Origin of the sequence: Mycolicibacterium aurum (assembly GCF_900637195.1) — a bacterium.
Lineage (GTDB): Bacteria > Actinomycetota > Actinomycetes > Mycobacteriales > Mycobacteriaceae > Mycobacterium > Mycobacterium aurum.
Genome location: NZ_LR134356.1, coordinates 1,716,973 through 1,946,978, shown reverse-complemented (window position 1 = coordinate 1,946,978; position 230,006 = coordinate 1,716,973). Strand labels below are relative to the sequence as shown.

Genomic DNA, 230,006 nt, shown 5'->3' with positions numbered 1-230,006 from the left:
TCATCGAGGGGTCCTTCGGTCGTGGTCGTCGGTCGTGGTCGAGCCGCCCGGACCCGTGGGGGTCCGGTGTCCGGGCGGCTCGATGTTCGTGGGCTCAGTACTTGCGCTCAGGAAGGACGGCGGCGGCCTGGGCCTGATCGAAGGTCTCGTCCGGGGTGACGACACGGGCGGGTACCTCGTCGCCGGCCACCACCTTCTTGGCCAGATCCATCAACTCCGGCCCGAGAAGTGGATTGCATTCCACGATGAAGTTGATCTTGCCGTCGGCAAGCGCCTGCATACCGTCGCGCGTCGCGTCGATGGCAACGATCTTGATGTCCTGACCGGGCTTCAGGCCGGCAGCCTCGATGGCCTCCATCGCCCCGAGGGCCATATCGTCGTTCTGCGCGAACACCAGATCGATCTTCGGGTTGGCCTTCAGGAAGGCCTCCATCACCTGCTTGCCGCCGGAGCGGGTGAAATCACCGGTCTGCGAGGCGATCACAGTGAGGTTCGGGTTTGTGGAGATCGCCTCGGCGAACCCGGAACTGCGCTCCAGGGCCGGATCGGATCCGGTGGTCCCCTCCAGCTGGACGATGTTGACCGGGCCGGGAGCCGCTGCGTACTGCTTGACCACCCAGTCGCCCGCCCACTGCCCCTCGCGGACGAAGTCGGCGCCGAGGAATGTCTTGTAGACGTCCTTCTCCTGGGTGTCGACCGCGCGGTCGGTGAGGATGACGGGGATGCCGGCGTTCTTGGCCTCGAGCAGGACGGCGTCCCACCCGGTGCGCACCACCGGGCTGAACGCGATCACGTCGACGCGCTGCTGGATGAAGGACCGGATCGCCGAGATCTGGTTCTCCTGCTTGCCGTTGGCGTCGGAGAATTTCAGGTCGACGTCGGCGGCCTTGGCCGCGTCCTGGATCGAGGCGGTGTTCGCGGTCCGCCACCCGCTCTCGGCGCCCACCTGGGAGAACCCCATGGTGATCTGACCGCCCTCACCGCCGCCGCCGGGCGCCGCACCCGGCGCCGGTCCGCTGCCGCAGGCCGCGAGTACGCCGGCCGTGGCGATGCCGAGCATCGCTGAGAATAGTTTTTTCACGACAACTCCTCAAAAGTCTCTGTTCGCCGAGGTCAAGCCCTCGCCGGCCGGTATTCGGCAGGCCGCGTATGGCGCGGGAGTCGGTGTGACCGGCGTTACACGAGACGGATGTTAACGCTAACATTCACGAGGTGTCAACGATTTGTTAGCGCTCACATTCACATTCGGCAGACCTTGACAAAGGCGTGAGCGGCGTCACAAGATCGTCAATGTTAGCGCTCACATCACCTGCGGCCTGTTCGGTGCGCCGCGATGCGTAGCAGAACCCAATCGGAGGATTTCATGCGCAAGAGCTTTGTTCGAGTCGTGAGTGTGCTGGCCGCGATGGCCGCCCTCACGAGCGCCGGCTGCGGCCGCGAAACCGCGACCGAGGCACCCGGCGCCGGCGGTGACCGCACCGGCACCGTGGGTATCGCGATGCCCACCAAGTCGTCGGAGCGCTGGGTTGCCGACGGCGACAACATGGCCGAGCAGTTCCAGGCGCTCGGATACGAGACCGATCTGCAGTACGGCGACGACGTGGTGCAGAACCAGGTGTCGCAGATCGAGAACATGATCACCAAGGGCGTCAAGGTGTTGGTGGTCGCCCCCATCGACGGATCGTCGCTCACCGACATCCTGCAGCGGGCCGCGGATGCGAACATCCCGGTGGTCAGTTACGACCGGCTGATCCGCGGAACCGAGAACGTCGACTACTACGCGACTTTCGACAACTTCAAGGTCGGGGTCCTGCAGGCGACCTACATCGTGGACAAGCTCGGCCTCGAACAGGCACCGGGGCCGTTCAACATCGAACTCTTCGCCGGATCACCCGATGACAACAACGCAACGTTCTTCTTCGACGGGGCGATGAGCGTACTGCAGCCCTACATCGACAGCGGCAAGCTGATCGTCAAGAGCGGTCAGACCTCGTTCGACCAGGTGGCCACACTGCGTTGGGACGGCGGACTGGCCCAGTCCCGGATGGACAATCTGCTCAGCAGGTCCTACACCAGCGGCCGCGTCGACGCCGTGCTGTCCCCCTACGACGGGATGTCGCTGGGCATCATCTCGGCGCTGAAGTCCGCCGGATACGGCATCCCCACCAACCCGCTGCCGATCGTCACCGGCCAGGACGCCGAACTGGCGTCGGTCAAGTCGATCATCGCGGGCGAGCAGACCCAGACCGTCTTCAAGGACACCCGCGAACTGGCGAAAGCTGCTGTACAGATGGCTGATTCGCTGCTGACCGGCGGGACGCCCGAGGTCAACGACGACTCCACCTACAACAACGGCGTGAAGGTCGTGCCGGCGTTTCTGCTCGAGCCCGTCAGCGTGGACAAGAGCAATTACCAGCAGGTCCTGATCGATTCCGGTTACTACACGTCAGCGCAACTGGCGTGATGGGTGAGCAGGCCACAGCACTGCTGGAGATGCGGGGCATCACCAAGCGATTCGGCAACGTCACGGCGCTTTCCGACGTCAACCTCACGGTGCGCCAGGGTGAGATCCACGCCATCTGTGGCGAGAACGGCGCGGGCAAGTCGACATTGATGAAGGTGCTGAGCGGCATCTATCCGCACGGCAGCTACGACGGCGAGATCGTGTTCGACGGTCGCCCCGGCGATTTCAAGGACATCCGGTCCAGTGAGCGCCGCGGCATCGGGATCATCCACCAGGAGCTCGCACTGGTACCCGTGCTGTCCATCGCCGAGAACATGTTCCTGGGCAATGAGCACGCGAAGGCAGGCGTCATCAGCTGGCACGAGACGATGACCCACGCGCAGCGGCTGCTCGACCGGGTGGGCCTCAACGAAAGCCCCAGGACACGAATCGCCGACATCGGGGTCGGGAAGCAGCAACTCGTCGAGATCGCCAAGGCGCTGTCGAAAAAGGTCAAGCTGCTGATCCTGGACGAGCCGACGGCGGCGCTCAACGACGAGGACAGCCGGCACCTGCTCGATCTGATCGTCGAGCTCAGGGAGCAGGGGCTGACCTGCATCATCATCTCGCACAAGCTCAATGAGGTGATGCGGGTCGCCGACACCATCACGATCCTGCGTGACGGCCGGACCATCGAGACGCAGAAGGTCGAGCACGAGCTCACCGAAGAGCACATCATCCGCGGCATGGTGGGTCGCGACATCGTGGACCGCTTTCCGGAGCGGGCCGAGCACCCCATCGGCGAGGTCACCTTCGCGATCGAGGACTGGACCGTTTTCCATCCCCTCGATCAGCACCGCAAGGTCGTCGACGGCGTCTCCATCAATGTCCGGCGGGGCGAGGTTGTCGGCCTTGCCGGCCTCATGGGCGCGGGCCGTACCGAACTCGCGATGAGCGTCTTCGGCCGGAGCTACGGAAAGAAGGCCGGCGGCGCGGTCTTCAAGGACGGCAAAGAGATTCGGACCCGCACCGTGGCCGAAGCCATCTCCCATCGCATCGCCTACGCCACCGAGGACCGCAAGCACTACGGCTTGAACCTGATGGACGACATCGCCCGCAGCGTCACCTTGGCGTCACTGCCCAAGGTGAGCCGGTTGTCGATCATCAACGAGCACGAGGAGACGGTCGTCGCCGAACGCTTCCGCAAGGACATGCAGATCAAGGCGAGTTCGGTGAAGGCCACCACCGGGAATCTCTCCGGCGGCAACCAGCAGAAGGTCGTGCTGAGCAAGTGGATCTTCGCCGACCCGGACGTGCTCATCCTCGACGAACCGACGCGCGGGATCGACGTCGGCGCCAAGTACGAGATCTACACCATCATCAACGCCCTTGCTGCACAGGGCAAAGCGGTGATCGTCATCTCCTCTGAGCTTCCTGAGCTGATCGGCCTGTGCGACCGCATCTACACCCTCAACGAGGGCCGCCTCACCGGCGAGGTCGCCCGCAAGGACGCGGCACAGGAGACGTTGATGCGCTACATGATGAAGGGACGAACCTAGATGTCCACCCCCACGGTGAACACCGCGGCCACCACACCGACGCCACCCCCGTCCGATTCGCCGGCCGCGCGGCTGCGGACGGCAGTGCAGGGCAACTTCCGGCAGTACGGCATGGTCGTCGCGCTGGCACTGATCGTGATCCTGTTCCAGATCTGGACGGACGGCATCCTGCTCAAACCGCTCAACGTCACCAACATCGTCCAGCAGAACGGCTACATCCTCGTCCTGGCCATCGGCATGGTCATCGTGATCATCTCGGGGCACATCGACCTGTCCGTGGGGTCGATCGCGGGGTTCATCGGCGCCATGTCCGCAGTGCTGATGATCCGGCAGGAGTTGCCGTGGCCGGTCGCCGTCGTACTCTGCCTGCTCTTGGGCGCCTTGATCGGTGCGTGGCAAGGCTTCTGGATCGCCTACGTCGGGATCCCGTCGTTCATCGTGACGCTGGCCGGGATGCTGGTGTTCCGGGGCGCGACCCAGTACCTGCTGGAAGGTCAGTCGATCGCACCGTTCCCACGCAGCTTCGGGCAGGTCAGCAGCGGCTTCCTCCCTGAGATCGGGGGTAGCAGCCTGTACCACTGGCCGACCGTCATCCTCGGTGCGGTGGTCATGGTCTTCGCCGTCTGGCAACAGCTGCGTCAACGACGGACGCAGACCCGGTACGGATTCGACGTGCTGCCGACGGGCTGGTTCGTCGCCAAGTGCGCCGCGATCGTCGCTGCGCTCGCGGCCTTCACGCTGCTCCTGGCCAGCTATCGCGGCGTGCCTGTGGTCGGAATCATCCTGGCGTTGGCGTTCGTCGTGTACGCCTTCGTGATGCGCTCGACGGTGTTCGGCCGTCAGGTGTACGCCGTCGGGGGCAATGTGGCCGCGGCACGGCTGTCCGGGGTCAAGACCAAGCGGGTGACCTTCCTGGTCTTCGTGAACATGGGGCTGCTGTCGGCGCTGGCCGGGTTGCTGTTCGCCGCACGGCTGAATTCCGCGACGCCGCAGGCGGGAATCGGGATGGAGCTGGAGGCGATCGCCGCCGCCTTCATCGGCGGCGCCTCGGCCAACGGCGGTGTCGGCACGGTGTTCGGCGCCATCATCGGCGGATTCGTCCTCGGCGTCCTCAACAACGGTATGAGCCTGGTCGGTATCGGAAGCGACGTGCAGCAGGTCATCAAGGGCCTGGTGCTCCTGGCTGCCGTCGGGTTCGACGTCTACAACAAGAAGAAAGGCGGTTCATGAGATGAGCACCGGAGGCATCGCGGATCGCTTCGAATACGACATCGTCAACTTCATGCGCAGCTGGGCACCCTACGGCGGACCACCCGACGACGAAGCGCTCCCCGAGTTCGGCCTCAGTCGGGATCAGCTCGTGCGTCGATATCAGCAGATACTCGCCGCCGAGGCGGCCCGCCGCGAGTGGGAACTGCGGCGGCCGTGGATGCGGCAGCGGCACCCGGCAGGAGAGAGGACGCCGGGTGCACCGCGTCCGACACCTGCGCCGTGACGTCCGCGCCGACGCCATGGACGCTGGCCGACGGTCGCGATCTGCTGTTCTTCTCCCTGCCCGGCCACTCCAGCCACCCCGTCCCGGATCGAAGGCCGCTGCCCGATCAGTCTGTCGCGCAATCAGAATTGCGCTTCGACCGGACCACCGGCCAGTGGGTGATCATCGCCGCGTCACGTCAGGACCGCACCTACAAGCCGCCGCCGGATCAATGCCCGCTGTGTCCGGGCCCGTCCGGAACCACCAGCGAGATACCGGCGGCGGACTATGACGTCGCTGTGTTCGAGAATCGGTTCGCCAGCCTGTCCGGCGCAGGCGACGCCGCCTTCCGGCTGCCGCCGACGGGCGGTGATGCGTTCCTGTCGGCGCCCAGTCATGGTCGCTGCGAGGTCATCTGCTTCTCCAGCGACCACACGGGTTCCTTCGCCCAACTCGATTTCGCCCAGGCGCGGCTGGTGGTCGAGGCTTGGGTGCACCGCACGGCCGCGTTGACCGCGATGCCGGGCATCGCGCAGGTGTTCTGCTTCGAGAACCGCGGCGAAGAGATCGGTGTGACGCTGACGCATCCGCACGGCCAGATCTACGGCTACCCCTATCTGACGCCACGCACCGAGCGGATGCTGCGCGAGGCGCACGCACACCGCGAGCGTCGTGGCACCAACCTGTTCACCGACATCGTCGAACAGGAGGTGGCAGCGGGCAGCCGGATCGTCGCCCGCGATGACATGTTCACCGCCTTCGTCCCGTTCGCCGCACGCTGGCCGGTCGAGGTGCACATCTACCCGAACAGGTTCGTCCGCAGTCTTGCCGAGCTCGATCCCGTCGAGCGGGACGGGTTCACGAGGATGTATCTGACGATTCTGCAGCGGCTGGACCGGCTCTACTCCCTGCCGCTGCCCTACATGGCGGCGGTCCACCAGTACACCGACGACGAGACACAGCGCGAGGGCTGCTTTCACGTCGAGGTGATCTCGACCCGGCGCAGCGCCACCAAGCTCAAATACCTCGCGTCGTCCGAATCCGCCATGGAGGCGTTCATCAACGACGTCGCGCCGGAGAGCGCCGCGGCTGCGCTGCGCCGACTATGACGACTCCGACACGCGCAGTTCGGTTTTCGGCGCCGGGGCGGATCAATCTCATCGGCGAGCACACCGACTACAACGGCGGCTTCGCCCTGCCCATCGCGCTTCCCGAGCGTACGGTGATCTCGTATCACCCCGCAGAGCGCGACACGCTCGTGGTGCACAGCGACCGCACGCCTGCTTCTGTCGACATCCCGCTAGACACCACCCCCGGCGGGGTCACCGGGTGGGCGGCGTATGTGGCCGGCGTGGTCTGGGCGCTGCGGAGCACCGGCCACCGCGTGACGGGCGGCACGATGTCGATCACGAGTGACGTCTGGATGGGCTCGGGACTCGCGTCGTCGGCCGCGCTGGAGTGTGCGGCACTCGGTGCGATCCTCGCCGCCACCGGTCAGTCCATCGGCCGCACCGACCAGGCCCGGATCGCCCAGCGGGCCGAGAACGACTACGTCGGAGCCCCCACCGGGCTGCTGGATCAGCTGGCCATCCTGTTCGCCGAGCCGCGCCGGGCCCAGCTGATCGACTTCCGCGACCTCACCGTCGCCTCGGTGGATTTCGATCCCGACTCGCACGGGATCGCCCTGCTGGTCATCAACTCTCACGCCACCCACCAGCATGCTGGCGGCGAGTACGCCGACCGGCGGACCTCCTGCGAGCGCGCGGCCGCGGAACTGGGCGTCGGATCACTGCGCGACATTCAGCATCGCGGCCTGTCGGCGTTGATGCCCATCGCCGACGACACCGATGCCCGGCGGGCCCGCCACATCGTCACCGAGAACGAGCGCGTCCTGGATACCGTTGATGCGCTGCGTGTTTCCGACTTCGGAGCGGTCGCCAGGTTGTGGACGGCGTCGCACTGCTCCATGCGGGACGACTTCCAGATCACCACCGAGCACATCGATCTGATCGCCGCCACCGCGGTTGCGGCCGGGGCCCTGGGGGCGCGGATGACCGGTGGCGGTTTCGGCGGGTGCGTGATCGCCCTGGCGGACACCGCGAAGGTGGACGCAGTCAGTGATGCCGTCCGAGAAGCACTGCGCGACGGTGGATATCGAGAGCCGACCATCGTGCACACCCGGGCCGGTGGAGGTGCCGGCGTCCAGTGATGCTCAGCCGGGCCTGCGTTCGCGGCGAGCGATGGTCTTGGTCTCCAGGTACTGCGCGAAGCCCTCGATGCCGCACTGACGGCCGACGCCGCTGCTCTTGTAGCCGCCGAACGGCGCATCTGCGCCATAGAACATGCCGCCGTTGACGCCGAACGACCCTGCGCGGATCCTCCGCGCGATGCTCATCCCACGGTCTGCCGAGCGCGACATGACCGCACCCGCAAGACCGAAACTGCTGTCGTTGGCGATCCGGACGGCGTCATCGTCATCGTCGAACGGGATGAGCACCACAACCGGTCCGAACACTTCCTGCTGCGCGATCGGTGCGCTGTTGTCGACACCGGTGACCACGGTCGGTGCGACGAAGTACCCGCCGGCCAGGTGCTCCGGTAGCCCGTCGGCCGGTCCCCCACCCACGGTGATCTCAGCGCCGTCGCGGCGCGCGCCGTCGATGGCGGCCAACACGCGTTGCTGCTGCGCGGCGCTGATGACCGGTCCGACCAGGGTCGCCGGATCGGCCGGATCGCCCACCGGCACATACTGATACGCCATGGTGATGTCGGCGACTGCCTGCTCGTACAGCGAGCGGTGGATCAGCATTCGGCTGGTGGCCGCACACGCCTGCCCGGCGTGCACGCAGACTCCCACGGCTGTCGGCACGATCGCCGCGGGGTTGGCGTCGTCGAGGACGATGGCCGCCGACTTGCCGCCGAGTTCCAGGAACATGCGCTTCATCGAGTCCGCGCCCTGACGCATCAGCAGCTTTCCGACGGCGGTCGAGCCGGTGAACGACATCAGATCCACCCGGGGATCGGTGCCGAGCAGTCCGGCGACGTCGTTCGACGGCGTGGTGACCACGTTGACCACCCCCGCCGGGATGTCCGTTTTCTCGGCGATCAGACGGCCCAGTCGGGTGGCGTTCCACGGGGTGTGCGGATCGGGCTTGAGGACGACGGTGTTGCCTGCGGCCAGCGCCGGACCGAGCTTGTTGAGGATGACCTCGATCGGGAAGTTCGACGGCGTGACGGCGGCGACCACGCCGACAGCCTCCTTGACCACGGTGCGGACGTTGCGGTCCCCGAACAGGCCGCCACCGTCGAGCACCCGCTCCCATTCGAAGGTGTCGATGAGACGCGTGGGGTATCGCAGCGAATCGGCCAGCGGCCAATCCAGTTGCGCAGTCTCGGTCGTCATCACCGGGCAGCCCACCTCCGCGACCAGTTCGTCGCGCAGATCGACTCTGTCGGCGTCGATCGCCGTCTGCAACTGCTCCAGGCAGCGCTTGCGCAGGTCGCGGTTCGTCGACCAGTCGCCTCCGTCGAATGCCCGTCGGGCCGCCGAGATCGCGCGCTCCATGTCCCGTTCGTCGGCCGCTGCCGTGGCACCGAGCACCGTGCCGGTGGCCGGGCTGAGGTTGTCGAACCGGGCACCGGAGCCCGCGTCGACGAGCTCGCCGTCGATGAGCATGCGACGTTCGGCCCGCTGTGCCGCGCGGGCGCCAAGTTCGACACTCGTCTCGGTGCGTCCGGTCGGTGCGTCACTCACCTGGCACCTCCGGCTCATATTGTCTGCTTAACGGTAAACATTACAGTACCGACGCTCCGCTAGACTCGCCCCACGAGCCGTTCGACACCGCCGTCAGAAGGGGATCGACGTGATCAAGGTGATGGAGGGCGTGCGCGTCCTTGAGGTTGCGCAGTTCACGTTCGTGCCGGCTGCCGGGGCGATCCTGGCGGACTGCGGCGCCGACGTCATCAAGATCGAGCATCCGGTGCGCGGCGACACCCAGCGCGGCTTCATCAACATGGGCGGGTTTGCACTGGATCCCAACCGCCATCCCCTGATCGAGCACCCCAATCGCGGCAAGCGCAGCGTCGGCATCGACGTGTCGACGCCCGACGGCCAGGAGGTGCTCTATGAGATCGCCAGGAGCGCTGATGTGTTCCTGACCAACTACATGCCCGCGCAGCGGCAGAAGAACAAGTTCGACGTCGAGCACATCCGGGCTGTCAATCCGAACATCATCTACGCGCGGGGCAGCGCCTACGGGGACAAAGGCGTCGAACGGGACACCGGCGGGTTCGACGGCACCGCGTTCTGGACCCGCAGCGGAGTCGGTCACGCGCTGACCCCGGAGGAGCTGGGTGGTGCACTACCGCAGGGAATTCCGGCGTTCGGCGATTCGATCGGCGGCATGAACATCGCGGGCGGGATCTCCGCTGCGCTCTTTCATCGGGAGCGTACGGGCGAGGCGGTCGAAATCGATGTGTCGCTGCTGAGCACCGCCTGGTGGGCCGCGGGCGCCAGCGTGACCCAGGGCATGGAGACCGGCGAGACGATGCGGTCGCTGATGCCGGGCGCCACGGCGTCGGTCAACCCGTTCATGGCCAACTACCTCACCTCCGATGGCGGCACCATCAATCTGTGCATCGTCAGCCCGACCGGTTACATCCGGGACGCGTTCGAGCATCTCGGCCTCGCGGAACTGGCCGACGACCCGCGCTTCTGCGACGTCATGCCGCTGATCCAGAATGCCGAAGCCGGTGTGCAACTCATCGCCGAGGCCATCGGCAGCAAGCCGTTCGAGTACTGGCGTCAGCACCTCAAGACGATGAAGGGGCAGTGGGCGCCGTTCCAGAGTCTTGTCGACCTCGCCTCCGACGAGCAGGCCATCGCGAACGACATGATCGTCGAGGTGGAGGCGAGTGACGGCGGGGCGCCCTTCAAGGTGGTGCGTGGCCCGGTGCAGTTCAACCACGAGCCGCTGGAGACCACCCGCGCGCCGCAGGCCTCCGAGCACACCGAACTCGTGCTGATGGAGCTCGGCCTCGACTGGGACCGCATCGAGGCGCTCAAGGACAGCGGCGCCATCGCCTGAACCGCTTTCGGCGCCAGGTCACGCTCTCTCGACGCGGACCGGGACCCCGGTCAGCCAGGCCATGCCGGACAACGACTCCACGTCGGCGGGCTCGCTGGAGGTGAGTCGGTTCACGTTGGCGCCGCCCGCTTCATTGGCCAGCTTCCAGCCGCCCGTGCCCTTGTGCCCCCATCCGTGGGGCACCGCGATGACGCCGGGCATGATGTCCTTGGTGAGCGTGACGGGCACCGTGATGCTGCCGTAGGGCGAGCTCACCCGAACCGCGCTGCCGTCCCGGATGTCCAGTTCGGCGGCGTCGTTCTCGTTCATCAGCCCGTGGTGGCCGCGGTCGCCTCGCATCAACAGCGGCGCATTGTGCATCCACGAGTTCTCCGACCGCGCCTCCCGCATCCCGATCATCCGCAGCGGGAAAGCCTGCCCCGGCCCCGACAGCGTCGACACCATCGCGATCTCGGCCGCGATGTCGTCGTGCTGCAGCTGGATCCGACCACGCAGGTACGAGATCGCCTCCTTGAGCACCCCGGTCTTCAGGTGCGGTGTGATCACCGCGCCGTGCGCATGGTCGCGCGACAGCCGCTCGAAGGTGAACCCGCAGTGGCGCAGGCCGAAACCGTCACCGCCGGCGGCCAATCGGATGATGCCGTCGGCAAGCATCCGCGGCGTGAATGGCCTTCCAATGCGCCGCAGCGCCTTGCCCGACCGTGTGATCGCCGCAAATACCCGGGATTGGTGCGACATACGGCCGATCAGTTCGCCGACGATCTGCCACTCCTGCCGCGCCTGCCCGACCGGGGCGATGACCGCCTCGGTGGCCTGACGAAACGGCGTGGCCTGGAACGGCTGGAACGTGAGCGGGAAGTCGTCCCGCTCGTACATCGTCGTGACGGGCAAGACGTAGTCGCAGTGCGAGGTGGTCTCGGTCAGATAGAAGTCCAGCGCCACCGACAGATCCAGTGAATCAAGGGCCGCCTCGAGCTCGTCGCCGTTGGGCACCGACAGCACCGGATTGCCTGCGCTGATGAACATCGCCGTGATCTGCCGCGGCCCCGGTGTCTGCATTTCCTTGGCCATCAGCGCGGCCGGCTCCGACCCGATGATCGCCCGGAAGCCACCGATGCGGGACCGCTTGCGGCGGTAGGTACGCCGCAGGAGCGCGCCCATGCCGATGTTGACCATGCGTTGGCCCGGCACCCCGAGCCCGCTGATCACCGAACCGCCCGGCGTGTCCAGATTGCCCGCAACGAGGTTGACCACGTCGAGCAGATAGGACGTCAGCGTGCCGTACCTGCCCACGCAGGTGCCGAGACGTCCGTAGACGGCCGCGCGCGGGGTGGCCGCCAGGTCGCGCGCGAGGCCGCGCGCCAATTCGGGATCGACACCCGTGCGGGGTGCCGTTGCCTCCGGGGTGAACGGGGCGACCTGGGCGCGCAGCCAGTCCAGCCCGTCCACCAGGGAATCGATCGCGTGGGTGTGCGCCAGGCCTTCGGCGAACATCACCTGCACCAGCGACAGCAGCAGCAGCGCATCGGTGTCCGGAACGATGCCCATCCATTCGAACTGCGCCGCCGTCTCGGTCTTGCGCGGGTCGATCACGACCACCCGGCCGCCGCGCTTGACGATGTCGTGCATGCGGTCCTTGATCCGCGGCGCGGTGAGGAAACTGCCATGGGAGACCACAGGATTGGCGCCCACGACGACCAGCAGATCGGTGCGGGTCAGATCCGGGATGGGCACCGAGATGGGCGTCCCGTACAGGAGCTGGCTGGCCATCAGCCGGCAGTTGGTGTCCTGCGAGGATGCCGTGAAGAAATGGCTGCCCCGGCCGATGCCCTTGATGAACGCCATGATCGACAGCACGTGCGCGTAGCTGAATGCCCCCGGGTTGCCCATGTACCACCCGATCGCGCCGGGCCCGCGCTCACGCATCACCGCGGTGAGCCTGGTCGCGATGTCGTCGAGCGCTTCCTCCCAGCTGACCGACTCGAATCCGTCGGCGGTGCGCCGCATCGGCACGGTGACGCGGTCGGGATCGTTGACCACCTCGGTGAACGCAATGCCCTTCTGGCACGCGAAGCCCGCGGACAGCGGGTGGTCCCTATCGGGACGCAGCGCGGTGAGGGTGCCGTCCTCGACGGTGGCGATCATGCCGCACAGCGGCTCACAGATCCGGCAGAACGTCACCTTGTGTTCGATCGTTCCCGGGTTGTCGGCCATGTGTGGCTACCTTTCTCCACGGCACTCTGTCGATAGTCTGCGGTGGATGCGCTGGATTGTCGACGGAATGAACGTGATCGGCTGCCGCCCGGACGGCTGGTGGCGTGACCGGCACCTCGCGATGGTGACCCTCGTCGAGCAACTCGAGGTGTGGGCCGTCGCCGAAGGAACGCACGTGACGGTGGTCTTCGAGCGCCCACCGTCCCCGCCGATCGAATCGACGGTGGTCACAGTGGCATCCGCACCGTTCCCGGCGCCGAACTCCGCCGACGACGAGATCCTCAGATTGGTGGGTGCCGACCCGCATCCGGAACAGATCGTGGTGGCCACATCCGACGGCGGCCTGACCGAACGCGTGCGATCCGCGAAGGCGACGACCTTTCCCGCCGAACGCTTCCGCGCCCTGATCGATCCGCCCTCCGCATGATGCCGACGACGGCCCGCCGCGCGACTCCCTGAAAGTCATCCGGTTGTGCTTTCGATAAGAGTCACCATATCCTGCTGGTAGCCACCGCCACGCGCCCAGACAGGACGGGACTTGACCGACGCCTACTACGAACTCGTCGATCCCGGTGATCCACGCGGGGAGAAGTTCGCGGCGTCCGATTACGTTGTCAGCACCTGGGGCTCGTCGATGCAGAACGCCGCCCCCGTGTCGGCGCTGCTGGTCCGCGCGATCGAGCGATGCGCTGCGCGCGACGAGACGCGCATCAGCCGCGTCATCGTGGACCTGCTGGGCCCGGTGCCGGTCGCGGGCGAACTCTGGGTGCGCGCCACCGTGGCGCGCCCGGGACGACAGATCGAGCTGATCGACGCCGAGATGACCGCGGGAGGCCCCGACGGGACACCCCGGGCTGTGGCGAAGGCGTCGGCCTGGCGGTTCCTGCGGGCCGAGACCGACGCCCTGCCCGACACTCCGACCGAACCGATGCGCCCCGTCACCGACGGAGTGCGTCGCCTCGCCGACGACGGCACCGACCGCACATACATCCAGAGCCTGGACTGGCGCTGGCTCAACGACATCCTCAACAGCGTGCGAGCCGAGTGCTGGGCCACGCCGTTGGTGGATCTGGTCGCCGGTGAGTCCATGACGCCCGCGCAACGCCTGTTCACAGTCGCCGACATTGCCAACGGGATGGGAAGCCGGCTCAACCCCGACGAATTCACCTTCCTCAACACCGACCTCGCCGTGCACATCCACCGGATGCCCGAAGGCCGTTGGATCGGTGTGCGTTCTGAGAATCATTACGGGGCAGACGGGGTGGGGGTGTCCCGGGGCACGCTGTTCGACGAGCTGGGACCGGTGGCCGCGATTGCGCAGGCGCAGCTCGTGCGCCGCAGGGTATCGCTGTGACCCGCAGGACCGAAAGGACGCCACCATGCACGACGTAGCAATCATCGGGGTGGGGCTGCACCCGTTCGGCCGATTCGAGGGGAAGACGGCGATGGCGATGGGCGTCGACGCCATCACCGCGGCTGTCGCCGACGCGGGCGTGTCGTGGAACGACATCCAGTTCGGCGTGGGTGGCAGCTGGACCGTCGCGAACCCCGATGCCATCGTCGGTATGGTCGGGCTGTCCGGCATACCGTTCACCAACGTCTTCAATGCGTGCGCCACCGCCGCCAGCGCCACGAAGGCCTGCGCCGATGGAATCCGGTTGGGCGACTACGACATCGGCATCGCCGTCGGACTCGACAAGCATCCGCGCGGTGCCTTCACCGAAGACCCCGGCCTGGTCGGCATGCCCAGCTGGTATGCCGAGAACGGCCAGTACCTGACCACGCAGTTCTTCGGCATGAAGGCCAACCGGTACCTGCACAACCACAACATCAGTCACCGGACGCTGGCCAAGGTCGTCAACAAGAACCTGCGCAACGGGGCGCGCAACCCCAACGCGTTCCGGCGCACGCCCATGGACGAGGACGCGATCCTCGGCTCCCCCATGCTCAATTACCCGCTGACGCAGTACATGTTCTGCTCGCCCGACGAGGGCGCCGCCGCGGTCGTGATGTGCCGGGCCGAACTCGCGCACCGCTACACCAGCAAGCCCGTCTACGTGCGTGCCGTCGAGGTACGTACCCGCACGTACGGCGCCTACGAGGTCAACACCACGTTCGCGCCGGTGGACGAGGATGTTGCACCCACCGTCTACGCGTCACGGGCCGCATTCGAGAAAGCCGGTATCGCGCCGTCGGACGTCGACGTGATCCAGTTGCAGGACACCGACGCCGGTGCCGAGATCATCCACATGGCCGAGGCCGGATTCTGCGCCGACGGCGACCAGGAGAAGCTGATCGCCGACGGCGCCACCGAGATCGGCGGGGCGATGCCGGTCAACACCGACGGCGGTCTGCTCGCCAACGGCGAGCCGATCGGGGCATCGGGGCTGCGCCAGATCCACGAGATCGTCCGGCAACTGCGCGGGCAGGCCGGCGACCGGCAGATCCCCGGTGCACCCAAGGTTGGTTTCGCGCAACTCTATGGCGCGCCCGGCACCGCGGGCGCCACCATCCTGACCACCTAGCGGGCCGGCGCCAACCACAACCAGATCACAGTGCTGTCCTGGCCCGCGGCGCCAAACTCTGTGTCTGGTATCCAAGCAGCGGTTCGTAGACGAACAAGTACCTGCCGCCGAAGTCGAAGATGGCAGTCAGAGCCGCGTCCAGAAGCGGGTTCCAGACCGGACGGGCGGGTTCGCCGAGCGGCAGCACCGTCGCATGGGCGGCACCAGCTCGGGTGTCGATCGAGATGCTCTCATGAGGAGCGCCGTAGAAGCCGGTCTGACTGCCTGTGAATAGGTCGTTGACCCACCCCGCGGTGATGAGACCCGCGGCGAAGACGTTCTCGCGCTGGGAGAAACCGTTCACGAGATACTGCAAGAACTGGATCACGGGATTTCCGCCCTGGATATAGTCACCGTGTCGTCCGCTCTCCAGGCCCAACCCGTTGAATCGATCTGGACGTGCAAGCTGCAGCTTGTCAGCCATGTCTCCGCCTCGGCTCCAGAAGTAACGATCAGAGGAGATGAGGTAGATCGGCCGGTCATTGTCGCTCGTCAGCTTCCCCAAAGCACCGCTGACCATTCGCGATCCGGAAGGTTCCACTCCATCGAGCATGACGATGCCAACCAGGTCGTCAATGGCGCCGGTTTCGGTCATGAATCCGGCGGCGCTGGTGACCAGCGTCCCGCCGGCGGAATGGCCCACGAGGACGAACCTATCCGGCAGAGTGATCGTGTAGCCTGCTGCGGCACTGGCACTTTGGGTCAGAGCCGACCGCTCGCCGGCGAATAGATCGGCCACCGCGCGGTGCATAGTCGATCCGCCAACCCAGGCGGCGTCGGGGGCGAAGAAATTTGATGACAACGAAGGCGCGACGACGATACTGTGGGTCCGCTCTGCCAGCTCTGCTGCGGTGTAGCTGTACATCGGTCCGCTCGCCAGAAAACCGTGTTGCAAATACACCAGTCGCGTGGACTCGTCGAGCTCTCCCGGAAAATACCAGTCCGCTTGGACCTTCCGGCCGTTGCCGATCGGCAATGTCAGCGACGAGGTCCGGACGGAGACGGTGCTATTAGGCGGTAGCACCGGCGGACCGTCGGCAATATGAATAAGCCCCACAAGCACGTTGAGGATCAGAGACCCGATGACGTTAAGCAGAGTCGGCGGGCGCACCGGTGTCTGCACCACTGTCCCCGCGACCTGCACCAGCGCCGTATCGTTCTCCACTGGAGCAGCGGTGTCACTCTGGTCGCTCGAATCTCGCGTTTCGTTGGTGGAGACGCGCGGCACGTGCACGTTCGCGTCGACTGCAACGGGCTCGCGAGAATCAACGATGCCGGGATCCGCCATAAGATTGCGTTGTTTGCCTGCGGCATTCGACTGGGTGTGGTGAGCCACTGGCGCGGGGCGCTCCGGCAGCGCCTTGTCTCCTGCTGCAGGGATGCCCCGACTGGAATCGTCGGTCTGTCGTCCCACCCCCTCATTTGGGCGCAGGTCTAGGACTTCCTGATCGCCCGTCGTAACAACTGTGTCCACCGGGTCGGATGAAGGACCGACCACTTCTGTGGCATCGACCTCGGAAGCAACGTGACCCTCACCCCCCTCTTCCGCGCGGTCGACGTCCGTACCGTTGTCCTGCGGCGTTGCGGTAGGAGCGTCGGAAGCATCTACGCGATCTGGCGCCTCCTCGCCGTCCTCAGCCGTCCCACGAACGCGCTTCAGCCCAGTCGACGTCCGGTCCGGCGCTTTGGCTGGATCCGCCGCGCTATCCGCGTCGGAAACCGACTCTCCCTGTGCAGCAGCTACATTCGGCGCTGCGGCAAGCCCCCCTATCGATAGTGAGCCGACGACCAGTCCAGCTCCCAGCAACGCAGCAATCTGTCGAGCCACACTCTTCTCCCACCCCTGAACGCATCGATGCATTAAATGTACATAGCTTATTGTTTGTATATTTATAGTGGCTGGCGGGCTCACAGACAAGGCCCGTTGCCGCGCTGTGCAGGGATAGTGTGGATTCCGTGCAATCCGTTTTCGACCGGGGTGAGAACGCGTGCCGGGCTCAGACGGCTCTGTAGACCTTCCGCCAGGCCGTCGCGCGCGTGGGCGGCCGGTCGGCGGCGGCAACACGTCAGAGGAGACGAAAACCGCGTTGATGGACGCCGCCGAACGATCGATTTTACTGCGGGGCTACAGATCTTCCACAATGCAGATCATTGCGCGGGAGGCGGGGTATTCGCGCGCGGCAATGTACCAACAGTTCCCGAATCGCAATGCGTTGCTCGAGGCGTTGGTCCATCGGAAGACTTTGCAACACCAAGCCCAGATCGGCGCACGATTGCCTCGGGACGGCGACCTCGCCGACCTACTCGTCGAGAGCCTCGTCATCGTGGCGAGCGAGCTGATCAGCGATCCGCTACTGCAGACTTTGTCCGAACAGACCGACGACGGCACCGTGGCCTATCTCGTTGCCGGCGATCTGGGTTTACCGGAACAGATCGAGCGGTTGGTCATCGCGATGCGTGCCGGCCACTCGGGACACCAGATCCGCGAGGGGCTACTTGCCCGAGACATCGGACACTTCATCATCACGACGGCACTCACGTTGCTGCTCGGGATCATTCCGGGCACTCAGGACCCAGAGATCGCCCGCCGATACCTCCGAAACTTCTTCATCCCAGCGATATTCGAGAGTGCCCCGGTCCCGGTTGCGGTATTCCCGGCCGAAACGCCCTGATCACGATGCTCTCCTGGCCCCCACGGGCGAGTAGTTCGGCCTGCCGAGGCCGAGGACGTACTGGGCGATCATGTTGCGGAACACTTCCAGGGTGCCGCCATAGATGCCCACCAGCGGCGCGAATCGGTACACGTACTCGGCGGCGCCGTCGTCGGCCGACCCGTCGGTGCCCACCGGCAGCGCCGATGCCGAGCCGAGGATGTCCATCAGATCCGGTGAGATGTCGCGCATGGTCTGCGCGAGCGCCACCCGACCGAAGATACTGGGCGCCGACAGCGACGCCTCCAGGCGGGCCACGCTGCGCCCCAACCGGTAGGTGACCGCCGCATCGTCGATCAGCATGCGGCCGTTGGGATCTGGAACCGTCGATCTCTGAGCGGCCTTGTCGACCGCGGACGCCATGAACATCGCCTGATGCATCATGATCGACACATCCGCCAAACCGTCGTCGGCCGCGGCGACATCGCCGTGTTCGGCGTTGAGCGGCTCGCGGACCACGGTCCAGCCGCCGTTCACCTCACCCAGCCGGTAGCGGTCGCTGACCCGGACGTCGCTGTAGTAGACGATGTTGGTGCGGTCGCCGTCGACGGTGCGGATCCCCTGGATTGCCACCCCGGGCGAGTCGAGCGGAACCAGGAACATGGTGAGGCTCTTGTGTTTCGGAGCGGCCGGATCGGTGTTGGTGATGAGGAAGACGTACTGGCAGTTGTGCGCCCCCGTGGTGAACATCTTCGCACCGTTGACCACCCACTCGTCGCCGTCACGCACGGCACGGGTCTTGCAGGTGGCAACGTCCGACCCGCCCTCGGGCTCGGTGTAGCCGAGACACAACCGGACGTGCCCGCTGTAGACCCCGGGCAGCACTTCGTCTTTGAGCTCCGGTGACCCGAACTTCTGTACCGACTTGGCGATCATCGCCGTGGTTCCTGAGGTCACCCACGGCACGTGGGCGCGACGCTTCTCCAGTTCCCAGATCCGCCGCTGAACGCGCGTGAACGCGCGGGCGGAGTCGGCCTTCCACTCTCGTTCCAGGTAGCCGGCGGCCCCGAGTGCGAGGTGGACGCCCTGGTCGAAGTTGTCGCCGGTCTCCCGGTCGCGCCGGATCACGTCCTCGGTGACGAGTTCACCCAGGAAGGTGCGCGCCTCGTCCTGGAACTTCTGGTCCTCATCGGACAGTGGCACTCGCGAGAAGTCCATGGTCAGCTCCGCCCTTCACGCTCGGCGACGATTGCGGCGATGTACTTGGCGGCGCTCGCCGGATCGCCGCCGGCGATCGCCCATCCCCGCGCCCGCACGAGATACGCGGTCGCCGCGGCCTCGGCGGAGACCCCCAGACCGCCCTGCACGTGCACCGCCATCGTGGCGGCTTTGGCGGCCTCCTCGGCCATGAACACGAAGACCGAGGGCGCCAGCTCTCTGCGCTCGTCGGGTTCGTTGTCGAGGAACCAGGCGGCGCGGCGGGCGAGGTTGCGACCGCCCTGGACGGTGATGGCGATGTTGGCCAGCGGGTGCGAGATGGCCTGCAACGTCGAGATCGGCACGCCCAGCGTGTAGCGGGTTTTCGCGAACTCGGCGGCGATCGTCATCGTCTCCTCGACGAGCCCGACGAGTGCGGCCCCGGTCAGGAGCCGCCATTCATCTAGTGCCCGTTGGTATTCCGCCAATGCCTCAGCCCCGCCAGCGAGCACGGTCCTGTCGTCCGCGGCCCCGGGATCGACCCAGGCCATCGGCAGCTTGCCGATGTTGTCCACGCGGGCAGGCCGGGACGCGAACGTCAGCTGCACAAGTTGGTCACCATCGCGCACGATGACGTGATCGGCGATCGACCCGGCGGAAATCAGCCGCACCCCGGAGACGCTGCCCTGCTGCGGGTCGAGGGCGACCAGCGTGGTGCCGCCGACGACGTCGGGTTCGACCGCCCCCAGGCGTCCGAGCAGGCGAGCCGCGCACACGTGGTCGATCCACGGCACCGGAGCCAGCGAGCGACCGATCTCCTCGGCAACCAGCGTCAGGTCGACGAGCGTCGCGCCGTCCCCACCGGCCACCTCCGGCAGCGCCATCGTGGTCGCACCCATGGCGCACAGGCGTTCCCACAAATTCTTGTCGAACCCCGTTCCCTCGGCGGCGCGCACGGTGTCGATCGTGCAGCGGGTGCCGAAGAAATCCTTGTACGCCGCCTGCAGGGCCTGGTGGTCCTCGGACAGGCTGTAGTCCAGCCTGCGCAGCTCGTAGCGGTCCATGGTCAGGATCCTCCCTGTCCGAAGAAGAACTCGTTCGCGTTGTTGTACAGGTAGTTGTCCAGCACATCCGGCGGCAGATCCAGCGCCAGCGCCTCCGGAACGACCCTGCTCTGCCTCAGCACCGGCCAGTCGGAAGCGAAGATCACCTTGTCCTTGCCCCGGGTCCGCAGGTAGTGCAGCAGGCTCTCCGGCAGCCGCTTCGGTGACCACGCCGAGGTCATGATGCGCAGATTCGCGTATTTGATCAGCAGCCGGATCGCCACATCCCACCACGGATCGGCGCCATGGATCATGCACAGTTTCAGTTCGGGGAAGCGGACGCACACCCGGTCGAGGTGGATCGGGTTCTGCACCTCGCCGGGGATCGGCGGGCCGGGCAGCCCGGTGTTGATGCACAGCGGCAGTTCCAGTTCCGCGCACTTGGCGTACAGCGGGTAGTACACGGCGTCACTGGGCGGGTACATCCCGTCGCCCCAGAAGCTGGGCCCGACGACGGCGTATGCGATGGGCAGATCTGCCACAGCCGTGCTCAGTTCCTTCAGCGCCGGGACCGGACGCAACAGGTTGACGCCGCCGATCGCCAGCGCGAACTTGTCCGGCCGTTGCTCGGCGAACGTGCGGGCGGTGACCGACGGCTTGACCAGGTTGTCCATCAGGATCGCCTTCTCGACACCGTGCTCGGCCATCTCGTCGAGCAGTGCAGGCAGCTCCACCTGGTCGTATAGCGACTGCGGACCCTTGAAGTAATCGTCGCGCACCTTCAGCATGAACTCGGGCTGCCTCGCGGTCTCGCCGAAGTGCACGTTGACCAGGCAGTCGATCACTCGGTTGACTCGCTGCGTCACGGCTGGCCTGCCAGTGCACCGTGCTGTGTCACAAGACTTTTCGCCCACCGGTAGTCGGCCTTGCCGTTGCCCAGCCTGCGCACCTTGTCCACGACGATGAACTCCTTCGGCACCTTGAATCGTGCCAGCTGGGCGGTGCACGCCCGCGCCAGCGCCCGGGCATCGACGTCCGCATCCGGCTGCGGTTGGACCAGCGCGACGATCTCCTGGCCCCAGCGCTCGCTGTCGCGGCCCACCACGAGTGCGTCGGCGACGCCGCTCTCGGCACGCAGCACGGCCTCGACCTCTTCCACGAAGACCTTCTCGCCGCCGGTGTTGACCACCAGCGAGTCGCGTCCGAACAGCCGAAGTGTGCCGTCGGATTCCAGCGACGCCCGGTCCCCTGAGACCACCACCCTGATACCGCCGACCACCGGGAACGTCTTCTGGGTCGCGACCGGATCATCGAAGTACCCCAACGGGATCCGGCCCTTGCGGACCACCCATCCGACGTCGGGCTCGCCTGGTGCGACGAACCTGCTCAGATCGGCCGAGACCAGGTTGCCACCCTCGCGCAGGTCGAACGTCTCGCGGTGTGACCCGCGCTGGTTGTGCCCGAACCCCAGGTTCCCGGTCTCCGAGGACCCGTAGCCGTTGATGATCGTCAGCTGTGGCAGCTTCTCCAGCAATGCGCCCACGTGTTTGGGATTCGTTGCAGCACCGCCGGTTCCGATGGCGTACAGCGACGACAGGTCGTAGTTCGCGCGGTGCAGTTCGGCGATCAGCGGTGCGGCGTAGGCGTCACCCACCATGGTCATCAGGCCGACCTTCTCGCGTTCGGCGGTCCGCCACACCGACTGCGGATCGAACTTCGCCCGGTCGTCGTAGAGCACCACCGCGAGGCCGGCAAGGGCACCGGAGAACACCGTCCACAGCCCTGCGGCGTGCATCAGCGGGGAGACGGCGAACCACGGCGCGCCGGTGTTGCCGACCACCTTGTCGTGGATCTCGGTGGCGGACTCGTGGTCGGCGCCCACCATCGACGACACGTAGGTATCGCTCTGGCGCCACAGCACCCCCTTGGGCCGCCCGGTGGTGCCTCCGGTGCAGTACATGATCACGTCGTTCGGCGATCCCTCGATCCGCTGCTCCGGATCCCCCTCTGCCACAGCGTGGTCCAGCGCCACCGACCCGGGCAGGCTCGCAGTGTCGCTGCCGTCGTCGACCTCGATGAGCAACTCGCAGCCTGCCGTCTGCAGCACGGCGGCGAACTTGGCGCCGAGCGACGCGTGGTAGACGACCGCGCGCGGCTTGACGTAGTCGAGCAGTTCGGCCACTTCGCGCGGCGTGTAGTGGTGATTGACGTTCACCGGGACGGTGCGGGCCTTGAGGCAGCCGACGACGAGCTCCGGGTAGCGGTCGTTGTACATGATCAGCGCGACCCGATCCTGGCCGCACTCCCAGTTCTGCAGTTCGTCGCGTTCCCGGTGTGCACCGAACCCTCGGCCCGCGAGGAAGTTCGCGAACCGGCGGGTGCGCTGCGCCATCTGCCCATAGGTGGTCCGCCGGTCCCCGCACATGATCATGGTGCGGTCTCCGATGACGTCGGCAATGGCGTCGACGACACCGCCTATCGTCCACTCGCCCATCTCAGGCCGACGTCAGCACGTGGGCGCCGATCAGTTCGAGTGCGTTGTCGCGCATGACCTTCCGGGTGTCCTCATAGCTGAACTGGGGGAACTGCGGGATGTCGGCGGTGAACGTCATCGGGTCGGCGAGGCCTTCGCCGTGGGGCCAGTCCGATCCGAACAGGATCTTGTCGACCCCGATCGTGTCGGCGAGCACCTGCACGTCGTCTTCGTAGTACGGCGCGATCCATACGTTGTTCTTGAGCTGCTCGACCGGATCTTCCTTGTAGTGGTACGGCGCGGTGTTGGCCGACTTCTTCAGCCGCTTGATCAGCCGGTAGACGAAGTACGAGCCGTTCTCGATGCTCGCCACTTTGAGCGTGGGATGCCGGGTGAACACCTGGTGGACGATCATGGACGCCATCGCGTCGTGGATCGCTCGGTCGTCGAGCAGGACCTGATCGAGGGGGTCCTTCTTGCCGAACCCCTCGAACGTCGCCTTGCCGCCCCACAGCGCGGCGATCGCGAGGTAACCGCTGTCGGAGAGGTGGAAGACCACCGGAACGCCGGCCTCGGCCAGCCGTGCCCACACCGGGTCGTGCAGTGGGTCACCGAGCGAGCGCGGCTTGACCACACCGGGTACGGGCGCGGGCCGCACGCACACGATCTTGGCGCCCCGGCTCAGCACGAATTCCACTTCCTCTTTCGCCTTGTCCGGGTCGGCCAGCGAGATGATGGGCGCCGACAGGAACCGGTGGTCGGGCCGGTCGAACCCCCAGTCTTCGTCGAGCCAGAGGTTGAAGGCGTGCACGGTCGCCATGGTCGCGTCGACGTCGTGCTTGAGGGCTTCCTCCACCCCGCACGCGAACGTCGGCAGCATGAACACGGTTTCGAGGTTCTGCTTGTCCAGAATCTTCACCCGCGCATCGCGGTTCTGGTACTCGGGATGGTCGGGCAGGCGATCGACTTTCATCAGCGACGCGGGATCCACGCCCTCGGGGATCTCGCCGCGGAACAACAGATCCAGGCACCCCGGCTCGATGATCGGATCGAACGTCGGGTTCGGGATGAAGTGGTTGACCACTCCCCCCATGACGGCGAAGGTGCGCTTGCCTTCGGTGAGCATCTGAACGCCGCGGCGCTTGAACTCCTTGGGCAGGTGCCGCGTGCACGAGTCGATCGGCTCGTAGTAGTGGTTGTCGACGTCGATCGCCCGGTAATCCAGGGGCTGCACGTTCTGATGCTGATCGGTCATGACGTCTCCTCCTGGAGCGGTGGGAAGGTGGGCGGTCGCTTCTCGAAGAAGGCGGTGATGCCTTCGATGAAGTCGGGCCGCTGCATCGACTCGTGCATCAGTTTCTCCGCTGCGGCGCTGGTGTCGTGGACGTTTCGCACAGCGTCGTCATAGAGCTGCCGCTTGATCACCGACAGCGAGCTGGGCGCGCAGTTGCGCGCCATGTCCTCGGCGTAGGCCAGTGCCCGCGGCAGAAGTTCGTCGGGCGCGACGACGTCGGTGACGAGGCCGAGTTCCTTCGCTTCTTCTGCGTAGAAGGTGCGCCCACTCAGCAGCAGGTCCATCGCGGCGCTCCACCCGACGATGCGGGGCAGGATCCACGAGATGCCGTACTCGGCGATCAGGCCGCGGCGGGCGAACGCGGTGGTGAATTTGGCTCCTGCCGCGGCGAACCGGATGTCACACATCAGCGCCTGGGTCAGCCCGATCCCGGCGCAGGCGCCGTTGATCGCGGCGATGACCGGCGTGTGCAATCGGGTGATGAAGTACGGGTGCCGTTCGCCGACAAGCTGTGTCACATCGGTGTCACCGCCGGACGCCACCCCTGCCCCGCTGATCGTGTCCAGGTCACCCATATCGGCGCCGGCGCAGAACGCGCGGCCGGCGCCGGTGAGCACGATGACACGGACGTCGGGGTCGGCCTCGGCGCGGTCGATGCATCGGTAGAAGGCACCGGCCAGACCCCCGCCCCAGGCGTTCATCCGCTCCGGCCGGTTGAGCGTCAGGACAGCGACCCCGCTGTCCCGCTTGTCGAAGAGGACAGCTTCGGCCTTCACCGGCTCCACGACGCGATCGACAGCGCTCACCGGGTGGACCTCCTCGGTTCGACAGATGCTCATACTGTACACCTATCAGTAGGGCGTTCCACACCCGTTGCGCCAGGCCGGACTTTTCCAGCCGAAACACCTGAATCAGCTTTTGGGACAACACCTTCGACCATCTTCAGCCCCGGCGGCCCCGGGCCTCCCGGTCGGGCTAGGTGAAGTCGCTGCCGCCGTCGACGTTGATGTTCGCGCCGGTCATGTACGAATTGCGCCGCGACGCCAGAAACGCGACGACGGGACCGATCTCGGTGGGCAGACCGGCCCGTGGCAGGTGTGCCGGGTGGCCGAAGTGCTCGTCGATGGCGGCCATCAGCGCGTAGGGGTCACCGCCGTCCACGCCGACCGAGGCGGCCCAGCCGACCAGCGCTTCGGTGGCGATGCTGCCGGGCGAGACGACGTTGACCAGGATCTCGTCCCGGGCCAGCACCAGTGACAGATTCTTGGAGATGCTGGTCACCATCGCCTTGGCCGCGGTGTACGCCGGCAGTATCTCGCTCTGGCGCTGCGTCGAGTGGGCCGAGAAGTTGACGATGCGCGCCCATTCCGCGGCGCGCAACATCGGCAGTGCGGCGCGCACGCAGCGCACCATGCCCATTGCGCCCTCGTCGATCGCCTGCCGCCAGTCGGCATCGGTGAGATCGTCGAATGTGCCGCGCACCGTGGGACCGACCGCATTGACGAGGATGTTCAGCCGTCCGTGCCAGCGCTCGCCCACCTCGGCGAAAGCCCGCTGAACCTGAGCCTCGTCCGCGGTGTCGGCGACGATGCCGACAGCGTCCGGACTTCCCCGGTCCTGCAACTGCGTTGCGGCGCCGTCGAGTACCTCCGGTGTGCGGCCGATCAGTGCGATGCGGGCCCCGTCATCGGCGAGGCAGTGTGCGGCCGCAAATCCCATGCCTCGTCCACCGCCGACGACGACGGCGCAGGCGTCCCTCAGGCCGAGATCCATCCCCGGTCAGGTCCGGTCAGGTTCCCGTCCAGTTCGGCGTGCGCTTCTCGGCGAAGGCCGTCGCGCCCTCCATGGCGTCCTTGGACGAGAAGACCGGCATGACGAGTTCGCCCTGCTTCTTCCACATCTCGTCCTCGCTCCACCCGGCGGACTTCACGATGACCTCCTTGGTCACCGCCACGGCGAGGGGGCCGTTGGCGGTGATGCGCTCGGCGAGTGCCAGCGCGCCGGCCAGAGCTTCCCCGGGCTCGGTGAGCACATTGACGAAACCCCACTGCGAGGCCTCCTCGGCGGTGAAGCTGTCGCCGGTCAGAGCCAGTTCGAGCGCCTTCTGGTACGGGATCCGCTTCTGCAATCGGAGCAGACCACCACCGGCGGCGACGAGCCCGCGCTTGACCTCGGGAATGCCGAACTTCGCATTGCGGGCGGCGACCACCAGATCGGTCGCGAGCACGATCTCAGTGCCGCCGGCCAGGGCGTAGCCCTCCACCGCGGCGATCACGGGCTTGCGGGGCGGCCGCTCGGTGAAGCCGATTCCGCGGCCCTCGATCGCGGGAACCTCACCCGCCATGAACGCCTTCAGATCCATCCCCGCGCAGAAGTTGCCACCCGCACCGGTGACGATAGACACCGACAGCTCCGACGAGTTGTCGAGCTCGTCCATCGCATCGGCAAGCCCCTGCGCCACCGCAAGATTGAACGCGTTGCGCGCTTCCGGCCGATTGATGGTGATGACCAGAACCCGTCCCTGACGTTCTACGAGAACCTCGTCTGACACTGCGCCGCCTTTCACCTGTGCACGCTTCACGCCGGTAGAGATGTGGCCGGTCTAACGGTCGAGAAGCTTACTATAGGACTTACAGTAAATGGAGGAACGACCAGTGGCGGCGGCCGGGACCGTGCAGAACGGTAGGGTCACGTCAACCGCCACACAGCGACTCGGATGCAAAGGCGCAGGCCAGGGTACTCGCTACCGGTGACTTCTTGACGACCACCCCGCTCCGGCGGAGCTGCCACGGCAGCATCGAGACGATGGAGGTGCTTTGAGTGGCAAAGCAGGCAACCGCGGAGAAGCGGCAGCGGCGTGAGCGCGGATCGATCAACCCCGACGACATCATCAAGGGAGCGTTCGAACTCGCCGAGCAGGTCGGCATCGACAACCTGAGCATGCCGCTACTCGGAAAGCACCTGGGCGTCGGCGTCACCAGCATCTACTGGTACTTCCGCAAGAAGGACGATCTGCTCAACGCGATGACCGATCGAGCGCTGCGCCAGTACGCGTTCGCCACGCCGTATGTCGAGGCCAAGGACTGGCGCGAGACGCTGGCCAATCACGCCCGAACCATGCGAGAAGCGTTCATGGGCAACCCGATCCTGTGCGATCTGATCCTCATCCGGTCAGCCTTGAGCCCACGCGCGGCGAAGGTGGGTGTGCAGGAGGTGGAGAAGGCAATCGGCAGCCTTGTCGAGGCGGGCCTGTCGCCGGAGGATGCGTTCGACACCTACTCCGCAATGTCGGTGCATGTCCGCGGCTCGGTGGTGCTGCGCCGACTACGCGAGAAGAACCTGGCCAACGACGACGGGCCCGGCGACATCGAGGACACCATGGCGATCGACCCCGAGACCGCGCCGCTGCTGGCCACGGTCATCCAGAAGGGGCATCACCTCAGCGCCGCCGACGATCGCAACTTCGAGTTCGGCCTGGAGTGCATCCTGGACCACGCGGGCAGCCTGCTTGAACAGGCCAAGAAGCCGGCGCGCAAGGCCCCCGCGAAGACGGCCCGCAAACGCTGATTCCCGCCGAGAGTTCTACACCTCGACGATGACGGCGCCGCCCTGGCCGCCGCCGGCGCACATCGCTGCCACGCCGATGCCACCGCCGCGGCGCGCCAGCTCGTAGACCAGAGTGGTGACCATGCGAGCGCCCGACGCCGCGATCGGGTGTCCGAGACTGCATCCGCTGCCGGAGTAGTTCACGAGTTCCTCGTCGAGCCCGAACTCCCTGCACGCGGCGATGGGCACCGACGCGAACGCCTCGTTGATCTCCCACAGCGTGATGTCGGATGCCTTGAGGCCGCCGCGGTCGAGCACCTTGCTGATCGCCTTCAACGCACCGAGACCGCAGTCGCGCGGCGCGACCCCGGCGGACGCCCACGCCTTGACGGTGCCCATCACGTTGAGGCCGTTCGCCGTGGCGTAGTCGCGCTCGACGAGCGCCACCCCGGCTGCGGCGTCGTTAGTACCACTGCTGTTGCCCGCGGTGATCGAGAAGCCCTCGATCTCGGGGTGCAGGACCTTCAGTCCGGCCAGTTTCTCGATGGTGGTGTCGCGACGGGGGAACTCATCGACGCTGAAGTCGATCACCGATCCGTCCGGGAGCTCGACCTTCAACGGGACGATCTCGTCGACGAACTTGCCCGCGTCGATGGCGGCGACGGCGCGCTGGTGTGAGCGCGCGGCCCAGGCATCCATCTCCTCGCGGGTGATGCCGACCGACTGCGCGGTGTTCCACCCGACCGTGATCGACATGTCCTTCGCCGGCGCGTCGGGGGTCTCGACGTGCGTGGGCGGCATCCACCGCTCTTCGAACTTGAGCTCGGGGCCGGGAATCCGCCAGTTGGTCAGCGGCGTCATCGACAGTGACTGGACGCCGCCGGCGATCAGCACGCGCTCCATACCGGAACCGATCTGCGCCGACGCGTTGCCGATCGCCGTGAGGCTGCCCGCGCAGTGCCGGTTGACCGACTGGCCGGGCACGTGCTCCAGACCCGTCGCGGTGGCCGCGTAGCGCGCGAGATCGCCTCCACCGTAATGAGATTCGGCGAAGATGATGTCGTCGATGTCGGAGGGGTCGATGCCGGAACGCCGCACCACCTCGGGCAGCACCGTGGTGATCAGGGTCTCGGGCGGGGTGTTGACCAGAGTTCCTTTGAACGAGCGGCCGATGGCCGTCCGGGCGGCTCCGACGATGACGGGTGTTGGCATGCTCTTGACCTCGGTTTCGGCAGCGACAGCGTGCAGACGAACGTTACAAAACTAGCAGATAGTGTAGTGCCGACAGTAGGTGGGCCAGGTCACTCAGGGCTCACGCGTCGGCTCAGGAACGAAGAAGTGCTCGTCACGCAGCCGGAATGCCTCCTTGGTGCCGTGCTGCGCGCGGGTCTTGACGAAGTTGAACTCGCCGTCGGCGAACTGCAGATTCGTGCCATAAGCGTGGAAGAGATAGCTCGCCACCTCCTCCCCCTGATACGCCTGACTCTGCTCCACGAGCCGGAAGGCCTCCTTGGCGATCACGACACCGTCGGCAGGCATCTTGGCCGCCTTCTCCGCCCAGTACCGTGCGCGGGCTGTGACCGAACCGGGGTCACAGGTCTCGGTGAACACCCCGAGGTGCTCCAGCTCGCCAGCCGCGATGACGTCGCCGGTCAGCAGCATCCGCCGGGCCAGCACCGGTCCGAGTCGGTGGAAGAACATGTGCAGGCTGCCGAGCGCAGGCCCGAGGAAGCGGGTAGCGGGCATCCCGATCTTGGTGTCGCGGGCGATCACCGAGATGTCGGTCATCAGCGCCATCTCGAACCCGCCGCCGAGCGCATACCCGCCGATCTCGCCGACGGTGACCTTCGGGAACCCCATCAGATTGTGATAGAAGCTGAAGGACTTGCGATCCACCGTCAGCCGGCGCCGCTGACTGGGCCGGCTCTTCGCGGGCGCTGTCTCGGCACCCCTCCGCTCGGCGGGCCCATACCAGCCGTATGCGTTGTCCATGTCTGCGCCGGTGCTGAACACGCCCTCGGCTCCACGCAGCAGCACGACCGTGATGTCGTCGTCTTCGGCCGCTTCGTCGAGGCGGCGCGCCAACAGGTTTCGCATCGCCGCGTCGTAGGAGTTACGCCGCGTGGGGTTGTTCAGCGTGATAGTGGCGATCCGCGTGTCCCTGTCGGCATCGAACAGCACCCGATCGTCCTCGGTCGTGGTCATGGTGGACAACCTTTCAGTTCGAGCTCCCGCGCGGCGCACATGCCCGCGCAGATGGTTTGGAGATGACGTGGATCGCTTCGCGCATGGCGGGCGGACTGACACCGAACTCGGCGAACACCGACTCCTGCGGCTGACGAATGCGTGGCGATGGCACTGTTCCGTCGACGCCCTTTCCTTGCTAACTTGTACGGAATAGTAATTGAAGTGCCAACTGTATGGTTATCTGTATACCTCTCGGACAGCCTCGGGAAGGACGTGCCCGGTGCCTGACGATGCGGACGCAGGCCTGGTGCGACAGATCAGAGACGGCGCCGTCCTGCGCATCATCCTCGATCGGCCTACTCAGCGTAATTCGTTGAGCCACAGCATGGTCGACGATCTGATCGAGATCCTCACCGCTGCCGCGTCCGATGATGAGCTCCGCGCGATCCACATCGCGGGAGCCGGCGAACACTTCTGCGCGGGCGCCGACTGGATCGCCACCAACAGCAGCAGCGGCCGCCCCCGCACCGGGCACCTCACCCGGCGCATTCCGCACACGGCCAATCGCGTGATCGACCTGATTGCCACCATCGCGCTGCCTGTGGTCTGCACCGTGACGGGCTGGGCGGTGGGTCTCGGATGCAATATCGCGCTGGCTTCGGATTTCACCGTTGCCGCCACCGACGCCACGCTGTGGGAACCCTTCATCGACCGCGGCTTCAGCCCAGACTCGGGATCGACGTGGCTGCTCCCCCGGCTCGCCGGTGTCGCCAGGGCCAGGCGCATGCTGCTGCTCGGCGAGAAGGTCAGCGGCGCCGACGCCGCCGACTGGGGGCTGATCCACCAGGCGGTCGCACGTGACGACGTCGCCGCAGCCGCCGACGAACTCTTGGGGCGACTGGCATCGGGACCGACAGTGGCGATCGGCCTGGCCAAGCGGGCGATCAACTTCGGCCAGCACGCCACACTGGACCAGTCCATGGCCCACGAGCTGGCAAGCCTTGAATTAGCCTGCCGAACAACCGATTTCAAAGAGGGACTGGCTGCGTTCCGTGCCCGGCGCGCACCCGACTTCGACGGCAGATAGGCGAAAGAAGGCACGTGAACGCTCCCAGCAACTACGACACCATCACCTACGAGGCCGACGGGCACACAGCCACCATCACACTGAACCGGCCCGAGGCGCTCAATGCGCTGTCACCACACATGGTCACGGAGCTGCGCGCGGCGTACGACGAGGCCGAGGGTGACGACGACATCTGGCTGATGATCGTCACCGGCACGGGCCGCGCGTTCTGCAGCGGCGCCGACGTCAAGCAGATCCCCGAGGACGGCAAGGTCATCTACGAACGTCCGTACCTGTCCACCTACGACCAGTGGGAAGCACCGCAGGAGGGCACCCCGCCGTTTCGCCGGATGGCCAAGCCTGTGCTCGCCGCGGTCAACGGCATCTGCTGCGGGGCCGGTCTGGACTGGGTGACCACCGGTGACATCGTCATCGCGTCGGACAGGGCGACGTTCTTCGATCCGCATGTCAGCATCGGGCTGGTCGCCGCACGGGAGATGGTGCGGTTGGCGCGTGCGCTGCCGCGGTCGGTCGCGCTTCGGATGGCGCTGATGGGCAAGCACGAGCGGATGAGCGCCGAGCGCGCCTACGAACTCGGGATGATCACCGAGGTGGTCGAACACGACCGGCTACTCGAGCGGGCCCACCAGATCGCCGACATCGTCAACTCCAATGCCCCACTCGCCGTCCGGGGTACGCGCCTGGCCATCCACAAAACCCTCGACCTGCCGCTGCTGGAGGGCGAGATCCTGGCCGAGACGTTCCGCGAACGCGTTCTCCGCACCGACGATGCGCACGAGGGTCCGCTGGCCTTCGTGGAGAAGCGCACGCCGAACTGGCAGTGTCGTTAGGGGCACCGTGAACTCACCCACGACCTTCGAGACCATCCTGCTCGACCTGGATCACGATGTCCGCGTCGCCACCGTGACGCTCAACCGGCCGGAAGCACTGAACTCCTTCAACCGCATGATGTGTGAGGAGATGAAAGCGGTCTGGCGGATCATCAAGGCCGACGAGCTGATCAACGCGGTGGTGCTGCGTGCCGCGGGTGAGCGGGCCTTCAGCGCGGGGCTGGACGTCAGATCCAGCTACGGCCAGCCGGAAATCGTCTGGAACCACGAAGATCCGGGTGAATTGCTGAGCCCGAAGTGGCAGAAGATGTGGAAGCCGGTGGTGTGCGCCGTGCAGGGCATGTGCACCGCGGGCGCCCTGTACTTCGTCAACGAGGCCGACGTGGTGATCTGCGCCCAAGGCGCGACGTTCTTCGACTCCCACGTCAGCGCGGGTCTGGTGTCGGCCCTGGAGCCGGTCGGCCTGATGCGCCGCGTGGGACTCGGCGACACACTCCGGATGGCGTTGATGGGCAACGACGAGCGCGTCGGCGCGCAGACCGCGTTGCGGATCGGACTGGTCACCGAGGTGGTCGACGAGCAGGACCTCTGGCCGCGGGCACACGAGATTGCGACGACGATCGCCGCGAAGCCACCGACAGCGACCCAGGGCACGGTCAAGGCCATCTGGGAATCGCTCGACAAGCCGTACCGGGCCGCGATGGACCAGGGTCTGATCTACACCAGGCTGGGCAACCCGATCGCCAAAGCCGAACTCGCGGAACGTAACAGCCCGAAGCAGAGTCCTCGGATCCGCTAGTGGCCCATCCCCTCTCCCAACGCATCGACGACGTCCTGGCCCTGGACCCGGCGGCGCGGGCGATCCAGTTCGAGGGCCGCTGGTACACCTGGGGCCAGGTCGGCGCGGCGGCACGGCGCATCGGCGCGCTGGTGGGTACCGGCAGAGCAGGAATCATGCTGCGCAACAGTCCCGCCCACGTCGCGGCACTGCTCGGCGTGTTGTCCGGCGGCGGCACGGTCGTCGTGATCAACCCGTCACGTGGCGACGAGCGCACCCGAGCCGATATCGAGGAGCTGCATCTGCCCATCCTCGTCGGCCTCGCCGAGGATCTCGCCACCCTGGCCCCGGACACGGCGGCGACGACAGTGGCGATCGATGACCTCGACGACGCACCGACCGTCACCTCCGGCCCGGCCCACGAGGACGCCGGACGCGGCGGCGTCGCCGTCTGGATGCTGACCAGCGGCACCACCGGTCCGCCGAAGCGGGTCGATCTGACCTACGACATGCTGGCCCGCAGCGTCATCGGCCGCGAACCGGAGAACGCCGTCGCCCCGACGGAGCTGAGGCACGGCGTCGCGATCGTCAACTCACCGCTTGTGCACGTCGGCGGGGTGTTCCGGGTCCTGCTGTGCGTCGCCGAGGCCCGCTCGTTCGTCCTGCTCGCGAAGTTCGACCTGACCCAGTGGGCCGACGCGGTGCGCGAGCACCGGCCCCGGGCGGTGTCGCTCGTGCCTGCCGCGCTGCGGATGGTGCTCCACTCCGGGCTGACCCGCGAGGACCTCGCCGGCGTGCGCGCCGTGACGTCGGGAACCGCACCACTGTCCGCCGACGACGCGGACGCGTTCACCGAGAAGTTCGGCATCCCCGTGCTGACCTCCTACGCGGCCACCGAATTCGGTGGTGGTGTCGCCGGTTGGACACTGAAGGACCATCGGAAATACTGGCGGGACAAGCGCGGCAGCGTCGGACGTGCCAATCCCGGCGCCCGCCTGCGCGTCGTCGACCCGAACGGAGTGCCGCTGCCGCCCGGGCAGCAGGGGCTGCTTGAGGTCATCCCGGCACAGATGGGTGACATCGAGAACTGGATCCGGACCACCGACCTGGCTCGTATCGACGACGACGGCTTCGTCTGGATCCTCGGGCGCGCCGATCAGGCGATCATCCGTGGCGGATTCAAGGTGATGCCCGACGACATCAAGACCGCGCTGGAGAGTCACCCCGCGGTGGCGGGTGCCGCGGTGCTCGGCACGCCGGACCCGCGCCTGGGCGACACCCCCGTCGCCCTTGTCGAGTTACGCGCCGATGCCTGCGCCGAACCGGCCGAGCTGATCGACTACCTGCGACAGCGCTTAGCACGCTACGAGATTCCCACCGAGCTGCTGATCACTGATTCGATCCCGCGCACACCGTCGGGTAAACCCGACCTGACCGCGGTCCGGCTCTTGTTCGCCGGGCCATGAGCTCGGCCCAGGCTGGCGGGCGCAGTCCCCCGATCACACCACCCCGCGGGCCCGCAGGTCCGCGACCTGGGCGCCCGTGTAACCGATCTCGCCGAGGATCTCGTCGGTGTGCTCACCGAGCAGTGGGGCGCGATGCCGGATCTCGCCGGGGGTCGCCGACAACCGGAAGGGTGTCTCGATGATGGGTACGCCGCGCGGTGTCTCCGGAAACGGGACGCGCCGCAGGTAGCCCATCGCCTGGACATGGGGATCGTCGAGAACCTCCTGGGTCGAATGCATGGGTGCGGCAGGGAGTTTCGCCGCGTCGAGTAGCTCCACCACTTCCGCCCTGGTCTTGTCGGCGCACCACTGGGCCATGATCTCGTTGAGCACGTCGCCGTTGCGCCACCGCAGGTCGTCGTCGGCGAAGCGCGGGTCGTCGAACAGTTCGGGCCTGCCGACCAACAGGCACCACCGCTTGAACATCGACGGACCCGCGACCTGCAGCAGCACCCAGCCGTCGTCGGAGGTCCGGTACAGATCGCAGGGGGCTACCGAGGTTCCCTGGTTCCCCATCCTCGGCTTGTCGGTCCCGAGAAGGTCCCGTTCGATGAGGAAGGCGTTCGACAGCATCATCGCGGTGGGCAGCAGCGCTCCCTCCACGTGCTGACCTTCGCCGGTGCGATCACGATGGTAGAGGGCCATCATCACGCCGATCGTCAACGTCAGCGCGGTGCCGAAGTCGGCGTAGGGCACCACCGTCCGGATCGGCAGCTCGGGCAGGCCCTGCCGGTACACGGCTCCGGACATCACCTGGCCCGCCCCGTCGAAACCGATGCGCCCGCTGTACGGGCCGCCTTCGCCGTAGGCGGTGGCACTGGCCAGGATGATGTCCGCTTTGACCGCGCGCAGCGTCGGGTAGTCCAGTCCGTTGGCTTGCATCCCGGCCGCCGGCATGTTGGCCACCACGACGTCGGCTCCGGCGACCAGCGTCCGGGTGATCTCCTTGCCGTCATCGGTGGTGGTGTCCAGGGTGAGCGAGCGCTTGTTGCGGTTGCACTGCAGGTAGGTGCCGCCTTCCCCGCTGGGGGTGACCGACTGCACCCAGCGGTCTTCGCCACCTTCCCGCTTCTCGACGCGGATGACATCGGCGCCCATGTCCGCCAACAGCGCCGAGCACCACGGAGCTGCGATGAACCGGCCGTAGTCGAGTACCCGTACGCCGTCGAGGACGCCCATGACCCGCCTTTGCAGAGAATAGGACTGTAAGCCTTACAGTATCATTCACGCGCCGTGGGTCAGGCGATGATGCCGCGCCGGGCGAGGTGATCGATCAGCGGTTGCGCGGCCGCGCACAGGTGTTCCGACATCGCGGTGCGGGCGGCTTCACCGTCGCGGCTCTGCAGCGCGGCCAGCAGCAGACGATGGTCGCGCATGGATTGGGCGGGCCAGCCTTCGACGGTGGGATACACCGATTCGAGCGCGAACTTCGTGATCTGGCCCATCAGCTGTGCCAGCTTCGGCGACCCCGCCGCCAGGTTGACTCCGCGATGGAACTCGTGGTTCAGGCGCACCGCGGCTTCGGGGTCGTCGTCCCGGTAGGCCACTTCCAGTTGGTCCTGGACTCGTCCCAGTTCCCGGAGTTGCTCGTCGGTGATGTGCTCGGCGGCACGGCTGGCCAGGACGCCGCCGATGTGGGCCTGGACGTCGGACACGTCGGCGATGTCGCGTCGCGTGATCGGCAGCACGGCGAAGCCGCGACGGGGCAGCTGGGTCAGCAGTCCCTCGGCGCGCAGCCCGAAAAGTGCCTCGCGAACCGGGGTTACGCTGATGCCGAGTTCGGCCGCAAGCTGCTCCAGACGGATGTACTGTCCGGCCGGATAGGTCCCCTCGAAGATGCGCCGACGGACGAACCGTGCCACGTCTTCGGCGAGCTGTGGCCGCGCAGCGAAGTCGGGAATGCTCACCGGATCACACCCGGTAATCCGCCAGTAGGCGCTTGCTGATGATGTTCTTCTGGATCTCGCTGGTGCCCTCACCGATGAGCAGGAACGGGGCGTCGCGCATCAGCCGCTCGATCTCGTATTCCTTGGAGTATCCGTATCCGCCGTGGATCCGGAAGCTCTGCTGGGTCACCTCGGCACACACCTCGCTGGCGAAGTACTTTGCCATGCCCGCGGCGACGTCGTTGCGCTCACCGGAGTCTTTCATCCGTGCCGCGTTGACCATCATCAGATGGGCTGCCTCGACTTTGGTTGCCATCTCCGCCAATTGGAAGGCGATGGCCTGATGCTCGGCGATCGGTTTGCCGAACGTGCTGCGCTGCTGGGCGTAGCGGACGGCGAGCTCGAAGGCCCGGATACCGACTCCGCACGCCCTGGCCGACACGTTGACGCGCCCCACCTCGACGCCGTCCATCATCTGGAAGAAACCCTGGCCCGGCGCCTCGCCCAGAATGTCGGTGGCGTTGGCCCGATATCCGTCGAAGATCATCTCGGTGGTGTCGATGCCCTTGTATCCGAGTTTGTCGAGCTTGCCGGGAATCGTCAGCCCCGGTGCGACTTCGCCGAAGCCCGTGGGCTTTTCCACCAGAAAGGCGGTCAGGTTCCGGTGCGGTTTGTCGGCCCCCTCGTCGGTCCGGACCAGGGTGGCCACCAGCGTCGAACTGCCGCCGTTGGTCAGCCACATCTTCTGACCCGAGATGGTGTAGGTGCCGTCGCCGTTGTTGGTGGCCCTGGTCCGGATCGCGGCGACGTCGGAGCCGAGCTCGGGCTCCGACATCGAGAAGGCGCCCCTGGTCTCGCCGGTCGCCATCCGCGGCAGGAACCGGGTCTTCTGGTCGTCGGTGCCGTGCTGGCGGATCATGTACGCGACGATGAAGTGGGTGTTGATGACGCCGGACACGCTCATCCAGCCGCGGGCGAGTTCCTCCACGCACAGCGCGTAGGTGAGCAGCGACTCCCCCAGCCCGCCGTACTCCTCGGGGATCATCAACCCGAACAGGCCCATCTCTTTCATCGCGTCGACGATCGCCTGCGGATAGGCGTCGGCGTGCTCGAGCTCCTGAGCGGCGGGGATCACCTCTTTGTCAACGAAACGCCTTACCGTCGAGACGATCTCAGTCTGAAACTCGGTGAGGCCCAACGTCTGCGCCAACTTACTCATGCGCGATCCCGCTTCGCTTCTCGCTGTATCTCATTGCGCGATCCCGCTTCGCTTCTCGCTGTAACTCATTGCGCGATCCCGCTTCGCTTCTCGCTGTATCTCATTGCGCGATCCCGCTTCGCTTCGCGCTGTATGTCATGCGCTCACCCTTTCGAACACCGCGGCCAGCCCCTGGCCGCCGCCGATGCACATGGTCTCCAGCCCGTAGCGGGCGTTGCGGCGGTCCAGTTCCCGCGCCAGCGTCGCCAACATCCGTCCGCCGGTGGCACCGACCGGGTGTCCCAGCGAGATACCCGAGCCGTGCACGTTGGTGCGCTCGAGATCGGTTGCGGTGAACCTCCACTCACGCATACAGGCCAGGGCCTGGGCCGCGAACGCCTCATTCAGCTCGATCAGGTCGATGTCGGCGAGGCTGAGTCCGGCCTTGGCCAGGGCGGACTCCGTGGCGGGGACGGGACCGATGCCCATGACGTGCGGAGCGACGCCGGCAACGGCCCAAGACACGACCCGCACGAGTGGACGCAGGCCCAGTTCGGCCGCCTTGTCCGGGGTGGTCACCAGGCACATCGCGGCGGCGTCGTTCTGGCCACTGGAGTTGCCTGCGGTGACGGTGGCCTCTGGATCCGACTTGCCGAGAACGGGTTTCAGCTTCGCCAAGGTCTCCACCGACGTGTCCGCACGGGGATGCTCGTCGGTGTCGATCACGTCCTCGCCCGACCGGCTGGTCACCGTCACGGGAATGATCGTCTCCGCGAGCAAGCCCTCCGACTGCGCTGCCACCGCGCGGCGGTGGGAGCGCACCGCCAGCTCGTCCTGCTCCTCGCGGGAGATCCCGTATTCCCGGCGCAGATTCTCCGCGGTCTCCAGCATGCCGCCCGGCACCGGATAATTCTTGCCACCGGCGGTGGTGCGGCCGCGGGCCAGGGCGTCGTGCACCGCGATGCCACCTCTGGCCCCGCCCCAGCGCATGTCGGTGGAATGGAACACCACGTTGCTCATCGATTCGGCACCGCCGGCGACGACGAGATCGTTGTTGCCGCTCGCCACCTGCATGGCCGCCTGGATCACGGCCTGCAGGCCGGAACCGCACCGACGGTCGATCTGCATACCCGGCACCGTCACCGGCAGCCCCGCGTCGAGCGCGATCACCCGCCCGATGGCAGGCGCCTCCATACTGGGATAGCAGTGCCCGACCACGACGTCGTCGACAGCGTCAGGCGCGACGCCGGTTCTGGCCAACAGCCCCTGCAGCGCAACCACTCCGAGCTCGACCGCGGTCAGCGACGTGAACATGCCGTGATAGCGGCCGATCGGTGTCCGGACCGGCTCGCAGATGACCGCGTCACGCATCACAGATGCCGTCCCCCGGTGACTTCGAGGACGGTGCCCGTCATGTACGAGGACATATCCGAGGCCAGGAACAGGGCAACGTTGGCGACCTCGTCGGGTTCACCGGCGCGCCCCATCGGGACCTCGGCGACCTTGGAATCCCAAATACGTTGCGGCATAGCCTCGGTCATTGCGGACCGGATGAGCCCGGGCTGGATCGCGTTGACCCTGACTCCCAGATACGCGAGCTCTTTGGACGCGGCCTTGGTCATTCCGACGATGCCGGCCTTGGCGGCCGAGTAGTTGGTCTGACCGACCATGCCGACCTTTCCCGAGATCGACGACATGTTCACGATCGCGCCGCGCTTGTTCTCGCGCATGACCGCGGCGGCCGCCCGCAGGCCGTTCCAGGTGCCCTTCAGATGCACGGCGATCACCTGATCGAAATCGTCTTCGCTCATCTTGCGCATCGTCGCGTCGCGCGTGATGCCCGCGTTGTTGACCATGATGTCGAGGCCGCCGAAGCCGTCCACCGCGGCGGCGATGAGCGCATCGACGTCCCCGGAGTCGGTCACGTCGCACCGCACCGCGCGCGCCACCGCGTCGCCGCCGAGCTTGTCGGCGGCAGCCCGGGTCGCGTCGAGGTTCATGTCGCCGAGCACCACTCGCGCGCCTTCGTCGACGAAGCGCTGTGCGATCGCGAGGCCCAGGCCCTGCGCTCCCCCGGTGATCACGGCGATCTGTCCAGTCAGCAATGACATCTGCTCACCCATCCTCGTATCAGTACGGCCACACCGGACGCTATCGTATTTCATATACGAGATTGACATTCAGCACCCTCACTCAGGAGCACCACCGATGACCACATCCGACGTCAGCGACGAGGACTTCCGGGAGATCCTGGCGCAGACCCGTCAGTTCGTCCGCACCGCGGTGGTGCCACGCGAGCAGGAGATCCTCACCGAGGACCGGGTCCCCGACGACCTCCGCGACCAGGTAAAAGACATGGGGCTGTTCGGCTATGCGATCCCGCAGGAATTCGGCGGACTCGGACTGAACCTGGTGCAGGATGTCGAACTCGCGATGGAACTCGGTTACACGTCGCTGGCACTGCGGTCCATGTTCGGCACCAACAACGGCATCGCCGGTCAGGTCCTCGTCGGGTACGGCACCGATGACCAGAAGTCGACGTGGCTGGAGGGGATCGCGTCGGGTGACGTGGTGGCGTCGTTCGCCCTCACCGAACCGGGAGCCGGCTCCAATCCGTCCGGCCTTCGCACGAAAGCCGTCCGCGACGGCTCCGCCGACAACGCTGACTGGATCATCAACGGGCAGAAGCAGTACATCACCAACGCGCCCACCGCCGATCTGTTCGTGACGTTCGCCAGGACCAGGCCCGCCGACGACAAAGGTGCAGGCATCGCCGTGTTCCTGGTGGCCGCCGATACGCCCGGCGTCAAGGTCGGCCCGAAGGACAAGAAGATGGGCCAGGAAGGTGCGTGGACCGCCGACGTCACGTTCACCGACGTGCGCGTTCCGGCCGGTGCGCTCGTCGGGGGCAGCGTCGACATCGGTTACCGCGCGGCCATGACGTCACTGGCGCGCGGGCGCGTGCACATCGCCGCGCTGGCCGTCGGGACCGCGCAACGCGCACTCGATGAGTCTGTGGCCTATGCCGCCACCGCGACGCAGGGCGGCACACCCATCGGCGAGTTTCAGCTCGTGCAGGCGATGATCGCCGATCAGCAGACCGGCGTTCTCGCCGGCCGGGCGTTGGTTCGCGAGACCGCGCACAAGTGGATCAGCGACGAGGACCGCAGGATCGCCCCGTCGGCAGCCAAACTGTTCTGCACCGAAATGGCAGGCAAGGTCGCCGATCTCGCGGTACAGATCCACGGCGGCAGCGGGTACATGCGTGAGGTTGCGGTGGAGCGAATCTACCGGGACGTACGCCTGCTGCGACTGTACGAGGGCACCAGTGAGATTCAGCGGTTGATCATCGGAGGGGGACTCGTGAAGGCCCAGCGGAAGGCAATGCGATGACGGGTCGCCTGGACGGCCGGGTCGCGTTCATCACCGGAGCGGCGCGCGGGCAGGGCCGCGCCCATGCGGTGAGGATGGCCAATGAGGGCGCCGACATCATCGCCGTCGACATTGCAGGGCCGCTGCCGCCGTGCGTGCGCTACGACCCGGCGACTCCCGACGACCTTGCCGAGACCGTGAAGCTCGTCGAGGAGACCGGTCGCCGCATCGTGGCGTCGACGGTCGACACCCGCGACAGCGAAGGGCTTTGCGCCGCAGTCGAATCCGGCGTGACCAAGTTCGGCCGACTGGACATCATCGTCGCCAACGCCGGTGTCGCCGCGCCCCAGGTCTGGGATCAGATTCGGCCCGAGGACTTCCGCGACGTGATGGACATCAACGTGACAGGCACGTGGAACACGGTGATGGCCGGCGCGCAGAAGATCATCGACGGGGCCCGCGGCGGCTCGATCATCCTGATCAGTTCCGCTGCAGGAGTCAAGTTGCAGCCCTTTATGATTCACTACACGGCCAGCAAGCATGCGGTGACCGGCATGGCGCGCGCATTCGCCGCCGAGCTGGGCAAGCACTCGATCCGCGTCAACAGCGTCCACCCGGGCCCGGTGCTCACCCCCATGGGCAGCGGCGACATGGTGGCGGCGGTCGCCGCCACGATGGAGACCAACCCACAGCTGCAGCACATGATGACGCCGTTTCTGCCCACCTGGGCGCTGGAACCGGAGGACATCGCCGACACTGTGTGCTGGCTGGCCAGCGACGAGGCGAAATATATTACCGCGAGTGCGATTTCGGTCGATCAGGGCTCAACTCAGTACTGAGCCGAGCAACGTCCTTTCGAGGAACGCAACCTGATCGCTCGCTGTCTTGTCGAACCAGTCGTTACCCGGCCAGACGTCGAAGTGGTCGCACGGATAGTGGTGCACCTGGGCTCTGCCGTGCGCCGCCGTCGCCGCAACGGCGTCGGCGGGCACGTACCGGTCGAAGTCGGCGATCTGCACCAGCAGCGGGCAGCGCAGCTTCTTGGCCGCCGCGGTGGTGCGTATTCCGACCACTTCGAGTCCGATGGAACAGTCGATCTCGTTGCGCCATGTCGGTCCGGCCATCGCGGAATAGCTCTCATAAGCGCCCTCCAGCGCGAGGGCACCCGCCTCGCCGACCGGCGACACCAGCGGCATCGTGATGGGGGCGGCCCCGCGGCCGACCGCGATCCGGCTCTTCACGCCGGTCAGGGTCCAGCGCAACGACGTGACGATGTTGCGTGACGCCATCGCCGCGCGGCTCACCGCCATCCCGCTGGTCAGCGGCGTCAGCGCGACCACGGCACGGACGTCGTCCCGTTCGGCGGCCACCCGCAGCACGTGGCCGCCCGAGAACGACGCGCCCCACAGCGCGATCCGCTCGGCATCGACCCCGTCCAACGTCCTGGCCGCCTCGACCGCCGCGTGGTAGTCCTCGATCTGCCGCCGCACCGACAGCGACTGGCGCGGCTGCCCGCCCGACGCGCCGAAGCCGCGGTAGTCGAACGCGAACACGTCCAGCCCGGCGGCGGTGAAGCGTTGCGCGAACGGTTCCAGCCCGGAGTCCTTGGTCCCGCCGAAGCCGTGCGCCATCACGACCACCGGCCGCTGATCCCCATCGGCCTCGAAATGCCATGCGCTGCAGGGGTCGTCACCGCTGACGAAGCCGGCCTCGATACGCGTCATCGGCTGATCCCGGCCGCACGGCGCGTCCTCTGGATGCCTGCGGGAATCTCACGCTTGCGCAGATCATGGTCATAGATGAAGTAATCCACCTGCTGGGTGTGGCGCGGGCGGTCGGTGCAGTGTCCGGCGTGCAGCTGCTGATCGGCGTCGATGGTCTTCTCCATCTCGTCGACCGGGGGAAGCGCGTAGCGCCCGACCGCATACGCCGCCACGAGCCGGGCCTGGCACTCGACGAACGGGAACAGTGTCGGGACCGCCTGGGCGAAGCCGACGAAGGCGAGGTCATCGATGCCCGGCTTGAAGATCCGCTTGTAGAGCCGGATCGCGTTGTCGGGTGCGCTGATGAAGTCGGGATCGAAGAACGGGAAGGTGATGTTGTAGCCCGTGGCGTAGATGATGACGTCGAACTCGCCGCTGGTTCCGTCGACGAAGTGCACGGTGTGCCCGTCCAGACGGGCGATGTTGGGTTTGGCCGTGACATCGCCCGAGCCGAGCCGCAACGGCAACTCCACCGACTGTGTCGGGTGTGCCTCGAACAACTTGTGGTCCGCGGGCGGCAGGCCGTAGCTGGTCGGATCGGTTCCCAGCATCGGCGCGACCAGCTGTAGCGCCTTGCGCTGCCAGCGCAGGGGGAGGTAGGGCGACGTCTGGAACAACGTGTCGCCGGGTCGGCCCGCGATGTACTTCGGGACGATCCAGGCCGAGGATCGCGTCGAGAGAGTCACCTCGTTCCGCAATGCCTTCGACGACAGCTCGACCGTGATGTCGGCGGCACTGTTGCCGATCCCGACCACGAGGATGCGCCGGCCGCTCAGGTCCAGCGGCGTCGACGGATCGATGTAGGAGTGTGAGTGCATCGACTGGCCGGTGAACGAGCCGAGAAACTCCGGCTGGCGCGGATCCCAGTGATGGCCGTTGGCGACCACCAGTAGATCGGCGTGCCGCTCGGCGCCGGCCTGGTCGCGGATGCACCAGCCACCGTCGGCGTTCCTGGCGGCGTGCACCACCCCGTTGCCGAACTCGATGTGGTCGCGCAACCCGAAGACGTCGGCGTACTCGTCGAGGTAAGACTTGACCTGCGAATGATGCGGAAACGTCGGATAGTGCTCGGGCATCGGAAAGTCCTTGAAGGACAGTCGATGTTTGGACGTGTCGATATGCAGTGACCGGTAGGCGCTGCTACGTCCGTTGGGATTGCCGAATGCCCAGTTACCGCCGACGCGATCCGACGTTTCGAAGGTGGTGTAGCGGACGCCGTAGTCCTTGAGCATCTTGCCCGTTGTCAGGCCGCTGATACCGGCACCGATCACCGCAACCTGCGGATCTGTCCTGACCACTGTCACTCCTCGCGCCAGCACCGCATTTTTGACTTACGTCAAAAGTTTCTGACGCTTGTTCTACCACGGTGGTCGCGGCGCGGGGAGTGGGTCAGCCGAGAAAACGCACGATCGACTCGGCCACCGCCGCGGGCTTGTCGGAGCCTTCGATCTCCACCGTCGTGGCCAATGTCGCCTGCACCGCGTTGTCGAGCTGAGTCACCGAGGCGATCTCCGCCCGCGCCCGCAGCTTCGCGCCGACCCGGACCGGCGTGATGAAACGGACCTTGTTGTAGCCGTAGTTGATTGCCATTGCCACGTTGTCGACCGAGTAGAGCTGGTGCGTGAAATGCGGAAGCAGCGAAAGCGTGAGCAGACCGTGCGCGATCGTCCCGCCGAACGGTCCCTTGGCAGCTCGCTCGGGATCGACGTGGATCCATTGGTGATCGTCGGTCGCATCAGCAAAGAGATTCACCCGGTCCTGGGTGATCTCCAACCACTCGGTCGGGCCCAGTTGCGTGCCTTCGGCCGCGACGAATTCGGCGAGATCCTCGAACTTCTTCACTAGCTCTCCTTTCACCCCGGCCGTCCGCCAGGACGGCCGCGCGATGCGCCAAGCGTGCAATGCCGACCTCACAGTGCCACACGCCTACTCGGGCCGGCAGGGGCCCGGTGCGCGTCGGTGTGCCCCGCGCCGGGTGCCGGCGTTGCACCGAAGAGCACAGCAAAGACGTGCCGTCACTCTGGAGCGCGTCGACGGACCACGGTTCGGGGGTCGGCATGGCCACCAGCACCGTCCGCGACGCAGAACGGCAGCGCGGCAATTGTCGACAAAAAGCGCGCATCACGCCGGTGTCGACGGTCAACTGCATCGAATTGTCGCCGTGCCGACCGGTTGAAGCGCCCACATTTGACGCGAATTCACGAGCCCCGGGGTAACGCTTTCGACGTTGATTCCGAACTCGTAATTCGGAAAGAGAAAATGACACTCGGCTAGCTAGAAATACGGTCACCGGCGGCGAATACTTGACTAGTCATATTGATGCCGACATTCGATCCCGAAGTCGGCAGCGAGTGCCAGCGATTTCTACCCCCCACGTAAGGAAAAAAGCCGTGCCAATTTCGTCATTGAAATCCTCCCGCAAACACGATTTTCAGCTCGCCCGCAGCCACCGTTGGTGGGATGCGGATGCGCAATGCACGATGGTGATGTCCCAGCCTGACCTCGAGCCGGACCTGTGGCTGGAATACCTGGACGGCGCCGAGCGCAGTTACCGCAAGTACGGGGTCCAGGACGCTCTTGACGTCGCCGAGATCAGCGACGGGCACGACACCGCGATGTTCTGGGCGGCGCTGAATCCCTCGGGGCAGGTCATCGGAGGTGTCCGCGCCAAAGGTCCGCTGACGGGGGCCGACGATTCCCACGCGGTTGTCGAATGGGACGGCCAGCCCGGCCTGGCCGCGGTGCGCAAGATGATCGACGACCGCGTGCCGTTCGGAATCCTGGAGATGAAGTCCGCCTTCGTCACCGGAAACTCAGACTCCACGAAGGGAGTGACACGCGCCCTTGCCCGCAGCGGCTTCCACGCCATGGCCGCGATGGACCTCCAGTTCTGCATGGCCACCTCCGCCCCGCACGTCCTCGACAAGTGGCGTTCCTCCGGGGGTGTGGTCGCTTCGATCCCGGCGACCCCGTATCCGGATCCGCGCTACCGCACCAAGATGATGTGGTGGGACCGGCGAACATTCATCCGGCACGCCGAACCCGGCCAGGTGTCGCGCATCTTCAACGAGATCCTGGCGATGGAACGGCTGCGGGCCGCCTCGGCGGTCCATCAGCCGCTGCGCGATAATGCGCTGTGACATTTGAGCACTTTGATGCGCGAGCAGACAGCGTTACCGAGCTGGCGGACGCCGAGAGTGCCTGTAGCGCGGTAATTCTCGACCCTGCCGAGCCGAAAGGCCGACAGGCGCTGGACGCGCTGCGCGACGATCCGAGGATCGAGTTCCTCGATCGCACCGTCGAGCAGCTGGCCACACTGGCCGGCCTGCAACCGGCTCCGACGACCGACGTGACCGACGAACCACCGCGGTGGGCGTACTACCCGTGGCGGCGGAGCGTCGTCGGCATCCTCGGACCACGTGCGTATCGCCGCGTCCGAACCGACCGAAACCGCAACCTGATCACCACTGAAGAACAGGAGAAGCTCGGCAGGTTGCGGATCGGTGTGGTCGGACTCAGCGTCGGCCACGCTGTGGCACACACACTGGTGATGCAGGGCCTGTGCGGCGAGTTGCGACTCGCGGACTTCGACGATCTGGAGCTGTCCAATCTCAACCGGGTTCCGGCAACCGTTTTCGACCTCGGCCACAACAAGGCGCTCACCACCGCCCGGCGCATCGCCGAGATCGATCCCTATGTCAGTGTCCGCGTGCTGCATTCGGGGGTGACCCGGGACACGGTTGACGAGTTCCTCGACGGGCTCGACGTCGTCGTCGAAGAATGCGATTCACTCGACGTCAAGGCGCTGATCCGCGAACGCGCCCGGGCCCGACGGCTGCCGGTGGTGATGGCCTCCAGCGACCGCGGCCTGATCGATGTCGAGCGGTTCGATCTGGACCCGGAGCGGCCCATCTTCCACGGCTTGCTCGGTGAGCTGGATGCAGCCGGCCTCGCCGGCCTGGACAGCCGGGAGAAGATCCCGCACGTCCTGCGGATCATCGACGGCGGCAACCTCTCGGCGCGCGGCGCGGCATCCCTGGTCGAGGTCGGGCAGACGCTGTCGACGTGGCCCCAGCTGGCCGGCGACGTCCTTGTCGGGGCAGCCACCGTTGCCGAAGCGGTACGCAGAATAGGCCTGGGCGAACCACTTTCGTCGGGCAGAACCCGCCTGGACACTGCGGCGGCCCTCAGCGGACTCACAGACCCGGCGGAGCGGCCGCCCGCGCCCGGCTGGGATCCTCCCGCCGATGCACCCGCTCCCCCCGGCGACGCTGTGCACGCCGTCGCTCTGGCGGCCAGCCGTGCCCCGTCCGGCGGCAATATGCAGCCGTGGCACATCGGGTGGACAGCGACCGCCGTCACCGTCCGGCTCGCGCCCGAGTACCGGTCGACGATCGATGTCGGACTGCGGGGCAGCGCGGTAGCGGTGGGTGCCGCCGCATTCAACGCACAGGTCGCCGCCGCTGCGCATCACGTACTGGGGCGGACGGAATTCTCCGAAACCGAACCTGGGTCTCCGCTGAGTGCCGTCATCGAACTCGGCGACGGCACCGACGAATCCCTGGCTTCGCTGTTCCCGATCCTCGGCGACCGCGAGACCAACCGCCGGATGGGAACACCGTCGCGCCTGCCGGCCCGGACAGTCGAGGATCTGCTCCGTGCGGCCCAGCACGAGGGCGCCGGCCTGCAGCTGCTGGCCGACGACGTCGTCCTCGACCAGGCGGGCGTCCTGCTGGCCGAGACCGACCGGATCCGCTACCTGACGCCGCACCTGCACGCAGACATGGCGTCCGAGATGCGCTGGCCCGGCGACAGTGTGCCCGAGTCGGGCATCGACGTGCGCAGTCTCGAGCTGGCACCCGCAGAGCTCGTCACGCTCGACATCCTGCGCCGGCCCGATGTCATGTCCGAGTTGGCCGCGTGGGGCACCGGGGCGTCACTGGGTGCGGACACGCGGACGCGCATCGCACGCAGCTCGGCGTTGGCAGTGGTCATGACCGACGATCTCTCGCTGACCGGCTATGCCCGCGGCGGTGCCGCAGCCGAGGCGGTGTGGCTCGTCGCCCAACGTCACGGCCTTTCCGTACAACCGATCTCACCGGTCTTCCTCTACGCCCACACCGAGGATGAACTTGGCGAGCTCTCACCGCGATTCACCGGTCGATTGGCCGAATTGCAGAGTGCGTTTCGTCACTTGACGCCACATCGGTCAGGCGAGGCGCCGGTCCTGATCCTCCGACTGACCACCGCGGCACCCGCATCTGTCCGGAGCAGGCGACGGCCTCTCGACAATTCTGGCCCACCCGTATTCTGACTGCACCATGCCTGACAGCGACACACCACGCAGTCTCGACCTGGTCGTCACCACGGTGGCCACCCAGTTGATGGCGGCGAACGCGGCCACCTCCGTCGAAGTGAGCCAGCGCGTCCTTGCCGACCTTGTGGCCTATCTGGGCGTCGACGTCAGCTTTCTGCGCTACAACGACCACACGATCCGCGCATCGCGGTTGATCGCGGAATGGCCCGTCCGACCCGGAGTTCCCGATCCGGATCCCCTCGCCCTGGTGTACTTCGCCGACGCCGACCCGGTGTTCGCACAGTCCGAACACGGCAAGAAGCCCATGGTGTTTCGACCGGAGCCGGCGACCGACGACTACCAGAAGCGCATCGAGGAGACCCGGGACGTGCCTGCCACGTCGATGGCCGCCGCCCCGCTGGTCTCCGGCGAGCTCACCACCGGGGTGCTCGGGTTCATCAAGTTCGGCGACAGGGCATGGAGCGTCGAGGAACTCAACGCCCTGGAGGCGATCGCGTCGCTGTTCGCGCAGGTCCAGGCACGGGTGCAGGCCGAGGAGCAGTTGCGCTATCTGGCAGAACACGACGATCTGACGGGTCTGCACAACCGGCGGGCGTTGCTCGCCCATCTCGACGAGCGGCTGGCCGCGGGGGCGCCCGGACCGGTGTCGGCGCTGTTCTTCGACCTCGACAGGCTCAAGGCCATCAACGACTACCTGGGCCACACCGCGGGTGACTGGTTCATCCGGGTGCTGGCGGAACGGTTGAGAAGAGGCGCGGAGCACCCCAATCTGATCGCGCGGCTCGGCGGTGACGAGTTCGTCGTCGTCCCCGCGGCACCGATGGACGAGGAGGCCGCCGAGGAACTCGCCTACCGCTTGCAGTCGACGCTGCGCGAGCGCGTGTCGATCGACGGCGAGATGCTGACGCGTACCGTCAGTATCGGTGTGGCACAGGGTGTTCCAGGCCGTGACACCACATCCGACCTGCTCCGGCGGGCCGACCAGGCGGTGCTGACCGCCAAGAGCTCCGGCGGCAACAAGGTCGCCGTGTTCACCGAAGACATGTCGATGAAGAACGACTTCAACAACGACATCGAGCTTCATCTGCAGAGCGTCATCGAAAACGGTGCGCTGCTGCTGAACTATCTGCCGGAAGTCGACATGCGAACCGGGGACATCCTGGCCGCCGAGGCCCTCGTCCGGTGGCAGCACCCCACCCGGGGCCTACTGTCCCCCGAGTCGTTCATTGGGGTCGCCGAGTCGATCAACATGGCCGGGGAGCTGGGGCGCTGGGTGTTGCGGACGGCCTGCGCCGACTTCGCCGGCTGGCGGTCGCGCGGTGTCGGCAGGGACACGATCATGCGGATCAACGTGTCACCGGTGCAGCTGGTCACCGATGGTTTCGTGGACACGGTCGCGGGCATCGTCGACGAGTTCGACCTGGATCACGGTTCGGTCTGCCTGGAGATCACCGAGAGCGTCGTCGTCCAGGACATCGAGACCACCCGCGTCACACTCAACGGGTTGAAGCAGGCCGGCGTCCGGATCGCGATCGACGACTTCGGCACCGGTTACAGTGCGCTGTCGCACCTGAAGTCGCTGCCGGTCGACACCCTGAAGATCGACAAGGGATTCGTCCGCGAACTCGGTTCCGATCCGGGCGATCTCGCCATCGTGCGGGCGATCATCGCCCTGGCCGAAGCGTTCGGTCTCGAGCTGGTCGCCGAGGGGGTCGAAACCGACGCCGCGGCGTTGACGCTCCTCCGGCATGGCTGCCACCGCGCTCAGGGCTTTCTGCTGTCCCGCCCCATCGCCGGCGCGGCGATGGAATCGCTACTGGCCAAGGGCCGGATCCCGGTCAGCTTCTCGAAATCGTGACGGCACCGTCGGCCTGCTGGGGCACCGCGCCGGCGATCGCGGCGATCTCCTCGTTCGAGGTCAGCAGTTCGACACGCCCGAATCGGCTGCCGTCCTTGCCGATCAGGGCTATCCGCAGGTCGGCATCATCGGGAAGGCGCCGATAGAAGTCGTCACCGCCGGGAGGTGCCTGTCGGCAGACCAGCACTCCGTGGCGCGCACGAATCGCCAGCGGGCCATCCTCGGTCGAGAACACCGCGCCCACCACGGTGCCCTCCTCGAAGACCAGGCGGTCGAATCGGCGCACCCGGTGGGGCGGCAGTCCGCGGTCGAGCACCTCGGCGGTGAGCAATTCGACGACCGAACCGGCGGGGTCGTCGGAATCCGGGGTGATCGAGCCGATCTCGGAGACCATGACCAGCTCCCCCGGCCCGCACTCGGTCATCTCCGACGTCCAGTCGGTAACCCTGGTGTACAGATATCCCGACGGCGAGGCGATGCATTCGGCGGTCCACTCCCGCAGCCGCGAACCCTCGAAGGGCGGCCGTGGTCGGCGTCGGGCCGGCACCGCCTCCCCCGCCAGGCGTACAGGTAGATCGGCACCGCACTGCGCGAGCGCCGCGAGGTCGAGGTCCGCGGTCAGCTGGTTCCGGTATTCGGCGGTTGCCGCGTCGTCGCCGAAGTCGAACCATGTCCGACCGGCACCGCCCGTGCCCCCGGGGCGCGGCTCGTCGTGGGCGTCGGCCAGGAAGACCTCGGCGTCCCCGTCGATCGCCGAAATCGCGGTCGCCAATCCGGCCATACCGGAATCGGTACATACGACGTCGACTTCATCGTCCCATTCGGGTTCACAGGACACGGTTATTTGCCTCAAATTTGCCATGGCCGGAGTTTCTCGGCCTGCTAAAGGCTATGGCATGCCGGATATATAGACCAAACTGAAACTCAGCGCCCAGCCATCGCCGTCATATGCGGGCATCGGGGGCTTTGCCATAACAGGGCGAGGCAACAAACAGGCACCGGCTCCTTAACCTCGTCAGGCAGCTGTTTGCCGGTGCGGGACAGGTGGGACGTCGCCGACCGGCGGACCGGCGCACCCCGGACGTCCGCCCACATAACTAACTAGGTTTACTCTGTGTCTAGCCTCGGCGAGAAGGAGACATCCATGGACTTGGGCTGGTCGGCCACCGACCTCGCGTTCCGCGACGAAGTGCGGGCATTCCTCGACGACAAGCTGACGCCGGAGCTCCGCCGGGCCGGTCAACTGATGACCAGCGTGTACGCCGATCATGACGCGAGTATGGAGTGGCAGCGGATCCTGCACGAACGGGGCTGGGCCGCCCCGGCATGGCCGGTCGCCCACGGCGGCTGCGACTGGAGCCTCACCCAGCACTACATCTTCAGCCGAGAATCCACTCTGGCCGGCGCACCCTCGCTGTCGCCGATGGGAATCAGGATGGTCGCGCACGCCATCATCAAATTCGGCACCGACGAGCAAAAGAGCTACTTCTTGCCGCGCATCCTGACCGGCGAGGTGTTCTTCTGCCAGGGCTACTCCGAACCGGAAGCGGGTTCGGACCTCGCCGCGCTGTCCATGGCGGCGCGTGACGACGGCGACCACCTGGTGTGCACTGGCAGCAAGATCTGGACCACGCACGCCCGCGAGGCCAATTGGATGTTCGCGCTCGTGCGGACCGCGCGTTTGGACAAGAAGCAGCGAGGCATCACCTTCGTCCTCATGGACATGTCGACGCCCGGTGTCGAGATCAGGCCCCTCGTGATGACGTCGGGCGAAGAGGTGCAGAACCAGGTGTTCTTCGATGACGTGCGGGTGCCCAAGAACAACGTCATCGGCCAGATCGACGACGGATGGACGGTGGCCAAGTACCTGCTGGAGTTCGAACGCGGTGGCGGCGCGGTCGCACCCGGCTTACAGGTGATGGCCGAGAACATCGCCGCGGCCGCCGCCGGACAACCCGGTCCCGCCGGTGGCCGGCTCCTCGACGACCCCGCCTTCGCCCGCAAACTCGCCGATGTGAGGATGCGCACCGAGGTGCTGGAGATCCTCGAGTATCAGGTGCTGGCCGTGGTCGCCGGGGGCGGCAATCCCGGGGCGAAGTCGTCGATGCTCAAGGTCCTGGGCACCGAGTTGAGCCAGGCGATCACCGAACTCGCCATGGAGGCCGCCGGGCCCCGCGCCCGGGTGTACCAGCCCCACGCGACCTGTCCCGGTGGACCCATCGCGGACTTCGAGCCGCCCGCCGATGACTACGTCAGTGGTGAACCCTGGCAAGCGGTCGCGCCTCTGCGGTACTTCAACGACCGTGCCGGATCAATCTATGCCGGCAGCAACGAAATTCAGCGCAACATCCTCGCCAAGGCTGCATTGGGGCTCTAGATGGACTTCACACTCAACGACGAACAGGACCTGCTGCGCGGCGGCCTGACCCGTTTCCTCGCCACCCGGTACGACCTCGAAAAGAGCCGTGCCGCAGCCAAAACCGGTTCGGGCTGGCAGCCGGATATCTGGCGGGCGTTCGCCGACGAGCTCGGCATCCTGGGTGCCGCCCTGCCCGAGGAGCACGGCGGGATCGGCGGCGGTCCGGTGGAGATGATGCTCATCGCGGAAGCGCTGGGGCACGCGCTGGTGGTCGAACCTTACGTTGACACAGCCGTGGTTGCCGCCGGCGTGCTGCTGCGCGCCGGCGGGGACGCCGCGACCGCACTCCTGGACACGATCACCTCCGGCAGCGCCGTGGTGGCATTGGCCGCCACCGAGCCGACGTCCGGACAGCACTGGCAGAACGTCACCACGACGGCCCATCGCGACGGCGACGGCTGGGTGCTGACAGGCTCGAAGATCGTGGTGTCGAGCGCGCCGCTGGCCGGCCACGTGCTCGTCACCGCCCGGACTTCCGGCGCTCCGGACGACGCGGACGGAATCTCTCTTTTCCTCGTCGACATGGCCTCCGCGCCCACCGGTCTCACGATGCACGCCTACCGAACGATCGATGACCGGCGCGCCGCGGACATCACGCTGGAAGGAGTACGGCTTCCTGCGGAAGCACTGCTGGGCGACGAGGGCGGTGCATGGCCGTCGATCGCGCGTGCACGCGACGAAGGGGCCGCTGCGGTCAGCGCCGAAGCGGTGGGATGTATGCGCAAGGTCCTGGCCGACACCGTCGACTACTGCAAGCAGCGCCAGCAGTTCGGCCAGCCGATCGGCAGCTTCCAGGTGCTCCAGCACCGCATGGTCGACATGTACATGGAGGTGGAACAGGCGGCCGCCGCCGCGCTCCTGGCGATCCTGAAACTCGACACAGACGAGGCCACCCGCGCACAGGCGGTATCGGCAGCCAAGGCGACCGTGGGCAGGGCGGCGCAGTTCGTCGGTCAGCAGGCGGTGCAGCTGCACGGCGGCATGGGCATGACCGAGGAGTTGGCCATCGGCCACTACTTCAAGAGGCTGACCGCCCTGCAGTTCGAATTCGGGTCAACCGACCACCACATCACGCGCTACGGCCGGCTGACCACGCGGTAGCGATGCCGTCCGCGGTCGTCGCCGCGGTCCTTGCCGGTCTGTGCCGGCCAGGGCCGCACTGCGGTCCGGTCACGACTTTCGTGCCACGATCACCGGTCCACGCGCCGACTGGGCGACCTGCGAACCCACCGAGCCGAGCAGCATTCCGGCGAATCCGCCGCGTCCGTGACTGCCGACGACGAGCAGCTGTCCCCGTGCCGCTTCGTCCAGAAGCCGCCGGGCCGGCTGGTCGCGACACACCACCCGCCGCACGGACACATCGGGATAGCGCTCCTGCCACCCGGCGAGCCGCTCAGCCAGCAGCATGTCTTCCTCCGGCTGGATCTCGCTCCAACCGGAGTCGGGCAACGCGTATCCGGCGTCGCTCCAGGTGTGCACGGCGACCAGTTCGACACCCCGCCGCGAGGCCTCGTCGAAAGCGATCGCAGTGGCATGCTCGGACGCCGGCGAGCCGTCGATGCCCACCACGACAGGCGCCTGCGCGGGGTGGGGAATCAGCGGGTCCTCGTCGTGAATCACCGCCACCGGACAGTGCGCGTGCTGCGTCAGACCCGAGCTGACAGAACCGAGCAGACGGCGCTCCCACTTGCCGAGCCCGCGACTGCCGACGACGATCATGTCGGCGTCCTTGGACAGATCGGCCAGGGTGGGGACGGGCTGACCGGAGAGCACCTCTTCGGTGACTGCGGGTAGCTCGGCACCCTTGGTGGCCGCGTCGACGACGGCGCGCGCGTCGGTGAGGATCCGGCGCGCCTCGTCCTTTTCGTCCTCGTAGTACGACGCGGGTAGCGGAACCTGGATCCAGGACTGCATCGCCGCGCCGGGCAGGACATGGGCGAGCGTCAGGGGAACGCGACGCATGGCGGCATCCCGGGCCGCCCAGTCGACCGCGACCCGGGAGGGGGCCGACCCGTCCACTGCGACGATGATGCCGTGCGGAGCTGAGTGGCTGGACATCTGGCGTGCCTCCTTGAGCTGGGCGGCATTGGCTCCACCCGATACCCCGACGCTATGGCAGCGGCGCGCCGCAGGGCAGTGGGCGACGGTCACTTCCGCGGCGGGACCAAAGTCCCTTGCTCAGGTCAGCGCCGTCGGCGCCGCCGCCACCTTCACCAGCCGGACCTCGGGCCGGGCCGGTACCGCATCGGCGAGAAACCACCGGAATGCCAGATTTCCGCGCGGGTAGTCGAGCGTGGTCAACGAGTTGGGGTGAGTGGTCATCCCCCGCGAGACCACCACCGTCACCGATCCGTCGCTGTTGGGCACCGCGGTGAAACCGTTGAGCGAGCTGCGGGCATCCGCCACCCCGGGCACAGCCATGAACTGGTTCCACACCACCAGATTCCAGAAGCGGCAACTCGGCGGCCGGTGCGTGACCACCAGGGCTTCGTCGTCGGCCAGATCGAAGCTGCCGTAGGCATAGCAGGCGTCGCGCGCAGACCAACCGAAGTTGGCGTCGGGCACCTGGTAGGGCTCGGCGAAATCATTGGCGGCCATAGCAGTTTCATGACCGAGGCGGTGCTCGTCGGTGTTCTTCACGCCGACCGCAAGCGGCAGTATCGCAAACATCGTGCGCAACCACGCCGCACTCGCCCGCAGCGCGGCCGCCGTCTCCGCCTCGCCGTGCCGGAAGGGTTCCGGCGGATCCAGTGCCTCGATCGTCCACGACACCGGCCTGCCCACCAGTGGGTCCGCCTGGTAGTCACGAGTCATCAGGATCGCGGCGCCGGGCTCGGGCCCGAAGTCGAAGGCGAAGTTTCCGTCGTCGTCGACATCGAGGTCGTCGTCACGCAGGATCGCGACGATGCGGTCCGACCACGCGCCCGGTGCGGGTTCGTTGTAGGCAGTCACCGAGAAGTACACGCTGTCACCGCGATTCCCGGTGATCCGGTAGCGCCGGGCCGGATCGACCGGGCACATGTAGTAGATGGCGTCGGTGTTGTCACCGCCCCAACGGCGATCGGGGCGGAACGGCGAATTGACCTCGTGCCACCGTGGACGGCTCGGGTCGGCGAACAGGTAGGTGTCGAGGGCCACGCCGAGCGTGGTGGCGATCATGCGGTAGCCGTCGGCGATGTGGCGGTCATCGGTGACGGCCTTGGGCCCGGTCATGAACGACTCGTCGAGTCCGCGCAGGGTGTCCAGCAGTTCTCGCCACGCGGCGGTGGCCTCATGCGGTTCGGTGGTCATGAACTGATTCCTTTCGTGATCAACCGGGCGGTTCGGCCGACCCAGTTCTCATCGATGGCAGCGCCACGAGTGATCAAGGCCAGCAACGTCATTCCCGCGATGGACTCAGCGAGGTCGGTCGCGGTGACGTCTCGGCGGACCTCACCGCGCCGGGTGGCCGACTCGAGGTAGTCGGTGAGACCGCGAACCAGGATGTCGCCGAAACGTTCCAGCAGCGCGGTGTGCAGTGTGGGGTCCGATGCCATCTCGCCGATGAGACCGGGTAGCGCCGCGCGTGCGGCGGGCGTGCTGAGGACCGCGAGAGTGCGCCGGATCATCTCCTGGACATCACCTTCCAGCGACCCGGTCTCGGGAAGCTCGGTGGTCTCGTCGATCGGGAAGACGGCCTCGTGCACGAGGTGAGCCTTGCCCCGCCACCGCCGGTAGATCGCGGGCTTGCTGGTGCCGGCCCGCACCGCGATGGCGTCCAGGGACAGATCGGCATATGAGGACTCGCCGATCAACTCGACGGTGACCCGCAACACCGCCTCATCGATGGCGCGATTTCTGGGTCGCCCAACATCTGTCCTCATTACGATACTGAGAGTAACATAACTCGATGTGACGGACACCACAGAGGAGCTCATCCAGCTGCACGACCTGGCTGAGCCTCGATACAGCGCTGAGGCACAACAGCTTCGGCAGATGATGGCCACGCTCGCCGCCGACTGCCCACTGGACGCCGACGTGCTGCACGCGCGGGCGCGGGAGGCCACCGGCCTCGACGATTTCGGGCCCGACGACTACCGCGAGCGGCTGGACCTGTACGTGTCGGAGCTCGGCGAGATCGACATGCACGGGCCCGGAATCGTCAACTTCCACATGCAGCTCGTGCAGTGGCTGAAGAATCGACTGCTGCTCACCGACCTGCTCACGCGGCACCCCGAGATCGAGGACCTCGAACTGGTGCCCCCCGTGGTCATCGCGGGCCTCCCCCGGTCAGGCACCACCCACCTGCACAACCTGTTGGCGTCGGCGTCCACCTTTCGCAGCCTGCCGTACTGGGAGGGCGTCGAGCCGTTTCCACTGTCCGCCGAAGCGGGCGTGCACCCCGATCCGAGGATCGGCCGAATGGATGTCGCGGTCCAGACCATGGACCTGCTGATGCCGCACTTCGCGCTGATGCACGAAATGACCACCGACCACGTGCACGAGGAAATCCAGTTGCTGGCCAACGATTTCTCCACGATGTTGATGGAGACGCTCGCACAGGTGCCGCGCTGGACCGAGTACTACCGCAGCCGGGACCAGACGTCGTCGTATGAGTATCTGGTCACCCAGCTCAAGGCCCTGCAGTTCCTGCGTGGCGGCAGGCGATGGGTGCTCAAGTCACCCCAGCACCTCGAGCAGCTGCCGGTCCTGAGCGACGTCATGCCCGGCGTCGTCGTGGTGTTCACCCACCGTGACCCGGTGCCCGTCGCGCTGTCGATGATCGCGATGATCACGTATTCGGAACGGATGCACCGTGACATCGTCGACGTCTCCGCCGTCGCGCACTCCTGGGTGGACCGGCTGGAACGGCTTCTCGGCGCCTGCGTGCGGGACCGTGCCGTCATTCCGGCGGACCGCTCCGTCGACATCCGCTTCGACGACTTCATGGCCGATGAGGTGGGTGTCGCCGAAAACGTCTACCGCGTCGCGGGCGAATCCTTCACCGCCGAGGTCCGTTCCGCGGTGTCGGACTATCTGCACGCCCATCGCCGCGGCAGGCACGGCCGCGTGCACACCTCGGCGCAGATGTTCGGGCTGGACCCCGAGGAACTACGGGATCGGTTCGCGCCCTACGCGGCCCGATTTCTTACCTGACCACCTCACCGTCGCCCGAGCTGCACCGCCAGCGGCCGATGATCGGAGATCGGCTGTGGCGGCGTCTCACAGCTCATCGCGGTCAGGCCCGGGTCGTCGGTCAGCACGTGGTCGAGTTGCTGCTTGGGACCGTCGGCCGGGAACGTCGGCGCGGCAGCCAGGGACCGAAGCCCCGACCAGCGGCGCGCTGCAGCGGCCGACATATTGAGATCTCCGGTGAGGATCCTGGGTCCCGGTAATGCGCGCACATCGCGCATCAACCGGCGTACCTGGGACCGATTCCAGCCCGGGACGAACGACAGGTGGGTGTTGACCACCGTCAATTCGCCCAGCGGCGTGGCGAATTGGCCCACCACCGCTGCGCGGGGCTCCTCGTCGATGACCTTGACCCGGCCGGGCGCGTCCAGGTACATCGGGAAACGAAACGGAATCCTCGGCAACCGGATCACTTGCCAGTTCAGCGCCGGATAACGCGACAGCAGGGCGACGCCGTAGGCGGCGGTACCCGGCTGCTCTTCGCCGGTCGCGGCCATCCACGTCGCACCGGGGGTTCCGGCGATCGCCGCGACGAAGCGATGACTCTGCGCGCCCATCGCCTCGGCTGCCAGTGCGGTCAGGTCGGCGTGGCCGGACCTGGGCTGAACCGAGTCGACCTCTTGGAGCGCCAGGATGTCCGCGTCGAGCCGGGCCACGCAGTCGACGAAGCGGTCCAGGTCCACCTCGTCGCCGGGGGTGCGCCCATGCAGGATGTTGAACGTCACCAGCTTCATGGGTATCCCACTACCCACCTATCGGTCGAAAGCAACGGCGGTGTGAATGTCCCAGGACGATCTGCGGGAAGCGCTGAAGAGGGCGGCGTCGGCCCTCAAGGCCGACGGTCCCCCCTTTGCGCTGGCAGGAAGCTATGCGCTCTGGGTGCACGGCGGACCCGAACCCTTTCACGACGTCGACTTCGTGGTCGCCGAGGACGACGCCGAGCAGGCCGCCATCACGCTGTCCAAGGCCGGCTTCGACATCCGCCGGCCCCCGGAGGAATGGCTGTTCAAGGCGGCTCTGACCGTGGACGGTCCGGTCCTGGTGGATGTCCTTCACCGGATCAACCGGGTGCCGGTGGATTCCGCTCTGCTCGCGCGCGCCGAGATCCAGGACGTGCTCGCCCTGGCGATCCCGGTACTCGGTCCCACCGAGGTCGTCACCCAGAAGCTGCGTGCACTCCACGAGCACCACTGTGATTTCGCCACCCTGCTGCCGGTGGTGCGTGCGGTCCGCGAGCAGCTGGATTGGCCGCTGCTCCGGGACAAGACGTCGGACAACCCGTTCGCCGTGGCGTTCCTGTCGCTGTGCGACAGTCTCGACATCTCTCAAAATCCCTGAGCCGCACCACCTGTGGCGCGGAGGCTCGCATAGCCGACGCGCACCTGCTAGGTTGCGGATGTTTTGTGGTCGTGTAACACCGGTCTGTCAGGACCGGCACGTTGGTCAAGCGTGCGAGCCGGAGAGGGCACCGTGGACGAAGTGCTGGCGCGGGCCGCGATATTCCGGGGTGTCGACCCCGAAGCCGTGGCAGCATTGTCCGGCCAGCTGCAGGAGGTCTCGTTCCGCCGCGGCCACAAGGTGTTCACCGAAGGCGAGCTGGGCGACAAGCTCTACATCATCACGGCGGGCACGGTGAAGGTCGGCTGCAGCGCACCCGACGGACGCGAGAGCCTGCTGACACTGATGGGCCCGTCCGACATGTTCGGCGAGCTGGCCATCTTCGACCCCGGACCTCGCACGTCGACCGTGAGCGCGTTGACCCAGGTGAAGACCGTGACCATGGATCGCGACGCGCTGCGGTTCTGGATCGCCGAGCGACCGGAGATCACCGAGCAGCTGCTGCGGGTCCTGGCCCGCCGGCTGCGTCGCACCAACGACACACTGTGTGACCTCATCTTCACCGACGTCCCGGGCCGGGTGGCCAAACAACTCCTGGACCTGGCGCGGCGCTTCGGCACCCAGCAGGGCCAGACCTTGCGGGTGGATCACGGACTGACGCAGGAGGAGATCGCCCAGCTCGCGGGTTCGTCCCGGGAGACGATCAACAAGGCGCTGTCGGAGTTCGTCCAGCGCGGCTGGATCGAACAACGCGGCAAGACCGTCGTCATCAACGATCCGGCCGCACTGGCACGGCGCGCCAGCCGCTGACGTCACGCAGGAAGTGTCATCGCGGTCACCGCGAAGGCCAGGCCAGCGACTTTCTTGCTAGACTGCGGTAGCCGGGTCCGAGCAAGCAGATTCTCAGACCGTCACTTCTTCTCCTGAGATTCCGCCGGTACGCGGTGTTTCCTTTCTCCGGTTTCCGTGTTGGACAGACAGCGCGTGACGTTCGGACAGGATGCCGCCACCGATCTCCCCTGAGACCTGTGCGGCAATGACAGCTTCAACATGACAGCTTCAACCTGAACGGATCACTCGTATGCGCGACTTCACCTGCCCCAAATGCGGGCAACACCTGGCATTCGAGAATTCACTGTGCCTGTCCTGCGGGAGCCCCCTGGGGTACTCGTTCGAGAAGGGGACGCTGGTGATCGCCGACGGCAGCGGCCCGAACGGACGTGCTGACCTCACCCACTACCGTCGGTGCGCGAATTTCGGTATTGCGCAGTGCAATTGGCTTGTCGATTCCTCCGACGCCGCGGGCCGGGCGACCGACCTGTGCGCGTCGTGCCGACTGACACGAACCCGTCCGAGCGATGCCGACGTGGTCGGCATGACCGCATTCGCAGTGGCAGAGAACGCCAAACGCCGCCTGGTCGCGGAGCTCCACGAATTGAGATTGCCGATCGTCGGACGGGATCAGGACCCGGCCTTCGGGTTGGCCTTCGACCTCCTGTCGAGCACCTACGAGGATGTTGTCACCGGCCACGAGGACGGCGTCATCACGCTGGATCTCGCCGAGAGCGACGACGTGCGCCGTGAGCAGTTGCGCGTCGAGTTGGACGAGCCCTACCGAACTCTGCTCGGCCACTTTCGCCACGAGACGGGGCACGCCTACTTCCATCGTCTCGTCGGCGCCTGGATCCCTCGTCGCGCGCAATTCATCGAACTGTTCGGCGATCCCGACGCCGACTATCAGGCTGCGCTCGACCGCCACTATCAGGGCGGACCGCCCACGAACTGGTCCGGCCAGTACGTGTCGTCGTATGCCACCATGCACCCCTCCGAGGACTGGGCGGAGACCTTCGCCCACTATCTGCACATCCGGGACACCCTGGATACCGCTGCGTCCTTCGGGCTGGCTCCCGCGGCGGCGAAGTTCGATCTGGTGCATCTGGGCCCCAGCCGCTTCGACACCCTCATCGGCATGTGGCTGCCGCTGGCATGGTCGCTGAACATGATCAACCGGTCCATGGGGCGCGCCGACCTGTACCCGTTCGTGCTCGCGCACCCGGTGCTGGAGAAGATGCGCTTCGTGCACACGGTGATCGACGCCGCGGCCGAGTACGGCACGGCGCATCTCGGGACCGGGACGCACCGCAGCGCCTGAGGTCACTCCGGTCGGTGGCGACGCCCTCTCGATGGCGTCGTCGGCCCGAGCCCGACGAGGGGCAGGAACACCGCATCCACGATCTCCTCGATGGCGTCATCGGTCAGGGGGGCCAGCGTGAACAGCACGTCGTGACGCATCAGGTCGGTGGGTAGCTGTGCCACGCGGCCCGTGATCTGGCCGGCGCGGATCTCGCCACGCGCGACGGCGCGGGCGATGAGTTCGTCCATGGTGGAGCCGCGCTCACCCTCCAGCGCGTCGCGCAGATCGGCGATGTTGGTGCCGGTGTCGCGGTAGAAGCCACCGAGCCGGGTGATGGCGGTGACAGCGAGGTGGCCCCGCTGGCTGTTGGCCTGCCGTAACAGGCTGATCACGTCGCCGCGCAGACTGCCGGTGTCCGGCACGACGAGCGGATCCCTGTTGATCGCAGCGATCAACGCGGCATGCACCAGTTCCGGCTTTCCCGGCCAGCGCCGGTACAGCACCGCGCGACTGGTGCGGGCCCTGGCAGCAACGCCATCGACGGTGAAGTCGTCGTAACCGCGCTCGGTCAATTCGTCCCACGCCGCGTCCAGAAGCGCGTTCTCCAGCGCCTGGCCGCGGCGACGCTGCGGGGCGGAATCGGGAATAAGAGACATTGCGTTTCCTAAGGCTGATCGCTACCGTGCATTAGATACACACTGGATCCTATCTTCAGAGAGGCCGACAGATGCGCATTCTGGTTTCGGGCGCGGGCATGGCCGGGCTGTCCGCAGGCATCAATCTGGGCAACGCCGGGCATGACGTCTCCATCGTCGAACGCGCACAACACCTTCGGGTCAACGGTTCACCGATCGACATCCGTGGCGAGTCACTGGCGGTCGCCGAACAGATGGGCATCCTCGATGACATCCGGGCCCGGCAGGTCGACATGTCGGCCCGCACATGCTTCATCGATGGGGACGGCGACCGGGTGGCTGATCTACCGATCGCGGAGATCAACGATTCGACCGGAGACACCGAGATTCCCCGAGAGGACCTGGCGCACGTGCTGTGCAATGCCCTGGGGCCGTCCGCAGCGTTGACGTTCGGAGAGTCCATCGCCGAGCTTCGCGATGACGGCTGCGGCGTCGACGTCGTGTTCACGTCTGGAGCGCGTTCCCGCTACGACCTCGTGGTGGGCGCCGATGGTCTGCACTCTGCCACGCGCCGGCTCGTCTTCGGGCCCGAGCGGCAGTACCTACGCCATCTCGGCTTCTACATCGCGCTGGCGGCATTGCCGCACCACCACCCGACCGGTTCCCCGAACCCGATCTACAACTTTCCCGGGCACATGGCCGGGGTGGTCACCTATCGCGACGTGGCGCTGGCGGTGTTGAGCTTCCGCTCACCATGGATCGACTACGACTACCGGGATCTCGAAGCGCAGAAGCGCATCCTCGACGACGAATTCGGCAGACACGGCCGCTGGCGGGTGCGCGAACTGCTCGACGCGGCGCGCCGAGACCCGGAACTGTACTTCGACTCCGTGAGCCAGATCGACATGCCGTCGTGGCATCGCGGAAGAGTCGTCCTCGTCGGCGACGCGGCCCACTGCGCATCCCCCTTATCCGGACGTGGAACCAGTCTGGCCATCACCGGAACATGGCTGCTGACACAGGCTTTGGTGGACAACGCCGACGATCTCGACGCAGCGTTCGCCCAGTATGAGCGGGATCAGCGCCCGCACGTCGCGTACGCACAGGCCACGGTGGGGCCCGGCGGGGATCTGTTGATTCCCGCCACCCAGGAGGCCATCGATGCGCGCAATCAGGGGCTTGCGCACGCGGGCTGAGTTCTGACATCAGCGGCGGCGCCGATTTGTCGGTGTTCGAATGTATGTTCGAAGTATGTCGGGGAACGACGTGCAAGCCGCGGTGACGGCGTTGCGTGCCGCCTTCGACGACGTCGCCGCCTGCGGGATCGACTTGCTGACCCGCCCCGAACTCCTCGCCGCCCTCGATGACCTCGAAACCCTCTGGTGTCAGCTGCCCTCGGTGAGCCACCGCATGCTGGCCCGCCTGCAGACCGAGACCACCCCGCAGCAGATGGGCGCCAAATCCTGGAAAGAAGTCCTCACCGTCCGCTGGCGCATCTCCACCCGCGAAGCCCACCGCCGGCTCACCGAGGCCGCCCTGCTGGCCCCCCGACAAGCCCTCACCGGCCCGTCGCTGCCACCGGCGCTGCCCGCCACCGCTGCAGCCCAGGCCCACGGGCTGATCACCGGCGAACACGTCGAGGTCATCCGCAAAGCCGTCGACAAGCTGCCCGGATTCGTCGACACAGCCACCCGCGAAAAGTTCGAAATCGACCTGGTCCGTACCGCGGTCGGCGTCGGTCCCAAAGAACTCAAAGACTCCGCCGAACTCACCCTGTTCCTGCTCGACCAGGACGGGCCGGAACCCGATGACACCGAACGCGCCCGCAAACGCGGACTGACCAAACGCAAGCAACGCCCCGATGCGATGACCGACCTCACTGCGACACTGACCCCCGAAGCGTGGGCGGTGTGGGAAGTGATCTTCGCCAAATACGCCGCCCCCGGTATGTGCAATCCCGACGACCCCGAACCCTGCACCTCAGGCACACCGTCGCAAGCCCAGATCGACAACGACCACCGCAGTCTGGCCCAGCGTCAACACGACGCCATGGTCGCTGTCGGTCGCATCGCCCTGATGAGCGGCGAACTCGGGCAACTCAACGGGCTGCCCGTCTCGGTCATCATCCGCACCACGCTGCAAGACTTGGAATCTCGCGCCGGGGTCGGTGTCACCGGCGGCGGCACCGTCGTGCCGATCAGCGACGTGGTCCGGATGGCCGGCCACGCCAACCACCACCTCGCGGTCTTCGACGGTGCCACCGGATCGGCCCTGGACCTGTTCCGCTCCAAGCGAGTCGCCTCCCCGGCACAACGGATCATGCTGATCGCCCGTGATGGCGGGTGCACCAAACCGGGCTGCACCGTCGGCGCCTACGGCTCCCAAGCCCACCACGTCGTCGCTGACTGGGCCGCCGGCGGCAACACAAACGTCAACGAGCTCGGCCTCGCCTGCGGACCCGACAACCGAAGCGTCACCGACGGCGGCTGGTCCACCCGCATGAACGACCTCAGCGAGGTCGAATGGACCCCACCCCCGCACCTGGAAACGGGCCAGGCGCGGCTCAACTACTACCACCGCCCCGAACGGCTGTTACGTCCACCCGACGAAGCGGAACCGCAGGGCCCCAACACCACTGGGTCGACCGAACACACCGACGAAGGCAAGATCGGCGATGCCGAGCCGGCCGTCACACCAGCAATCGATGACACCGACGAACCCGGCGGACCCGCACCCCCCGACAACCGAGCGGCCTGACGGCCGCCCCCCACACCACACACCGGAACCCGGGAACGACACAGTGACCTGGGTCGGCGCGCACGGTGGCCGAGCGCCGCCGTACTGCGGAATGGCCTGCGCCGGAATGGCTTGCGCGGCAATTGTGTTGAACTCGACGACGCATCACGCGCGGACCGCTGCAGGGCCGGCTACAGCCGCAGGCCGAGGGAGACGAATTGGCGCAGGTACAGGACGACATCACCGACGGGCTTGAATGGCCGCGCTGCCCGGTGTCCACGCGATCGGGTTCGTGCTCGTTCAGCGACGACCCCGGCAACTGTTCGATGATGAGACATTGTCGGAACAAGATGTTGTGGCGGTGGCTGACGAGGCCACGTGGGCCTGACGGCATGTAGAGATGAGCGGTCGGCGTCCGCTGGCCGCATCGCGATGCCTGAGTTTTACTTGTTGCCGGAAGCTGACGAACAGACAGTTTCCGCTGGCGAGGCAGCCGGCGAGCCACAATGCGCGAAAGCACTTTCCCTGAGGCTGGAGGCTCCTTTGAGTACTCGCAATCCTGTCGTCGAGTCCGCAGCCGGAAGGTTCCTCGGCCTGCAGGATGGTTCTGTCGCAAAGTTCTTGGGCCTCCCGTACGCGGAACCGCCGGTGGATGACCTGCGGTTCGCGTTGCCCAAGCCGGCGGCGCCCCTTGGGGAGTTCCACGCCACGGCCTTCGGTCCCACACCGCCCGCGTCGATGGAACTTCCGGCTCCGTTCACGTACCCCGAGATCGAGGGTGACGGGTGGCTGAGCCTCAACGTATGGACACCGGCCCCGATGGCGGAGGGCGCGAAGCTGCCGGTGTACGTCTGGTTCTATGGCGGATCGTTCGCGATGGGCAACACCGCACAGGACATCTTCGACGGCTCGACATTCGCGCGAGACGGTGTCGTGTACGTCTCCGCGAATTACCGGGTGGGCATCGAGGGTTTCACGCACTTCCCAGACGCGCCGGACAACCGCGGACTCCACGATCAAATCCTGGCGCTGCAATGGGTTCAGGACAATATTGCCCAGTTCGGCGGCGACCCCGATCGAGTGACGATCGGTGGTGAGTCGGCCGGTTCGATGAGCGTCTCGACCTTGGCCACCACACGGTTCGCCGGGACACTGTTTCAGCAGGTGATCTGCGAGTCGGGAATCGGCATCGCCTTCACGCTGGAAGAAGCGGCGAAGGCAACGGGCTTCGTCGCTGCGGCCCTGCACAAGTTACCGACCGCGAAGTCAGTCAGTGCGGTCGAGGCACGAGACGCAGGCAAAAAGGTCGCGGAGAAGCTCCGCAAGCTGAGCCCCCACAACATCCTGACGGTGTTCGCGCCGGTGATCGACGGGGATCTCCTGCATGAAACCCCGGTGAAGTCGCTGTCCGAGCGACCAGCACCCGTGACGATGATCATCGGCCACAACAAGAACGAAGCCGACTTCTGGCGGGTGTTCGGAGAGTTCGCACCGAGCGACGGAGCGCTGGACGCGCTGGTGCTGGCGCTGACGCCGTTTCGGGCCAAGCGTGACTTGATCCAGACCTACGTGGATGCGTATGGCGACACGTTGTCCAAGCAGGACATCTTCGTCGAATTCGTCTCCGACGCAGCATTTTGCGCACCGAGCCTGGCAGCGCAGCGTGGGCAGGGGACCAACTGCTATGCGTACCTGTTCACGTGGCCGAGCAGTATCCACAGCAAGACCGCGCTACACACGCTCGATCTCGGGTTCGCGTTCGATAACGTCGACGCCCCGGGGTTCATTGCCTACGCAGGCCCGGACGCGCCACAATCGCTCGCCGACGAGATCCACGGCAGCTGGGTGCGGTTCATCACAACCGGCGTACCAGAGGATGATTGGAAACCGTATTCATCGGAGGCGGACATCCGGGTCTTCGGCCCGCCAGGTCGGCGCAATATCGAGGTGCTGTCTGCCTGGAAGTACTGAGGACCCCCGACGACCACGCAGCGCTCCACCAATTCGCTCACCCGTAGGCGGGATAGCGTTTCTCCCAGATGGCGAGCTGCTCCATGCGGTGTCCGCGCGCAATCCCGATCTCGGGGCCGAGCAGCATCGTCGACCCGCCCACTCCGTCATAGTGTTCCCAGGGCTCTCCCCCGCGGACGAAATCCAGCCACAGCCCCTGGAGTCCGTCTGACATGTGGCGCGCCGCGTCGCCGTCACCGGCCAGCGCGGGCGCAGCATCCAGGTTGCCGAAGAGCAAGGGCAGGCACGAATCGTGACACGCCCCGAGTCCGGCACGCGGAGAGGGCCACTGCAGTTCGTAGCGGAACACCGCGCTGCCGCGCTCGGCATGCGCCCGGACGAATTGCTCGGTGGGCGCGGTGAAGTGGTAGTCGGTGACCATTGCGCTGGCGACATCGCGAAGCGTGCGGTGGTCGGCGCGGTACGTCTCCACCACCGCGCCCGCGTCGTGGCCATCCCCGGCGAGTGCATGTGCTCTGTCACGCACATACTGCTCGGTGAAGATGCCCTCGTCGAGCGCCGCGTCGAAGATCCGCCACTCGTCGCGCGTCGTTCCGGCGAGGATGGGGATCGCCGGCATGTCGCGCGTTCTCGCGACCACCAACGGATGCTCGGCGATGACGTCGCCGTCGACGCAGGGATGGAACGGGCCCTGCGGCGGCACGAAACCAGTGTCGATGCCGCGTTGTGCAGCAAGGATTTCCGCCACATCCGGTTCATCATCACGCGCGAACGCACCGGTTGACACGAGCTGGCCGGCCACGGCCGCGGCGGCCTCCGTGGAGCGCACGCGCTCCAGTCCGCCGCTTTGCAGGATCACGCGGTCGAAGAGGTTGCACCCGCCGGCGAGCAACGCCGTAATCGCGATCGCACCGGAGGATTGGCCCACCACCGTGACGGCGCCCGGGTCGCCGCCGAAAGCGGCGATTTCGCCGCGCACCCACTGCAGCGCGTGTCTCTGGTCGCGCAGTGTCAGGTTGGTGGAGTCGGCCCCGTGCAAGCCCGGCGCATAGAGCGCACCCAGCACGCCGAGCCGGAAGTTCACGGTCACCACCACGATGTCGCCCCGGCGGGCGAGCCGCGAACCGTCGAGGAGCGGAGCGGATCCGTGACCCTGCGTCTGCCCACCGCCGTGCAGGAAGACCAGTACGGGCCTGCGGTTGTCGTCGGCGGCCGGCGTCCAGATGTTGAGCGTGAGGCAGTCCTCGCTCATGGTGAGGCCGCGCTTGGCCAGCCGCCCGGCCGATATGTCCTGCGGGGCGATCGGCCCGAATGCGAGTGCGTCGCGTACGCCGGCCCAACCCGCCATGGGTTGTGGAGGGCGCCAACGACGCTCGTCCGTCGGCGGCGCGGCATAGGGCACGCCGCGAAAGACGACGACGTCGCCGGTGGCGTCGCCGCACAGCGCTCCGTACGAGGTGTGCGCGACTGCGGTCATGTGCGCGTCAGGGGGTACTGCGTCGCCATCTCACCGTTGAGCACCCGGGTCAGAAAGTCGCGGCCTTTGACGCTCACCACCTCCACGCGAAGTCCGCTCCGCGGGTCGCGCAGGAACGCCACCCCGGCACCCGTGCGCTCCAACTCCCAACCCTCGTCCTGCAGCCGTGCGGCGTCGTCGCGCCAGCGCTGTGCGTAGTAACCGACGTGGTGCATGCCGCCGAGCTTCGGTTCGGCGAAGATCGAGTCGGCGGCAGCGACCACCTCGATCAGCTCCAGGTACGGCGGGCCGGACATGGAGAACGCGATGCGCACAGTCTGGTCGTCCGCGGAGCCGTCCGGGCCGACGAAGCCGCTGCGCATCTCGAACGGAGGTGCCCACGTGATCTGCAGGGCATCGCCGAGTGTGTGCATGGCCGGCAACAGATCTGGAACGAGATGACCCACGTGGTAGACGTTGTCGAAGGCCGACGCGGCGAGCGTCTCGAGTGTCGGGTCCATGTCAGATCCTGTACCTGCGGCGGATGGCGTCGAAGCGGGCGTGCAGTTGCCCGGCGCGCTCCGCGGGCGTGACGCGTCGGGTGTCGGCCGACAGGACGGTGCTCAGATCGTCGGCGGAGACGACAGCGGTGCTGACCTCAGGCAGCTGCCGACTTCCGATGACACGCATCGTGAGGTAGCCCTCGCTGAAGTGTTGGGTGTCGATCCAATTGTGTACGCCGGGATCGTTGTGGGCCATCACCATTCGCACGCGGCCGTCGGCGTCGATCGCCGATCTGCTCGGCGTGTAGCTCACCGGCCGATACAGGTAATCCATGCTGTTCCAGAACGCGCCCATGTTCGTCAGCATCCAGAACTCGCCGTCGTCGGGAAACTCGACGATCAACGCTTCGTCCGGTCCCAGACGCCACGGCATGGTGACGATGAGCCTGCCGCGGCGGGCATCGCGCTGCTCCGCCGTGCCTGCGAAGCGCGCGCCGGGAAATACGTTGGGCTCGGGCTCGCCGAACAACGAACCGATCTGCAGTTCGCGGTCGGGCCAGTCCGCCATCGTCCCGGTGAGGAAGTCGCCGGCCCACCGCATCGACGCGATGAGATCCTGCGGTGTCGGGACGGGACGCGGCTCGTCCATGTCGATGCGCTCGATGCTGAACTGCGCCGAACGTTCCGACCACGAGTCGAAGCCCTGCCGCATGAAGAGCTTGCGCGAACCCGGCGTCGTCGGAAGCCAATTCGGGGCACGCCGTTCACCACCGACGTAGAGGACGAAGCTGCCATCGGGCTCGGTCTCCAGGTCGTCGCCGGTGATGTTCGCCTCGGGAGTGTCGCCGAACGGCTCGTGCAGGTTCGGATGGTCGGCGCCGTAGTACACGTCCTTCTCGGGGCGCGGCCCCTGGACCGTGAAGTTGATGAATCGCGCCGTACCTCGGTTGCCCTCGATCCGATACGTCGAGGTGCCGTCGATCCACGCCTGCAGATAGACGAAGTCGGCGTTGTCGCCGCCGAGCTTGCGGCTCGGCCCGCAGAACGGATGGATCATCGGATAGCGGGTGTTCTTGGTCTCCAGAGCCAGGTCGTAGGCCTGCCCGAGGTTCTGCGTCAGGTAGCGGAAGGCGTCGGCACGCTGCGGGGCGTTGGCCGGTGAGGTGTCCTTGAACGCGAGATCACCGGCCGCCTTGAGCCGGTCACAGAAGTCGTGCCAGGCCGTGCGCAGCGCCTCGTCGTCCGCGCTGTCACCGAAGGCCATCAGTGCCTCGTCTCGATGTCGATGCCGAATCGCTCTCGGTAGGCGGCGAATTCGTCATGCAGCTGCTGCACGGGAACCGGAAGGACATCGGTGGAGTAGGTGAACTTGCCGTACCGGTCGCTGCGATTGGTGTCGAGGTAGGCGCGCATCGCCTTCTCGGCGTCGGCCGTCAGGGACAGTCCGGCGAAATCGTAGAAGCCGCCGATGGTGGCGACCGGGTCGCTGACGAAGTCCCGGTAGCGGACGTGGTGGATGCGCGGGTCATCCACGTACGGGTCGGTGAGGTACGCGTGGAAGTTGGTCCGCGAGCCCTCGATCGTGTCCTCGGCGTACTGCGTCCAGTCCAGCCTCCCGGCAAGGCTCTCGTTGATCTGTCCGAACGCCACGATCTGCGAGGCCAGTACCTGCACGGGGTCGCGGTGAACCCAGACGATCCGGGCGTCGGGATAGCTGTCGAACAGCGCTCGCAGACGACGGCCATGAAAGCCCTTGAGCACCCAGCGCTTCTGCGTGCGGCTGTGCTGAATGTGCTGCAGCATCATGCGATGCAGGGCGTACTGCGCGTGGTGGTCCTGCGGAAAGTTCTGAATCGTCATGGGGACTCGCCACCAGGCGCTCGGGTTGGTGGCGCGGAAGTCGAAGGCCCACGTGCGTTCACACTCGGGCAGCCCGGCTCCGAGCAGGTCGTTGTACGGGTGGCTGACGATCCACGGCGGAATGCGGTCCAGGATCTCCCGCCAGTCGGCGTCGGCCTGCGTGCGGCGCGGGTCGTCGACGTCGGCCGGTCCGGGTGGTGGCGACGGATACATGACCTCCCAGAAGCGCAGTGCGCGTGAACCTTCGTCCTCGGCGAGCAGGGCATGCAGCAGCGTCGTCCCCGACCGCGGCTCACCGGTGGCGAAGAGTGGGGCCGTGATCTGTTCTGCCGCAAGGGGTAGGCGCCCACGATCGGCGACGAAACTCAGGCGGCTCGTCAGCAGTCCGTCGATCGTGCGTGCGGCCGCCCGCGAACCTGTGTCGTCGAGTTCGGCGCTGTTCAGCCTGTCGACGACCAGCGCCACCCGCGCAGGCAGCGTGTCATCACCGAAGTCGCTGAGTCCGGTCGATTCCTGCGCGTCGGCGACCAGGGTGTCCGCGTCCAACATCGTCATGACGTGCTTCCTGTGATCTGCAGCAAGGCATCCTCGACCTCGCGAACTTTGCGCGCCGACTCCGCGGCGTACCCCTGCCCGGCCCTTCCGCTGTAGTCGAGCACCGACACGACCCGCGCACCCGCCTCGCCGAACTCGGCGATCTGCCGGGCGACTTGCTTCGGCGTGCCATGAGGGACGACGGACAGGATCGCGTCCGGGTCCACCTCCTCGAACAGCCGGACCAGTCTGTCGCGGGTGAGCACGCGCGGGTCGATGTCCTGGATCCCACGCCAGTGCTCCCCCATCGGATGGCGGTGACCGGTGGCCGCCAGTGCGTCGGCCGTCAGCTGCAGCACCAGCGACTTCACCAGCGGACGTCGCAGAATCTCGCTCAGCTCGTCCGGCTCGCCGACGAGGCACACCACCATCTTGGCCGGCGTGATCGCCTGCGGATCGCGTCCGGCCCGTTCGGCCGCCTCCCGAATGTGGGCCAGCTGAACGGCATAGGTCTGCGGCCCGGCACTGCCCGTCGGCCACCAGCCGTCGCCGAGTTCACCGACGAGCCGAAGCATGCGGGGGCCGTTGGCCCCGAGCCAGATCGGGGGCGGCCCGGTGTGATGCAGCTCGGCGTCCAGACGGGCGTGCTCCAGCGTGAAGAACTGCCCGGTGAAGTCGGTCGGTCCGTCAGTGTCCCAGAGCAGTCGGATCAGGCGGAGAGCCTCGGCGAACCGGCTCACCGTGCGGTGGTCGTCGAAGCCGTAGGGAGCCAGATTCTCGCGCTCGCCGGCACCGAGGCCCAGGATGAACCTGCCGTCCGAGAGGTGGCTCAGGGTCAATGCCGACTGCGCCAGCATCACGGGGTGGCGGCGGACGGTGTCGAGAACGCTTGTCGCGAGCCGCGTTCGTGTCGTGCGAGCCGCGACGGCACCGGCGAGGGTGAGGGCATCCAGGTGGCGATGCGGCGATGGCGACGCGTGCGCGAGGTCGGTGAACTCGGGTGTCCAGATCGAGTCCGGCCAGAAGCTCACGAGGTGATCCGGCATCCACAGGGAGTGGTAGCGGCCACCATCGAGGGCGGGTAGCCCGCTGAGGTCGAGCGGCAGTGTCGTTCGGATGAACGCGGCCAGCTCCAAGGGCATGCAGCGGAAGCTACACCGAGGACGGCGGCTACGTCAGCGAAATGCTGTGCATCTGCTCAGCATCACTGTCGAGGTTGCCCGACACCGGTCTACGGGGTCAGCCCGCCGTGATCGCCTCACCGGTGACCGCGACCGACCTGCCCTCCAGCGGTCGCGTGGCGGGTCCGTTGGCAACGGTGCCGTCGAGGTTGAACTTGCTCCCGTGGCAGGGGCAGTTGATGGTTCCGTCGGACACGTCGGCGAGTGCGCAGCCTGCGTGGGTGCACACGGCGGAGAATGCCCGGAACACCCCCGGCGTGGGCTGGGTGACGACGACGTCGTCGACGATGACCCCCGACCCCACCGGAATGTCCGTCGTCACTGCGACCGGGGTGCCTGACACGGCGGGCGGAACAGTCTGAGCCGCAGTGGTGTTGGCGTCGGAGCCGGCGGCCGGCTGCCCATATCCGGCGCACGCAGAAGCGCCGAAGGCGATACCGGCCAGGCCCGCCGAGACGACGAACTGCTGCCGGGTGAGGTGGAGCTCAATGTCTGTCATGACGAATTCCTTTGGGTGAAAGCTCAGAGTGTGAGGCCGTTGAGCTGGAAGAACCACAGTGCCGAGGTCAGCCACACATAGACCAGGGTGAAGAACAGGACGCCACCGGCGACTGGAATCACCCAGCCCGCCAGGCCTTTACGAGTCAGCAGGACCATCTTCGTGACGAAGGCACCGTAGAAGAAGCATCCGAACAACGAGTGGAACAGCACGCGGGTGTCAGGGCCGGCGAACCCGAGCGCATAAAGGCAGTGCACGGCGACGGGAACGCTGGCCAACACCGCCAACCGACCGGACCACACATGCGCGGGCACGATCCACACTGGGAAGCGACCCTTGGGCATGAGCCGGTACATGACCAGGGCCGAACCCATCTGGAAGAGGGCGAAGACCACCGACAACGTCGCTAACCATGATTTGACAGCCGTCGGGCTGGAAAAGCCGGCCACGTTGATGGCGAAGAACGCCGGCTCGTGCACTCGCCCGAAGACTCCGAGGCCCACGGCGACGAACGCTCCCGCCGTGACGGCGGCGATCAACCCGAGACTGCCGCGGGAGGCCTGCGCGCGCAGCGGAGTGGTTTCGGCGGCGACCTCAGTTCGCATAGCCGGCACCGACCTGTGCCGCGTCGAACTTCCAGCTGCGGTCCCCGACCCATAACGTTCCGACGATCGACCCGTTGCGGAGCTGCCCGTCCAGCCGGTCGGCCCCGGCGTTGCCGGTGAGGCGGACTGCACCGTCGATGGCGGGACCGGACAGCCAGGTCTCGATTCCGGCGTTGTCGCACGCATAGGCCTTGGCGGTACGACCGTCGACGGTGATGTCGACGCTCAGGACGCGTCCTCGGACCGGTATTGACGCGACATACTTTGCCTGTGCGGGAAACGTTTGCGGGGCCGGGATCGCCGACGGCGCGGGCGGTGCGGTGACTGCGGTGGCCACCGAGGTGTCCGCGATCTGCGGGGGCGGCGCCACCGGCGTCTGGGACACGTTTGCGAGCCACAACCCGACGCCGACAAGGCCGACCGTTGCCATGGTGGCGACGGGGCCGATCACTCTCCGTGTAGTCATGGCACCGATGATTCGGGGAAGCCCGACGCAGTACTTGGAGAGTGGAGAGAGATTGCATGGAGAACTGCGAGAGAGTTCATCACCACGAGGCCGTCACGAACTGAGGGACCTCAGCGTCCACGACTATCCGTGCAGTAGCGGGGACCCCATCACCGCGTCGCTAGGTTTCAGAGCGAAAATACGGTTCAACCGTGCCGCTGAGCTTGATGACCATGGGATTTCCGCGACGATCCTTCGCGGTGGGCACTTCGACACGCACCCAGCCCTCGGCCACGTCGTACTCGTGGACATTGGTTTTCTCGACGCCGTTGAACCGGATGCCCACGTCGCGCAGGAGCGCCTCTTCGCTGTAGAACGGGCTGTTCGGATCTATGGAGAGGTGATTGGGCGGAACGTCGGTGACCTGATCCTCGGACATGATGGCTTTCGTCGAGTGCTGCGTCGGCCTGAATTGCCTGTTTCCTGGTGGAGCTAAGGGGATTCGAACCCCTGACCCCCACACTGCCAGTGTGGTGCGCTACCAACTGCGCCATAGCCCCTTGTTGTGCTCATCGAAGTTACACCACGAGTGGTGGGGCTTCAAAATCGCTGGTCACGGCACTTCTCCTCCGGCCTCGGGTCCCAGCGGACGAGCCTGCGTGTGCTCCGCGGACGGTCGCGGCCGGGTCTCCGGGGCGAACACCCACCCCACCGCGGCGATGGCCAGGATGATGCCGCTGATCAGGAACGCCCACCCGTAGGACGTGTACTGCGCGATCAAACCGACCAGCAGTGATCCGCCGATCGAGCCGAAGTCGGCCATCATCTGGAACGTCGCGACCGCCGTCCCGCCGCGTGACTTATTGCCCACCACGTCGGCGACGGCGGCCTGTTGCGGCGAGACGAAGATCCCGGTCGCCGCGCCGGCGACATAGGCGGCCGCCAGGAACACCGGGAAGGACGTCGTGAACCCCACCAGCGCCGTCGACACCGCCGCCAGCGCCAGCCCGAAGATCAGCAGCTTGCGACGGCCCAGACGATCGGACAGATAACCGCTGGGGATCACGACCGAGATGTTGCCCACCGCGAACGCCGTCAGCGCCAGACCCGCCGCGCCGGGACCGCGGCCCAGCACCTCCACCACGAACAGCGGCACCAGCGCGATGCGCAACCCGAAGGACGCCCACCCCGTCGCGAAGTTGGAGAACAGCGCGGCGCGATACGCCGCGTGCCGGAACACCGCCCGGAACGGCACCGGCGCATTCACCTCCTCGTCGGCGGCCCCGATCACGACGGAGTTGCGCAGACTGACGAACACGACGGTTGCGGCCACCAGCAGCGCGACCCCGTAGATCAGGAACGGCGCGGCCAGGCCGAGGCCCACGGTCAGCGTCCCGAGGATGGGCCCGCCCACCGAGCCGATCATGAAGCCCGACGAGAACAGTCCGGCGACGCGACCACGCGCGTCGGGGGGCGAGATCCGGATCATCAAACCCAGCGACGACACGGTGAACATCGCCGACCCGACTCCGCCGAGAGAGCGGAACAGCAAGAGCTGCCAATAAGTTTCGGCGAACGCACAGACCGCCGTGGACACCGCGACGATCAGCAGGCCGCTGATGTAGACCGGCCGCTCCCCCCATCGCTGGACGAGCAACCCGGCCGGCGGCGCCCCGACCAGCCGCATGACGGCAAACGCGGTGATGACGAACGTCGCCGCGGCGATGCTGACACCGAAGTGGCGCGCATACTGCGGCAGTACCGGGGCCACCACGCCGTAGCCGAGCGCGACCACCACGTTGGCGACGACCAGTACCCAGACTTCCCGCGGAAGCCGCTGCTTTGTCGCCTTCGAACAATCGCCCTCCGTGGTCGAACTCAAGCGATGACCTTGTTGACCACGTCGCGCGCCGCCTCCTGCACCTCGGCGAGATGCTCAGCGCCGCGGAATGATTCGGCGTAGATCTTGTAGACGTCCTCGGTACCGGACGGACGCGCCGCGAACCACGCGTTCTCCGTCGTCACCTTGAGCCCACCGAGGGCCGCACCGTTGCCGGGCGCGGTGGTCAGCTTCGCGGTGATCGGCTCCCCCGCCAGCTCGGTCGCGGTCACCTGCTCCGGTGAAAGCTTGGCCAGCCGCGCCTTCTGCTCACGGTTGGCCGGAGCATCGATGCGCGCATACGTGGGCGCACCGTACGTCTCGGCCAGCTCGGCATACCGTTGCGACGGCGTCGAACCCGTGACAGCCAGAATCTCCGACGCCAGCAGCGCCAGGATGAGGCCGTCCTTGTCGGTGGTCCACACCGAGCCGTCCCGGCGCAGGAACGACGCCCCGGCGCTCTCCTCGCCGCCGAAGCCGATGGCGCCACCGATCAATCCGTCGACGAACCACTTGAAGCCCACCGGGACTTCGACCAGCTTGCGCCCCAGTCCGCCGACCACCCGGTCGATGATCGATGAACTCACCGCCGTTTTGCCGACCGCGGTGTCGCCGGACCACTCCGGGCGGTGGGAGAACAGATAGTCGATCGCCACCGCGAGGTAGTGGTTCGGGTTGAGCAGGCCGCCGTCGGGGGTGACGATGCCATGGCGGTCGGAGTCGGCGTCGTTGCCGGTGGCGATCTGGTACGAGTCGCGATTGGCGATTAGCGAGGCCATCGCGTTCGGCGAGCTGCAGTCCATCCGGATCTTGCCGTCGGTGTCGAGCGTCATGAACCGCCACGTAGCGTCGACGAGCGGGTTGACGACGGTCAGGTTCAGGTTGTGCTGTTCGGCGATCGCACCCCAGTAGTCGACGCTGGCGCCGCCCAGCGGGTCCGCGCCGATCCGGATGCCTTCGGCGCTGATCGCGTGGATGTCGACGACGTTGGGTAAGTCGGCGACGTACGCGTTCAGGTAGTCGTGACGCTGCACGGTGCCGAGAGCGCGTGCCAGCGGAACCCGTTTGACGCCCTTGAGGCCGTCGCGCAGCAGTTCGTTGGCCCGCTTGGCGATGACACCGGTGGCGTCGGTGTCGGCGGGTCCGCCGTTGGGCGGGTTGTACTTGAACCCGCCGTCGCGGGGCGGGTTGTGCGACGGGGTCACGACGATGCCGTCGGCCAGCGCGGTGTCACGGCCTCGGTTGAACGCCAGGATCGCATGGCTGACCGCGGGGGTCGGGGTGTACCGATCCGCCGTATCGATCATGGCGACAACATCATTGGCAGCCAGCACCTCCAGCGCCGACACCCAGGCCGGTTCGGACAGCGCATGGGTGTCCCGTCCGATGAACAGTGGGCCGGTGGTCCCCTGCGCGGCCCGGTACTCGACGATGGCCTGCGTCGTGGCCAGGATGTGGGCTTCGTTGAACGCCGCGTCCACACTGGATCCGCGATGACCGGAGGTGCCGAAGGCCACCTGCTGGTCCACGTTGTCGGGGTCAGGATCGACGGCGTAATACGCCGTCACGACCTGCGCCACGTCGATGAGATCGTCGGGTTGAGCCACCTGGCCTGCACGCGGATTCGCCATGGTGTTGATTCTGCTCCCTCCCCCTCCCCCACAGCACGCCTGGGATGGGCATACTTTTCACCCATGGCGCTCGACCGGCGGGAACTGGCCGCGGTGTTCGCCGGCGGCGCGGTCGGCACCCTCGCGCGCGCCGGTTTCGAAGAGCTCGCCGCACCCGATCCCGGACACTGGCCGTGGCCCACCTTCGTCGTCAACATCGTCGGCGCGTTCCTGCTGGGCGTGTTCGTCACCCGGCTGCTGGAGCGGCTACCACTGTCGAGCTATCGGCGGCCGTTTCTGGGCACCGGCATCTGCGGCGGTCTGACCACGTTCTCCACCATGCAGGTCGAGACGCTCAAGATGATCGAGCACAGCCACTACGGCCTCGCGGTGGGATACCTCGCCGCAAGCATCGCTGCGGGGCTGGTCGCGGTGTACCTGGGGACGGCGCTGGTGCGCCGGGTCAGGCTGGTCCGCCCCGGACGCCGAGAGCAGTACATCTGATGAGCACGGTGCTGGTCTGGGTGGGAGTGTGCGCCCTGGGGGGCCTGGGCGCCGTCTGCCGCCTGACCGTCGACAAGGCGATATCCCGGCGGACGTCCGGATCGTTTCCGTACGGCACCCTCGTGGTCAACACCAGCGGGGCGCTGCTGCTCGGGTTCTTCGCCGGCCTGGCCCTTCCTCCGCACGTCGCGCTGCTGGCCGGGACCGGGTTCGTCGGCTCCTACACGACGTTCTCCACGTGGATGTTCGAGACGCACCGCCTGGCCGAGGAACGTCAACTCTGGTCGGCGCTGGGCAACATTGCGCTCAGCGTCGTTCTCGGCCTCTCGGCTGCGCTGCTGGGCCAGACGGTGGGTGCGTGGGTATGACCGAGATCCTGACGATGACGACGTACTTCGCCGAGCGCCAGCGCAGCGGCGACCGATTCCTCGCCGAGGCGCTTCTGGATCTGTTCGCGGACCGGGGCGTGGCCACCAGCGTGATGCTGCGCGGTATCGCCAGCTTCGGACCGGCCAACGTGACGCGCAGCGACCGGTCGCTGAGCCTGTCCGAAGATCCACCGGTGACCATCGCCGCGGTCGACACCGCCGAACGGATCACCGCAATCGCCGACGAGGCGTCCCATCTCGTCGGGCGCGGCGTCATCACGCTGGAGCGCAGCCGCGTGCTGCCCGCCGGGCTGACCGAGACCGGCGACTCGGTCCGGCTGTCACTGCACATCGGCCGCCGACACCGCGTCGCGGGCGCTCCCGGTTATGTGGCGGTGTGCGAGGTGCTGCACCGTCGTGGCTTCGCCCGCGCCGACGTCTACCTCGGCGTCGACGGCACGGTAGGGGGTCAGCGCCGACGCGCTCGGTTCTTCAGCCGCAACGCCGATGTACCGCTGTCGATCGTCGGCATCGGGACCGGCGGTCAGGCAGCGGCAGCTCTCGACGAGCTGCAGACGATGTTCCCCGACGCGCTGTTCACGATCGGTCCGGTCACGGTGTGTAAAGACAACGGCCACACCCTGGCCGACCCGGCCTCCGCACCCGGCGGGTTCCAGAAACTGGTCGTGCACACCTCAGAAGCGTCCCGGTATCAGGATCAGCCCATCCATCGTGCGGTGATCCAGCGATTGAAGGACTCCGACCATGCCAGCGGCGCCACCGTGTTGCGCGCGATCTGGGGCTTCCACGGCACCGAGCACCCGCAGGGTGACCGGTTCCTCCAGGTGGTCCGCCACGTTCCGGTGACGACGGTGATCCTCGACACCGCGCCCAACATCGCCGCGACCTACCGCATCATCGCCGAACTGACCGAGCGCGAGGGGCTGGTCTCCGTCGAGTCGCTGCAGGGAATGCTGGAGATCCACGCCGGACAGCGGCTCGGCACCCTCGATTTGTGAGGGTAGCCTAGCTTTAGCTGAGCAGGTAACCTCTGCCGCCATGACCCCGTCTCACCCTGCGTCCCATCCCGCGTCGTCTCCGCACGGCATCGGCGCAGCGCTCGCGGAGATCCTGCGCGACGACCTGAGGGTCGACGTCGCACGCATCACGCGCGATTCCCGCCTCATCGACGACGTCGGCCTGGATTCGGTCGCCTTCGCGATCGGAATGGTGGCCATCGAAGACAAGCTGGGGGTGACGCTGACGGAAGAGGACCTGCTGACCTGCGACACCGTGGGCGATCTGGAGTCGGCGATCCTGGCGAAGGTGCCCGCGGACCGGTGAGCGCTCTCGCGACCGCCGTGTCACAGGCGATGACGACGTCGACGCATGATCTCGTCCTGCTCGACCGCACCACCGGAGAATGGGTCCGCCATCCGTGGCAGGAGCTGCACGTCCGCGCCGAGAACGTCGCCGACCGCATTCTCGATGGTCCCGACGGCGCCGTGGGACTGGTCGGCGAGCCCACCGCCGAATTCATCGCCGCGATCCAGGGCGTCTGGCTCGCCGGAAGGTCACTGTCGATCCTGCCCAGCCCGGTCCGAGGTGCGGACGACCAGCAGTGGGCGCAGTCCACCGCCGAGCGTTTCTCGGGGATCGGCGTCACGCAGGTATTGACCCACGGCGCCTATCCAGACCTGTTGCGCAGCAACCCCTTCGCGCTTGTCATTGACGACATGTCGACCATCGGGCACACGCAACGGTCCACCACGCTGCGCCGGCAGACCGCCCCCGCAGGCGTCCCGGCGGTCCTACAGGGCACGGCAGGATCCACCGGGACACCGCGTACCGCCGCGTTGTCGGCGGCCGCGGTGATGAACAACGTCACCGCCCTGCTGGATCACGCCGGCGTGGACGCCACCGCCGACGTCGGCATGACGTGGCTGCCGCTCTACCACGACATGGGCCTGACGTTCCTGCTCACCGGGTTGATCACCGGCGGTGAGATGTGGCTGGCGCCGACGGCCGCGTTCGCCGCGTCACCGTTCCGGTGGCTGAGCTGGCTCTCGGAGAGTCGCGCAACCCTGACGGCCGCACCGAATTTCGCGTACTCGGTGATAGGCAAGTACGCCCGCCGGGTGCCCGACGTCGATCTTGGCAGTCTGCGGTTTGCCCTCAACGGCGGCGAGCCGATCGACTGCGGGGGCTTCGAGGTGTTCCTCACCGAACTCTCCCGCTTCGGACTGGACCCGAGGGTGGCTGCACCCTCCTACGGGCTGGCTGAATCGACCTGCGCGGTCACCACCCCGACGCCGGGCACGGGTCTGGTCGTCGATGAAGTCCGCGACCCAGCAACTGCGCGCGTGCACCGCCACGCCGTGCTCGGCACCCCGATCCCCGGCATGGAGGTGCGGATCACGCCGTACAGCGACTCCGGGCACGCCGGGGACCGCGAAGTCGGGGAGGTCGAGATCCGCGGGACGTCGATGATGTCGGGGTACCTGGGGCAGGAGCCCGTCAGGCCCGAGGAGTGGTTCCGCACAGGCGATCTGGGCTACCTGACCGATGCCGGTTTGGTGGTGTGCGGCCGGATCAAGGAGCTCATCACGGTCGCGGGTCGCAATATCTTCCCCAGCGAGGTCGAGCGTGTCGCCGCCCAGGTGCGCGGCGTGCGCGAAGGCGCCGTCGTCGCGGTGAGCACCGGGACCGACTCGGCCAGGCAGGGCCTGGTGGTGGCCGCGGAGTTCCGGGGACCCGACGAGTCGGGCGCGAGAAGCGAAGTGGTGCAACGGATTGCCTCGCAGTGCGGCGTGGTGCCCGCCGAAGTGGTCTTCCTGACGCCCGGCGCGCTGCCACGCACCTCATCAGGCAAACTGCGACGACTCGAGGTCAAGGCCACTGTGGCGGCCCAACGGATATGACCGCGAGCATCCGAGCGTGGGCCTCATGCACACATCAGAGACGGCGGGTTCAAGGGATGGATGCAACACCCTTTGATTGAGGAGTGTTGCGATGGGGTCCCATGCGATTCAGCCGGCGACGGTGAAAGCGTTCTGGGCGCAGATTGGGTTGGGGCTCAATCCGGCTGAGGCTGCCTTCGCCGTCGGTGTGTCGCTGGGGGCGGCACGGAAGTGGCTGACCGACGCTGGTGGTGTGAAACAACGTGTGTACGAGGTGAAGATAGAGGGGCCCAAGCCCCGACTGACCCTCGAAGAGCGCATCCAAATTCAGGTCGGTGTGGGCCGTGATGAGTCACTGCGCTCGATCGGAGCGCGACTCGGGCGTGCGGCGTCGACGATCAAGCGTGAACTCGACAATAACGTCGAGAACCGCTACGACGGACGCAAGTCGGGTTACCGCCGCAAGAAGGCTTTCGGTGCGCGCCAGAGCGGTAGCACCTCGACGGTGCGCTATGACGCATTGGCTGGTGAGCGGTCGGCGGCGAGGCGGGCGCGACGCCCCAAGCGAGGAAAGCTCGCCGCCAATGACACCTTGCGCGACGAGGTGCAGACTCGGTTGAAGCTGCGTCATAGTCCGCGCCAGATCGCGCGCCGGTTGCGCAGCGACTTCCCCGACGATCTGGAGATGTGGGTGTCACACGAGGCCATCTACCAGTCCATCTACGTCCAAGGGCGCGGATCGCTGCGCCGTGAGCTGCACCAGTGCTTGCGGACCAAGCGGGCCATTCGCCGGCCTCGGCGCCAGCCCGAGACCCGCCGCGGTCGGATCCCGGGCATGGTTAACATCAGCGAACGCCCGGCCGAGGTCGCCGACCGTGCAGTGCCCGGGCACTGGGAGGGTGACCTGATCATCGGCAGCACCACATCCGGATCTGCGATCGGCACCTTGGTCGAGCGCGCCACCCGGTTCGTCATGCTGCTTCATCTGCCCGACAACCACGGTGCGGTCGCAGTCCAAGACGCCATCGTGGAGAAGATGACCGAGCTGCCAGAGCACCTACGGCGTTCTCTGACCTGGGATCAGGGCAAGGAAATGGCCAACCACATCGCCATCGCCGCCGCAGCCGATCTCGACATCTACTTCTGCGATCCGCACTCACCCTGGCAGCGTGGCACCAACGAGAACACCAATGGGCTACTGCGTCAGTACTTTCCGAAGGGGACCGACCTCTCGCTGCACGGTCCCGGCATCCTTGACAACGTCGCCGCCGAACTCAACGGCCGACCCCGCCAGACACTGAACTGGAGAACACCCGCCGAAGCCCTCAACGAACTACTCTCAAAACCGCCAGCTGTTGCATCCACCCCTTGAACCCGCCGACCAATTCCGTACATAGGGCCCACGGTCGCTGCAGAAGGCTAGTGGGGTCGGTTCATCGCGTAGAGCGCCATCCGGCGGTTGGCCATCTGATGCTCGCCGAGGAACTCACACTTGGCGTACTCGCACAGCCGGCGCGCTCCGGCGTTGCGGTGGTCCGGATCGAACATGATGCGCCGGCAGGCCGGTTCGATCGCGAACAGGCTCGCGGCCAGGCGCGGCAGCAGTAGCGGACCGAACCCTCGGTTGACGATGTTCAGATCGGCGATCGCCGCGTGCACACCCAGATCGTAAGGGTCGGCGTCGTACCGGGGCGCGATCGAATCCTTTGCGGCGCGGTACACCTCGACGTACGCGTGCGCCTCGCCATGGAAGGTTCCGATCAGCGGACGCGAGTACGTGCCGGCCAGCTGCGCCCGCAGGTAGCCGTGCCACCACTCGACCGGCCGGTCATACTCCCACGCCTCGGCCAGGTGCGGTCGGTTCATCCATTCCGAGATCATCGCCGCGTCCGCGTCGGGGTCGACAAGCCGGACCTGGTACGGCTGCGCCAGTTGCGGAATCGGAGGGGCCGGGACGGCGCGTACCTCATCGCTGGGCGCGGTGAGCTCCCTGGGCAGGATCGGCAGCACATCAGTCATCGTGACCGCAGAGCCTACCGGAGCAGGTGGAACAGGTTCGGCCTACGTATTTCGCGCTACCGCAGCAACATCAGGCCCGCGGCCACCAGCGCGATCACCTTCACCACCTCGAACGCGACGTAGGCGACGTGGGCCCGCGACCGCGGCCCGTCGGCGCCCGCCAGCACCTGATCCGAGCGCCGGGACAGCGCCGGACGGATCAGCACCACCTGGCTGAGCAGCATCGCCGAAGCCGTCGACAACGACACCAGCGCAACGGTGGCTGCGTCTCCCCACCACGCTGCGAGCAGAGCTGTCACCGCGAGCACGCCCTCGCACACGTTCAGTGCACGGAACACCAGGCGCCCGATGCCCAGCCCGATCGGCAGCGTCACGCCCGGCGCGCGGAACTTCAGCGGCGCCTCCAGGAACGAGATCGCCAGCACCATGCCGAGCCACACGAAGGTCGCGGCCACAGCAACGGCGAGAAGACCCTGCACGCGCCGAATCCTAGGTGACGCCGAATCGCGGGTGACACCGAATTCCACGTGACACTGTGGAGCAGTGGACGTCGACCGGGTCACCGAACTGCGGCGCTGGGAGGAGGCCGGCGCCGTGTGGCAGGTGGTCGGGCGCACCCGATCCTCGGTGACGATCGAATTGCTGAGTTGCGACGGTGGTGAGTGCGTCGGACGGTTCACCAGCACCGATCCTCGCGTGCTCGGATTCGTCGGCGACCGTGCCACCAGCCAAGAGTGACAGCTCGTCCGGCGCTCCGCCTATTTGCCGGTTCGACACCTCGCGGCGATCGGCGGCGTTACCGTACAGCCAGGGGGTAGCGGGAGCGCTGCATGCGGTGCTCATCGCACGCACGGAAGGGTCGCTCACGTGGCAATGACGCCTCAGCATCCGGAGATGCCCTCCTCGCGGCATGGGCGGTACGTCGGCCGTGTCGGCGCGCTCGCCGTCGCGCTCGGCATCGGCGCGGCCATAGCGAACGGAAGTGCGGTCGCCGCGGCGGACGACGGCGCATCGGGTTCCGAGTCCTCAGACACCTCGCAGACCTCGCAGTCGGAATCCCCCGACCGCGATGCCGGCGCGAGCACACCCGAATCCGGGCCGACGAGCACGTCCCGAGCCGATGCCGAGGACTCCGAGGGAGCCGACGAGGTCGCAACCGAGGACATCGAGGAACCGGACGACCAGGACGACGCCTCTCCTGCCGCCAAGACCCGGGGCTCGGAGACACGCGCCACCATCGACGTCGTCGGCCCCAGCCGCGACAGCGATGAGTCCGACACGGAGACAGATGAACCCGCAAGTCCCGAGTCGACGGCGATGTGGACGCTGGTCGGCGCGGCGCCGCGCCGGGAGCCCGCCCCTGATACGGCGCCACCGTCTGAGCAGACGGCGGCGCCGATCGACACGCAGGTCAACACCAAAGCAGTGGCGGACTCCAGCCCGCTGGGCACCGAACAGCAACTCGAGGCCGAACGCATAGCCGCGGCGACGGTCAAGACCTGGCCGGTTCAGCTGATGCAGCGCGTGCTCGAGGTGGGGTGGCTGCTGACCGCGATCCGCCAGTACGGCGAGATCGGCGGACCCGACTGGGAGAACTTCCGGCAGCTCGGGCGCGCCGTCGACGAGTACGCGATGGGCGCCGCGTTCCAGCAGCAGCTGCTCAATCCGATGACACCGACCGTGGTCACCCAGGTCGCACCGCCACACACCTGGTACGGACGGGCAGTCGGGGGGTCGCGCATCCTCTACGACAACCCGGACACGATCTATCGCTTCATGGGTGTGAACATGACCTCGACCTACGTCATCAGGGGTCGCTTCACCGGCGCGCTGCCCGCAGACACCAACTTCAGTGTGCTGACCGGACTTTCGGGCGTCACTGCGGACAACCTCAGTGGCCGGCAGATCGAGATCGGCGCCGACGGGTCGTTCACCATCACCGTCAGCGGTGCTCCCGCCGCCCAGGGGCAGCGCAACCACCTGCAGTTGACCGCCGACACCACGCTGATCGCGGTGCGAAACACCTTGTCGGACTGGAACACCCAGCCGCCGATGACTCTGTCCATCGAGCGCCAGTCAGGACCTCGCGACAGCCTGTTCAGCCAACTCGGTGGCTTCGCGATCCCTGGTCTCGGGCCCATGGTGACCAGAAGCCCCCTACTCACGACGCTGGTGTCGGTCATCCCCCCGATGAAAAAGCCGCCGACGATCCTGCGCGGCGTCTTCACCGCGGTGATCATGGCGCTCGGTTTGGGACAGGAGTCGAAGTACATCAAGGTCGCCACCACGGACCCGCAGACCGGCGAGCGTGTCGCGCCGAACGTGCTGAGGAACCCGACCCGCAACGCCGAGTTCCTGGCCACCCAGTTGCAAAGCGCTGGGTACTTCGCACTCGCCGATGACCAGGCGCTCGTCGTCACCGTCACGCCGGGCAATGCGCGCTACTTCACCGTTCCGGTGACCGATCTCTGGACGATCACCGACAACTACTGGGACGAACAGACCAGCCTGAACAACGCCCAGGCGGTCGCGAATCCGGACGGCACGTACACGTTCGTCATCTCGCCGACCGATCCCGGCGTCTACAACTGGGTGTCGACCGGCGGCCTGAACAGGGGCACGATCTCGATGCGGTTCCAGGACCTCGACCTGACATTGCCGGTGACGCCCACACTGACGTCGCAGCTCGTCGCGCTGTCGGACCTGCCGGCGGTGCTGCCGACGACGACGACATACGTCACCCCGGCGCAGCGCGCAGCGCAGTTGTCCGCACGGAAGGCCGGGTTCGACACGCGATTCGGCACGCCTCAGTGAGCGGTCGCGTGCGCGTCCTTCTTCTTGCCGAACGGCAGCACGTGCACGACCGCCACGACGATCGCGCCCACCACGAGCCCGATCACCGCTGACGCGGCGGTGTTGACCAACCAGGCGAGCGCACCTCCCACGCCTGCCACGTGGTGCACGTACTCCTCGCCGTGGTGGACAAGCGCGTAGGGCGCATGCCAGCCCAGTTCGTCAGCCCCGATGAGCAGGATGTGCCCGCCGACCCACAGCATCGCCACGGTGCCGACGACCGACAGCGCCGAGAGCAGTTTCGGCATGCCGGCGACGAGGCCGCGACCCACCTTCTGCGCGAAAGCCGAGGAGCGCTGCGTGAGGCTCAGGCCGATGTCGTCCATCTTCACGATGCCGGCGACGACGCCGTACACGACCGCAGTGATCACGACGGCGACGACGAGCAGGATGAGCAGCCGCGGTACAAACGACTGGTCAGCCACCTCGTTGAGGGCGATGACCATGATCTCGGCCGACAGGATGAAGTCGGTGCGGACCGCACCGGTCACCATCAGTTTTTCGGCGTCCGGTCCCGCCGCCGCGACGGGGGCCGCATGCGAGTCGCTGCCGCGGATCATGCCCCAGACCTTCTCGGCTCCCTCGAAGCACAGATAGGTTGCGCCGAGCATCAGGATCGGGGTCAGCAGCCACGGCACGAACTGACTCAGCAGCAGCGCGGCGGGCAGGATGAAGAGGACCTTGTTGCGCAGCGAGCCCAGCGCTATGCGCTTGATGATCGGGAGTTCGCGTTCGGCAGCGATGCCGTGCACGTACTGAGGGGTGACCGCGGTGTCGTCGATCACCACGCCGGCCGCCTTGGCGGTGGCCCTGCCTGCGGCGGCACCGATGTCGTCGACGGACGCAGCGGCCAGCCGTGCCAGCGCCGCGACATCGTCGAGGAGCGCGAACAGACCCGCACTCATCGGGAAACTCCGATTGCAGAGGCGGTCATGGACCGAAGGGTACCCAACCGGCCGGGAGTTTGGGCCTGCGGCTTCGTGGTAACCCCGCTGACGTTCCTCGACAGCAAGGTGGCCCATGAAGACTCCAGTGAGAACCGCTTTCGTCGCAGCCGGCAGCGCTGCAGTACTCGCGCTCGCCGTGGGATGCGGCAGCAGCGACAGTGGCGACGAGTCCACGACGACCACATCAGAGACCAGCACGACCGAGACGACCATGTCTCCGACGACCACCACACCGACCGCGACCGAGGCCCCCACCTCGGGTGCTCCGGGTGAGACCCCGGCGCCCGGCGGTGCCGGCGGGCCTGAGGGTGGCGGCGGCTCCATTCCCGGCGGACCCACCGGTGGCGGCGACGCCGACGGCGGCGGCGGCTCCATCCCCGGCGGACCCACTGGCGGCGGCGGACCCGACGGCGGCGGCGGCTCCATCCCCGGCGGACCCACGATCACCGGTGGGCCCGGAGGCGGCTCAGGTTCGATCCCCGGCGGACCCACCATCAACATCCCGGTGCCCTGACCCCGGGTGAGTTCTGACTCAAGAGCGCCCTCGGTACTTTTCGACGTCGACGGCACGCTGGTCGACTCCAATTACCTCCATGTGACGGCGTGGCTGCGCGCCTTCGACGCCGAAGGGGTGCCCGTCGACGGGTGGCGCATCCACCGCTGCATCGGGATGGACGGCACGACGCTGGTACGCACCCTGAGCGGCGACGCCGGACAGGACGTGCTCGACCGTCTCAAGGACCTCCACAGCGAGTTCTACCAGGAGACGACCTCGTTGCTGGCGCCTCTGCCGGGGGCTCGTGATCTGCTGAGGTGGGTTGCGGGTCACGGCCTGCAGGTGGTGCTGGCAACGTCGGCCCCCGAGGACGAGCTGGCAACCCTGCGCGAGATTCTCGACTGCGAGGACGCCATCTCGGCGGTGACGTCGTCGGAGGACGTCGATACCGCGAAGCCCAAACCCGACATCGTGCAGATCGCGCTTGAGCGCGCGGGCGTCGGTGCGCAGGACGCGGTGTTCCTGGGCGACGCGGTGTGGGACTGCGAGGCGGCGAAACGGGCCGGCGTGCCGTCGATCGGGGTGCAGAGCGGTGGCGTGTCACCGGCCGAGCTGCGCGAGGCGGGCGCGACGGCGGTGTTCGAGGATCCGGGCGACCTGTTGGCGAACGTCGACTCGACGCTGCTCGGCGAGCTGGCGCGGCGGGTCAGCGACCCGCGGTAACCGGGTCCCCTGTGAGCGCCGCGAGTCGTCGCCGCGAGGCCTCGGTGCGAATCTTCTGCGGCCACCAGAACCAGCGTCCGAGCAGCGCCGCCACCGCCGGGGTCATGAACGAGCGCACGATGAGGGTGTCGAACAGCAACCCCAGCGCGATCGTCGTACCCACCTGTGCCATCACCTTCAGGTCGCTGAACGCGAAGGTCGCCATCGTGAAGGCGAACACCAGACCGGCCGATGTCACGACCGAGCCGGTGCCTGCCATCGCCCGGATGATGCCGGTCTTCAGCCCGCCGGGCAGTTCCTCCTTGAACCGGGACACCAGCAGCAGGTTGTAGTCCGAACCGACCGCCAGCAGCAATATCACCGACATCGGTAGCACCATCCAGTGCAATTCCAGCCCGAGGATGTGCTGCCACAGCAGCACCGAGAGGCCGAACGACGCCCCGAGGGAGAGCAGGACGGTGCCGACGATCACGGCGGCCGCGACGATGCTGCGGGTGATGATCAGCATGATGATGAAAATCAGTGTCACTGCGGCTATTCCGGCGATCAGCAGGTCGTAGAATGCACCGTCGCTCATGTCTTTGTAGGTGGCGCCGGTGCCCGCCATGTAGATGCTCGACCCTTCCAGCGGAGTACCTTTGATCGCCTCCTTCGCCGCGGTCTTGATCGGCACGATCTGCGAAATGCCCTCCACCGTCGCCGGATCGCCTTCATGGCTGATGATGAAGCGCACCGACTTGCCGTCCGGGGAGATGAAGTTCTCGATGCCGCGCTTGAAGTCGTCGTTGTTGAACGCCTCCGGCGGCAGGTAGAACGAATCGTCGTTCATCGAGTCGTCGAACGCGTCTCCCATGGCATCGGCGTCCTCTGACATCGCCGCGCCTTGGTCCTGCTGGCCTTTCTGCGTCTGGTACTGCGTCAGCATCATCGTCTGCATCGATCGCATCGTCTCGATCTGACTGGGCAGCAACGCGATCAGTTGCGGCATCAACGCGTCGAGGCGTTCCAGTTCCGGTACCAGCTCCTGGATGTCGTCGGTCAGAGGATTGATTCCGTCGAGGGTGTCGAACACCGACCGCATCGCCCAGCACACGGGGATGTCGAAGCAGTGCGGCTCCCAGTAGAAGTAGTTACGGACCGGCCGGAAGAAGTCGTCGAAATCGGAGATGTGGTCCCGTAGTTCGACGATGTCGATGGTCATCGACTTGGTCTTGGTGACCATCTCGTGGGTGACCGCGGACATCTGCGTCATCAGCGCCGACATCTTCGTCATCGTGTCGATGTTGGTCTGCATCGCATCGGCTTGGACCAGCATGTCCGCCATCCGGTCCTGCATGTACTTCTCGTTGAGCCGCTGCGTGGTGCCCTGCCTGCTCATCGCGAACGGAATGGTGGTGTGCTTGATCGGTTTTCCGTCCGGCCGGGTGATCGTCTGGACGCGCGCGACGCCGGGCACCCGGAAGATGGCCTTGGCGATCTTGTCGATGACGAGGAAGTCCGCCGGGTTGCGCAGGTCGTGGTCACTCTCGACCATCAAGAGTTCCGGGTTCATCCGTGCGGTGCCGAAGTGCCGGTCGGCGACGGCGTACCCGACGTTGGCGGGGATGTCTTCGGGAAGATAGTCGCGCGCATCGTAATTGGTCTTGTAACCGGGCAATGTGAGCAGACCCACGAGCGCCAGCGCCATCGTCGCCGCCAGGACCGGACCCGGCCAGCGCACCACCGCGACACCGACGCGCCGCCATCCGCGCGACCTGATGGTCCGCTTCGGGTCGAACAGCCCGAAGCGACTGCCGATCGTGATCACCGCCGGGCCGAGCGTCAGCGCGGCGATCACCGCCACGAACGTGCCCACTGCACACGGCACACCCATGGTCTGGAAGTACGGCAGTCGCGTGAAGCTCAGGCACAGCATCGCGCCCGCGATGGTCAGCCCGGAACCCAGCACGACGTGCGCGGTGCCGCGGAACATCGTGTAGTACGCGGTCTCCGGGTCCTCGCCCGCTCCCCTGGCCTCCTGGTATCGGCCGATCGCGAAGATGGCGTAGTCGGTTCCCGCGGCGATCACCATCAGGGTCAGCAGGCTGGTCGCGAACGTCGACAGGCCGATGATCTCGTAGTTGGCGAGAAACGCGACGATCCCCCGTGCCGCGCCGAGCTCGATGAACACCATCACCATGGTCAGCACCATCGTGGCCACGGATCGATAAACGATCAGCAGCATGATCACGATGACGCCGAACGTGATCAGCGTGACCCGGAAGACGCTCTTGTCCCCGGCACTGTGCTGGTCGGCGACCAGCGGTGCTCCACCGGTCACATAAGCCTGTACGCCCTCGGGCGCCGGGGTCTGCGCGACGATCTCGCGCACCGCTGCGACAGCTTCGTTGGCCCGAGGCTCCCCCTGATTGCCGTGCAGGTACACCTGGACGTAGGCCGCCAAGCCGTCGGTGCTCTGGGCGCCGGACGCGGTCAGCGGGTCGCCCCAGAAGTCGGCGACGTGCTGCACGTTGGCGGTGTCGGCCTCCAGCTTGTCGATGAGCTGGTCGTAGTAGCGGTGCGCGGCGTCGCCCAGCGGAGCCCGGCCCTCGAGCACGATCATCGCGGTGCTGTCGGAGTCGAACTCGTCGAAGTTGGCGCCGACCCGTTGCATCGACACCATCGACGGTGCGTCTTTGGCGCTGAGCCCGACGGTGTGTGCCTCGCCCACCTTCTCCAACGGCGGGACCGCGACATTCGTCAGCACGGTGAGCAACACCCAGCCCAGCACGATGGGTACCGCCAGTACACGGATGACCCTGCCGATTCCCGACCGCCCGGCATGCGCCACGTTCCACCGCCCCCCGTTCAGGCCCGACTCGGCCCACAGAGAAGCCGCACGCGTGACACTCCGCGCCTCGCGTGTCATACATCTAGCCCGTCAAACCATCGCTGTCAATCGCCTGTTGACAGCGTTTTCACAGCTTGACCTGCGGTTGGGACCGGGCCCGCTACTTCGCCGGGTTCAGCTGATCGAGTGCGTATTCGGCGCCGCGATTCAACGGAACCGGCTCGGTGTCCCGCGCCGTTTCCACGTTGATGCCCTTGGCCGCGCTGATCACCTGCTCCAGCTCGGGCTTCTTCTCGAACAGCGTTTTGGTCAGCACGCACGCAAGGTTCGCGTCGATGTCATCGCGGACCAGAAGCAGGTTCGGCACGACGATCGTCTTGACGTCGGCGGGCAGCTGATAGGTGGCGGCCGGGATGACGCCCTCCTCGTAGGCCGGGCTGATCTCGGACATCGCGGCCAACTGCGGCGAGATGTCGACGAACGCCACCTCATCGCGCGCCGAGGTGAGCAGGTCTGTGATGCCCGGCGTCGGCAGGCCACCCGACCAGAACAGCGCGTCGATGGAGCCGTCTTTCATACCGTCCACGGTCTTGGTGAGGTCGAGCCGTTGCGCGGCCACGTCGGAGGCCGGATTGAGCCCCGCCGACTCCAGCAGCCGGTTGGCGATGACCTCGGTGCCGGATCCGGGCGAGCCGGTCGACACCCGTTTGCCCCGCATGTCGGCGACGGACGCGATGCCGCTGTCCTTCCTGGCGATCACCTGGGTGTAGTTGGGATAGATCCGCGAGATCGCCTGGATGGGCTGCTTGTCACCCTCGAATCCCGCCTTGCCCTCGACGGCGTCGGCAGCCGTGTCGGCGAGCGAGAACGCCAGCTGGTAACTGCCGCTCACCAGCTGCTGGATGTTCTGCACCGAGGCACCTGTCTCCGCCGCGGTCGCCTTCACCCTGCCGTCGGTGGCTGCCGAAACCTGCTCGGCATAGGCATTGCCCAGCGAGAAGTACACGCCCGTCGAGTTGCCGGTGGCGATGCTCACCCGGGTGTCGGAGCTGACCTCGCAGGTGATGTCGCCTCCCGAGTCGGCGCTGGGTGCGTCCTGTCTGCCACCGCAGCCCGTGGCCGCCGCCCCGGTGAGCGCCAGCGCGGCGAACCCCGCGACGACCCTGGTCGCACATCTCATGTCCGTCATCCTCATGTCGGTCTCCTCTTGTCGATGAAGGTGAGCGCGACTGCAGCGAGCAGACACGCGAACCCCGCCGCGATGGTGACGGGGTCCAGGAAGAGCAGCAGCAGCGCGGCAATCGCGGTGAGAACTCGGGCGATGCGGCCCATCGCCCCGACGCCGAGCGCCCAGCCGCCGGCCGCGAACGAGAGCGCGACGATACCGACGCACGCCACCGCGGACGCCCAGATGACGCCCAGCACCGGCCCGCGGGCGAGCAGATACTCTCCGGGACCGGTCACAACGAAGGCGATGGGCACCAGGAACGCCGGCGCCGCGTAGCGCAAGGTCTGCCACATCGTCGGGATGGCCCGCCCGCCGGTCACGGCGGAGGCGCCGACGGCCGCCAGCGCCGTCGGCGGCGTGACCTCCGACAGCACCGAGTAGTAGAAGACGAACATCGCCGCTGCCGGTGCGGGCACATCGAGCGCCAGCAGTGCCGGTCCGATGATGACCCAGCCGATGACGAACGACGCGGTCACCGGTATCGCCAGGCCGAGCAACGCCAGCGCCACGGCGGCGAAGACCGCCGTCAACGCCAGCATGAGGGTGCGATTGTCGGTGAGTGCGTCCACCCCGCCCACCAGCACCGACGAAAACTGGGCGCCCAGACCGGTTTTGGTGGTCATCGCGGTGATCACGCCGGCGGCGGCACACACCGCGACGACGGGGAGCACTCCGCGCACACCGCCGCTGAGCGCGTCGAACAACCGGCGCGGAGTCAGTCGCCCGCGTCGGTCAAGGAACGACAGGACGAACGCGAGCGCGGTCGCGTACACCACAGCTCTGGTCGCCGACATCCCGACGGCCAGCAGCACGACGATCGCGATCAGCGACGAGAAGTGATATCCGAAGCGGGCGAGCAACTTCCACGGCGACTGGGTGTCCAGGTGCGCTGCCTTCATCCCGAAGCGGCGCGCGTCGATCTCGACGGCGAGCAGAATGCCCAGGTAGTACAGGACAGTGGGAATCATCGCCCAGCCCAGCACCGTCAGGTAGGACACCTCGAGGTATTCGGCCACGATGAACGCCGCAGCGCCCAGAGTCGGCGGTGACAGCAGTGCGCCGACGCCGGCTGCTGCGAGCACACCGCCCGCCCGCTCCGGTGTGTAGCCCGCCCGCCGCATGATCGGCCAGGTGACCGCGCCGACGCTGACAGCCGTCGCCGTGCCCGAACCGGACACGGTCCCGAGCAGGAAGCCGGACGCCACGGCGGTGCGGCCCGCGGCGCTGCGTGATCGACGGAAGGATGCCACCGACAGCTCGACGAAGAACCGGGCACCACCGGAGAGTTCGAGCACCGCGCCGTAGATGGTGAACAGCACGATGTAGGTCGCCGCGACATCCAGTGGGGTTCCGAAGAATCCACTGCCCGAGTTGTAGAGCGCGTCGATGATCTGGTCGAAATCGAGACCGGCGTGCGCGATCGCCCAGCCTTGCGGCAACAGGCCGCCGTAGTAGCCGTAGGCCAGAAAGACTGCGCAGACGATCGGCAGGGCCCAGCCGGTCGTACGCCGGCACGCCTCAAGGATGAGCACCAGCAGCAGCGTGCCCATCACCACGTCCGTGGGCTCGAGCAAGCCCTGGCGGTCCAAGAAGGCGTTGTAGCCACCTCCGCCGGAGCCGATGCTCAGCGGCAGTACGGGATACAGGCATACCACCAGCGTCGCGGCGGCCAATATCCAGTCGAGCGGTCCCGGGTGATCGTCCGGGTCGAGTCTGCCCATACCGGACCGGTAGACCAGGTAAACCAGCGGCAGCGAGCCGGCCAGGAACACGATGAGGTAGTACTGGCTGCCCTGCGGCAGCGGCCGAAACACCTGCCAGATGGTCAGAATCGCCACGCCGAAGGCCGCGCAGGCGACCAGACGGTGCGTCCAACCGCGCAATTCACGGCCGGGCTTCTCCTGGTCGTCCACCTGCACTGCCGCCGGCGGCTCCGCGGTCGCGGCAGACGGTGGCGTTGCGGCGACCGCGGTCGGCGAGTCGCCGGGCTCACCCGATGGGCTCCGGTCCATAGGGATCTCAACGTTATGCGGCGATCACTGCACCCGCGGCGAAATCCTGACTTCGGTTGCCGGAGCACATTTGTCGTAGGGCCTGCACCCGTAGGCTGGACGGATGAGCCCCGGAGAGCAGCGCGCCGGTGTCGAGCTGACCAACCTCGACCAGCACCTGACCGACGATGCGGGCGCCACCAAACGCGACCTCGTCGACTATCTCGACGCCGTCGCCGACCGCATGCTGCCGGTGCTTGCCGGCCGGCCGCTGACCGCGTTGCGGGCGCTGCGCGGCCGGGCTCCGTTCATGCAGAAGAACGTGCCGAAATACACCCCCGAGTGGGTACGCACAGTGCCGATCTGGGCGGAGGCGTCCCACCGCGAGATCCATTACGCACTCTGCGACGACCGCCGCACGCTGCTGTGGCTGGCCAATCAGCGCGCCGTCGAATACCACCCGGCGCTCGGCCTGGCCGACGACATCTACCGCCCGACGCACCTGATCCTCGATCTGGACCCGCCCTCCGGTGACGATTTCGCCGCCGTGGTCGCCGTCGCGCACATGGTGCGCCAGGCTCTCCAGGCCTGCGGGTTGGCCGGCGCCGTGAAGACCAGCGGGTCGCGCGGGATCCACATCTTCGTCCCCATCGACGACACGGCACCCGTGGACGACGTGGCAGCTGCCACCCGGGCGCTGGCCGCGCGCACCGAAGCTCTCGATCGGTCCGTGGCCACAACGGCATTCATCGTCGAAGACCGCGCCGGCAAGGTGTTCGTCGACGCCACCCGCGCGGGCGGTGCCACCGTGGCAGCGGCCTACAGCCCGCGCTTGCGGCCCGGCACGCCGGTGTCCTTCCCGGTGGCGTGGTCGGATTTGGATCGGGTGCACCCCTCTGACTTCACCGTGCACACCGCGCTCGATGCGCTGACCGATCCCGACCCGTGGACGACGGAGATGCCGGCGCCGCAGCGGCTGCCCGCCGATCTGATCCACCACGGCCGCACGATCCCGGTGGCTCGGGTGGCGGCGATGCACGAGGGGAAACGCCGTGCCAGGGCCCGCCGCGAGCGGAGCGAGCAATCAGACACAAGCGAGCGGAGCGAGCAATCCGACACAAGCGAGCGGAACGCGTAGTGCGGCCGACTATCCCGGCGACGCCGGCCGGACGGTGGCCACATCGGTGAGCCCGCTGACGGTCAGCACCGGTAGCAGGATCGGGTTGACCACCACGTCGATCGACTCCGCGTGATCGAAGAGCACGTTGATGGCGCCGCTGTCCAGATATTCGACCTCGCTGAGGTCGACCCGTAGCACGGTTCCGTCGGGGTTCGCGGTGATCGCGTGGGCGATCGCGTCGGAGAACGTGCCGATGTTGCTCAGGTCCAGCTCTCCGGCGGCGAACAGCACCAGAGAACCGTCGTCCTGACGGTCGGTACGGAGGCGCAGCGGTGTGGCCATCAGGCAATCCTTGCGTGCATGTGCACGGTGGTGCCGGTGTTTTGCGAATCGATGGTGACATCTTGCATGAGCGCCCGCATGAGCGCGATACCCCGTCCACGATGCAGCTCGGGAATGTCCGCGGGCGTTTTCCAGGTACCGGTGTCGACGATGGTCACGTGCAGACGGTCAGGCAGCGCGATCGCGCGGAGACGGACCCGCCCGGCCGGGTGGTCCCGGTGCCCGTGCTCGATGGCGTTGGACAGTGCCTCACCCACTGCGATCAGCACGTCGAGGCTCTGCTCGGAGCTCACCCCAGCGCTGTCCAACCAGCCGCGCAGTGCCGTGCGGCTCCCGGCCAGCTCGTCGACGTCGGCGGCGAACTCCAGCTCCAGCGGCGCAGGCTGCCGGTACAGCAGTAGAGCCACATCGTCGTGATAGCCGTCGGACGGCGCCAGCCGAGACATGATCGTGTTCGCCAGCTCGTCCAGCGCGGTGGCCCGGTTGTCCGCAACGACGTCGGTGGCGCGCGCGATGCCGTCGTCGATGGACTCGCGGCGGCGTTCCACCAGCCCGTCGGTGTAGAGCAGCAGGGTCGACCTCGGCGGCATGGTCGCGTGCGCCTCTGTGCGGTGCGGGGGTTGCCTCAGCCCGAGGGGGGTCGCGCGCGCGCCTTCGAGCAACCGCGTCGAGTGGTCTGCCTGCACCAGGATCGGCGGGGGGTGTCCGGCGCAGGAGTACACCAGCTCGCCGGTCTCGGGGGTGAGCACCGCGCAGAAGGCGGTGGTGCACCTGGCGCCGGGCAGGCGGGCGGCAAACCGGTCCAGCCCTGACAACGCGGCGGCCGGACTGGGATGCTCCAGGAGAAGCGCACGGCAGGCGCTGCGCAGCTGGCCCATGACGGTGGCGGCTTTCAGCCCGTGGCCGACGCAGTCGCCCACGATGAGCCCTATGCGACCATCGTCGAGGTCGACGACGTCATACCAGTCCCCGCCGACCTGAAGCGGGACCGTCGCCGGCTGATATCGCACGGCAAACCCGCGGGAGACGGCCGGGCCAAGGATCGCGTGCTGGAGCGCCAGCGCCGTTTCTCGCTGCTGATCGATCTGGTGAACCCGTTGCAGGCCTTGACCGAGACGTCCGGCGAGCACGGTCAGGAGTGTCTCGTCCTCCGCAGAGAACCGGCGCTGTTCGAACAGCTCGAGGTAGATCACCAGAACACCCAGCGGGTGCTGCAGCGCCACCCCCGCAGCTCCGGGCTCAGACGTCTCGGGGTCGAGCAGATCGTCATCGCGCAGGCGGACGATCGCCTGACGGGTGCCCGACGACAGCTCGTCCCATCGCGTCGGTTCACCAACGCAGACCATCGCGGTCACACCCGTCATGGTCGCGTCATCGGCGTCCTCGTCGGGCGGTCCGGAGGGCAGGGTGACCGCCAGCACCCGCCGCGCGCCCCATACCGCCTGGAAGGCCTTGGCTGCGGCCGCAACCGCGTCGTCCACTGTATCGGCTTGTACCAGTTGCTCATTGAGCGATGCCAGCGCTGATTCGCGCTGGACGATGTAGTGCTCGGCAGTGACGTCGCGCATCGTGCCGACGACGATCCGACGACCGGTGTCCGGATCCTCGGCATGGGTGAACGTCGCCGTGACCCAGAGTCGATGCCCGTCCCGATGCGTCAGCGGAACTGCGGTCAGCACTCCGTGCTGCTGCTCGAGCACCTGGGTAGACGCCTCGGTGACCATCCGGTGAGCATCGGGGTCACTGTCGAGCGAAGGCCACCAGGGATGCGCGACACCGTAAGGCAGGCCGTCGGTGTCGTATCCCAGGATGTCGGTGAATGCCCCGTTGATCTCGATCACGTTGCCGTGCTCGTCGCAGATGAAGAAGGCTTCCTGCAGGGAATCGACGACGGCCGTCCGCCACCGCGCGTGATAGTCGCGCAGTCGTGCGAGCTCGACGTTGGCGCGAACCCGGGCAAGGAGTTCGGCGGCGGCGAAGGGTTTGACGAGGTAGTCGTCGGCCCCGGCCCGCAGCCCGCTGATCGACTCCTCCTGACCGGCACGCGCGGACAACAGCAGCACAGGTACCGCTGCGGTGCGCCGGTCGGCCCGAAGCGCCGCAACCAGTCCGAGACCGTCGAGTCGCGGCATCATCACGTCGCTCACCACGATGTCCGGAATGTCGGCCCGGACGGCTTCGAGCGCCTCGTAGCCGTCGGCGACGGCATCGACCTGGTAGCCGTCGGCCCGCAACAGCCGGGTCAGATAGTCGCGCATATCGGCGTTGTCGTCGGCGACGAGCACCCGCAGGGTGCCGAGGGCTCCTGAGAACGGCGGCTGATCGGCCGAAAGCTCTGATGGATAGCCTTTCTCGCGCTCTGACAGCTCAGAGCCGTCCCGGCCGGCCGGCAGCCAGCGCAGCGCCTCCTCGACGTAGGCAACTGCGCCCACACCGACCCGGCGAACGCCTTCTGCGGGGGCGGCCACCTCATCGGGTAGGTGCGCTGTCCCGATGGGCAGCCGGATCGTGAAGGTGGTCCCCCGCCCCTCCACGCTGTCGGCGTCGATGGTGCCGCCGTGAAGCTGGATGAGTTCCTTCACCAGCGCCAGTCCGATGCCGCTGCCCTCGTTCGAGCGTGCGCGCGCGTTCTCGATGCGGTGGAACCGCTCGAACAGCCGCGGCATCTCGGCGGCAGGCACGCCGGTTCCGGTGTCCGACACCGTCACCACCGCCTCCGCCGCCTCGCGATAGGCCCGCACGGACACCACGCCCTCGAACGTGAACTTCAGCGCGTTCGACAGCAGGTTGAAGATGACCTTCTCCCACATGTCGAGGTCGATGTAGACGGGATCGCCGATCGGCTCGCAGTTCACTTCGAGGGTGAGCCCCGCGCGTTCGATGGCCGAGCGAAAGACGCTGGCGAGATCTGCGGTGAAGGTGCCGAGATCTACCTCCCGATAGTTGGCCTGCGTGCGACCCGCCTCGATGCGGGAGAAGTCGAGCAGCGCGTTGACCAACTTGGTGAGCCGTAATCCGTTACGCCACACCATGTCCAGCTCGTTGCGCATGGCGTCGTCGACACCTTCGGCGCGCCGCAACTCGGACACCGGATCGAGGATCAATGTCAGCGGGGTGCGGAACTCGTGGCTGATGTTGGAGAAGAAGGTTGTCTTGGCCCGATCGAGTTCGGCCAGTTCGTCGGCGCGCCGTTGTTGTGCGCGGTAGCTGCGCGCCAGGCCGATGCCCGCCGCGATGTGTCCCGCGACGAGGGTGACGAAGCCCCGATACCCCTCGTCGAGGGGTCGGTACCGGTTGAGCCCGGCGACCATGAAGCCGCTCGGCGGACCACCCTGGGGAGACAGCGGCACGACCAGTGCCTGCACCGGCGGTTGTTGCCAGTTACCGGTCGGCAGGCCCGCATACGCGTCACCGTCGAGGTCGACCAGTACCGACTCGCCGCGGGCCGGCTCTGCGACCGGCCACGGGCTCGCGGCGTCGGGGGCCAGCGTCGCCGGAGCCGCAAGGTGGCCTGCAGGCAGACCGCTGGTTGCCGCCAGGTGGGCAGCGCCGTCGTCGTCGAACAGATACGTCAGCGTGAACGGCAGGTCGCTCAGATTCTGGGCGAGCTGAGACGCGGTGAACGCCAGGATCTCCGACTCGGTGCTCAGCACGTTGGGGTCGAAGCCCAGGTCTCGCAGCGTGGCCATCCGCCGCTCGCTGATCACCTGCATGGTGTCCTCGTTGACCACGCACAACATCCCGACGACCTGCCCGTCGTCGTCGCACAGCGGGCTGTAGGAAAAGGTGTGGTAGGTCTCCTCGGGGTAGCCCGAACGTTCCAGGAACAACAGAAGCGCGGCGTCCCAGGTCGCCTCGCCGGTCGAGAGCACCTGTTCGATTCGCGGGCCGGCGGCTGCCCAGACCTCCGCCCACACTTCGCGTGCCGAACGTCCGAGCGCCCACGGGTACTTGCGGCCCAGCGTGTCGCGGCGGTAGGCGTCGTTGCAGAAGAAGGTCAGGTCCGGCCCCCAGGCCATCCACATGGGGAACCGCGAGGACAGCAGGATGCTCACCGCGGTCTGCAGGCTCTGCGGCCAGCCTTCCGGCGGGCCGAGCGGTGTCGATGCCCAGTCCACGCGCGCGTGGTCGCGGCCGACGTCGCCGCCGGCCGCGAAAACCTGGGCGGAGGAACCGCCTTCGGTGCTCGTTCCCGTCATTGCGGCCCGTCTGCCGAGGACAGAGCATCGGCCACGCTGCGGTGGGGCGGCAGCACCGAGTCGAGTCTGGTGACTTCGATCGGACGCGTCACCTCCGGGTTGGTGGCCACCAGACGCACCGCGACGCCATGTGCGCTGCCGCGTTCGGCGCAGCCGATCAACGCGTTCAGCCCGGCACTGCCGAAGTAGGTGACACCGTCCAGCTCGACGATCAGCACTCTGGCTGGATGCGCTTGCGCCTCAACCACAGCGGCGTCCAATGCGGTCATCAGGGCGTCGGCGGTGCTCGAGTCCACGTCGCCTTCGGCCCGCAGCACGACCGCGACGTCGCGAACGTCGCGCACGATGTCGAGAAGTCCCACGCGTCCCGTCGCCCCTCACTCGGTGCGCCGGTGCACGGTCAACAGAAGGTGATCGAATTGGCGCCGCAGGTCATCCTGGCGTATCTGCAGCGTGGGGAACGCCGCAACCACCTGGGCGGCCAGCGTGCGCAGCTTGGTGTTGGTCTCCTGCGATCGCCACTGCAGCAGCTCGAAGGCCTGATCGTCGCCCACTCCGTAGACCAGCATCAGCGCCCCTTTGGCCTGTTCGATCGCGGCGCGCGCGGCGAACAGATCGGGCAGCGAGCTGCTGAGGGCATCACGGCGCGCATCATCGAGCGTGTGGGTCAGGTCTACGTAGTAGCCCTCCGTACCCACCACGGCGCCGTCGTCGGCGAGCATCCTGTCGGCCAGCACGAGGACGGTGTGTTCGCGGTCCTGCCTGTCGAGAAAGCGGTGCCTGCTGGAAAACGGCCTGCCCGAATGCAGCGCCTGGTCCAACAATTCCTGCACGTGTCGCCTGTCGTCGGGGTGTTTGTGGGCGAGCAGCAACTCGGTGGTGGGCGTCACCGTGCCGGGTTCATAACCGTGCATGCGCGCGACCTCGTCCGACCATTCCCATCGCTGCCCGACGAACCAGAACCGGAAGCTACCGACGTTCAGGTCGCCTCTCGACCGCAGGAGTTCGTCCAGCTCGGGTCCGGGGGACGGGTCGGACTGCGGCATTGCCGCATTATTCCACTCACCGCCGAATCGCAAACCTGTTCACACAGGTTGTCGCCAGGCTCACGCCGCGTCCGCGGCACCCGCCCTCCTAGGGCCGGTCGGGCCTCGCAGTCTCGGTCGCGTCCTGCTCCGGTCGGCCGGCGAATTTTCTCGCCACGAAGTACAGCGCGACGCCCGCCGCGAGCAGCGCCGCAGCCAGCAGCCACACCGTCGCGCTCTGCTGCGTCAGCAGCAGCACACATGATCCGATGCCGAGAACCGGCACGAAGGTCCAGACGCGGAAGTGATCGTGGGCGACACGGTCGCGCCGCAGGACCAGTACCGAGACGTTGGCCGAGAGGAACACGACCAGTAGAAGCAGCACCACGGTCTCGGCGAGAGTCGACAGATCTCCGATCAGCGTGAGCAGCATCGCGACCACCGTCGTGGCGACGATCGCGACCCAGGGGGTGCGGCGGTTGGGCAGCACCCGCGCGAGAGCACTTGGCAGCAGCCCTTGTTCGGCCATCCCGAAGGCCAGGCGGCTGGACATGATCATCGTCAGCAGGGCGCCGTTCGCGACGGCCACCAGCGCGATCAGGCTGAACAGCCACTCCGGAACTCCTGCGCCTGAGGCTTTCACGACATCCAGGAGCGGGCCGGTGGACTGCGAAAGCTCCTCGGACGGAAGCGCGATCGCGCTTGCCAGACCGACCAGGACGTACACCAGTCCCGCGGTGATCAGCGCACCGAACAGCGCCCGCGGATACACCCGGCTCGGATCCTTGACCTCCTCGATGACATTGGCCGACGTCTCGAAACCGACGAAGGAGTAGTACGCGAGAATCGCGCCACCGAGGATGGCCAGTCCCGGCGAGGTTGCGTCGGGGAACTCGCCGGCGCGCCCGACGTCACCGTTCCCGCCGCCGACCATCAGCGCCACGACGGCGATGACGAGAACCAGACCCGAGAGTTCGATGACCGTCATCACGACATTGCTCTTGAGCGATTCGCTGATCCCGCGGGCGTTCAGGCACGCCACCAGAAGGAGGAACACCACCGCCGCGAGGACCGCGGGGACGTCGATGAACGTCGCGAGGTAGTCGCCGCCGAACGCGAGCGCCAGACCGGCTGCGCTCGTCACACCGGCAGCGAGCATGCTGAATCCCACCAGGAACGAGACGATCGGTTTCCCGAAGGCCCGCTCGGCGAACACCGCCGCGCCGCCGGCGCGCGGATACTTGGTCACGAGTTCGGCGTAGGACCCGGCGGTAAGTAGCGCCAGCAGCAGTGCCACCGCCAGCGGAGCCCACAGCACCCCACCGACCTGCGCGGACAGCTCCCCCATCAGCGCGTAGATGCCGGCGCCGAGTACGTCGCCGAGAATGAACAGGAACAGCAACGGGCCGGTGATCTTGCGCGCCAGCTTTGTCTGCGTCCCGGCCGTGTCGATCGTGTCCGAAGACATGTGTTCGCCCCCTGTCGATCCCCCATAGGCCCGATGGCCGTGTCACAGATACCCGGTTGTGGTCGATCGATGCCTGCCGGTGCCCATCTCGCCACGCCGGGCCGCCTCTTCGGTCCAGAATGTGTAGATGCGCTTCGGAAACTTCATGGCCCCGTTTCATCCCGTCGGACAGAACCCCACCCTGGCCCTGGAGCGGGACCTCGACCTGATCGTGGCGATGGACCGACTCGGTTTCCAGGAGGCGTGGGTCGGCGAGCACCACTCGGCGGGTTTCGAGATCATCGCGTCCCCCGAGGTTTTCCTCGGTGTCGCAGCCGAACGCACCAAGCACATCAAGCTCGGCACGGGCGTCAGCTCGTTGCCGTACCACAACCCGTTGATGCTGGCCGATCGCATGGTTCTGCTCGACCACCTGACCAGAGGCCGCGTGATGCTCGGCTGCGGTCCGGGTCAGCTCACCTCGGACGCTCACATGCTCGGGATCCCCGCCGACGAACAACGGCCGCGCATGGAGCAGAGCCTCGACGCGATCATGCGCCTGCTCCGGGGAGAGACCGTCACGATGCGCACGGACGGCTTCACCCTGCAGGACGCACGACTTCAGCTGAAGCCGTACAGCGACCCGTGCTTCGACGTCGCGGTCGCGGCGTCGTTCTCGCCCACCGGGCCGCGGGGTGCCGGCCGGCACGGCATCGGCATGCTGTCGATTGCCGCCACCGCCAAGCAGGGGATGGATCTGCTGGCCCAGCACTGGAACACCTGGGAAGAAGTCGCCCTGGAGAACGGCCACATCGCGGACCGGTCGAAGTGGCGGCTGGTGGGTCCGATGCACCTCGCCGACACGCGCGAACAGGCGGAGCGCGACGTCGAGTACGGGATTGCGGAGTTCTCGCGGTACTTCGCCCACATCCTGCCCGCCGGTCCGGTACAGGGCGACACGGCGGCGGAGATCATCGCCAACAACCGCGAGTCCGGGTTCGCCGTGATCGGCACCCCAGCCGACGCGATCGCCAAGATCGAGGAGTTGGTCGAGGCGAGCAACGGTGGCTTCGGCGCGTTCCTGTTGTTCGACCACGACTGGGCCGACCCGGCGGCGAAGCTGCACAGCTACGAGCTGTTCGCGCAGTACGTGATACCCCACTTCACCGGCCAGCTCACCGGTCCGGTCGCCTCGCGGGACTGGGTCACCGGCAGCGGTCGCTCGTTCGTCGACCAGGCGGCCCACGCGATCGGCAAGGCCATCGAAGACCATGCCGCCGAACAGCAGGCAAAGCAGACACCGGCTGCGAATTAGGTCATCCTGAAACGTATTTCATGACCGAAGGTCATCGCGACGTCGCACGCGCCGTGCAGCTCCACCTCGAGCAGTGGGACCTTCGCATCGACGGACCGACCCGGGAGACCGCCGGGTCACTGGTGGTACCCGTGCTCACCTCCGGGGGCGCCGCGGCGGTTCTCAAGATCGGTCGCGACGGCCACGGCTCCGAACACGAACATCTCGTGCTGCGGCGCTGGGGTGGCGACGGGGCGGTGCGGTTGCTGCGCGCCGACCCGCCACAGCACGCCGTGCTCGTGGAGCGGGCACATTCACACAGCCTGGCGAGCGTGTCCGACACCGAGGCGTGTGCGATCGTGAGCGGGCTCTACCGCCGCCTGCACGTCTCGCCGATGCCTCAGTTACGTTCCGTCAGTTCGTATGTGACGCAGTGGGCGGACACGCTCGGGGAGCTGCCCCGGGGCGCGGCGATTCCTCACCGGCTCGTGGAACAGGTGGCGGCGCTCAGCCGCGACCTGACGACCGACGCAGCCTCCGACGTCGTGCTGCACGGCAACCTCCATTACGGCACTGTGCTCGCCGCCGATCGCAGTCCCTGGCTGGCGATCTCTCCGCACCCGATGAACGGGGATCCGCACTACGAGTTGGCGCCGATGTTGTGGCACCGCTGGGACGACCTCGACGGGACTGTCCGCAGTGGCATCCGAGATGGCGTCCGCCGCCGCTTCTACACGCTCGTCGACGCCGCCGGCCTCGACGAGGACCGTGCGCGGGCCTGGACGCTGATCCGGGTGGTGCACGCGTGGACCCGCGAACTGGCCGATGGACGTGCCGACGCGACGGCGTTGACCAGCTACGCAACCATCGCCAAGGCTGTGCAGGACTGAGCGCAGAGAAAGGCCGATCGAGATGACGCACACCGACGCACTGGTGCAGGAGATGATCGACGAACATCAGCTCCGCAAGCTCGCGCACCGATACTGCCGCGCCGTCGACCGGGGCGACTTCGCCGCGCTGCGCGGTCTCTATCATCCCGATGCCGCCGATGCCCACGGGAGCTTCTCCTCCGGTCCGGTGGGCGACTTCATCGATCAGATGGTGGCGGCGCGCCCCTACCTGCGATCGATGCAGCACCACGTCACCACCGCCAACTTCGCGGTCGACGGCGACGTCGCCGAAGGCGAGATCTACACGATCGCCACGCACACCTTCATGGCCGGCGACCACGACGTCGACGTCGTCGTGGGTGGGCGCTACCTGGACAGGTACGAGAAGCGCGACGCGACGTGGCGGATCGCCGAGCGCGCCATCGTGACCGACTGGGCACAGGTGCACGACCCGTCGATAAGGGATCTCCGCCATCCCGTCACCCGGGACACCCCCGCCGGCAGCATGGCCGCCGACGACCCGTCCTTCGAGTTCTTCTCTCTGCTCCGTCCTTCACCGCAGCACGATTGATCGCGGCACCATCTGCCCTGCTCAACGCGGTGTCATGCGACAGCAGGCCTCGCCGCGCTACCCTGGTGAGACTGTTACCGGAGTGAAAAATGTGACTGGTGGGTACACAGTGGTCGACATCGCTCGTTCACCGCGTCAGGTCGAGGAGAGGCCCGTGGCTGTCGGCATCACCCGTGTGCGCATGCTCCGGACGGCAATCGCCGCTTCCTATGCTGTTGCCGCACTGACGGTTGCGGGTCTGCCCGTGGCTGCGCCGGCGGCCGCCGCACCGGACTGCCATGACATCGAGGTCGTCTTCGCACGCGGCACCGACGAGCCTGCCGGCCTCGGCGTCGTGGGCAAGTCCCTGGTGGACACGCTGCGTCCGATGGTCAAAGGCAAGTCGATCGGCACGTACGCGGTGAAGTATCCGGCAACGTGGGACTTCACCCAGGTGGCCGCCGGAGCCAACGACGCCAGCAGGCGGATCCAGAACATCGCCGCGACGTGCCCGGACAGCAAGATCGTGTTGGGCGGCTACTCGCAAGGTGCCGCGGTCATCGACGTCGTCACCACCGCACCGATCCCGGGATTCGGCTACACCGCGCCACTTCCGCTGGCAGTCGTGCCGCGCGTCGCCGCCGTCGCCGTCTTCGGAAATCCGTCGGCACGGATCGGCAAGCCGCTGACACTGCTGAGCCCCGACTTCGGGTCACGCACCGCAGACCTGTGCAACACAGGGGATCCGATCTGTTCGCGCGGTGACGATTTCGATGCCCACGTCCGCTATCCGCAGTCGGGGCTGGTCAAGCTTGCCGCGCAGTGGATCACCAAACACGTGCAGCAGCGGGTTTAGACCCCCAGATCGCGCAGTCGCCCGCGGTATTCCTCGACACTGGCCAGTTTGATGTTCTCGTAGCCACGCACCATGTCCGGCAACCCTGCGATGGCGACGGCGCGGTCGTAGTTGTCCGGATCGAGCTCCGCAGCAAGCGTGGTCACGATGTCGGTGTACTCGGCGAGGATCTGCCGTTCGATCCTGCGGACGTGGGCATAGCCGAATGGATCGAATCTGGTTCCCCGCAGCCGCTTCCCCTTGGCCAGGACGCGAAGGGCCACGTGACTCCTCGGACCGAGACCGATCTTCTTCGTACGCCCCAAGGCCCTCAGCGTCGGCGGATGAAGCTTGTAGGTCAGCTTCTCCCCTTCCGGGATCTCGGAGCTCACGGCGGCAAGGAACCGCGGATCGGTAAGCAGTCGCGCCACCTCGTACTCGTCCTTGTACGCGGTGAACTTGAAGAGGCCCTTCGCCACCGCCTCACTGAACTCGGTGCGGTCGCCGAGTGCGCGCTCGGCATCCCAGATTGCCTGCAGCAGAGTCACATAGCTGCGGGCCACCTTCTCATTCTGGAATGCGATGAGGTCGGCCGTCCGTCGTGTGATCAGGTCGCCGACGTGGCCCGAGAACGTCGCGCCCTCAAGGACGCGTGCGGGCGGCGGCGCGGTCCGGCCCTCAACCGCCGGGAAGGCGTGGTCATGGAAGTGCGCCGGGTCCGCGATCGCGACGCGCCCCCAGCGGAACGCGGCGACGTTGGTATCGACGGCGACCCCGTTGATCCCGATGGCCTCTTCGATCGCCGCCGCCGGAATACCCAGTGCGCCCGTCTGATACGCCGCACCGATCAACAGGAAGTTCGCGGCGGCGGTGTCTCCGAAGAACGTCTGGGCCGCTGCCAGCGCGTCGAATGAGTGCACGCTGCGCGACACCTGCCCGAGGCGCTGGAGCAGGTACGGCGTCTCCGGGTAGCTGATGGTCTTGTCGTACACCATGGCGCCGGTGGGGGTCTTGCTCGTGGACGCGACGGAGACCGTTGTGCTCGCGTCGCCGTAGCCGAGGTTCTTTGCATCCGCGGCAGCGAGCAGGTCGAAGGCCACGATGCAGTCCGCGGTGCCGGGGGTCAGCCGGTTGGAGGGATCCAGCCTGCCGGCGGAGAACCGCAAGTGGGAGACGACAGGACCCGCCTTCTGGCTCAGCCCGATCTGATCCAGGCTCTCGACGTCGTAGCCCGCCCTCAGCGCGGCGGTCGCCAGCACCTGGTTCACGGTGACGATGCCGGTACCGCCGATCCCGGCGAAAAACACGTTGTGCGTGGCTGTCACGGCCTCGGCGTCGACATCGGGCACCGCCGGCGGTGTCGGGACGGCGCGACGTCGGCGCTTCTTCTCCGGCCGCACCTCGACGGTGACGAACGACGGGCAGTCCCCGTCGAGGCAGCTGTAATCGGTATTGCACGAGGTCTGGTCGATCCGGGTCTTGCGGCCGAACTCGGTGTCCACCGGCTGCACCGACAGGCAATTCGACTTGACGCCGCAGTCCCCACAGCCTTCGCAGACTGCTTCGTTGATCAGAACCCGGGTGCTGCGGGCGGGCAGGGTGCCGCGCTTGCGTTGCCGACGCGCATCGGCCGCGCAGTGCTGGTCGTAGATCAGGACGGTGACGCCGGGGACCTCCCGCAGGCGCTTCTGGGCTTCGTCGAGACGATCGCGGTGCCAGACCAGCGTGCCCTTGGCAAGCGCACGCCTGTTGTGCCGCTTGGGTTCATCAGCACAGATGATGATCTGCGCGACACCCTCGGCGGTCAGCTTGTGCGTCAGCTGAGCAACACTCACCGCACCCTCGGCATGCTGGGCGCCGGTCATGGCGACGACCTCATTCCACAGCACCTTGTAGGTGATGTTCACCCCGGCGGCGACGCAGGCCTGTACGGCGAGTTGTCCGGAATGGAAGAACGTTCCGTCACCGATGTTCTGGAACAGATGGGGCACCTCGGTGAACGGCGCCTGGCCGATCCACTGGCTGCCTTCACCGCCCATCTGGGTCAATCCGGTGACGGCACTGTCTGCGCGGTCCGACATCGTCACCATGGTGTGGCAGCCGATGCCACCGGCCGCCAGAGATCCTTCCGGCACCGCCGTCGAGCGATTGTGCGGGCAGCCGCTGCAGAAGTAGGCGGCACGTTGGGCGGGAAGCACTTCCAACGACAGCGGCGGCGGCGGGGGCTTCCTGAGCTCGAGGCGGCCCTGCAGCGCGCGGCGCAGCGGTGCGAGCAGCCGGCCCGCCGTCAGTTCGCCGCCGGCGGGGATCAGCAGCCGCCCCGCGGCGTCCTTCTTACCGATGATCCGCGGCGCACCCGCTCGGCCGTAGAGGATCTCGCGGATCTGCGTCTCGATGAAGGCGGTCTTGTCTTCGACCACCAGGATCTCGTCGAGGCCCGTGGCAAAGGTCGTGACGGTATCGGAGCCCAACGGGCTGGGCATGCCGATCCTCAGCAGCCGGACACCTGCCTGGTGCAGGGCGACGTCATCGGCGCCGAGGTCGGCCAGCGCCTGCCGCACCGAGTCGAATGTCGTTCCGGTGGCGGCGATCCCGACGGTGGCCTGCGGCGGGTCGATCTCGATGACGTCAAGGTGGTTGGCCGCGCCGTACGCACGGACCACCTCGGCACGAGGGCCGTACAGGTCCGCCTCGGCGTCCAGACTGGCCGCAGGAGCTGCCATCGGACGCTGCCGGTAGACGAAAGGCGCACCGTCCCAGCAGACTTCAGGGACAACGATGTCGACGTCGACGTCGTGCGGGTCGACAGACCAAGCGCCGTCGGCGACGTCGGCGACGATCTTGAGCGCCACCACGCACCCCGAAGCCCGGGACAGGGCCACGCCGTGCATGGCCATCGTGACGATTTCTCGGGCGTTGCGCGGGAAGAGGACCGGAATTCCGAGGGCTGCCAGGGACCGCTCACTCACCGCGGGAACGGTGGAGGACTTCGACGCCGGGTCGTCGCCCACCAGCAGCAGCATCCCTCCGCGCGGATTGGCGCCGTACATGTTTGCGTGCCGGAGGGCGTCTGTCGCACGGTCGAGCCCGGGCCCCTTGCCGTACCAGACACCGATGACACCGTCACGCGTCAGAGTGTCTGCGGGCAGTTGAGCCTGGCTGCCCCACACCGACGTCGCCGCCAGTTCCTCGTTCAGGCCAGGGACGAAGGTGATGTCGTGCGCGCGCAGCACGTCGGGCATGCCGGTCAACATCCGGTCGACGCCGCCGAGCGGGCTGCCCTGATATCCGGACACGAACGTCGCCACCCGCAGTCCGGCGCGAGTGTCGCGGTCGTGTTGTTCGACCAGCGCGCGGGCGATGGCCTGCACCCCGGTCAGCACCACGGGACCGGAGCCCGCGCGGAAGCGGTCGCCGAGTTGATAGCGGACTTTCGAAGCGTCCCGGTCCGGCCGTCGGGTGTCGAGATCCGTCAACTGTGTACACCACCTTGGCGATTGCTGGGCGTATTGCTCCCTCCAGGGTGTCATTGCCATGCATTGTGAGCAACCATGCGCTGATGGCTTGAGCATGTTGCCCATTCTGTGAGCAGTGTGACGTGGGATACTGCGCGACATGACGAAGTTGGACCGAACCGACGCCCGACTGCTCCTGGCGCTGTGTGACGCGCCACGGGCAACCGGCGTGCAGCTGGCGACCATGCTGAACCTGGCACGAAACACCGTGCAGGCGCGGTTGGCCCGATGGGACCAGGAGAAGGTGCTCGCGCCGATCGACCGGTGCGTGTCGCCCCGCGACCTGGGCTACCCGCTGAAGGCCTTCATCACCGTGGTCGTCGATCAGCACCGGCTCGAGGACGTGATCGCCGAGCTGGAGACCGTCACGCAGGTCACGCAGGTCACCGGGTTGTCCGGCGCGGCCGACCTGCTGATCGGCGTGGTGGCCACCGACGCCGACGATCTGTACCGCGTCGCCGGACTCGTCCTCGCGGTCCCCGGGGTGGAGCGCACGACGATGTCGGTCGCGATGCACGAAGTGGTCGCCTACCGGACGCGGCCGTTGCTGGAAGAACTGGCCGCGGGCCGCGGGGTGGGGTGACGGCGCTTCTACAGCCGCGCGAAGCAGGCGTTGGACTCTTCGGTCGGAATCGACGCGTCACGACTGGAAAACGTTCCGACGACTCCACTTTCGGTGACCTCGACACTGTCCGCCCGGATGCCGAGCGGATAGTTGTCGTTCAGTTTCTTGGTCAGATCGTTCAGGGCCGACTGCACGGCATCCTTGGGGAACGGTCCGGTGACATCGAGCACCTCGAGGTTGAGGTCACCGTCGGTGACAACGGGTCGCGCGGTGACGCCGGCGCTGCCCGCAGCGAGGACGAGCGTGCCTGCGGACGGGTCGGTCGTGACGCCGGTGACCAGACTGCCGACCCCCGGCAGGTTGGTGGCGACGGTGTCCTTGATGCCGGCCGACGACCAGGTCAGCGTGGCGTCGAGTGAACCGATGGTCCCTTTCGAGTCACCCGATCCCTGTAGCCGGATGTCTCGGAGGGTGACGTCCGCGGTCATTCCGTCCGCGGACTGCACACGGTCACCGGCTGTGCGTACCGAGATGTTGGTGTAGTGGCCGGTCATGTGCTGCCACAGGAACGGTGGATTCACCCCGTAGGAGATGGTCGCGCCGTCCTCGACGACGCATTCCGCCACGGCCACGAGGATGTCGTCGGCACGGTGGCGTGCGTAGAGCTCCGCGCCGGCCAGGCCGCCCGCCAGGACGGCCACCGCGATGACCGCCAGCAGAATGATTGCCTGCCGGTTGAGGGCGCTACGACTCCTGGGCCGGTCGCCAGAGGGCGTAGCAGGCCGGGGCGGCGACGGCGGTCGAGGCGGGACAGCAGGCGGGTGTGGGGGCCGGGCGGCGGGCGGAGGCCGTCGGATCTGTTCGGTGGGCGCCGCGTCCGCGGGACGCGCGCGGATCTTCTCCGTTGGGGAGTCCGGCCCGCCGGGGCGTGGGAGTCGACGGGTCGCCGGATCAGGCGGTGGCGCTCCCCGGCCGCGCCAGCCGGGCTGGCCGGGGCGGTTCGGCGGGTTCGTCACCGCCGCAATTCTGCCTCATCGGCGAACCGCACCGGAGGATTCGGTGGCCGGGGCGTTCCGGCCGGTCCGACGAAGACGGCGCCGAGGGCGGTGACGCGGAGCTCGCCCGGCTAGCGGCCGACGTCCTCCGCGAATCCCGGCGTGCCTAGCTCGGGGAGCGGCAGCGCGCAGATCCGGCGCGCCTCGTCGGTGGACATGCCGAGGATCGTCAGCACGTACTCGGTGACCCTGTCCGCCGCGTCGGCGACGTCACGATCCGGCTGGTCGTGGAGCAGCTGTCCGAGACCGAGGAGCGACCCGGCGACCACGGCCAGCGCCAGGCTGAGGTCGTCCACGTGGAACCTGCCCGCAGAGATGGCTGCGGCGATATCGCGGCGCGCCCGCGGCCCCAGGCCGCGATCGGACGACAACAGAGCCAGCCCGCCCGAGAGCAACACCCGGCTTTCCTGCGGCCGTTCGCGGAACATGCGGCCCGTCAGACGGAAACTGCGCGCAAAGGTCTCGGCCGGGTCCTCCAAGGACTGCGTGAGCTCGTCCAGCATGGCGCCGTGCATGTCCAGCACCTCGGTGAGCGCCGCGTCGAAAAGCTGTTCCTTGCTGTCGAAGTGGTTGTAGAACGACCCCATTCCGACGTCGGCCGCCTGGGTGATCTCCAGCACCGGGACGTTGAGCTTGCCGGCCGCGATGAAGGACTGCGCAGCCGCGATCAACGCGGCGCGGGTCTTCTGCTTGCGGCGCGCGAGCCGGTTCGGCGGGCCGTCCTGCGATTCGTTCGGCTGAGCCATCGGCGCCGCCTCCTTCCCGAAGGTCATCGGATTCTAGCCGACCCACTCATTTCTGAGGATTTCGTCATCTTGCTTGACTGAGCATAACGGCATATGTGACGATTTCGTCAGTAGCTAGGAGGCGCTGATGGGCGACGCGACGGGCGCGCACACGAACCTGCACAGCGAGCAGGGATCCCGCCGGGGTGAACACACCGGGCGGTCCCGGAATCCGGTCATCAAGGTGCAGGACATCGCCTGGCTGGAGTTCGAGAAGCCGGATCTGCGCCGTGCCGAGGCATTCGCGCAGGCATTCGGATTCTCGACAGCGCTGCGCAGCGATGACGAGCTGCAGTTGCGGGGAGCCGACGCGGGCGCACCCTGCGTGATCGTGCGTCAGGGCACGCGCTCCCGATTCCTCGGAGTCGCCTTCCGCGCGCAGGACAGCGGTGACGTCGCCCGCCTGGCCGCGGCGACCGGCGCCGCGACGCGACCGCTGCCCGAGAGCATCGGCGGATTGTCGGTGGACCTTGTCGACCCGTCCGGAATCCCCGTGCGCGTCGTCGCCGGGACCCACGACCTCCCCCGGCTTCCCACTCAGCCACCTCAGGTTCTCAATCTCGGCCACGATCTGCTGCGCGCCAATGCCCCTCAACGACCGCGACGGATCCCCGCACGCGTTCAGCGACTGGGCCACGTCGTGCTGCAGAGCACCAGGTACACCCAGGCCCTCAACTGGTATCTGGACCACCTCGGGATGATCGTCAGCGACTTCCTCTACTTCCCCGGTCAGCGCAGCCTCGGCCCGGCGATGAGCTTCATCCGCTGCGACCGCGGCGACACCCCCGCCGACCACCACACCCTTGCCATGGCACTCGGACCGCGGAATCGCTACGTGCACTCGGCCTATCAGGTCAGCGACCTCGACGCGATGGCGGCCGGTGGCGAGTATTTGCGTGAACGCGGATACCGCCGATCCTGGGGCATCGGACGCCACATCCAGGGCAGCCAGATCTTCGACTACTGGCGCGATCCCGACGGCTTCCTCGTCGAGCACTTCGCCGATGGGGACATGTTCGACAACAGCCTGGAACCCGGGTGGGCGGCGTTCACCGCGACCGGACTCGCGCAGTGGGGCCCTCCGGTGACCAACGACTTCCTGGGGATCGCCCCCGGCCGGGAGTCCATCGAGGAACTGCGGTCGATGTTTACCGCGATCCGCGACGACGACAACGAATTCACCCTGACCCGCCTGCGCGGCCTGATGAAAGTAGCCAGCTCATGACCACCACCATTCTGCGCACCGCCGACGCCTGGTACGTCCAGACCGACAGCGGCGCAGTACGGATCGACACCGAGGCGAGTACCACTGCAGAGCTGCTGGGCGACCGCGCGGCCATCGACACCGCAAGCAGCGGCACACTCGGCGTCCCGGTGGAGACCTTGACCCTCGTCTCACCCGTGACCGCACCGTGCCGGGTGGTGGCCCAGATGACCAACTACGCGTCGCACGTCAAGGATTCGGGCATGAATCCGGAGACCGTGCCGCTGACGTTCTTCCGCAAGGCCTCGGGGTCGATCAACGGACCCGCCGATGACATCGTCAAACCCCGCCATGTCCGCTTCATGGACTACGAAGTCGAGATCGGCCTCGTCGTCGGCCGCGAGCTGCCCGTCGGCACCACCCTCGGTGACGCGGACCTCCCTGACTACATCGCGGGGCTCGTGGTCACCAACGACGTATCTGCCCGCGACGTCCAGCTGCCCAAAACCCAGTTCTACGAAGCGAAGTCGTATCCCACGTTCACCCCGGTAGGACCGTCGCTGGTACTGCTCGACCGCGACGAGCTCACGCGCTTTCGCGACCTGCGCCTGCAGCTACGGGTCAACGGCGAGCTCCGCCAGGACTCGGTGGTCGGCGGGGACATGATCTATCCGCCTCTGCGCGCCCTCCAAGAGTTGACGCGCTTCCAGCGGCTCGACGTCGGTGACCTGGTGCTCACCGGGACGCCCGCCGGCACAGCGCTCAGCGCACCGCCCAAGCCCATCGAGATCATCGGCGCCCTCCTTCCTCCCGCGGTGAAATGGAGAGCCTTCTTCAAAGCCCAGGCGAAGAACGACAAGTACCTCAAGCCCGGTGACGTCGTCGAAGCCCACGTCGGCACCGACGACGGGGTGATCGACCTGGGCACCCAGCGCGCGGTGGTCAGATACGCGTGAACGTCCGCCACGTTGCGGTCGTCGTCATCGGCGCAGGCCCCACCGGCACCACCGCGGCCGCCCTGCTGGCCCGGTACGGCGTCGACTGCCTCGTCCTCGACCGCTGGACGCAGGTGTACCCGCAGCCGCGCGCCGTCCACCTGGACGACGAAGTCTTTCGCATCATCGCGCGCCTGGGCGTCGCCGAGTCGTTCGCCGCGATCTCCCGCCCCGCTCTGGGCCTGCGGCTCCTGGACAGTGCCATGACCGTGCTCGCGGAGTTCGTCCGCGACACTGCGTTGAGCCGCAACGGCTTCCCTCAGGCCAACATGTTCGACCAACCCGAGTTCGAGCAGCTGCTGCGGACCAACCTGGCTCGACATCCAGGCGCTGAACTGCGCGGCAACGTCGAGGTCACCGACATCTGTGGCGGGATCGTCGGGCCGGTCCGGGTGACCTACGCCGATCGCACCGACGGCACCGAACACGTGGTGGAGGCCGACTACGTCCTCGGATGCGACGGAGCCAACAGCGTCACCCGCCGCCACATCGGCTCCACCATGCACGATCTCGGCTTCGCGCAGCGATGGCTCGTCGTCGACATCGCGACCGACGCCGACCTGGGCCAGTGGGAAGGCGTCCACCAGGTGTGCGATCAGCGTCGAGCAGCCACCTACATGCGCATCGGCGAGACGCGCTACCGGTGGGAGTTTCAGCTGCTCGACTCCGAGACCGCCGGCGACTACGCCACCCTCGCCGCCCTGCTCCCGCTGTTGCGCCCCTGGCTCGGTCCCATCTCCGCCGAAGCCCTCACGCTGGTCCGCGTCACCGAGTACACCTTCCGCGCCCAACTGGCGGACCGCTGGCGCCGCGGCCGGGTGTTCCTGCTCGGCGACGCCGCGCACCTCACTCCCCCGTTCATCGGCCAGGGCATGGGCGCAGGCGTGCGCGACGCCATGAACCTCGCGTGGAAGCTGGCCGCCGTACTGGACGGCACACTTGGGCCCGAGGTGCTGGACACTTATGAGGCTGAACGAAAACCACACGCTCGAACCATGATCCGACTCGCACTGGGCGTCGGACGCTGCATGACTTCCGGCGGCCGGCTCGGCGGTCTGATACGTCGGCTCACCCTGCCGGCACTGCACCGGATCCCCGGTGTGGGCGCCAAGGTGCTCGATGGCGAATCCCCCGCGCTACGTCGTTCGTCGCTGGTCCACAGGTCACGCCGACGCCGCGAACTCGCGGGCAGGCTGTGCCCGAATCCGGTCGTCGCCACCACGGGCAGCCGACTCGACTCCCTACTGGGGGACGGGTTCGCCGTCGTCACCACCGAGATGCCCGATCGTACCCAGGTGGCCCTCATCGAGCAGCGCGGAGCGGTCCTGCACCGCGCCTCACCTGATTCCGAACTGGGGCGGTGGCTCCGAGAGGGCCGGGCCGCGGCCGTGTTGGTCCGGCCGGACCGGACTGTCATGAGCACCAGCAGGCGCCTCAGCGCGGTCTGCGACAGCCTGACTCGATCCGTGGTACCGCGCCCGTCCGGCGCAGAAACGAGGACTCGCCGATGACGGTGACCGACAACCGTATTCCGACCTACCGACCGGACATTTACCGTGCGGCGGCGATCATCGACCCCTACCCGCATTACGCGCGACTGCGCGCTCTGGGCCCGGTCGTCCGGCTGGCCCGCCAGCGGGTCTACGCACTACCGCGTTACGCGGAGTGCAAGTCGGTGCTGCGCAACGACACCGCGTTCATCTCGGGTGAGGGTGTCGCGCTCAATCCGTTCAGTAATCGACTCTCCCGCGGGACGACCCTCAACAGCGACGGCGCCGAACACGACGAGCGGCGCAAGCTGGTCGCACACCGGATGCTCCCCCGCGCGTTACGCGCGATCAGCGACGACGTGGACCGCCAGGCGGCAGCGGTGGTCGACGAGGCGCTGGACCGGGATGTCGTGGACGGGGTTTCCGATGTCGCAGCTGCCTTGCCGATGGCGGTGGTCCCCGACCTGGTCGGGTGGCCGCGCGAGCAGCGCGGCAATCTCCTCGCCTGGGGCGGAGCGACTTTCGACATCCTCGGACCGCTCAACAGACACGCGGTCAGGGCGTTACCCCATGTCGGTCAGACGCTGCGGTTCGCGCGCAAGGTGGTCAGGAAGCGCTCCGTCATCGAGGGCAGCCTCGGGCATGACGTGCTGATCGCGTCGGACAACGGTCAACTGACCGCAGCCGAGTGCTCAGCTCTGATGATCGACTACATCGCGCCGTCGTTGGACACCACGATCAGCGCCATCTCCAACGCTCTGTACCTCTTCGGCACCCACCCCGAGCAGTGGCAGATGATCCGCGCCGACACCACCCTGATACCCAACGCGATCAACGAGGTCATCCGCTACGAGTCGCCGCTGCGTGCCTTCTCCCGAAAAGCGGTCAGCGACATCGAGATCGCGGGAACGACGATCGCGGCGGGCACCCGCGTACTGGTCATGTACGCCTCGGCCAACCGCGACGAGCTCGAGTGGGATGGGCCGGACACCTTCGACATCAGGCGGGACGCCACCCGCCAGCTGGGCTTCGGCCAGGGCGCGCATGCCTGTGCGGGTCAAGGATTGGCGCGCCTGGAGACGAGCGCGATGCTGCGTGCCCTCGCCGAGCGGGTGGAACGCATCGAGCTGACCGGTCCGCCGGAATGGGCGGTCAACAACATCATCCGGCGCCACGACCGGCTACCGGTCCGACTGGTCGGCGCCTAGCATGCCCGGCATGACCGAGACGCTAGTTTCATCTCATGCACTCCGGTCCGAACCCGTTGATCAGCTCCGTGCCGCGCCCACATCCGGCACGGCTGGAGGCCTCGGCGTACCCCGTCCACCAACTGATCGACGCGCGCTTCGGGGACATGGACGCCAACGGACACCTCAACAACGTCGCGCTGGAATCGTTGCACGAGAACACCCGGGCCAGCCTCAACCGGCGGGTGTTCCCGGATGTCTATGACCGCACCGCGCGAAGCCGACGCATCGTGACGTCAACGATCGTCGTTCACTATCTGCGCGAGGCGCCCTGGCCGGCGGCGATCGACACCGCCATCGGCATCGGCCACGTCGGGCGGACGTCGTTCGTGGCCTCCACCGCCCTGTTTCACGACGACGCCTGCGTAAGTCTCTGCGACACGGTGCTGGTGCTGCTAGACGACAGCGGTCCGACACCGATCCCCGAAGACGCCCGCACCCGCCTCGCCTCGCTGAGACTGAGGCCGACGTGAAAGACCCGCGTCACAACGACCCCGCCTCCACGACCGATGACCCAACCGACCACGGCGCCACGCACGATCATTTCGTCGACGCACTGCTCGCGGCCGTCCGGCGGGACTCCGGCGGCGAATCCTCGACTGTGCCCGACGCCATGGTCACCGCGCTGTCGCTGGTACGGAAGCTCGGCATCGAGTTCGTGCGCCGTTACCACCGGCTCGAAATCGACAGCGCTGCACCGCAGCTCGACGCACCTGTGCTGTTCGTGGCCAACCACGGCTTCGGCGGCATCTTCGATCTCAACGTGTTCGCGATGGGCGCGGCACTGGAGCAACTCGAGCTCACGCGACCCGTCACCATCCTGACCCATCAGCTGGCGTGGACCCTCAAGGTCGGGCCGCTCCTGGAGCCGCTCGGCGCCCGCCCCGCCAGCCATGAAAGCGCCCGCGAGGCCTACGAGAACGGCCACCACGTCGTCGTGCTGCCCGGCGGCGACCTCGACGCGGCGAAGGCCTGGGAGGACCGCAACCGGATCGTCTTCGGCGGACGGGCCGGATTCGCCCGGTTGGCGCTGGAGTTCGGAGTTCCGGTGATCCCGATCGTCACGGCAGGTGCGGGCGAATCCCTGGTGGTGCTGTCCAGCGGCGAACGTCTGGCCCACGCACTGCGGCTCGACAAGATCCTCAGGGTGAAGGCGCTTCCTCTGTCGGTATCACTGCCCTGGGGCGTCAACCTCGGCGCGGTGGGGATGTTGCCCTACCTGCCGTTGCCGACGAAGCTGCGCACCCGCGTCCTGGCCCCGATGAACCCGCACCCGGATGAAGACGCCGACGCCTATGCCGAGCGAATCCGCAGCGCAATGCAGAGCGCGCTCGACGAGATGACCGCGAATCGTCGCCCGCTGCTCGGTTGACCGCAATTGCAGCTAACGGGAAGCAGCGAGATGCGTCAACCTCAATGACAGCGGTGCGCTGACCGAGCAGAGTCATCCCCATGACGACGTCCAGTATCCGCAGCAGCCACACCGCCTCCCTGCACGACGGCGAGATCGTCGAGGAATCCGATCTCGGGTCGATGCGCCGCGTCACCGCCGACAACCTGCCCATCCTCAAGGGACTGTCCATCAAGCGGGTCCTGCTCAACCCCGGCGCCATGCGCACCCCGCACTGGCACGCCAACGCCAACGAACTCACCTACTGCGTGTCCGGCACCGCACTGGTGTCCATCCTGGACAACCACAACAGCTTCTCCACCTTCACCCTCACCGCCGGGCAGATGTTCCACGCCAATTCGGGTTCACTGCACCACATCGAGAACATCGGCGACGATGTCGCAGAGTTCATCATCGCCTTCCGCCACGAACGCCCCGAGGACTTCGGCTTCGGCGCCACCCTGGGCGCCTTCTCCGACGCCGTCCTGGGCAACACCTACGACCTGCCCGCCTCCGACTTCGCCACCATCCACCGCACCACGCGCGATCACAAACTCGCCGCCCGCACCGGCGCACCCGACATCCCCGCCGCCGCGCACCTCACCAACCCCCACAAATTCGACGTCGAAGCCCAAGCCCCCGGCCTGAACTACGTCAGCGGCAACGCCCGCTTCGCCCGCGACCAGTTCTGGCCCATCCTCACCGACATCTCCATGTACTCACTGCGCGTCACCGAAAACGGCATGCGCGAACCACACTGGCATCCGGTCACCGCCGAAATGGGCTACGTCCACCACGGCGACGCCCGCATGACCGTGATGAACCCTGACGGCACCCTCGACACCTGGACCATGACCACCGGGGACATGTACTTCATTCCCCGCGCCTACCCACACCACATCGAGAACATCGGCACCGACCCCTGGCACTTCCTGATCTTCTTCGACCAGCCCTACCCCGCCGACATCGGCTACCGCGCATCCGCCAGCGCCTACTCCCGCAAAGTCCTCGCCGCCGCGTTCGACACCCACATCGACGACCTACCGAACTTCCCCTTCACCCCCGCCGACCCCCTCATCGTCAACCGCATCAACCCTCTCGACTGACTGCGGTGACCAGGTGACGTGTGTCGAGCGTGGGCTCTAACGCACACATTTCGCCGGCGGGTTCAAGGGATGGATGCAACACCCTTTGATTGAGGAGTGTTGCGATGGGGTCCCATGCGATTCAGCCGGCGACGGTGAAAGCGTTCTGGGCGCAGATTGGGTTGGGGCTCAATCCGGCTGAGGCTGCCTTCGCCGTCGGTGTGTCGCTGGGGGCGGCACGGAAGTGGCTGACCGACGCTGGTGGTGTGAAACAACGTGTGTACGAGGTGAAGATAGAGGGGCCCAAGCCCCGACTGACCCTCGAAGAGCGCATCCAAATTCAGGTCGGTGTGGGCCGTGATGAGTCACTGCGCTCGATCGGAGCGCGACTCGGGCGTGCGGCGTCGACGATCAAGCGTGAACTCGACAATAACGTCGAGAACCGCTACGACGGACGCAAGTCGGGTTACCGCCGCAAGAAGGCTTTCGGTGCGCGCCAGAGCGGTAGCACCTCGACGGTGCGCTATGACGCATTGGCTGGTGAGCGGTCGGCGGCGAGGCGGGCGCGACGCCCCAAGCGAGGAAAGCTCGCCGCCAATGACACCTTGCGCGACGAGGTGCAGACTCGGTTGAAGCTGCGTCATAGTCCGCGCCAGATCGCGCGCCGGTTGCGCAGCGACTTCCCCGACGATCTGGAGATGTGGGTGTCACACGAGGCCATCTACCAGTCCATCTACGTCCAAGGGCGCGGATCGCTGCGCCGTGAGCTGCACCAGTGCTTGCGGACCAAGCGGGCCATTCGCCGGCCTCGGCGCCAGCCCGAGACCCGCCGCGGTCGGATCCCGGGCATGGTTAACATCAGCGAACGCCCGGCCGAGGTCGCCGACCGTGCAGTGCCCGGGCACTGGGAGGGTGACCTGATCATCGGCAGCACCACATCCGGATCTGCGATCGGCACCTTGGTCGAGCGCGCCACCCGGTTCGTCATGCTGCTTCATCTGCCCGACAACCACGGTGCGGTCGCAGTCCAAGACGCCATCGTGGAGAAGATGACCGAGCTGCCAGAGCACCTACGGCGTTCTCTGACCTGGGATCAGGGCAAGGAAATGGCCAACCACATCGCCATCGCCGCCGCAGCCGATCTCGACATCTACTTCTGCGATCCGCACTCACCCTGGCAGCGTGGCACCAACGAGAACACCAATGGGCTACTGCGTCAGTACTTTCCGAAGGGGACCGACCTCTCGCTGCACGGTCCCGGCATCCTTGACAACGTCGCCGCCGAACTCAACGGCCGACCCCGCCAGACACTGAACTGGAGAACACCCGCCGAAGCCCTCAACGAACTACTCTCAAAACCGCCAGCTGTTGCATCCACCCCTTGAACCCGCCGCCAATTATCGTGCACGTGGCCCACGGTCGAGCTACCAGTTGGCCTTCGAGTAGTCCTTCAGAAAGCAGCCGTACAGGTCCTCGCCGGCCTCGCCGCGGACGATCGGGTCGTACACCCGTGCCGCACCGTCGACGAGGTCGAGCGGGGCGTGGAAGCCCTCCTCGGCGAGCCGCAACTTCGTCGGGTGTGGGCGCTCGTCGGTGATCCAGCCGGTGTCCACCGCGGTCATCAGGATGCCGTCCTGCTCCAGCATCTCGCCGGCGCTGGTGCGTGTCAGCATGTTCAACGCGGCCTTGGCCATGTTGGTGTGGGGGTGGCCCGGCCCCTTGTACCCGCGGCTGAACTGGCCTTCCATCGCCGAGACGTTGACGACGTACTTGCGCCGTGCCGCCGAGGCGGCCATCGCCGGGCGCAACCGGCTCACGAGGATGAACGGTGCGGTCTGGTTGCACAGTTGGACCTCGAGCAGTTCCATCGCGTCGACCTCGTGGACGCGTTGGGTCCAGCTGTTGACCGCGGCGGTGTCGGGCAACAGACCGCCGGCGTCGATCGCGGTGCCCGCCGCGATCCGGTCCGGGGACGCGCTGCGGGCGGTAAGAGCGAGTTCGGTGACCGGAGGGCAGGAGCGAAGCGACTCGGGATGTGAGGGCGCGTGCGGGGTGTGGTGCTCGGCCAGGCTGCCCGCGAGCGCCGCTGGGTGCGCGTCGCTGACCCGGTCGAACGAGACCACGTCCACCAGCTCCGGCGCCGGGGTGCGTTCCGCCTCGACGAGCGCCGCGTAGGAGCCGGGTGCGCGGCGCACGGTCTGGGCGGCGTTGTTGATCAGGATGTCCAGCGGACCCTGCGCGGCGACGGTGTCGGCCAGGGCGACGACCTGCGCCGGGTCCCGTAGGTCGATACCGACGATGCGGAGCCGGTGCAGCCAGTCGGCGCTGTCCTCCATCGCGGCGAAGCGCCGTACCGCGTCGTTCGGGAAGCGGGTGGTGATGGTCGTGTGAGCACCGTCGCGGAGCAGGCGCAGCGCGATGTACATGCCGATCTTGGCGCGCCCACCCGTCAGCAGCGCCGTCTTGCCAGTCAGATCGGTGCGGGCTTCGCGCTTGGCCCGGTTGAGTGCCGCGCACTCGGGGCAGAGCTGGTGGTAGAAGGCGTCGACGACCGTGTGGTGGTTCTTGCAGATGTAGCAGGCCCGCGACCGCAACAGCGTGCCCGCAGTGGCGCCTGCCGCCGACGAGACGAGCGGCAGGCCGGCCGTCTCGTCGTCGATGCGGCCCGGCGCGCCGGTGGCCGTCGCGGCGATCACGGCGCGGTCAGCGGCCGCGACCGCGTCGCGCCGGGCGGTTCTGCGGGCCTTCTTGACGGCCTTGAACACGCCTGCGGTGGCCCGGCGCACGGCAACGGCATCGGGGTGCTCAGGAGGCAACGCCTCGATGTCGGCCAGCACCTGAAGACAGGTGCTGAGCTTGTCCGGGTCGATCGCGTTCACGGTCAAAGAGTACGGGCCATCGTCGGCCGGCTCTGGGATCAGCATCACCCGACCCTGCGGCGACGACCTATAGCGGGGGAAAGTCGCGAGATTCCGCGCAAGACCCACGGCGTCCGCCTGGCCACCACCCCGACGGCCCGATCTGTGCGCAGCATCGCCTCGCGCGGACCCGGGGTCGGAGCCGACGCGAGTTTCGCCTCGGCGGAATCGCGGGTGCCGGGACGATGGACCGCGAGGAGCTGCCAGCTGCCGGGCACGCCACGCAACTCGACGGTGCCGCGGTCCCCGAAGCTGGTGCCCGACCCTACGACCAGGTCGCGGACGGTCCTGGAGACGACGATCTCGCCAGCCCCGGCCTGGCCGAGGATGCGCGCGGCGATGTGGACTGCGATCCCGCCGATGTCGTCGCCCAGAAGTTCACACTCACCGGTGTGAATGCCGGCGCGGATCTCGATCCCGAGGAGCTCGGCGTCGGTCCGCAACGCCTCCGCACAGCGAATGGCGTGCGTAGGGCCGTCGAAGGTGGCCAGGTGACCGTCGCCGGTGCTCTTCACCACCGTGCCGCTGAATTGCTGGACGAGGTCGGCGCTGACCTCACCGAAGCGCTGCAGGACCGCGCGCCAACGCTCGTCGCCCGACTCGACGGCACGTTGGGTCGACGCGACGATGTCGGTGAACAGCACTGTGCGCAGCGCCCGGTGTGACGCTGACGGCACGGCATGGCCACCGGTGAGGAACTCCTCGATGCGGGTCGCGAGTGTGTCGGGCTCGGTGAACCACGGCGCATGGTCCACGCCGTCAACCTCGAGGTACGTCGCGCCGGGGATGTGGTCGGCGAGGAACCGACCGCACTGCACCGGCATGGCATCGCCGCGGGCGTGTGTGACGAGGGTGGGCACGCTCAGCGTCGGCAGCACGGACCGGAGGTCGATATAGAGGTTGGATTCCATTGTGGCGAGGGCCATCCCCGGGCTTGCGGCCATGCGCTCGAACATCGCGAGCTGGCGCAGCGACCGGACCGAGGGAAACATCGCCTTGGCGGTTGCACCGTTGCCCCACTGCGAGCGAGCGGTTCGGGTGAAATTCTGCAGTTTCACAATCTGTTCGGCCGACGGTGTGTACTCCGCTCCCAGCTCGCGAACCAAACGCGACGCCAGCTCGGCGGGGTCTCCCAAAACCTCGTCCCACCCGCCGCCGGAAAGGTAGGCGAACGAGCCGTAGGTGATGAGCGCCCGCGTGCGCTCTGGTTGTTTCGCAGCGAAGTAGAGGGACTGAGCACCACCCTCGCTCATGCCGAAAACTGCTGCCCGTTCGAAGCCGGCGGCATCCATGACGGCCTGGATCTCCGTGACCCGATCGTCGAATGTGCGCACCTGCGGCACCGGGTCCGACAGCCCGACCCCGGCCTTGTCGAATATGGCCACGCGACAAAAAGTCGCGAGTTGATCGAAGAACGACTTAAATTCGGGCATCGTCCAGAACAGCTCGATGTGGCTGACCATGGGTCCCACGAAGACAAGGTCTACCGGCCCGTCGCCGAATACCTGATACGCCAGGCTGAGGTCGCCGCAGGATGCGTACGCGGTTTCCGCCATGAATACTCAGCGTAATTGACGCGACCAGCAGAACTCTGGTTTCAGGCCAACCGTTATCGGGTGATCGAATAGATTCGAGCGTCCCACGCGGCCAGTTCCAGAGAGGACGACGCGATCGCCGCAGTGCCGGGCAGGTTGCCGAGCAACAGCACTGCCGAACCCCATTCCGGACCGAGTTCCACGGTGCGGGGAGCGCGTCCACAGTTCGCGATCACCAGCAGAGCTTGATCGGCCGCCGTTCGCGTGTACGCCCAGATCTGTGGGTCGTCGGCCATCAGCTGCATCACATCGCCGTCGGCCAGGACAGACAACTCGTGCCGAAGGCGGATGAGCGCCTGGTAGTGGGCGAAAACCGAGTCGGGCGAGGTGAATTGGGCCTTGGCGTTGAGCCAGTCGTGGTTGGGATTGACGGGTAGCCACGGGTCCCCGGTGGTGAACCCGGCATTGGGCCCAGCGTTCCACTGCATCGGTGTGCGGGCGTTGTCGCGGCTGACCGCGGCCAGGCCGGCGAGCGCGGCGTCGGTATCGCCGCCGCTCGCGACCACGCTCCGGTAGTAGTTGACAGCCTCAAGGTCCTTGTGGTCCTGCGGATTCCGGAACGGATAGTTCGTCATTCCGAGCTCCTCGCCCTGATAGACGAACGGCGTACCACGCATGCCGTGCAGAATCGTCGCCAGCGCCTTCGCCGAGGCCGCCCAGTAGTCAGGGTGATCGTCGCCGAACCTCGACACCACGCGGGGCTGGTCGTGGTTGTTCCAGTACAGGCTGTTCCACCCCGTGTCCGCCAGCGCGGCCTGCCACCGATGCAGGGTGTGCTTCAGTGCCACCAGATCGAGCCCGATGTAGTCGAACTTGCCTGCCGGGCCCTGATCGACGGACACGTGCTCGAACTGGAAGACCATGTCGACCTCGCCACGGGCCGGATCGGTGTACAGCCGCGCCTGCTCGGGTGTCACCCCCGGCATCTCCCCCACGGTGATGAATCGGCCACTGCGACCGCCGAAGACCTCGCGGGTCAACTCGGCGAGATACTCGTGCACATGCGGGCCGTCGGCGAATCGGTCAAAAGCGACGGCGACCTGTTGCCCCGGTGCAACGGTGGTGTCGGGAAGCCCGGGCACTTTGGAGATGAAGTTGATGACGTCCATCCGGAAGCCGTCGACGCCACGGTCCAGCCACCAGCGCATCATCGCGTGCACCGCATCCCGAACCTGCGGGTTGTCCCAGTTGAGGTCCGGCTGTTTCCGGTCGAACAGGTGCAGGTAGTACTGCTCGGTCGACGGGTCCCACGTCCACGCCGGCCCGCTGAAGAAGGAACCCCAGTTGTTCGGTTCACCACCTTCGATGGGATCAGCACCGCCGCGCGCGTCGCGCCAGATGTACCAATCCCGCTTGGGATTGTCCCGCGACGAGCGCGATTCGACGAACCACGGATGCTCGTCGGAGGTGTGGTTGACGACCAGATCCATCACGAGCTTCATGCCGAGGTCGTGCACCTTGGCCAGTAGTGCGTCGAACTCGGCGAGGGTGCCGAACATGGGGTCGATGTCGTGGTAGTCGCTGATGTCGTATCCGTTGTCGATCTGTGGCGACCGGTAGATCGGGGACAGCCAGATCACGTCGATGCCGAGCGCCTGAAGGTAGTCCAGTCGGTCGCTGATTCCGGCCAGGTCCCCGATCCCGTCGCCGGTGGAATCGGCGAAGCTGCGCGGATAGATCTGGTACACGACCGCTGATTTCCACCACTGGTCTGCACTCATGCCCGGCCCCCGAGGATGTCGCGATACACCGCGACGTACTTGTCGATCATGGTGGTCACGGTGAAGCGCACCGCGGCCGTAGCGGCGATCTCGGTCCGGTCGAGCGCACCGGCCGCGTCGACCGCGGCCACCGCCGAGTCGACGCCGTCGACCAGAAAACCGTTCTCGCCGTGGGTGATCAGCTCTCCCATCGACCCTCGCGCGTTCGCTATGACGGGGGTTCCGCAGGCCATTGCCTCGACGACGCTGTACCCGAACGGTTCGTCGAAGCCGATCAGATGCAGTAGTGCATGCGCACCGCCGAGTACCTCGGCGCGCGCGTCAACGCCCACCGGGCCCAGATACCGCACCCGCGTGCCGTCGACGTGCGGGGCAACTTCGGCGCGGTAGTACTCCTCGTCCTGAATGATGCCGGCGATGTCGAGCCTGCGACCGCATCGACGGGCCACCTCGATCGCGTCGGCGGTGCCCTTGTCGGGGTGTATGCGTCCGAAGAACAGCAGGTGCTCACCCGGGTCCGGATGCACCGCGAATCCGTTCAGGTCGATGCCGTGATGCACGGTCGCCGCATAGTGGAGATCGGGATGCCGGTCGGCGTCGCTGATCGACACGTACGCCGTCGTGCTGTCGTACCGTGCGTAGACGGGAATGATCCGGTCGGACGAGAACCCGTGGATCGTGGTCACCACCGGAGTGTCGACGAGACCGCTGTAGGTCAGCGGCAGGAAGTCGAAGCCGTTGTGGATGATGTCGAAATCGCCGGCCCGCTCGAACACCGACGCGATGTGCAGGCACTCGGCAACCTTGGCGTCGATCGTCTCGTCCTCGGACCAGCCACAGGCCGCGGTGGCCGACAGCGTGGCGGTGGTGAGAGAGTCCGCGGTGGCGAACAACGTGACGTCATGGCCTGCGGCCACCAGCCCCTCGGTGAGCAGGGACGCGAACTGCTCCCACGGCCCGTAGTGCCGGGGAGGTGTCCGCCACGCGATCGGAGCGAGTACAGCGACTCGGATGGGTCCGTCGGTCACGCCTGGAATATCAATGGGCTCACCATACCGGGCTCGCCGTGGCCGCAGGGCAGGTAGCGGGCCAATCCGCTTTGCGTTGCCGATCAACAAGTTTGGACATCCCGACGGACGCACGGCCCTGAACCGTCACGAAATCTCTGAGCAGAAACCAAATTTCGATCACTTCTCGGCCCTTCGCGCTCAGTGTACGCCCCGGAAATCCCAGCTCGCCGTGCGTTTGCGCGGTATCTGCCCGGGTATCTCTGACGGGCCGCTCGCTCAGACCTGGGGAGAACCATCGGCACCATGACCAAGCGACAGTGAGACGGAGACATGCGCGACATGAAAGACGTTGTGAAGAAAGACGAGACAGCAGGCCATGACAGCCGTGATCTCGACCCCAGCGACACCGATCACCCGACCGGCACCGAACAGGCGGCCGACAACGCCGCGACCGAATCACCCAGCTAGAGCGAGACGTACGGCGACTTGATCAGCGACCACTCAGACAAGGGCCCTGATCTGCAGCAGCTCGCACAGACGTTGCTGGTTATGCTCCAGCCGCTGATACAGGCGGGCAAAGCCTACGCATCGGCGGCCGACGACGGTGCGCCCGGAAAATGCACCCAGGTGTGGTGCCCGGTGTGCGCTGCCGTCGCTGTGGCGTCCGGTGAGCACCACCCGCTGACCGCGATCGTCGCCGAACACGGCGCCGCGCTGCTCTCGCTCCTGGATGCCATGGCACGGCCGGGCGCGCCTGCGCCACCCGGCGACGACGGCGGGAGCCCGGACGACGAACCGCCCCCGCCCGTCCCCGGAGCCTATGAACCGATCGTGGTCACCATTCATGAGTGAAGCCACTCCTCCGCCTGGCGTCCACCGGCGCATCGTCGTGACCGGCGCATCGGGCAACGTCGGCTCCGGTGTGCTGCGTGCGCTGGCACGTCGCCTCCCTGATGCCCAGGTCGTCGGCGTCTGCCGACGACCGCCCACCACCGGACACCTCTACGAGCGCGTGCACTGGCATACCGTCGATCTGTCCGCACCCGGCGCTGCCGCCGATCTCGCGCCCGCGATGCGGGGCGCCGACGTGGTCATCCATCTGGCTTTGGCCGTCCAGCCCGCACGCGACGTGGACTATCTGTACCGGGCGAATGTTCTCGGCACACAGGCGGTGCTGCGCGCCATGGATTCCGCGGCCATCACCCAGTTGGTGTACGCGTCGAGCCTCGGGATCTACGCACCTGGATCGACCCATCCGGTCGATGAGACCTGGCCCGACACCGGCCAGCGCACATCCACCTACAGCAGGCACAAAGTCGACGTGGAACGCATGCTCGACCGGTTCGTGCGCGACCATCCCGCGACGGCGGTGGCCCGGTTCCGCCCCACGGTGGTGGTTCAGCGCGAGGCAGCATCGTTGATCCGGTCGGTGTACCTCGGGCCGCTGGTCCCGAAGGCGGCCTTCGATGTCCTGCGACGGCGCCTGCTGCCCGTGCTGCCCCTTCCGGCCGGGCTGGCGCTGCAGTTCGTCCACGCCGACGACGTCGGCGACGCGGTGGTGCTGATGATGCTGGACCGCGCCGAAGGCTCTTTCAACGTCGCGGCCGACGTCCTCGATACCCGTGGGCTCGCCGCGCTGGTCGGTGCGCGCCCGTTCGACGTCGCGCCGCGCCTCATGCGTGCGGCGGTCACCGCGCTCAGTAGCGCCCGCCTGGTCGCGTTGACCCCGGGCTGGTACGACGTCGCCACCAACTCCCCGCTCATGGACACCGCCAAGATTCGCCGTGAGCTCGGCTGGGCGCCAACGAGGTCGTCTGCGTCCTGCGCGCGGGAACTCATCGACGGTCTGGCCGCGGGCGCCACCGGCACCAGCGCAGCGACAGGATGGAAGGACGAACAGCGAATGGCTGCACGACGTACCTCGAGCACGATCGACCGGATTCACGACTACTCGCTGTGGCTGTGGAGCGCGCTGGCCCTGACACGAGCGGTCGGATTCCGGCGCGCCGGCGCACCCGACGTTGCGGTGATCGCCGTCAATCTCGTCTCCGGCACACCGATGGCACTGCGCCGGGTGCGCGAACGGCGCCGAGACCTCGTCGCCCTGGCGGCACCGGTCGCCGTCGCCCTCGCGGTGGCATCAACTCACCGCGGCGGGTGGTCGCCGGTCGCGGCCACCGCAACCCTCGTCACCCTCGGGATGGCCGAGCGTCACCGAACCAGCGAAGGCCACGGTCAATGAGTCTGCGAGACAACACGTCCCCGATCGTCGTCGTCATCGGCGCCACGAGTGGAATCGGCCACGAAGCTGCCCTGGCCTACGCCCGCAGGAACGCGCGTCTGGTGCTGGCATCTCGCTCCGAGGATGCGCTGCAGGACGTCGCCGACGAATGCCGTTCCACCGGCGCGCCGGCTGTCGCCGTTTTCGCCACCGACATCTCCGACGCCGATCAGGTACAGGACCTTTTCGACTTCGCCGTGGCCCGGTTCGGCCGGTTCGACGTCGTGGCACAGTGTGCCGCGGTGACGGCATTCGGCCGGTTCGAGGATCTACCCGTCGGGGTCTTCGACGGCGTGGTCAAGACCAACCTTCTCGGGGCGGCGAACGTGGCGCGCTCGGCGCTCGACCATTTTCAGTTTCGCGGCGCCGGACATCTGATACTGGTCGGATCCCTTCTCGGCGTGACCGCCGTGCCCTACCAATCGCCCTACGTTCTCAGCAAGTTCGCCATGGGTGCACTGGTTCGCGTTCTGCGCCAGGAGAATCGGCACCTGCCCGGCATCCGGATCCACGGTGTCTACCCTGGTCCGGTCGACACGCCTGTCTACGGGACCGCGGGCAATTTCTACGGGCACGCACCGCGGGTACCCCCGACTGCCGACGCCCCCGCCTTCGTCGCCGCCGCGATCGTGCGCGCCAGCGACCGCGACCGCTCCAGCGAACGCCAGGTCGGCCTGGTCAATCTCCCGGCGATCATTCTCTATCGCGTGATTCCGTCGCTGTTCGACGCAGTCATCGGGCCGTTGATCCGGGCGGCGTCGTTCGAGTCGGAGCCGATCGAATCCACCACCGGCAACGTGTTCAACGGCGCGCCAACGGTTCTCCCCCGGCGGGGGCCGACCGGTCACGACCGTCCCGCCGGGTGACGGCACCACACCCGAGACATCGAATGGCCGTCGGCTACACCCCGCGCTCGACCGGCAACCGGCCGCACTCGACCGCCGTCACCAGCGCGGCGTGGTCGGCTTCGGTCTGGTCGGCGTAGCGGCAGGCGAACACGCTCAGCGCCTCCTCCACCTTCTCCGAGCGCCCCATGTAGCCGGCGATCATCGAGGCGCCACTGGTCCTGGCGTGCCCCTTGGCGAGCAGCTGCCCGACCACCGCCGTGTAGTCGATCAGCGCCTTACCGTCCATCGCGTCCAACGGGATGGTGCCCTTCATGTTCCGGAACTGGCGGACGTAGAACTGCAGGCCGTTCACCGTCGTCCAGCCCAGCAGTGGATCACTGACTGTCTGCAGCGCCTGCTGGTACTCGACCACCCGCTGCCCCTGATGCGCGTGCCACGCCGATTCGCCGTGCACGTATCGCGCCAGGACCGAGCGGCGCGCCTGCTTGAGTTGCAGGAACACGACGTCCTCGGGTGACGAACCTTCCAGCAGGGCGACGTAGGCGCGCAGGCCTACGCTGCCCACCCCGACCACCTTGTGCGCGACGTCGAGGAGGGTGTAGCCGCCCAGCACACGTCGCCAGTGGGTGGACAGCGTCGGTAGGTAGTCGTCGAGCGCCTCGGCCAACGCGTCGGCCTCCTGCGCCGGCAGCCGGGTGATCAGCGGCGGCTCCTCGACGATCGTGCGGACGCCGTCGACTTCCTGGGTGAACCGTGGCAGCGCCCGGTCACTCGTGCGGTGGCGGGCCCGATTGGCCGACCGCCGCACTTCGTCGGCGAGCGGCCCTGCCGTCTCCCCGGCCAGCCGGTCGACGTCCAGCCGGGTGAAGGAACGGGAGAACAACGGCTCGTCGGCCAGCCGTCGCAGCTCCAGGCGATAGGCGGACACGCACGAGTGGACCGCGGCGCCACAGTCGTCCTCGGAGGCGCCGTTGTGGCGTCCCGCCACCCAGATGCTCGCCACCAACCGCCGTAGGTCCCATTCCCAGCCACCAGGGTGCGCTTCGTCGAAGTCGTTGAGGTCGATGACCAGGTCGCGTTCCGGCGAGGCGTAGAAGCCGAAGTTGCCCAGGTGCGAGTCACCGCACACCACCGGGTTGATCCCTGTCGTGGGGAGATGCGCCACGTCGTCGGCCATCACCACGGCAGTGCCGCGAAGAAAGCCGTAGGGGGACGCGATCATGCGCCCGACCCGCACGGGAATGAGCCGGTCCACCCGGCCTCGGTGATTGTCCTCGATCAGACGTATCGGGTCCGGCCGGTCCGGCCGTAGCGTCCAGTCCGCCAGCGACCGCCTCGGCACCCGCTTGCGCAGGCTCTTACCGAGCTCATATCGCTGCGCCCTGGTGACCGGGCGCTGCCGCAGTGAGTGATAGGCGCCGCTGTCGGTGTCGGCCAGCACGGTGTGTCTGGTCGGCTCGGGACGCGTGGGGGCACTGTTCACGGTTGCCATGGTCGCTGATTCACCTCGGCTCGGCGGACACTCCTCTAATTCGTGGTTCGCAGGCTGTACAGCGTTGCCACCACGGCGCCGCTGGTGACCAGCTCGGCCATGGTGTCCGATTGTTGTTCGGCCACCTGCCACGCCTCCTCGTGCTGGTGCAGGCGCTTGATCTCGCCGTCGACGTCGTCGACGCGCTGGTCCCATTCGGCGGGCGGATCGTCCAGGTCGGCGGCGCGCTCGCGTGCGACGACGGCGAAACCCGACTCGTCGAACAACCGCGTGAGCGAGGCGTCGGTCGGAAAGTGGTTTCCCTCGGGCACCTCATCGGCGGAGAGCTCTCTGGTGGCGACATACACGAGCAGACCCACCCGACCCGGTGGTCGTACCACCCGGCGGAGTTCGGTGAGCAAGCCGATCTGATCCTCCATCGTGCACAGCACGCCCAGCGACCACGCGGCGTCGACGGCGTGATCAGCGACCGGCAAGGCCGATCCGGACGCCTGAACCACCGGGAACCCGAACAGTGTCGCCGCCGCCCGGCACGCCCCGGCCTCCGGCTCGACCAGCAGTGCGCGTACCCGTCGGCTCTGCACGGCATAGGCCGCGGGGCCCCCCACTCCGGCGCCGCTGTCGACGAGGACGTCGTCGCCCTGCAGGTCCAGCGCATCGATGAGCCAGTCCAGCGCGGCCGGACTTCCGCTACCCCGGCACGCCGCGGGCAGGATGAATTCGTCGCCCAGTCGCTGGGCCGCCTCGGCTGTCCACTCGGCGACAGTGTCGAACTCCGCGTCCATCGCGTCGCTCATGCCGCGGCCCTGATCCGTGCGCCCACTTCGGCTTTGATCTCCGCGCCCAGCCGGGTGCCACCCGAGGACGCCGAACCCGAGATGTTCACTCCCGCAACACCATCGATCTGCAGCAGTGCCTGCGCTTCGGCGACCGCGGCGTCGATTCCGGCCTCGATGGGATTCGGCGCCGCAAGCACACGGTCGACGATGTCGGCGTCCAGCTCGAGGCCGGGCAGCCCCTGCAGGACCGCGGCCGACACGGCATCGGTGAAGACAGCGACCGCGGCGAGAACGGGGATCGTCAATCCGGCGGCCCGCGCTGCTCCGACGAAACGTTCCACCGACTCAGGGCTGGTGACGTGATTGAGGACCGCGACGCTCGCCCCCGCTCGCTGCTTCTGAACCAGCCGCACCGGGCGGGCCGCCAGCGGCGGCGCCGTCGGTGTCTCGGGTACGGCGGCGGCCATGCCCAGTGACGCGGACAGTGCGACGAGCCGCGGTCCGTCGAGGTCGAACGTCTGCGTGACGTCGGGTCGCACGTCGTATCCCCGGCCGTCGCCGGTCACACAGAACACCGTCCCGACACCCAGCAGAGCGAGGCCGCGCAGTTCCTGCTCCAGCACGATGCGGTTGCGGTCCCGGCACGACAACGTGATCCACGGGGTCGCACCGACATCGAGCAGCATTCGGCTCATCAGCGTCGGAGGAAAGTCGGGCCGATTCTGGTGCTCGCCCACCAGCACCGCGTCGCAGGACGGAGCCAGGGTCGTGGCGACGCTCTCGACGTCGGCCGGGTCGAAGGGTGTGCAGCTGAAATCGGTCAGTATCAGCGGCGGCTGCACGGCCGGCGCATCGACGACGGGACCTGCCCACAGCACCGCCTCGGGAAACACGCAGTCACCCGGACGCATCTCGCACTGCCCGTCTGGCCGCACGCCGCCGCACGGCCCGAAATCCATCCGCTTGGGGCAACCCTGCGTCATCCACACCTCGTTTCGCCCCGAGGATGACCATTCCGCGCGGTTCGAAACTCCGGCACCGGGTGCGACCTAATTTCCGGCGGCCCAAACCGCCCCGATAGGGCCAGGGACTCCGTTCATCGACCAGACTGGGGCCCATGACCGACTCCGGCGCCACCCGTGTTGCGGTGTATCTCGACTTCGACAACATCGTGATCTCCAGGTACGACCAGGTGAACGGCCGCAATTCGTTTCAGCGCGACAAGGCCAAGGCTCCCGACGATGCCGCGGAGCGGCTGGCCCGCGCCACCGTCGACGTCGGCGCGATCATCGACTTCGCGTCGTCTTTCGGCACGCTGGTGTTGACCCGCGCCTACGCCGACTGGTCGGCCGAGATCAACGCCGGCTACCGCGGTCAGCTGGTGGGACGAGCGGTCGACCTGGTGCAGCTGTTTCCCGCGGCGGCATACGGGAAGAACGGCGCCGACATCCGACTCGCCGTCGACGCGGTCGAGGACATGTTCCGCCTGCCCGACCTGACGCATGTGGTGATCGTCGGCGGCGACTCCGACTACATCGCGCTGGCTCAACGCTGCAAGCGCCTGGGGCGGTATGTGGTGGGTATCGGGGTGGCCGGCTCCTCCAGCCGGATGCTGGCGGCCGCCTGCGACGAGTTCGTCAGCTACGACGCGTTGCCCGGCGTCCCGGTGTTCGAGCCGACGCCCGCGGCGGAGGACAAGCCCGCGCCCCGACGACGGTCCGGGAAGTCGAAGGCCGACGTCCCCGGGGAGTCGGACGCGCCCGCGGAGCAGGATGCGCCCGACGAGCCGGATCCGCAGGCGGCGGCGACCGGGTTGCTGACCAGGGCACTGCGCATCGGCCTGGAGAAGGACGACGCCGACTGGCTGCACAACTCCGCGGTGAAGGCACAGATGAAACGCATGGATCCGTCGTTCAGTGAGAAGTCCCTGGGCTTCCGGTCATTCAGCGATTTCCTGCGGTCACGCTCGGAAGTCGTTGAGCTGGACGAGAGTTCGACGACACGGCTGGTGCGGCTGCGCGACGGGCAGTGATCGGAAGTGGCTTGCGGTACTGCAGGTAGGTAACGGTTGCCGTCTGCAACGTGCCTCACTCCCGCAACTGTGTCACCATCGTTAGATGGGCTTGTCGAATCGTCTCAGTGGTTCAGGACGCCTCGCCGCGGCAGTCTGCGTCAGCATGATGATCATGTCGCTGGCGCCGCCGGTCGCGGGCGCGCAGCCAGCGGTCCCACCGCTGCCACCACCGCCGGCGCCGTCGGCGCAGCCGCCTGTCGCGCCGGGGCCCGCACCGGGCCCGGTTCCGGCGGCAGCACCCGTGACAGCGCCGGCGCCGGGTTGTCCCGACGTCGAGGTCGTCTTTGCACGGGGCACCACGGAAGCGCCCGGCCTGGGCGCGATGGGCCAGGCCTTCGTCGACGACCTGCGGTCCAGGCTCGGCGGCACGACCGTGGGGGTGTACGCCGTCGACTATCCGGCCAGCCCCGACTTCCCCACCGCCGTTGAGGGCATCACCGACGCCAGCACGCACGTGCAGGAGATGGCGATGAACTGCCCCGACACCAAGCTGGTACTGGGCGGCTATTCCCAGGGCGCGGCTGTGATGGGCTTCGTGACAACGGAACTGATACCCGACGGGGTGACGGCCTCGGAGGTTCCGGCGCCGATGCCGCCCGACATCGCCAATCACGTCTCGGCGGTGACTCTTCTCGGCACACCGTCGGACCGATTCATGAACGTGATCAAACAGCCGGCCGTGACTATTGGCCCGCTCTACGAACCCAAGACGATCGAGTTGTGTGTGCCCAACGATTTCGTGTGCTCGCCGGGCAACGACATCGGCGCACACGCCCGATACGTCTCCGACGGTCTGGTGATGCAAGCCGCCGACTTCGCCGCCGGCAAGGTCGCCGAAGCGGCGCCCGACTCTTAACGCGGGTCACCGAGCCGACGACGAAGGATCGCCACACCGGCCATCAACTCCCAGCCGATGATCGTGTACACCGCGCCGCGTTCGGTCAGTCCGGCCGGGAGCACACGAGAACCGTTGGCGCCGTCGATGATCAGAACGGCAAGGCAGGCGATACCGAAGACGCCGAAACCGATGCTGGCACGACGGAATGCCGGCGTCGCACCGACAGCGCGGCCGCAGACGCCGGCCAAGATCACCGCCACATTGCCGCCGAGTATGGCCATCGCCGCGCCGAAGACATGCCAGTGCGCCTGAGCTGACCCGCTGGGGAACACGCCGATCAGCACATTGCCGATCGCGTTCATAGCGGCAGCCAGGACGAAACCCTTGGCTGCCGGTCCTATGGTCGCCTGACCGCGGGTCACGACGAATGCGCCGATCAGAAAAAGGATTCCGTGCACCATGAACGCGCCGACGTTCATCACCGGATGCACTCCGAGGTCGCTGATGAAGTCGGCGCTGTAGCTGTACCCGTCGGAGGCGGCCGCCGCGATCGCCTCGCAGACCAGGTAGACAGCCGCACCAAGCAGCCAGATCACCCCTGCCAGGCGCACGTAACCCACGCGGTATCCCATTCAGACCCTCGGCGGAGGGGTGGCGGCCGGGCCCAAGAGATCCGCGGCGGTGGTCGATGAGGTGCGCCGCCACCGCCCGTACAGCGGCAACTCTCGCAGGGAGGCTAGCGGCGACCAGCGGCGCGCGAGAAACCGGATCACCGTTCTCGCGTAACGATTTGTCTCGGAGTACCACCGCCACTCGTACAGACGGCCGGTGTGCAACGATTGGGCCAGCGCTTCGGATTCGACGCCCTGCAGGTACGGACGAACCCACGTCACCATCACCCAGGCTCGTTCGGCCTTATCGTCGGCAAGTCGAAAGGCCCACTCGATCGGACTGTCACCGGCGGTCATGGTGTGCCGTACCGCGGGCCGCTGCGAATCAGCACCCAGGCCCGCCTCGGAGATGCCGAACCGTTGCACCGTGACGTTATGGAGAACCGCGGGTCCGCCGACTTCGAACCGCACACGATAGGTGCCGTTGCCGTGCGCGGCGACGGTGAATGCCACCAATCCGCCGAGGGCGACGTAACGACGGAACACCCAGTCGCTTCCCAGAGCGAGAAAGTGTCGCGTCGCGAGCAGCACTGTGAACGTCGCGATCGTCACCGCGACCACACTCCAGATCAAATCCACCCACAAAGAGTGGCAGAGCATGGGCACGAACCGGGGAGAACGCTCGCCTCGGGCCCACGCATGTCTCGTCGTGTTTCCGTGCGCATGCCGCTTGCGCGGGGTCCTCGCTGCCGACACAGAAAGGCCAGGCCTATTCGGCCTGGCCTCTCTGAGATTGTCGGTCAGTTCTCGGTAGCTCGCGCTGTGCGACGCTTCTGCTTCTCGGCGTCAGCGAGCTGCTCGAGTCGGTCCGCCTGTGCGCGTTTGCTTTCGGCGGCGTCACTCTTGGCCTTGGCGTCGTCCAACTTGGACTTCGCGGCTGAGGTGGCCTTCTCCTCCTCCGCCCGAATGCGGGCCTGCTCCTTGCGCTTGGCGTCCTCGACGGAGTTCTTGCGCTGTGCAGCAACTTCGTCGACCTGCCGCTTCGCCGCATCGGCACGCTTCTGGGCGTCCTCGGCGGCAGCCTTCTTGCGCTGCTCGGCCTGAGTGCGCGCGTCCTGGACGTCGCGCTCCTTGGCTTCCTTGGCCTGCTTCTGGTCGTTGATCGCGCCGTCGACCTTGGTCTTCGCCTGCGCATCGGCGCGCTGCTGCTTCTGTGTGGCGGCCGCATCGAGCTTGGCAGCCCGGCTCAAGGCGTCGCTGCGCTCGGCGAGTGCGGACCCACGGGTCTCCAGCTCCGAATCACCCAGCGCGCCACCGACAGCCGCGTCGAGCATGCCGAGCGTGCGCTCGTAGAACAGCCGAGCGGGTGCTTCCGCGTCCATCCGGGCCATGACCCGGTCCTCGATCAACTGGAGGGGGAAACGGGCGATGCGGTACTGAAATCCCAAGACTGCGAACGGGACTGTGGTGATGCTCATTCTTGACTCCTGTGTGGTGCCGGTGCTCAAGGCAGGTCGGCTTCGTTGGTCAGACGGGCGGCGCGCGCCCGGTTCTCTTCGGCTTGCTCGTGAGCGTTCTCGGTGATGCGCTCGGCGGTCTGCTGCTCGGCGGCGGCCTCCACGACCTCGTCGGCAGCGGCCCTGACGTCGACACGTTCCTGTGCCCTGGCCTGCTCGACCTCGCGTTGAGCGTCTGCCTCGGCCTGCGCCTTCGCTGCCGCAGCCTTCTGCGCTTCGGCGGCTTCGGCGGTGCGCTTCTGCGCATCCTGCTGGGCGCGGACGGAGCCTTCCACCGCTGCAGCCTCGGCGTTCACGGTCGCGCGCTCTTGAGCGCCGGCCAGTCTCGCATCGGCTGCCTCGGCGCGAGCCAGTTCTGCCTCGGCGTCGGCGACGGCCTCAACACTGTTGGCTTCCTTGCGCTCTGCTGCCTGCGTCTGCTCGAGTTGTCCCTCAGCGGTCAGCGAATCGTTGCCGGTTACCGCGCCGACAACTTCCTTCGCCTTGCCCTTCACCGAGTCGATCAGGCCTTTGCGTGCCTGGCCGGCCTTGTCGTGCTCTGTCATTCGATCTCCTTTTATCACTGCGGGACCGACAGTGCGTCGGCAGTGCCCGCGGTGTGGTTGCGAGTCTCCGTACAACGAAGACGTCGGATGTGGAGCGAGACGTAGGTCGGCGACCTTCCGTCACGCGCGTGCTGCACAGATGAGTGCGTCGACATGACCGCGGGCTAGCGCGGTTGGCGTGATGCGCCGGGTCTGGACGCAGCTAGAGAGCAGCGAAGCTCACGGAGAGGGTATGCACCCATTCGTCTGTGCCGAAACCCTTCGCAGGTCAAAGCCGTTTCAACGAGGCACGCTCCGGCAGCCTGGGCTGCCGGAGCGTGGTCCTCAGCAGATCACCGTGTTGTGCGCGGCGACGCGCCGCGACGTCCCGTGATTCCGACGTAGATGGCGATCAGAACGACGGCGAAGATGATGCCGACGAGGAACGGGATGAATTCGAAGCCACCGTTGGCGTTCGAATAGCCCAGCTTGTATGACACCCACGCACCCAGGAACGAACCGATGGCGCCCAGCAGCACCGTCATGATCACGCCGATGCTCTGTTTGCCGGGCATGATCAGCCGAGCCAGGGCGCCGACGATGAGCCCGACGACAACGGCGCCGAGAATGGTTCCAATCATGATTTCTGCTCTCAGTTGAGATCACCCGTCAGGCATGAGAGCCCTCGAAGTCTGTCCGGGCGGGGTTACCCGTTTTCTCCCGGGGAACACGGGCGTCATGGTGATTCAGGACTACGCCCCGGGACGAGCGGTCGATCTTGTCGGAGACATGTCGGCGCCGACTGTGCTGATGTGGCACGGCATGCAGACCGACTCCCGTGCCGCGCTGCTGCCGCTGGCAACGTTGCTCGCCGACCACGGCGTCGGGGTGGCGGTCGCCGACTGGGATTCCCATGCCGACGACGGAGGACGCGCGGACCTTCTGAACTCCATCGACTTCGCTCGCCAATTCGTCCGAGCGTCAACGGGTTTGACCCTGGTGGGCTGGTCCATGGGTGGCGTGGCGGCGGCGGGGCTGACGATCCATTCGACGGACTTCGATGTGCCGCTGGTGCACACCGTCTGCCTCGGTGGCGCGTTCATGGCGCGCGACCCGATCTCCGGTGAGCACCTCGGCGAAGGATTGAGGTCGCAGGGCGGCGGATCGCCGTTCACGTTGCTGCACGGGGTGCGTGACGACGTCGTTCCCGTCACGGCGAGCAGGGAATTCGCGGCCGACCTCGGGCGGGGCGGTTGGCCGGTGACACTCGTCGAGCTCGACACCGACCACGGCGGGATCGCCGGCGCGCGATACGACGCGGACGTCGATCAGTACTTTCCAGCCGACGATGCGCAGACCCGTGCGACGGCGGCGGGTGTCGCCGGGCTGATCGCAGCCGCCATGGGCGTCTGACGCGGACGCCGTCCGCGGGGGCCCAGCGCGCCACACCTGCGAGGATGGGCAGATGGCAGACCGGGATCGCGACGACACGGGCCGCCCCCAGAGCGCACGCCCCCGCGATGCGCTGGGCCGCCCGCTGAGTCGCGGCAGCCAGGGCGTCGTGCAGATCCCCGAGGATCTCGACCTGTCGCCGGCAGAATCGCTCGCGTATGCGCAGCGTCTGATCGACGAGGGGTTGGCGTTCTACGCACACGAGGTGCTCGAAACCGCGTGGAAAAGCGGCCCATCGGCGGAGAAGCCGATGTGGCAGGGCTTGGCCCAACTTGCCGTCGGCATCACCCACGTCCAGCGCGGCAACGTCGACGGTGCCGCAGCGTTGCTGCGCCGTGCACGGGAGCGCCTTGACGGTATTGCCAGGCCCGCACCGCATGCCGTGGACATCGCGGGCTTGATCGACTACGCCGACAACCTGATGCACGATCTCGCCGACGGCACCGTTGTGCCGGCGGAACGTCTGCGTCCCACCCTCGTCGCGTGATCGGCAACGCCGGCGCTACTGCGCCAGGTATCCCCCGTCGACGGGCAAGACCGCGCCGGTGATGAAGGATGCGTCGTCGGAGGCCAGGAACACGATGGCGCTCGCGACCTCGTCCGGCTCGCCGATGCGGCCCATCGGATGCATCCGCTCGATCTCCGCCAGGTACTCCGAGCCACCCGGCTCCTCCGGCAGCCGCAGAACCCGCTCGGTCCGAATGGTTCCGGGCGCGACGGCGTTGACCCTGATTCCCTGCTCCGCCCACTCCACGGCCAAGTGCTGAGTCAGTCCGGTGGCCACGAACTTGGCGGGGCCATACGCTGCCTGCCGCTTCTGTCCGGCCAGTCCCGAGATCGAGGACAGGCAGACGATGGCTCCGCCGCCGGTCGTCAGCATCGCCTCGATCGCGAACTTGCACGTGAGGAACATGCCGCGCCCGTCGATGGCCATCACCTCGTCCCAGTCGGAGACTGTCATCTCCAGCACGTCGCCGAGCGGGATGATGCCGGCGTTGGCGACCAGCACGTCGAGACGCCCGTAGCGCTCGATCGCCGCCGCGATCATCTGCCTCGCGTCAGACTCGACCGAGACGTCGCCGACAACTGTCTCCACCTGGGCGCCGGCGCTCCGAAGTTCGTCGGCAAGCGCCCGCAGCGGCTCGCCCTGGACATCGGTCACGATCAGCCGCGCGCCTTCGTTGGCGAAGCGCACGGCGGTGGCCCGACCGATGCCGAACGCCGCCCCGGTGATCACTGCGGATTTTTCGGCGAGGCGTCCCGATCCTTGGCTCACGGATTCCGTCCTGTTGCGCGTCACGGCACTTCGGTGCCGTGTCACCGCTCAGCGTTCCATGCCTGCCGGACTCTTTCGGGTGAATGCAGATCATGCGATCGCCTTGAATGGCACAAAAGAAGCAGGCCAGAGACTTTGCGTCTCTGGCCTGCTCTTCTTCGGTGGAGCTGCCGGGAATCGAACCCGGGTCCTACGGCATTCCCTCGAGGCTTCTCCGTGCGCAGTTCGCTATGTCTCTACTCGGATCTCCTGATCACACGAACAAGTCAGGATGACGATCCCAGTCGCTGTTTGATGTCCCGAGACTCCCCGCGACCGGGTGAATCGGTGGTTCCCTCTAGCTGATGCCAGGGTCCGGGCCGAGGGCGCTCCCGGTCTGACAGACTCACCGTCGCTTAAGCAGCGAGGGCGAAGTCGCGCTGATTGGAATCGGCGCTTAATTGGTTGCAACGACGCTTACGGTGGTCAATTGCCTGCACCGGCACGCTTCCCTTGATTCGATGCGCGAAGTCGAAACCGTTCAGCCCCTCGCACACCTGCCGTGTTTCGGCAGGAAGTTCATACTACCGGTTCATTCAACATCGACCAGCGATTATTTAGTCCGCCTGGGTCAGATCGCCCGGCACCGCAGGCGACAGATCGGGGCCTGCATCGCCGGTCATCGCCACCGGCGTGGAGTACAGCTCGGCGATCGGCACCGGACGCGCGAACCGGTGCCCCTGGGCCAGCCGCCCACCGGCGCGGTACACGGTGTCGGCTTGCGCATCCGACTCGATGCCCTCGGCGATCACGTCCATGCCGAGCGCGCCGCACAATCCGATGACCGATCGGTACAACGCCAGATCCCGTGCCGGATCTCCGCCGGAGGCCAGGCTGCGGTCGAGCTTGACGATGTGCACCGGCAGGCAGTGCAGATAGGTCAGGGAATTGAATCCGGCGCCGAAGTCGTCCAGCGCGATCTTCACACCGACGTCGCTCAATCGGCGGATCTGCGCTGCCGCCCGATCGAGGTCGACGATCGGCACCGTCTCGGTGATCTCCAGCACGAGGCGCCCGCGGGGAATCCGGTGTCGGCTCATGACCTGGTGCACTTCTCGCTCGAAGCCTGGGTTCCCGAGGCGCGCCGCGCCGATGTTGACGTGGATGTCGAGGTCGAGCCCCGCCGTACGGACTTCCCGGCACGCCAGATTCATCACCAGTGAATCGAACACGGCGCCGAGCCCGGCCGCTTCGGTGACGGCGACGAACGTCTCCGGCGAGATGTCGATGCCATTGGGCGCGGTCCACCGGGCCAGCGCTTCGACGGCGACCGGAGTGCCCTCCGGCAACCGCACCACCAATTGATAGACAAGCCGAAAGCCGGGCGGGACTTCACCGTCGGCGTTGCGCAGCATCGTCGGGAAGTCGACCGTCACCCCGGACGACGGCTGGTAGACCACGGCGGTGTTCTTGCCCATCCGTTTGCCGGCGTACATGGAGATGTCCGCCTGTCTCAGCAAGTCGTCCGACGTCTGCGAGTCGGTGTCGGGCCTGACCAGGCCCATGCTTGCCCGGACCCGCACCGACGAACCGTGTACCGGGAACGGGTCGCGCAGCGCTATCCGAAGGCGTTCGGCGACGGTGTCGAGCTGCTCGCCATCGCCGTTGATCAAGATCGCGAATTCGTCGCCGCCGACACGGGCCAGGGTGTCGGTCCCGTTCACACAGCGCCTGAGGCGCTCCCCCACCGCCCGCAGCAACTCGTCGCCCGCCGCATGCCCGAATCGGTCGTTGACCTCTTTGAAGTCGTCGAGATCGACGAAAATGAGCACGAAGTTGCCGTGTCTCATGGCCTCGTCCAGCCGCTGGGAGAACAGGATGCGGTTCGGTAGTCCCGTCAGCGCGTCATGGTGCACCTGGTAGGCCAGCCCCCGCTGCGCCCAGTACAGGCGTTGGGTCAACAGGTTCTGCGCCCGCGTCGTCAGCACCTGGCGGGTGGTGACCAGCAGGACCAGCAGGATCGTCAGATACACCACGAACGGGCTGAGCGGCTTGCCGACCCACAGGACGTGGTACCCGAACAGCACCGCGATCCCGAGAAATCCGACGTAGGGCAGCACCAGCTGGACCCAGTTGATGTCGCGATCTGTTGTCGTATCGTTCGGCCCGCCATGTTCGAGCATCGCGAACGCGATGATCATGGGTCCGACGATCAGCCCGATACCGGCCCACAGATCTCCGCCCTCGACGCCGACAGACCGGAAGTAGGCGACCAGTCGGTCCGACGCGGCCATCGTGACGAGCCCGGTGGCCAGCAGCAGATAATTCCTGCGATACGGACGGTCCGGCGCGTAGATCATCGCGATCACGACGGCGGCGGCCACCAGCATCAGTTCCGCCACCGCGAAGACGACCTCGACGGCCGGGATCCCCGACCTCGGCAGGGACGCCGTGGAGCCGGCACCGAAGCCGCCCATCGCCGCGAGGATCAGAAAAGAGATGCCGGCGATCACCCCGTCGAAGACGTTGGTGATGTGGGGATCGCGGGCGGACGGTTCCCGTGGTCCGGTGACACCGCCGCTGGAACGGACGAGCAGGATCACCGAGCTCAGGGCCAGGACGGGCAGTACGAAGTACGCAGCGCGCGCCGGTGTCGACACCGTCTCCGACGATCCCGTGTACCAGGCGAACTGACCGAACGCCCATGCCACCAGCGCTCCCACGTAGAGCACTCGCCACCAGCGAGCCAGGCCTGTGACCTGCCACGCCACGACCACGCCGCAGATGGCCGCGCCCAGTCCCGCGACGATCTGAAGGACCAGTTCGCCGAAGCGCGCCGCCTCGTCACCCCAGAGGGACAGCGCGTTCAGGACCGCGAGTGACGGGACACCCACAGTGATGACCAGACGAAGTCGCGAGCGGTTGGATGCCACACGCCTCCCTCCCCCTGCGCCCGGTCCCCCACCGAAAAATGGCGCTTATTGGACGACGGTAGCTAATTTGCGGCGATCATCGCGACAGAACCGAGGGTCAAGACCATTCCGAGGGCCTGCCAGCGGGTCACCCGCTCGCGGAGCACAGTGATCGCCAGTACGACGGTCGCGGCCGGGTAAAGCGCGATCAGCACCCCCGCCAGGGATAACAACGACGACTGCAACGCCAGCAGGGTGGCGACGTTGGCGATCGTGTCGAGTACTCCGGCCACGGCGGCCAGCCGCAGCGATACCCCACGTTCGAGTACCAGGTTGGCGGTCAGCAGGGCAGCCACCAGCACGATCGTGGTTGCCGCGATTCTGGCGAACACCAAGGGCCACAGTTTGGCCTCGGGGGGAACCTGGTGCAGCAAAACGAAGTTCATCCCGAACGCGACTCCCGAACCGACGGTCAGCAACGCCACCTTGACGGTGAATCGGTGCCGTCGGACGTCCTCGTCGCCATCGCTGGCTTCCCGGCTGACCAACACCACCGCGACCAGCGCGAGCACGACCCCGATACCGGCGAGGGTGCTGGGCCGTTCCCCCAGCACGAGCCCCGCCAGTACCGGGATGCCGGCAACCAGAACTGCGGTCAACGGCGACACCACCGAGATCGGGCCCGAGCCCAGCGCCGCGTAGAACCACCACACGCCGAATGCCTGGGCGACCCCCGACAGCAGTCCCCACCACACGGCCGGGGCGCTGATCTGGCCACCGACCGGGACGGCCAGGAGCGTGAGAAGCAGCAGGGCCAGCGGATACGAGACGATCACTACGCGCAGCGCGGCCACCCGACGCGACGCGATGCCGCCGACGAAATCGCTGATGCCGTAGCCCAGCGCGGCGAGGAGCGCGCTGAGGACGCCCGTCAGGAGGACATGCCCTTGACCCGGCGGCCCAGCTCGCGCGTCACCTCGCGTTCGGCATCCCGGCGTGCCATGTCCTGCCGCTTGTCGTGCGCCTGCTTACCGCGGGCCAGCGCCAACTCCACCTTGACCTTGCCGCCGGTGAAGTACAGCGACAACGGCACCAGGGTCAGGTTGCCGTCGCGGATCTTGCCGACCAGGTTGTCGATCTCGGTGCGGTGCAACAACAGCTTGCGGTTGCGTCGCGGCGCATGGTTGGTCCAGGTGCCGTGGTGATATTCGGGGATGTGGAGGTTGCGCAGCCAGATCTCGCCGTCGTCGACGGTGGCGAATGCGTCGGCCAGCGAGGCTGTCCCATCACGCAGGCTCTTCACCTCGGTGCCCATCAACGCGACACCGGCCTCGAAGGTCTCCAAGATCGAATAATTGTGCCGCGCCTTGCGATTGGTCGCGACAACCTGATTGTTGCTGTCTTTGGGCCCCTTGGCCTTCTTGGCCACCGCTACCTTCGTACGTAGAGCCGCAGCGTCACGTAGGACGTGATGCCGGACATGGCCAGGCCGAGGAACAACATCCACGGCGCGCAATAGAAGATGACGTCCCAGAAGTCGACCTGCGCGATCAGGTTTGCTTGGTAGAACTGGTCGAGCGCATCCTCGAGGAACAACGCCCGCACCAGGATCAGTCCCAGGATCGACAGCACCACACCGATGAACGCGGCCAGCATGGCCTCCACCAGGAACGGCAACTGCGTGTACCAGCGCGTGGCGCCCACCAGGCGCATGATGCCGATCTCGGTTCTTCGGGTGTAGGCCGCGACTTGGACCATGTTGGCGATCAACAACACCGCGCCGATCGCCTGCACCAGCGCCACCGCGAAGGCCACGCTGCTGATGCCGTCGAGGACCGCGAAAAGCCGATCTATCAAGTCTTTCTGATTGAGCACTCTGAGTACGCCGGGCTGACCCACCATCGCCTCGTCGAAACTCTGGTGCTGTTCGGGGTCGTCGAGTTTGACCACGAACGACGCCGGGAACGCATCTCTGCCCGCGACGTCCTTGTACTGCGGGAACTTCCGGATCGCGTCGTCGTAGGCCTCGTCGCGGTTGAGGAACCGCACGGAGCGGACGTCGTCGCGGTCCTCGATCGTCTGACGCAGCCCCTTGCAGGGCTCGGCGTCGCACGTCGGGTCGTTGGCCGACACGTCATTGGTGAGGAAGACCTGGCTCTCCACCCGGTCCAGATAGATGGCGCGCGACTGGTCGGCCAGTCGCATCACCAACAGTCCGCCGCCGAACAATCCGATCGAGATCGCGGTCGTGAGGATCATCGCGACCGTCATGGTCACATTGCGGCGAAGCCCGGTGAGGACCTCGTTGACGAGAAAGCCGAAGCGCACTTAGCGATCCATTCCGTAGACGCCGCGCTGTTCATCACGAATCAGACGGCCGAGTTCGAGTTCGACGACGCGCTGTCGCATCGAGTCGACGATGTGGTGGTCGTGGGTTGCCATCACCACCGTCGTGCCCGTGCGATTGATGCGCTCGAGCAGATCCATGATGTCCTTGCTGGTGTCCGGGTCCAGGTTGCCGGTGGGCTCATCGGCCAACAGCACCAGCGGCCGGTTCACAAAGGCGCGGGCGATCGCGACACGCTGCTGCTCGCCACCGGACAGCTCGGCCGGCAGCCGGTTGGCCTTGCCCGAGAGGCCCACCATCTCCAGCACGTCGGGCACCACACGATTGATGGTGTCGGCGCGCTTGCCGATCACCTCCAGGGCGAACGCGACGTTCTCGAACACCGTCTTCTGCTGAAGCAGGCGGAAATCCTGGAAGACGCACCCGAGAACCTGCCGTAGGCCCGGGATGTGGCGGCCGGACAGCTTGTTGACGTGGAACTTCGAGACCCGGATATCGCCTGACGACGGATTCTCCTCCGCCAGCAGCAGCCTCATGAACGTGGACTTGCCCGACCCGGACGGCCCGATGAGGAAGACGAACTCACCCTTGTCGATCTTGACCGAGACATTGTCGAGCGCCGGACGGGCCGACGACTTGTACTGCTTGGACACTCGGTCGAGGGTGATCATCACGGCACGCCAGTGTAGCGGGACGCGCTGCGGTTACCCCCGCACTAGGGCAGTGGCGGTGTCGACGTCGGCGTCGGGGCCGCCGGAACGGCCGTGGTGGACGGCACGGTCGGAGGCTCCTGCGTGAACGTCTCGGGGCCGAGTGGACCCGGACCGTCGGGGTCGATCACCGTCGTCGACGGGGTGGTGGGCAGTCCCGGCTCGCCGGGAGTGGTGGTGGTCGGCTCGCCCGGTGAGGTCGTGGTTGGCGGCGTGGTTGTGGTGGTTGTCATGGTGGTGGTTGTGCGCGTCGTCGTGAACTCGGGTTCCCGTGGCCTCACGTTGGTCCGCGGTACCCACGTGTAGTTGGGGTCGGGGACGAACCCTGGCGGGACCACCTGCTGCGCCGGATCCAGCGTGGCGGCCGGCGGGGCGGGCTCGTAGTTCTGGTTCACCCAGAAGAGTGCGATGAACGCCAGGATCAGTCCGGCCGTGGACGTGCGGATGCGGCCACCCAGGATGTACGTCGGCCAGCGGCGCTGATTGTCCCCGCTCGGACGGAACGTGAGCTTCATTTGTCCGACTCCGGGCCCTGGGTCTCCTTCTCAGCGCCTCCTGCGGTGGCAGGGTGCACGATGGCGCCGACGGTGGGCGCCGGCTCACCCGGAGCGACGATGCCCGATCTGCGCAGCGCCCGGATGACGAGGATGCGGAGCCGGCGGCCGACCTCGAACTGCTTTCCCGGCAGTGTTCGAGCCACCATGCGCATGTTCACGGTGTCGAGTTCGATGCTTTCCACTCCCATCAACTGCGGCGCATCGAGAAGGAGGTCGTGCAGCTGCGGGTCGTCGATCGCCTTCTGCGCCAGGTCGTGCAGCACGTCGTTGACGATATTGAGGTCGGCCGACGTGGGCACCGGAATGTCGATGACGGCCCTGGCCCAATCCTTGGACAGGTTGACGGTCTTGACGATCTGGCCGTTGGGGATGGTGAACATCTCCCCCTCGGCCGACCGTAGTTTCGTGACGCGCAGCGTGACGTCCTCGACGGTGCCTTCCGCCGGCGCGGCTATGCCGGAGACGGTGAGGGCGACGAGGTCGCCGAATCCATACTGTTTTTCGGTGATGATGAAGAATCCGGACAGCAGGTCCTGCACCAGCCGCTGCGCACCGAAACCGAGCGCAGCACCTATCACGGCCGCCGGCGCCACCAGGGATCCGATGGGGATGGCGAGGATGTCGGTGATCTGGACGGCCACCATGACGAACAGCAGCGCCACCGACACCCAGGAGATGACCGAGGCCACGGCCTGGCGGTGTTTGGCGCTCTCCGAGCGCACCAGCTGATCGCTCTCCTGATATTCGGCGTCGATGCGGCGGGTGATGCGCTGCGCTGTCCAGTTGATGAACCGGGCGGCCAAGAGGCCGCCGATGAGCAATAGCGCGATGCGCACGCCCCGGTCGAGAATCCAGACGCCGATGTCACCGCCCCAGAAACTGTGCCAGTGCGAGGCGAGGTCGAGCGCGAGTGGGGTGCTAGTCGTCATCTTTGCGGTTGCGCCACCGGATGCCGGCTTCCAGGAAGCCGTCGATGTCGCCGTCCAGCACCGCTGCTGGATTGCCGACCTCGAACTCGGTGCGCAGATCCTTCACCATCTGGTAGGGATGCAGCACATAGGAACGCATCTGATTGCCCCATGAGCTGCCGCCGTCGCCCTTGAGGGCATCCATCTCGGCGCGTTCTTCTAATCGTTTGCGCTCCAACAGTTTCGCCTGGAGCACGCGCATCGCGGACACCTTGTTCTGCAGCTGCGACTTCTCGTTCTGGCAGGTGACGACGATACCGGTCGGGATGTGGGTGAGCCGGACCGCGGAGTCGGTGGTGTTCACCGACTGGCCGCCGGGTCCGCTCGACCGGTAGACGTCGACGCGGACGTCGCCCTCGGGGATCTCGATGTGATCCGTGGTTTCGGTGACGGGCAGCACCTCGACGTCGGCGAACGACGTCTGTCGCCGATTCTGATTGTCGAAGGGGCTGATGCGCACCAGTCGGTGTGTGCCCTGTTCGACCGAGAGATTCCCGTATGCGTACGGGGCGTGTACGGCGAAGGTCGCGCTCTTGATGCCGGCCTCCTCCGCGTAGGAGGTGTCGAACACTTCCACGCCGTAGTTGTGTTGCTCGGCCCAGCGGATGTACATGCGCATCAGCATCTCGGCCCAGTCGGCGGCGTCCACGCCGCCCGCGCCGGACCGAATGGTGACCAGCGCCTCCCGTTCGTCGTACTCACCCGAGAGCAGGGTGCGGACCTCCATGGCCTCGATGTCCTCGCGCAGCTTGGTCAGCTCCGCGTCGGCCTCGGCGGTGGCGTTGTCGGCGTCGACGCCTTCTTCTTCGGACGCCATCTCGTAGAGCACCGGCAGGTCCTCGAGGCGTCCGCGCAGCTCTTCGACACGCCGCAGTTCGCCCTGCGCGTGCGACAGCTCGCTGGTGACCTTCTGGGCCCGGGACTGGTCGTCCCACAGGTTCGGATCGGAGGCATCTTGTTCGAGTTGTTCGATGCGTCCGCGAAGCCCGTCGACGTCGATGACACGCTCCACAGTGGTCAGCGTGGCGTCGAGGGCGGCGATGTCGGCTTGGCGGTCGGGATCCACGGGAGTTCAGGGTACTCACCCCGCAACCTGCGGTGGTTGTCACTCGTCGTGCCACGGTCATTTCCGCCGCGGCGGCACAGAATCACGTCGATGCCGTCCCTCTCGATCTAGCATCGGGGTCGGAACCTCGTCCGGTCGCGTCGCGACAGCCCCTTGCGTGTGGCCGGGCGGCGACAGAAGGCAGCGCACATGCCCCCTTTGCGTCCCTACTACGTGGCGATCGTCGGCTCCGGCCCGTCCGGATTCTTTGCCGCGGCGTCCCTTTTGAAGTCCGGCGGGTCCGGCGAGGGCCGCGACGTTCGCGTCGACATGCTGGAGATGCTCCCCACCCCGTTCGGTCTGGTGCGGTCCGGCGTCGCGCCGGACCATCCGAAGATCAAGTCGATCAGCGCGCAGTTCGACAAGATCGCACAGGATCCGCGGTTCCGATTCTTCGGCAACCTCGTCATCGGCGAGCATGTGCACCCGGCCGAGTTGGCCGAGCGCTACGACGCCGTCGTATACGCCATCGGTGCGCAGTCCGACCGGTCGCTGGGCATTCCCGGCGAGGAGCTGCCGGGCAGCGTCGCCGCCGTCGACTTCGTCGGCTGGTACAACGCGCACCCTCACTTCAAGGAGATGGCGCCCGACGTGTCGAGCGGTCGTGCCGTGGTGATCGGCAACGGCAACGTGGCGATCGACGTGGCACGCATCCTGGTCAGCGATCCGGACGCGCTCGCCGAAACCGACATCGCCGACCACGCGCTGGAGTCGCTGCACGCCCGCGGCGTGGAGGAGGTGCTGGTGATCGGCAGGCGCGGTCCCCTGCAGGCGCCGTTCACCACACTCGAACTGCGCGAGCTGGGTGACCTGGAGGGACTCGGCGACGTCGACGTCGTGGTCGATCCCGCCGACTTCGCCGACATCACCGACGACGATCTTGAGGCCGCGGGAAAAACCGTGCGCAACAACATCAAGGTGCTGCGCAAGTACGCCGACACGACACCGCGCGGAGCGAAGCGGCGCATCGTGTTCCGGTTCCGGACCTCGCCCGTGGAAATCAAGGGCAACGGCAAGGTCGAGTCGATCGTGTTGGGTCGCAACGAGTTGATCAGCGGCGCCGACGGACGGGTGACGGCCAAGGACACCGGCGAGCGCGAGGAGGTGCCCGCCCAGCTGGTGGTGCGTGCCGTCGGCTATCGCGGGCTCCCGACCCCCGGCCTCCCGTTCGACGACCGTTCAGGCACCATTCCGCACGTCGCCGGAAAGGTCGAGGGCAGTCGCAACGAATACGTCGTCGGCTGGATCAAACGCGGGCCCACCGGTGTGATCGGCAGCAACAAGAGCGACTCCCAGGACACCGTGGACACCCTGTTGGCGGATCTGGCCACCGCTGAGCTCGCCGAGTTCGGCGACGATCACGTTGAGTCGGTGGAGCGCTGGATGCTGGAGCGGCAACCCAAGCTCGTCACCAACGAGCACTGGAAGCTGATCGACGAACACGAGCGCACGACCGGTGAAGGGTCAGGCCGGCCGCGGGTGAAGTTGACGAGTGTGGCGGAGCTGTTGCGGATCGGGCACGGCTGACGACGAGCCTGCGAGGAGTCGGCCCATCAGGCACGGCTGACTAGTTGTAGGGCTGCTGGTCCGGAGGCGGTTGCACCGGTTCGGGACGTGATCCGAACGCCCACTTCTCCGGGTTCTTCGGCGAATACATGACGTCGTGCAGCTGGCCCATGGCCGGCCAGTCGTTCACGTCCACCGCGAGGCGGGTGTACACGGTGTACTCGTTGAGGGTCGGACCGTTGATCACTCCGGTGATCGTGACGAACTGCTCTCCGCTGACACCGTCCGGACGCGGGCTCACCCCGGTGATCAGCAGCCTTCCCTGCATCCAGTCGGTGCCGGCGCCCCGTCGTCGCATCATGCGCGGACCCACGATGAGCACGAGCGCGCCGACGAGCAGGAGGATGATTGCGAATTCGACCACACCGACATGGTAGGACGGCTCCTATGAGCACCCTGGTAGACGACGTGAACCTTGCGCTGCAGCTGGCCGACGAAGCCGATGCACTGACCATGCAACGCTTCGGTGCGGGCGACCTGCGCGTCGAGACGAAGCCGGACATGACCCCGGCCACCGACGCTGACCTGAACGCCGAAAAGTTGTTGCGCGCGCGGCTGGCCGAGCAGCGGCCCGACGATCCGGTGTTCGGCGAGGAGTTCGGCGGCAGCAAGGAGCTCGGCGGGCGACAGTGGGTGCTCGACCCCATCGACGGCACCAAGAATTTCGTCCGAGGGGTCCCGGTGTGGTCGACGTTGATCGCGCTCCTGATCGACGGCGTGCCCGTCGTCGGGGTGGTGAGCGCACCGGCGCTGGGCCGACGCTGGTGGGCCGGCGACGGTCTGGGCGCGTTCACGTCCTTCGGCGGGGCGACGCGCCAGATCTCGGTATCGGGTGTCAGCGAGCTCAGTGCGGCAAGCCTGTCGTTCTCGGATCTGACCACCGGGTGGGAGGGTGGCGCGTCGAAGTTCCTCGACCTCACCGACGCGGTGTGGCGGGTGCGCGGCTACGGGGACTTCTGGTCCTACTGCCTGGTCGCCGAGGGCGCGGTCGACATCGCCGTCGAGCCGGAAGTCAAGCTCTGGGATCTGGCGCCGCTGGACATCCTGGTGCGCGAGGCAGGCGGCCGGTTCACCGACCTGACGGGCCGGCCCGGCCCGCACGGCGGCAGCGCCGCAGCCACCAACGGATTGCTCCACGACGCCGTGCTGGCTGCCCTCGGCGACTGAACAGCCGGGCGTCGGGGCTATCCGACCGCGTCCACCGGTGCGTGCGGGCGGGAGCGGTGAACATGGGCGAGGAACAGGCCGATGGCGTGCACCGCGGCGCTCGTCCTCGTGCCGTCGGTGAGGTCGAATCCGTGGCCGGTCCCTGGCAGTTCGACGTAGCCGACCGGATTCTGTGAGACGGCGCGAAGCCGCTCGACGAACGTCCGCGCCTCCCGGACCGGAATGAGGACGTCGCTGTCACCGTGGAGCACGAGGAACGGCGGCGCCTCGCTGTTCACCCGCGCGATCGGCGAGGCGTCGCGGAACAGATCCGGATGACGCGACTGCCGGCGTTTGACAACGGCACGCTCCAGGAAGTCCATGAAGCGGGCGCGGTCGGGGGTCGCGCGATCCTCCCAGTCGTACAACCCGTAGACGCTGACGACCGCGTCCACCGAGGTGTCCGCCGATGCCGGCAGCCGTGACTGCCATTGGGGGTCGTTGGGACTCAGGCCGGCAAGGGTCGCCATATGCCCGCCGGCCGAGCATCCGGCCACGGCGACGAATCCAGGATCGCCCCCGTAGTGGTGGGCATGAGCCCTTGCCCACGCGATCGCAGCCTTGACGTCGATGATCTGCCGCGGCCAGCGATGCTTGGGACTGGTCCGATACTGCACGGACAGGCAGACCCAGCCCAGTTCGGCGAGGTGAGCCATCAATTCGTGGCCTTGCAGCGCCCGGCTGCCGAAGATCCACGCGCCGCCGGGGATGAAGACCAGCACCGGCGCCGGTCCGGTCAGATCCGGCCGACGCCAGACGTCGAGCAGCTGTCCCGGTTCGTCGCCGTACGGCACCGAGGCGCGGTACACCGCGCGGCGGCGCCGGGACGCGTTGCGCCAGGGCGCACCGGAATCGCCGGCGGGCCACGGTTGCCCGAGCCCGTCGGCGGCGACCACGTCCTTCATGCCGGCGGTCATCACCTCGCCCAGATCGCGTAACTGTGTGCGCCGGTGCATTGCCGCTGCGGGGCCGACGCGGCTTTTCGCCGATGTCATGAAGTCGGGTAGGTAGCGGAGGCCGTACAGACCCAGGGTCGCGATACCGGCCATCGGTTCGAGATGGCGGCCGATCACCGGGAGGCCGGCGGTGACGGCTCCCGCGGCCACCAGGTAGTCATCGAGACGCGCCTGAGCGATCCACCGCGCGTGGGCGCGCACCCGTCGCGTTGCCTGCCTGCACCCCGGCGCCATGTCCACGTCGGCAGCATAAGTCCGCTGCGTCGGCTGCAAACTGAATTTAGACGATCTGTCACACTTCAATGTCCTTGTCACACATCGGCTCCCCTCAACTGTGCCATTCCTCACTGGCGGGTGCAGCTAAGATGACCGGAGCTGCCGCTTTGTGACGTGCCTTACAAAGGCACCGAACTTACCGACGAGTCAGTTGGGATACCTTACTCTGGAGTCAGTTGTGGCGGATCGGCACGTCTGAGCGTCAGTGAGGAAGCAAAGATGACGAACACCCTCCCCTCCAAGCGGACCGGCAAGGAAAGCGCGGTCGGGTTGCAGAAACGCAATCGCACGGCGATCGACGTCGGGATGGCGCTGCTGACCCCGCTGATGGGCCAGGAGTTCCTGGACAAATACAATCTGCGTGACCCACTGAACCGCGGCATCAAATACGGCGTGAAGCACGGGTTCTCCGCTGCCGGCGCCGCGACGCGTCAGTTCAAACGCATCCAGGGAATCGGCAAGCCGGCGACGCGGCTCGCGAGCCAGACCAAGGGCTCGGATTACTTCGACCTCACCCCCGACGACGACCAGAAGATGATCGTCCAGACAGTCGAGGAATTCGCCGAGGAGATCCTGCGGCCCGCGGCCCATGATGCCGACGACGCCGCCACCTATCCGCCGGACCTGATCGCAAAGGCCGCCGAACTCGGCATCACCGCGATCAACATCCCCGAGGACTTCGACGGCATCGCCGAGCACCGCAGCACCGTCACCAACGCACTCGTCGCCGAGGCGCTGGCCTACGGGGACATGGGCCTCGCGCTGCCGATCCTGGCCCCTGGCGGCGTCGCTTCTGCCCTCACCCACTGGGGAAGTGCCGACCAGCAGGCCACCTACCTCAAAGAGTTCGCCGGCGAGAACGTTCCGCAAGCCTGCGTGGCGATCGCCGAACCCCATCCGTTGTTCGACCCGACCGCACTCAAGACCACTGCCGTGCGTACCCCCAGCGGGTATCGGCTCGACGGGGTCAAGTCCCTGGTGCCTGCGGCCGCCGATGCCGAGATCTTCATCGTCGCCGCCCAGCTCAACGGCAAGCCCGCGTTGTTCATCGTCGAGGCGGACACCCAGGGCCTGACCGTCACCGCCGACCCGAGCATGGGCATCCGGGCCGCGGCGCTCGGCCGGGTCGAGCTGAACCAGGTGACTGTGCCACTGGGGGCGCGGCTGGGCGAACAGGAGGTGTCAGCCGCCGATGCCGCACAGAACTACAGCGAAGCGATCGCGCTCTCGCGGCTCGGCTGGGCGGCGCTCGCCGTCGGCACCTCGCACGCGGTCCTCGACTATGTCGTCCCCTACGTCAAGGAGCGCGAGGCGTTCGGCGAACCGATCGCCCGCAGACAGTCGGTCGCCTTCATGTGCGCCAACATCGCCATCGAACTCGACGGCCTGCGGCTGATCACCTGGCGCGGAGCGGCCCGTGCCGAGCAGGGTCTGTCGTTCGCGCGCGAGGCGGCACTGGCCAAGAGGCTCGGCACCGACAAGGGCATGCAGATCGGCCTCGACGGTGTCCAGCTGCTGGGCGGCCACGGCTTCACCAAGGAACACCCGGTCGAGCGCTGGTACCGCGATCTGCGGGCCATCGGCGTGGCCGAAGGTGTCGTTGTCCTATAACCGCAGCGTTCTTCACCCGCCGCGTTCTCTAGAAGGGATTCAGACCATGGCGATCAACCTGGAACTGCCGAAGAAGCTGCAGGCGGTCATCGAGAAGGGCCACCAGGGCGCGGCCGAGATACTCCGTCCGATCTCGCGCAAGTATGACGTGAAGGAACACGCCTACCCTGTCGAGCTGGACACGGTCGCGACGCTGTTCGAAGGCATCTCCGAGGCCAAGACCATCTCGTTCGCGGGCGCAGAGGCTTTCCGTGACGGTGAGGACGGGCCGAAGGGAAACATCAACGGCGGCAACATGTCCGCCGTACTGAACATCATCGAGGTGAGTTGGGGCGACGTCGCGCTGGTGCTGTCGATCCCCTTCCAGGGATTGGGCAATGCGGCCATCTCCGGGGTTGCGACAGACGAGCAGCTGGAGCGTCTCGGCAAGGTGTGGGCGGCGATGGCGATCACCGAACCGGATTTCGGTTCCGACTCGGCAGCGGTGTCGACCACCGCCAAGCTCGACGGCGACGAGTACGTGATCAACGGCGAGAAGATCTATGTCACGGCCGGTTCGCGCGCCACCCACATCGTGGTGTGGGCGACCCTGGACAAGTCGAAGGGCCGCGCGGCCATCAAGTCCTTCATCGTGCCGCGGGAGCACCCGGGAGTCACCGTCGAACGCCTTGAGCACAAGCTCGGCATCAAGGCTTCCGATACCGCGGCCATCCGTTTCGACAACGTCCGGATCCCGAAGGAAAATCTGCTGGGAAGCCCGGATGTGAACGTCGAGAAGGGTTTTGCCGGGGTCATGGAGACCTTCGACAACACCAGGCCCGTCGTGGCCGGTATGGCCGTGGGCATCGCGCGCGCCGCGCTGGAGGAGCTTCGCAAGATCCTCACCAACGCCGGCATCGAGATCTCCTACGACAAACCGGCCCATGCCCAGAGCGCCGCGGCTGCGGAATTCCTGCGGATGGAGGCCGACTGGGAATCCGGCTACCTGTTGACGCTGCGGTCGGCGTGGCAGGCCGACAACAAGATCCCGAACTCCAAGGAAGCGTCGATGGGTAAGGCCAAGGCCGCACGCGTCGCCAGCGACATCACGCTCAAGACGGTGGAGCTGGCCGGCACCGCAGGCTATTCCGAGAACGCGCTGCTGGAGAAGTGGGCTCGCGACTCCAAGATCCTCGACATCTTCGAGGGCACCCAGCAGATTCAGCAGTTGGTGGTCGCCCGCCGTCTACTGGGCCTGTCCTCCGCCGAATTGAAATGAGCGCCAACACGTTCTGCTGAGCTGCCCCTCGCGGCACCGACGGGGCGGGGGCCGTGCCGACGTTTCTGTCGACACGGAGCAATACGCCCCGCGACCCAGTCCGACGGTGGACAATAGCCTGAGCACGCAGACGTTGGCATTCACAACCGGCCTGTGACGCCTCGACGGTCACTCGCCTGATGCATGACGTGGCGGCGTGCGACAGGGGGTACTCGTGGCGGCGATCGGCGACATCGCGATCGACCCGGCGCTCGTGAGCCTCTACAAAGACCTTCACCAGCATCCGGAACTGGGCTTCCAGGAGTACCGCACCGTCGACATCGTGACCGCGCGGCTGCGATCGCTCGGATTTGAGGTCATCACCGGCATCGGAACAACGGGCGTAGTCGGTGTGCTGAGGAACGGCGTGGGTCCGACAGCGCTGCTCCGGGCGGACATGGACGCCCTTCCCATCCGGGAGGACACCGGCCTCGACTACGCCAGCACGGTAACCGTGACCGACGAGCACGGCGCCACGGTGCCCGTCGCGCACGCGTGCGGCCACGACCTGCACACGACATGCCTGTTAGGTGCGGCACAGAGCCTCGCCGCCGACAGATCCGGCTGGTCGGGCACCGCCGTGCTCGTGTTTCAGCCTGCCGAGGAACTCGGCGCGGGCGCACAAGCGATGGTGGATGACGGCGTGTTCGACAGAGTGCCGACACCGGATGTCATTCTCGGCCAGCACGTTGCGCCACTGCCAGCCGGCAAGATCGCAGGACATCCCGGCCCGGCGTACGCAGGGTCTGATTCCTTGCGCGTGCGGTTGGTGGGCAGAGGCGCGCACGGCTCGATGCCGGAGGCCTCGGTTGATCCCATCGTGTTGGCGGCCGCGACGATTCTGCGTTTACAGACCGTCATATCCCGAGAGATTCCGAGTACCGCCACAGCTGTACTCACAGTCGGATCGATCCACGCCGGGGACGCCGCGAATGTGATTCCCGGCCACGCCGAGATTCAGCTGAACATCCGCAGCTACGACACCGCCGTGCGCCGCCGGATCCTCGAGAGCGTCGAGCGCATCGTGTTCGGAGAAGCGGCTACCGCCGGGGCACCCCAGGAGCCGACGATCACCCAGACCGAGCACTTTCCCGTCGTGACCAACGACCCGGAGGCTCTGGGCAAGAGCCTGGAAACCTTCGCGGCGTGGCTGGGGGACGACAACGTTCTCGATCCGGGGGCGGGCGCCGGCAGCGAGGATGTCGGCGTCTTCGCCACGAGCTGCGACGCCCCGCTATCGTACTGGCTGCTCGGCGGCGCAGACCCGTCTCACTTCAGCCGGGGCGATATGACGGATCCGGCACTGCTCTCGGTCCCGTCCAATCATTCGCCTCGCTATGCCCCCGTAATAAATCCGACACTGGCCCTCGGGGTCCGGGCATTGGTGGCTGCGGCTCAGGCCTGGCTACCGCCGAGCCGCTGACCCGCCGCTCCGGCCGCCTTACCGAATATGGTCTGGCGCCAAGGTATTACTTGCTACGGTGCGCCCGTGGAGCATCGCATCACCTGTCCGCTGTGTGAGGCGATGTGTGGCCTTCGGGTCACTGTCGAAGACGGCGTCGCCTCGTCCGTGCGGGGCAACGCCGACGACGTCTGGTCACGCGGGCACCTGTGCCCCAAAGGCGCGTCGTTGCAGCAGATCCACCACGACCCCGACCGCCTCCGCATGCCGCTCGTGCGCAACCGCTCGGGTGAGCACGTCCCGGTGTCGTGGGATGACGCGTTCGCCGAGGCCGAACGAGTGCTGCGGCCCGTCATCGACACGTACGGCGCTTGTGCGGTGACTGTGTACCTCGGCAACCCCGTCGCACATAATCTCGGTCTGGAAACCTACGTCGGTGCGCTGGTCGGCATGGGCGGAGCGGCCGGTATGCCGGCCTACTACACGCCGGGCACCGTCGACCAATGGCCGCTCAACGTGGTCGGCGCGTTGTTGTTCGGCGGAATGTGGAACGCGCCCGTTCCCGACCTCGATCGCACCGATCACCTGATGATGTTGGGGGCCAACCCTTCTGCCTCGCAGGGTTCGATGCTGTCAGCACCCGACATCATGGGCAGGCTCGCCGCAATCCGCGCGCGTGGCGGCAGCGTGGTGGTCGTCGACCCACGGCGGACTCAGACAGCGGCACGCGCCACCGAGTGGGTACCGGTCCGGCCGGGCACCGACGCGCTGCTGCTCTTTGCGATCCTGCACACGCTCGCCGAGACCGGCGAGCTCCGTCGCCCGGCCCATCTGGCCGGCTTGGTCGACGGACTCGACGACGTCGTCGCCATGGCGGCACAGTTCGCGCCCGAGCACGTTGCGGCGGCCACCGGCGTCGACGCGCCGACGATCCGGCGGCTGGCCGCCGACCTGGCGAACGCCGACCGACCGGTGGTGTACAGCCGAATCGGCACGTGCACACAGGAGTTCGGCACCTTGGCCACCTGGCTGGTGTTCGTGCTCAATGTGGCGCTGGGCAGCATCGACCGCCCGGGTGGCGCGCTGTTCCCCGAAGCCGCGGTGTGGTCGCCGATGTTCATGAAGCCGCCGGACCAGAATGGCCCCGGATGGCAGTTCGGACGCTTTCGCAGCCGCGTACGCGGGGCGGCCGAGGTGCTCGGTCAGTTCCCGGTCAGCTGCCTGGCCGAGGAGATCGACACTCCGGGCGACGGTCAGATCCGCGGGCTCATCACCGTGGCCGGCAACCCGGTGATCTCCGCGCCGGGGGCCGGTCGGTTGAACGCCGCGCTGGCGGGGCTGGATGCGATGATCTCCGTCGACAACTGGCTCAACGAGACCAGTCGCCACGCCGACGTCATCCTGCCTGGCCTCTCTCCACTGGAGCGTCCCCACTGCGACGACCTGTACTGGATGTATTCCCTTGCGGCGTGCGTGAAATGGTCCGATCCGGCCATTCCCCCACAGGCCGATCGGCCCGAGGAGTGGGAGATCATGCTGCGCCTGGCCGGCGCCCTGGTCGGCACGCCCATCCCGGACGTCGACCTGCGTGCGATGGACGACCTGTACACCCAGGGCATCATCTACACCGCGTGCCAGGCCGCCGACACCCCTCTGTTCGGGCGGGATCCTGCCGAGGTCTTCGCGGTCCTCAAAGGTGTTGGACCCGAACGGATGATCGATCTCGGCATTCGCGTAGGACCATGGGGCGACGACCTCGGTCGCCGGCCTGGCGGGCTGACACTGGATGAGGTGCGGCGTCACCCCGACGGGCTGCGACTCGGCGAGTTGGAGGGCGGACGCCTGGCGGACGTGCTGACGACGCCGTCGCGCCGGATCGAGCTGATCCACCCCATTCTCACCGACGACATCCCTAGGCTGGCCGACCGACTGGACCGCACCGACGACGACCTGCTGCTCACCAGCCGGCGCCATCTACGGTCCAACAATTCCTGGCTGCACAACGTATCCGGCCTGATGCGAGGCAAAGACCGGTGCACGCTGCTCATCCATCCGGCCGACGCCGCACGACACGCTGTGGCGGACGGCGAACTCGTCGAGGTTTCCACGACGGAGGGCGCGGTCGAGGTGGTGGCTGAAGTGACCGACGAGATGATGCCCGGTGTGTTGTCGCTGCCCCACGGCTGGGGGCACGGCGTCGACGGTACCCGTATGGACATCGCGAACGCCCATCCCGGCGTCAACGCCAACGTTCTCAATCCCGGTGCCATGATTGATGTTCCGAGCAACACCCAGGTGGTCAACGGGGTGCCGTGCCGGATCAGAACCCGTCGTGCACCGCTACCAACGTCCGTCCTGTGACCCCGCCGCCGATGATCGTGCCCAGCACGTCGGCAACCTCCCGAACCGGCACCTCCCGGGTGATCCGAGCCAGGTGACGCGGTAGCAGTTCGGATTCGATCTGAGTCCAGATCTCACGCCGAGGTCCGATGGGCAGCAGCACCGAGTCGATACCGACCAGCGTCACGCCCCGCAGGATGAAGGGCATCACGGTAGCGGGCAGATCCGTCGATCCTGCGAGACCGGAGATCGCGGCCACGCCGCCGTATTTCAGCGTGCTCAGCGCATAGGCAAGCGTCGTACCTCCGACGCAGTCGACCGCGGCGGCCCAGTGCGCCTTTCCGAGGGCACGCACCTTCTCCTCGGGGCCCGGCACCCGGTCGATCACGTCGGCCGCACCCAGCTCGCGCAGCAGGTCGTGTGCATCGGTCTTGCCGGTCGAGGCGACCACCTCGTACCCCAGCCCGGCGAGCAGGTCGACGCTGATGCTGCCCACACCACCGGTGGCTCCGGTGACGAGCACCGGCCCGTCATCCGGCGTGATGCCGTGGGCGCGTAGCGCGTTGACGCTCATGGCGGCGGTGAAGCCGGCGGTGCCCACCGCGGCCGCGTCAGAGGTGCTCAGTGCGGCCAGCTTGACCACGTAGTCGGCCGGGTAGCGAGCGACCTCGGCGTATCCGCCGTGTCGGCCGGTGCCGATGTCCTGCCCGTGCGCGACCACTCTGTCACCGACGGCGAAGTCCGGCGAGCTACTCGCGGTCACCGTGCCTGCGACGTCGATACCGGGGATCAACGGATACGACCGGGCGACGCCGCCTTTCGGGCTGACGGCCAGGGCGTCTTTGTAGTTGACGCTGGAGTATTCGACGTGGATCTCGACGTCTCCCTCGGGAAGGAAGGATTCGTCGACCACCTCGTGGCGCAGGACGATCCCGGCCTCGGCGTCCTCGTGCGCCACCATCGCGTTGATTTGCGTCATGACGGCCACAGTAGCCGCGAACGACGAAGCCCCCGACCGTGACCGGCCGGGGGCTTCGTTCGTCAGCTGTTACACGAGAAGGTGCGCCTGCAGGTCCGGCTTCATCGCCTGCAGTTCACGACCCCAGTACGCCCAGTTGTGCGTGCCGTTGTTCGGGAAGTTGAACACGCCGTTGTTGCCACCGGCAGCGATGTAGTTGTCCTGGAACGTCCGGTTGGTCCGGATCGTCAGACCTTCGAGGAACGTTGCGGGCAGGTCGCCGCCACCGAGCTCGTTGGGCTGGCCGTTACCGCAGTACACCCAGATCCGGCTGTTGTTGGCCACGAGGTTCGGAATCTGCACCATCGGGTCGTTGTACTTCCAGGCCGGGTCGGTCTCGGCCGGTCCCCACATGTCGTTGGCCTTGTAGCCGCCGGCGTCACCCATCGAGATGTTGATCAGCCCGGGCCACCAGCCTTCGGACGGGTTCAGGAAGCCCGACATCGAGCCGGCGTAGGTGAACTGACCGGGGTGATGCGCAGCGAGCACGAGAGAGGAGCCACCGGCCATCGAGAGCCCGACTGCGGCGTTGTTGGTGGACCGCACCTCACGGTTGGCCTGCAGCCAGCCCGGAAGTTCCTGGGTCAGGAAGGTCTCCCAGTTGTAGGTCTGGCAGCCGTTCTTACCGCACGCGGGCTTGTACCAGTTCGAGTAGAAGCTGGACTGACCGCCGACCGGCATGACAACCGAGATGCCCGAGTCGAGGTACCACTCGAACGCCTGGGTGTTGATGTCCCAGCCGTTGAAGTCGTCCTGGGCGCGGAGGCCGTCCAAGAGGTACAGAGCGGGCGAGTTGGGTCCGCCGCTCTGGAACTGCACCTTGATGTCGCGCCCCATCGACGGAGACGGCACCATCAGGTACTCGACCGGCAGCCCCGGCCGGGAGAACGCTCCGGCGGTCGCCGCCTGTCCGGTGAGTCCAACGACGCCGGGCAGCAGCAACGCGGTGATGGCGGCCATGCCGAGTCGGCGTGCCCACGGCCCGCGAATCCTGTCAACAAGTCTCATACGGTCAATCCATCCATCTTCCAGTACCGCCTGGCGCGGCTTGTCCTGCGGATTCTCGGGCGGACTGAGGTGCCACAGACACCACGGCGATGATTTCACCGTGCTGTCTCACCACTCCGAATCTGCCATTCTGGCGACGGAGTGGGCCGAGAAAAGTTCAGTTGTAGCGGTTGCAGTAAAGCATGCGGTCACGATGTGAGAAAGCCCGGCCACGCCGAAGGGGCCGTCTTCCTGCGGCAAAGCGATTTTGACGGCATCGACAAAGTGCCGTACGAAGTGGGTGAAAGTGCTGGCACTCCGTCGGCATACCGACCGAACCGAATTGCAGATCAACACCAGTGACGTCGAAATGACGTCGGCCTCCCTATCGGCAATTCAGTAGGCTCCGGCGGATGGCGAGCAGCCGCGCAGGTGCAAGCAGGCTGTCGGCCGACGATTGGATCCAGGCCGGCTACGCGATTGTGGCCGACGGCGGCATCGAAACGCTCAAGATCGACCGGTTGTGCTCGCGGCTGGGTGTCACCAAGGGCAGTTTCTACTGGCATTTCACGGACATGGCCGCCTACCGCGCCGCCCTCGTCGATTCCTGGGCAGAGCTGCGGGACGGCGATCGCCGTCATTTCCGCGAACTCGGGCAGCTCCCTCCCCGAGAGCGGCTGGCGCAGATGATGTCCTCGCTGCTCGGAGAGCGCCAGTGGACCCTTGAGCGCGCGATGCGGGAGTGGGCGCGCACTGATCCGGCCGTCGCGGCAAGCGTGCGCGTCGCCGACCAGCGTGTCCTGGCCGCGGTTCGTCAGGCGTTCGTCGACGCCGGCTTCGACGCCGAGAACGCCGAGATGCGCGCGAACGCGACGTTCGCGGCCGGCATTGGCTTCCTTCATCTCGCCGACGCGCCGCCGGGGCCGCGCCTGAGCGCCCAGCGCGAGCAGTTCCTCGAACTCATGCTCTCCGACTGAGGTCCCCGCTTCCATACCAAAAGGTATGGTACGTTCGCGCCCATGCGCACCTCCGGGGCCGGCGTCATCACGTCCGCGTATGTCGATCTGCTGTCCGAGCGCGCCGCCGAGGCCGAACGGCTGCGCCGACTGCCCGCCGCGACGCTCGCAGACCCCGCCACCGCGGAGTTCATCGAGCTGCTCGTGCCGGCCAGATACGGCGGGCAACAGGCACCGTTTCCCGAGATCCTGGCGCCAGTGCGTCGCATGGCGCACGGATGCGCGTCCAGCGCGTGGACGATCGGGTTCTACGCCCTCCACAACTGGATGCTCGCGCTGTTCAGCGAGCAAGCGCAGGAGGAGGCCTTCGCGAGCCGCCCGTTTCTCGCCCCGGCACCGCTGGCTCCGACCGGGATCGGCGTCGCCTGCGAGGGCGGCATTCGCGTCAGCGGCCGATGGTCGTGGGCCACGGGCGTGATGGACGGCAACTGGATCATCGTCGGCGCATTGCTCCAGCGGGTCGCCGATGATCCCACCGGGGTCACTCCGGTGCTGGCGCTGCTGCCGATCGCGGACGTGTGCATCGAGGACGTCTGGCACACCGACGGGATGCGCGGCACCGGATCGAACGACGTCGTCATCGATGACGTGTTCGTCCCGGCGCACCGGCTGGTTTCTGTCGCCGACATCTACACAGGGACAGCTCCGGGTGCAGCCGTCCACGCTGCCGATACCTACCGCTGGCCGATGGTGCCTGCGCTCGCGCTACTGGCGGCGATGCCTGCTCTCGGCAGCGCCGAACGTGCGGCTGACATCTACCGAGAGCGGCTGTCGCAGCGCTTCCTGGCATATGAAGGCGTGATGCAGAAGGACAAGCCGGTGGCGTCGGTCCATCTCGGGCAGGCCGGCGTGCGCCTGAGGGCACTGCGGGGCCTGCTGGCTGACACCGTGGACGAGATCGAGGATTTGATCGCCACGGGCGATCCCGTCCCTCGCACCGTGCGGGCGCAGGCGCGGCTCGCGGCGGCGCACATCGTCCATCAGTCTCGCGCGGTGATCGCCGACCTCGCGGGAGCCTCGGGTGCCAGCGCACACTTTCTCAACCAGCCGCTGCAGCGCATCAAACGCGACGTCGACGTCATCGCCGGCCACGTGGCTTTCGACTACGACACGAGCCGCGAACTCGCCGGCGCCCTGACAATAGGAATGACGATCCCCCGCACCGCGATGGTGTGAGCTACGGAGGTTCTGGTGGCCGACACAGTCCGCGACAGGGTCACCAAGACCTTTCAGAGGTACGTGAACACCGTGATGCGCCGCGTTCCGTTCCAGACCTTGCTGGAGACGACGGGGCGCACATCCGGTGAGCCACGCACGACCCCGCTGGGTGGCCGCCGGATCGGCGACCAGTTCTGGTTCGTCTCCGAGTTCGGCGACAAGTCCCAGTACATCCGCAACATTCAGGCGGACCCGAGCGTGCGGGTGCGGCTGAAAGGCCGCTGGCACCGCGGCACGGCCCACCTGCTGCCCGACGACGACGCGCGGGCGCGGATGCGCTCGCTTCCGGCTCTCAACAACGTCGGTGTCCGCACGTTCGGGACGAACCTGCTCACCGTGCGGGTCGATCTCATCGACTGAGCGATGCCGCCTCTCACGGTCCGTCGTCGTCTTCGGGCAGGAGGTAGCGCTCGGGGTGGTGATAGCCGTTGACGCGGTGCTGGCCGTTATCGAGGTCGGGTGGTGGGAGCCATTCGGTCTCGTTCTTCGTGTTCTTGCGGGTGCGCCATTGAGTGGTGTCGAGCATGCGGTGATCTTGGGGGCAGGCCAGGGTCATGTCGTCGATGTTGGTGTGTCCGCCGTTGGTCCAGTCGGTGACGGCATGGTGGGCTTCGCACCAGTAGCCGGGGGCGGTGCAGCCCGGGCGGGTGCAGCCGCGGTCGCGGGCGTGCAGCACGATCCGCTGCGCCGCACTGGCGAGCCGCTTCGTGCGGGCCAGATACAGGGACTGGCCGGTGTGCTGGTCGTAGATGTAGAGGTAGTGGTGGGCGTGGGCAGCCATCCGGATCAGATCCGGCATCGGTAGCAGGCTTCCGCCGCCGGTGACCGCGACCCCGGCGCCTTTTTCCAACTCCTGCAGCGTCGTCGAAACGATCACGGTGACCGGTAGGCCGTTGTGGGTGCCGAGATCTCCGGATTCCAGCGCGCGGCGGCCGATCGCCAGAAACGCATCGTGGTTGCGTTGGGCCGCAGTGCGGGTATCGCGGCAGGTGTTCTGCTCCGGCGAGGACTCGCTCTGCTGGCCGGGACCCGTGCCGGCGTCGTCGCCGGAGTTCTCATCGGCGGGCATGTTGTGGCCGGGGGCGGCTTCTTTGGCGAGCAGCGCTTCCCAGATGGCCACGGTTTCGGGAGTCATCCAGCCCGAGATCGAGGCGGTCCCGTCGGGCTGTTGTTTACCGATCCGCACGCCGCGCTTGGCGGCCCGCTCCCGTTCCCGCTCCTCGGGTGCGGCTCCGTCCTGATCGATACACGCCACCAACCGCCTCGCGGCAGCATCAAGGTTGTCGGGATCCAGCCCCGCCGCCAGCTCAGCCAGCTGGGCATCGGCCGCGGCGCGGGTGTCGACATCGACCCAGGACGGTAACGCCGTGTGGAACCGTTCGATGACCTCCACATGCGCGACATCCACCTCCCCGCGGGCTTGGGCGGCAGCAGTGGATTCCCACAGCGGCGCCAACGGCTCGCCGGTGAAGCTCCGGCGTGGGCCCAGCACCTTGGCCCGGGCAATGCGGCGTTTGGCCTCAGCGCTGGTGATCCGCAACGCTGTCGTCAGGACTGCAGGCCAGGTTTTCTCGCCCAACCGGCACGGCTCGGTCTCGGCGGTCAGGCGCGCCAGCGCGCGGTGCTCCAGCGCGGGCACCGCGCGCACCACCGCACTCACTTGCACCAGCAGGCTGATCAGGTCGCGGTGGGACAGCTCGTCGCAGGCCGTCGACAGCACCGCCAGCTGCTCGCCGATGGTCGCGACCGCCTCCGACACCCCATCCATACATCGAACACTAGTTCGACACACCGACACACCCTGTGACACCAGGCCACCCCCGTGACCACAGAAACCCCAGTGGCAGAAGAAAATTCAGAGGTTTAGCGCCTCTCTCATTCGCCGGCACAATTCGCTGTCAGCAACCATTGACTCACCTCAAAGATAAAAGTAATGTCAGTTTTACTTTCGACCGAGGAGCTGAGCATGGAATCGTTCGTCCACCTTCGAAAAGGCAAGACTCCCAAACGGATTCATGCCGACCTCGACGGACTGAAGGACGATGAACTCGGCCGCGGCGGGTTCGTCGGGCGCACGGCGAACATGTACCGCCGCAACGATCCGACCGCGTACCGGACCGTCGGGCCGCTCCGCCCCACCGACGTGTTGAGCAGTGAGCTCAAACCCAGCGACGCCACCGATGCACACGGCGGACCAATGCTCATGTTCTCAAACGCCGATTGCCTGGTAATGCTGTCACGACGCACCGAGCCCATGCCCTACTTCGCCCGATACGTCGACGGCGACCTGCTGTCCTTCGTCCATCGCGGATCCGGTTCCCTGGAAACCGAATTCGGCCCGCTCAACTATCGCCAGGGCGACTGGATCTATCTCCCCAAGGCATGTACATGGCGGCAGGTTCCTGCTGAGGAGACCACGCTGCTCATGATCCAGGCCACCGACGAGTTCCGCGTGCCGCCGCCCGGCTCGCTCGGCCGTCACTTCCCGTTCGACCCCGCCCAGGCGACCATCCCCGAACCCCAACCCATCGACGATGACGGCAGGGACGAGTACGAGGTCCGGTTGATCCACTCCGAGATAGACGGCGCCGGGACCACCTCGCTTTTCTACCAACACAATCCGCTGGACGTCGAAGGCTGGCGAGGCGACAACTTTCCGTTCACGTTCAACATCGACGACTACACGGTCATCACCTCCGAGAGCGTTCACCTGCCGCCCACGGTCCACCTGTTCATGCAGGCCACCGGCGTCTACGTGATGAACTTCCTACCCAAGCCGGCTGAGTCGGTCCCCGGCACCGAACGGACGCCCTGGTATCACCGAAACGTCGACTTCGACGAGATCGCGTTCTTCCACGACGGTTCTCTGTACGGGATACCGATGCCCCCCGGACTGGTGTCCCACGCCCCACAGGGAGTGCACCACGGGGCGCCGGAGAAAGCGCGTGAACGGGCCCGCCGCAAGTTCGACGACTACAACCGGGTGGACTGGTCGGTGATCGCCATCGACACCCGGCGCCGCCTCGTTCCGTCCCCCGAGATTCTCGCCAACGACCTGGGACAGCACTGATGAGCACTTGCGCGAAGAAGAGAAGAGTCTGAATGACCACCACGGCCGACCGCCCCGCACCCGTCAAGCACGAGTACGAGCGCATCCCGTATCTGGTTGCCTATCAGAACAACTCGGCGGTGCGCGACGTCTACGGCGGTGTCGCGGAGCTGGTTGTCCTGGAGAGCTATCTCCTCAAGCCGAAGACCACATCAGACACCGGAGCCGCCCCGGCGGCGACATCAGACACCGGAGCCGCCCCGGCGGCGACATCAGACACCGTGCTGGTGTTCATGCACCCCATCGGCGGCGGCGCCTACCTGCCGATGATCAACGGCCTGGCCCGCGCCGGACACCACGTCATCTATTGCAACAGCCGGTTCCGGGGCACGGATTCGGCGCTGCTGATGGAGAAGGTCGTCGAGGATCTCGGCGAGTGCATCAAGGACGCAAAGAACCGCCTCGGCTACTCCAAAGTGGTGCTCGCCGGATGGAGCGGCGGCGGATCGCTGTCGGTGTTCTATCAGCAGCAGGCCCAGCACCCCACGGTCACCGGCAGCCCGTCCGGCGACGGGCCGGACCTGACAAAGCTTGGACTGATCCCCGCCGACGGCATCATGCTGCTTGCCGCGCACATCAGCAGGCACGGGACCATGACCGAGTGGATGGACGCATCGATTCTCGACGAGGCGGACCCCACCAATCGTGACCCGGAGTTGGACCTCTACAACCCCGACAACCCCAATCAGCCTCCGTACACGCCGGAGTTCCTGGAGCGCTACCACCAGGCACAGATCGCGCGTAACCGGCGAATCACCGCATGGGTCAAGGCGAAGCTCGCTGACCTGAAGGAGGCTGGCCGACCGGACGACGAGTTCGCGTTCGTCGTGCACGGCACCATGGCCGATCCCCGCTGGCTGGACCCGACGGTCGATCCGAATGAACGCACCCCCGGGACGTGTTATCTGGGCGATCCTCAGGTGGTGAACATGAGCCCGGTGGGTCTGGCGCGGTTCTGCACGCTGCGCAGCTGGTTGTCGCAATGGAGCTACGACGACGCCAACGGTGATGCCGTCAAGGCCGGACCGGACATCGCTGTGCCCACCCTCGTCATCGGCAACCTCGCCGACGACGCGTGCACACCAAGCCACACCCGCAGGATCTTCGAGGCGATCGGGCATCAAGATAAAGAGATGTACGAGATCACCGGAGCCAACCACTACTACGCCGGCGTCGACCAGCGCGACAAGCTGCGCGAGGCCACCGCCATCGTCACCGACTGGCTGCAGCGCCACGACTTCGCAGGCGCCCGATGACCTCTCCGACCGGCCCACTGGACGGCATCCGGGTCATCGAGGTCGGCACGCTGATCTCCGGGCCGTTCGCGGGTCGACTGCTCGGCGACATGGGTGCCGAGGTCGTCAAGATCGAGCCGCCCGGCGCGCCGGACCCGCTGCGGACGTGGGGGCAGGCCGAGCTCGATGGCCACCATTTCTTCTGGACGGTGCACGCGCGAAACAAGAAAGCGGTGACGCTCAACCTCCGCGTCCCGGAGGGTCGCGCCCTCTTCCTCGATCTGGTCGAGAAGTCGGACGTCGTCGTCGAGAACTTCCGTCCCGGCACCCTGGAGAAATGGGGGCTGGGGTACGACGTCCTGCGTGCACGCAATCGCGGCATCATCCTGGTGCGGGTCTCGGGATATGGCCAGACCGGGCCCGAGGCCCACAAAGCCGGCTACGCCTCGGTCGCGGAAGCCGCGAGCGGTTTGCGGCACATGAACGGCTTTCCCGGCGGCCCTCCCCCACGGCTGGCGCTGTCGCTCGGCGACAGTCTCGCCGGCATGTTCGCCGCCCAGGGCGCGCTGGCGGCGCTGTATCGCCGCTCCGTCACCGGGGAAGGCCAGGTGGTCGACGCCGCGCTGACCGAATCCTGTCTGGCGGTGCAGGAATCCACCATTCCCGACTATGACGTCGGCGGGGTGGTGCGAGGGCCGTCCGGTACCCGCCTGGAGGGTATCGCGCCGTCGAACATCTATCCGACCGCCGATGGCAGCTGGGTGGTCATCGCGGCGAATCAGGACACCGTCTTCCGCCGGCTGTGCGCGGCTATGGGACATCCCGAACTGGCCACCGACGAACGATTCGCCAATCACGTTGCGCGGGGCCGCAATCAGGACGAGATCGACAAGATCATCGCAGCGTGGGCCGCCGAACGTCACCCGGCCGACATCATCGCGACCCTGTCCGAGGCCGGGGTGATCAGCGGACCCATCAACACCGTCGCCGAGGTCGTCGAGGACCCGCAGCTGCAGGCGCGGGGCATGATCGCCGACCACTGGGACGAGCGCATCGGACGCAATGTCAAGGGTCCGGGTGTGGTGCCGGTGCTCTCTGATACGCCGGGCACCATCCGCAGTGCCGGGTCGTCGCGGCCAGGCCAGCACAACGCCGAGATCTACCTCGAGCTCCTGGGCAGGACCGAGGCCCAGATGGTGGCGCTGCGCGAGGAGGGTGTCATATGAGTGATCTACCCACACATGTCGACATCCGGGACGTGTCCCTGCGCGATGGATTGCAGATCGAGGAGCCGATTCCGTTGGCGGCTAAGCTCGAGCTGCTCGCCGCGATCGCCGCGACCGGGGTGCGGGAGATGGAGGCGACGGCTTTCGTGTCGCCGTCGAAGGTTCCCGCCCTCGCCGACGCGGCTGAGCTGGCCGCGGAACTGCACAACTTCCCGGACATCGAGTTCTCGGCGCTGGTGGCCAGTCCCAACGGCGCCAAGAGGGCGATCGCCGCGGGACTGCGGTCGATCGAGTTCGTGGTGTCCGCCGCAGACGGTCACAGCCGGGCCAATGTGGGCCGCTCCTCCGCGGAGGCGACAGCACAGATTCCCGAGATCGTCGGGATCGCGCACGACAGCGGCGTCTCTGTCGAGGTCATCGTCGCCACCGCATGGGACTGCCCGTTCGACGGGCCGACACCCCCGCAGCGGGTCATCGACATCGTCACGGCCGCCACCGACGCCGCAGTCGACCGCCTGGCGATCGCCGACACCATCGGCACCACCACGCCGCGCCGGGTCGCAGAGCTGATCGCCCTGGTGCGTCCGCACATCGGCGACATCCCGCTCGGCGCACACTTCCACAACACCCGCGGCGCCGGACTGGCCAGCGCCTACGCCGCCGTATGCGCAGGCGTCACCCGGCTGGACGCCTCCGTCGGCGGACTCGGCGGCTGCCCGTTCGCGCCCGGGGCCAGCGGCAACATCGCGGCCGAGGATCTGGTTTACCTGTTGCGGGACAGCGGCATCCACGTCGATGTGGATCTGGAGGCGGCGATCGCCGCGGCCCGCGCCGCCCAGGACGCAGTGGGTCACGGCCTGCCCAGCTCGCTGCTGCGCGCCGGTGACCGGATCCTGGATTAACGGCCGTGCCGCCGGGACCATCAGAGATGCTGAGCGCCAAGGGGCGCCAGACCCGCGATGCGCTGGCACAAGCGGCGCGGAAACTGTTCGCCGAACGCGGTTTCCACGGCACCACGCTCGGCGACATCACCTCCGCGGCCGGCAAGTCGCCTGCGGCGTTCTACCGGTACTTCGCCGACAAGGAGGACCTGCTCGCCGACCTGGCACAGTCGTTCCTGCATGAGGTCGTGCAACCGTCTGGCCTGAGCCTGCCGCTGCCGGAGTCACCGGACGACGACGCGTTCTTCACCACCGTCGTCACCGGCTACTGGACGATGTTCAAACAGAACATCGGAATCATGATCGCCGTGGCTCAGCTCGCGGCCACCCAGCCGCGTTTCGCTGTGGTGCAGAACGAGTTCCGCAGATTCGGCATGGACATCGTCGCCGCCTCGGTACGCCGCGCACAGCAACAGGGCTTTGCTTCGGACCTCAATCCCGAACACACCGCGGCGGCCATCGCGCTGCTGTTCGAGAACTTCACCACCGTAATCGTCGGGGCTTCCGGCCTCGGGATCGAGATGAGCGACCAGGACGCCATCGCCACCCTGTCGCGGATCTGGAAGAAGACGCTGTACGGATACTGACCAGCCAGACGTTCAAAGGAGAACAATGGATTTCACCCTTCCCGACCATCTTCCCGGTCTGCTCGCCGAGATGGACGCGTTCATCGAGGCCGAGATCAAGCCGCTGGAACGCGAACACATGCAGTACTTCGATCAGCGTCGCGAGTACGCCCGCACCGACTGGGACAACGGTGGCGTCCCGCGGCGGGAATGGGAGGACCTGCTCGGTGAGATGCGCCGGCGCGCCGACAAGGCCGGCTGGCTGCGTTACGGTCTGCCGTCGCAGTTCGGCGGCAGGGACGGCAGCAACATCGACATGGCGGTGATCCGGGAGCATCTGGCGCACAAGGGCCTCGGTCTGCACAACGATCTTCAGGACGAATCCTCGATCGTCGGCAACTTCCCTCAGGTGATCATGATGGATCGCTTCGGTACCGAGGAGCAGAAGAAGGAGTGGACCGACGCGCTGATCACGGGCGAGCGGTCGATGGCGTTCGGCCTGACCGAACCCAACCACGGCTCCGACGCCACCTGGCTGGAGACCACCGCGGTCCGCGACGGCGGCGAATGGGTGATCAACGGCGCGAAGCGGTTCAACACCGGGGTGCACCGCGCCACCCACGACCTGGTGTTCGCACGGACGTCCGGCGAGCAGGGTCAGGCGCGCGGCATCAGTGCGTTCCTGGTGCCCACCGACGCACCCGGGTTCTCGGTGCCGTACTACTGGTGGACGTTCAACATGCCCACCGATCACGGCGAGGTGCTCCTGGAGAATGTCCGCGTCGCCGACGACGCGATTCTCGGGGAGGTCGACCGCGGCCTCGAGGTCGGCCAGACTTTTCTGCACGAGAACAGGATTCGCCAGGCGGCCAGTAGCCTCGGCGCAGCCCAGTACTGCATCGACCGTGCCGTCACGTACGCCGGCGAGCGCAAGGTCTTCGGCAAACCCCTGGCGGTGAATCAGGCGGTTCAGTGGCCGCTGGTGGAGTTGCAGACCGAGGCGCAGATGGTGCGCCTCCTGGTTCGCTTTGCCGCCACCGAACTCGATCGCAACCACCACATGGAGGTTTCGGACAAGGTCTCGATGGCCAACTACCGGGCCAACCGCCTGGTGTGTGAAGCCGCGGACCGGGCGATGCAGGTGTTCGGCGGGGTGGGCTACAGCAGGCACGAGCCGTTCGAGCACATCTATCGGCATCACCGGCGCTACCGGATCACCGAGGGGGCAGAGGAGATCCAGATCCGTCGGGTGGCGCAGCGGCTGTTCGGGTTCGGGACCCACAGGTGAGTGCAGACCTGGCGCGGGCGCTCGAAAGTGCGCTCCAGCCGGTCCTCGGCGACGTCACGGTGGAGAACCTGCAACGGCTGACCGGGGGTGCGAGCAGAACGACGTGGGCGTTCGACGCGCTGGGCGTCGACCGGCGAGCGCTGATTCTGCGTACCGGCGCCCGCGACGACATCCACGCCAGCATGGAGTTGGAGGCCCACGCCCAGCAGCGCGCCGCGGCAGCGGGCGCCCCGGTCCCCCACATCCTGGCCGCGGACAATTCGCCTGCGGCCGTGGGTGATCCGTTCCTGATCTGCGATGCCATCCCTGGTGAGACGATCGTTCGGCGCATCTTTCGGAGCCTGGACGATGCGGGGCGAGCACGATTGCTGCAGCAGTGCGCCACGGCGTTGGCGGCGATCCACCGCGCGGATCCCGACGGCATCGGCCTGGCCACCCCCGACGAGCTCGCCGGCTGGCGCACCCGCCTCGACGAGATCGGCGACACCACAGCGACGTTCGAATGGACGTTCCGCCGTCTCGCCGACGAGCGTCCCGCCCCGTCTCCGATGCGGCTGGTGCACGGCGACTTCCGGATGGGCAATCTCATCGTCGACGACTCCGGGCTGGCCGCGGTACTGGACTGGGAGCTCACCCACATCGGCGAGATCTACGAGGACCTGGCCTGGTTCTGCATCCGGGCCTGGCGCTTCGGCGCGCCCGAGTCGCAGGGAGCGGGAGGACTCGGCAGCGTGGACACTTTCCTCCGGGCCTATGAGAATGCCTCGGGAACCGAACTCGACCGCAGCGCATTTCGCTGGTGGCTGACCGTCGCCACGCTGCGGTGGGGTGTGATCTGCAGGCATCAGGCCGAACGGCACCTGTCAGGTGAGACGCCCTCGGTCGAGCTGGCTGCCATCGGCCGGCGGGTCAGCGAGACGGAATGGGACCTGCTGGATCTGCTGACAGGGAGGGGACCCCGATGACGTCGGCAACTCGACGGCCCACCGCGGCGGAACTCATCGCGGCCGTCGCCGCCTTCCTCGATGACGATGTCCGCGCCGTCGGAGGCCCGGTGGGATTCCACGCCAGAGTGGCAGCCAACGTGTTGCGCATCGTGGAACGTGAGCTGCTGGACAGCGACGGCGACTCGGTTCGCGACGCCCTCGGAGGGCTCGGCTGCGCCGACGAGACCGAATTGGCGCTCGCCATCCGCGAGGGCCAGCTCGACGGACGCGCCGACGAGGTGACGGCGTGCCTGCAGGTGTTGGTGCGGCACCGGCTGTCGCTCGACCACCCGGGGTACGCCGACGAGCGATGAGCCTGCGTCAGCCGGTCAGCGTCGGCGGACGCGCACCAGCCAGGCCGGTTCGTCGACCACGGCACCGACAGCGAGTCCCAGCGCGTCGGCATGCACCTCGGTCACCAGCCCCCGGTAGGTGGTCGTGGTCAGCGATTCGACATCCCAACCGGCACCGAACGCATCACGGATGGTGCGCTCGCTGACCTCGGGCCCGAACCCACGCCCGGCATCGGACAGCGCAAGCACGTGCACGACCGAGCCCGGGCGGGTGGCGTTGTGCAGGCTGCGGACATAAGCGGCGCGGTCACCGTCATCGAAGATGTGGAACAACGCGCTGTCGACCACCGTGTCGTAGCTCGGGGTACCGGCCAGGTGCAATGCGTCGGCGACCTCGAAGCGGGCGTCGACGCCGCGGTCGGCGGCGTTGCGGCGCGCCTGCTCGACGGCGGTGGGCGCACCGTCCACGCCGAGCACGTCATAGCCGGCCGCGGCCAGCAGGATTGTGTGCTCGCCGGCGCCGCAGCCGACGTCGAGCACGCGGCCGGTGATGAGGCCGCTGCGTTCGAGCTCGACGATGGCCGGTTGCGGCTCGCCGATGACCCATGGCGGGGTCTGGTTCTTGTAGAAGTCGTCGAAACGGGAGATCGTGGGGGTCAGGTCCATGCCCACCAGTGTTCAACCTGAACCGAAGTTGAGGTCAATGCCGTGACGGACACCGCCATCGACGCCGTTGCCGACAGGTTGTTCGCCGCCATCGCTGGCAGTGACCTCGAGACCGTGTCGCAACTGTTCAGCCCTGGCGTATCGGTGTGGCACAGCGGCGACAGCCGGGACAACGACCACAGACGGTCGGTGAAGATCATCGACTGGTTCATCAGGACCACCGCCGGCCGACGGTACGAGATCCTGGACCGTCAGCTGTTCGACGGCGGATTCGTCCAGCAGCACATCCTGCACGCCGACGCCCACAGTGGCGCTTCGATTGCGATGCGGGTGTGCATCGTGATCAAGGTCGGTACGGACGGTCTGATAACCCGCGTCGACGAGTACTTCGACCCCGCCGAGATGGCGGCGTTGATGTCACCGGCCCAGTCGTGAGGTCAGTTCACCGGCATGGGAACAGCATTCGTGGCCGGAACAGCGCTACACCGGGCCATTTTCGGCGACTTGAACGTCGGGGTACCGCCACCGGGCTAACATCGCGCGCATGGCTGTGCCATCCCGCGAGCAATCGCGGCCGCTGGACCCGTTGCGGATCCTCGTCTACAGCGACAACCCGAGGACCAGGGAGCAGGTCCGGCTTGCGCTCGGCAAACGGATCCATCCAGAGCTTCCGGAACTGAGCTACGTCGAGATCGCCACCGGCCCGATGGTGATAAGGCAGATGGACGAGGGCGGGTTCGATCTTGTGATCCTCGACGGGGAGGCGTCCCCGGTCGGCGGGATGGGAATCGCCAAACAACTCAAGGATGAGATCGCACACTGTCCGCCGGTGCTGGTGTTGACGGGACGCCCCGATGACGCGTGGCTGGCCCGATGGTCGCGCGCGGAGGCTGCGGTGCCGCATCCGATCGACCCGATCCGGTTGGGCGACGCGGTCGTGTCGCTGCTACGCCCCGCCTGACAGCCGTCCAGATAACGAAATTCACTGCTGCACAGCCCCATTCGAGGCAGTGCGGCATCGCCGAATGGCGCCAGAAGCGATACTAACCAAAATGTGTGGCTTGCATCTAAAACAGGGCTAGGCTGTGTCATAGCTCACATCGACGGCCCCGAGGAGCTGCTGCGCAGTATGAATTTGTACACGCCGATCCTGGTGCTTGGTGCGATCGCTGCTGTGTTCGCTGTCGGTTCGGTGGGGATCGCGCTGCTGATCGGTCCAAGGCGCTACAACCACGCAAAACTCGAGGCGTACGAGTGCGGGATCGAGCCGATGGATCCGTCCGACCCGGCGGTGGCAGCCACGGCCCAGCGATTCCCGATCAAGTACTACCTGACGGCCATGCTCTTCATCATCTTCGACATCGAGATCGTTTTCCTCTATCCGTGGGCGGTCGCGTTCGAGAGCATCGGCACCTTCGGGGTTATCGCGGTGGCGCTTTTCCTGTTCAACGTGTCGGTGGCATACGCCTACGAGTGGCGGCGAGGAGGCCTGGTATGGGACTAGAAGAAAAACTGCCCGGCGGGATTCTGCTGTCGACGGTCGAGAAGGTCGCCGGCTACGTGCGCAAAGGCTCCCTGTGGCCGGCGACGTTCGGCCTGGCGTGCTGCGCGATCGAGATGATGGCCACGGCAGGGCCGCGCTTCGACATCTCCCGGTTCGGCATGGAGCGGTTCTCGGCGACACCTCGGCAGGCGGATCTGATGATCGTCGCGGGCCGGGTGAGCCAGAAGATGGCGCCGGTACTACGTCAGATCTACGACCAGATGGCCGAACCCAAGTGGGTCCTGGCGATGGGTGTGTGCGCGTCATCCGGCGGCATGTTCAACAACTACGCCGTCGTCCAGGGTGTCGATCACGTGGTACCCGTGGATATCTACCTTCCGGGTTGCCCGCCCCGGCCTGAGATGCTGCTACACGCAATCCTCAAGTTGCACGACAAGATTCAGGAGATGCCGCTCGGCGTGAACCGCGAGGAGGCCATCAGGGAAGCTGAGAAGGCTGCGCTGGCGATCACGCCGACGATCGAACTGAAGGGCCTCCTGCGGTGACCGGCCTCTCCGGCGACGAGCAGACGGCGCGCCGCGACACCGATGGCGACGCGGGTCCGGAGGTGATCGGGGTGCGGCGCGGCATGTTCGGGGCCAAGGGCAGCGGCGACACCTCGGGCTATGGCCGGTTGATCCGGCCGGTCGCGCTCCCCGGCAGTTCACCGCGGCCCTACGGCGGTTACTTCGACGACGTGGTCGACGCATTGGCCGCCGCGCTCGGCGAGCAGGCATTTGCCGAATCCATCGAGCGCATTGTCGTCTTTCGTGACGAGCTCACCCTGGAGGTCCACCGCGAGCACCTGGCCGTCGTCGCCCAGGCTCTGCGCGACGACCCGGCACTGCGGTTCGAGTTGTGCCTCGGCGTGAGCGGGGTGCACTATCCCGGCGACGCCGGCCGCGAACTGCACGCGGTCTACCCGTTGCTGTCGATCACCCACAACCGCCGCATCCGCGTGGAGGTCGCCGCCCCTGACGGCGATCCGCACATCCCCTCTCTGTTCCGGGTGTATCCGACCACCGACTGGCACGAGCGCGAGACCTACGACTTCTTCGGCATCATCTTCGACGGACATCCTTCGCTGACGCGTATCGAGATGCCGGACGACTGGGTGGGCCATCCGCAGCGGAAAGACTATCCGCTGGGCGGGATTCCGGTCGAATACCACGGAGCCGAGATCCCGCCGCCCGATGAGCGGAGGGCGTACAACTGATGACCACGTCGCAGAGCATTCCCGGTCCGACCGACCGTGTGGTTGTCGTCGGCGGCCAGGACTGGGACCAAGTCGTCACTGCCGCCCGGCAGAATGCCGCCGAGAACGCCGGCGAGCGCATCGTCGTCAACATGGGGCCACAGCATCCGTCGACGCACGGGGTGCTGCGGTTGATCCTGGAGATCGAGGGCGAGACCATCGTCGAGGCCCGGTGCGGGATCGGCTACCTGCACACCGGTATCGAGAAGAACCTGGAATTCCGCACCTGGACCCAGGGCGTCACGTTCGTGACCCGAATGGATTACCTGTCACCGTTCTTCAACGAGACCGTGTACTGCCTCGGAGTGGAGAAACTGCTGGGCGTCACCGACGACATCCCGGAGCGCGCCTCCGTGATCCGGGTGATGATGATGGAGCTCAACAGGATCTCCAGCCACCTGGTCGCCCTCGCGACCGGCGGCATGGAACTCGGCGCCATGACAGCGATGTTCCTCGGTTTCCGGGAACGCGAACTGATCCTGTCGGTGTTCGAGACCATCACCGGGCTCCGCATGAACAACGCCTACATCCGGCCCGGCGGAGTGGCCGCCGATCTGCCCGACGAAGGTCTTCCCCAGGTGCGGGACCTGCTCACGCTGTTGCCCACCCGGCTGCGCGACATGGAGAACCTGCTCAACGAGAACTACATCTGGAAGGCCCGCACACAGGACATCGGCTACCTCGACCTCACCGGGTGCATGGCCCTCGGTATCACCGGCCCGATACTGCGCTCCACCGGCCTGCCGCACGACCTGCGCAAGTCGCAGCCCTATTGCGGCTACGAGACATACGATTTCGATGTCGTCACCGACGACCGGTGTGACTCCTATGGCCGTTACCTGATCCGCGTGAAGGAGATGCGCGAGTCGATCAAGATCGTCGAGCAATGTGTCGACAGACTCGAACGCTCGACCGGAGAGCCGGTGATGATCACCGACAAGAAGCTGGCCTGGCCGGCCGACCTGAAGGTCGGCCCGGACGGTCTGGGTAACTCCCCCGAGCACATCGCCAAGATCATGGGTCATTCGATGGAAGGCCTGATCCATCACTTCAAACTGGTCACCGAGGGCATCCGTGTGCCGGCGGGCCAGGTCTACACCGCGGTGGAATCACCGCGGGGCGAGCTGGGAGTGCACATGGTGTCCGACGGTGGCACCAGGCCGTACCGCGTGCACTATCGGGACCCGTCGTTCACCAATCTTCAAGCGGTGGCGGCGATGTGCGAGGGCGGCATGGTTGCCGACGCCATCACGGCGGTGGCGTCGATCGATCCGGTGATGGGCGGGGTGGACCGATGAGCGCTTGCGCGAAGAGGAGACGGCACAGGTGACGATCTTCGTCGAGCTCGGTCAGCGCCCCGACGAGCCGGGACCACCGATCCATGGGCCCGCCACCTATGCCGCAGATGTGGCGGAGCGCCTGCAGGCTGATGCGGCGCAGATCATCGGGCGCTACCCGCAGCCCAGATCGGCGCTCCTTCCCCTGCTGCATCTCGTGCAGGCCGAGGACGGCTGTCTCACGCCAGCGGGAATCAGTTTCTGCGCAGGGCAATTGGGACTGACACCTGCCGAGGTGACGGCGGTCGCCACGTTCTACTCCATGTACCGGCGCACCCCCACCGGTGACTACCTGGTGGGCGTATGCACGAACACGCTGTGCGCCGTCATGGGCGGCGACGCGATCCTTGAGGCCCTGGAGAACCATCTGGACATCGAAGCCGGACAGACCACCGCCGACGGGCGGGTCACCCTCGAGCACGTCGAGTGCAACGCTGCATGCGATTACGCGCCGGTGGTGATGGTCAACTGGGACTTCTTCGACAATCAAACGCCCTCCTCGGCACGTGATCTCGTCGATGCGCTGCGTACGGGCGATATCCCGATGCCGTCGCGAAGCGGGTCGCTGTGCACGTTCCGCGAGACAGCGAGACTTCTCGCCGGCCTGCCGAGCCCGGGCAGTGCGGCCACCGCCGGACCCGTGGGTGCGGCGACGCTGGCCGGGCTGCGGTTCGCGCACGAGCACGATATGTCCGCCCCGGAACCCGGTACTCCCACGGATACGTCGGGCACCTCGGCCGGACATGACGAGGCCGTGGCGGCCGAGTCCGTCAAGGACGAACCGGCACCGGCTCCGTCGGCCACCGTCCCGGCCGAATCGTCGACGGCGGAAACCGATCCCGAAGAGGCCAACTCGTGACGACACCTCTGACACCTGTCCTCAGCCGATTCTGGGACGAGCCCGAACCGTGGTCGTTGGACACCTATAGCCGCCACGGTGGATATCAGGCCCTGGAGCGGGCATTGGCGATGGGGCCGGATGACGTCATTACGACCGTGAAGGACTCCGGTTTACGGGGGCGAGGCGGTGCCGGCTTCCCGACCGGGACGAAGTGGTCGTTCATTCCACAGGGTGACGACGGCCCGGCCGCCAAGCCGCACTATCTGGTGATCAACGCCGATGAATCGGAACCCGGTACGTGCAAGGACATTCCGTTGATGATGACCACCCCCCACTTCCTGGTGGAGGGCGCCATCATCGCGGCGTACGCAATCCGCGCGCATCACGCGTTCATCTATCTGCGCGGTGAGGTCGTCCCGGTGCTGCGCCGGCTGCAGGCCGCGGTCGCCGAGGCGTATGCCGCAGGACATCTGGGGAACGACATCCACGGCTCGGGTTTCGACCTGGAACTGGTCGTACACGCAGGCGCGGGTGCCTACATCTGCGGTGAGGAGACCGCACTGCTGGACTCGCTGGAGGGTCGGCGGGGTCAGCCCCGGCTGCGGCCGCCGTTCCCGGCCGTCGCCGGTCTCTACGCCTGCCCGACGGTGGTCAACAATGTCGAGTCGATCGCCAGCGTCCCGCCGGTCCTGCTCAACGGCGTGGACTGGTTCCGTTCCATGGGTTCGGAGAAGTCGCCCGGTTTCACGCTGTATTCGCTGTCCGGTCACGTCACCACGCCCGGCCAGTACGAGGCACCGCTCGGCATCACTCTGCGCGAGCTGCTCGACTACGCCGGCGGCGTGCGGGCAGGCCACGAGCTGAAGTTCTGGACACCGGGCGGCTCGTCCACACCGCTGCTGACGGCCGAACATCTGGATGTCCCACTGGATTACGAGGGCATGGCCGGCGTCGGCTCTATGCTCGGCACCAAGGCGTTGCAGATCTTCGACGAGACCACCTGCGTGGTGCGGGCAGTGCGCCGATGGACGCAGTTCTACGCCCACGAGTCCTGCGGTAAGTGCACGCCGTGCCGGGAAGGCACGTACTGGCTGGCGCAGATCTACGAACGACTGGAAAACGGCCAGGGCAACGAGGCCGATCTCGACAAGCTGCTCGACATCGCCGACAGCATCTTCGGTAAGTCGTTCTGCGCGCTGGGCGATGGCGCGGCCAGCCCGATCGTGTCGTCTCTCAAGTATTTCCGCGACGAGTACGAGGCTCACGTTGCGGGCGGGTGCCCGTTCGATCCGTACGCATCGATGCTCGTCGCACCGGAAGGGGTGGGTGCATGACAGTCACTGAGCGCGCCTCCGAGGCGCCGCCGGTCGAGATGGTGGCGCTGACCATCGACGACCACGAGATCTCGGTCCCCAAGGGCACCTTGGTGATTCGGGCCGCCGAGTTGATGGGCGTGCAGATTCCCCGGTTCTGCGATCATCCGCTGCTAGATCCGGTGGGCGCCTGCAGGCAGTGCCTGGTGGAGGTCGAAGGTCAGCGCAAGCCGTTGGCGTCGTGCACCACGACGGTGACGCCCGACATGGTGGTACGCACCCAGCACACCTCGGAAGCGGCCGACAAGGCACAGCACGGCGTGATGGAACTGCTGCTCATCAATCACCCGCTGGACTGCCCGGTCTGCGACAAGGGCGGCGAGTGCCCACTGCAGAACCAGGCGATGTCGAACGGCCGTGTCGAGACCCGGTTCGAGGATGTCAAACGCACCTTCCCGAAACCGATCAACATCTCGTCACAGGTACTGCTGGACCGCGAACGGTGCGTCCTGTGCGCCCGGTGCACGCGGTTCTCCGACCAGATCGCCGGCGATCGATTCATCGATCTGCTCGAACGTGGCGCGCAGCAACAGGTCGGCATCGCACCGGGTGAGCCGTTCCAGTCCTACTTCTCGGGCAACACGGTGCAGATCTGCCCGGTGGGAGCGCTGACCGGCACCGCATACCGGTTCCGTGCGCGGCCCTTCGATCTGGTGTCGAGCCCCAGCGTGTGCGAGCACTGCGCATCCGGATGTGCGCAGCGCACCGATCACCGGCGGGGAAAGGTGCTGCGCCGCCTCGCCGGCGACGACCCCGAGGTCAACGAGGAATGGAACTGCGACAAGGGCCGTTGGGCTTTCCGCTACGCGACCGTCGGCGACAGGATCACCACCCCACTGGTGCGTGACGACGATGGCACGCTGCGACCGGCGTCGTGGTCGGAGGCACTGGGTGTCGCGGGCGCCGGGCTGGCGGCGGCAGCGGGACGCGCCGCGGTGCTCGTCGGCGGCAGAGCAACCGCAGAAGACGCCTACGCCTACGCGAAGTTCGCCCGGATCGTGCTGGGCACCAACGACATCGACTTCCGTATTCGCGCGCACAGCGCCGAGGAGGCCGACTTCCTCGCCGCGAATGTCGCGGGGTTGCCGATGACGGTCACCTACGCCGACCTGGAGAATGCGCCCGCGGTGCTGCTCGCCGGGCTGGAACCCGAGGAGGAGTCGCCGATCGTCTTCCTGCGGCTACGCAAAGCGGTCCGCAAGCACGGCCTGCAGGTGATCTCCGTGGCGCCGATGGCCACCCGCAGTCTCGAGAAACTGGCGGGCAGGCTCGTCTCGACGGTTCCCGGCGGCGAGGCGGCCGCACTGCGCGCGCTCACCGACGACGAACTCCTGGCGTTGCCGGGCTCGCTCATCCTCGTCGGCGAGCGTCTGGCGACGTCGCCCGGCGCGCTGTCGGCGGCGGCACGCCTGGCCGAGGTCACGGGAGCGCGGATGGCGTGGATTCCGCGCCGGGCCGGGGACCGCGGCGCGGTGGAGGCCGGGGCGCTGCCGAATCTGCTCCCGGGAGGGCGCCCGGTCGGCGACGGGGACGCACGCCGGCAGATGGCCGACGCCTGGAACGTCGACGCCCTGCCCGATACCGCCGGCCGCGACGCTGCCGGCATCCTGGCGGCCGCCCGCAACGGCGAGTTGTCCGCGATTCTGGTCGGCGGTGTCGAACTGGCCGATCTGCCCGACCCTGGTGCCGCACTCGCGGCGATCGACGCAGCGCCGTTCGTGGTGAGCCTCGAACTGCGGCCCAGCGAGGTCACCGAGCGGGCGGACGTGGTGTTCCCCATCGCGCCGGTGGTCGAAAAGTCCGGATCGTTCACCAACTGGGAGGGCCGAATTCGTCCGTTCGAGCCGTCCCTGCACACGAACGCGGTCACCGACCTGCGAGTGCTGACCTTCCTCGCCGACGAGATCGGCGTCGACCTGGGAATACCGACGGTGGCGGCGGCGGCCGACGAGCGGGCTCGCCTCGGATTGTGGTCCGGAGAGCGCCCCGCGACCGCGCACCCCGATCCGGTGACGACGGAACCAGGCCTCGGGCAGGCCGTGCTCGCCGGATGGCGTCTGCTGCTCGATGCCGGCTTGCTGCAGGACGGTGAGCCCTACCTCGCCGGTACCGCCAGGCCTCCCGCTGCCCGGCTGTCCCCGGCGACCGCGGCCGAGATCGGGGCCGGCGACGGCGACCTGCTCACGGTCAGCACGGACCGCGGAGCGATCACGCTGCCGGTCGAGGTGACCGACATGGGCGATCGCGTCGTGTGGCTGCCGCTGAACTCCCCGGGCAGTCACGTGCACAGTGCACTCGGGGTGACCACCGGTGCCGTGGTGAGCATCGGGCGGGCTGACCAGTGACCTATCCGGATACGACGCTGTTCGGCCACGATCCGTGGTGGTTGATCCTCGCCAAGTCGCTCGGCATCTTCGTCTTCCTGTTGCTCACCGTGCTGTCGGCGATCCTGATCGAGCGCAAGATCCTGGGCCGTATGCAGTTGCGTTTCGGGCCCAACCGGGTGGGTCCGCACGGCCTGCTGCAGTCACTGGCCGACGGGGTGAAGCTTGCGCTCAAGGAGGGGCTCATCCCGGCAGGCGTCGACAAGTGGATTTACCTTGCCGCGCCGGTGATCTCGGTGATTCCGGCGTTTCTGGCCTTCGCGGTCATCCCGCTGGGCGGTGAGGTGTCGGTGTTCGGTCACCGGACCGCACTGCAGTTGACCGACCTGCCCGTGGCCGTGCTCTACATCCTGGCGGTCACCTCGATCGGGGTCTACGGCATCGTGCTGGCCGGCTGGGCGTCCGGGTCGGTGTACCCGCTGCTGGGTGGCCTGCGCTCGTCGGCACAGGTGGTGTCCTACGAGATCGCGATGGCGCTGTCGTTCGTCGCGGTGTTCATCTTCGCAGGCACGATGTCGACATCGGGCATCGTCGCCACCCAGAACGACACCTGGTACATCTTCCTGCTCCTGCCCTCCTTCCTGGTGTACCTGACCTCGATGGTCGGTGAAACCAACCGTGCGCCTTTCGATCTCCCCGAAGCCGAGGGCGAGCTCGTCGGCGGCTTCCACACCGAATACTCGTCGCTGAAGTTCGCGATGTTCATGCTTGCCGAATACGTCAACATGACCACGGTGTCGGCGCTGGCCACCACGCTGTTCCTCGGCGGCTGGCATGCCCCGTGGCCCATCAGCATCTGGGAGGGGGCCAACAGCGGTTGGTGGCCGCTGCTGTGGTTCACCGCGAAGGTGTGGCTGTTCCTGTTCTTCTTCATGTGGCTGCGCGCCACCCTGCCCCGGATGCGCTACGACCAGTTCATGGTGCTGGGGTGGAAAGTACTCATCCCGGTCTCGCTGGTGTGGACGATGATCGTGGCGTTCCTCCACACCCTGCTCGACGTGGACGACAGAACCTGGGTCACCGCCGTGGTCGGCCTCGTCATCGTCGCGGGTCTGATCGGCTGGGCGGCGGTGCGGGCCAAACGTCCCAGAGCCATCCCCGAACCCACCGTCCATCCGGTTGTCGACGGCGCTTTCCCGGTGCCGCCGCTTCCGGCGAAGGAGCGTGCCGATGTCTGATTTCCTCGACGCCGTCGCCGGTTTCGGCGTCACGTTCGGCTCGATGTTCAAGAAGCCGGTGACCGAGGAGTACCCCGAGAAGCCGGGTCCCGTGGCCAAGCGCTATCACGGCCGACATCAACTCAACCGGTATGCCGACGGACTGGAGAAGTGCATCGGCTGCGAGCTGTGCGCGTGGGCCTGCCCCGCGGACGCGATCTTCGTCGAGGGCGCCGACAACACCGAGGCGCAACGGTTTTCGCCCGGCGAACGTTACGGCCAGGTCTACCAGATCAACTATCTGCGCTGCATCGGCTGCGGGCTGTGCATCGAGGCCTGCCCGACGCGTGCGCTGACCATGACCAACGACTATGAAATGGCGGACGACAATCGCGCCGACCTGATCTACGGCAAGGACAAGCTGCTGGCCCCGTTGCAGCCCGGCATGGAACCGCCGCCGCATGCGATGGCACCGGGGACTACCGACGAGGACTACTACCGCGGAAACGTTCTCGGCAGTATCGCGCCGGCAGTTCAGGACACCAAGTGACCGAGACCGTGCTCTTCTGGGTCTTCGCCGCGGTCGCCGTCGCAGGCGCGCTCGGCGTCGTTGCCGCACCCAAGGCCGTGTACTCCGCCATCTGGCTGGCGGTGACGATGATCGCGCTCGCCGTGTTGTACATCGTCCAGGACGCGCCGTTCCTCGGAGTCGTCCAGATCGTCGTGTACACCGGCGCGGTCATGATGCTGTTCCTGTTCGTGCTCATGCTCATCGGAGTCGACTCTTCGCAATCTCTGGTGGAAACGCTTCGCGGACAACGGGTTGCAGCCATCACCGTCGGCGTCGGGTTCGGAATCCTACTCATCGCCGGAATCGGCAGTGTCTCGGTGTCAGGCGTCGTCGGTCTGGAACAGGCGAACGACGAAGGCAACGTCGAGGGCCTGGCTGCGCTGATCTTCACCGACTACCTGTGGGCGTTCGAACTCACCGGCGCCCTGCTGATCACCGCCACCCTGGGCGCGATGCTGCTCGCACACCGGGAACGGTTCGAGCACCGTAAGACCCAGAGAGAGCTTGCCGCCGAACGCTTCGCGCCCGGTGGGCACCCCACCACGCTGCCCAACCCCGGCGTGTACGCGCGCCACAACGCCGTCGACGTCCCCGCCCGGTTGCCCGACGGATCCGGGTCGGAGTTGTCGGTCAGCGCCATTCTGCAGATCCGCCCGGTGCCGACAGACGGAGAGGAGCCCCGTGAGTCCCGATAACTACCTGTACCTGTCGGCGCTGCTGTTCACCATCGGTGCCGCCGGAGTGCTGTTGCGGCGCAGCGCCATCGTCATGTTCATGTGTGTCGAGCTGATGCTCAATGCAGGAAATCTGGCGTTCGTCGCGTTCTCGCGGATACACGGGCAGCTGGACGGCCAGGTGGTCGCGTTCTTCACCATGGTCGTCGCGGCGTGCGAGGTGGTGATCGGCCTGGCCATCATCATGACCATTTTCCGAACTCGGCGCTCCTCCAGCGTCGACGCGGCAAGCCTGCTGAAGAACTGATGGGCCAGGCCGGATGACGCTACCCGTGTGGCTCCTCGTCGCCTTGCCCCTCGTGGGTGCGGCGGTCCTCCTGCTCACAGGCCGTCGATCGGATCGCTGGGGGCATCTGCTCGGCACGACCGCGTCGCTCGCGTCGTTCGCCTGTGCGGCGATCCTGTTCACCGGCATGCTGGGCCGCGCCGACGAGGACCGCGCCGTGCACGAGTCCCTGTTCAGCTGGGTCCCCGTCGGTGCGCTGCGCGTCGACTTCGGTCTGCACCTCGACCAGCTGTCGATGTGCTTCGTGCTGTTGATCACCGGCGTCGGATCGCTGATCCACATCTACTCCATCGGCTACATGGCGCACGATCCGGGACGGCGGCGCTTTTTCGCCTACCTCAACCTGTTCCTGTCCGCGATGCTGCTGCTGGTGCTCGCCGACAACTACCTCGGCCTCTACATGGGCTGGGAGGGTGTCGGTCTGGCGTCGTACCTGCTGATCGGCTTCTGGTCGCACAAGCCGTCCGCGGCCACAGCCGCCAAGAAGGCATTCGTCGTCAACCGGGTCGGGGACATCGGTCTCGCGGTCGCGCTGATGCTGATGTTCGCGACCGTTGGGTCGGTCTCCTTCGCCGCGATCTTCGACGCCGCACCGGGACTCGCCGAGGGCACATTGACCGCCATCGGGCTGATGCTGCTGCTGGCCGCCTGCGGCAAATCAGCCCAGGTGCCGCTGCAGTCCTGGCTCGGTGACGCCATGGAGGGCCCCACCCCGGTGTCGGCGCTGATCCACGCCGCCACGATGGTCACCGCGGGCGTGTACCTGATCGTGCGTTCCGGTCCCGTCTTCGACCTGGCCCCGCACGCCCAGACCGCGGTGGTGGTGGTCGGCGCGGTGACGTTGCTGTTCGGTGCGGTGATCGGTTGCGCGAAGGACGACATCAAGAAGGCGCTGGCGGCCTCGACCATGAGCCAGATCGGCTACATGGTGCTGGCCGCGGGTCTCGGCCCGGCCGGATACGCATTCGCCATCATGCACCTGCTGACCCACGGCTTCTTCAAGGCGGGCCTGTTCCTGGGCGCCGGGTCGGTGATGCACGCGATGGACGACGAGGTGAACATGCGCCGCTACGGCGGGCTCCGCACGGCGCTGCCGATCACCTTCGCCACATTCGGGCTGGGCTACCTGGCCATCATCGGGATCCCGCCGCTGGCAGGCTTCTTCTCCAAGGACGGCATCATCGAGGCAGCGCTGGGTGCAGGCGGGGCCAAAGGCGTCATCCTGGGCGGCGCAACAATTCTCGGTGCCGGCATCACGGCGTTCTACATGACCAGGGTGATGCTGATGACGTTCTTCGGCGAGAAGCGCTGGGCAGAACACGCCAAGCCGCACGAGTCACCTGCCGTGATGACCTGGCCGATGATCCTGCTCGCGATCGGCTCGGTGACGGCCGGTGGCGCGTTGGCCATCGGCGGAACCCTGGAGCACTGGCTCGAACCCGTGGTCGGCGTGCACGAGATCCACCACGTCCTTCCCGTCTGGGTGGTCACGGTGATCGTGCTGTCCGTCGTCGCGATCGGTATCGGGGTGGCCTACCGGATGTACGGGTCGCGACCGGTCACCGAGGAGGTGCCGGCCGGGTCTACGCTGACGGTCGCCGCGCGGCGCGACCTTTACGGCGACGCCTTCAACGAGAAGGTGCTGATGCAGCCAGGCGTTCAGTTCACCCGCGGGCTGGTCGAGCTCGACGACGAAGCGGTCGACGGGGCCGCCAGCGGACTGGCCGCGGGGGTCTCCCGCATCTCGGAAGGGTTGCGGCACTTGCAGACCGGTTTCGCACGCTCCTACGCCCTGTCGATGCTGGCCGGCGCGGCCGTCGTCGTCGCGACCATCCTGGCGGTGAACCTGTGGTGACGTCGCTGCCGATTCTCACCGTACTGTGGGCCATTCCGATGGTGGGCGCCGTGGTGGTGCTGCTGTTGCCCGCCGCCGCACGCACTCTGGTCAAATGGGTGGCGTTGAGCGTGTCGCTGGCGGTGCTCGTCGTCGCCGCGGTGATCGCCGTGCGCTTCGACCCCGGCGGCGAACAGTTTCAATTCGTGGAGAACTACCGCTGGATACCGTCTTTCGGCACCGGCTACATCCTCGGTATCGACGGCATCGCGCTGGCCCTGGTGGTCCTGACGGCAGTTCTGCTGCCGCTGCTGCTCATCGCCGGATGGAACGACGCGCGCGACCAGACCAGCTGGGGCGGCCGGTCGGCCCACATCTACTTCGCGCTGACACTCGCCGTCGAAGGCATGGTGCTGATCTCCCTGGTGTCCCTCGACATCCTGCTGTTCTACGTGTTCTTCGAGGCGATGCTGATCCCGATGTACTTCCTCATCGGCGGGTTCGGCGGCCAGAACCGGAGCAAGGCGGCAGTGAAGTTCCTGCTGTACAACCTCATCGGTGGTCTCGTCATGCTCGCCGCGGTCGTCGGCCTGTATGTGGCGACGGCGGGCAGCGACGCGTTCGCGGCGGGCACATTCGACTTCCGCGCGATCGTCGCGGCCGTCGCCGGCGGTGAGTTCGTCATGAACCCGGCCGTGATGCATCTGCTGTTCGGCGGGTTCATGTTCGCGTTCGCCGTCAAGGCGCCGCTGTGGCCCTTCCACCGGTGGCTCCCCGATTCGGCCGTCGAGGCCACCCCGGCCAGCGCGGTCCTGATGATGGCCATCATGGACAAGGTCGGCACATTCGGCATGATCCGCTATTGCCTGCCACTGTTCCCCGACTCGGCGTCCTACTTCAGCCCGCTCATCATCACGCTGGCGGTGATCGGCATCGTCTACGGCGCCGTCGTCGCGATCGGGCAGACCGACGTGATGCGCCTGATCGCATACACATCGATCTCACACTTCGGCTTCATCATCCTCGGCATCTTCGTGATGACCACCCAGGGCCAGTCCGGTTCCACGCTGTACATGGTCAACCACGGCTTCTCGACGGCGGCACTGTTCCTGATCGCCGGTTTCCTGGTGTCGCAGCGCGGATCCCGCCTCATCAGCGCGTACGGGGGCGTGCAGAAAGTGGCACCGGTGCTCGCCGGCACGTTCCTGGTCGCGGGCCTCGCCACGCTGTCACTGCCCGGGCTGGCTCCGTTCATCAGTGAATTCCTGGTACTCATCGGCACATTCACCCGCTACCCGGTGTTCGCGGTCCTCGCAGCAAGCGCGCTCGTACTCTCGGCGATCTACATCCTGTGGATGTATCAGCGGATGATGACCGGCCCGCTTCCCGCCGCACTCACCGACGGTGAGCACAAGATCCGCGACCTGGTACCAAGGGAGATCGCGGTGGTGGCACCGCTGATCGCGGTCCTGCTGGTGCTCGGCGTGTACCCGAAGCCGGCCCTCGATGTCATCAATCCCGCGGTGACGCACACGCTGACGACGATCAAGCAGACTGACCCGGCACCCCGGATGGCGGAAGGCCCGGTGCGATGAACATCCCCACTCCCAGCATCGAATACGGGCTCATCTCCCCGATGCTGATCGTGCTCGGCGCGGCGGTGCTCGGCGTGCTCGTCGAAGCGTTCCTGCCCCGGCGGCACCGGTACGGCGCCCAGGTGGCCCTGAGCATCACCGCCCTGATCGCGGCATTCATCGCCGTCGTCCTGATCGCCGGCGACCTGCCCGGCGGCACCGGATCCACCGCAGTCATGGGCGCGGTGGCCGTCGACCTGCCCGCGCTGTTCCTGCAGGGCACCATCCTGCTGGTCGGCGTCTTGGGGGTGTTGCTGATCGGCGAGCGCCAGATCACGGTGCCCGGCGTGCCGGACGGCGAAAGCGCCGGCGGGCTGGACGCATTCACCCCGCAGGCGTCCGCGATCGCGGGAAGCGTCGTGGAAAAGCAGGCGACCAGGGCCGGCGCCATCCAGACCGAGGTCTTCCCGCTCACGTTGTTCGCCGTCGGCGGCATGCTGCTGTTCCCCGCCGCCAACGACCTGCTGACGATGTTCATCGCGCTGGAGGTGCTGTCGCTGCCGCTGTATCTGCTGTGCGGGCTGGCACGGCGCCGGCGCCTGCTCTCGCAGGAGTCCTCGCTGAAGTACTTTCTGCTGGGCGCGTTCGCCTCGGCGTTCTTTCTCTACGGCGCCGCGATGCTGTACGGCTACGCGGGCACGCTCACACTTCCAGGCATCGCCGACGCCGTCGCGTCGGGCACCGGCAGGCCGTCGCTGGCGATGATCGGCACCGGGCTGCTGCTGGTCGGTGTGCTGTTCAAAGTCGGCGCGGTGCCCTTCCATTCGTGGATCCCGGACGTCTATCAGGGCGCGCCCACGCCGATCACCGCCTTCATGGCCGCGGCCACCAAGATCGCCGCGTTCGGCGCGATGCTGCGCATCTTCTACGTGGCGCTCCCCGAGCTGCGCGCGGACTGGCGGCCGGTGCTGTGGGCGATCGCAATCCTGACCATGCTCGTCGGGACCATCACCGCGGTGACCCAGAACGATGTCAAGCGCATGCTGGGGTACTCGGCGGTCGCACACACCGGGTTCATCCTCACCGGCGTCATCGCGGGCAACGAGTCAGGGCTGTCGTCGACGCTGTTCTACCTGTTCGCCTACGGCTTCTCCACGGTCGGCGCGTTCGCGGTGGTGAGCCTGGTCCGCGATGCCGGCGGTGATGAGGAGACGGCGATCGCGCGGTGGGCCGGGCTGGGCAAGCGATATCCCCTTATCGGCATTGTCTTCTCCCTGTTCCTCCTGGCCTTCGCTGGGATCCCGCTGACCAGTGGGTTCGTGAGCAAGTTCGCGGTGTTCAAGGCCGCGGGTGAGGGTGGCGCGATCCCACTGGTGGTGGTGGGTGTGCTCGCCAGCGCGATTGCCGCGTACTTCTATGTGCGGGTGATCGTGCTGATGTTCTTCACCGATAGACCCGACGACGCCCCGACCGTGGTGGTGCCCAGCGCGCTGACCACCGGCGTCGTCACGGTCACCGCGGCGGTCACCTTCGCGCTCGGCGCACTGCCGCAGCCCCTGCTGGACCTTGCGAACTCCGCCAATCGCTTCCTCTGATACGAATCTCGGATGACCACCGACGAGCTCGTCCTGACCGCCGACCGCGACGGTGTCCGGGTGATCACGCTGAACCGTCCGTCCGCGCGGAACGCGCTCAGTCGCGACCTGATCCGTGCGACGTACGCGGCACTGACCGCCGCTGACGCCGACCCCTCGGTGCGGTCGATCATCCTCACCGGCACCGATCCCGCGTTCTGCGCGGGTGTCGACCTCAAAGAGGCTGCCCGCGATGGGCTCTCGTATTTCGAGGAGTTCCGGTCGCAGAGTTGCATCGCGGCCGTGGCCGCGCTGCGCACGCCCGTGATCGGGGCGATCAACGGGGCCACTTTCACCGGCGGCCTGGAGATGGCTCTGGGCTGCGATTTCTTGATCGCCTCGGAGCGCGCGGTGTTCGCCGACACGCACGCCCGGGTGGGCATCCTGCCGGGCGGCGGGATGACCGCGCGGTTACCCCAGCTTGTCGGCGCTGCCATGGCGCGGCGCCTGTCCATGACCGGTGAGGTGGTCGACGCGGCCCGTGCCGAGCGGATCGGACTGGTGACCGAGGTGGTGCCCCATGAACGGCTACTCGAGCGGGCCTCGGAGCTCGCGGCGCAGATCGCCGAGGTGCCGGGACCGACGATGCTCAGCCTCAAAGAGATCTACGCGACGGGCGCCGCGGCAGTGACGGACCCGGCGCTGGCTGCCGAGCAGAAGATCGCGGTGGTGCAGCACCGTGACTCGCAGGGCTTCGACGGTCTCGGCGACCGGTTCGACGCCGTCGCCCGGCGCAACAGGGAACAGATCCCACCGACCTGACTCCCTCGCACCGCGAGCGTGCGTGTTTGTACGACGACACGCCGCACTTTGGTGGCATTCAGCGCGCGCTCGCGGCCTACGACCGCACGCGCAATGCCAGCCGCAGCGGCGTGTCTAGGTGCAGACATGCGCGCTCGCGGTGCAGGGTTCCGGCCGCTACACGACCACGCCGTGCAGCAGGATGTCTGTGGTCTTGTCGACCCAGGACGCGCCGGCAAGCTCGTCGGGTGTCTGGAGCAGGGCCAGCAGGGTGGCACCACCGACCAGGTCGACGAGCCGGTCGGGATCGACGTCGGCGCGTACCTCCCCACGCTCGACCGCGTCCTGTAGACGCACCCGGACGGCGACGAACAGGTCGGTGAAGCGCGCCCCGATGCGTCCGGTGAGCTCTGCGTTGGCCGACATGTCCGCGATCAGACCCGGCAGCGCAGCACGCACCACCGGGCTGGTGAACACGTCGCGAGCCGCCTCGATCATGGCCCGCAGATCGGCGGCGACGTCGCCCGGCGGCGCCTGCATCGCCGTCGGCGTGATCGGGAAGGCGGCCTCGTGGACGAGTTCGGCCTTGCTCGACCACCGCCGGTACAGAGCGGTCTTGGTGGTGCCCGCCCGCTCGGCGACCGCCGCCATCGTGACGTTCGAATAGCCGATTTCGACAAGTAGATCCGCGGTGGCACGCAGTATGGCAGCGTCAATGCGCGGATCACGTGGGCGTCCGGCACCCGGGGTCTTGTCACCCGGCGACGGGTCTGTTTTCATATCGCTACCCACGGTATCGTATTAGTGCCGTGCCGCAACCGCGCCGGCGGGAAGGACCGATCTGTGCCCAGCGAACCAGCCGTCGACAACGTGGACCGGCTCCAACGCTCCAGCCGGGACATGTCGAATGTTCCCTCTGTTCTGTCGCAGTGGCTGTCCACGCTGCTACCGGACACCACGCCCGACATCACGGTGGAAAGCGGTGTCGACAGCAACGGCATGTCCTCCGAAACGATTCTGTTGCACGGCCGCTGGCTTCAGGGCGGGAGCCCGGTCGAGCAGAAGTGGGTGGCCAGGGTCGCCCCCGCCGAGGCAGACATCCCCGTTTTCGAACATTACCGCCTCGACCACCAGCACGAGGTGATCCGGCTGGTCGGTGAACTCACCGATGTCGCGGTACCGCCGGTCCGCTGGCTCGAAAGTACCGGCGAGGTGCTGGGCCGGCCGTTCTTCCTGATGGACCGCGTCGACGGCGTCGTCCCACCCGACGTGATGCCCTACACCTTCGGCGACAACTGGCTTTTCGACGCCAGCCCCGAGGAGCAGCGCCGCCTCCAGGATCGCACCGTGGAGGTACTGGCGAAGCTGCACTCGATTCCCAACGCGGCGCAGGTCTTCGGGTTTCTTCAGGACGTCGACCCGCCCGGCGAGACCGCGTTGCACCGTCACTTCGGCTGGCTGAAGAGCTGGTATGAGTTCAGCGTGCCCGACATCGGCCGCTCACCCCTGGTCGAACGAGCCCTGGCCTGGCTCGAAGACCGCTTCCCCGATGACGTCGCGGCCGCAAAACCCGTTCTGGTCTGGGGCGATGCGCGCATCGGCAACGTGATCTATCAGGACTTCACCCCGGTCGCCGTACTGGACTGGGAGATGGCCACGGTCGGGCCGCGCGAATTCGATCTGGCCTGGATCAGCTTCGCGCACATGGTGTTCCAGGAGCTCACCAAGCTGGCCGGTATGCCCGGGATGCCGGACTTCCTCACCGAATCCGACGTCCGGGCCACCTACCGTGAGCTCACCGGCGTCGAGATCGGCAACCTGGACTGGTTCTACGTGTACTCCGCAGTGGTCTGGTGCTGTGTATTCATGCGCACCGGAGCGCGTCGCGTCCATTTCGGCGAGGTCGAGAAGCCCGCCGATGTCGAGACGCTGTTCTACCACGCGTCACTGCTCAAACGACTGATCGGAGAGGCGGACTGATGCTCGGACCGATGGATGAGTACCCGGTACACCAGCTACCCCAGCCCATTGCCTGGCCCGGGTCCTCGGATCGCAACTTCTATGACCGGTCCTACTTCAACGCCCACGACCGCACCGGCGACATCTTCGTCGTCAGCGGGATCGGCTACTACCCGAACCTCGGCGTCAAGGACGCGTTCCTGCTCGTGAGGCGCGGAGATTCCCAAACCGCAGTGCACCTGTCCGACGCCATCGACCACGACAGGCTCAACCAGCACGTCGGTAACTACCGCGTGGAGGTCATCGATCCGCTGCGCACGCTGCGTATCCAGCTGGACGAAACCGAAGGCATCGCCGCCGATCTGACGTGGAACGGCTTGTTCGACGTCGTCCAGGAACAGCGGCACGTCCTGCGCGCAGGCAACCGCGTCACACTCGACGCCCAGCGGTTCGCCCAGGTGGGCACGTGGAGCGGACAGCTCCAGATCGACGGCCAGACCATCGATGTCGACCCGGCCCGCTGGATCGGCACTCGGGACAGGTCCTGGGGAATCCGGCCCATCGGTGAGGCGGAGCCGGCCGGGCGGCCTGCCGATCCCCCGTTCGAGGGCATGTGGTGGCTGTATGTGCCGATGGCGTTCGACGATTTCGGCATCGTCATCATCATTCAGGAGGAGCCCAGTGGCTTCCGGTCCCTCAACGACTGCACCCGCATCTGGAAGGACGGTCGCGTCGAGCAACTCGGCTGGCCGCGCGTGAAGATTCACTACCGCTCCGGCACCCGCATCCCGACCGGCGCGACCATCGAGGCCACCGCATCCGACGGCAGCCCAGTCCATTTCGACGTCGAGTCCAAGCTGCCCGTGCCGATCCATGTCGGCGGCGGCTACGGCGGGGATTCCGATTGGATCCACGGGATGTGGAAGGGCGAGGGCTTCACCGAGCGGTTCACCTACGACATGACCGATCCCGCGATCGTCGGCCGGGCCGGATTCGGCGTCATCGACCATGTCGGTCGTGCGGTGTGCCGCGACGCCGACGGCACCGAGCGCGAAGGCTGGGGACTGTTCGAGCACGGTGCGCTGGGCCGCCACGATCCGTCGGGCTTCGCCGACTGGCTCACCGTCGCACCGTAGGCTCGGCGAATCGGCGGAGATTCAGGCCGGCTCGCGCACCGCGGCGCGCCCGAACACCATCGACTCCTCGATCCGGTCGAATCGGTGGTCGATCACGTCGAGCACGTAGTTGTGCCGCACGTTCCACGGCCGCCGCGTTCCCGACTTCGGCAGCGCGTGCGGCGCCCGCCTGATGTAGCCGGCCTGCAGGTCGAAGGTGGGCTTCTCGGCGATCGGCGCCTCCCCCAGATGCGGGTAGGCGTGCGTGTAGCCACGAGAGTCCATGTACGCCAACAGTTTCGCGACTGCTTTCGCCGTCATGTCCGCGCGCAACGTCCATGACGCGTTCGTGTATCCGATACACCAGGCCATGTTCGGGACGTCCTCGAGCAGATACTCCTTGTAGACGAACCTGTCGGTCGGCTTGATCTCTTCGCCGTCGATGACGACGCGGATGCCGCCGAGCGCCTGCAGCTGCAAACCGGTCGCGGTGACGATCACATCGGCGTCCACCCGGGCACCCGAGGTCAGCACGATGCCCGTCTCGTCCACGTGGTCGATGGTGTCGGTCACGACGTCGGCGCGGCCTTCGCTGATGTCGGTGAACAGGTCCTCATCCAGAATGAGGCACATCCGCTGGTCCCACGGGTTGTACTTCGGCTTGAAGTGCACGTCGACGGCATAGCCCTCCGGCAGGGCCGCCTTGGCCCGGCTGCGGACCAGCTTGCGCCCGAACTTGGGCGCCTTGCGGAACATGAAGTAGGTCAAGATGTGGAACGCCGCGTTACGGAACCGCACTACAGAGTGGGACAGTTTGGGCGGCAACACCTTACGGATGAAGTCCACCATCGGATCCACGCGCGCCATCGACATCATGTACGTCGGCGACCGCTGCAGCATCGTCACGTGCTCAGCTTTCTCGGCCAGCGCGGGGATCAGGCTTATCGCAGTCGCACCACTGCCGATGACGACGACGCGCTTGCCCGTGTAGTCGAGATCCTCTGGCCAGAACTGAGGGTGCACCACCGGACCCCCGAACCGCTCGATGCCAGGGAACTCGGGCGTGTACGGCTCGTCGTAGCTGTAGTAGCCGGTTCCGCAGAACAGGAAGCGCGCCCGGTACACCCGCGCCTGGCCCTCGTGCTCGGCGTGCACCGTCCACGTGTCCGTCGTCGAATCCCACTCCACCGACTTCACGTGGGTGTCGAACCGCATGTGCTGGTCGATGCCGTGCTTGTGCGCGGTGTTGGTCAGGTACTCGCGGATGTACTCACCGTCGGCGACGTTCTCGGGTCGAGTCCACGGCTCCCAGGGGAACGACAGCGTGAAGATGTCGCTGTCCGACCGGATGCCCGGGTAGCGGAACAGGTCCCAGGTACCGCCGATCCGCGATCGCCGCTCCAGGATCGTGTACGTGAGCTGGGGATTACGTTCGTGGATCCGGTAGGCGGCCCCGATTCCCGAAATGCCCGCGCCGATGATCAGAACGTCGGAGAAATCCCCGTCGAGGTGGTCCTGCACCCTGCAACCTCCTGTGGCCCGGTTGGAACGGACGGGTACCACCCTAGGACCCAGCCCCCCGCTCCGTCGACGATTGGCCGCGAATCCGGGTGCATCACGACGGCTGTATGCATCCGCCGGCGCGCCGGATCCGCCAGGATTGGCACATGGTCGATGTCGTTGTCGTAGGTGCGGGTTTTGCCGGGCTGTCGGCGGCGCGGGAGCTGACCCGGCTCGGGCACGAGGTGGTGGTCCTGGAAGGCCGAGACCGGGTGGGCGGCCGCTCCTACACCGGCTCCGTCGCAGGAGTCCCCGTCGACCTGGGCGCGACCTTCGTGGGGCCCACCCAGGACGCGGTCCTGGCGCTGGCGTCCGAGCTCGGCTGCGAATCCGTGCCGACCTACGGACAGGGCAAGAACCTCATCCGCTGGCGCGGCCGCGTGCGGGCGTATCGCAGCACCATCCCACGGCTGTCGATCCTCGAATTACTCGACGTCTCACGGATCCAGTGGCGGTTCGACCGCATCAGCAGGAAAGTCCCGGTGGACCAACCCTGGACCGCGCCGAACGCCGGGGAACTCGACGCCGTGTCACTCGACGAGTGGCTGCGGTCGGTGCACGCCGGCGCCTCCACCCGAGATCTGATGGCGATCATGGCGCGGGTGACGTGGGGCGCCGAACCGGACGCCGTGTCGATGTTGCACGCGGTGCGCTATGTCAAGTCCGCGGGCGGCCTGAACCGGATGCTCGACGTCGAGGGCGGCGCCCAGCAGGACCGGTTCTTGGCGGGCACGCAGCAGATCGCGGTACGGATGGCCGCCGAACTCGGTGAGCGCGTGGTGCTCGGCGCACCGGTGCGCGCCATCACCCGCAACGCCGACCACACCGTCAGCGTCAGCGCAGGCGACAACACCCTCACGGCGGGCGCTGTCGTCGTCGCCGTCGCGCCAGAACACCGTGCGGCCATCCGGTTCGAGCCGCCCCTGCCCGCCGAATACGGTCAGCTGAGCCAGCACTGGCCTCAGGGCCACCTCAGCAAGGCCTACGCCGCGTATCCCACGCCGTTCTGGCGGGCGGAGGGCTATTCGGGGGAGGCGCTCTCCGACGAGGGTCCGGTGTTCATCACCTTCGACTGCAGTCCGGGCGACGGCGGGCCGGGCGTCCTGCTGGGGTTCACCGACGCCCGCACGTTCGACCCGCTTCCTGCCGACCAGCGGCGCGACGTCGCGCTCGCCGGCTTCACCGCGCTGTTCGGCGACGCCGCGGCCGAACCGGTGGACTATCTGGACCACTGCTGGGGCGACGAGTCGTTCGCCCCCGGTGGACCGACCGCCGCGGTGCCACCCGGGTCGTGGACGGCACACGGCCGCTGGCTGCGCGCCGCGGTCGACGGAATCTTCTGGGCGGGGACGGAGACGTCCGACCGGTGGACCGGATTCCTCGACGGCGCGGTGCGCTCCGGTTTACGGGCGGCCGGCGAGGCGCATCAGGAGCTGACGCGGCGCGGGTGAGCGACGCCGTCGATCAGCCACCGCAGCTGTTCGTTGACGTCGTCGGGCCGTTCCAGGATCGCGCAGTGCCCACCGGAGAGCTCGACGAACCGGGCCAGATTTGGTGCGGTGGAGGCAATTCGGCGTGCGGAGACCATCGGCAGCAGCCGGTCCTTGGTGCTTCCGATCACCAGCGTGGGCACCGTGAGGTTCGTCAGCGCGATGTGCCGTGGGCCCAGATGGTCGACCAATACCCGCGCCCATCCGCCCCGGCCGGCCGGCGGCGTGCCGTTGAAGAGCTCGAACACGAAGTCGACGATGGCGGGGTCGGCGTCGCGCCCCACGGCGATCGTCGAGACGAAGCGTCGGCTGGGCCGGTCGGCGGCACGGATCAGTGGCGCCGCGCCGAAGGTTCTCAGCATGGTGCCCGCGGCGCGCACCCGGGCCTCGGCCAGGGTCGGCGGCACCGGCAGCAGATTGATGTTGCGCAGCAGATCGCCGGTGGTGGTGTTGATCAGCGCGACGGCATCGGCACGCTCGGTCACGCGGTGCGGGAGCCGCTCGGACCACGACGAGATCGCGATGCCGCCCATCGAGTGCCCGGCGATCACGGCCCTCTCCCCCGGCGTCAGCGTCGCATCGAGCACGGCATCGAGGTCGGCGGCCAGATAGTCCAGGCTGTACCCGCCCCGGCGCGGCGGGACTCCGCTGCGGCCGTGGCCGCGATGGTCGTAGGCGATCACCCGATAGTCGCGTGACAGGTCGGCGATCTGGTGGGCCCAGACGCGGATCGCACAGGTGATCCCGTGCGCCAGCACGATGGGGTAACCGTCGGCGGGGCCGAACACCTCGGTGTGCAGTCGCACGCCGTCCTTGGATCGGACGTCGACCACCCGGCCCGGAGGCAGGGCCTGTGCCGGGGCGAATCCCTGTCCGCGGATTCGGGTGCTGCCACCTCGTGCCATGCGCGCTCCTGTAGGTCGGCGACTTTGCCGGGTACGTGACTGTACCCGGCGGGCACCGCCGGCGAGGCGTCGATCCGGGTGTGAGTTAAATGGTTCGAGACGATGCGAGATCACCCGGGAGGCCGACCATGCGCGCGATCCAGATAGCCGAACTCGACGGGCCGCAGGCCGCGAAGGTCGTGGAGATCGACGAACCCACCGGCGAGGACGGCATGGTCCTCGTCGACGTGCACGCTGCGGGCGTCGCGTTCCCCGACGCCCTGCAGTCCCGCGGGCTCTATCAGTACAAGCCGGCGATGCCTTACACGCCGGGCGCCGAGATCGCGGGAGTGGTGCGCAGCGCGCCCGAGGGCGCGCACGTGCGGCCGGGTGACCGGGTGGTCGGGTTGACGATGCTGTGCGGCGCGATGGCCGAAGTTGTTGCGCTACAGCCTGAGCGGGTCTTCGCCCTTCCTGACCAGTTGTCCTTCGAGGCCGGCGCCGGAATCCTGTTCAACGACCTGACGGTGCAGTTCGCGCTGCGCACCCGAGGGCGGCTGACTCAGGGCGAGACGGTGCTGGTGCACGGTGCCGCGGGCGGTATCGGGACGTCCACGCTGCGGCTCGCGCCGGCGTTCGGCGCGTCCCGCACGATCGCGGTGGTCAGCACCGACGAGAAGGCCGATGTGGCGCGCGCGGCAGGGGCCTCGGACGTCGTGCTCGCCGACGGATTCAAGGATGCGGTGAAGGAGCTGACGGGGGGCCGGGGCGTGGACATCGTGGTCGACCCCGTCGGCGGCGACCGCTTCACCGATTCCCTTCGCTCCCTGGCCCCCGGCGGCCGCCTTCTGGTGGTCGGATTCACCGGCGGCGAGATCCCGACGGTGAAGGTGAACCGACTGTTGCTCAACAACGTCGACGCGGTCGGTGTCGGTTGGGGCGCGTGGACGCTGACCCACCCTGGATTCCTGCAGGAGCAGTGGGCCGAGCTGCAGCCACTGCTGGCCTCGGGTGCCGTGCCCGCGCCCGATCCGGTGGTGTATCCGCTGGAGCGGGCCGCCGAGGCCATCGGCTCACTGGAGGACCGATCCGCCCGCGGCAAGGTTGTCGTTGCGGTGCGCTGATCGGTCATCCGGCTAATTTGTGCAGTAACTGACAGAAGTGGTGCGTGAGCTTCTGCCCGCTGCAATGATGATCGACATGCCCAGTGCCACCACGCCAGCCAATGAGCCCCAGGTTGCTGGTTTTCTGGCTGCAGCCGCAGGGGCACCCACCGGGCTGATCATCGAAGGCGAGGCCGGGATCGGCAAGACCACTCTGTGGCTGTCCCAACTCGAGCAGGCCCGCGAGCGCAATTTCCGGGTGCTCACGGCGCGGGTCGGGCAGGCCGAGTCGGTGATGGCGTTCGCCGCACTGGCCGATCTGCTGGACGGCGTCGAGGACGCCGTCTTCGACCGGCTGCCCGGGCTGCAGCGGCTGGCGCTGGACCGCGTGCTGCTGCGCGCGGGAGGCGACGGCCCACCGACCGACCAGCGCGTGGTGGGGGCGGCATTCGTCGCGGTTCTCCATGCGCTGGCCGACGACGGGCCGGTGCTCATCGCAGTCGACGACGTGCAGTGGCTCGACGCGTCCAGTCGCGCCGCGATCGAGTTCGCGGTGCGCCGGCTCCGCGGGCCGTTCGGCGTTCTGGTGACCGAGCGCTGCGCCCCGGGAGAAGGGGCGACGGTGGGCTGGCTGACCCTGGACCGTCCCGACGGTGTCGACCGAATCTGGGTCCGCCCGATGAGCACCGCTGCCCTGCATTCGATGATCGCGGAGAGGTTGGGACGCAAGCTGACCCGTCCGTCCGTGCTCCGCATCGCCGAAACCTCGGGCGGCAACCCGTTTTTCGCACTCGAGCTGGCGCACGCCGTGGGCGACGGCCCCACCGGAGCCGAGTCCGCGCTGCCCGCGACGCTGGCCGACCTGGTGCGACGGCGCATCGGGTTGCTCGATGAGCAGACACGCACCCTGCTGCTGAGCGTGGCGTGCGTGGCAGATCCGACCGTGGACCTGCTGGCCCGCGCCCACGACAAGACGCCCGCGGAGGTGGCGGCGTGGCTGGACGATGCCGAGACCGCGGGTGTGGTCACGATCGAGGGGAACCGGGTCCGATTCACCCACCCGCTGCTGGCCAGTGGCGTCTACACCGACGCCGGACCGACAGCGCGGCGTGCGATGCACCGCAGAATGGGGGCGCTGGAGACGCAGCCCGAACTCAGGGCCCGCCACCTGGCACTGGCGTCGGCCAGTGGGGACGACGAGATCTTCACCGCGCTCGATCAGGCCGCGGATTCCGCCCGCGCCCGCGGGGCTCCCGCCGCCGCGGCCGAGTTGGTAGACCTGGCGATCGGGCTCGGCGGGGACGACCCGATGCGACGGATGAAGTCCGCGGAGAACCACTTCCTGGCCGGCGATACCGCCAGGGCCGCAGCGGCGCTCGGCCGGATCGACGCGATCGAGCCACCGATCCTGCGCGCGCTGGCCGCCAGCCTGCTGGCCACGGTACGCATGTATGAGAACGAACACTCCGAGGCGGTCGAACTCCTGCGCGCCGCCCTCGACGACGGCGCAGGCAATGTCCCGGTCCTGGTCCAGGTGCTGCTGCGATTGTCGTTCGCGCTGAACAACATCGGCGACCTCGACGATGCGCGCAGGCACGTCCGTGACGCCGTCAAACTGGCCGAGGAGCTCGGGGTGCCGGGCATCACCAGCGCCGCGCTGGCGTGGTCGGTGAACGTGGATTTCCAGTGCGGCCGTGGGCTGGACGCACGGTCGCTGGAGCGCGCGATGGATCTCTACGACAGCGCACTCGATCTGCCGATCATCTTCCGCGCCCCCTTCGTCCACGCCCTCGCGATGTCGTGGACGGGCCGGCTCGAGCAGGCACACCGGGAACTGACCGCGGTGCGTGCCGTCTGCGTCGAGCGGGGCGCGGAGAGCGACATGATGGCGATCGCGGGATTCCTTGCGATAAACCATCTTTGGCGAGGGCAGGTCTCCGAGGCGGTCGCCGAGGCCGCCGAGGCCGTGGAGCGGGCCGAACAACTCGGCGGCGCCGACGTCCTCATCATCCCGTTGACGGTGCGGGGAGCGCTGGCCGCCTATGCGGGGCGGGTCGAGGACGCGCGTGCCGATGCACACTGGGTTCTCGGCGCGATCAAGAATCGTCAGGCCTCCCACATCGCCGACTGGCCGGGAATGACACTGTGTTTCCTCGAAGAGTCGCTGGGCAACCATCGCGAGGCGCTTGAGGCGCTGGACATGTCCTTCCTCGACACCGGGCGGGTGCCGTCCACCGAGGTGATGTACGCGTGGCACCTGCCCGACGTGATCGAGGCGATGGTCGGTGTGGGCAGGCTCGGTGACGCCGAATTCCTCACCAGCGCATTGGAACAGAATGGCATTGAACACGACCGCCACTGGATGAAGGCGGTCGGCGCGCGATGCCGGGCGATGCTGCTTGCCGCCGACGGCGACATCAATGCCGCCGAGGAGACGGCACATCGCGCAATGGCCGAGCACGAGCTCCTGCCCATGCCGTTCGAACGTGCCAGGACCCAGCTGCTGCTGGGTCAGCTGCAGCGCCGCCTGCGGCAGAAGAACACGGCTGCAACCAATCTGACCGAAGCGCTGCAGACATTCGAGCGGCTGGGCTTTCCACTGTGGGCACGCCGGGCCAAGGCCGAACTGTCCCGCGCCGTCGTCGCCCCCTCTGACGGCCTGAGTCAGTTGACACCGTCCGAACAGCGAGTGGCCGAGATGGCGGCATCCGGAGCGACCAACAAGGACATCGCCGCGGCGATGTTCATCAGCGCCAAGACCGTCGAACACAACCTGACGAAGATCTACCGCAAGCTCGGCATCGGCTCCCGCGCCGAGCTGGGCAGGCGGATGGATCGGGCCGGCGGCACAACGGGCTAGGTGATCCAGTCCGGCTGCTGCTCGACGTCGACGGCGGAGAAGTCCTTGTGGGCCAGACCTGCGATGGTTCCGCCGTCGACGACGAACTCGGCGCCCGTCGAGTAGCTCGACTCGTCGCTGGCCAGATACACCACCAGGTTGCTGACCTCTTGCGGCTGCGCGATCCGGCCCAGCGCGGACTGGAAGATGTCCTCGGGCACCCAGTCGGCCATCGGCGTCTTCACCAGGCCGGGGTGGACCGAGTTCACCCGAATCCCGAACGGCCCCAACTCCAGAGCTGTCGACTTGGTGAGCCCACGGACCGCGAACTTGGTTGCGGTGTAGCCGTGGCAGGCGACGGTACCCGCGAAGCCCTCGATCGAGGAGATGTTGATGATGGAGCCGCGGCCGGCCGTTTTCATCGTCGGCGCCGCTGCGCGGATTCCCAGGAAGACGCCGTTGAGGTTGATGTCGAGGATCCGATGCCATTCCGACAGCTCGTAGTCCTCGATCGTGCCGATGTTGAGGATCCCCGCGTTGTTGACGAGGATGTCCAGACCACCGAACTCCGCCACCGCGGTGGCGACCGCCGCGTCCCAGTCCTCCGTGCGGGTGACGTCCAGATGCACGTACCGGGCGGCGTCACCCAGTTCTTTGGCCACAAGCTCGCCATCGGAATCGAGGATGTCCCCGCACACCACCTTGGCTCCGTGCGACACCATCATCCGGGCGTGCGACGCACCCATGCCCCGAGCCGCACCGCTGATGAGAGCGACCTTTCCTGCCAGTCGTCCGGTCATGAAACCTCCTGTTGTGAAGCACTTCTCAAGACATAGTCCTGCGGCTCGGGGTGATGCGTCCACCGCCAGTAGTCGACGATGCGCCATGCGAACAATGTGGGCAGCTCGCCCTTGGAGTTCTTGTAGTAGTTGTTGACCGCCGGGTGGGCGTAGACCATGGTGCTCAGCCGGGCCTGACTGCGCCGGTCGTAGTCGACGCACACCTCGGCCCGCGGCTCGGCCGCCGTCGCGCCGACCGCCAGCATCATGTCGAGGCATCCGAGGATGTAGCGCATCTGGCACTCGGAGTTGTAGATGATGCTCGCACCGTTGACGGCGTTGGTGCCCGGGCCGAACATGCAGTAGAAGTTGGGGAACCCGGGAACGGTGACGCCGAGATAGGCGTAGGCGGCGTCACCCCAGGCCTGGTTGAGGCCGACTCCATCGGTGCCGCGCACGTCGAGGGTGCCGAGCTGATGGTTGACGTCGAACCCGGTGGCCCACAGCAGTACATCGGCTGGGCGATGCACACCGCGCACATCGGTGACGCCGTCGCGGGTGATCTCGGCGATCGGGTCGGTGACCAGTTCCACGTCATCGCGTTGCAGCGTACGCAGCCACGTGCCGTCGTCCTGCAGGGTGCGTTTGCCCATCGGCGGATAGTTCGGCGTCACCTTGGCCAGCAGGTCTTCGTCGTCGGTGAACGCCCGCATCCATGCGACGAACATGTCCCGGATCGCCTGATTGCCTTCGCTGACCGACAATCCGCCCGTGTCCCAGCCGGGATCGATGGTGATCTGTTCATCGAGCGCGTCGGCAATCGGCCACCATGACACGACGCGCAGCCAGCGCCCGTAATACGGGAGGTGGCGGGTGGCCCAGCGGGCACCGGCGCCCACAGGCTCGTGGTAGTGCACGTTGGGCGCCATCCACTGCGGGGTGCGCTGGTAGACGTCGACGTGGGCGGCGGTGCCCGCGATGGCAGGCACCAGCTGAAAACCGCTGGCACCGGCACCGATCACGGCGACCCTTTTGCCGGTCAGGTCGATGGACTCGTCCCAGTCGGCGGTGTGACACGACGGCCCGCCGAAATCGGGGGCGCCCGCGATGTCGGGAATCACCGCGGAGCTGAACTGGCCTACGGCACAGATCAGCGCGCGGGCCGTGAGTGTGTCGTCGGTACCGTCGCCGGTGCGGATCTGCACGCGCCATGTCGAGGTCGCCTCATCCCACTGCGCGCCGGTGACCGCAGTGCCGAACCGGACGTGGTCACCGATGCCGTAGCTGTCCATCACGTCGCGCAGGTACCGCAGAATCTCGGGCTGGGTCGCGTAGTGGTGCTCCCAATGGTCGGTTGGCTCAAAGGAATACGTGTAGTACTGACTCGCGATGTCGACTCGGCATCCCGGATAGCGGTTTGCCAGCCAGGTGCCGCCCACGCCCGACTGCTTCTCGACGATCGTGAACGGCATACCCGCCTGTGTGAGCTTGATACCGGCGAGCAGTCCCGCCTCACCACAACCGATGATGACCACCGGGCAGGCAGCCCGCTGCTCGACGGTGGACCGCAGCACCGGGCCGCAGTGGTCGGCGTCGGTCACCCGCAGGTCGGCGGCGATGTAGTCGATGAACTCCTCGGTGACCTGACCGGCGGACAGCACACCGAGCATCTCGGTCAGCTGGGTACGGTCCGGCACGAACGGCGGCGGGCAGCCTCGGTCGCGGTAGTCCCGCGCCACGTCGAAGGCACGGTCCCGCACGACCTTCTTGTCGGGTTCGCTCATGGCGCCCTGCAGGTCCATCGCGATCAGCATGACGGGGCTGGGGAGCTCGTCGAGAATGCCGAGATCGCCGGTCATGTGCACCATCGACATCAGCAGGGCGGGCACGCTCGCCTCGTCGATCGCCGACCGCAGGACCTCGTCGTCATCGTCGAAGGGCAGTCCGATCAGGCGTGCCACCTCGGGTTCGCGCACATCCGCGTCGGTGAGGTGGGGCACGGACCGCACCATACACTTGCGATTCAGTGGATGGTCAAGATTTGACTACTTCGCCGTGATCGGCGCCTCGCCGTTGCGGGGGTCGGTCATACTGGGCCGATGTCCAGCAGCCTCAACGGCAAGGGTGTTCTCGTGACCGGCGCGGCGTCGGGCATCGGCGAAGCGACGGCGCGCCGACTCCTCGACGACGGTGCACACGTCGTGGGCTTCGATCTCACACCAGAAGCACCGCAGACACTTTCGGATGCAGCGGACTACCTCAGCGGTGATGTGAGCGACACCGAGGCGGTCGAGCGGGCAGTCGCATCAGTGGTCGAGAAAGCGGGCCGGCTGGACGGTGTGGTGCACTCCGCAGGTGTGGGGGGCGGTGGTCCCATCCACCTGCTTCCCGATGCGGAATGGGATCGCGTCGTCGACATCAACCTCAAGGCGACCTTCCTGGTGATGCGCGCCGCGTTGTCGCAAATGGTCAAGCAGGACCGCGTCGACGGCGAGCGTGGCGCCATCGTCACGTTGTCCAGCGTCGAAGGCCTGGAGGGAACGGCGGGCGGAAGTGCCTACAACGCCTCCAAGGGTGGTGTCGTGCTGCTGACCAAGAACGCTGCGATCGACTACGGGCCCAGCGGAATTCGCGCCAATGTGATCTGCCCGGGTTTCATCCAGACCCCGATGTTCGATTCCGTGATGGGGATTGCGGGGATGGAGGGTCCGCGGGAGGAACTGCGCCACGAGCACAAGCTGCGACGCTTCGGCCGCCCCGACGAGGTGGCCGCGGTGGCGGCCTTCCTGCTGTCGGCGGGTGCCAGTTTCGTCAGCGGTCAGGCCATCGCCGTCGACGGTGGCTATACCGCGGGACGCGACCACCACGTCACCGAGCTGATGGGCCTCGGGGAACAGTAGAGGTCACCACACCACGGCGATCGCGGCTGCCGCCAACGACAGCACGCCCACCGCGTAGAACAGCACGCGCGGCACCGCGTCCCCGCTGCGGCGCTGGCGGGCGTTGCCCATGCCGAGCAACCCGCCGAGGATGACCAGCAGAACCAGCTTCACGCCGATCTTCGGGTAGTTCAACTCGATTCCCGCGGGCCACGGTGCCGCGAGTGCGAGGCCGGTCAGCAGCGAGACCAGCAGGCCGTAGTCCATGACTCGGCTGGTGCGGAAACGTCCCGCCGCCGCTTCGGCCACCCACGCCCCGAAAGTGACGGCGAAGCCGACGATATGCAGCAGGACAACTACAGACCGTAGTACTTCCATGCGGTGAGGCTACACCGTCAGCGCAGGCAGTCGGCGGAGAAGGACAACTCGGCTTTCATGTTGCGTTCCATCATCTTCAACGCCGCCTCCCCGAGCTGGGAGTCGATGTGCGCGACGGCGTCCGGCGGGACCACCACGTCGTAGTGCCGCACATATCCGTCGAGCGCGGTGTACAGAACGCACTGCTCGGTCACCTGCCCGGTCAGGATGATGCGCCGGACACCCAGCCGGCTGAGCAGATAATCCAGCGGAGTCGCGTAGAACGCACTGTGTCGCACCTTGGTGAGGAAGCGGCTGTCCGGCTCCGGTGTCAGCGGCGCGACGAGGTCTGGGCGCGCTCCGTCGAGGGCGGCCTGCACGATGCCGGTGTGCGTCGCGGTGAAGTCACCGTAGTTGTCGTTGACGTAGACGAGTTCCACGTCGTCGCGGGCCGCCGCCTGTGCGATGAGGTCCGAGATCGGAGTCACGATCTCGGCGGCGTTGGCGGCGAGCTCTTCGGCGTCGGGATGGGTGTACGTGTTGAACATGTCGATCACGAGTAGTGCGGTGTCACTCATGGGCTTTCGCGTACCCCGTGTCCGGCCTTCTATGCACCGGAGGTGTGCACGGCAACGGCCGCGAAGCTGCCTCTGCCCACCGACGGCTACCGGACAAAGCCCGTCGAATTGCATGTTCCCTACAGCCAGCGAATTGTCGAGGGGGTAGACTGGCCACGTCGGCCCACGATCGTCGAAAACACGGCGATCGGTACTGCACGGAGGTACCGGATGAGCGCCCCCTACGTGTCGTCGATGCCCCCCGACCCCGTCGAGGCCACTCCGGACCCCCACTACGCGCGCGGCATGGTGCGTCTGCTGCACGCCGTCCAGGAACTCTCGCTGGCACGCAGCCTGCCTGAGATTCAGACCATCGTCCGCACCGCGGCTCGCGAGCTCACCGGCTGCGACGGCGCCACGTTCGTCCTGCGTGACAACGGCAAGTGCTTCTACGCCGACGAGGATGCGATTGCCCCGCTGTGGAAGGGCAGCCGCTTCCCCATGGAGATCTGCATCAGCGGATGGGCGATGCTCAATCGCGAAGCGGCCATCATCCCCGACATCTACCTCGATGATCGGGTTCCCCACGAGGCCTACCGCCCGACGTTCGTCAGGAGCCTGGTGATGGTTCCGATCCGCACACTTGATCCGGTCGGGGCGATCGGCAACTACTGGGGACACGAGCACGAGCCCACCCCTCGCGAGGTGGCACTGCTGCAGGCTCTCGCCGACTCGACTTCCATCGCGATGGAGAACGTCCAGATCTACGGCGAGCTCGAACAGCGGGTACACGACCGCACGGCCGCACTGGAGCAGGCCAACGAGGAAATCCGTCGACTCTCGCTCACCGACGATCTCACCGGACTGAACAACAGGCGCGGCTTCCACGTCCTGGCGAACGCCGCACTACTGGCCGCACGCACCCACGGCCACGACTGCGCGCTGGCGTTCCTCGACGTCGACGGCCTCAAACGGGTCAACGACGAGGAAGGCCACGACGCGGGCGATGTGCTGATCGCCGATGTCGCCGACGTGCTGCGTACGTCGATGAGCATGTCCGACATCGTCGCACGGCTCGGCGGTGACGAATTCGCGGTGCTGGTAACCGAATACGGCGGCGGGGCAGCAGCACTGAAAGCCCGGCTCGTCGATGCGTGCCGTCGATTCAACGAAACAAGTGGACGGCCCTACCTGCTGGCCACCAGTATCGGCGTGGTGGAGGTGCCGCGCACCGACATCAGCACCCTGGACGAACTGCTGACCCGCGCGGACGAGCTGATGTACGAGGACAAGAAGCGAAAGTCCGCCGATGCCGCCGTAACTGCGGACATCGCCGGCTGACCGTGCCACTTGCGCTCCATGTCACTTAGTGACACAGTGGGTCTGTCACTAAGTGTCAGGAGGTGGTCGGAATTGCGACCGGCGACGCGCGCGGCGTGAGCACGCAGAAGCAGGCACAGGCTCGGCTGGAAGTGTCCCGCCACGCCTGCGCACTGTTCTGGGAGCGTGGCGTGGCCGCCACCAGTGGAGACGACATCGCCGCTGCCGCAGGTCTTTCCACGCGGACCATCTGGCGGTACTTCCGCAGCAAGGAGAGTTGTGTCGAGCCGGTTCTTGCCCTGTCGGCCCAGCGCTTCATCACCCTGGCGCACCGGTGGCCGGCGGAGCTGTCTCTGGCCGATCACATGGCCGCCGACATCGCCGACCATCCCCTGACCGAAAAGGAGCTCGCCGATGAGGTCGGCGCGCTGCGCATCGCCACCATGTCCGCGTCTGAACCGGCGCTGCGGACCGCGTACCTGATGGTGCACGACGAAATGGAACGCGACTTCATCCCCGTCGTCGCGAAACGACTACACCTGCCCGAACAGGACCTCACCGTCCGGCTGTGCGCGGCCGCAGTCACCGGAGCATTTCGCGTCATCGATGAGGATGTCGGCCGCAGGGTCATCGTCGACAAAGAGAAAGTCACCCAGAAAGAGGCGCTGAATCTGATCGACCGCGCGGTACGCGACGCCACCAACGGACGATTCGGTGGTCCGGTAGCGCCCTGACGCGCGAAATCACTCCTCCAACAGATACATAACGACATCCGACTGCTCGCCGGGACAGTAGTACCCCGGCGGCCGGATGCGTCCTGCCCTGCCCACCCCGCCGAAAGGGACCGAATGTCATTGCCCGAACCGTTCTCGACCCCAGTGGAGGCCACGAAAGGCACGGAGACGCAACACAAACCGACATTGCTTCAGCAGATGGGGGGCGGCGCGGGACTGATCTTTGCCAGCCTGCCGAGCGTGGTTTTCGTGGTGGCCGACGCGGTGGCCGGGTTGAACACTGCCGTAGCCCTTGCGGTGGGATCCGGTGCGGGAATCGCTGCGCTGCGCCTGCTCCGCAGGGAGCCGGTGCAGCCGGCCGTCTCAGGACTGCTCGGCGTCGCCATCGCTGCGGCCATCGCGTACCAGACCGGCTCTGCACGAGACTATTTCCTGATCGGCATCTGGACCTCCCTGGTGCTCGCGCTGGTCTTCTTCGCATCGGTTCTGCTGCGCAGGCCCTTGGTCGGTGTCATCTGGGGTGCGATCAGCGGTACCGGGCAGGTCTGGCGCCTGCATCGGCGTTCCCGTGTCGGTTACGACATCGCGACCCTCGTACTGGTGGCCGTGTTCGCATCACGGTTCGTGACGCAGAACTGGCTGTATGAGGCAGGCTCCACAGGCTGGCTGGCCTTCGCCCGCATCGCGATGGGCTATCCGTTGACGGCGGCGGCACTCGTGGTCGTCGTCTGGGCGGTCCGCCGGTCCGCGCGAGAACTCACGGCCGCGCCTGCGACGTCGTCCGAGATCGTGGAGGGGATTGCGTCCCGACCCTGACAGATATACGTTACGCGTAGTAGCGTATTGAGAGGGGAACCAGTGACGCGCACGTTCCATGCCGGCCAGCGCTTCTCCACCCCGACGTCCGAGATCGCTGCGGCGTTGGAGCAGGTCAGCATCCCGACCCTGCTGCTGTCGATGGTGCACATCACCGGCGACCCGATGTTCATCCGCGATTTCGCCCAGGCCGGACTGTTCCTCAACGAAGTGCAGGGCTTCATGAGCGAAGAGGACAAGTCCCGCGCCCGCGCCGCGGCACTGTCCGCGATCGTCGATTACCGCGACCGAGGCTGCCCGACCCCTGCCCCGCTACCGCCCGAGCTGGTCATCGAGATGCTCAACTGGGCCGCGGCCGAACCCGTGGACGACGACAACCTTCCGCTGGTACTGGAGGAACTCGACCTCGAGGGCGCCGATCCGCGACGACCGGCAGCCGTGGAACCCAGGCTGGCCGAGACGTTCCGGGTGCTCGTCATCGGCTGCGGTGAGTCCGGCGTCCTCGCCGGACTCCGCCTCAAGCAGGCCGGCATTCCGTTCGAGATCATCGAGAAGAACGGCGGGCCGGGTGGAACATGGTGGGAGAACACCTATCCCGGGGCACGGGTAGACGTCGCCAACCACCTGTACTGCTACAGCTTCGAGCCGAGCAACCACTGGCAACATTTCTTCGCCGAACAACCCGAACTCGCCGCATACTTCGACGACGTGATGAGCCGACATGGCCTGCACGACCACGTCAGGTGGAAGACCGAGGTCGTCTCCGCCTCCTGGGACGACGGCACTGCGACATGGACGGTCACCGTTCGCGACAGCGGTGGAATGAGGACCCTCACCGCGCACGCGGTCATCACTGCCGTCGGCCAGCTGAACCGACCCAACCTGCCCGACTTTCCGGGCCAGGATTCGTTCTCCGGCCCGTCCTTCCACTCGGCGGCGTGGGACCACTCCGTCGACATCACCGGCAAGCGCGTCGCGTTGATCGGAGCCGGTGCCAGCGGGTTCCAGATCGCGCCGGCGATCGCCGAGACTGTGCACCGCCTTGAAGTGTTCCAGCGAACCGCCCAGTGGATGTTCCCCAATCCCATGTACCACGAAGGCGTGCCCGACGGTGTGCGCTGGGCGATGGAGCATCTGCCGTACTACGCGCGCTGGTATCGCTTCCTGCTGATGTGGCCGGGCGCGGACAAGGGGCTCGACGCCGCGCGGGTAGATCCCGCTTACACCGACCAGGACAACGCGGTCAGTGACATCAACGCCATCGCCCGGCTCATGTTCACCGACTGGATCACCACGCAGATCGGCGACGACGACGAGCTGCTGGCGAAGGTGCTGCCCGACTACCCGGCGACCGGTAAACGCACACTCCAGGACAACGGCAGCTGGCTGGCCACGCTGAAGCGTTCGAACGTCGATCTCGTCCGTACACCGATCGACCGGATCACCCCCGACGGCATCGTCACAGCCGACGGCGAGGTCCACGACACCGACATCATCGTCTACGCCACCGGATTCCGCGCCACCGACCTGCTGGTACCGATGACCGTCAGCGGTCGCGACGGCGCCGACCTCCACACCGAATGGGGTCAGCGCCCGTACGCCTATCTGGGCATCACGGTGCCGAAGTTCCCGAACTTCTTCATGATCTACGGTCCGGGAACCCATCTCGCGCACGGCGGAAGCCTGATCATGCATTCGGAGCTCGAGATGCAGTACATCAACGCCTGCCTCGAGCATCTGATCCGCACCGGCGCCCGCGCGATGGAGCCGCTGACGGCTCCCACCGAGGAGTGGCACCGCCGCACCCAGGAGAAGATCACGCAGACGGTGTGGGCGCACCCGGCCGTCAAGCACTCGTACTTCAAGAACGCCGACGGCGAGATCCATACCGTCAGCCCGTGGCGCCTCTGCGAATACCGTTCTGTGCTGCAGGATCCCGACTGGTCGAACTACCGCTTCGACACCGACGAGGTGAGCTGACATGCGTGCGGTGGTCGTCGACCGGGATCGGCAGGTGCGTGTCGACAATCGGCCCGATCCCCAGCTGCCCGGGCCCGACGGCGCAATCATCGAGGTCGAGGCGACGGCGATCTGCGGTTCGGATCTACATTTCCTCGAAGGCCACTACCCGATCGACGAGCCGGTCGCGGTCGGCCACGAGGCTGTCGGCGTGGTGGTCGAAACCGGCTCGGACGTGGCTGATTTCACGCTCGGAGACCGGGTCTTGGTGTCGTCGGTCGCGGGTTGCGGCCGCTGCGCCGGTTGCCGGACACACGACCCGGTCAAGTGTGTCCGCGGTCCGCAGATTTTCGGCTCGGGTCTGCTCGGCGGCGCACAGGCAGATCTTCTTGCCGTGCCGGCCGCCGATTTCCAGCTGCTGGCGATCCCGGACGGGATCGACACCGAGCAGGCGCTGCTGCTCACCGACAACCTCGCCACCGGATGGGCCGCGGCCAAACGGGCCGACATCCCGGTCGGCGGTACCGTCGCGGTGATCGGCGCGGGCGCGGTCGGTCAGTGCGCCATGCGCAGTGCCTATGTACTCGGCGCCGCAACGGTGTTCATCGTCGACCCCGTCGCGGCGCGGCGCGATCGTGCCGCCGAGGCCGGCGCTCGGCCCGTGGCGGCCCCCGCCGCCCAGGCGATCCTGGAAGCAACAGGTGGTCTGGGCGCCGATGCCGTGATCGACGCGGTGGGCACAGATACCTCGCTCGACGACGCTCTGGCGTGCGTCCGGACCGGCGGCACCGTCTCCGTCGTCGGTGTGCACGATCTGGCGCCCTATCCCCTGCCCGCGCTCGTCTGCCTGCTGCGCAGCCTGACCATCAGGATGACGACCGCCCCCGTCCAGCAGACCTGGCCCGAGCTGATCCCGCTGCTGCAGCAGGGCCGTCTCAGCGTCGACGGGATCTTCACGGGCACCATGCGCCTGGATGACGCGACCCAGGCGTACGCCGCAGCGTTCTCGCGATCAGCCGAACACCTCAAGGTGGCCCTGACCCCCTGACGCCGATCGCCGCTGCCCGCCGGTGCAGGCGTCGACACCGTGGTCAGACGACCGCGAACAGTGCCGCCGCGCCGACGGCCTCCACACCGAAGTAGAACCAGTTGGGATAGAAGCGACTTCGGCCGTCAAGTGCCGAGATCAGCCGTCCGACGGCCATGCCGGCGAGCGCGGCGGCCACCGCGGTCAGGACACCGGGGCGCAATTGCGGGTCGGCAACGGCGACGGCGAGAATCGCACCGGTCGCCACACCGAAGCCACCATAGACCGCCCTGACCTCGGAGCGGGCCGTGGCCGAATCCAGCGCGATGGCGAACGGAGCCATCAACCGGGCCGGCGTTGCGAGAGCGTAGATCCCCATCCCGGTGAAGAACACCGCGGTGACGATGGTGACGACTGTGCCTGCGGCTGACACGCTAACCTCCCTGTCATCGGTGAGGAGTTCACGATGACAGCAGCGGGCGCCCCGGCGCTTCCACAAACCTGCTATCCGGCCGTCTGGCTGTGGCCCGGACAGGCCCTCTACGCCGGGCCCAGTCTGCGCCTCGAACCGCATTCCGGTGCAGCGTGGTGCCTGGTGGTCGGTGCCGACCTTGAGGTCACGGTCACCGCCGGCAGGCAGCGGATCGTCGCGCGCAGTGTGTTGATCCCGCCCCGCACCGTCCACCATCTCGATACCGCGGGCGGGCGACTGGTGTCATGCTATCTCGATCCGTCATCGGATCGCGCGAGTGGCTGTCAGCGGAGATTCCGTTGCTCCGCTGGAGAATTCGCCACCGACCATGTGGATGCGGATGCGCTGACGAGGGTGCCGACGGACGACGACGCGGCGCAGCGATGGCTGGATCTGGCCGCACCGGCGTCGCCCCGGCGGTTGGATCCCCGCATCGGCGATGTGCTCGCACGGATCGGCTCCGACGCTGTCGACGCTCCGTCGGCACGCAGCCTCGCCACCGAACTCGGTGTGTCCGAATCTCGCTTCCTGCACCTGTTCCGAGGCGAGGCCGGCACCAGCCTGCGGCAATACCGGCTGTGGATGCGGCTCATCCGCGCCGGCGTGGCGCTCAGTGCGGGAAAGAACCTGACCGAAGCAGCCGTCGAGGCCGGTTTCGCCAGTCCCTCCCACTTGGCCGACCGGTTCAAGGCCACCTTCGGCCTGACCGCGTCCCAGTTGCTGGGAAGCGGGACGGTCGTGCGGGTGCCCGGCGGCGAATCGTCAGGCGTCGGGCCCAGCCACCACGAAGCCCCGGCGTAATCGCGCCGGGGCCTCGGGCCTGCGGAGACCGGGGAGGTTACTCCGTCGAGCCTGACGAGTCAGAGGACCCGGACTCGTTGGTCGACGAGTTGGTCGACTCGTCGGAACCTGTTGATACCGAGCCGGTGTCGGCAGTGTCGGCGGCCTTCGGCGCTTCGTCGACGTCCGTCCCGGATTCGTCTGTACTCGTCGTCTCTGCGTCGGCAGCGGCATCGGTGATGCCCCCGTCGATGTCCTCGTCGATGTCGTCGGCACTGTCGTCGTCGATGTCGACTGCCTTGGCCGTGTCGTCCGCGGCGGCGTCAGTGACTTGTTCGACCCGGGCCGGGGTGGCAGCGGCCACCGCGGAAGCGGGCGCCTTCTGAATCTTCACCGGATTGGCGGTGACTGCCTGGGTGGCCACGGGAGCGCTGACGGCAGCGACCGTGGTCTCGGCGACTGCAGACACCACGACAGGAGCGACGGCTGCGGGGGCCGCCGCGACGAGGGTGCGTAGCGCACCCACCGGAACGTCGTTGCGGCTGTAGCCCTTGTCGATCTTGGCCTTGAGCTCGGCTTCCCGCGCTGCAAGCGAGGGGAACATCCGAACCAGCGGCAGCTTCTCGGTGGGCACCAGGTAGTGCGTGGTCGTGCCGCCCTTGCTGTTCACGTCGACGTCGATGTTCTGCGCCGGGACCTTCGACAGGTCGGCATACATCACCGGCACGTGGACGAAGATTCCTCCGGCAATGGCGTTGGTGACGGCCAGGACGTTCCACCAGCGATCCGGGAAGTCGGCCATGCCGTCGTATTCACCGGTGACGACGACGACGTCGTACTTGGTTTCCGGCGCGGGCCGGTAGGTGTAGTCGAAGTTCTTGTTGTACTTGGCATTGTCGTCGATGATGCTCTGGCGGCTGGAGTCCGCGACGACGATGAAGGTGATCTGGTCCTTGCCGGGGGCGTTGGCGTCGGCAGCCAGCTGCCGCAGTACCTCGTTGACGACGAGCGATCCGGCAGACAGGCCGACGACGGTCACCTTCTCGCCTTTGACGTAATTGCCGTTGGCATCCTTGCCGAGCCGACCGAGCGCTGCGCTGATCTGGGCGTTGAGGTTGGTCTGGCCCTGCTTGATGGACGCACCGAGGGTCAGATCGTTCTTGCCCGTCATCGGTCCCGCCTGGGCCGGCCAATTGACACTCACCCGCTGTTGATTCTTCAGCGCGCCCCCGAGCAGCGGCGACATCAACGTGTCCGACAGCGACGGCGTCGAGATGCCGCCGATGACCAGCGCTGAACTGGCGGCCCAACTCGGCGCTGCGATGGACAGCGCCAGAGACGCTGAAGCAAAGACGGTGCAGCAGGCGATGCCCGCTTTGCGCACGTTGATACGCATAGGTTCTCCCCGGATTTCACAGAATGGATGTGCGCCGATCGTTCGGCGCCAGGGAAGCATATGAGTCGTTAAACATTCTTCACCAGCAAATTTTGCACAGTTCTAATGAATGCGAAAACAGCGAAGGCGGTTACATTCGCTGACAAACCACTCCGTTCGCACACGGTCCCTGCGATATCGACGATCGTGCACTCGATGCCACTTCCGACGTAGGCGCGTTCATGGCTTTGAAATGAGCATTGTTGGTTGTCGGACCACGTTGTACACCCGTGACACTGCCGTGCGGAGAATGTAGTTCGTCCGTACCACATTATCGCTCGAGGCTGTAGCGCTAATAAAAATTACGGGCTCGTGATGTGCCTCTCAGCGCATCCGTTTGCCAAGATCGACACCCGGCGCGGCAACCTTGATCATGGACACATGCACCGCTGCCGAGTCGCCTTGACGCCCGACGCGGATTTGACACATGCGTCAGCGAGCCTGCATCTGGCAGCAAACTCCCCCACGACACGTTCTCCGGTCCCCGCGTCGATCCACGCGGTGGTCCAGGCTCAGAGGCGACGAAGCGTGACGATGGTGACGTCGTCATCGGTGTGCCCTGACGCCATCGCCGTCCAGATCGACGATGCCGGGACGTCGCCCGCTCCGCCGAGTGTCTTGGCCAGCCGTTCCAGTCCGTCGTCGATCGACTCCCCGCGACGCTCCACGAGACCGTCGGAGTAGAGGACCAGACCGTAGCCGGGGTCGACGGTGAACGCACTCGGCGCATACGACGCGCCTTTGACCCCGATGGGCGCGGAGAGCTGGATGGGCGCCGGGACCGCGACCGGCACCGAGTTCGTCACGTACGGCATCAGGTGGCCGGCGCACGCGGCCTCAACAAGACCCGAGTCGAGGTCGACCCTGACGACGACAGCCGTCGCGAACGCCGTCGGCAACAGGTGCACGCAGAAGTCGTTGAGCTGTGTCAGCGCCTCGGCCGGTGTTGCTCCTGCAAACAGTTGCGCGCGCAACGCATTTCGTAGTTGCGCCATGGTTCCTGCCACTGTGACGCCGTGGCCGGCTACATCGCCGAGCAACACGACCAGCCGGCCGTCGCGAAGCTCGAACGCGTCATACCAGTCGCCGCCCACCCGATCACCTGCGGCCGGCTTGTAGTGCGCGGACAGCTGCCAGTCGCGCAGGGTGGGAATGGACTGTGGCAGCAGGCTGCGCTGCAGCAGGTCGGCCACCCGCAGCGCGCCCCGCGTGCGGCGGTACAGCGATTCCACCAGGTGGCGCCGCAGACCCTCGGCGGACTCGATCTCGCTCGGCGTCCACGGGTCGCTGCGTTGTCGGACAGTCTCACGCCAACGCTCGAAGGATTTGCGTGGGCTGAGCCGAACGTCGTCACCTTCGCTGACGGCGATCGCCTTGTTGTGGGGATCGCCGCCCCAGTCCACCGAGCGCAGAACTTCCCGGCGGAACCACGCCACGTGCTGCCCATCGGGCAGGTTCAGCACGAGCGCTCCGGAGGCGACTTCGGTGTCGATGTCGAGCGCAGGAAGTTCCTGTGACAGCTTCTCGGTGCGAGCGATGTCGTCGTTCCCGTTGCGCGCCCATGCCGCCACGGCGGATACCACCTCGGGAGGCGGAACCGCGCCACGGCTGGCTCGGTGGCCCTCGATGTCGACGACGACACCGTCGGCGGGCACGAGGTCGAGCAGGTCAGGCTTGCCGAGCAGCCCCGAGACAAGTGTGTCGCCGTCGTCCATCGTGGCGGCTGTGAGGCTGCTCAGGACCGCTTGCGCGGACAGCCTGCGATGGAGTTCGTCGTCCTCGAACTGATCGACGAGCCGCAACGACAGCGTCGATCCGAGAAATTCGGCAGCCACCCGCGTGCCGAACGGCGGGAGGTGCGGTCCCGAGTAGTGATGACACGCGATCAGCCCCCACAGCCGGCCGTGACGCAGTAACGAGATCGACATCGAAGCGCGCACGCCCATGTTCTGCAGATACTCGACGTGGATCGGCGAGACGCTGCGCAGAGTGGCGTAGGTCAGGTCCAGGGGCGCGCCGACCTCCGGGTCGATGGCCGGCACCAGCGGGGCCGGCGTGTAGTTGACGTCGGAGATCAGCCGGATCCAGTTCTTTTCATACAACGCCCGCGCCTGGGCCGGGATGTCGGTGGCCGGGTAGTGCAGCCCGAGGAAGGAATTGAGGTCGTCGCGCTTGGTCTCGGCGACAACCTCACCGTTGTAGTCCTCGTCGTAGCGATACACCATCACCCGGTCAAAGCCGGTCAGGTCTCGGACCGCGCGAGCAATGGTGTCGTATAACTCGGTCAGGCTGTCGGCCCGGTTCAGGTCCTCGACCGAGCTTCGTACCGCCTGGTATGTGTTCGGGAAGGAGTACGGGCGCTCGCCATACGCGACTTCCAGCTCGACCAGGAGGACACCCCCGGGCTCCCGCCGCAGGATCGCATCGAAGGGGCGCCGCTGTCCGTTCACGTCGACGTCGCACTCGATCGGGTTGCGCTGACGCAGGTCGCCGAACGTCGAGGCCGCCTTCTGGACTTTCGCAGCCTGGTCGGGGCCGATCAGCTCAGATAGCTGCCGACCCAACACAGCATCGACGGATCGGCCGAGCATCTGGCCGACATTGGCACTGACCTGGCGCACCGTAAAATCAGGCTCGCGCACCACGGCGAGCACTCCGCGCGGCTGAATGCTGCCGGGAATGTGGATCGGCTCGCGGGCGCAATTGTCGAGATCGATGGGTGTGCCGATCGGAACGAGATCGTCGGGCTGATCCTGCGGCACGCTCACATTCTCACCGCCGGTCGCGCCGCCGATTCCATCGATTCGGTAATGCCCAACAGCCAAGCCTTCCGGTTGTCCGTAGTCCACTGTGCCCGACGGTGCCCATCGCCCGCATATTTTTCAGCGGTCCACCGTGCAGGTGGCCAGCCCTGCCGGACGACCATCGGTCAGAGGGGGACGGTCCTCTCCCTCGTGAGTACGGCTCATATCAAACCAGGGCCACGACAGGCATCGGTAGCGGACTCCAGATCCCGGGGCGTAGCGACGACTCGGCCCCCGCCGGAGGGCGAGGGCCGAGTCGGAGTTGACTGGTGTCAGTTCATGTTCCACGGTGCGCCGTAGGTGCTGACGCTGTCGCCGGTCGAGGAGATCAGCCGGGCGTAGGGGCGCAGCAGCACACCACCGGCGGCACCGGTCACGGTGCCGTGGGCGTTGGATGCCACCACCGAACCGCCCGCCCCTTTGACGTCCACCGAGAAGGTCGCGACTTCCTGGATGCCGGGACCGTTACCCAGGTCTGCCGAGATCGAGACGCCGGGGAGCAGCGGCGGGGTCACGATGCTGTTGAAGAAGCCGAAGTCGGGATCACCGGTGGGAGCGAACGCGAAACCGTCGTAGGCGATGTTGGGGGTGGTGTAGCTGAAGTTGATGCCCACACCCAGCGACCAGGGGAAGCCGACCTGGTAACCCAGCTCCATCGTGCCCTCGAAGTCGTCGGCACCCTCGCCGGCCACGATGTAGGTCGCCTTGCCGGAGTGGAACCACTCGCGGGTCAGGCGGTTGCGATCGAGCGGGAACACACCGTTGAGGAAGGTGTCCCACTGCTGGATCGTCAGTGTGCGGCCCTGGCCGTCGACGATGCTCAGCTCGTTGTCCAGCCCCGCATGCGAAGTGCCGGTGCCCACGAACAGAGCCGCGACGGACGCCACCACCGCCACCAGCACTCGACTGATTACCTTCATGTTTCCCCTAGCTATCCCTGCGCGGACCCGGGCGGGTCCGATCGGTCGTGGTTGATCGCGATCTGGTCGATGCCGGGAGCACCCCGCCTGTGCAGTGCTCCCGTTGCTGATCTGTGGTGTGAGACGGGTTAAAGGTAGAACATCGGCGCTTCCCAAATTGGCTGTGCGTCATCCCATCCGAGCCTTGGCGGGGGCTGCCGAGGCTTCTGAAGACCGAAAACTGCAGCTAGGAGCGATCAGCACATCTTCAGCAGACTGGTAGTGGTATCCAAACTTCCGCCGGCGGCAGGCTGTGGTGGCACTGTGGCACAAAGACACGGATGGGTCGTCTAATCGCATGAGCGACAACGGTTTTCCCATACATCTTCCGCACCACGTTCGACGGCAATCGGGGTGATCGCCGAATCGCGGTTCGTAGAACAGGTTTGGGCGGGGCGAGAGGTTCAGTCCTCTGCCGCGACCAACGAACGCAACGTGACATCCGGAAGGTCGCGCTGGACGTGCTCCAGTCGCCATTTCGTGGAGAACACGGCCAACATGACACCGTCGGTCCTGGTAAACACCTCGACGGACGCCAATTTCTGCAGGGTCTCGGCATCGCCGGGATCCGCGATGCGGGCCACCGTGTACGGGAGCCGTTCTAGCTCGATCGGCGCACTGAATTCGTTGGCCATCCGGTGGGTCGCCACCTCGAACTGCAGCGGCCCGACGGCGGCGAAGACCGGCGCCTGATCGCCGCGCACGTCCGAGCGCAGGACCTGGATGACGCCCTCCTGGTCCAGCTGCTCGATCCCTTTCCGGAACTGCTTGTGCTTGCTCGGATCCGTTCCTCGCGCGACCGCGAAATGTTCGGGTGAGAAGCTCGGAATCGGCGGGAACTTCACGGCGACGTCCTGGTACAGGGTGTCGCCCGGGCGCAGGGCGGCGGCGTTGGCCAGCCCGATGACGTCGCCCGGCCAGGCGGTGTCCAGAGTGGATCGCTGCTGCCCGAACACCGACTGCGCGTACTTGGTGACGAAGGGCTTGCCGGTCGACGCGTGGGTCAGGACCTCGCCGCGCTCGAAGGTGCCCGAGCACACCCGCGCATAGGCGATGCGGTCGCGATGGGCGGAGTCCATACCCGCTTGGACCTTGAACACGAAGGCACTGAACGGAGCGGATGCCTCACGCCGGTTGCCGTCGACGTCGAGTTGGCCGTTCGGCGGCGGCGCGAGCTGGGCGAGAACATCCAGAAGCTGATTGACCCCGAAGTTCAGGGCGGCCGACGTGAACAGCACAGGAGACGAGGTGCAGTCGAGAAAGGTGTCCATGTCGAAGTCGGCGCCGTCGGCACTCAACAGTTCGGATTCCTCGACCGCGGTGTCCCAGTCGACGCCCGCGGCGTCGTGCGCCCGGGCGGGGTCGATGTGTTCCTCGGGCGCCGCGGTGGCTCCTCCCGCGGTGCGGGTGTACCGGATGAAGTTGCCGGTGCGGCGGTCCAGCACGCCCTTGAAGTCGCCGGCGATGCCCACCGGCCACGTCAACGGAGTGGGCCGCAGCCCGATCCGTGACTGGATCTCGTCCATCAACTCCAGGGCGTGCCGCCCCGGGCGGTCCCACTTGTTGATGACCGTGATGATCGGGATTCGCCGGTGCCGGCACACCTGGAAGAGCTTGAGCGTCTGCGGCTCCAAACCCTTCGCGGCGTCGATGAGCATGACCGCGGAATCGACGGCAGTCAGCACTCGGTAGGTGTCTTCGGAGAAGTCGGCGTGCCCTGGGGTGTCGAGCAGGTTGATGACGCAGGTGTTCCCGCTGCCGGTCTTGTACGGGAACTGCAGAGCCGTCGAGGTGATGGAGATACCGCGGGCCTTCTCCATCTCCATCCAGTCCGACACGGTGGCGCGGCGGCCGGACTTACCGTGGATGGCTCCCGCCTCGGTGATGGCCTTGGCATGCAGAACCAACGCCTCGGTCAAGGTGGACTTGCCGGCGTCGGGGTGGCTGATCACGGCGAACGTGCGGCGACGTTGCGCTTCGGCGGAGATGCGGACTGCCTGCGGACCGGTGGTCGTCGGCACGGCTGCGGTGGTATCGGTCATTGCGCCATCGATTTTATTGCCCGCGGCACCGAAAACGATAATCGCCGCTGTTCAGCGGGCACGCCTCCCGGGGTGTCAGGCTCCGGTGACTTCCAGCGTGCGCTTGCGCAACCCCTTGGTGGCCGTGTCCATCAGGCCCTTGGCGCCCTTCTTGATCAGAAAGCCGGGCAGCGGCGCTATCAGGTCCACCGTCAACTCGAAACGGACCAGTGTCGACGTCCCTTGCGAGGTCAGAACGTAGCGGCCCGATTGCGCTCGCTGCTGGCTCGAGCTGACGAGCGTCCAGCTCACCCCGTCGTCGTCGAAGCTGTACTCGAGCACCTGCTCGTCGCTGACGCCGACGATCTTGACGACCTGCCGGGCTTTGCTCGGCCGCCCGTCGGCGTCGCGTTCCAGGATCTCGATCTCCTGGTGCGCCTGCGACCACTCGGTCAGAGATTCCAGATCGATCAGGACTGCCATGACGTCGTCCCGCGACGCCTCGATGAGTACTTCGCGAACTTCGGTGATGGCCATGCCGTGACCATAGCCAGGCCGACGCTCGTCGAAACCGCGCAGTGCCTAACATCGTGGCGATGGGCATCCCCGAGGTCGACCCCACAGCCGGCTCTCCGTTGCTGCGCATCGGCGCCCGGTTGACCGGCAACACCCCCGGCCGGTGGCTCGCGCGTCGGGTGGCTCCCCGCGTCGACCGGCCGCTGCTCAGGTTGAGCCGCGGGCGCCTGTCGTCGGCGATGGTGACACCCGAACTACTGCTGGTCACCGTTGGCGCCAAAACCGGCCGGCGGCGAACCACCCCGTTGACGTATTTCACCGAAGCGGGCCGGGCCGTCGTCGTGGCGTCGAACTACGGCGGCTCCCGTCACCCGGCGTGGTACTACAACGTCCTCGCCGAACCCCGCGTGACGATCTCGGCCGGCGGTTACACCGGCACCTTCATCGGGCACGAGGCAGCGGGCGACGAGCGGGACCGGTTGTGGAACCTCGCGAAGACCTTCATTCCGTCCTACGCCGATTACGAACGCTTGGCGGGACGACGCACCATACCGGTGCTGGTGTTCACCGAGGTCGACTAGAAACACTCGACGAACCACTCTCGGACGGGCCGGCGTCGCACGCCGACCCGCCCGAGAGCTGGAACAACTACTAGTCGTTGGTCGTGATCTCGATCTCGGCCGTCGCCTGGATGAGCGACAGCAGTTCCTTGTCCAGCCCGGGCGAGAACTCCTCACGCCGTTCCGGCGCGATGGTCATCGGGAACCCTTCCGGCATGACTGCGGTGCTCAACTCGGTGCCGTCGTTGGACGGGGAAGCACCCCGGTACAGCTTCGCGGCCTGGCTCTGGTCGTCGGCGCTGAAGGTGTACTGGACACTCTGCAGTCCCTGGTCGACGAGCTTCTTGACCTCCGGGAACTGCTCGGCGTTGGTCTTCGGGATCGGCAGGGCCGCACCCCAGTTCACACCGAGGCTCTCCAGCGCCTTCGCGAACGCGTTCTCGTGGGCTTGGTCCCGCACGATCAGGTACGCGATCGTCGAGCGTGCCGTCTTGTTGTCGGTCATCTCGTAGATGCGGCACTTCTGAAGGCGTCCCGTCGACTCCAGCATCAGGTTGTACAGCAGGTCCAGGACGAGGTTTCCACTGTTGTAGACGTAGGAGCCGAGCCACGGGTTGCCGGCCGCATCGACCGGCAGTGCACCCTGTGCACCCACCAGGTAGTGATGGATGTTGCCGGTGTCCAACGCAATCTTCAGCGGGGTGGCACCCTTGGCGCCGGGCTGGTCGACAGGGTCGGTCTTCTTGCCCTGGTAGGCCGGCGACCCGTCGAGCAGGCGCGAGATCGTGGTGCCGATCAGCTCGACGTGGCTGATCTCCTCGGTTCCGACACCCTGCAGCAGATCCTTGTACGGCTTGGATGCCACGTCACCGCGAAAGTTCATGCTCTGGAACAGGTACTGCATCATCGTGCGCATCTCGCCGAACTGCCCACCGAGACCCTCCTGGAGCGCGTTCGCTGCGGCGGGATCGGGCTCGTCGACGACGATCTCGTAGATGAGCTGCTGAGTGTGAAGGTACATGGGTGTTTTCTCCTGAATTCTGTGCCGGCGCGCGGCAATTCGACGAGCGCCGACTCTCTGACCGGGCTCTCGGCCGGCCGGTTGGACACGTTGATCAGCCCATCGAGGCGTCACGAGGGCTCAGCGACGTGGAGAAGTAACGTGCGCGGGGCCGCCCTGACCATTCGACCCGAGGCGCTGATCTTGTTGTGCGGGCCGGGCGTGGATCTCGACCGTCGGCCCGCCTCAACGTGTGTCACCGAACGATGCTCCGCGTGCTGGAAGCGATCGGCTTGTCCGTGATACCCCGGGCCGGACGGCGCAAACGTGGCGCGGGCGATTGCTCGGTTTGAGCGCTTTGCGTTCGGGGATCCTGCAGCTGAGCGCACAGCCCCGCGCCGAGCCGATAGATCTCGATAGAACTTGATAGAAGAGGTAGACGCTGTGGTAGAGACATTCGTGCAGTCGACCGACGACGTGGTCGAGTTCCTTCGGGATCAGCACAACCAGATCAAGGACATGTTCGACGACGTGGTGCACGCGTCCGGGTCCGAAGCGCGGGAGAAGGCATTCGTCGACCTGCGCCAGCTGCTGGCCGTGCACGAGACCGCCGAAGAGATGGTGGTCCATCCCCGGGCGCGCCAGGACATCGAAGGCGGAGACATCATCGTCGACGCCCGACTGCAGGAAGAACACGAAGCCAAAGAACAGCTGTCCGCACTCGAGAGCATGGACATCGATTCGCAGGAGTTCATGGACGCGCTCCTGTTGTTCAAGGGCGCAGTGGTCGATCACGCCGAACGCGAGGAGACCGAGGAGTTCAGCAGGCTCCAACGCGACCTCGACCCGGACGATCTGAAGCGCATGGTGGCCGCAGTTCAGGCCGCCCAGGCCATCGCTCCGACCCGACCGCACCCGGGCGTCGAGTCGGCCAAGCTCAATTTCGCGGTCGGCCCCTTTGCTTCGATGCTCGATCGCGCGCGCGACTTCATCGACTCCGCACTCAGGTAATCGGGCGGTTGTCGCGTGGCAGCAGCACGCAACGTCACCGCCGAGACGCTCGGAGCATGGGTCATCAAGTGCAATCCGCGCCGAACACCTGTCGAGCCGATGCGTGCGGCCGGCGAGGCCAAGCGGTCCTGGTGTGTTGCCGCCAATTACCGCTCGCGACTCATCCGGGCCGGGCAGCCGGTGCTGTTCTGGGTCTCGGCACACCCGCAACGGGGCGTATGGGGCGCCGGTCGAGTGACCGGCGACGCCTTCGACGAGGATGGTCGGCTTCAGGTGCCAGTCCACATTCCCCTGTTCGACCAACCGCTGACAGCTGCCGAATTGCTCTTTGTCCGCGGCTTGGCGTCGATGGAGGTGTTCCGAGCGCCGCAGCACGCCAATCCGTCCTGGGTGACCGTAGCTGAAATGGCGCTATTGGCAGAGCTTTTCCCGTCGCATTGTCCATCGGCAGGCGTGACCCCGGCGCAGCGACGGGCGGCTGGCGCGGACCGAGATCATGAACCCCGGCTATCGCATTCGCGGCGATGCGATGCGCGCACCCGGGGAGAGGTCTAGGCTGGTCATCGGCCACAGTGTTCAGCACTGAGGCGCGATAATTATTGTGCTCTCTGCGCCGTGAGGTCTAGCCGAGGCCCGCCGCGCACCCTGCCAGGTTCACGCTCTGAGCCGCTTTCATCAAGTCTGGCGGACGAAGGGCTCTCCAGTGACGTCACAAACCAGGTCCGAATATGCCGATATCGCGGAGATGTTCGCCAATCTCGCGGCGTTGGACGAGCAGTCGGCCGAGTACCGGCGCCAGCGGGAGGCAATCATTGCACGATGCCTGCCCCTCGCCGACCACATTGCGCGACGCTTCGACAACCGCGGTGAAGCGGCCGACGATCTTGTGCAGGTCGCGCGGGTGGGTCTGATTCAGGCGGTGAACCGCTTCGATCCAGAGTTCGGTTCACAGTTCCTGGCCTTCGCCGTTCCGACCATGATGGGTGAGGTGCGCCGGTACTTCCGTGATTGCGGATGGTCGGTCAAGGTGCCGAGAAGAATGAAAGAGCTTGGCCCGCAGATTAATCGGGCCCGAGATGAGCTCTATCAGCTGTTGGAACGCCCGCCGACCGCCAGTGAGATCGCCCACCATCTGGAGATCGACCGCGACGAGGTGGTCCAAGCGCAGATCGCCTCAAGCGCGTACTCCACCGTGTCCTACGACACGACCCGGCGGGAAGTGGACGACGAAGACTCACGGATGGTGGGCGACAGTTTCGGGTTGGTGGACGTCGACCTCGACCGCATCGTCGATGCCGAGGCGGTGCGCCCGCTGATCGCCAAGCTGTCCGAACGCGAACGCGCCATCTTGGGACTTCGCTTCTTCGACAACATGACTCAGAGTCAGATCGCCAGCCGTCTGGGGATCTCTCAGATGCATGTGTCGCGCCTTCTCGCGCGTTCCCTGGCGACCCTGCGGGAACAGGCGCTGACTCCCACGCTGCCGACGCCGCGCGTGGATGCAGTGCCCGTGTCGCAGCAACACTGTGACCGACCCGAACAGTCTGACTCCAGGCAGCTGCTTGCCGCACGGCGGTGATGCATGCGAGTGCCCCCGCCAGTGCGTGCAGCACTGGGCGGGGGCAATCGGTGCGTCAAGGCTGTGCGGAATCCCCTGGCGCGGTTGATTCATCCATGACCGCGGGGCCGCTCTGGTGGACTATGCGTCGTCGTGGTGGCGGCTGCCGGACTTCGCCAGTCCGCGACTCACCATGTACGCCACGCTCAGGATCACGACGTAGAACCATGCGCGGTCGGCCCTGAAGTAATCCTCGTGGGCTTCGGTGGTGCTGACGAGGAACGATGCCAGCAGGACGCCGACAACGGCGACGACGTAGACGATGAATTCAGTGGTCTTGTAGGCAGCCTTGGTCTCATCGCCGCGCCGCACCGGCGTCCGGGTGGGTTGGGCATCAACCGCGCTGTAGGCCGTCGGTGTGGCCGAGCGGTGATCAGCGGTGGGATTATTGGTGGTCATGTGATTCTCCTTCTGATGCCGGGCCGCAAAGCGACCACGACGATGAATAGGTGGGCGACTTTCACTGGCGCGCAGCGATTTTTCCCGACAGCGTTCCCGGAGGGCCGGTGGAGAGATCACTGGGCAACAGCCCAGTCACATGGATGCGCGATTCAACAAGCGCGGCATGTTGCTGCCGCCATCGAATGAATGCAATGACGTCCGGATTCGAGATGGCTCACGGCAAGCGATGCAGAACCATTCCGGACTTGACTGTGGTGCCAGTATCTTTAGCACCAACACTGCGAACACTACCCGCGGGTAATGGCTGGACCTAATCGTCCCAAAGGGCCCGCCTTTGCTGCGGGGCCGGTTCGCTCCGTTCCGACGGTGGTGTCCCCAGCGAAATCCGGGCTATGTTGTCTCGGTGATCAAGGCATGACTGTCGACCTGGCGACGGCGCTACGCATGATCGACGCGGCGCACGCGGAAGCCACGAGCCGATCGCTGCTGGTATCCGCTGCGGTGGTCGATGCCGGCGGGCATCTCATCGCATTCGGCAGGATGGACGGCGCGGAGATCGCAGGTCCGGTTCTCGCCGTGGACAAGGCCTATACCGCGGTGGCGAACCGCATCGCCACATCGGAACTCGCGACTCTGGCCGCCCCCGGCGGAGAACTCTTCGGATTGCACGCCAACGGCGGCGGTCGATTCGTGATCTTCGGTGGTGGCGTCCCGATTTCGGTCGAGGGAGTCGTCGTCGGCGGAATCGGTGTCAGCGGCGCGAGCGCCGCCGAGGACGAAGCGTGCGCGCTGGCGGCGCTCGGGTGCCTCTAGAGGTGCATATCAGGGACTAGTTCGGCCGCTGGTCGCCCGAATTCTCCATGATCATCAACGCGACGTGCAGTGACGTCATCGACTCGCCGTCGTCGATGTCGACACCCAGCGCGTCACGAATCGTCCGGAGCCGCTTGTAGAGTGCCGGTCTGCTCATGTGCAGGCGCTCCGCGACTGCCGCTTTGTTGCCTGCCAGGCGAAGGTACTCGCGGAGCACCGTCAAATTCGTGGGACTGGCGCTCCCGTCGGTGGACAGTAAAGCCTTCAGCTCGGACTCGGCGAACCGCTGGAGTCTGCGATCGTCGCGCAGCAGTGCGATCAGTCCTCGCAGTCTGACGTCGGATGCGCGATAGAACGGCTTGCCGGCGCCACGCATCGTCAGGGCGACCTCAGCGATGTCGGCGGCTTCGGCCAGTCCTGAGATGGCGTCGGTCACATGCTCAGCCGATGGCCCCAGCGCGACGACGGAGGCATCAGTGCCTTCCACCCGTTCGACCTCGGCGCGGATTCGGATTGAGAGCGCTTCCAGCGGCTTGTCCCCCGGCACTGATCGCGAATTCTTCAGTGCGAGAACGACACCCACCTCTCCATCTCCGCGAAGAGCGAACAGCCCGGAATGGCCGGATGCGTTGACGGTATGCGCGACAGCGTCGAGAAGTGCCACGTTGCGGCGATGTCCGGCGACCGGGTCGAACATCTCCGGGCCGCGGGCCACCCGCACATTCACCGGTAGGTAGTGCGCGGCACTGCGCAATCCCAGTGCTGCGGCGCGCGCGGCGACGTCCCGGTCGTCCGAGAGCCGGCCACGCAGCACATCGTCGATGAGCCCGCTCTGTGCCTGATGCTGCACGCTCGTGCGGTCCTGTTCGATCATGCGGTGCATGGCCAGTGCGGCCGCCGCCCGCTCAAGCGTGGTCGTCGCGCGAATGGTGTCCGATGGTGCGCACGGAATCACCAGGCGCCCCCACAGTTGCGAGCGGGGGCCGACACCGGTGACCGCCCACGGTTCACTGTCACCGCTGCGTCCGGGACTTCGGCGGGAACGCCGCTCCCAGTCGGCGAGCAGATCGGCCGGTACGCCGGATGATACGGCGAGGGCCTGGTGCGACAGATCCTCAAGCACCACAGGTTCTTCCAGGATGCGGGCGGCGGCATCGACGATGGTGCTCATCGATGCGCGCCGCATGCTGAGCTCGGTGAAGGTCCTGTGCACGGTGCGGTCGAACTCGACCTCCTCGTACTGATCGGCCACGAGGATACGATGCACCGCCTCGGTGAGCTCGACGAAGCGGATTCTTCGGTGGAGCACGACGAGAGCGATGTCGGCTTCTTCGGCAACGATTCCGACTTCGCCGGGTAATTCGTCGATGATCGAGCCCAGCTCGACGACGACGCCGACGGCGCCGGCTGCCGCCAACCTCCGCAGGTATTTCCGCGGCGACCGTGCCAGCGCGGCACCGGTGGTCAAGACGAGCTCGCCGCCCTGCAGAAGAGTGGACAGATCGGCGAGGTCGCTACTGTGCACCCACCGAATGGTCTCGTTCCAGTGGCGTGCGCTGAGCACCTCGGGCGCGCCGGCGGTCATCACCGGAAGTGCAACCACTTCGGCGAGCGTGAGCGGCATTTACAGAGTGTAACCATCGAACCCGAATCGGTGACACTCTGCTGCGTCGTAGCGACGACAGCGCATGAATACTTGGGGTATCCCCGTGCGCGTACGTGCTCGGAGTCGACAACGCTGGAAGGCACCGATAGATGGCACAGACGATTTCGCATTGGGTGAACAACGAGGCCTTCGCTGGCGCGAGCAGTGCGACTGCTGCGGTGACGAATCCGGCTACGGGTGAGACGACCGGGCAGGTGGCGTTGGCGTCGGTGGAGGACGCGCGTGTGGTCATCGATGCCGCCGCCGCGGCGTTCCCGCAGTGGCGCGACACCTCGCTGGCCAAGAGGACTCAGATCCTGTTCAAATTCCGCGAGTTGCTCAACGAGCGCAAGGGTGAACTCGCCGAGATCATCACCAGCGAGCACGGCAAAGTGGTCTCCGATGCCCTCGGCGAAGTCTCGCGCGGCCAGGAAGTCGTCGAGTTCGCCTGCGGCATCCCCCACCTCCTCAAAGGCGGATTCACCGAAAACGCCTCCACCAAGGTCGACGTCTACTCCATCCGCCAACCCCTGGGCGTGGTCGGAGTCATCTCCCCCTTCAACTTCCCCGCCATGGTCCCGATGTGGTTCTTCCCCATCGCCATCGCCTGCGGCAACACCGTCGTACTCAAACCCTCGGAAAAAGACCCCACCGCCGCACTGTGGATCGCCGCGCTGTGGGCCGAAGCCGGCCTCCCCGCCGGAGTGTTCAACGTCCTGCACGGCGACAAGACCGCCGTCGACGAACTGCTGACCAACCCCAAGATCGCCTCGGTGTCCTTCGTCGGATCCACCCCCATCGCCCAATACGTCTACGCCACCGGCACCGCCGCCGGCAAACGCGTCCAAGCCCTGGGCGGGGCGAAAAACCACGCCGTGATCCTGCCCGACGCCGACCTGGACCTGGCCGCCGATGCCATGGTCAACGCCGGCTTCGGCTCCGCCGGAGAACGCTGCATGGCCATCAGCGCCGCCGTCGCGGTCGGCCCGATCGCCGACGACCTGGTCGCCAAAATCGCCGCACGCACCACCGACCTCACAATCGGCGACGGCGCAGGAGACTCCGACATGGGCCCCCTGGTCACCCAAGCCCACCGCGACAAAGTCGCCTCCTACATCGACGCCGGCGAAGCCGACGGCGCCAAAGTCGTCGTCGACGGCCGCACCGTCACCGCCAACGGCGCCGCAGACGGCTTCTGGCTCGGCCCCACCCTGCTCGACAACGTCACCCCCCAGATGAGCGTCTACACCGACGAAATCTTCGGCCCCGTCCTCTCCGTCGTCCGCGTCGACACCTACGACCAAGCCCTGGAATTGATCAACACCAACCCCTACGGCAACGGCACCGCGATCTTCACCAACGACGGCGGCGCCGCCCGCCGCTTCCAAAACGAAGTCCAGGTCGGCATGGTCGGCATCAACGTCCCCATCCCCGTCCCCATGGCCTACTACAGCTTCGGCGGCTGGAAAAACTCCCTCTTCGGCGACAGCCACGCCCACGGCATGGACGGCGTCAACTTCTTCACCCGCCAAAAAGCCATCACCCAACGCTGGCTCGACCCCAGCCACGGCGGCATCAACCTCGGCTTCCCCGAAAACGCCTGACCAACAACACAAAGCGTGTGTGGGGGTGCCGCCGCGGCGGCACCCCCACACACGCTTTCACGGCTCAGTGCGCGGTCCAGCCTCCGTCCACCAGCAGCGAGGTGCCGGTGGTGAGCGACGACGCCGGGCTGGCGAGGTAGGCCACCGCCGCAGCCACCTCGTCCACCGACCCGAGTCGGCCCAGCGGAATCTCTCCCAGTACCCAGTCCCGAAACTCCGGATCGGCGAGGCTGCGGGCCGTCAGCTCGGTGTGGATGAACGTCGGGGCAACGGTGTTGACGCGGATTCCCTCGGCAGCCAATTCCAGTGCCAGCGCCTTGGTCATCCCCTCCAGCGCCCACTTCGACGAGCAGTACAGAATTCGGTTCGGGCCGCCGACATGCCCCATCTGCGAGCCGATCGACACGATCGATCCTCCCTCGCCGTGGTACCGCATCCGTGCGACTGCTTGTTGCGTCACGAACAGCACCGCGGCGACATTGACGGCCATGACCGACTCGTATGCCTGCGGCGTGATTTCGTCGAGGCGCGCGGGAATGTTGCGGCCGGCGCTGTTGATCAGGACGTCGACGCGCTCGTCGGCCATCATCGTCGCGACAAAGGATTCGTCGGTGACGTCGCCCGCCCGCACGGTGGCGACGCCCCCGTGATCGGCGATGAGTCGCGCTGTTTCGTGGAGCGACTCTGCGGTTCTGCCGACCAGACTGACCGAGGCGCCCAGTCGGGCCAGAGCGACCGCGGACGCCCGGCCGATACCCGAACCCGCGCCGGTCACCCAGGCGTGCTTACCTTTCAGCGAGGCGCCGCTGACC

General features: G+C 66.9%; 212 protein-coding genes, 1 tRNA gene and 1 other RNA gene (2 of these 214 only partly in view). 114 read left to right on the top strand and 100 right to left on the bottom strand.

What is annotated here, in order from left to right; translation table 11 throughout:
- Together EL337_RS09230 and EL337_RS09225 are read right to left on the bottom strand one after the other, a co-directional pair.
- Window positions 1-4, bottom strand: partial view of a sugar ABC transporter ATP-binding protein gene (locus tag EL337_RS09230; RefSeq protein WP_048634624.1) — the 5' portion only. It extends 1,529 nt beyond the left edge of the window; 4 of the gene's 1,533 nt are visible here — the first part of the coding sequence; it begins with the start codon at window positions 2-4; its stop codon lies beyond the left edge, outside the window.
- 90 nt (window positions 5-94) lie between these two features.
- Window positions 95-1,081 (bottom strand): ABC transporter substrate-binding protein, encoded by a 987-nt coding sequence (locus EL337_RS09225; RefSeq protein WP_048634623.1) that lies wholly within the window; start codon window positions 1,079-1,081, stop codon window positions 95-97.
- A 306-nt stretch (window positions 1,082-1,387) separates the two neighbouring features.
- Here EL337_RS09225 and chvE point away from each other — a divergent pair, with 306 nt between their 5' ends.
- Genes chvE through EL337_RS09195 form a run of 6 tightly spaced genes read left to right on the top strand, consistent with a single transcriptional unit; the run spans window position 1,388 to window position 7,685 of the window.
- Window positions 1,388-2,464 carry a multiple monosaccharide ABC transporter substrate-binding protein gene (chvE, locus tag EL337_RS09220; RefSeq protein WP_442412720.1) on the top strand — a complete coding sequence of 359 codons (1,077 nt, stop codon included), beginning with the start codon at window positions 1,388-1,390 and terminating at the stop codon, window positions 2,462-2,464.
- Complete coding sequence (mmsA, locus tag EL337_RS09215) at window positions 2,464-4,002, top strand: multiple monosaccharide ABC transporter ATP-binding protein (RefSeq protein WP_048634621.1); 1,539 nt, start codon at window positions 2,464-2,466, stop codon at window positions 4,000-4,002. The genes chvE and mmsA overlap by 1 nt, the downstream gene beginning before the upstream one ends.
- Entirely contained in the window at window positions 4,003-5,232 is a 1,230-nt protein-coding gene (gene mmsB, locus EL337_RS09210) for a multiple monosaccharide ABC transporter permease (protein WP_048634620.1), read from the top strand.
- A 1-nt stretch (window position 5,233) separates the two neighbouring features.
- On the top strand, window positions 5,234-5,497 hold the full coding sequence (locus EL337_RS09205; protein WP_048634619.1) for a hypothetical protein: 264 nt from the start codon (window positions 5,234-5,236) through the stop codon (window positions 5,495-5,497).
- The gene (gene galT, locus EL337_RS09200; protein ID WP_048634618.1) at window positions 5,494-6,585 is read left to right on the top strand and encodes a galactose-1-phosphate uridylyltransferase; all 1,092 of its coding nucleotides are present in this window, start codon (window positions 5,494-5,496) and stop codon (window positions 6,583-6,585) included. The genes EL337_RS09205 and galT overlap by 4 nt, the downstream gene beginning before the upstream one ends.
- Entirely contained in the window at window positions 6,582-7,685 is a 1,104-nt protein-coding gene (locus tag EL337_RS09195; RefSeq protein WP_048634617.1) for a galactokinase, read from the top strand. The genes galT and EL337_RS09195 overlap by 4 nt, the downstream gene beginning before the upstream one ends.
- Window positions 7,686-7,688: 3 nt before the next feature.
- On the opposite strand, the gene EL337_RS09190 is transcribed toward EL337_RS09195, so the two are convergent.
- On the bottom strand, window positions 7,689-9,248 hold the full coding sequence (locus tag EL337_RS09190; RefSeq protein WP_197724212.1) for an aldehyde dehydrogenase family protein: 1,560 nt from the start codon (window positions 9,246-9,248) through the stop codon (window positions 7,689-7,691).
- 103 nt (window positions 9,249-9,351) lie between these two features.
- On the opposite strand from EL337_RS09190, the gene EL337_RS09185 reads away from it, so the two are divergent.
- Window positions 9,352-10,563: a CaiB/BaiF CoA transferase family protein gene (locus EL337_RS09185; RefSeq protein WP_048634651.1), complete on the top strand. Its 1,212-nt coding sequence runs from the start codon at window positions 9,352-9,354 to the stop codon at window positions 10,561-10,563.
- A gap of 18 nt (window positions 10,564-10,581) precedes the next feature.
- Here the strand turns inward: EL337_RS09185 and EL337_RS09180 are convergent, their stop codons facing one another.
- Window positions 10,582-12,777: a molybdopterin-containing oxidoreductase family protein gene (locus EL337_RS09180; RefSeq protein WP_048634615.1), complete on the bottom strand. Its 2,196-nt coding sequence runs from the start codon at window positions 12,775-12,777 to the stop codon at window positions 10,582-10,584.
- A gap of 46 nt (window positions 12,778-12,823) precedes the next feature.
- Here EL337_RS09180 and EL337_RS09175 point away from each other — a divergent pair, with 46 nt between their 5' ends.
- The 3 genes from EL337_RS09175 (at window position 12,824) to EL337_RS09165 (ending at window position 15,302) form a co-directional block, all read left to right on the top strand.
- Complete coding sequence (locus tag EL337_RS09175; RefSeq protein ID WP_048634614.1) at window positions 12,824-13,204, top strand: NYN domain-containing protein; 381 nt, start codon at window positions 12,824-12,826, stop codon at window positions 13,202-13,204.
- 111 nt (window positions 13,205-13,315) lie between these two features.
- On the top strand, window positions 13,316-14,131 hold the full coding sequence (locus EL337_RS09170; protein ID WP_048634613.1) for a thioesterase family protein: 816 nt from the start codon (window positions 13,316-13,318) through the stop codon (window positions 14,129-14,131).
- A 25-nt stretch (window positions 14,132-14,156) separates the two neighbouring features.
- Window positions 14,157-15,302 (top strand): thiolase family protein, encoded by a 1,146-nt coding sequence (locus EL337_RS09165; protein ID WP_048634612.1) that lies wholly within the window; start codon window positions 14,157-14,159, stop codon window positions 15,300-15,302.
- A 25-nt stretch (window positions 15,303-15,327) separates the two neighbouring features.
- On the opposite strand, the gene EL337_RS29010 is transcribed toward EL337_RS09165, so the two are convergent.
- Window positions 15,328-17,169, bottom strand: a complete 1,842-nt coding sequence (locus EL337_RS29010; RefSeq protein ID WP_048634611.1) for an alpha/beta fold hydrolase — start codon at window positions 17,167-17,169, stop codon at window positions 15,328-15,330.
- A 262-nt stretch (window positions 17,170-17,431) separates the two neighbouring features.
- On the opposite strand from EL337_RS29010, the gene EL337_RS09155 reads away from it, so the two are divergent.
- Window positions 17,432-18,013: a TetR/AcrR family transcriptional regulator gene (locus EL337_RS09155; RefSeq protein ID WP_083443243.1), complete on the top strand. Its 582-nt coding sequence runs from the start codon at window positions 17,432-17,434 to the stop codon at window positions 18,011-18,013.
- Here the strand turns inward: EL337_RS09155 and EL337_RS09150 are convergent, their stop codons facing one another.
- The 8 genes from EL337_RS09150 to EL337_RS09115 all read right to left on the bottom strand — a co-directional run bounded on the left by EL337_RS09150 (window position 18,014) and on the right by EL337_RS09115 (window position 26,550).
- A complete protein-coding gene (locus tag EL337_RS09150) occupies window positions 18,014-19,210 on the bottom strand; it encodes an acyl-CoA dehydrogenase family protein (protein ID WP_048634609.1) in 1,197 nt (398 codons plus the stop codon).
- A 2-nt stretch (window positions 19,211-19,212) separates the two neighbouring features.
- The gene (locus EL337_RS09145) at window positions 19,213-20,253 is read right to left on the bottom strand and encodes an acyl-CoA dehydrogenase family protein (RefSeq protein ID WP_048634608.1); all 1,041 of its coding nucleotides are present in this window, start codon (window positions 20,251-20,253) and stop codon (window positions 19,213-19,215) included.
- A 2-nt stretch (window positions 20,254-20,255) separates the two neighbouring features.
- The gene (locus tag EL337_RS09140; RefSeq protein ID WP_232786895.1) at window positions 20,256-21,020 is read right to left on the bottom strand and encodes an amidohydrolase family protein; all 765 of its coding nucleotides are present in this window, start codon (window positions 21,018-21,020) and stop codon (window positions 20,256-20,258) included.
- Between the two features lie 74 nt (window positions 21,021-21,094).
- Window positions 21,095-22,726, bottom strand: a complete 1,632-nt coding sequence (locus tag EL337_RS09135; protein ID WP_048634606.1) for an acyl-CoA synthetase — start codon at window positions 22,724-22,726, stop codon at window positions 21,095-21,097.
- Window position 22,727: 1 nt separating this feature from the next.
- Window positions 22,728-23,960 (bottom strand): amidohydrolase family protein, encoded by a 1,233-nt coding sequence (locus EL337_RS09130; protein WP_048634605.1) that lies wholly within the window; start codon window positions 23,958-23,960, stop codon window positions 22,728-22,730.
- Window positions 23,957-24,805 (bottom strand): enoyl-CoA hydratase, encoded by an 849-nt coding sequence (locus tag EL337_RS09125; protein ID WP_048634650.1) that lies wholly within the window; start codon window positions 24,803-24,805, stop codon window positions 23,957-23,959. The genes EL337_RS09130 and EL337_RS09125 overlap by 4 nt, the downstream gene beginning before the upstream one ends.
- Before the next feature lie 169 nt (window positions 24,806-24,974).
- The gene (locus tag EL337_RS09120; protein ID WP_048634604.1) at window positions 24,975-25,772 is read right to left on the bottom strand and encodes an SDR family NAD(P)-dependent oxidoreductase; all 798 of its coding nucleotides are present in this window, start codon (window positions 25,770-25,772) and stop codon (window positions 24,975-24,977) included.
- Window positions 25,773-25,788: 16 nt separating this feature from the next.
- Entirely contained in the window at window positions 25,789-26,550 is a 762-nt protein-coding gene (locus tag EL337_RS09115) for a crotonase/enoyl-CoA hydratase family protein (RefSeq protein WP_048634649.1), read from the bottom strand.
- Window positions 26,551-26,819: 269 nt separating this feature from the next.
- On the opposite strand from EL337_RS09115, the gene EL337_RS09110 reads away from it, so the two are divergent.
- Entirely contained in the window at window positions 26,820-27,566 is a 747-nt protein-coding gene (locus EL337_RS09110) for a TetR/AcrR family transcriptional regulator (protein ID WP_048634603.1), read from the top strand.
- A 15-nt stretch (window positions 27,567-27,581) separates the two neighbouring features.
- On the opposite strand, the gene EL337_RS09105 is transcribed toward EL337_RS09110, so the two are convergent.
- Together EL337_RS09105 and EL337_RS09100 are read right to left on the bottom strand one after the other, a co-directional pair.
- Window positions 27,582-28,757: a thiolase family protein gene (locus EL337_RS09105; protein WP_048634602.1), complete on the bottom strand. Its 1,176-nt coding sequence runs from the start codon at window positions 28,755-28,757 to the stop codon at window positions 27,582-27,584.
- Between the two features lie 93 nt (window positions 28,758-28,850).
- Entirely contained in the window at window positions 28,851-29,750 is a 900-nt protein-coding gene (locus EL337_RS09100) for an enoyl-CoA hydratase/isomerase family protein (RefSeq protein WP_048634601.1), read from the bottom strand.
- A gap of 262 nt (window positions 29,751-30,012) precedes the next feature.
- Here EL337_RS09100 and EL337_RS09095 point away from each other — a divergent pair, with 262 nt between their 5' ends.
- From EL337_RS09095 to EL337_RS09080, 4 genes are read left to right on the top strand one after another with little or no spacing between them, the layout of a single operon-like run.
- Entirely contained in the window at window positions 30,013-30,819 is an 807-nt protein-coding gene (locus EL337_RS09095; protein ID WP_048634600.1) for an enoyl-CoA hydratase/isomerase family protein, read from the top strand.
- 14 nt (window positions 30,820-30,833) lie between these two features.
- Window positions 30,834-31,649, top strand: coding sequence for an enoyl-CoA hydratase/isomerase family protein (locus tag EL337_RS09090; protein ID WP_048634599.1), 816 nt, complete (start codon window positions 30,834-30,836; stop codon window positions 31,647-31,649).
- 7 nt (window positions 31,650-31,656) lie between these two features.
- Window positions 31,657-32,448, top strand: a complete 792-nt coding sequence (locus EL337_RS09085) for an enoyl-CoA hydratase/isomerase family protein (RefSeq protein WP_048634598.1) — start codon at window positions 31,657-31,659, stop codon at window positions 32,446-32,448.
- A complete protein-coding gene (locus EL337_RS09080) occupies window positions 32,448-33,893 on the top strand; it encodes a class I adenylate-forming enzyme family protein (protein ID WP_048634597.1) in 1,446 nt (481 codons plus the stop codon). Before EL337_RS09085 ends, EL337_RS09080 begins: the two co-directional genes overlap by 1 nt.
- A 33-nt stretch (window positions 33,894-33,926) precedes the next feature.
- Here the strand turns inward: EL337_RS09080 and EL337_RS09075 are convergent, their stop codons facing one another.
- From EL337_RS09075 to fabG, 5 genes are all read right to left on the bottom strand, one after another.
- Window positions 33,927-35,111 carry a CaiB/BaiF CoA transferase family protein gene (locus EL337_RS09075; RefSeq protein ID WP_048634596.1) on the bottom strand — a complete coding sequence of 395 codons (1,185 nt, stop codon included), beginning with the start codon at window positions 35,109-35,111 and terminating at the stop codon, window positions 33,927-33,929.
- Window positions 35,112-35,170: 59 nt separating this feature from the next.
- Complete coding sequence (locus EL337_RS09070; RefSeq protein WP_048634595.1) at window positions 35,171-35,839, bottom strand: GntR family transcriptional regulator; 669 nt, start codon at window positions 35,837-35,839, stop codon at window positions 35,171-35,173.
- 4 nt (window positions 35,840-35,843) lie between these two features.
- Entirely contained in the window at window positions 35,844-37,037 is a 1,194-nt protein-coding gene (locus EL337_RS09065) for an acyl-CoA dehydrogenase family protein (protein ID WP_048634594.1), read from the bottom strand.
- A gap of 135 nt (window positions 37,038-37,172) precedes the next feature.
- On the bottom strand, window positions 37,173-38,387 hold the full coding sequence (locus EL337_RS09060; protein ID WP_048634593.1) for an acetyl-CoA C-acetyltransferase: 1,215 nt from the start codon (window positions 38,385-38,387) through the stop codon (window positions 37,173-37,175).
- Window positions 38,387-39,127: a 3-oxoacyl-ACP reductase FabG gene (fabG, locus tag EL337_RS09055; protein ID WP_048634648.1), complete on the bottom strand. Its 741-nt coding sequence runs from the start codon at window positions 39,125-39,127 to the stop codon at window positions 38,387-38,389. The genes EL337_RS09060 and fabG overlap by 1 nt, the downstream gene beginning before the upstream one ends.
- Before the next feature lie 97 nt (window positions 39,128-39,224).
- Here fabG and EL337_RS09050 point away from each other — a divergent pair, with 97 nt between their 5' ends.
- On the top strand, window positions 39,225-40,409 hold the full coding sequence (locus EL337_RS09050; protein ID WP_048634592.1) for an acyl-CoA dehydrogenase family protein: 1,185 nt from the start codon (window positions 39,225-39,227) through the stop codon (window positions 40,407-40,409).
- Entirely contained in the window at window positions 40,406-41,227 is an 822-nt protein-coding gene (locus EL337_RS09045) for a mycofactocin-coupled SDR family oxidoreductase (RefSeq protein WP_048634591.1), read from the top strand. The genes EL337_RS09050 and EL337_RS09045 overlap by 4 nt, the downstream gene beginning before the upstream one ends.
- On the opposite strand, the gene EL337_RS09040 is transcribed toward EL337_RS09045, so the two are convergent.
- The 3 genes from EL337_RS09040 to EL337_RS09030 all read right to left on the bottom strand — a co-directional run bounded on the left by EL337_RS09040 (window position 41,213) and on the right by EL337_RS09030 (window position 43,993).
- The gene (locus EL337_RS09040) at window positions 41,213-42,112 is read right to left on the bottom strand and encodes an alpha/beta hydrolase (RefSeq protein ID WP_048634590.1); all 900 of its coding nucleotides are present in this window, start codon (window positions 42,110-42,112) and stop codon (window positions 41,213-41,215) included. The genes EL337_RS09045 and EL337_RS09040 overlap by 15 nt on opposite strands.
- Entirely contained in the window at window positions 42,109-43,383 is a 1,275-nt protein-coding gene (locus EL337_RS09035) for a flavin-containing monooxygenase (protein ID WP_407662584.1), read from the bottom strand. Before EL337_RS09035 ends, EL337_RS09040 begins: the two co-directional genes overlap by 4 nt.
- 157 nt (window positions 43,384-43,540) lie before the next feature.
- Window positions 43,541-43,993, bottom strand: a complete 453-nt coding sequence (locus tag EL337_RS09030; protein ID WP_048634589.1) for a MaoC family dehydratase — start codon at window positions 43,991-43,993, stop codon at window positions 43,541-43,543.
- A gap of 548 nt (window positions 43,994-44,541) precedes the next feature.
- Between EL337_RS09030 and EL337_RS09025 the strand changes: the two genes are divergently transcribed.
- From EL337_RS09025 to EL337_RS09015, 3 genes are read left to right on the top strand one after another with little or no spacing between them, the layout of a single operon-like run.
- Window positions 44,542-45,291, top strand: a complete 750-nt coding sequence (locus EL337_RS09025; RefSeq protein ID WP_048634588.1) for a hypothetical protein — start codon at window positions 44,542-44,544, stop codon at window positions 45,289-45,291.
- Window positions 45,288-47,465 (top strand): Rv1355c family protein, encoded by a 2,178-nt coding sequence (locus EL337_RS09020; protein ID WP_083443242.1) that lies wholly within the window; start codon window positions 45,288-45,290, stop codon window positions 47,463-47,465. Before EL337_RS09025 ends, EL337_RS09020 begins: the two co-directional genes overlap by 4 nt.
- A gap of 7 nt (window positions 47,466-47,472) precedes the next feature.
- Window positions 47,473-49,326: a putative bifunctional diguanylate cyclase/phosphodiesterase gene (locus tag EL337_RS09015; RefSeq protein WP_048634587.1), complete on the top strand. Its 1,854-nt coding sequence runs from the start codon at window positions 47,473-47,475 to the stop codon at window positions 49,324-49,326.
- Here EL337_RS09015 and EL337_RS09010 read toward each other — a convergent pair.
- Window positions 49,307-50,107, bottom strand: coding sequence for a hypothetical protein (locus EL337_RS09010; protein WP_232786892.1), 801 nt, complete (start codon window positions 50,105-50,107; stop codon window positions 49,307-49,309). The genes EL337_RS09015 and EL337_RS09010 overlap by 20 nt on opposite strands.
- 363 nt (window positions 50,108-50,470) lie before the next feature.
- On the opposite strand from EL337_RS09010, the gene EL337_RS09005 reads away from it, so the two are divergent.
- Both EL337_RS09005 and EL337_RS09000 read left to right on the top strand, forming a co-directional pair.
- Entirely contained in the window at window positions 50,471-51,703 is a 1,233-nt protein-coding gene (locus EL337_RS09005; RefSeq protein ID WP_048634585.1) for an acyl-CoA dehydrogenase family protein, read from the top strand.
- Window positions 51,704-52,846: an acyl-CoA dehydrogenase family protein gene (locus EL337_RS09000; protein WP_048634584.1), complete on the top strand. Its 1,143-nt coding sequence runs from the start codon at window positions 51,704-51,706 to the stop codon at window positions 52,844-52,846. It abuts the gene before it with no gap.
- Between the two features lie 69 nt (window positions 52,847-52,915).
- Here EL337_RS09000 and EL337_RS08995 read toward each other — a convergent pair whose 3' ends face one another.
- From EL337_RS08995 to EL337_RS08985, 3 genes are all read right to left on the bottom strand, one after another.
- Window positions 52,916-53,803, bottom strand: coding sequence for a universal stress protein (locus EL337_RS08995; RefSeq protein ID WP_048634583.1), 888 nt, complete (start codon window positions 53,801-53,803; stop codon window positions 52,916-52,918).
- Window positions 53,804-53,923: 120 nt separating this feature from the next.
- Window positions 53,924-55,036: a DUF1214 domain-containing protein gene (locus EL337_RS08990; RefSeq protein WP_048634582.1), complete on the bottom strand. Its 1,113-nt coding sequence runs from the start codon at window positions 55,034-55,036 to the stop codon at window positions 53,924-53,926.
- The gene (locus tag EL337_RS08985; RefSeq protein WP_048634581.1) at window positions 55,033-55,608 is read right to left on the bottom strand and encodes a TetR/AcrR family transcriptional regulator; all 576 of its coding nucleotides are present in this window, start codon (window positions 55,606-55,608) and stop codon (window positions 55,033-55,035) included. The genes EL337_RS08990 and EL337_RS08985 overlap by 4 nt, the downstream gene beginning before the upstream one ends.
- Window positions 55,609-55,720: 112 nt before the next feature.
- On the opposite strand from EL337_RS08985, the gene EL337_RS08980 reads away from it, so the two are divergent.
- Entirely contained in the window at window positions 55,721-56,881 is a 1,161-nt protein-coding gene (locus tag EL337_RS08980) for a sulfotransferase family protein (protein WP_197724266.1), read from the top strand.
- Between the two features lie 5 nt (window positions 56,882-56,886).
- On the opposite strand, the gene EL337_RS08975 is transcribed toward EL337_RS08980, so the two are convergent.
- On the bottom strand, window positions 56,887-57,651 hold the full coding sequence (locus EL337_RS08975; protein ID WP_048634579.1) for an endonuclease/exonuclease/phosphatase family protein: 765 nt from the start codon (window positions 57,649-57,651) through the stop codon (window positions 56,887-56,889).
- A 46-nt stretch (window positions 57,652-57,697) separates the two neighbouring features.
- Here EL337_RS08975 and EL337_RS08970 point away from each other — a divergent pair, with 46 nt between their 5' ends.
- The 3 genes from EL337_RS08970 to EL337_RS08960 all read left to right on the top strand — a co-directional run bounded on the left by EL337_RS08970 (window position 57,698) and on the right by EL337_RS08960 (window position 60,407).
- Window positions 57,698-58,255, top strand: coding sequence for a hypothetical protein (locus tag EL337_RS08970; RefSeq protein ID WP_048634578.1), 558 nt, complete (start codon window positions 57,698-57,700; stop codon window positions 58,253-58,255).
- A 132-nt stretch (window positions 58,256-58,387) separates the two neighbouring features.
- Complete coding sequence (locus EL337_RS08965; protein WP_048634645.1) at window positions 58,388-59,065, top strand: Crp/Fnr family transcriptional regulator; 678 nt, start codon at window positions 58,388-58,390, stop codon at window positions 59,063-59,065.
- Window positions 59,066-59,336: 271 nt separating this feature from the next.
- The gene (locus EL337_RS08960) at window positions 59,337-60,407 is read left to right on the top strand and encodes a zinc-binding metallopeptidase family protein (protein WP_048634577.1); all 1,071 of its coding nucleotides are present in this window, start codon (window positions 59,337-59,339) and stop codon (window positions 60,405-60,407) included.
- Window positions 60,408-60,409: 2 nt separating this feature from the next.
- Here EL337_RS08960 and EL337_RS08955 read toward each other — a convergent pair whose 3' ends face one another.
- Window positions 60,410-61,045 (bottom strand): TetR/AcrR family transcriptional regulator, encoded by a 636-nt coding sequence (locus EL337_RS08955; protein ID WP_197724210.1) that lies wholly within the window; start codon window positions 61,043-61,045, stop codon window positions 60,410-60,412.
- Between the two features lie 71 nt (window positions 61,046-61,116).
- On the opposite strand from EL337_RS08955, the gene EL337_RS08950 reads away from it, so the two are divergent.
- From EL337_RS08950 to EL337_RS08940, 3 genes are all read left to right on the top strand, one after another.
- Window positions 61,117-62,220, top strand: a complete 1,104-nt coding sequence (locus tag EL337_RS08950; protein WP_048634576.1) for an FAD-dependent monooxygenase — start codon at window positions 61,117-61,119, stop codon at window positions 62,218-62,220.
- Window positions 62,221-62,260: 40 nt separating this feature from the next.
- On the top strand, window positions 62,261-63,781 hold the full coding sequence (locus EL337_RS08945) for an HNH endonuclease signature motif containing protein (protein ID WP_048634575.1): 1,521 nt from the start codon (window positions 62,261-62,263) through the stop codon (window positions 63,779-63,781).
- A 357-nt stretch (window positions 63,782-64,138) separates the two neighbouring features.
- The gene (locus EL337_RS08940; RefSeq protein ID WP_126316545.1) at window positions 64,139-65,731 is read left to right on the top strand and encodes a carboxylesterase/lipase family protein; all 1,593 of its coding nucleotides are present in this window, start codon (window positions 64,139-64,141) and stop codon (window positions 65,729-65,731) included.
- A 37-nt stretch (window positions 65,732-65,768) separates the two neighbouring features.
- Here EL337_RS08940 and EL337_RS08935 read toward each other — a convergent pair whose 3' ends face one another.
- The 12 genes from EL337_RS08935 to pgm all read right to left on the bottom strand — a co-directional run bounded on the left by EL337_RS08935 (window position 65,769) and on the right by pgm (window position 76,324).
- Window positions 65,769-67,208, bottom strand: coding sequence for a carboxylesterase/lipase family protein (locus EL337_RS08935; protein WP_048634573.1), 1,440 nt, complete (start codon window positions 67,206-67,208; stop codon window positions 65,769-65,771).
- Entirely contained in the window at window positions 67,205-67,708 is a 504-nt protein-coding gene (locus EL337_RS08930; protein WP_048634572.1) for a VOC family protein, read from the bottom strand. Before EL337_RS08930 ends, EL337_RS08935 begins: the two co-directional genes overlap by 4 nt.
- A gap of 1 nt (window position 67,709) precedes the next feature.
- Window positions 67,710-68,954 carry a DUF1214 domain-containing protein gene (locus EL337_RS08925; protein WP_048634571.1) on the bottom strand — a complete coding sequence of 415 codons (1,245 nt, stop codon included), beginning with the start codon at window positions 68,952-68,954 and terminating at the stop codon, window positions 67,710-67,712.
- Entirely contained in the window at window positions 68,954-70,105 is a 1,152-nt protein-coding gene (locus tag EL337_RS08920; RefSeq protein WP_048634570.1) for a sulfotransferase family protein, read from the bottom strand. Before EL337_RS08920 ends, EL337_RS08925 begins: the two co-directional genes overlap by 1 nt.
- The gene (locus EL337_RS08915) at window positions 70,102-71,226 is read right to left on the bottom strand and encodes an LLM class flavin-dependent oxidoreductase (RefSeq protein WP_048634569.1); all 1,125 of its coding nucleotides are present in this window, start codon (window positions 71,224-71,226) and stop codon (window positions 70,102-70,104) included. The genes EL337_RS08920 and EL337_RS08915 overlap by 4 nt, the downstream gene beginning before the upstream one ends.
- Before the next feature lie 97 nt (window positions 71,227-71,323).
- Window positions 71,324-71,764 carry a QcrA and Rieske domain-containing protein gene (locus tag EL337_RS08910; protein ID WP_048634568.1) on the bottom strand — a complete coding sequence of 147 codons (441 nt, stop codon included), beginning with the start codon at window positions 71,762-71,764 and terminating at the stop codon, window positions 71,324-71,326.
- A gap of 23 nt (window positions 71,765-71,787) precedes the next feature.
- Entirely contained in the window at window positions 71,788-72,369 is a 582-nt protein-coding gene (locus EL337_RS08905) for a DUF6529 family protein (RefSeq protein ID WP_048634567.1), read from the bottom strand.
- Window positions 72,359-72,835: a hypothetical protein gene (locus tag EL337_RS08900; protein ID WP_126316543.1), complete on the bottom strand. Its 477-nt coding sequence runs from the start codon at window positions 72,833-72,835 to the stop codon at window positions 72,359-72,361. The genes EL337_RS08905 and EL337_RS08900 overlap by 11 nt, the downstream gene beginning before the upstream one ends.
- A 160-nt stretch (window positions 72,836-72,995) precedes the next feature.
- Window positions 72,996-73,253, bottom strand: a complete 258-nt coding sequence (locus tag EL337_RS08895; protein ID WP_048634566.1) for a DUF3297 family protein — start codon at window positions 73,251-73,253, stop codon at window positions 72,996-72,998.
- 45 nt (window positions 73,254-73,298) lie between these two features.
- Window positions 73,299-73,374: transfer RNA gene (locus EL337_RS08890), tRNA-Ala, on the bottom strand.
- Between the two features lie 53 nt (window positions 73,375-73,427).
- Complete coding sequence (locus EL337_RS08885; RefSeq protein ID WP_048634565.1) at window positions 73,428-74,696, bottom strand: MFS transporter; 1,269 nt, start codon at window positions 74,694-74,696, stop codon at window positions 73,428-73,430.
- Window positions 74,693-76,324: a phosphoglucomutase (alpha-D-glucose-1,6-bisphosphate-dependent) gene (gene pgm / locus EL337_RS08880; protein ID WP_048634564.1), complete on the bottom strand. Its 1,632-nt coding sequence runs from the start codon at window positions 76,322-76,324 to the stop codon at window positions 74,693-74,695. The genes EL337_RS08885 and pgm overlap by 4 nt, the downstream gene beginning before the upstream one ends.
- A 63-nt stretch (window positions 76,325-76,387) precedes the next feature.
- Between pgm and crcB (EL337_RS08875) the strand changes: the two genes are divergently transcribed.
- From crcB (EL337_RS08875) to EL337_RS08850, 6 genes are all read left to right on the top strand, one after another.
- Complete coding sequence (gene crcB / locus EL337_RS08875; RefSeq protein WP_048634563.1) at window positions 76,388-76,807, top strand: fluoride efflux transporter CrcB; 420 nt, start codon at window positions 76,388-76,390, stop codon at window positions 76,805-76,807.
- Complete coding sequence (gene crcB, locus EL337_RS08870; protein ID WP_048634562.1) at window positions 76,807-77,175, top strand: fluoride efflux transporter CrcB; 369 nt, start codon at window positions 76,807-76,809, stop codon at window positions 77,173-77,175. Before crcB (EL337_RS08875) ends, crcB (EL337_RS08870) begins: the two co-directional genes overlap by 1 nt.
- Complete coding sequence (locus tag EL337_RS08865) at window positions 77,172-78,194, top strand: putative PII-like signaling protein (protein ID WP_048634561.1); 1,023 nt, start codon at window positions 77,172-77,174, stop codon at window positions 78,192-78,194. Before crcB (EL337_RS08870) ends, EL337_RS08865 begins: the two co-directional genes overlap by 4 nt.
- 40 nt (window positions 78,195-78,234) lie before the next feature.
- Complete coding sequence (locus tag EL337_RS08860) at window positions 78,235-78,519, top strand: acyl carrier protein (RefSeq protein ID WP_048634560.1); 285 nt, start codon at window positions 78,235-78,237, stop codon at window positions 78,517-78,519.
- Complete coding sequence (mbtM, locus tag EL337_RS08855; RefSeq protein ID WP_048634559.1) at window positions 78,516-80,096, top strand: long-chain-fatty acid--ACP ligase MbtM; 1,581 nt, start codon at window positions 78,516-78,518, stop codon at window positions 80,094-80,096. Before EL337_RS08860 ends, mbtM begins: the two co-directional genes overlap by 4 nt.
- 91 nt (window positions 80,097-80,187) lie before the next feature.
- The gene (locus EL337_RS08850; protein ID WP_235666611.1) at window positions 80,188-81,447 is read left to right on the top strand and encodes an IS30 family transposase; all 1,260 of its coding nucleotides are present in this window, start codon (window positions 80,188-80,190) and stop codon (window positions 81,445-81,447) included.
- 47 nt (window positions 81,448-81,494) lie between these two features.
- On the opposite strand, the gene EL337_RS08845 is transcribed toward EL337_RS08850, so the two are convergent.
- A complete protein-coding gene (locus tag EL337_RS08845) occupies window positions 81,495-82,094 on the bottom strand; it encodes a GNAT family N-acetyltransferase (protein ID WP_048632384.1) in 600 nt (199 codons plus the stop codon).
- 56 nt (window positions 82,095-82,150) lie between these two features.
- Window positions 82,151-82,522 carry a hypothetical protein gene (locus EL337_RS08840; RefSeq protein WP_048632425.1) on the bottom strand — a complete coding sequence of 124 codons (372 nt, stop codon included), beginning with the start codon at window positions 82,520-82,522 and terminating at the stop codon, window positions 82,151-82,153.
- Between the two features lie 115 nt (window positions 82,523-82,637).
- Between EL337_RS08840 and EL337_RS08835 the strand changes: the two genes are divergently transcribed.
- Together EL337_RS08835 and EL337_RS08830 are read left to right on the top strand one after the other, a co-directional pair.
- A complete protein-coding gene (locus EL337_RS08835; RefSeq protein WP_048632383.1) occupies window positions 82,638-82,832 on the top strand; it encodes a hypothetical protein in 195 nt (64 codons plus the stop codon).
- A gap of 135 nt (window positions 82,833-82,967) precedes the next feature.
- Window positions 82,968-84,908 carry a DUF1214 domain-containing protein gene (locus EL337_RS08830; protein ID WP_048632382.1) on the top strand — a complete coding sequence of 647 codons (1,941 nt, stop codon included), beginning with the start codon at window positions 82,968-82,970 and terminating at the stop codon, window positions 84,906-84,908.
- Here the strand turns inward: EL337_RS08830 and EL337_RS08825 are convergent.
- Window positions 84,902-85,852, bottom strand: coding sequence for a DUF808 domain-containing protein (locus tag EL337_RS08825; RefSeq protein WP_048632381.1), 951 nt, complete (start codon window positions 85,850-85,852; stop codon window positions 84,902-84,904). The two genes, EL337_RS08830 and EL337_RS08825, sit on opposite strands and share 7 nt — an antisense overlap.
- Before the next feature lie 115 nt (window positions 85,853-85,967).
- Here EL337_RS08825 and EL337_RS08820 point away from each other — a divergent pair, with 115 nt between their 5' ends.
- Window positions 85,968-86,408 (top strand): hypothetical protein, encoded by a 441-nt coding sequence (locus tag EL337_RS08820; RefSeq protein WP_048632380.1) that lies wholly within the window; start codon window positions 85,968-85,970, stop codon window positions 86,406-86,408.
- Between the two features lie 6 nt (window positions 86,409-86,414).
- Window positions 86,415-87,113 carry an HAD family hydrolase gene (locus tag EL337_RS08815; RefSeq protein WP_048632379.1) on the top strand — a complete coding sequence of 233 codons (699 nt, stop codon included), beginning with the start codon at window positions 86,415-86,417 and terminating at the stop codon, window positions 87,111-87,113.
- Here EL337_RS08815 and EL337_RS08810 read toward each other — a convergent pair.
- From EL337_RS08810 to EL337_RS08800, 3 genes are all read right to left on the bottom strand, one after another.
- On the bottom strand, window positions 87,097-89,943 hold the full coding sequence (locus EL337_RS08810) for an MMPL/RND family transporter (protein ID WP_048632424.1): 2,847 nt from the start codon (window positions 89,941-89,943) through the stop codon (window positions 87,097-87,099). The two genes, EL337_RS08815 and EL337_RS08810, sit on opposite strands and share 17 nt — an antisense overlap.
- 160 nt (window positions 89,944-90,103) lie before the next feature.
- Complete coding sequence (locus tag EL337_RS08805) at window positions 90,104-91,138, bottom strand: TAXI family TRAP transporter solute-binding subunit (RefSeq protein ID WP_370737150.1); 1,035 nt, start codon at window positions 91,136-91,138, stop codon at window positions 90,104-90,106.
- The gene (locus tag EL337_RS08800) at window positions 91,135-93,183 is read right to left on the bottom strand and encodes a TRAP transporter permease (RefSeq protein WP_048632378.1); all 2,049 of its coding nucleotides are present in this window, start codon (window positions 93,181-93,183) and stop codon (window positions 91,135-91,137) included. The genes EL337_RS08805 and EL337_RS08800 overlap by 4 nt, the downstream gene beginning before the upstream one ends.
- A gap of 103 nt (window positions 93,184-93,286) precedes the next feature.
- Between EL337_RS08800 and EL337_RS08795 the strand changes: the two genes are divergently transcribed.
- Window positions 93,287-94,300, top strand: coding sequence for a DNA polymerase domain-containing protein (locus EL337_RS08795; RefSeq protein WP_048632377.1), 1,014 nt, complete (start codon window positions 93,287-93,289; stop codon window positions 94,298-94,300).
- 9 nt (window positions 94,301-94,309) lie between these two features.
- Here the strand turns inward: EL337_RS08795 and EL337_RS08790 are convergent, their stop codons facing one another.
- From EL337_RS08790 to EL337_RS08770, 5 genes are all read right to left on the bottom strand, one after another.
- Window positions 94,310-94,624: an STAS domain-containing protein gene (locus EL337_RS08790; protein ID WP_048632376.1), complete on the bottom strand. Its 315-nt coding sequence runs from the start codon at window positions 94,622-94,624 to the stop codon at window positions 94,310-94,312.
- On the bottom strand, window positions 94,624-98,823 hold the full coding sequence (locus EL337_RS08785; protein ID WP_048632375.1) for a SpoIIE family protein phosphatase: 4,200 nt from the start codon (window positions 98,821-98,823) through the stop codon (window positions 94,624-94,626). Before EL337_RS08785 ends, EL337_RS08790 begins: the two co-directional genes overlap by 1 nt.
- Complete coding sequence (locus tag EL337_RS08780) at window positions 98,820-99,185, bottom strand: STAS domain-containing protein (protein WP_048632374.1); 366 nt, start codon at window positions 99,183-99,185, stop codon at window positions 98,820-98,822. Before EL337_RS08780 ends, EL337_RS08785 begins: the two co-directional genes overlap by 4 nt.
- Before the next feature lie 15 nt (window positions 99,186-99,200).
- Window positions 99,201-99,869, bottom strand: coding sequence for a PAS and ANTAR domain-containing protein (locus EL337_RS08775; RefSeq protein ID WP_048632373.1), 669 nt, complete (start codon window positions 99,867-99,869; stop codon window positions 99,201-99,203).
- Between the two features lie 88 nt (window positions 99,870-99,957).
- A complete protein-coding gene (locus tag EL337_RS08770) occupies window positions 99,958-101,316 on the bottom strand; it encodes an APC family permease (protein ID WP_048632372.1) in 1,359 nt (452 codons plus the stop codon).
- A 127-nt stretch (window positions 101,317-101,443) separates the two neighbouring features.
- On the opposite strand from EL337_RS08770, the gene EL337_RS08765 reads away from it, so the two are divergent.
- From EL337_RS08765 to EL337_RS08750, 4 genes are all read left to right on the top strand, one after another.
- On the top strand, window positions 101,444-102,610 hold the full coding sequence (locus EL337_RS08765) for an LLM class flavin-dependent oxidoreductase (protein ID WP_048632371.1): 1,167 nt from the start codon (window positions 101,444-101,446) through the stop codon (window positions 102,608-102,610).
- 20 nt (window positions 102,611-102,630) lie between these two features.
- Entirely contained in the window at window positions 102,631-103,479 is an 849-nt protein-coding gene (locus EL337_RS08760) for an aminoglycoside phosphotransferase family protein (protein WP_048632370.1), read from the top strand.
- 22 nt (window positions 103,480-103,501) lie between these two features.
- Window positions 103,502-104,050: a nuclear transport factor 2 family protein gene (locus EL337_RS08755; RefSeq protein WP_048632369.1), complete on the top strand. Its 549-nt coding sequence runs from the start codon at window positions 103,502-103,504 to the stop codon at window positions 104,048-104,050.
- Window positions 104,051-104,231: 181 nt separating this feature from the next.
- Window positions 104,232-104,885, top strand: a complete 654-nt coding sequence (locus tag EL337_RS08750; protein WP_048632422.1) for a cutinase family protein — start codon at window positions 104,232-104,234, stop codon at window positions 104,883-104,885.
- On the opposite strand, the gene EL337_RS08745 is transcribed toward EL337_RS08750, so the two are convergent.
- The gene (locus EL337_RS08745; protein WP_048632368.1) at window positions 104,882-108,340 is read right to left on the bottom strand and encodes an indolepyruvate ferredoxin oxidoreductase family protein; all 3,459 of its coding nucleotides are present in this window, start codon (window positions 108,338-108,340) and stop codon (window positions 104,882-104,884) included. The two genes, EL337_RS08750 and EL337_RS08745, sit on opposite strands and share 4 nt — an antisense overlap.
- A gap of 139 nt (window positions 108,341-108,479) precedes the next feature.
- On the opposite strand from EL337_RS08745, the gene EL337_RS08740 reads away from it, so the two are divergent.
- Complete coding sequence (locus EL337_RS08740) at window positions 108,480-108,962, top strand: Lrp/AsnC family transcriptional regulator (protein WP_048632367.1); 483 nt, start codon at window positions 108,480-108,482, stop codon at window positions 108,960-108,962.
- An 8-nt stretch (window positions 108,963-108,970) separates the two neighbouring features.
- Here EL337_RS08740 and EL337_RS08735 read toward each other — a convergent pair whose 3' ends face one another.
- Window positions 108,971-109,960, bottom strand: coding sequence for an LmeA family phospholipid-binding protein (locus tag EL337_RS08735; protein WP_048632366.1), 990 nt, complete (start codon window positions 109,958-109,960; stop codon window positions 108,971-108,973).
- 110 nt (window positions 109,961-110,070) lie between these two features.
- A complete protein-coding gene (locus EL337_RS08730; protein WP_370737149.1) occupies window positions 110,071-110,772 on the bottom strand; it encodes a TetR/AcrR family transcriptional regulator in 702 nt (233 codons plus the stop codon).
- Window positions 110,773-110,872: 100 nt separating this feature from the next.
- Between EL337_RS08730 and EL337_RS08725 the strand changes: the two genes are divergently transcribed.
- The 8 genes from EL337_RS08725 to EL337_RS08690 all read left to right on the top strand — a co-directional run bounded on the left by EL337_RS08725 (window position 110,873) and on the right by EL337_RS08690 (window position 119,580).
- Window positions 110,873-112,009 (top strand): VOC family protein, encoded by a 1,137-nt coding sequence (locus tag EL337_RS08725; RefSeq protein WP_048632365.1) that lies wholly within the window; start codon window positions 110,873-110,875, stop codon window positions 112,007-112,009.
- Window positions 112,006-112,944 carry a fumarylacetoacetate hydrolase family protein gene (locus EL337_RS08720; RefSeq protein WP_048632364.1) on the top strand — a complete coding sequence of 313 codons (939 nt, stop codon included), beginning with the start codon at window positions 112,006-112,008 and terminating at the stop codon, window positions 112,942-112,944. The genes EL337_RS08725 and EL337_RS08720 overlap by 4 nt, the downstream gene beginning before the upstream one ends.
- Window positions 112,941-114,494, top strand: a complete 1,554-nt coding sequence (gene mhpA / locus EL337_RS08715) for a bifunctional 3-(3-hydroxy-phenyl)propionate/3-hydroxycinnamic acid hydroxylase MhpA (RefSeq protein ID WP_048632363.1) — start codon at window positions 112,941-112,943, stop codon at window positions 114,492-114,494. The genes EL337_RS08720 and mhpA overlap by 4 nt, the downstream gene beginning before the upstream one ends.
- Window positions 114,491-115,681, top strand: coding sequence for a cytochrome P450 (locus EL337_RS08710; protein WP_048632362.1), 1,191 nt, complete (start codon window positions 114,491-114,493; stop codon window positions 115,679-115,681). The genes mhpA and EL337_RS08710 overlap by 4 nt, the downstream gene beginning before the upstream one ends.
- A 35-nt stretch (window positions 115,682-115,716) precedes the next feature.
- The gene (locus tag EL337_RS08705) at window positions 115,717-116,193 is read left to right on the top strand and encodes an acyl-CoA thioesterase (protein WP_048632361.1); all 477 of its coding nucleotides are present in this window, start codon (window positions 115,717-115,719) and stop codon (window positions 116,191-116,193) included.
- Window positions 116,190-117,092 carry a 1-acyl-sn-glycerol-3-phosphate acyltransferase gene (locus EL337_RS08700; protein ID WP_232786788.1) on the top strand — a complete coding sequence of 301 codons (903 nt, stop codon included), beginning with the start codon at window positions 116,190-116,192 and terminating at the stop codon, window positions 117,090-117,092. Before EL337_RS08705 ends, EL337_RS08700 begins: the two co-directional genes overlap by 4 nt.
- A gap of 80 nt (window positions 117,093-117,172) precedes the next feature.
- Entirely contained in the window at window positions 117,173-118,216 is a 1,044-nt protein-coding gene (locus EL337_RS08695; protein ID WP_048632360.1) for a cupin domain-containing protein, read from the top strand.
- A gap of 104 nt (window positions 118,217-118,320) precedes the next feature.
- A complete protein-coding gene (locus tag EL337_RS08690) occupies window positions 118,321-119,580 on the top strand; it encodes an IS30 family transposase (protein WP_235666611.1) in 1,260 nt (419 codons plus the stop codon).
- 39 nt (window positions 119,581-119,619) lie between these two features.
- Here EL337_RS08690 and EL337_RS08685 read toward each other — a convergent pair whose 3' ends face one another.
- Genes EL337_RS08685 through EL337_RS08670 form a run of 4 tightly spaced genes read right to left on the bottom strand, consistent with a single transcriptional unit; the run spans window position 119,620 to window position 125,457 of the window.
- Window positions 119,620-121,074: an SDR family NAD(P)-dependent oxidoreductase gene (locus tag EL337_RS08685; RefSeq protein WP_048634328.1), complete on the bottom strand. Its 1,455-nt coding sequence runs from the start codon at window positions 121,072-121,074 to the stop codon at window positions 119,620-119,622.
- 44 nt (window positions 121,075-121,118) lie between these two features.
- Window positions 121,119-122,669, bottom strand: a complete 1,551-nt coding sequence (locus EL337_RS08680) for an adenylate/guanylate cyclase domain-containing protein (protein ID WP_048634248.1) — start codon at window positions 122,667-122,669, stop codon at window positions 121,119-121,121.
- Between the two features lie 53 nt (window positions 122,670-122,722).
- Complete coding sequence (locus EL337_RS08675; protein WP_048634249.1) at window positions 122,723-124,429, bottom strand: glycoside hydrolase family 13 protein; 1,707 nt, start codon at window positions 124,427-124,429, stop codon at window positions 122,723-122,725.
- Window positions 124,426-125,457, bottom strand: coding sequence for a glycosyltransferase family 4 protein (locus EL337_RS08670; protein ID WP_232786877.1), 1,032 nt, complete (start codon window positions 125,455-125,457; stop codon window positions 124,426-124,428). Before EL337_RS08670 ends, EL337_RS08675 begins: the two co-directional genes overlap by 4 nt.
- A gap of 321 nt (window positions 125,458-125,778) precedes the next feature.
- On the opposite strand from EL337_RS08670, the gene EL337_RS29180 reads away from it, so the two are divergent.
- The 4 genes from EL337_RS29180 to EL337_RS08655 all read left to right on the top strand — a co-directional run bounded on the left by EL337_RS29180 (window position 125,779) and on the right by EL337_RS08655 (window position 128,586).
- Window positions 125,779-125,907, top strand: coding sequence for a hypothetical protein (locus tag EL337_RS29180; protein ID WP_264035228.1), 129 nt, complete (start codon window positions 125,779-125,781; stop codon window positions 125,905-125,907).
- An 81-nt stretch (window positions 125,908-125,988) separates the two neighbouring features.
- Window positions 125,989-126,291, top strand: a complete 303-nt coding sequence (locus EL337_RS08665) for a hypothetical protein (protein ID WP_232786878.1) — start codon at window positions 125,989-125,991, stop codon at window positions 126,289-126,291.
- Window positions 126,284-127,681, top strand: a complete 1,398-nt coding sequence (locus EL337_RS08660) for an NAD-dependent epimerase/dehydratase family protein (protein WP_048634250.1) — start codon at window positions 126,284-126,286, stop codon at window positions 127,679-127,681. Before EL337_RS08665 ends, EL337_RS08660 begins: the two co-directional genes overlap by 8 nt.
- Window positions 127,678-128,586, top strand: a complete 909-nt coding sequence (locus EL337_RS08655) for an SDR family NAD(P)-dependent oxidoreductase (RefSeq protein WP_083443207.1) — start codon at window positions 127,678-127,680, stop codon at window positions 128,584-128,586. The genes EL337_RS08660 and EL337_RS08655 overlap by 4 nt, the downstream gene beginning before the upstream one ends.
- A 34-nt stretch (window positions 128,587-128,620) precedes the next feature.
- On the opposite strand, the gene EL337_RS08650 is transcribed toward EL337_RS08655, so the two are convergent.
- The 3 genes from EL337_RS08650 to EL337_RS08640 are packed head-to-tail and all read right to left on the bottom strand — an operon-like array spanning window position 128,621 to window position 131,822.
- On the bottom strand, window positions 128,621-130,060 hold the full coding sequence (locus EL337_RS08650; RefSeq protein WP_048634251.1) for a DUF2252 domain-containing protein: 1,440 nt from the start codon (window positions 130,058-130,060) through the stop codon (window positions 128,621-128,623).
- A gap of 35 nt (window positions 130,061-130,095) precedes the next feature.
- A complete protein-coding gene (locus tag EL337_RS08645) occupies window positions 130,096-130,857 on the bottom strand; it encodes a class I SAM-dependent methyltransferase (RefSeq protein ID WP_048634252.1) in 762 nt (253 codons plus the stop codon).
- Window positions 130,854-131,822 (bottom strand): methylenetetrahydrofolate reductase, encoded by a 969-nt coding sequence (locus EL337_RS08640; RefSeq protein WP_048634332.1) that lies wholly within the window; start codon window positions 131,820-131,822, stop codon window positions 130,854-130,856. Before EL337_RS08640 ends, EL337_RS08645 begins: the two co-directional genes overlap by 4 nt.
- 134 nt (window positions 131,823-131,956) lie before the next feature.
- On the opposite strand from EL337_RS08640, the gene EL337_RS08635 reads away from it, so the two are divergent.
- Together EL337_RS08635 and EL337_RS08630 are read left to right on the top strand one after the other, a co-directional pair.
- Window positions 131,957-132,871 carry an NYN domain-containing protein gene (locus EL337_RS08635; protein WP_048634253.1) on the top strand — a complete coding sequence of 305 codons (915 nt, stop codon included), beginning with the start codon at window positions 131,957-131,959 and terminating at the stop codon, window positions 132,869-132,871.
- Between the two features lie 85 nt (window positions 132,872-132,956).
- Window positions 132,957-133,769, top strand: a complete 813-nt coding sequence (locus EL337_RS08630; protein WP_232786879.1) for a cutinase family protein — start codon at window positions 132,957-132,959, stop codon at window positions 133,767-133,769.
- Here EL337_RS08630 and EL337_RS08625 read toward each other — a convergent pair.
- The 5 genes from EL337_RS08625 to EL337_RS08605 all read right to left on the bottom strand — a co-directional run bounded on the left by EL337_RS08625 (window position 133,766) and on the right by EL337_RS08605 (window position 137,044).
- Complete coding sequence (locus tag EL337_RS08625; protein WP_048634334.1) at window positions 133,766-134,371, bottom strand: DUF998 domain-containing protein; 606 nt, start codon at window positions 134,369-134,371, stop codon at window positions 133,766-133,768. The genes EL337_RS08630 and EL337_RS08625 overlap by 4 nt on opposite strands.
- A 12-nt stretch (window positions 134,372-134,383) precedes the next feature.
- Window positions 134,384-135,001 carry a hypothetical protein gene (locus EL337_RS08620; protein WP_126316541.1) on the bottom strand — a complete coding sequence of 206 codons (618 nt, stop codon included), beginning with the start codon at window positions 134,999-135,001 and terminating at the stop codon, window positions 134,384-134,386.
- A 161-nt stretch (window positions 135,002-135,162) separates the two neighbouring features.
- Window positions 135,163-135,840, bottom strand: coding sequence for an IF2 family translation initiation factor (locus tag EL337_RS08615; RefSeq protein ID WP_048634255.1), 678 nt, complete (start codon window positions 135,838-135,840; stop codon window positions 135,163-135,165).
- A 26-nt stretch (window positions 135,841-135,866) separates the two neighbouring features.
- Complete coding sequence (locus EL337_RS08610; protein WP_048634256.1) at window positions 135,867-136,424, bottom strand: CsbD family protein; 558 nt, start codon at window positions 136,422-136,424, stop codon at window positions 135,867-135,869.
- A 332-nt stretch (window positions 136,425-136,756) separates the two neighbouring features.
- The gene (locus EL337_RS08605; protein ID WP_048634257.1) at window positions 136,757-137,044 is read right to left on the bottom strand and encodes a GlsB/YeaQ/YmgE family stress response membrane protein; all 288 of its coding nucleotides are present in this window, start codon (window positions 137,042-137,044) and stop codon (window positions 136,757-136,759) included.
- Window positions 137,045-137,141: 97 nt separating this feature from the next.
- Here EL337_RS08605 and EL337_RS08600 point away from each other — a divergent pair, with 97 nt between their 5' ends.
- Window positions 137,142-137,816 carry an alpha/beta hydrolase gene (locus EL337_RS08600; protein WP_048634258.1) on the top strand — a complete coding sequence of 225 codons (675 nt, stop codon included), beginning with the start codon at window positions 137,142-137,144 and terminating at the stop codon, window positions 137,814-137,816.
- Window positions 137,817-137,868: 52 nt separating this feature from the next.
- Entirely contained in the window at window positions 137,869-138,342 is a 474-nt protein-coding gene (locus EL337_RS08595) for a DUF309 domain-containing protein (protein ID WP_048634259.1), read from the top strand.
- 15 nt (window positions 138,343-138,357) lie between these two features.
- Here the strand turns inward: EL337_RS08595 and EL337_RS08590 are convergent, their stop codons facing one another.
- The 10 genes from EL337_RS08590 to prfB form a co-directional block, all read right to left on the bottom strand.
- Window positions 138,358-139,131, bottom strand: a complete 774-nt coding sequence (locus tag EL337_RS08590) for an SDR family NAD(P)-dependent oxidoreductase (protein ID WP_048634335.1) — start codon at window positions 139,129-139,131, stop codon at window positions 138,358-138,360.
- Between the two features lie 159 nt (window positions 139,132-139,290).
- Window positions 139,291-139,659, bottom strand: a transfer-messenger RNA (tmRNA) gene (gene ssrA / locus EL337_RS08585).
- A gap of 68 nt (window positions 139,660-139,727) precedes the next feature.
- Window positions 139,728-142,043, bottom strand: coding sequence for a putative bifunctional diguanylate cyclase/phosphodiesterase (locus tag EL337_RS08580; protein WP_048634260.1), 2,316 nt, complete (start codon window positions 142,041-142,043; stop codon window positions 139,728-139,730).
- Window positions 142,044-142,105: 62 nt separating this feature from the next.
- Window positions 142,106-142,912 (bottom strand): EamA family transporter, encoded by an 807-nt coding sequence (locus tag EL337_RS08575; protein ID WP_048634261.1) that lies wholly within the window; start codon window positions 142,910-142,912, stop codon window positions 142,106-142,108.
- Window positions 142,913-142,953: 41 nt separating this feature from the next.
- On the bottom strand, window positions 142,954-143,451 hold the full coding sequence (gene smpB, locus EL337_RS08570; RefSeq protein WP_048634262.1) for an SsrA-binding protein SmpB: 498 nt from the start codon (window positions 143,449-143,451) through the stop codon (window positions 142,954-142,956).
- Between the two features lie 2 nt (window positions 143,452-143,453).
- Window positions 143,454-144,350, bottom strand: coding sequence for a permease-like cell division protein FtsX (gene ftsX / locus EL337_RS08565; RefSeq protein ID WP_048634263.1), 897 nt, complete (start codon window positions 144,348-144,350; stop codon window positions 143,454-143,456).
- The gene (ftsE, locus tag EL337_RS08560; RefSeq protein ID WP_048634336.1) at window positions 144,351-145,040 is read right to left on the bottom strand and encodes a cell division ATP-binding protein FtsE; all 690 of its coding nucleotides are present in this window, start codon (window positions 145,038-145,040) and stop codon (window positions 144,351-144,353) included.
- Between the two features lie 44 nt (window positions 145,041-145,084).
- On the bottom strand, window positions 145,085-145,594 hold the full coding sequence (locus EL337_RS08555) for an Rv3103c family proline-rich protein (RefSeq protein ID WP_048634264.1): 510 nt from the start codon (window positions 145,592-145,594) through the stop codon (window positions 145,085-145,087).
- Window positions 145,591-146,565, bottom strand: a complete 975-nt coding sequence (locus tag EL337_RS08550) for a mechanosensitive ion channel family protein (protein ID WP_048634265.1) — start codon at window positions 146,563-146,565, stop codon at window positions 145,591-145,593. The genes EL337_RS08555 and EL337_RS08550 overlap by 4 nt, the downstream gene beginning before the upstream one ends.
- On the bottom strand, window positions 146,555-147,670 hold the full coding sequence (prfB, locus tag EL337_RS08545; RefSeq protein ID WP_048634266.1) for a peptide chain release factor 2: 1,116 nt from the start codon (window positions 147,668-147,670) through the stop codon (window positions 146,555-146,557). The genes EL337_RS08550 and prfB overlap by 11 nt, the downstream gene beginning before the upstream one ends.
- A 189-nt stretch (window positions 147,671-147,859) precedes the next feature.
- Here prfB and EL337_RS08540 point away from each other — a divergent pair, with 189 nt between their 5' ends.
- A complete protein-coding gene (locus EL337_RS08540) occupies window positions 147,860-149,236 on the top strand; it encodes an FAD-dependent oxidoreductase (protein ID WP_048634267.1) in 1,377 nt (458 codons plus the stop codon).
- Window positions 149,237-149,276: 40 nt separating this feature from the next.
- Here EL337_RS08540 and EL337_RS08535 read toward each other — a convergent pair whose 3' ends face one another.
- Entirely contained in the window at window positions 149,277-149,639 is a 363-nt protein-coding gene (locus tag EL337_RS08535; RefSeq protein WP_048634268.1) for a hypothetical protein, read from the bottom strand.
- Between the two features lie 23 nt (window positions 149,640-149,662).
- On the opposite strand from EL337_RS08535, the gene hisN reads away from it, so the two are divergent.
- Window positions 149,663-150,442, top strand: coding sequence for a histidinol-phosphatase (hisN, locus tag EL337_RS08530; protein WP_048634269.1), 780 nt, complete (start codon window positions 149,663-149,665; stop codon window positions 150,440-150,442).
- A 17-nt stretch (window positions 150,443-150,459) separates the two neighbouring features.
- Here the strand turns inward: hisN and EL337_RS08525 are convergent, their stop codons facing one another.
- Complete coding sequence (locus tag EL337_RS08525; protein WP_048634337.1) at window positions 150,460-151,671, bottom strand: alpha/beta hydrolase; 1,212 nt, start codon at window positions 151,669-151,671, stop codon at window positions 150,460-150,462.
- Window positions 151,672-151,932: 261 nt separating this feature from the next.
- Here EL337_RS08525 and EL337_RS08520 point away from each other — a divergent pair, with 261 nt between their 5' ends.
- The 4 genes from EL337_RS08520 to EL337_RS08505 all read left to right on the top strand — a co-directional run bounded on the left by EL337_RS08520 (window position 151,933) and on the right by EL337_RS08505 (window position 158,384).
- Entirely contained in the window at window positions 151,933-153,324 is a 1,392-nt protein-coding gene (locus tag EL337_RS08520) for an acyl-CoA dehydrogenase family protein (RefSeq protein WP_048634270.1), read from the top strand.
- Between the two features lie 46 nt (window positions 153,325-153,370).
- Window positions 153,371-154,582: an acyl-CoA dehydrogenase family protein gene (locus tag EL337_RS08515; protein WP_048634271.1), complete on the top strand. Its 1,212-nt coding sequence runs from the start codon at window positions 153,371-153,373 to the stop codon at window positions 154,580-154,582.
- A gap of 196 nt (window positions 154,583-154,778) precedes the next feature.
- Entirely contained in the window at window positions 154,779-156,044 is a 1,266-nt protein-coding gene (locus tag EL337_RS08510) for an amidohydrolase (protein WP_232786880.1), read from the top strand.
- A gap of 66 nt (window positions 156,045-156,110) precedes the next feature.
- The gene (locus EL337_RS08505; RefSeq protein ID WP_048634272.1) at window positions 156,111-158,384 is read left to right on the top strand and encodes a molybdopterin-dependent oxidoreductase; all 2,274 of its coding nucleotides are present in this window, start codon (window positions 156,111-156,113) and stop codon (window positions 158,382-158,384) included.
- Here the strand turns inward: EL337_RS08505 and EL337_RS08500 are convergent.
- Both EL337_RS08500 and EL337_RS08495 read right to left on the bottom strand, forming a co-directional pair.
- The gene (locus EL337_RS08500) at window positions 158,344-159,342 is read right to left on the bottom strand and encodes an MDR family oxidoreductase (protein WP_048634339.1); all 999 of its coding nucleotides are present in this window, start codon (window positions 159,340-159,342) and stop codon (window positions 158,344-158,346) included. The genes EL337_RS08505 and EL337_RS08500 overlap by 41 nt on opposite strands.
- 69 nt (window positions 159,343-159,411) lie before the next feature.
- Complete coding sequence (locus tag EL337_RS08495; RefSeq protein WP_048634273.1) at window positions 159,412-160,389, bottom strand: esterase family protein; 978 nt, start codon at window positions 160,387-160,389, stop codon at window positions 159,412-159,414.
- 392 nt (window positions 160,390-160,781) lie between these two features.
- Between EL337_RS08495 and EL337_RS08490 the strand changes: the two genes are divergently transcribed.
- The 3 genes from EL337_RS08490 to EL337_RS08480 are packed head-to-tail and all read left to right on the top strand — an operon-like array spanning window position 160,782 to window position 162,962.
- Complete coding sequence (locus tag EL337_RS08490; RefSeq protein ID WP_048634274.1) at window positions 160,782-161,345, top strand: TetR/AcrR family transcriptional regulator; 564 nt, start codon at window positions 160,782-160,784, stop codon at window positions 161,343-161,345.
- Window positions 161,346-161,387: 42 nt separating this feature from the next.
- Window positions 161,388-162,560, top strand: a complete 1,173-nt coding sequence (locus tag EL337_RS08485; protein ID WP_048634275.1) for an acyl-CoA dehydrogenase family protein — start codon at window positions 161,388-161,390, stop codon at window positions 162,558-162,560.
- 15 nt (window positions 162,561-162,575) lie between these two features.
- Window positions 162,576-162,962 (top strand): nitroreductase/quinone reductase family protein, encoded by a 387-nt coding sequence (locus tag EL337_RS08480; protein WP_083443210.1) that lies wholly within the window; start codon window positions 162,576-162,578, stop codon window positions 162,960-162,962.
- Between the two features lie 13 nt (window positions 162,963-162,975).
- Here EL337_RS08480 and EL337_RS08475 read toward each other — a convergent pair whose 3' ends face one another.
- Entirely contained in the window at window positions 162,976-164,370 is a 1,395-nt protein-coding gene (locus EL337_RS08475; RefSeq protein ID WP_048634276.1) for an HNH endonuclease signature motif containing protein, read from the bottom strand.
- Window positions 164,371-164,568: 198 nt separating this feature from the next.
- On the opposite strand from EL337_RS08475, the gene EL337_RS08470 reads away from it, so the two are divergent.
- The 8 genes from EL337_RS08470 to EL337_RS28940 are packed head-to-tail and all read left to right on the top strand — an operon-like array spanning window position 164,569 to window position 172,267.
- Window positions 164,569-165,672, top strand: coding sequence for a homogentisate 1,2-dioxygenase (locus EL337_RS08470; RefSeq protein ID WP_048634277.1), 1,104 nt, complete (start codon window positions 164,569-164,571; stop codon window positions 165,670-165,672).
- Between the two features lie 32 nt (window positions 165,673-165,704).
- Window positions 165,705-166,967, top strand: coding sequence for an alpha/beta fold hydrolase (locus EL337_RS08465; RefSeq protein WP_048634278.1), 1,263 nt, complete (start codon window positions 165,705-165,707; stop codon window positions 166,965-166,967).
- Entirely contained in the window at window positions 166,964-168,172 is a 1,209-nt protein-coding gene (locus EL337_RS08460) for a CaiB/BaiF CoA transferase family protein (RefSeq protein ID WP_048634279.1), read from the top strand. The genes EL337_RS08465 and EL337_RS08460 overlap by 4 nt, the downstream gene beginning before the upstream one ends.
- Window positions 168,169-169,074 (top strand): hydroxymethylglutaryl-CoA lyase, encoded by a 906-nt coding sequence (locus EL337_RS08455; protein ID WP_048634280.1) that lies wholly within the window; start codon window positions 168,169-168,171, stop codon window positions 169,072-169,074. The genes EL337_RS08460 and EL337_RS08455 overlap by 4 nt, the downstream gene beginning before the upstream one ends.
- A 26-nt stretch (window positions 169,075-169,100) precedes the next feature.
- Window positions 169,101-169,700, top strand: coding sequence for a TetR/AcrR family transcriptional regulator (locus EL337_RS08450; protein WP_197724208.1), 600 nt, complete (start codon window positions 169,101-169,103; stop codon window positions 169,698-169,700).
- Between the two features lie 25 nt (window positions 169,701-169,725).
- Entirely contained in the window at window positions 169,726-170,967 is a 1,242-nt protein-coding gene (locus EL337_RS08445; protein WP_048634282.1) for an acyl-CoA dehydrogenase family protein, read from the top strand.
- Window positions 170,964-171,932, top strand: coding sequence for a phosphotransferase family protein (locus EL337_RS08440; RefSeq protein ID WP_048634283.1), 969 nt, complete (start codon window positions 170,964-170,966; stop codon window positions 171,930-171,932). The genes EL337_RS08445 and EL337_RS08440 overlap by 4 nt, the downstream gene beginning before the upstream one ends.
- The gene (locus EL337_RS28940) at window positions 171,929-172,267 is read left to right on the top strand and encodes a DUF6285 domain-containing protein (RefSeq protein ID WP_048634284.1); all 339 of its coding nucleotides are present in this window, start codon (window positions 171,929-171,931) and stop codon (window positions 172,265-172,267) included. Before EL337_RS08440 ends, EL337_RS28940 begins: the two co-directional genes overlap by 4 nt.
- A 15-nt stretch (window positions 172,268-172,282) precedes the next feature.
- On the opposite strand, the gene EL337_RS08430 is transcribed toward EL337_RS28940, so the two are convergent.
- A complete protein-coding gene (locus EL337_RS08430; protein WP_048634285.1) occupies window positions 172,283-172,912 on the bottom strand; it encodes a class I SAM-dependent methyltransferase in 630 nt (209 codons plus the stop codon).
- A 42-nt stretch (window positions 172,913-172,954) separates the two neighbouring features.
- On the opposite strand from EL337_RS08430, the gene EL337_RS08425 reads away from it, so the two are divergent.
- The 17 genes from EL337_RS08425 to EL337_RS08345 all read left to right on the top strand — a co-directional run bounded on the left by EL337_RS08425 (window position 172,955) and on the right by EL337_RS08345 (window position 190,197).
- Window positions 172,955-173,347, top strand: coding sequence for a nuclear transport factor 2 family protein (locus EL337_RS08425; protein WP_048634286.1), 393 nt, complete (start codon window positions 172,955-172,957; stop codon window positions 173,345-173,347).
- Between the two features lie 109 nt (window positions 173,348-173,456).
- Complete coding sequence (locus EL337_RS08420; protein WP_048634287.1) at window positions 173,457-173,873, top strand: Rv3143 family two-component system response regulator; 417 nt, start codon at window positions 173,457-173,459, stop codon at window positions 173,871-173,873.
- 168 nt (window positions 173,874-174,041) lie between these two features.
- Window positions 174,042-174,416, top strand: coding sequence for an NADH-quinone oxidoreductase subunit A (locus EL337_RS08415; RefSeq protein ID WP_048634288.1), 375 nt, complete (start codon window positions 174,042-174,044; stop codon window positions 174,414-174,416).
- Window positions 174,407-174,961 (top strand): NuoB/complex I 20 kDa subunit family protein, encoded by a 555-nt coding sequence (locus tag EL337_RS08410; RefSeq protein WP_048634289.1) that lies wholly within the window; start codon window positions 174,407-174,409, stop codon window positions 174,959-174,961. Before EL337_RS08415 ends, EL337_RS08410 begins: the two co-directional genes overlap by 10 nt.
- Window positions 174,958-175,671, top strand: coding sequence for an NADH-quinone oxidoreductase subunit C (locus tag EL337_RS08405; RefSeq protein ID WP_048634290.1), 714 nt, complete (start codon window positions 174,958-174,960; stop codon window positions 175,669-175,671). The genes EL337_RS08410 and EL337_RS08405 overlap by 4 nt, the downstream gene beginning before the upstream one ends.
- Window positions 175,671-177,008: an NADH dehydrogenase (quinone) subunit D gene (gene nuoD / locus EL337_RS08400; protein ID WP_048634291.1), complete on the top strand. Its 1,338-nt coding sequence runs from the start codon at window positions 175,671-175,673 to the stop codon at window positions 177,006-177,008. The genes EL337_RS08405 and nuoD overlap by 1 nt, the downstream gene beginning before the upstream one ends.
- 28 nt (window positions 177,009-177,036) lie before the next feature.
- The gene (gene nuoE / locus EL337_RS08395) at window positions 177,037-177,906 is read left to right on the top strand and encodes an NADH-quinone oxidoreductase subunit NuoE (RefSeq protein WP_048634341.1); all 870 of its coding nucleotides are present in this window, start codon (window positions 177,037-177,039) and stop codon (window positions 177,904-177,906) included.
- Window positions 177,903-179,222 carry an NADH-quinone oxidoreductase subunit NuoF gene (gene nuoF / locus EL337_RS08390; protein ID WP_048634292.1) on the top strand — a complete coding sequence of 440 codons (1,320 nt, stop codon included), beginning with the start codon at window positions 177,903-177,905 and terminating at the stop codon, window positions 179,220-179,222. The genes nuoE and nuoF overlap by 4 nt, the downstream gene beginning before the upstream one ends.
- Window positions 179,219-181,606: an NADH-quinone oxidoreductase subunit G gene (locus tag EL337_RS08385; RefSeq protein WP_048634293.1), complete on the top strand. Its 2,388-nt coding sequence runs from the start codon at window positions 179,219-179,221 to the stop codon at window positions 181,604-181,606. Before nuoF ends, EL337_RS08385 begins: the two co-directional genes overlap by 4 nt.
- The gene (gene nuoH / locus EL337_RS08380) at window positions 181,603-182,823 is read left to right on the top strand and encodes an NADH-quinone oxidoreductase subunit NuoH (protein WP_048634294.1); all 1,221 of its coding nucleotides are present in this window, start codon (window positions 181,603-181,605) and stop codon (window positions 182,821-182,823) included. Before EL337_RS08385 ends, nuoH begins: the two co-directional genes overlap by 4 nt.
- Window positions 182,816-183,352 carry an NADH-quinone oxidoreductase subunit NuoI gene (gene nuoI, locus EL337_RS08375; protein WP_048634342.1) on the top strand — a complete coding sequence of 179 codons (537 nt, stop codon included), beginning with the start codon at window positions 182,816-182,818 and terminating at the stop codon, window positions 183,350-183,352. Before nuoH ends, nuoI begins: the two co-directional genes overlap by 8 nt.
- Window positions 183,349-184,068, top strand: a complete 720-nt coding sequence (locus tag EL337_RS08370) for an NADH-quinone oxidoreductase subunit J (RefSeq protein ID WP_048634295.1) — start codon at window positions 183,349-183,351, stop codon at window positions 184,066-184,068. Before nuoI ends, EL337_RS08370 begins: the two co-directional genes overlap by 4 nt.
- Window positions 184,055-184,354, top strand: a complete 300-nt coding sequence (nuoK, locus tag EL337_RS08365; protein WP_048634296.1) for an NADH-quinone oxidoreductase subunit NuoK — start codon at window positions 184,055-184,057, stop codon at window positions 184,352-184,354. Before EL337_RS08370 ends, nuoK begins: the two co-directional genes overlap by 14 nt.
- Before the next feature lie 13 nt (window positions 184,355-184,367).
- The gene (nuoL, locus tag EL337_RS08360; protein ID WP_048634297.1) at window positions 184,368-186,248 is read left to right on the top strand and encodes an NADH-quinone oxidoreductase subunit L; all 1,881 of its coding nucleotides are present in this window, start codon (window positions 184,368-184,370) and stop codon (window positions 186,246-186,248) included.
- Window positions 186,245-187,822, top strand: a complete 1,578-nt coding sequence (locus EL337_RS08355; RefSeq protein WP_407662576.1) for an NADH-quinone oxidoreductase subunit M — start codon at window positions 186,245-186,247, stop codon at window positions 187,820-187,822. The genes nuoL and EL337_RS08355 overlap by 4 nt, the downstream gene beginning before the upstream one ends.
- Window positions 187,819-189,396, top strand: coding sequence for an NADH-quinone oxidoreductase subunit NuoN (gene nuoN / locus EL337_RS08350; RefSeq protein ID WP_048634299.1), 1,578 nt, complete (start codon window positions 187,819-187,821; stop codon window positions 189,394-189,396). The genes EL337_RS08355 and nuoN overlap by 4 nt, the downstream gene beginning before the upstream one ends.
- A 12-nt stretch (window positions 189,397-189,408) precedes the next feature.
- On the top strand, window positions 189,409-190,197 hold the full coding sequence (locus EL337_RS08345) for an enoyl-CoA hydratase (RefSeq protein WP_048634300.1): 789 nt from the start codon (window positions 189,409-189,411) through the stop codon (window positions 190,195-190,197).
- Between the two features lie 156 nt (window positions 190,198-190,353).
- On the opposite strand, the gene EL337_RS08340 is transcribed toward EL337_RS08345, so the two are convergent.
- Entirely contained in the window at window positions 190,354-190,956 is a 603-nt protein-coding gene (locus EL337_RS08340) for a TetR/AcrR family transcriptional regulator C-terminal ligand-binding domain-containing protein (protein WP_048634301.1), read from the bottom strand.
- A gap of 63 nt (window positions 190,957-191,019) precedes the next feature.
- On the opposite strand from EL337_RS08340, the gene EL337_RS08335 reads away from it, so the two are divergent.
- The gene (locus EL337_RS08335) at window positions 191,020-192,156 is read left to right on the top strand and encodes a phosphotransferase family protein (RefSeq protein WP_048634302.1); all 1,137 of its coding nucleotides are present in this window, start codon (window positions 191,020-191,022) and stop codon (window positions 192,154-192,156) included.
- Window positions 192,156-193,271, top strand: a complete 1,116-nt coding sequence (locus tag EL337_RS08330; protein ID WP_048634303.1) for an Rv3169 family protein — start codon at window positions 192,156-192,158, stop codon at window positions 193,269-193,271. Before EL337_RS08335 ends, EL337_RS08330 begins: the two co-directional genes overlap by 1 nt.
- 21 nt (window positions 193,272-193,292) lie before the next feature.
- Here the strand turns inward: EL337_RS08330 and EL337_RS08325 are convergent, their stop codons facing one another.
- Entirely contained in the window at window positions 193,293-194,771 is a 1,479-nt protein-coding gene (locus tag EL337_RS08325) for a flavin-containing monooxygenase (RefSeq protein ID WP_048634304.1), read from the bottom strand.
- A gap of 146 nt (window positions 194,772-194,917) precedes the next feature.
- On the opposite strand from EL337_RS08325, the gene EL337_RS08320 reads away from it, so the two are divergent.
- Window positions 194,918-196,261, top strand: coding sequence for a flavin monoamine oxidase family protein (locus EL337_RS08320; protein ID WP_048634343.1), 1,344 nt, complete (start codon window positions 194,918-194,920; stop codon window positions 196,259-196,261).
- Here EL337_RS08320 and EL337_RS08315 read toward each other — a convergent pair.
- A complete protein-coding gene (locus EL337_RS08315; RefSeq protein ID WP_048634305.1) occupies window positions 196,237-197,205 on the bottom strand; it encodes an alpha/beta fold hydrolase in 969 nt (322 codons plus the stop codon). The two genes, EL337_RS08320 and EL337_RS08315, sit on opposite strands and share 25 nt — an antisense overlap.
- Before the next feature lie 128 nt (window positions 197,206-197,333).
- Between EL337_RS08315 and EL337_RS08310 the strand changes: the two genes are divergently transcribed.
- Both EL337_RS08310 and EL337_RS08305 read left to right on the top strand, forming a co-directional pair.
- On the top strand, window positions 197,334-198,308 hold the full coding sequence (locus EL337_RS08310; protein ID WP_048634306.1) for an NADPH:quinone oxidoreductase family protein: 975 nt from the start codon (window positions 197,334-197,336) through the stop codon (window positions 198,306-198,308).
- A gap of 76 nt (window positions 198,309-198,384) precedes the next feature.
- Entirely contained in the window at window positions 198,385-201,147 is a 2,763-nt protein-coding gene (locus EL337_RS08305; RefSeq protein ID WP_197724207.1) for a helix-turn-helix transcriptional regulator, read from the top strand.
- On the opposite strand, the gene EL337_RS08300 is transcribed toward EL337_RS08305, so the two are convergent.
- Both EL337_RS08300 and EL337_RS08295 read right to left on the bottom strand, forming a co-directional pair.
- Complete coding sequence (locus EL337_RS08300; protein ID WP_048634307.1) at window positions 201,144-201,926, bottom strand: glucose 1-dehydrogenase; 783 nt, start codon at window positions 201,924-201,926, stop codon at window positions 201,144-201,146. The two genes, EL337_RS08305 and EL337_RS08300, sit on opposite strands and share 4 nt — an antisense overlap.
- Window positions 201,923-203,905 carry a flavin-containing monooxygenase gene (locus EL337_RS08295; protein ID WP_083443214.1) on the bottom strand — a complete coding sequence of 661 codons (1,983 nt, stop codon included), beginning with the start codon at window positions 203,903-203,905 and terminating at the stop codon, window positions 201,923-201,925. Before EL337_RS08295 ends, EL337_RS08300 begins: the two co-directional genes overlap by 4 nt.
- A 99-nt stretch (window positions 203,906-204,004) precedes the next feature.
- Here EL337_RS08295 and EL337_RS08290 point away from each other — a divergent pair, with 99 nt between their 5' ends.
- Window positions 204,005-204,805 carry an SDR family NAD(P)-dependent oxidoreductase gene (locus EL337_RS08290; RefSeq protein ID WP_048634309.1) on the top strand — a complete coding sequence of 267 codons (801 nt, stop codon included), beginning with the start codon at window positions 204,005-204,007 and terminating at the stop codon, window positions 204,803-204,805.
- Between the two features lie 3 nt (window positions 204,806-204,808).
- On the opposite strand, the gene EL337_RS08285 is transcribed toward EL337_RS08290, so the two are convergent.
- Window positions 204,809-205,162 (bottom strand): hypothetical protein, encoded by a 354-nt coding sequence (locus EL337_RS08285; RefSeq protein ID WP_048634310.1) that lies wholly within the window; start codon window positions 205,160-205,162, stop codon window positions 204,809-204,811.
- 17 nt (window positions 205,163-205,179) lie between these two features.
- Window positions 205,180-205,719: a cysteine hydrolase family protein gene (locus tag EL337_RS08280; protein ID WP_048634311.1), complete on the bottom strand. Its 540-nt coding sequence runs from the start codon at window positions 205,717-205,719 to the stop codon at window positions 205,180-205,182.
- A 210-nt stretch (window positions 205,720-205,929) separates the two neighbouring features.
- Here EL337_RS08280 and EL337_RS08275 point away from each other — a divergent pair, with 210 nt between their 5' ends.
- The 5 genes from EL337_RS08275 (at window position 205,930) to EL337_RS08255 (ending at window position 211,575) form a co-directional block, all read left to right on the top strand.
- Window positions 205,930-207,039, top strand: a complete 1,110-nt coding sequence (locus tag EL337_RS08275; RefSeq protein ID WP_048634312.1) for a GGDEF domain-containing protein — start codon at window positions 205,930-205,932, stop codon at window positions 207,037-207,039.
- 62 nt (window positions 207,040-207,101) lie between these two features.
- Window positions 207,102-207,752: a TetR/AcrR family transcriptional regulator gene (locus EL337_RS08270; protein ID WP_442412719.1), complete on the top strand. Its 651-nt coding sequence runs from the start codon at window positions 207,102-207,104 to the stop codon at window positions 207,750-207,752.
- Window positions 207,753-207,866: 114 nt separating this feature from the next.
- The gene (locus EL337_RS08265; protein ID WP_053086859.1) at window positions 207,867-208,568 is read left to right on the top strand and encodes a DUF3159 domain-containing protein; all 702 of its coding nucleotides are present in this window, start codon (window positions 207,867-207,869) and stop codon (window positions 208,566-208,568) included.
- 42 nt (window positions 208,569-208,610) lie between these two features.
- Window positions 208,611-210,548, top strand: a complete 1,938-nt coding sequence (locus EL337_RS08260) for a flavin-containing monooxygenase (protein WP_048634314.1) — start codon at window positions 208,611-208,613, stop codon at window positions 210,546-210,548.
- A 1-nt stretch (window position 210,549) separates the two neighbouring features.
- On the top strand, window positions 210,550-211,575 hold the full coding sequence (locus EL337_RS08255) for an alcohol dehydrogenase catalytic domain-containing protein (RefSeq protein ID WP_048634315.1): 1,026 nt from the start codon (window positions 210,550-210,552) through the stop codon (window positions 211,573-211,575).
- A gap of 43 nt (window positions 211,576-211,618) precedes the next feature.
- Here EL337_RS08255 and EL337_RS29005 read toward each other — a convergent pair whose 3' ends face one another.
- Window positions 211,619-211,933 (bottom strand): DUF4345 domain-containing protein, encoded by a 315-nt coding sequence (locus EL337_RS29005; protein ID WP_048634346.1) that lies wholly within the window; start codon window positions 211,931-211,933, stop codon window positions 211,619-211,621.
- Window positions 211,934-212,020: 87 nt separating this feature from the next.
- Here EL337_RS29005 and EL337_RS08245 point away from each other — a divergent pair, with 87 nt between their 5' ends.
- Window positions 212,021-212,827 carry an AraC family transcriptional regulator gene (locus EL337_RS08245; RefSeq protein ID WP_048634316.1) on the top strand — a complete coding sequence of 269 codons (807 nt, stop codon included), beginning with the start codon at window positions 212,021-212,023 and terminating at the stop codon, window positions 212,825-212,827.
- 37 nt (window positions 212,828-212,864) lie between these two features.
- Here EL337_RS08245 and EL337_RS08240 read toward each other — a convergent pair whose 3' ends face one another.
- From EL337_RS08240 to EL337_RS08220, 5 genes are all read right to left on the bottom strand, one after another.
- Window positions 212,865-214,202, bottom strand: a complete 1,338-nt coding sequence (locus EL337_RS08240) for a PE-PPE domain-containing protein (protein WP_197724206.1) — start codon at window positions 214,200-214,202, stop codon at window positions 212,865-212,867.
- Window positions 214,203-214,753: 551 nt separating this feature from the next.
- Window positions 214,754-217,009 (bottom strand): SpoIIE family protein phosphatase, encoded by a 2,256-nt coding sequence (locus EL337_RS08235; RefSeq protein ID WP_048634317.1) that lies wholly within the window; start codon window positions 217,007-217,009, stop codon window positions 214,754-214,756.
- Window positions 217,010-217,317: 308 nt separating this feature from the next.
- Window positions 217,318-217,965 carry a porin MspA gene (locus EL337_RS08230; protein ID WP_048634318.1) on the bottom strand — a complete coding sequence of 216 codons (648 nt, stop codon included), beginning with the start codon at window positions 217,963-217,965 and terminating at the stop codon, window positions 217,318-217,320.
- A 443-nt stretch (window positions 217,966-218,408) separates the two neighbouring features.
- On the bottom strand, window positions 218,409-220,046 hold the full coding sequence (locus tag EL337_RS08225) for a peptide chain release factor 3 (RefSeq protein ID WP_048634319.1): 1,638 nt from the start codon (window positions 220,044-220,046) through the stop codon (window positions 218,409-218,411).
- A gap of 75 nt (window positions 220,047-220,121) precedes the next feature.
- A complete protein-coding gene (locus EL337_RS08220) occupies window positions 220,122-220,562 on the bottom strand; it encodes an SRPBCC family protein (protein ID WP_048634320.1) in 441 nt (146 codons plus the stop codon).
- 59 nt (window positions 220,563-220,621) lie between these two features.
- On the opposite strand from EL337_RS08220, the gene EL337_RS08215 reads away from it, so the two are divergent.
- Window positions 220,622-221,122 carry a nitroreductase/quinone reductase family protein gene (locus EL337_RS08215; RefSeq protein ID WP_048634321.1) on the top strand — a complete coding sequence of 167 codons (501 nt, stop codon included), beginning with the start codon at window positions 220,622-220,624 and terminating at the stop codon, window positions 221,120-221,122.
- A 70-nt stretch (window positions 221,123-221,192) separates the two neighbouring features.
- On the opposite strand, the gene EL337_RS08210 is transcribed toward EL337_RS08215, so the two are convergent.
- Window positions 221,193-222,122: a manganese catalase family protein gene (locus tag EL337_RS08210; RefSeq protein ID WP_048634322.1), complete on the bottom strand. Its 930-nt coding sequence runs from the start codon at window positions 222,120-222,122 to the stop codon at window positions 221,193-221,195.
- A gap of 423 nt (window positions 222,123-222,545) precedes the next feature.
- Here EL337_RS08210 and EL337_RS08205 point away from each other — a divergent pair, with 423 nt between their 5' ends.
- The 3 genes from EL337_RS08205 (at window position 222,546) to EL337_RS08195 (ending at window position 224,691) form a co-directional block, all read left to right on the top strand.
- Window positions 222,546-223,112: a hemerythrin domain-containing protein gene (locus tag EL337_RS08205; RefSeq protein ID WP_048634323.1), complete on the top strand. Its 567-nt coding sequence runs from the start codon at window positions 222,546-222,548 to the stop codon at window positions 223,110-223,112.
- 15 nt (window positions 223,113-223,127) lie between these two features.
- Window positions 223,128-223,667 carry an EVE domain-containing protein gene (locus EL337_RS08200; protein WP_083443212.1) on the top strand — a complete coding sequence of 180 codons (540 nt, stop codon included), beginning with the start codon at window positions 223,128-223,130 and terminating at the stop codon, window positions 223,665-223,667.
- A 190-nt stretch (window positions 223,668-223,857) separates the two neighbouring features.
- Window positions 223,858-224,691 carry a SigB/SigF/SigG family RNA polymerase sigma factor gene (locus tag EL337_RS08195; protein WP_327407035.1) on the top strand — a complete coding sequence of 278 codons (834 nt, stop codon included), beginning with the start codon at window positions 223,858-223,860 and terminating at the stop codon, window positions 224,689-224,691.
- 120 nt (window positions 224,692-224,811) lie between these two features.
- On the opposite strand, the gene EL337_RS08190 is transcribed toward EL337_RS08195, so the two are convergent.
- Window positions 224,812-225,129 (bottom strand): hypothetical protein, encoded by a 318-nt coding sequence (locus tag EL337_RS08190; protein WP_048634324.1) that lies wholly within the window; start codon window positions 225,127-225,129, stop codon window positions 224,812-224,814.
- Window positions 225,130-225,546: 417 nt separating this feature from the next.
- Here EL337_RS08190 and EL337_RS08185 point away from each other — a divergent pair, with 417 nt between their 5' ends.
- Complete coding sequence (locus tag EL337_RS08185) at window positions 225,547-225,945, top strand: GlcG/HbpS family heme-binding protein (RefSeq protein WP_048634325.1); 399 nt, start codon at window positions 225,547-225,549, stop codon at window positions 225,943-225,945.
- 16 nt (window positions 225,946-225,961) lie between these two features.
- Here the strand turns inward: EL337_RS08185 and EL337_RS08180 are convergent, their stop codons facing one another.
- Complete coding sequence (locus tag EL337_RS08180) at window positions 225,962-227,569, bottom strand: PucR family transcriptional regulator (protein ID WP_048634326.1); 1,608 nt, start codon at window positions 227,567-227,569, stop codon at window positions 225,962-225,964.
- Window positions 227,570-227,700: 131 nt separating this feature from the next.
- Here EL337_RS08180 and EL337_RS08175 point away from each other — a divergent pair, with 131 nt between their 5' ends.
- Entirely contained in the window at window positions 227,701-229,194 is a 1,494-nt protein-coding gene (locus EL337_RS08175; RefSeq protein WP_126316539.1) for a CoA-acylating methylmalonate-semialdehyde dehydrogenase, read from the top strand.
- 64 nt (window positions 229,195-229,258) lie between these two features.
- Here EL337_RS08175 and EL337_RS08170 read toward each other — a convergent pair whose 3' ends face one another.
- Window positions 229,259-230,006, bottom strand: partial view of an SDR family NAD(P)-dependent oxidoreductase gene (locus tag EL337_RS08170; RefSeq protein WP_197724205.1) — the 3' portion only. It continues 26 nt past the right edge of the window; the window shows 748 of its 774 coding nt (coding positions 27-774); the start codon falls outside the window, past its right edge; the stop codon is at window positions 229,259-229,261.

Coding starts and splice junctions, on each gene's coding strand:
- mmsA (WP_048634621.1), top strand. CDS start 2,464: ATGGGTGAGCAGGCCACAGCACTGCTGGAGATGCGGGGCATCACCAAG.
- mmsB (WP_048634620.1), top strand. CDS start 4,003: ATGTCCACCCCCACGGTGAACACCGCGGCCACCACACCGACGCCACCC.
- EL337_RS09205 (WP_048634619.1), top strand. CDS start 5,234: ATGAGCACCGGAGGCATCGCGGATCGCTTCGAATACGACATCGTCAAC.
- EL337_RS09195 (WP_048634617.1), top strand. CDS start 6,582: ATGACGACTCCGACACGCGCAGTTCGGTTTTCGGCGCCGGGGCGGATC.
- EL337_RS09190 (WP_197724212.1), bottom strand. CDS start 9,248: ATGAGCCGGAGGTGCCAGGTGAGTGACGCACCGACCGGACGCACCGAG.
- EL337_RS09185 (WP_048634651.1), top strand. CDS start 9,352: ATGGAGGGCGTGCGCGTCCTTGAGGTTGCGCAGTTCACGTTCGTGCCG.
- EL337_RS09180 (WP_048634615.1), bottom strand. CDS start 12,777: ATGGCCGACAACCCGGGAACGATCGAACACAAGGTGACGTTCTGCCGG.
- EL337_RS09175 (WP_048634614.1), top strand. CDS start 12,824: ATGCGCTGGATTGTCGACGGAATGAACGTGATCGGCTGCCGCCCGGAC.
- EL337_RS09165 (WP_048634612.1), top strand. CDS start 14,157: ATGCACGACGTAGCAATCATCGGGGTGGGGCTGCACCCGTTCGGCCGA.
- EL337_RS09155 (WP_083443243.1), top strand. CDS start 17,432: ATGGACGCCGCCGAACGATCGATTTTACTGCGGGGCTACAGATCTTCC.
- EL337_RS09150 (WP_048634609.1), bottom strand. CDS start 19,210: ATGGACTTCTCGCGAGTGCCACTGTCCGATGAGGACCAGAAGTTCCAG.
- EL337_RS09145 (WP_048634608.1), bottom strand. CDS start 20,253: ATGGACCGCTACGAGCTGCGCAGGCTGGACTACAGCCTGTCCGAGGAC.
- EL337_RS09140 (WP_232786895.1), bottom strand. CDS start 21,020: ATGCTGAAGGTGCGCGACGATTACTTCAAGGGTCCGCAGTCGCTATAC.
- EL337_RS09135 (WP_048634606.1), bottom strand. CDS start 22,726: ATGGGCGAGTGGACGATAGGCGGTGTCGTCGACGCCATTGCCGACGTC.
- EL337_RS09130 (WP_048634605.1), bottom strand. CDS start 23,960: ATGACCGATCAGCATCAGAACGTGCAGCCCCTGGATTACCGGGCGATC.
- EL337_RS09120 (WP_048634604.1), bottom strand. CDS start 25,772: ATGGATCTCGGCCTGAGGGACGCCTGCGCCGTCGTCGTCGGCGGTGGA.
- EL337_RS09105 (WP_048634602.1), bottom strand. CDS start 28,757: ATGCCAACACCCGTCATCGTCGGAGCCGCCCGGACGGCCATCGGCCGC.
- EL337_RS09100 (WP_048634601.1), bottom strand. CDS start 29,750: ATGACCACGACCGAGGACGATCGGGTGCTGTTCGATGCCGACAGGGAC.
- EL337_RS09075 (WP_048634596.1), bottom strand. CDS start 35,111: ATGGGCGTCCTCGACGGCGTACGGGTACTCGACTACGGCCGGTTCATC.
- EL337_RS09065 (WP_048634594.1), bottom strand. CDS start 37,037: ATGAGTAAGTTGGCGCAGACGTTGGGCCTCACCGAGTTTCAGACTGAG.
- EL337_RS09060 (WP_048634593.1), bottom strand. CDS start 38,387: ATGCGTGACGCGGTCATCTGCGAGCCGGTCCGGACACCGATCGGCCGC.
- fabG (WP_048634648.1), bottom strand. CDS start 39,127: ATGTCATTGCTGACTGGACAGATCGCCGTGATCACCGGGGGAGCGCAG.
- EL337_RS09050 (WP_048634592.1), top strand. CDS start 39,225: ATGACCACATCCGACGTCAGCGACGAGGACTTCCGGGAGATCCTGGCG.
- EL337_RS09045 (WP_048634591.1), top strand. CDS start 40,406: ATGACGGGTCGCCTGGACGGCCGGGTCGCGTTCATCACCGGAGCGGCG.
- EL337_RS09040 (WP_048634590.1), bottom strand. CDS start 42,112: ATGACGCGTATCGAGGCCGGCTTCGTCAGCGGTGACGACCCCTGCAGC.
- EL337_RS09035 (WP_407662584.1), bottom strand. CDS start 43,383: ATGCTCAAGGACTACGGCGTCCGCTACACCACCTTCGAAACGTCGGAT.
- EL337_RS09015 (WP_048634587.1), top strand. CDS start 47,473: ATGCCTGACAGCGACACACCACGCAGTCTCGACCTGGTCGTCACCACG.
- EL337_RS09010 (WP_232786892.1), bottom strand. CDS start 50,107: ATGGCCGGATTGGCGACCGCGATTTCGGCGATCGACGGGGACGCCGAG.
- EL337_RS09005 (WP_048634585.1), top strand. CDS start 50,471: ATGGACTTGGGCTGGTCGGCCACCGACCTCGCGTTCCGCGACGAAGTG.
- EL337_RS09000 (WP_048634584.1), top strand. CDS start 51,704: ATGGACTTCACACTCAACGACGAACAGGACCTGCTGCGCGGCGGCCTG.
- EL337_RS08995 (WP_048634583.1), bottom strand. CDS start 53,803: ATGTCCAGCCACTCAGCTCCGCACGGCATCATCGTCGCAGTGGACGGG.
- EL337_RS08990 (WP_048634582.1), bottom strand. CDS start 55,036: ATGACCACCGAACCGCATGAGGCCACCGCCGCGTGGCGAGAACTGCTG.
- EL337_RS08985 (WP_048634581.1), bottom strand. CDS start 55,608: ATGAGGACAGATGTTGGGCGACCCAGAAATCGCGCCATCGATGAGGCG.
- EL337_RS08980 (WP_197724266.1), top strand. CDS start 55,721: ATGATGGCCACGCTCGCCGCCGACTGCCCACTGGACGCCGACGTGCTG.
- EL337_RS08975 (WP_048634579.1), bottom strand. CDS start 57,651: ATGAAGCTGGTGACGTTCAACATCCTGCATGGGCGCACCCCCGGCGAC.
- EL337_RS08970 (WP_048634578.1), top strand. CDS start 57,698: ATGTCCCAGGACGATCTGCGGGAAGCGCTGAAGAGGGCGGCGTCGGCC.
- EL337_RS08960 (WP_048634577.1), top strand. CDS start 59,337: ATGCGCGACTTCACCTGCCCCAAATGCGGGCAACACCTGGCATTCGAG.
- EL337_RS08955 (WP_197724210.1), bottom strand. CDS start 61,045: ATGTCTCTTATTCCCGATTCCGCCCCGCAGCGTCGCCGCGGCCAGGCG.
- EL337_RS08950 (WP_048634576.1), top strand. CDS start 61,117: ATGCGCATTCTGGTTTCGGGCGCGGGCATGGCCGGGCTGTCCGCAGGC.
- EL337_RS08945 (WP_048634575.1), top strand. CDS start 62,261: ATGTATGTTCGAAGTATGTCGGGGAACGACGTGCAAGCCGCGGTGACG.
- EL337_RS08935 (WP_048634573.1), bottom strand. CDS start 67,208: ATGACCGCAGTCGCGCACACCTCGTACGGAGCGCTGTGCGGCGACGCC.
- EL337_RS08930 (WP_048634572.1), bottom strand. CDS start 67,708: ATGGACCCGACACTCGAGACGCTCGCCGCGTCGGCCTTCGACAACGTC.
- EL337_RS08925 (WP_048634571.1), bottom strand. CDS start 68,954: ATGGCCTTCGGTGACAGCGCGGACGACGAGGCGCTGCGCACGGCCTGG.
- EL337_RS08920 (WP_048634570.1), bottom strand. CDS start 70,105: ATGACGATGTTGGACGCGGACACCCTGGTCGCCGACGCGCAGGAATCG.
- EL337_RS08915 (WP_048634569.1), bottom strand. CDS start 71,226: ATGCCCTTGGAGCTGGCCGCGTTCATCCGAACGACACTGCCGCTCGAC.
- EL337_RS08910 (WP_048634568.1), bottom strand. CDS start 71,764: ATGACAGACATTGAGCTCCACCTCACCCGGCAGCAGTTCGTCGTCTCG.
- EL337_RS08905 (WP_048634567.1), bottom strand. CDS start 72,369: ATGCGAACTGAGGTCGCCGCCGAAACCACTCCGCTGCGCGCGCAGGCC.
- EL337_RS08900 (WP_126316543.1), bottom strand. CDS start 72,835: ATGACTACACGGAGAGTGATCGGCCCCGTCGCCACCATGGCAACGGTC.
- EL337_RS08895 (WP_048634566.1), bottom strand. CDS start 73,253: ATGTCCGAGGATCAGGTCACCGACGTTCCGCCCAATCACCTCTCCATA.
- pgm (WP_048634564.1), bottom strand. CDS start 76,324: ATGGCGAATCCGCGTGCAGGCCAGGTGGCTCAACCCGACGATCTCATC.
- crcB (WP_048634563.1), top strand. CDS start 76,388: ATGGCGCTCGACCGGCGGGAACTGGCCGCGGTGTTCGCCGGCGGCGCG.
- crcB (WP_048634562.1), top strand. CDS start 76,807: ATGAGCACGGTGCTGGTCTGGGTGGGAGTGTGCGCCCTGGGGGGCCTG.
- EL337_RS08865 (WP_048634561.1), top strand. CDS start 77,172: ATGACCGAGATCCTGACGATGACGACGTACTTCGCCGAGCGCCAGCGC.
- EL337_RS08860 (WP_048634560.1), top strand. CDS start 78,235: ATGACCCCGTCTCACCCTGCGTCCCATCCCGCGTCGTCTCCGCACGGC.
- EL337_RS08850 (WP_235666611.1), top strand. CDS start 80,188: ATGGGGTCCCATGCGATTCAGCCGGCGACGGTGAAAGCGTTCTGGGCG.
- EL337_RS08845 (WP_048632384.1), bottom strand. CDS start 82,094: ATGACTGATGTGCTGCCGATCCTGCCCAGGGAGCTCACCGCGCCCAGC.
- EL337_RS08840 (WP_048632425.1), bottom strand. CDS start 82,522: ATGGTGCTGGCGATCTCGTTCCTGGAGGCGCCGCTGAAGTTCCGCGCG.
- EL337_RS08830 (WP_048632382.1), top strand. CDS start 82,968: ATGACGCCTCAGCATCCGGAGATGCCCTCCTCGCGGCATGGGCGGTAC.
- EL337_RS08825 (WP_048632381.1), bottom strand. CDS start 85,852: ATGAGTGCGGGTCTGTTCGCGCTCCTCGACGATGTCGCGGCGCTGGCA.
- EL337_RS08820 (WP_048632380.1), top strand. CDS start 85,968: ATGAAGACTCCAGTGAGAACCGCTTTCGTCGCAGCCGGCAGCGCTGCA.
- EL337_RS08805 (WP_370737150.1), bottom strand. CDS start 91,138: ATGAGGATGACGGACATGAGATGTGCGACCAGGGTCGTCGCGGGGTTC.
- EL337_RS08800 (WP_048632378.1), bottom strand. CDS start 93,183: ATGGACCGGAGCCCATCGGGTGAGCCCGGCGACTCGCCGACCGCGGTC.
- EL337_RS08795 (WP_048632377.1), top strand. CDS start 93,287: ATGAGCCCCGGAGAGCAGCGCGCCGGTGTCGAGCTGACCAACCTCGAC.
- EL337_RS08790 (WP_048632376.1), bottom strand. CDS start 94,624: ATGGCCACACCGCTGCGCCTCCGTACCGACCGTCAGGACGACGGTTCT.
- EL337_RS08785 (WP_048632375.1), bottom strand. CDS start 98,823: ATGACGGGAACGAGCACCGAAGGCGGTTCCTCCGCCCAGGTTTTCGCG.
- EL337_RS08775 (WP_048632373.1), bottom strand. CDS start 99,869: ATGCCGCAGTCCGACCCGTCCCCCGGACCCGAGCTGGACGAACTCCTG.
- EL337_RS08770 (WP_048632372.1), bottom strand. CDS start 101,316: ATGTCTTCGGACACGATCGACACGGCCGGGACGCAGACAAAGCTGGCG.
- EL337_RS08765 (WP_048632371.1), top strand. CDS start 101,444: ATGCGCTTCGGAAACTTCATGGCCCCGTTTCATCCCGTCGGACAGAAC.
- EL337_RS08760 (WP_048632370.1), top strand. CDS start 102,631: ATGACCGAAGGTCATCGCGACGTCGCACGCGCCGTGCAGCTCCACCTC.
- EL337_RS08755 (WP_048632369.1), top strand. CDS start 103,502: ATGACGCACACCGACGCACTGGTGCAGGAGATGATCGACGAACATCAG.
- EL337_RS08750 (WP_048632422.1), top strand. CDS start 104,232: ATGCTCCGGACGGCAATCGCCGCTTCCTATGCTGTTGCCGCACTGACG.
- EL337_RS08740 (WP_048632367.1), top strand. CDS start 108,480: ATGACGAAGTTGGACCGAACCGACGCCCGACTGCTCCTGGCGCTGTGT.
- EL337_RS08730 (WP_370737149.1), bottom strand. CDS start 110,772: ATGACCTTCGGGAAGGAGGCGGCGCCGATGGCTCAGCCGAACGAATCG.
- EL337_RS08725 (WP_048632365.1), top strand. CDS start 110,873: ATGGGCGACGCGACGGGCGCGCACACGAACCTGCACAGCGAGCAGGGA.
- EL337_RS08720 (WP_048632364.1), top strand. CDS start 112,006: ATGACCACCACCATTCTGCGCACCGCCGACGCCTGGTACGTCCAGACC.
- EL337_RS08710 (WP_048632362.1), top strand. CDS start 114,491: ATGACGGTGACCGACAACCGTATTCCGACCTACCGACCGGACATTTAC.
- EL337_RS08705 (WP_048632361.1), top strand. CDS start 115,717: ATGCACTCCGGTCCGAACCCGTTGATCAGCTCCGTGCCGCGCCCACAT.
- EL337_RS08695 (WP_048632360.1), top strand. CDS start 117,173: ATGACGACGTCCAGTATCCGCAGCAGCCACACCGCCTCCCTGCACGAC.
- EL337_RS08690 (WP_235666611.1), top strand. CDS start 118,321: ATGGGGTCCCATGCGATTCAGCCGGCGACGGTGAAAGCGTTCTGGGCG.
- EL337_RS08680 (WP_048634248.1), bottom strand. CDS start 122,669: ATGGCGGAAACCGCGTACGCATCCTGCGGCGACCTCAGCCTGGCGTAT.
- EL337_RS08675 (WP_048634249.1), bottom strand. CDS start 124,429: ATGAGTGCAGACCAGTGGTGGAAATCAGCGGTCGTGTACCAGATCTAT.
- EL337_RS29180 (WP_264035228.1), top strand. CDS start 125,779: ATGAAAGACGTTGTGAAGAAAGACGAGACAGCAGGCCATGACAGCCGT.
- EL337_RS08665 (WP_232786878.1), top strand. CDS start 125,989: ATGCTCCAGCCGCTGATACAGGCGGGCAAAGCCTACGCATCGGCGGCC.
- EL337_RS08660 (WP_048634250.1), top strand. CDS start 126,284: ATGAGTGAAGCCACTCCTCCGCCTGGCGTCCACCGGCGCATCGTCGTG.
- EL337_RS08655 (WP_083443207.1), top strand. CDS start 127,678: ATGAGTCTGCGAGACAACACGTCCCCGATCGTCGTCGTCATCGGCGCC.
- EL337_RS08650 (WP_048634251.1), bottom strand. CDS start 130,060: ATGGCAACCGTGAACAGTGCCCCCACGCGTCCCGAGCCGACCAGACAC.
- EL337_RS08645 (WP_048634252.1), bottom strand. CDS start 130,857: ATGAGCGACGCGATGGACGCGGAGTTCGACACTGTCGCCGAGTGGACA.
- EL337_RS08640 (WP_048634332.1), bottom strand. CDS start 131,822: ATGACGCAGGGTTGCCCCAAGCGGATGGATTTCGGGCCGTGCGGCGGC.
- EL337_RS08635 (WP_048634253.1), top strand. CDS start 131,957: ATGACCGACTCCGGCGCCACCCGTGTTGCGGTGTATCTCGACTTCGAC.
- EL337_RS08630 (WP_232786879.1), top strand. CDS start 132,957: ATGGGCTTGTCGAATCGTCTCAGTGGTTCAGGACGCCTCGCCGCGGCA.
- EL337_RS08615 (WP_048634255.1), bottom strand. CDS start 135,840: ATGAGCATCACCACAGTCCCGTTCGCAGTCTTGGGATTTCAGTACCGC.
- EL337_RS08610 (WP_048634256.1), bottom strand. CDS start 136,424: ATGACAGAGCACGACAAGGCCGGCCAGGCACGCAAAGGCCTGATCGAC.
- EL337_RS08605 (WP_048634257.1), bottom strand. CDS start 137,044: ATGATTGGAACCATTCTCGGCGCCGTTGTCGTCGGGCTCATCGTCGGC.
- EL337_RS08600 (WP_048634258.1), top strand. CDS start 137,142: ATGGTGATTCAGGACTACGCCCCGGGACGAGCGGTCGATCTTGTCGGA.
- EL337_RS08595 (WP_048634259.1), top strand. CDS start 137,869: ATGGCAGACCGGGATCGCGACGACACGGGCCGCCCCCAGAGCGCACGC.
- ftsE (WP_048634336.1), bottom strand. CDS start 145,040: ATGATCACCCTCGACCGAGTGTCCAAGCAGTACAAGTCGTCGGCCCGT.
- EL337_RS08555 (WP_048634264.1), bottom strand. CDS start 145,594: ATGAAGCTCACGTTCCGTCCGAGCGGGGACAATCAGCGCCGCTGGCCG.
- EL337_RS08550 (WP_048634265.1), bottom strand. CDS start 146,565: ATGACGACTAGCACCCCACTCGCGCTCGACCTCGCCTCGCACTGGCAC.
- EL337_RS08540 (WP_048634267.1), top strand. CDS start 147,860: ATGCCCCCTTTGCGTCCCTACTACGTGGCGATCGTCGGCTCCGGCCCG.
- hisN (WP_048634269.1), top strand. CDS start 149,663: ATGAGCACCCTGGTAGACGACGTGAACCTTGCGCTGCAGCTGGCCGAC.
- EL337_RS08525 (WP_048634337.1), bottom strand. CDS start 151,671: ATGGCGCCGGGGTGCAGGCAGGCAACGCGACGGGTGCGCGCCCACGCG.
- EL337_RS08520 (WP_048634270.1), top strand. CDS start 151,933: ATGACGAACACCCTCCCCTCCAAGCGGACCGGCAAGGAAAGCGCGGTC.
- EL337_RS08515 (WP_048634271.1), top strand. CDS start 153,371: ATGGCGATCAACCTGGAACTGCCGAAGAAGCTGCAGGCGGTCATCGAG.
- EL337_RS08500 (WP_048634339.1), bottom strand. CDS start 159,342: ATGACGCAAATCAACGCGATGGTGGCGCACGAGGACGCCGAGGCCGGG.
- EL337_RS08495 (WP_048634273.1), bottom strand. CDS start 160,389: ATGAGACTTGTTGACAGGATTCGCGGGCCGTGGGCACGCCGACTCGGC.
- EL337_RS08490 (WP_048634274.1), top strand. CDS start 160,782: ATGGCGAGCAGCCGCGCAGGTGCAAGCAGGCTGTCGGCCGACGATTGG.
- EL337_RS08485 (WP_048634275.1), top strand. CDS start 161,388: ATGCGCACCTCCGGGGCCGGCGTCATCACGTCCGCGTATGTCGATCTG.
- EL337_RS08475 (WP_048634276.1), bottom strand. CDS start 164,370: ATGGATGGGGTGTCGGAGGCGGTCGCGACCATCGGCGAGCAGCTGGCG.
- EL337_RS08470 (WP_048634277.1), top strand. CDS start 164,569: ATGGAATCGTTCGTCCACCTTCGAAAAGGCAAGACTCCCAAACGGATT.
- EL337_RS08465 (WP_048634278.1), top strand. CDS start 165,705: ATGACCACCACGGCCGACCGCCCCGCACCCGTCAAGCACGAGTACGAG.
- EL337_RS08460 (WP_048634279.1), top strand. CDS start 166,964: ATGACCTCTCCGACCGGCCCACTGGACGGCATCCGGGTCATCGAGGTC.
- EL337_RS08455 (WP_048634280.1), top strand. CDS start 168,169: ATGAGTGATCTACCCACACATGTCGACATCCGGGACGTGTCCCTGCGC.
- EL337_RS08450 (WP_197724208.1), top strand. CDS start 169,101: ATGCTGAGCGCCAAGGGGCGCCAGACCCGCGATGCGCTGGCACAAGCG.
- EL337_RS08445 (WP_048634282.1), top strand. CDS start 169,726: ATGGATTTCACCCTTCCCGACCATCTTCCCGGTCTGCTCGCCGAGATG.
- EL337_RS28940 (WP_048634284.1), top strand. CDS start 171,929: ATGACGTCGGCAACTCGACGGCCCACCGCGGCGGAACTCATCGCGGCC.
- EL337_RS08430 (WP_048634285.1), bottom strand. CDS start 172,912: ATGGACCTGACCCCCACGATCTCCCGTTTCGACGACTTCTACAAGAAC.
- EL337_RS08420 (WP_048634287.1), top strand. CDS start 173,457: ATGGCTGTGCCATCCCGCGAGCAATCGCGGCCGCTGGACCCGTTGCGG.
- EL337_RS08415 (WP_048634288.1), top strand. CDS start 174,042: ATGAATTTGTACACGCCGATCCTGGTGCTTGGTGCGATCGCTGCTGTG.
- EL337_RS08410 (WP_048634289.1), top strand. CDS start 174,407: ATGGGACTAGAAGAAAAACTGCCCGGCGGGATTCTGCTGTCGACGGTC.
- nuoD (WP_048634291.1), top strand. CDS start 175,671: ATGACCACGTCGCAGAGCATTCCCGGTCCGACCGACCGTGTGGTTGTC.
- EL337_RS08385 (WP_048634293.1), top strand. CDS start 179,219: ATGACAGTCACTGAGCGCGCCTCCGAGGCGCCGCCGGTCGAGATGGTG.
- nuoI (WP_048634342.1), top strand. CDS start 182,816: ATGTCTGATTTCCTCGACGCCGTCGCCGGTTTCGGCGTCACGTTCGGC.
- nuoL (WP_048634297.1), top strand. CDS start 184,368: ATGACGCTACCCGTGTGGCTCCTCGTCGCCTTGCCCCTCGTGGGTGCG.
- nuoN (WP_048634299.1), top strand. CDS start 187,819: ATGAACATCCCCACTCCCAGCATCGAATACGGGCTCATCTCCCCGATG.
- EL337_RS08345 (WP_048634300.1), top strand. CDS start 189,409: ATGACCACCGACGAGCTCGTCCTGACCGCCGACCGCGACGGTGTCCGG.
- EL337_RS08340 (WP_048634301.1), bottom strand. CDS start 190,956: ATGAAAACAGACCCGTCGCCGGGTGACAAGACCCCGGGTGCCGGACGC.
- EL337_RS08330 (WP_048634303.1), top strand. CDS start 192,156: ATGCTCGGACCGATGGATGAGTACCCGGTACACCAGCTACCCCAGCCC.
- EL337_RS08320 (WP_048634343.1), top strand. CDS start 194,918: ATGGTCGATGTCGTTGTCGTAGGTGCGGGTTTTGCCGGGCTGTCGGCG.
- EL337_RS08315 (WP_048634305.1), bottom strand. CDS start 197,205: ATGGCACGAGGTGGCAGCACCCGAATCCGCGGACAGGGATTCGCCCCG.
- EL337_RS08310 (WP_048634306.1), top strand. CDS start 197,334: ATGCGCGCGATCCAGATAGCCGAACTCGACGGGCCGCAGGCCGCGAAG.
- EL337_RS08305 (WP_197724207.1), top strand. CDS start 198,385: ATGCCCAGTGCCACCACGCCAGCCAATGAGCCCCAGGTTGCTGGTTTT.
- EL337_RS08300 (WP_048634307.1), bottom strand. CDS start 201,926: ATGACCGGACGACTGGCAGGAAAGGTCGCTCTCATCAGCGGTGCGGCT.
- EL337_RS08290 (WP_048634309.1), top strand. CDS start 204,005: ATGTCCAGCAGCCTCAACGGCAAGGGTGTTCTCGTGACCGGCGCGGCG.
- EL337_RS08285 (WP_048634310.1), bottom strand. CDS start 205,162: ATGGAAGTACTACGGTCTGTAGTTGTCCTGCTGCATATCGTCGGCTTC.
- EL337_RS08280 (WP_048634311.1), bottom strand. CDS start 205,719: ATGAGTGACACCGCACTACTCGTGATCGACATGTTCAACACGTACACC.
- EL337_RS08275 (WP_048634312.1), top strand. CDS start 205,930: ATGAGCGCCCCCTACGTGTCGTCGATGCCCCCCGACCCCGTCGAGGCC.
- EL337_RS08265 (WP_053086859.1), top strand. CDS start 207,867: ATGTCATTGCCCGAACCGTTCTCGACCCCAGTGGAGGCCACGAAAGGC.
- EL337_RS08255 (WP_048634315.1), top strand. CDS start 210,550: ATGCGTGCGGTGGTCGTCGACCGGGATCGGCAGGTGCGTGTCGACAAT.
- EL337_RS29005 (WP_048634346.1), bottom strand. CDS start 211,933: ATGGGGATCTACGCTCTCGCAACGCCGGCCCGGTTGATGGCTCCGTTC.
- EL337_RS08245 (WP_048634316.1), top strand. CDS start 212,021: ATGACAGCAGCGGGCGCCCCGGCGCTTCCACAAACCTGCTATCCGGCC.
- EL337_RS08240 (WP_197724206.1), bottom strand. CDS start 214,202: ATGCGTATCAACGTGCGCAAAGCGGGCATCGCCTGCTGCACCGTCTTT.
- EL337_RS08230 (WP_048634318.1), bottom strand. CDS start 217,965: ATGAAGGTAATCAGTCGAGTGCTGGTGGCGGTGGTGGCGTCCGTCGCG.
- EL337_RS08225 (WP_048634319.1), bottom strand. CDS start 220,046: ATGACCGATACCACCGCAGCCGTGCCGACGACCACCGGTCCGCAGGCA.
- EL337_RS08220 (WP_048634320.1), bottom strand. CDS start 220,562: ATGGCCATCACCGAAGTTCGCGAAGTACTCATCGAGGCGTCGCGGGAC.
- EL337_RS08215 (WP_048634321.1), top strand. CDS start 220,622: ATGGGCATCCCCGAGGTCGACCCCACAGCCGGCTCTCCGTTGCTGCGC.
- EL337_RS08210 (WP_048634322.1), bottom strand. CDS start 222,122: ATGTACCTTCACACTCAGCAGCTCATCTACGAGATCGTCGTCGACGAG.
- EL337_RS08195 (WP_327407035.1), top strand. CDS start 223,858: ATGTTCGCCAATCTCGCGGCGTTGGACGAGCAGTCGGCCGAGTACCGG.
- EL337_RS08190 (WP_048634324.1), bottom strand. CDS start 225,129: ATGACCACCAATAATCCCACCGCTGATCACCGCTCGGCCACACCGACG.
- EL337_RS08185 (WP_048634325.1), top strand. CDS start 225,547: ATGACTGTCGACCTGGCGACGGCGCTACGCATGATCGACGCGGCGCAC.
- EL337_RS08180 (WP_048634326.1), bottom strand. CDS start 227,569: ATGCCGCTCACGCTCGCCGAAGTGGTTGCACTTCCGGTGATGACCGCC.
- EL337_RS08175 (WP_126316539.1), top strand. CDS start 227,701: ATGGCACAGACGATTTCGCATTGGGTGAACAACGAGGCCTTCGCTGGC.